The sequence below is a fragment of the Streptococcus anginosus subsp. whileyi MAS624 genome (assembly GCF_000478925.1).
GTDB lineage: Bacteria > Bacillota > Bacilli > Lactobacillales > Streptococcaceae > Streptococcus > Streptococcus whileyi.
The window spans coordinates 848,747-1,079,432 of record NZ_AP013072.1; the positions used below are offsets into that span (position 1 = coordinate 848,747).

215 protein-coding genes, 1 tRNA gene, 14 pseudogenes and 2 riboswitches (2 of these 232 cut by a window edge) are annotated in these 230,686 nt (G+C 37.2%); of the genes and pseudogenes, 203 read left to right on the plus strand and 27 right to left on the minus strand.

All coding sequences use genetic code 11. The annotated features are described in order from the left end of the window. Positions 1-1,514 (plus strand): annotated as a pseudogene (locus ANG_RS04330) (GBS Bsp-like repeat-containing protein); it begins 1,624 nt to the left of the window's first position. Between the two features lie 201 nt (positions 1,515-1,715). On the opposite strand, the gene mnmE reads toward ANG_RS04330, so the two are convergent. Continuing rightward, positions 1,716-3,089 (minus strand): tRNA uridine-5-carboxymethylaminomethyl(34) synthesis GTPase MnmE, encoded by a 1,374-nt coding sequence (gene mnmE, locus ANG_RS04335; protein WP_003036109.1) that lies wholly within the window; start codon positions 3,087-3,089, stop codon positions 1,716-1,718. Positions 3,090-3,444: 355 nt separating this feature from the next. Between mnmE and rpiA the strand changes: the two genes are divergently transcribed. The 4 genes from rpiA (at position 3,445) to ANG_RS04355 (ending at position 6,781) form a co-directional block, all read left to right on the plus strand. Further along, positions 3,445-4,134 carry a ribose-5-phosphate isomerase RpiA gene (gene rpiA / locus ANG_RS04340; RefSeq protein WP_020999732.1) on the plus strand — a complete coding sequence of 230 codons (690 nt, stop codon included), beginning with the start codon at positions 3,445-3,447 and terminating at the stop codon, positions 4,132-4,134. 185 nt (positions 4,135-4,319) lie between these two features. Further along, positions 4,320-5,129, plus strand: coding sequence for a purine-nucleoside phosphorylase (locus ANG_RS04345; RefSeq protein ID WP_003036038.1), 810 nt, complete (start codon positions 4,320-4,322; stop codon positions 5,127-5,129). Between the two features lie 182 nt (positions 5,130-5,311). Further along, positions 5,312-6,025, plus strand: coding sequence for a purine-nucleoside phosphorylase (gene deoD / locus ANG_RS04350; protein ID WP_003036198.1), 714 nt, complete (start codon positions 5,312-5,314; stop codon positions 6,023-6,025). A 129-nt stretch (positions 6,026-6,154) separates the two neighbouring features. Next, complete coding sequence (locus ANG_RS04355; protein WP_003035965.1) at positions 6,155-6,781, plus strand: histidine protein kinase; 627 nt, start codon at positions 6,155-6,157, stop codon at positions 6,779-6,781. A gap of 58 nt (positions 6,782-6,839) precedes the next feature. On the opposite strand, the gene ANG_RS04360 is transcribed toward ANG_RS04355, so the two are convergent. Beyond that, positions 6,840-9,008: an LTA synthase family protein gene (locus tag ANG_RS04360; protein ID WP_020999730.1), complete on the minus strand. Its 2,169-nt coding sequence runs from the start codon at positions 9,006-9,008 to the stop codon at positions 6,840-6,842. Between the two features lie 248 nt (positions 9,009-9,256). Between ANG_RS04360 and ANG_RS04365 the strand changes: the two genes are divergently transcribed. From ANG_RS04365 to rlmD, 15 genes are all read left to right on the plus strand, one after another. After that, positions 9,257-10,420 (plus strand): class I SAM-dependent rRNA methyltransferase, encoded by a 1,164-nt coding sequence (locus ANG_RS04365; RefSeq protein ID WP_003036152.1) that lies wholly within the window; start codon positions 9,257-9,259, stop codon positions 10,418-10,420. Then, positions 10,417-11,094 carry a type I 3-dehydroquinate dehydratase gene (gene aroD / locus ANG_RS04370; protein ID WP_003036248.1) on the plus strand — a complete coding sequence of 226 codons (678 nt, stop codon included), beginning with the start codon at positions 10,417-10,419 and terminating at the stop codon, positions 11,092-11,094. Before ANG_RS04365 ends, aroD begins: the two co-directional genes overlap by 4 nt. Then, a complete protein-coding gene (locus ANG_RS04375) occupies positions 11,084-11,938 on the plus strand; it encodes a shikimate dehydrogenase (RefSeq protein WP_003035869.1) in 855 nt (284 codons plus the stop codon). The genes aroD and ANG_RS04375 overlap by 11 nt, the downstream gene beginning before the upstream one ends. A gap of 10 nt (positions 11,939-11,948) precedes the next feature. Then, entirely contained in the window at positions 11,949-13,016 is a 1,068-nt protein-coding gene (gene aroB / locus ANG_RS04380; RefSeq protein WP_025271697.1) for a 3-dehydroquinate synthase, read from the plus strand. 33 nt (positions 13,017-13,049) lie between these two features. Further along, positions 13,050-14,216, plus strand: a complete 1,167-nt coding sequence (gene aroC, locus ANG_RS04385; protein WP_003036072.1) for a chorismate synthase — start codon at positions 13,050-13,052, stop codon at positions 14,214-14,216. Beyond that, positions 14,216-15,052: a sulfite exporter TauE/SafE family protein gene (locus ANG_RS04390; RefSeq protein ID WP_003036262.1), complete on the plus strand. Its 837-nt coding sequence runs from the start codon at positions 14,216-14,218 to the stop codon at positions 15,050-15,052. Before aroC ends, ANG_RS04390 begins: the two co-directional genes overlap by 1 nt. Continuing rightward, the gene (locus ANG_RS04395) at positions 15,049-15,429 is read left to right on the plus strand and encodes a DUF1634 domain-containing protein (protein WP_025271698.1); all 381 of its coding nucleotides are present in this window, start codon (positions 15,049-15,051) and stop codon (positions 15,427-15,429) included. Before ANG_RS04390 ends, ANG_RS04395 begins: the two co-directional genes overlap by 4 nt. A gap of 9 nt (positions 15,430-15,438) precedes the next feature. Then, a complete protein-coding gene (locus ANG_RS04400) occupies positions 15,439-16,545 on the plus strand; it encodes a prephenate dehydrogenase (protein ID WP_025271699.1) in 1,107 nt (368 codons plus the stop codon). Between the two features lie 11 nt (positions 16,546-16,556). Then, positions 16,557-16,895: a YlbF/YmcA family competence regulator gene (locus ANG_RS04405; RefSeq protein ID WP_003035916.1), complete on the plus strand. Its 339-nt coding sequence runs from the start codon at positions 16,557-16,559 to the stop codon at positions 16,893-16,895. 215 nt (positions 16,896-17,110) lie between these two features. Next, the gene (locus tag ANG_RS04410) at positions 17,111-17,944 is read left to right on the plus strand and encodes a lactate/malate family dehydrogenase (RefSeq protein WP_003035958.1); all 834 of its coding nucleotides are present in this window, start codon (positions 17,111-17,113) and stop codon (positions 17,942-17,944) included. 118 nt (positions 17,945-18,062) lie between these two features. Next, a complete protein-coding gene (gene aroA / locus ANG_RS04415) occupies positions 18,063-19,346 on the plus strand; it encodes a 3-phosphoshikimate 1-carboxyvinyltransferase (protein ID WP_003036219.1) in 1,284 nt (427 codons plus the stop codon). Continuing rightward, a complete protein-coding gene (locus ANG_RS04420) occupies positions 19,339-19,815 on the plus strand; it encodes a shikimate kinase (RefSeq protein ID WP_003036058.1) in 477 nt (158 codons plus the stop codon). Before aroA ends, ANG_RS04420 begins: the two co-directional genes overlap by 8 nt. Next, positions 19,812-20,645, plus strand: coding sequence for a prephenate dehydratase (gene pheA / locus ANG_RS04425; RefSeq protein ID WP_003035952.1), 834 nt, complete (start codon positions 19,812-19,814; stop codon positions 20,643-20,645). The genes ANG_RS04420 and pheA overlap by 4 nt, the downstream gene beginning before the upstream one ends. A gap of 12 nt (positions 20,646-20,657) precedes the next feature. After that, positions 20,658-21,992: an LCP family protein gene (locus tag ANG_RS04430; RefSeq protein ID WP_003036116.1), complete on the plus strand. Its 1,335-nt coding sequence runs from the start codon at positions 20,658-20,660 to the stop codon at positions 21,990-21,992. A 74-nt stretch (positions 21,993-22,066) separates the two neighbouring features. Next, the gene (gene rlmD, locus ANG_RS04435; protein WP_025271700.1) at positions 22,067-23,434 is read left to right on the plus strand and encodes a 23S rRNA (uracil(1939)-C(5))-methyltransferase RlmD; all 1,368 of its coding nucleotides are present in this window, start codon (positions 22,067-22,069) and stop codon (positions 23,432-23,434) included. Here the strand turns inward: rlmD and ANG_RS10905 are convergent. Both ANG_RS10905 and ANG_RS04440 read right to left on the minus strand, forming a co-directional pair. Further along, a pseudogene (locus ANG_RS10905) lies at positions 23,373-23,624 on the minus strand (IS982 family transposase); the annotation flags it as partial. The gene rlmD and the pseudogene ANG_RS10905 overlap by 62 nt on opposite strands. A 266-nt stretch (positions 23,625-23,890) precedes the next feature. Further along, positions 23,891-26,182: a hypothetical protein gene (locus ANG_RS04440; RefSeq protein WP_025271701.1), complete on the minus strand. Its 2,292-nt coding sequence runs from the start codon at positions 26,180-26,182 to the stop codon at positions 23,891-23,893. 365 nt (positions 26,183-26,547) lie between these two features. Between ANG_RS04440 and ANG_RS04450 the strand changes: the two genes are divergently transcribed. Genes ANG_RS04450 through ANG_RS11385 form a run of 5 tightly spaced genes read left to right on the plus strand, consistent with a single transcriptional unit; the run spans position 26,548 to position 29,605 of the window. Further along, positions 26,548-27,465 (plus strand): IS1595 family transposase, encoded by a 918-nt coding sequence (locus tag ANG_RS04450; protein ID WP_003035640.1) that lies wholly within the window; start codon positions 26,548-26,550, stop codon positions 27,463-27,465. After that, the gene (locus tag ANG_RS04455) at positions 27,455-27,910 is read left to right on the plus strand and encodes a hypothetical protein (RefSeq protein WP_003035667.1); all 456 of its coding nucleotides are present in this window, start codon (positions 27,455-27,457) and stop codon (positions 27,908-27,910) included. The genes ANG_RS04450 and ANG_RS04455 overlap by 11 nt, the downstream gene beginning before the upstream one ends. A gap of 2 nt (positions 27,911-27,912) precedes the next feature. Further along, complete coding sequence (locus tag ANG_RS04460; protein ID WP_003035719.1) at positions 27,913-28,215, plus strand: hypothetical protein; 303 nt, start codon at positions 27,913-27,915, stop codon at positions 28,213-28,215. Continuing rightward, on the plus strand, positions 28,193-29,365 hold the full coding sequence (locus ANG_RS04465; protein ID WP_003035710.1) for a hypothetical protein: 1,173 nt from the start codon (positions 28,193-28,195) through the stop codon (positions 29,363-29,365). The genes ANG_RS04460 and ANG_RS04465 overlap by 23 nt, the downstream gene beginning before the upstream one ends. A 21-nt stretch (positions 29,366-29,386) precedes the next feature. Next, complete coding sequence (locus tag ANG_RS11385) at positions 29,387-29,605, plus strand: hypothetical protein (protein ID WP_020999574.1); 219 nt, start codon at positions 29,387-29,389, stop codon at positions 29,603-29,605. An 80-nt stretch (positions 29,606-29,685) separates the two neighbouring features. On the opposite strand, the pseudogene ANG_RS04475 reads toward ANG_RS11385, so the two are convergent. Further along, positions 29,686-30,553 (minus strand): annotated as a pseudogene (locus ANG_RS04475) (IS982 family transposase). Between the two features lie 119 nt (positions 30,554-30,672). On the opposite strand from ANG_RS04475, the pseudogene ANG_RS11565 reads away from it, so the two are divergent. Both ANG_RS11565 and ANG_RS04485 read left to right on the plus strand, forming a co-directional pair. Next, positions 30,673-32,410: pseudogene (locus ANG_RS11565) on the plus strand (ABC transporter ATP-binding protein). Then, a pseudogene (locus tag ANG_RS04485) lies at positions 32,400-34,149 on the plus strand (ABC transporter ATP-binding protein). Before ANG_RS11565 ends, ANG_RS04485 begins: the two co-directional pseudogenes overlap by 11 nt. Positions 34,150-34,169: 20 nt before the next feature. Here ANG_RS04485 and ANG_RS04490 read toward each other — a convergent pair. The 3 genes from ANG_RS04490 to ANG_RS04500 all read right to left on the minus strand — a co-directional run bounded on the left by ANG_RS04490 (position 34,170) and on the right by ANG_RS04500 (position 39,042). Continuing rightward, positions 34,170-35,705: an ATP-binding cassette domain-containing protein gene (locus tag ANG_RS04490; protein WP_003035633.1), complete on the minus strand. Its 1,536-nt coding sequence runs from the start codon at positions 35,703-35,705 to the stop codon at positions 34,170-34,172. Between the two features lie 419 nt (positions 35,706-36,124). Then, entirely contained in the window at positions 36,125-36,865 is a 741-nt protein-coding gene (locus ANG_RS04495) for an amino acid ABC transporter ATP-binding protein (RefSeq protein WP_003035612.1), read from the minus strand. Continuing rightward, complete coding sequence (locus ANG_RS04500; protein ID WP_003035613.1) at positions 36,865-39,042, minus strand: ABC transporter substrate-binding protein/permease; 2,178 nt, start codon at positions 39,040-39,042, stop codon at positions 36,865-36,867. The genes ANG_RS04495 and ANG_RS04500 overlap by 1 nt, the downstream gene beginning before the upstream one ends. A 165-nt stretch (positions 39,043-39,207) precedes the next feature. Between ANG_RS04500 and ANG_RS04505 the strand changes: the two genes are divergently transcribed. The 76 genes and pseudogenes from ANG_RS04505 to ANG_RS04875 all read left to right on the plus strand — a co-directional run bounded on the left by ANG_RS04505 (position 39,208) and on the right by ANG_RS04875 (position 118,469). After that, on the plus strand, positions 39,208-40,167 hold the full coding sequence (locus tag ANG_RS04505) for a CPBP family intramembrane glutamic endopeptidase (RefSeq protein WP_020999576.1): 960 nt from the start codon (positions 39,208-39,210) through the stop codon (positions 40,165-40,167). 90 nt (positions 40,168-40,257) lie between these two features. Beyond that, entirely contained in the window at positions 40,258-42,246 is a 1,989-nt protein-coding gene (gene uvrB, locus ANG_RS04510) for an excinuclease ABC subunit UvrB (RefSeq protein ID WP_003035610.1), read from the plus strand. Between the two features lie 30 nt (positions 42,247-42,276). Continuing rightward, positions 42,277-42,822: pseudogene (locus tag ANG_RS04515) on the plus strand (DUF1697 domain-containing protein). Between the two features lie 129 nt (positions 42,823-42,951). Continuing rightward, complete coding sequence (locus ANG_RS04520; protein WP_003035673.1) at positions 42,952-43,695, plus strand: ABC transporter ATP-binding protein; 744 nt, start codon at positions 42,952-42,954, stop codon at positions 43,693-43,695. After that, positions 43,685-45,307: a hypothetical protein gene (locus ANG_RS04525; protein WP_003035628.1), complete on the plus strand. Its 1,623-nt coding sequence runs from the start codon at positions 43,685-43,687 to the stop codon at positions 45,305-45,307. The genes ANG_RS04520 and ANG_RS04525 overlap by 11 nt, the downstream gene beginning before the upstream one ends. 142 nt (positions 45,308-45,449) lie before the next feature. Then, positions 45,450-46,580 carry a radical SAM family heme chaperone HemW gene (gene hemW, locus ANG_RS04530; RefSeq protein WP_003035604.1) on the plus strand — a complete coding sequence of 377 codons (1,131 nt, stop codon included), beginning with the start codon at positions 45,450-45,452 and terminating at the stop codon, positions 46,578-46,580. Positions 46,581-46,583: 3 nt separating this feature from the next. Further along, a complete protein-coding gene (locus tag ANG_RS04535; protein ID WP_003035626.1) occupies positions 46,584-47,315 on the plus strand; it encodes an acyl-[acyl-carrier-protein] thioesterase in 732 nt (243 codons plus the stop codon). Between the two features lie 22 nt (positions 47,316-47,337). Further along, positions 47,338-48,111 carry a TIGR01457 family HAD-type hydrolase gene (locus tag ANG_RS04540; protein WP_003035630.1) on the plus strand — a complete coding sequence of 258 codons (774 nt, stop codon included), beginning with the start codon at positions 47,338-47,340 and terminating at the stop codon, positions 48,109-48,111. Next, positions 48,101-48,739, plus strand: coding sequence for a TIGR01906 family membrane protein (locus tag ANG_RS04545; protein WP_003035670.1), 639 nt, complete (start codon positions 48,101-48,103; stop codon positions 48,737-48,739). The genes ANG_RS04540 and ANG_RS04545 overlap by 11 nt, the downstream gene beginning before the upstream one ends. Then, positions 48,739-49,690 (plus strand): annotated as a pseudogene (locus ANG_RS11620) (lysostaphin resistance A-like protein). Before ANG_RS04545 ends, ANG_RS11620 begins: the two are co-directional and overlap by 1 nt. 78 nt (positions 49,691-49,768) lie before the next feature. Next, positions 49,769-50,191 (plus strand): nucleoside-diphosphate kinase, encoded by a 423-nt coding sequence (gene ndk, locus ANG_RS04555; RefSeq protein WP_003035659.1) that lies wholly within the window; start codon positions 49,769-49,771, stop codon positions 50,189-50,191. A gap of 151 nt (positions 50,192-50,342) precedes the next feature. Next, positions 50,343-51,233 carry an RNase adapter RapZ gene (gene rapZ, locus ANG_RS04560; protein WP_003035683.1) on the plus strand — a complete coding sequence of 297 codons (891 nt, stop codon included), beginning with the start codon at positions 50,343-50,345 and terminating at the stop codon, positions 51,231-51,233. Next, entirely contained in the window at positions 51,230-52,207 is a 978-nt protein-coding gene (locus ANG_RS04565) for a YvcK family protein (protein ID WP_003035601.1), read from the plus strand. The genes rapZ and ANG_RS04565 overlap by 4 nt, the downstream gene beginning before the upstream one ends. Continuing rightward, positions 52,204-53,115 carry a DNA-binding protein WhiA gene (whiA, locus tag ANG_RS04570; RefSeq protein WP_025271703.1) on the plus strand — a complete coding sequence of 304 codons (912 nt, stop codon included), beginning with the start codon at positions 52,204-52,206 and terminating at the stop codon, positions 53,113-53,115. The genes ANG_RS04565 and whiA overlap by 4 nt, the downstream gene beginning before the upstream one ends. 216 nt (positions 53,116-53,331) lie before the next feature. Beyond that, positions 53,332-55,827: a pneumococcal-type histidine triad protein gene (locus tag ANG_RS04575; RefSeq protein WP_025271704.1), complete on the plus strand. Its 2,496-nt coding sequence runs from the start codon at positions 53,332-53,334 to the stop codon at positions 55,825-55,827. A gap of 261 nt (positions 55,828-56,088) precedes the next feature. Next, positions 56,089-56,607 (plus strand): restriction endonuclease subunit M, encoded by a 519-nt coding sequence (locus tag ANG_RS04580; RefSeq protein WP_025271705.1) that lies wholly within the window; start codon positions 56,089-56,091, stop codon positions 56,605-56,607. Beyond that, complete coding sequence (locus ANG_RS04585; RefSeq protein ID WP_025271706.1) at positions 56,591-56,815, plus strand: hypothetical protein; 225 nt, start codon at positions 56,591-56,593, stop codon at positions 56,813-56,815. Before ANG_RS04580 ends, ANG_RS04585 begins: the two co-directional genes overlap by 17 nt. 19 nt (positions 56,816-56,834) lie before the next feature. Continuing rightward, entirely contained in the window at positions 56,835-57,080 is a 246-nt protein-coding gene (locus ANG_RS04590) for a hypothetical protein (RefSeq protein WP_025271707.1), read from the plus strand. A 31-nt stretch (positions 57,081-57,111) separates the two neighbouring features. After that, the gene (locus ANG_RS11250; protein WP_182456016.1) at positions 57,112-57,282 is read left to right on the plus strand and encodes a hypothetical protein; all 171 of its coding nucleotides are present in this window, start codon (positions 57,112-57,114) and stop codon (positions 57,280-57,282) included. After that, the gene (locus ANG_RS04595) at positions 57,273-58,766 is read left to right on the plus strand and encodes a primase C-terminal domain-containing protein (RefSeq protein ID WP_025271708.1); all 1,494 of its coding nucleotides are present in this window, start codon (positions 57,273-57,275) and stop codon (positions 58,764-58,766) included. Before ANG_RS11250 ends, ANG_RS04595 begins: the two co-directional genes overlap by 10 nt. A 110-nt stretch (positions 58,767-58,876) precedes the next feature. Further along, the gene (locus tag ANG_RS04600; protein ID WP_025271709.1) at positions 58,877-59,065 is read left to right on the plus strand and encodes a hypothetical protein; all 189 of its coding nucleotides are present in this window, start codon (positions 58,877-58,879) and stop codon (positions 59,063-59,065) included. An 8-nt stretch (positions 59,066-59,073) separates the two neighbouring features. Continuing rightward, positions 59,074-59,865: pseudogene (locus tag ANG_RS04605) on the plus strand (DNA adenine methylase). A 20-nt stretch (positions 59,866-59,885) separates the two neighbouring features. Continuing rightward, positions 59,886-60,437, plus strand: coding sequence for a hypothetical protein (locus tag ANG_RS04610; protein ID WP_025271710.1), 552 nt, complete (start codon positions 59,886-59,888; stop codon positions 60,435-60,437). Beyond that, positions 60,434-60,637: a hypothetical protein gene (locus tag ANG_RS04615; protein WP_025271711.1), complete on the plus strand. Its 204-nt coding sequence runs from the start codon at positions 60,434-60,436 to the stop codon at positions 60,635-60,637. The genes ANG_RS04610 and ANG_RS04615 overlap by 4 nt, the downstream gene beginning before the upstream one ends. A gap of 15 nt (positions 60,638-60,652) precedes the next feature. After that, positions 60,653-61,084 (plus strand): hypothetical protein, encoded by a 432-nt coding sequence (locus tag ANG_RS04620; protein ID WP_003030136.1) that lies wholly within the window; start codon positions 60,653-60,655, stop codon positions 61,082-61,084. Then, positions 61,071-61,496, plus strand: a complete 426-nt coding sequence (locus tag ANG_RS04625) for a thioredoxin domain-containing protein (protein WP_003030135.1) — start codon at positions 61,071-61,073, stop codon at positions 61,494-61,496. The genes ANG_RS04620 and ANG_RS04625 overlap by 14 nt, the downstream gene beginning before the upstream one ends. Next, positions 61,489-61,698: a hypothetical protein gene (locus ANG_RS04630; RefSeq protein WP_025271712.1), complete on the plus strand. Its 210-nt coding sequence runs from the start codon at positions 61,489-61,491 to the stop codon at positions 61,696-61,698. Before ANG_RS04625 ends, ANG_RS04630 begins: the two co-directional genes overlap by 8 nt. Further along, entirely contained in the window at positions 61,695-62,708 is a 1,014-nt protein-coding gene (locus ANG_RS04635) for a hypothetical protein (protein ID WP_025271713.1), read from the plus strand. The genes ANG_RS04630 and ANG_RS04635 overlap by 4 nt, the downstream gene beginning before the upstream one ends. A 28-nt stretch (positions 62,709-62,736) precedes the next feature. Beyond that, a complete protein-coding gene (locus ANG_RS04640; protein ID WP_025271714.1) occupies positions 62,737-63,105 on the plus strand; it encodes a hypothetical protein in 369 nt (122 codons plus the stop codon). Between the two features lie 23 nt (positions 63,106-63,128). Beyond that, positions 63,129-63,962: a hypothetical protein gene (locus ANG_RS04645; protein WP_025271715.1), complete on the plus strand. Its 834-nt coding sequence runs from the start codon at positions 63,129-63,131 to the stop codon at positions 63,960-63,962. Between the two features lie 151 nt (positions 63,963-64,113). Continuing rightward, positions 64,114-64,467: a hypothetical protein gene (locus ANG_RS04650; RefSeq protein WP_025271716.1), complete on the plus strand. Its 354-nt coding sequence runs from the start codon at positions 64,114-64,116 to the stop codon at positions 64,465-64,467. A 31-nt stretch (positions 64,468-64,498) separates the two neighbouring features. Beyond that, a complete protein-coding gene (locus ANG_RS04655) occupies positions 64,499-64,813 on the plus strand; it encodes a hypothetical protein (RefSeq protein WP_025271717.1) in 315 nt (104 codons plus the stop codon). 443 nt (positions 64,814-65,256) lie between these two features. Further along, complete coding sequence (locus tag ANG_RS04660; protein ID WP_003078059.1) at positions 65,257-65,574, plus strand: hypothetical protein; 318 nt, start codon at positions 65,257-65,259, stop codon at positions 65,572-65,574. Next, positions 65,567-65,899: a hypothetical protein gene (locus ANG_RS04665; protein ID WP_003030124.1), complete on the plus strand. Its 333-nt coding sequence runs from the start codon at positions 65,567-65,569 to the stop codon at positions 65,897-65,899. Before ANG_RS04660 ends, ANG_RS04665 begins: the two co-directional genes overlap by 8 nt. Before the next feature lie 15 nt (positions 65,900-65,914). Next, on the plus strand, positions 65,915-66,700 hold the full coding sequence (locus ANG_RS04670; protein ID WP_025271718.1) for a DNA/RNA non-specific endonuclease: 786 nt from the start codon (positions 65,915-65,917) through the stop codon (positions 66,698-66,700). Between the two features lie 21 nt (positions 66,701-66,721). Then, on the plus strand, positions 66,722-67,180 hold the full coding sequence (locus tag ANG_RS04675; RefSeq protein WP_025271719.1) for a hypothetical protein: 459 nt from the start codon (positions 66,722-66,724) through the stop codon (positions 67,178-67,180). Between the two features lie 11 nt (positions 67,181-67,191). Next, positions 67,192-69,546, plus strand: coding sequence for a MobP2 family relaxase (gene mobP2, locus ANG_RS04680; protein ID WP_025271720.1), 2,355 nt, complete (start codon positions 67,192-67,194; stop codon positions 69,544-69,546). A gap of 332 nt (positions 69,547-69,878) precedes the next feature. Beyond that, positions 69,879-70,394, plus strand: a complete 516-nt coding sequence (locus ANG_RS04685) for a hypothetical protein (protein WP_003030114.1) — start codon at positions 69,879-69,881, stop codon at positions 70,392-70,394. 26 nt (positions 70,395-70,420) lie between these two features. Continuing rightward, positions 70,421-70,792 carry a hypothetical protein gene (locus ANG_RS04690; protein WP_025271721.1) on the plus strand — a complete coding sequence of 124 codons (372 nt, stop codon included), beginning with the start codon at positions 70,421-70,423 and terminating at the stop codon, positions 70,790-70,792. A 139-nt stretch (positions 70,793-70,931) separates the two neighbouring features. Further along, the gene (locus ANG_RS04695) at positions 70,932-71,192 is read left to right on the plus strand and encodes a hypothetical protein (protein WP_025271722.1); all 261 of its coding nucleotides are present in this window, start codon (positions 70,932-70,934) and stop codon (positions 71,190-71,192) included. 20 nt (positions 71,193-71,212) lie between these two features. Further along, positions 71,213-76,930 (plus strand): PBECR4 domain-containing protein, encoded by a 5,718-nt coding sequence (locus tag ANG_RS04700; protein ID WP_025271723.1) that lies wholly within the window; start codon positions 71,213-71,215, stop codon positions 76,928-76,930. A gap of 363 nt (positions 76,931-77,293) precedes the next feature. Beyond that, on the plus strand, positions 77,294-79,048 hold the full coding sequence (locus ANG_RS04705; protein WP_025271724.1) for a type IA DNA topoisomerase: 1,755 nt from the start codon (positions 77,294-77,296) through the stop codon (positions 79,046-79,048). Beyond that, positions 79,045-80,880, plus strand: a complete 1,836-nt coding sequence (locus tag ANG_RS04710; RefSeq protein WP_025271725.1) for an AAA family ATPase — start codon at positions 79,045-79,047, stop codon at positions 80,878-80,880. Before ANG_RS04705 ends, ANG_RS04710 begins: the two co-directional genes overlap by 4 nt. 88 nt (positions 80,881-80,968) lie before the next feature. Then, positions 80,969-81,316 (plus strand): TrbC/VirB2 family protein, encoded by a 348-nt coding sequence (locus tag ANG_RS04715; protein ID WP_025271726.1) that lies wholly within the window; start codon positions 80,969-80,971, stop codon positions 81,314-81,316. A gap of 13 nt (positions 81,317-81,329) precedes the next feature. Then, complete coding sequence (locus tag ANG_RS04720) at positions 81,330-82,388, plus strand: hypothetical protein (RefSeq protein WP_025271727.1); 1,059 nt, start codon at positions 81,330-81,332, stop codon at positions 82,386-82,388. A gap of 18 nt (positions 82,389-82,406) precedes the next feature. After that, entirely contained in the window at positions 82,407-83,159 is a 753-nt protein-coding gene (locus ANG_RS04725) for a hypothetical protein (RefSeq protein ID WP_025271728.1), read from the plus strand. A gap of 24 nt (positions 83,160-83,183) precedes the next feature. Next, entirely contained in the window at positions 83,184-87,140 is a 3,957-nt protein-coding gene (locus tag ANG_RS04730; protein WP_025271729.1) for an SspB-related isopeptide-forming adhesin, read from the plus strand. Positions 87,141-87,294: 154 nt separating this feature from the next. Then, positions 87,295-87,480 (plus strand): helix-turn-helix domain-containing protein, encoded by a 186-nt coding sequence (locus tag ANG_RS04735; protein ID WP_025271730.1) that lies wholly within the window; start codon positions 87,295-87,297, stop codon positions 87,478-87,480. Positions 87,481-87,540: 60 nt separating this feature from the next. After that, positions 87,541-90,078, plus strand: a complete 2,538-nt coding sequence (locus tag ANG_RS04740; protein WP_025271731.1) for an SEC10/PgrA surface exclusion domain-containing protein — start codon at positions 87,541-87,543, stop codon at positions 90,076-90,078. 1 nt (position 90,079) lies between these two features. Continuing rightward, the gene (locus tag ANG_RS04745) at positions 90,080-90,502 is read left to right on the plus strand and encodes a single-stranded DNA-binding protein (protein ID WP_003078017.1); all 423 of its coding nucleotides are present in this window, start codon (positions 90,080-90,082) and stop codon (positions 90,500-90,502) included. A 264-nt stretch (positions 90,503-90,766) separates the two neighbouring features. Then, positions 90,767-91,027 (plus strand): hypothetical protein, encoded by a 261-nt coding sequence (locus tag ANG_RS04750; protein WP_037582773.1) that lies wholly within the window; start codon positions 90,767-90,769, stop codon positions 91,025-91,027. After that, positions 91,011-94,160 carry a VirD4-like conjugal transfer protein, CD1115 family gene (locus ANG_RS04755; protein WP_025271732.1) on the plus strand — a complete coding sequence of 1,050 codons (3,150 nt, stop codon included), beginning with the start codon at positions 91,011-91,013 and terminating at the stop codon, positions 94,158-94,160. Before ANG_RS04750 ends, ANG_RS04755 begins: the two co-directional genes overlap by 17 nt. Positions 94,161-94,279: 119 nt before the next feature. Then, positions 94,280-94,759 carry an LptM family lipoprotein gene (locus tag ANG_RS04760; protein ID WP_025271733.1) on the plus strand — a complete coding sequence of 160 codons (480 nt, stop codon included), beginning with the start codon at positions 94,280-94,282 and terminating at the stop codon, positions 94,757-94,759. A 118-nt stretch (positions 94,760-94,877) separates the two neighbouring features. Then, the gene (locus ANG_RS04765; protein ID WP_025271734.1) at positions 94,878-97,031 is read left to right on the plus strand and encodes a pLS20_p028 family conjugation system transmembrane protein; all 2,154 of its coding nucleotides are present in this window, start codon (positions 94,878-94,880) and stop codon (positions 97,029-97,031) included. Between the two features lie 4 nt (positions 97,032-97,035). After that, positions 97,036-97,317 carry a BRCT domain-containing protein gene (locus tag ANG_RS04770; protein ID WP_003077994.1) on the plus strand — a complete coding sequence of 94 codons (282 nt, stop codon included), beginning with the start codon at positions 97,036-97,038 and terminating at the stop codon, positions 97,315-97,317. A 164-nt stretch (positions 97,318-97,481) separates the two neighbouring features. Further along, positions 97,482-97,790 (plus strand): DUF5592 family protein, encoded by a 309-nt coding sequence (locus tag ANG_RS04775; RefSeq protein WP_003078005.1) that lies wholly within the window; start codon positions 97,482-97,484, stop codon positions 97,788-97,790. Further along, entirely contained in the window at positions 97,790-98,440 is a 651-nt protein-coding gene (locus tag ANG_RS04780) for a hypothetical protein (protein WP_025271735.1), read from the plus strand. The genes ANG_RS04775 and ANG_RS04780 overlap by 1 nt, the downstream gene beginning before the upstream one ends. Positions 98,441-98,451: 11 nt before the next feature. Beyond that, positions 98,452-100,401: a virulence factor gene (locus ANG_RS04785; protein WP_025271736.1), complete on the plus strand. Its 1,950-nt coding sequence runs from the start codon at positions 98,452-98,454 to the stop codon at positions 100,399-100,401. A gap of 16 nt (positions 100,402-100,417) precedes the next feature. Beyond that, the gene (locus tag ANG_RS04790) at positions 100,418-100,975 is read left to right on the plus strand and encodes a hypothetical protein (RefSeq protein WP_025271737.1); all 558 of its coding nucleotides are present in this window, start codon (positions 100,418-100,420) and stop codon (positions 100,973-100,975) included. 30 nt (positions 100,976-101,005) lie between these two features. Continuing rightward, positions 101,006-101,278: a hypothetical protein gene (locus ANG_RS04795; RefSeq protein WP_025271738.1), complete on the plus strand. Its 273-nt coding sequence runs from the start codon at positions 101,006-101,008 to the stop codon at positions 101,276-101,278. 15 nt (positions 101,279-101,293) lie between these two features. After that, entirely contained in the window at positions 101,294-102,622 is a 1,329-nt protein-coding gene (locus ANG_RS04800; RefSeq protein WP_025271739.1) for a CHAP domain-containing protein, read from the plus strand. A 23-nt stretch (positions 102,623-102,645) separates the two neighbouring features. After that, positions 102,646-103,230 carry a hypothetical protein gene (locus ANG_RS04805; protein ID WP_025271740.1) on the plus strand — a complete coding sequence of 195 codons (585 nt, stop codon included), beginning with the start codon at positions 102,646-102,648 and terminating at the stop codon, positions 103,228-103,230. 191 nt (positions 103,231-103,421) lie between these two features. Further along, on the plus strand, positions 103,422-104,240 hold the full coding sequence (locus ANG_RS04810; RefSeq protein WP_025271741.1) for a ParA family protein: 819 nt from the start codon (positions 103,422-103,424) through the stop codon (positions 104,238-104,240). A gap of 65 nt (positions 104,241-104,305) precedes the next feature. Next, positions 104,306-104,557 (plus strand): hypothetical protein, encoded by a 252-nt coding sequence (locus tag ANG_RS04815; protein WP_025271742.1) that lies wholly within the window; start codon positions 104,306-104,308, stop codon positions 104,555-104,557. Positions 104,558-104,572: 15 nt separating this feature from the next. Continuing rightward, positions 104,573-104,917, plus strand: coding sequence for a hypothetical protein (locus tag ANG_RS04820; protein ID WP_025271743.1), 345 nt, complete (start codon positions 104,573-104,575; stop codon positions 104,915-104,917). Between the two features lie 128 nt (positions 104,918-105,045). Next, positions 105,046-106,353: an ISLre2 family transposase gene (locus ANG_RS04825; protein ID WP_025271744.1), complete on the plus strand. Its 1,308-nt coding sequence runs from the start codon at positions 105,046-105,048 to the stop codon at positions 106,351-106,353. Between the two features lie 560 nt (positions 106,354-106,913). Continuing rightward, positions 106,914-107,435, plus strand: a complete 522-nt coding sequence (gene pyrR, locus ANG_RS04830; protein WP_003035621.1) for a bifunctional pyr operon transcriptional regulator/uracil phosphoribosyltransferase PyrR — start codon at positions 106,914-106,916, stop codon at positions 107,433-107,435. Positions 107,436-107,439: 4 nt separating this feature from the next. Continuing rightward, positions 107,440-108,708 (plus strand): uracil-xanthine permease family protein, encoded by a 1,269-nt coding sequence (locus tag ANG_RS04835; protein WP_003035713.1) that lies wholly within the window; start codon positions 107,440-107,442, stop codon positions 108,706-108,708. Positions 108,709-108,766: 58 nt separating this feature from the next. Continuing rightward, on the plus strand, positions 108,767-109,690 hold the full coding sequence (locus ANG_RS04840; protein WP_003035671.1) for an aspartate carbamoyltransferase catalytic subunit: 924 nt from the start codon (positions 108,767-108,769) through the stop codon (positions 109,688-109,690). Positions 109,691-109,728: 38 nt separating this feature from the next. Then, positions 109,729-110,817, plus strand: coding sequence for a carbamoyl phosphate synthase small subunit (locus tag ANG_RS04845; protein WP_003024839.1), 1,089 nt, complete (start codon positions 109,729-109,731; stop codon positions 110,815-110,817). A gap of 27 nt (positions 110,818-110,844) precedes the next feature. Then, positions 110,845-114,024, plus strand: a complete 3,180-nt coding sequence (gene carB, locus ANG_RS04850; RefSeq protein WP_003035715.1) for a carbamoyl-phosphate synthase large subunit — start codon at positions 110,845-110,847, stop codon at positions 114,022-114,024. Positions 114,025-114,285: 261 nt separating this feature from the next. Continuing rightward, positions 114,286-115,524, plus strand: coding sequence for an MFS transporter (locus tag ANG_RS04855; RefSeq protein ID WP_003035681.1), 1,239 nt, complete (start codon positions 114,286-114,288; stop codon positions 115,522-115,524). A gap of 94 nt (positions 115,525-115,618) precedes the next feature. Further along, positions 115,619-116,509: a LysR family transcriptional regulator gene (locus ANG_RS04860; protein ID WP_003035642.1), complete on the plus strand. Its 891-nt coding sequence runs from the start codon at positions 115,619-115,621 to the stop codon at positions 116,507-116,509. A gap of 94 nt (positions 116,510-116,603) precedes the next feature. Then, a pseudogene (locus ANG_RS04865) lies at positions 116,604-117,348 on the plus strand (carboxymuconolactone decarboxylase family protein). Between the two features lie 24 nt (positions 117,349-117,372). Beyond that, a pseudogene (locus ANG_RS04870) lies at positions 117,373-117,818 on the plus strand (cupin domain-containing protein). A gap of 153 nt (positions 117,819-117,971) precedes the next feature. Continuing rightward, a complete protein-coding gene (locus ANG_RS04875) occupies positions 117,972-118,469 on the plus strand; it encodes an NAD(P)H-binding protein (protein WP_003035699.1) in 498 nt (165 codons plus the stop codon). A 235-nt stretch (positions 118,470-118,704) separates the two neighbouring features. On the opposite strand, the gene ANG_RS04880 is transcribed toward ANG_RS04875, so the two are convergent. Next, entirely contained in the window at positions 118,705-119,613 is a 909-nt protein-coding gene (locus ANG_RS04880; RefSeq protein WP_003035636.1) for a LysR family transcriptional regulator, read from the minus strand. Positions 119,614-119,803: 190 nt separating this feature from the next. Between ANG_RS04880 and ANG_RS04885 the strand changes: the two genes are divergently transcribed. The 11 genes from ANG_RS04885 (at position 119,804) to ANG_RS04935 (ending at position 127,909) form a co-directional block, all read left to right on the plus strand. Further along, positions 119,804-120,610 (plus strand): dihydroorotate dehydrogenase electron transfer subunit, encoded by an 807-nt coding sequence (locus tag ANG_RS04885; protein ID WP_003035669.1) that lies wholly within the window; start codon positions 119,804-119,806, stop codon positions 120,608-120,610. Between the two features lie 9 nt (positions 120,611-120,619). Continuing rightward, positions 120,620-121,561, plus strand: coding sequence for a dihydroorotate dehydrogenase (locus ANG_RS04890; RefSeq protein ID WP_003035654.1), 942 nt, complete (start codon positions 120,620-120,622; stop codon positions 121,559-121,561). A 315-nt stretch (positions 121,562-121,876) separates the two neighbouring features. Then, complete coding sequence (pyrF, locus tag ANG_RS04895; RefSeq protein WP_003035645.1) at positions 121,877-122,572, plus strand: orotidine-5'-phosphate decarboxylase; 696 nt, start codon at positions 121,877-121,879, stop codon at positions 122,570-122,572. Further along, positions 122,565-122,891 (plus strand): inorganic diphosphatase, encoded by a 327-nt coding sequence (locus ANG_RS04900; protein WP_003035649.1) that lies wholly within the window; start codon positions 122,565-122,567, stop codon positions 122,889-122,891. Before pyrF ends, ANG_RS04900 begins: the two co-directional genes overlap by 8 nt. 10 nt (positions 122,892-122,901) lie before the next feature. After that, positions 122,902-123,531 (plus strand): orotate phosphoribosyltransferase, encoded by a 630-nt coding sequence (pyrE, locus tag ANG_RS04905; RefSeq protein ID WP_003035668.1) that lies wholly within the window; start codon positions 122,902-122,904, stop codon positions 123,529-123,531. 5 nt (positions 123,532-123,536) lie between these two features. Continuing rightward, positions 123,537-123,992, plus strand: a complete 456-nt coding sequence (locus ANG_RS04910) for an ASCH domain-containing protein (RefSeq protein WP_003035663.1) — start codon at positions 123,537-123,539, stop codon at positions 123,990-123,992. Positions 123,993-124,069: 77 nt separating this feature from the next. Then, entirely contained in the window at positions 124,070-125,599 is a 1,530-nt protein-coding gene (locus ANG_RS04915; RefSeq protein ID WP_025271745.1) for a glycosyltransferase family protein, read from the plus strand. After that, positions 125,596-125,811, plus strand: a complete 216-nt coding sequence (locus ANG_RS04920; RefSeq protein ID WP_003032832.1) for a YozE family protein — start codon at positions 125,596-125,598, stop codon at positions 125,809-125,811. Before ANG_RS04915 ends, ANG_RS04920 begins: the two co-directional genes overlap by 4 nt. 76 nt (positions 125,812-125,887) lie before the next feature. Then, positions 125,888-126,952 carry a PhoH family protein gene (locus ANG_RS04925; RefSeq protein ID WP_003035691.1) on the plus strand — a complete coding sequence of 355 codons (1,065 nt, stop codon included), beginning with the start codon at positions 125,888-125,890 and terminating at the stop codon, positions 126,950-126,952. A 127-nt stretch (positions 126,953-127,079) separates the two neighbouring features. After that, positions 127,080-127,580, plus strand: coding sequence for a GNAT family N-acetyltransferase (locus tag ANG_RS04930; RefSeq protein ID WP_003035675.1), 501 nt, complete (start codon positions 127,080-127,082; stop codon positions 127,578-127,580). Between the two features lie 2 nt (positions 127,581-127,582). Then, the gene (locus ANG_RS04935; protein WP_003035616.1) at positions 127,583-127,909 is read left to right on the plus strand and encodes a TfoX/Sxy family protein; all 327 of its coding nucleotides are present in this window, start codon (positions 127,583-127,585) and stop codon (positions 127,907-127,909) included. A 300-nt stretch (positions 127,910-128,209) separates the two neighbouring features. Here the strand turns inward: ANG_RS04935 and ald are convergent, their stop codons facing one another. Next, positions 128,210-129,322, minus strand: a complete 1,113-nt coding sequence (gene ald / locus ANG_RS04945; RefSeq protein ID WP_003037641.1) for an alanine dehydrogenase — start codon at positions 129,320-129,322, stop codon at positions 128,210-128,212. Between the two features lie 132 nt (positions 129,323-129,454). On the opposite strand from ald, the gene ANG_RS04950 reads away from it, so the two are divergent. From ANG_RS04950 to ANG_RS05125, 36 genes and pseudogenes are all read left to right on the plus strand, one after another. Next, a complete protein-coding gene (locus ANG_RS04950; protein WP_020999450.1) occupies positions 129,455-130,390 on the plus strand; it encodes an IS30 family transposase in 936 nt (311 codons plus the stop codon). Positions 130,391-130,514: 124 nt separating this feature from the next. Beyond that, complete coding sequence (locus tag ANG_RS04955) at positions 130,515-131,084, plus strand: GNAT family N-acetyltransferase (RefSeq protein WP_003033372.1); 570 nt, start codon at positions 130,515-130,517, stop codon at positions 131,082-131,084. 144 nt (positions 131,085-131,228) lie between these two features. Beyond that, positions 131,229-131,301, plus strand: a tRNA-Thr gene (locus ANG_RS04960). A gap of 41 nt (positions 131,302-131,342) precedes the next feature. Then, a pseudogene (locus ANG_RS04970) lies at positions 131,343-132,060 on the plus strand (FAD-dependent oxidoreductase); the annotation flags it as partial. Positions 132,061-132,345: 285 nt separating this feature from the next. Further along, the gene (locus ANG_RS04975; protein WP_025271747.1) at positions 132,346-134,076 is read left to right on the plus strand and encodes an ABC transporter ATP-binding protein; all 1,731 of its coding nucleotides are present in this window, start codon (positions 132,346-132,348) and stop codon (positions 134,074-134,076) included. Continuing rightward, entirely contained in the window at positions 134,073-135,809 is a 1,737-nt protein-coding gene (locus tag ANG_RS04980; RefSeq protein ID WP_020999579.1) for an ABC transporter ATP-binding protein, read from the plus strand. Before ANG_RS04975 ends, ANG_RS04980 begins: the two co-directional genes overlap by 4 nt. Before the next feature lie 117 nt (positions 135,810-135,926). Continuing rightward, positions 135,927-136,424: an rRNA maturation RNase YbeY gene (ybeY, locus tag ANG_RS04985; protein ID WP_003033393.1), complete on the plus strand. Its 498-nt coding sequence runs from the start codon at positions 135,927-135,929 to the stop codon at positions 136,422-136,424. Then, positions 136,405-136,809, plus strand: coding sequence for a diacylglycerol kinase family protein (locus tag ANG_RS04990; protein ID WP_003033383.1), 405 nt, complete (start codon positions 136,405-136,407; stop codon positions 136,807-136,809). Before ybeY ends, ANG_RS04990 begins: the two co-directional genes overlap by 20 nt. A 67-nt stretch (positions 136,810-136,876) precedes the next feature. Beyond that, positions 136,877-137,776, plus strand: a complete 900-nt coding sequence (gene era / locus ANG_RS04995; protein ID WP_025271748.1) for a GTPase Era — start codon at positions 136,877-136,879, stop codon at positions 137,774-137,776. A gap of 96 nt (positions 137,777-137,872) precedes the next feature. Continuing rightward, positions 137,873-138,565, plus strand: a pseudogene (locus ANG_RS05000) (alpha/beta fold hydrolase). A gap of 2 nt (positions 138,566-138,567) precedes the next feature. Further along, positions 138,568-139,038 (plus strand): NUDIX hydrolase, encoded by a 471-nt coding sequence (locus ANG_RS05005; RefSeq protein ID WP_003033398.1) that lies wholly within the window; start codon positions 138,568-138,570, stop codon positions 139,036-139,038. Positions 139,039-139,091: 53 nt separating this feature from the next. After that, a complete protein-coding gene (locus tag ANG_RS05010) occupies positions 139,092-139,616 on the plus strand; it encodes a DinB family protein (protein WP_003033407.1) in 525 nt (174 codons plus the stop codon). Between the two features lie 8 nt (positions 139,617-139,624). Further along, positions 139,625-140,068 carry a GNAT family N-acetyltransferase gene (locus ANG_RS05015; RefSeq protein ID WP_038677416.1) on the plus strand — a complete coding sequence of 148 codons (444 nt, stop codon included), beginning with the start codon at positions 139,625-139,627 and terminating at the stop codon, positions 140,066-140,068. Positions 140,069-140,075: 7 nt separating this feature from the next. Further along, positions 140,076-140,900: a DNA-formamidopyrimidine glycosylase gene (gene mutM / locus ANG_RS05020; RefSeq protein ID WP_003033391.1), complete on the plus strand. Its 825-nt coding sequence runs from the start codon at positions 140,076-140,078 to the stop codon at positions 140,898-140,900. Positions 140,901-140,903: 3 nt separating this feature from the next. Next, positions 140,904-141,515 carry a dephospho-CoA kinase gene (gene coaE / locus ANG_RS05025; protein WP_003033400.1) on the plus strand — a complete coding sequence of 204 codons (612 nt, stop codon included), beginning with the start codon at positions 140,904-140,906 and terminating at the stop codon, positions 141,513-141,515. Continuing rightward, positions 141,493-142,458 carry an NAD(P)-dependent alcohol dehydrogenase gene (locus ANG_RS05030; RefSeq protein WP_020999582.1) on the plus strand — a complete coding sequence of 322 codons (966 nt, stop codon included), beginning with the start codon at positions 141,493-141,495 and terminating at the stop codon, positions 142,456-142,458. Before coaE ends, ANG_RS05030 begins: the two co-directional genes overlap by 23 nt. Before the next feature lie 258 nt (positions 142,459-142,716). Next, positions 142,717-143,922: a multidrug efflux MFS transporter gene (locus ANG_RS05035; RefSeq protein ID WP_003034551.1), complete on the plus strand. Its 1,206-nt coding sequence runs from the start codon at positions 142,717-142,719 to the stop codon at positions 143,920-143,922. Then, positions 143,906-144,055 (plus strand): 50S ribosomal protein L33, encoded by a 150-nt coding sequence (gene rpmG / locus ANG_RS10915; protein ID WP_003034401.1) that lies wholly within the window; start codon positions 143,906-143,908, stop codon positions 144,053-144,055. The genes ANG_RS05035 and rpmG overlap by 17 nt, the downstream gene beginning before the upstream one ends. Positions 144,056-144,094: 39 nt before the next feature. Then, complete coding sequence (secG, locus tag ANG_RS05040) at positions 144,095-144,328, plus strand: preprotein translocase subunit SecG (RefSeq protein WP_003024744.1); 234 nt, start codon at positions 144,095-144,097, stop codon at positions 144,326-144,328. A gap of 90 nt (positions 144,329-144,418) precedes the next feature. Beyond that, positions 144,419-146,758, plus strand: a complete 2,340-nt coding sequence (gene rnr / locus ANG_RS05045) for a ribonuclease R (protein ID WP_003034491.1) — start codon at positions 144,419-144,421, stop codon at positions 146,756-146,758. Continuing rightward, positions 146,721-147,188 carry an SsrA-binding protein SmpB gene (smpB, locus tag ANG_RS05050; protein ID WP_003034458.1) on the plus strand — a complete coding sequence of 156 codons (468 nt, stop codon included), beginning with the start codon at positions 146,721-146,723 and terminating at the stop codon, positions 147,186-147,188. The genes rnr and smpB overlap by 38 nt, the downstream gene beginning before the upstream one ends. Before the next feature lie 167 nt (positions 147,189-147,355). Next, entirely contained in the window at positions 147,356-148,060 is a 705-nt protein-coding gene (locus ANG_RS05055; RefSeq protein ID WP_003034448.1) for a helix-hairpin-helix domain-containing protein, read from the plus strand. Further along, positions 148,044-150,272: a DNA internalization-related competence protein ComEC/Rec2 gene (locus ANG_RS05060; protein WP_025271751.1), complete on the plus strand. Its 2,229-nt coding sequence runs from the start codon at positions 148,044-148,046 to the stop codon at positions 150,270-150,272. The genes ANG_RS05055 and ANG_RS05060 overlap by 17 nt, the downstream gene beginning before the upstream one ends. An 80-nt stretch (positions 150,273-150,352) precedes the next feature. Further along, positions 150,353-151,045 (plus strand): DUF805 domain-containing protein, encoded by a 693-nt coding sequence (locus ANG_RS05065; protein ID WP_020999586.1) that lies wholly within the window; start codon positions 150,353-150,355, stop codon positions 151,043-151,045. Positions 151,046-151,549: 504 nt separating this feature from the next. Further along, complete coding sequence (locus tag ANG_RS05070; RefSeq protein WP_003034384.1) at positions 151,550-152,536, plus strand: Gfo/Idh/MocA family protein; 987 nt, start codon at positions 151,550-151,552, stop codon at positions 152,534-152,536. Positions 152,537-152,557: 21 nt separating this feature from the next. Then, positions 152,558-153,211, plus strand: a complete 654-nt coding sequence (locus ANG_RS05075) for a uracil-DNA glycosylase (protein WP_003034489.1) — start codon at positions 152,558-152,560, stop codon at positions 153,209-153,211. A gap of 36 nt (positions 153,212-153,247) precedes the next feature. Further along, entirely contained in the window at positions 153,248-153,718 is a 471-nt protein-coding gene (locus ANG_RS05080; protein WP_003031692.1) for an NUDIX hydrolase, read from the plus strand. Between the two features lie 12 nt (positions 153,719-153,730). Further along, positions 153,731-155,008 (plus strand): dihydroorotase, encoded by a 1,278-nt coding sequence (locus tag ANG_RS05085; protein ID WP_003034545.1) that lies wholly within the window; start codon positions 153,731-153,733, stop codon positions 155,006-155,008. 266 nt (positions 155,009-155,274) lie between these two features. Continuing rightward, positions 155,275-156,465 carry a methionine adenosyltransferase gene (gene metK, locus ANG_RS05090; protein WP_003034546.1) on the plus strand — a complete coding sequence of 397 codons (1,191 nt, stop codon included), beginning with the start codon at positions 155,275-155,277 and terminating at the stop codon, positions 156,463-156,465. A gap of 416 nt (positions 156,466-156,881) precedes the next feature. Then, positions 156,882-158,141 (plus strand): UDP-N-acetylglucosamine 1-carboxyvinyltransferase, encoded by a 1,260-nt coding sequence (locus ANG_RS05095; RefSeq protein WP_003034537.1) that lies wholly within the window; start codon positions 156,882-156,884, stop codon positions 158,139-158,141. A 78-nt stretch (positions 158,142-158,219) separates the two neighbouring features. Continuing rightward, positions 158,220-158,771, plus strand: coding sequence for a GNAT family N-acetyltransferase (locus tag ANG_RS05100; RefSeq protein ID WP_003034474.1), 552 nt, complete (start codon positions 158,220-158,222; stop codon positions 158,769-158,771). Beyond that, positions 158,764-160,041 (plus strand): CBS-HotDog domain-containing transcription factor SpxR, encoded by a 1,278-nt coding sequence (gene spxR / locus ANG_RS05105; protein ID WP_003034494.1) that lies wholly within the window; start codon positions 158,764-158,766, stop codon positions 160,039-160,041. The genes ANG_RS05100 and spxR overlap by 8 nt, the downstream gene beginning before the upstream one ends. Before the next feature lie 24 nt (positions 160,042-160,065). Further along, positions 160,066-160,923, plus strand: a complete 858-nt coding sequence (locus ANG_RS05110; RefSeq protein WP_003034526.1) for a methionyl aminopeptidase — start codon at positions 160,066-160,068, stop codon at positions 160,921-160,923. A 52-nt stretch (positions 160,924-160,975) separates the two neighbouring features. Next, positions 160,976-161,878, plus strand: coding sequence for a YihY/virulence factor BrkB family protein (locus ANG_RS05115; RefSeq protein ID WP_003034397.1), 903 nt, complete (start codon positions 160,976-160,978; stop codon positions 161,876-161,878). Between the two features lie 86 nt (positions 161,879-161,964). Beyond that, entirely contained in the window at positions 161,965-162,426 is a 462-nt protein-coding gene (locus ANG_RS05120) for a MarR family winged helix-turn-helix transcriptional regulator (RefSeq protein ID WP_003034407.1), read from the plus strand. Then, complete coding sequence (locus tag ANG_RS05125; RefSeq protein WP_020999587.1) at positions 162,426-163,133, plus strand: B3/B4 domain-containing protein; 708 nt, start codon at positions 162,426-162,428, stop codon at positions 163,131-163,133. The genes ANG_RS05120 and ANG_RS05125 overlap by 1 nt, the downstream gene beginning before the upstream one ends. Before the next feature lie 119 nt (positions 163,134-163,252). Here ANG_RS05125 and ANG_RS05130 read toward each other — a convergent pair whose 3' ends face one another. Continuing rightward, the gene (locus ANG_RS05130; protein WP_020999450.1) at positions 163,253-164,188 is read right to left on the minus strand and encodes an IS30 family transposase; all 936 of its coding nucleotides are present in this window, start codon (positions 164,186-164,188) and stop codon (positions 163,253-163,255) included. Between the two features lie 83 nt (positions 164,189-164,271). Next, a complete protein-coding gene (locus ANG_RS05135; protein WP_025271752.1) occupies positions 164,272-164,706 on the minus strand; it encodes a GtrA family protein in 435 nt (144 codons plus the stop codon). Between the two features lie 28 nt (positions 164,707-164,734). After that, positions 164,735-164,844: riboswitch (PreQ1 riboswitch) on the plus strand. On the opposite strand from ANG_RS05135, the gene ANG_RS05140 reads away from it, so the two are divergent. Continuing rightward, positions 164,842-165,351 carry a QueT transporter family protein gene (locus ANG_RS05140; RefSeq protein WP_003034511.1) on the plus strand — a complete coding sequence of 170 codons (510 nt, stop codon included), beginning with the start codon at positions 164,842-164,844 and terminating at the stop codon, positions 165,349-165,351. (Overlaps the previous riboswitch by 3 nt.) 56 nt (positions 165,352-165,407) lie before the next feature. Here ANG_RS05140 and ANG_RS05145 read toward each other — a convergent pair whose 3' ends face one another. Then, complete coding sequence (locus tag ANG_RS05145) at positions 165,408-166,457, minus strand: PTS sugar transporter subunit IIC (protein WP_003029822.1); 1,050 nt, start codon at positions 166,455-166,457, stop codon at positions 165,408-165,410. 24 nt (positions 166,458-166,481) lie between these two features. After that, entirely contained in the window at positions 166,482-167,429 is a 948-nt protein-coding gene (locus ANG_RS05150) for a 2-dehydropantoate 2-reductase (protein ID WP_025271753.1), read from the minus strand. A gap of 317 nt (positions 167,430-167,746) precedes the next feature. Between ANG_RS05150 and ligA the strand changes: the two genes are divergently transcribed. The 5 genes from ligA (at position 167,747) to kphA (ending at position 173,634) form a co-directional block, all read left to right on the plus strand. Continuing rightward, positions 167,747-169,705 carry an NAD-dependent DNA ligase LigA gene (ligA, locus tag ANG_RS05155; protein WP_020999588.1) on the plus strand — a complete coding sequence of 653 codons (1,959 nt, stop codon included), beginning with the start codon at positions 167,747-167,749 and terminating at the stop codon, positions 169,703-169,705. 8 nt (positions 169,706-169,713) lie between these two features. Next, the gene (locus ANG_RS05160) at positions 169,714-170,685 is read left to right on the plus strand and encodes a diacylglycerol kinase family lipid kinase (protein WP_003034450.1); all 972 of its coding nucleotides are present in this window, start codon (positions 169,714-169,716) and stop codon (positions 170,683-170,685) included. Further along, a complete protein-coding gene (gene pulA / locus ANG_RS05165; RefSeq protein ID WP_003034480.1) occupies positions 170,686-172,986 on the plus strand; it encodes a type I pullulanase in 2,301 nt (766 codons plus the stop codon). Between the two features lie 116 nt (positions 172,987-173,102). Further along, a complete protein-coding gene (rpsP, locus tag ANG_RS05170) occupies positions 173,103-173,375 on the plus strand; it encodes a 30S ribosomal protein S16 (RefSeq protein WP_025271754.1) in 273 nt (90 codons plus the stop codon). A 19-nt stretch (positions 173,376-173,394) separates the two neighbouring features. Then, positions 173,395-173,634: an RNA-binding protein KphA gene (gene kphA / locus ANG_RS05175; protein ID WP_003001620.1), complete on the plus strand. Its 240-nt coding sequence runs from the start codon at positions 173,395-173,397 to the stop codon at positions 173,632-173,634. Positions 173,635-173,693: 59 nt separating this feature from the next. Here kphA and ANG_RS05180 read toward each other — a convergent pair whose 3' ends face one another. Both ANG_RS05180 and ANG_RS05185 read right to left on the minus strand, forming a co-directional pair. After that, on the minus strand, positions 173,694-174,203 hold the full coding sequence (locus tag ANG_RS05180; RefSeq protein ID WP_025271755.1) for a transcription repressor NadR: 510 nt from the start codon (positions 174,201-174,203) through the stop codon (positions 173,694-173,696). 38 nt (positions 174,204-174,241) lie between these two features. Then, on the minus strand, positions 174,242-174,766 hold the full coding sequence (locus ANG_RS05185) for an ECF transporter S component (RefSeq protein ID WP_003034468.1): 525 nt from the start codon (positions 174,764-174,766) through the stop codon (positions 174,242-174,244). 141 nt (positions 174,767-174,907) lie between these two features. Between ANG_RS05185 and ANG_RS05190 the strand changes: the two genes are divergently transcribed. From ANG_RS05190 to ANG_RS05210, 5 genes are all read left to right on the plus strand, one after another. After that, complete coding sequence (locus tag ANG_RS05190) at positions 174,908-175,771, plus strand: GNAT family N-acetyltransferase (protein ID WP_003034555.1); 864 nt, start codon at positions 174,908-174,910, stop codon at positions 175,769-175,771. 55 nt (positions 175,772-175,826) lie between these two features. Beyond that, complete coding sequence (locus tag ANG_RS05195; RefSeq protein ID WP_006269549.1) at positions 175,827-176,459, plus strand: copper homeostasis protein CutC; 633 nt, start codon at positions 175,827-175,829, stop codon at positions 176,457-176,459. A gap of 12 nt (positions 176,460-176,471) precedes the next feature. After that, positions 176,472-177,143, plus strand: coding sequence for an MmcQ/YjbR family DNA-binding protein (locus ANG_RS05200; protein WP_020999590.1), 672 nt, complete (start codon positions 176,472-176,474; stop codon positions 177,141-177,143). Positions 177,144-177,238: 95 nt separating this feature from the next. Continuing rightward, positions 177,239-178,978: an ABC transporter ATP-binding protein gene (locus ANG_RS05205; protein ID WP_020999591.1), complete on the plus strand. Its 1,740-nt coding sequence runs from the start codon at positions 177,239-177,241 to the stop codon at positions 178,976-178,978. A gap of 2 nt (positions 178,979-178,980) precedes the next feature. Continuing rightward, a complete protein-coding gene (locus ANG_RS05210; RefSeq protein ID WP_003034419.1) occupies positions 178,981-180,723 on the plus strand; it encodes an ABC transporter ATP-binding protein in 1,743 nt (580 codons plus the stop codon). Positions 180,724-180,962: 239 nt separating this feature from the next. On the opposite strand, the gene ANG_RS05220 is transcribed toward ANG_RS05210, so the two are convergent. Beyond that, complete coding sequence (locus ANG_RS05220) at positions 180,963-182,249, minus strand: aminotransferase-like domain-containing protein (protein ID WP_003034505.1); 1,287 nt, start codon at positions 182,247-182,249, stop codon at positions 180,963-180,965. Positions 182,250-182,469: 220 nt separating this feature from the next. Here ANG_RS05220 and ANG_RS05225 point away from each other — a divergent pair, with 220 nt between their 5' ends. From ANG_RS05225 to rpsU, 3 genes are all read left to right on the plus strand, one after another. Further along, positions 182,470-184,770, plus strand: a complete 2,301-nt coding sequence (locus ANG_RS05225) for a CAP domain-containing protein (RefSeq protein WP_003034488.1) — start codon at positions 182,470-182,472, stop codon at positions 184,768-184,770. Between the two features lie 231 nt (positions 184,771-185,001). Then, positions 185,002-185,340 (plus strand): ATP cone domain-containing protein, encoded by a 339-nt coding sequence (locus ANG_RS05230; protein ID WP_003024641.1) that lies wholly within the window; start codon positions 185,002-185,004, stop codon positions 185,338-185,340. Positions 185,341-185,537: 197 nt separating this feature from the next. Next, complete coding sequence (gene rpsU / locus ANG_RS05235) at positions 185,538-185,714, plus strand: 30S ribosomal protein S21 (protein WP_000048054.1); 177 nt, start codon at positions 185,538-185,540, stop codon at positions 185,712-185,714. A 240-nt stretch (positions 185,715-185,954) separates the two neighbouring features. Here rpsU and mscL read toward each other — a convergent pair whose 3' ends face one another. Further along, the gene (gene mscL, locus ANG_RS05240; protein WP_003031453.1) at positions 185,955-186,335 is read right to left on the minus strand and encodes a large conductance mechanosensitive channel protein MscL; all 381 of its coding nucleotides are present in this window, start codon (positions 186,333-186,335) and stop codon (positions 185,955-185,957) included. Between the two features lie 155 nt (positions 186,336-186,490). Between mscL and dnaG the strand changes: the two genes are divergently transcribed. The 9 genes and pseudogenes from dnaG to ANG_RS05285 all read left to right on the plus strand — a co-directional run bounded on the left by dnaG (position 186,491) and on the right by ANG_RS05285 (position 196,419). Beyond that, positions 186,491-188,272: a DNA primase gene (gene dnaG / locus ANG_RS05245; RefSeq protein ID WP_331709746.1), complete on the plus strand. Its 1,782-nt coding sequence runs from the start codon at positions 186,491-186,493 to the stop codon at positions 188,270-188,272. A gap of 2 nt (positions 188,273-188,274) precedes the next feature. Continuing rightward, positions 188,275-189,387: an RNA polymerase sigma factor RpoD gene (gene rpoD / locus ANG_RS05250; RefSeq protein WP_003024631.1), complete on the plus strand. Its 1,113-nt coding sequence runs from the start codon at positions 188,275-188,277 to the stop codon at positions 189,385-189,387. Positions 189,388-189,405: 18 nt separating this feature from the next. Beyond that, the gene (locus ANG_RS05255) at positions 189,406-189,735 is read left to right on the plus strand and encodes a metal-sulfur cluster assembly factor (protein ID WP_003024629.1); all 330 of its coding nucleotides are present in this window, start codon (positions 189,406-189,408) and stop codon (positions 189,733-189,735) included. A gap of 154 nt (positions 189,736-189,889) precedes the next feature. Then, positions 189,890-191,218 carry a branched-chain amino acid transport system II carrier protein gene (gene brnQ, locus ANG_RS05260; RefSeq protein ID WP_003034439.1) on the plus strand — a complete coding sequence of 443 codons (1,329 nt, stop codon included), beginning with the start codon at positions 189,890-189,892 and terminating at the stop codon, positions 191,216-191,218. A gap of 284 nt (positions 191,219-191,502) precedes the next feature. Further along, positions 191,503-192,213, plus strand: a complete 711-nt coding sequence (gene ccdA2 / locus ANG_RS05265; protein WP_003024626.1) for a thiol-disulfide oxidoreductase-associated membrane protein CcdA2 — start codon at positions 191,503-191,505, stop codon at positions 192,211-192,213. 163 nt (positions 192,214-192,376) lie between these two features. Continuing rightward, positions 192,377-192,790 (plus strand): annotated as a pseudogene (locus ANG_RS05270) (redoxin domain-containing protein); the annotation flags it as partial. A 12-nt stretch (positions 192,791-192,802) separates the two neighbouring features. After that, positions 192,803-193,921 (plus strand): peptide-methionine (R)-S-oxide reductase MsrB, encoded by a 1,119-nt coding sequence (msrB, locus tag ANG_RS05275; protein WP_025271758.1) that lies wholly within the window; start codon positions 192,803-192,805, stop codon positions 193,919-193,921. Between the two features lie 57 nt (positions 193,922-193,978). Beyond that, positions 193,979-194,713 carry a response regulator transcription factor gene (locus ANG_RS05280; RefSeq protein ID WP_025271759.1) on the plus strand — a complete coding sequence of 245 codons (735 nt, stop codon included), beginning with the start codon at positions 193,979-193,981 and terminating at the stop codon, positions 194,711-194,713. After that, complete coding sequence (locus ANG_RS05285; protein WP_003034392.1) at positions 194,710-196,419, plus strand: cache domain-containing sensor histidine kinase; 1,710 nt, start codon at positions 194,710-194,712, stop codon at positions 196,417-196,419. The genes ANG_RS05280 and ANG_RS05285 overlap by 4 nt, the downstream gene beginning before the upstream one ends. A 27-nt stretch (positions 196,420-196,446) precedes the next feature. On the opposite strand, the gene ANG_RS05290 is transcribed toward ANG_RS05285, so the two are convergent. The 6 genes from ANG_RS05290 to ANG_RS05315 form a co-directional block, all read right to left on the minus strand. Further along, positions 196,447-197,226 (minus strand): ABC transporter permease, encoded by a 780-nt coding sequence (locus ANG_RS05290; protein WP_003034553.1) that lies wholly within the window; start codon positions 197,224-197,226, stop codon positions 196,447-196,449. A gap of 2 nt (positions 197,227-197,228) precedes the next feature. Further along, entirely contained in the window at positions 197,229-198,008 is a 780-nt protein-coding gene (locus ANG_RS05295; RefSeq protein WP_025271760.1) for an ABC transporter permease, read from the minus strand. After that, entirely contained in the window at positions 198,001-198,984 is a 984-nt protein-coding gene (locus ANG_RS05300; protein WP_003034417.1) for an ABC transporter ATP-binding protein, read from the minus strand. The genes ANG_RS05295 and ANG_RS05300 overlap by 8 nt, the downstream gene beginning before the upstream one ends. A gap of 149 nt (positions 198,985-199,133) precedes the next feature. After that, positions 199,134-200,378 carry an NAD(P)H-dependent oxidoreductase gene (locus ANG_RS05305; RefSeq protein WP_025271761.1) on the minus strand — a complete coding sequence of 415 codons (1,245 nt, stop codon included), beginning with the start codon at positions 200,376-200,378 and terminating at the stop codon, positions 199,134-199,136. A gap of 18 nt (positions 200,379-200,396) precedes the next feature. Next, positions 200,397-201,005, minus strand: coding sequence for an NADPH-dependent FMN reductase (locus ANG_RS05310; RefSeq protein ID WP_003034452.1), 609 nt, complete (start codon positions 201,003-201,005; stop codon positions 200,397-200,399). Positions 201,006-201,024: 19 nt separating this feature from the next. Continuing rightward, positions 201,025-201,954 (minus strand): FAD:protein FMN transferase, encoded by a 930-nt coding sequence (locus tag ANG_RS05315; RefSeq protein ID WP_020999599.1) that lies wholly within the window; start codon positions 201,952-201,954, stop codon positions 201,025-201,027. A 292-nt stretch (positions 201,955-202,246) separates the two neighbouring features. Between ANG_RS05315 and nox the strand changes: the two genes are divergently transcribed. From nox to ANG_RS05345, 6 genes are all read left to right on the plus strand, one after another. Beyond that, entirely contained in the window at positions 202,247-203,620 is a 1,374-nt protein-coding gene (nox, locus tag ANG_RS05320) for a H2O-forming NADH oxidase (protein WP_025271762.1), read from the plus strand. A 149-nt stretch (positions 203,621-203,769) separates the two neighbouring features. Next, entirely contained in the window at positions 203,770-205,326 is a 1,557-nt protein-coding gene (locus ANG_RS05325) for a ClC family H(+)/Cl(-) exchange transporter (RefSeq protein WP_025271763.1), read from the plus strand. Positions 205,327-205,514: 188 nt separating this feature from the next. Further along, entirely contained in the window at positions 205,515-206,498 is a 984-nt protein-coding gene (gene guaC, locus ANG_RS05330) for a GMP reductase (RefSeq protein WP_020999600.1), read from the plus strand. Continuing rightward, positions 206,494-206,589: riboswitch (purine riboswitch) on the plus strand. (Overlaps the previous gene by 5 nt.) A 99-nt stretch (positions 206,590-206,688) precedes the next feature. Continuing rightward, complete coding sequence (locus tag ANG_RS05335; RefSeq protein ID WP_003034405.1) at positions 206,689-207,270, plus strand: xanthine phosphoribosyltransferase; 582 nt, start codon at positions 206,689-206,691, stop codon at positions 207,268-207,270. Further along, the gene (locus ANG_RS05340; RefSeq protein WP_025271764.1) at positions 207,270-208,535 is read left to right on the plus strand and encodes a nucleobase:cation symporter-2 family protein; all 1,266 of its coding nucleotides are present in this window, start codon (positions 207,270-207,272) and stop codon (positions 208,533-208,535) included. Before ANG_RS05335 ends, ANG_RS05340 begins: the two co-directional genes overlap by 1 nt. Before the next feature lie 99 nt (positions 208,536-208,634). Beyond that, positions 208,635-209,972, plus strand: a complete 1,338-nt coding sequence (locus tag ANG_RS05345) for an MATE family efflux transporter (RefSeq protein WP_025271765.1) — start codon at positions 208,635-208,637, stop codon at positions 209,970-209,972. 77 nt (positions 209,973-210,049) lie between these two features. On the opposite strand, the gene ANG_RS05350 is transcribed toward ANG_RS05345, so the two are convergent. Beyond that, positions 210,050-210,250, minus strand: a complete 201-nt coding sequence (locus ANG_RS05350; protein WP_268741593.1) for a 4-oxalocrotonate tautomerase — start codon at positions 210,248-210,250, stop codon at positions 210,050-210,052. Positions 210,251-210,353: 103 nt separating this feature from the next. Between ANG_RS05350 and ANG_RS05355 the strand changes: the two genes are divergently transcribed. The 8 genes from ANG_RS05355 to ANG_RS05390 all read left to right on the plus strand — a co-directional run bounded on the left by ANG_RS05355 (position 210,354) and on the right by ANG_RS05390 (position 217,292). Next, on the plus strand, positions 210,354-210,938 hold the full coding sequence (locus ANG_RS05355) for a thymidine kinase (RefSeq protein WP_025271766.1): 585 nt from the start codon (positions 210,354-210,356) through the stop codon (positions 210,936-210,938). A gap of 18 nt (positions 210,939-210,956) precedes the next feature. Beyond that, a complete protein-coding gene (prfA, locus tag ANG_RS05360; protein ID WP_003034443.1) occupies positions 210,957-212,036 on the plus strand; it encodes a peptide chain release factor 1 in 1,080 nt (359 codons plus the stop codon). Further along, positions 212,036-212,866, plus strand: coding sequence for a peptide chain release factor N(5)-glutamine methyltransferase (gene prmC, locus ANG_RS05365; protein WP_003034466.1), 831 nt, complete (start codon positions 212,036-212,038; stop codon positions 212,864-212,866). The genes prfA and prmC overlap by 1 nt, the downstream gene beginning before the upstream one ends. Then, positions 212,859-213,449 (plus strand): L-threonylcarbamoyladenylate synthase, encoded by a 591-nt coding sequence (locus tag ANG_RS05370; protein WP_003034403.1) that lies wholly within the window; start codon positions 212,859-212,861, stop codon positions 213,447-213,449. Before prmC ends, ANG_RS05370 begins: the two co-directional genes overlap by 8 nt. 49 nt (positions 213,450-213,498) lie before the next feature. Beyond that, entirely contained in the window at positions 213,499-214,755 is a 1,257-nt protein-coding gene (glyA, locus tag ANG_RS05375; RefSeq protein ID WP_003034508.1) for a serine hydroxymethyltransferase, read from the plus strand. Between the two features lies 1 nt (position 214,756). Continuing rightward, positions 214,757-215,731: a nucleoid-associated protein gene (locus ANG_RS05380; protein ID WP_025271767.1), complete on the plus strand. Its 975-nt coding sequence runs from the start codon at positions 214,757-214,759 to the stop codon at positions 215,729-215,731. After that, positions 215,731-216,333 carry a lysozyme family protein gene (locus ANG_RS05385; RefSeq protein WP_003034517.1) on the plus strand — a complete coding sequence of 201 codons (603 nt, stop codon included), beginning with the start codon at positions 215,731-215,733 and terminating at the stop codon, positions 216,331-216,333. Before ANG_RS05380 ends, ANG_RS05385 begins: the two co-directional genes overlap by 1 nt. 113 nt (positions 216,334-216,446) lie before the next feature. Further along, complete coding sequence (locus ANG_RS05390) at positions 216,447-217,292, plus strand: alpha/beta hydrolase (protein WP_003034530.1); 846 nt, start codon at positions 216,447-216,449, stop codon at positions 217,290-217,292. A gap of 270 nt (positions 217,293-217,562) precedes the next feature. Here ANG_RS05390 and ANG_RS05395 read toward each other — a convergent pair whose 3' ends face one another. Then, positions 217,563-218,081: a helix-turn-helix domain-containing protein gene (locus ANG_RS05395; RefSeq protein ID WP_003034524.1), complete on the minus strand. Its 519-nt coding sequence runs from the start codon at positions 218,079-218,081 to the stop codon at positions 217,563-217,565. 223 nt (positions 218,082-218,304) lie between these two features. On the opposite strand from ANG_RS05395, the gene ANG_RS05400 reads away from it, so the two are divergent. The 16 genes and pseudogenes from ANG_RS05400 (at position 218,305) to ANG_RS05460 (ending at position 229,192) form a co-directional block, all read left to right on the plus strand. After that, the gene (locus ANG_RS05400; protein ID WP_003034500.1) at positions 218,305-218,550 is read left to right on the plus strand and encodes a hypothetical protein; all 246 of its coding nucleotides are present in this window, start codon (positions 218,305-218,307) and stop codon (positions 218,548-218,550) included. Positions 218,551-218,634: 84 nt separating this feature from the next. After that, a complete protein-coding gene (locus ANG_RS05405; protein ID WP_025271769.1) occupies positions 218,635-219,675 on the plus strand; it encodes a DUF4062 domain-containing protein in 1,041 nt (346 codons plus the stop codon). Next, positions 219,653-220,198, plus strand: coding sequence for a hypothetical protein (locus tag ANG_RS11410; protein WP_003034504.1), 546 nt, complete (start codon positions 219,653-219,655; stop codon positions 220,196-220,198). The genes ANG_RS05405 and ANG_RS11410 overlap by 23 nt, the downstream gene beginning before the upstream one ends. A gap of 74 nt (positions 220,199-220,272) precedes the next feature. Then, a complete protein-coding gene (locus ANG_RS05410) occupies positions 220,273-220,452 on the plus strand; it encodes a hypothetical protein (protein ID WP_003034550.1) in 180 nt (59 codons plus the stop codon). Between the two features lie 179 nt (positions 220,453-220,631). Then, a complete protein-coding gene (locus ANG_RS05415) occupies positions 220,632-220,928 on the plus strand; it encodes a hypothetical protein (protein ID WP_003034423.1) in 297 nt (98 codons plus the stop codon). A gap of 183 nt (positions 220,929-221,111) precedes the next feature. Then, positions 221,112-221,711 (plus strand): recombinase family protein, encoded by a 600-nt coding sequence (locus ANG_RS05420; protein ID WP_003033123.1) that lies wholly within the window; start codon positions 221,112-221,114, stop codon positions 221,709-221,711. A gap of 115 nt (positions 221,712-221,826) precedes the next feature. Beyond that, the gene (locus ANG_RS05425) at positions 221,827-222,096 is read left to right on the plus strand and encodes a Mor transcription activator family protein (RefSeq protein ID WP_018543484.1); all 270 of its coding nucleotides are present in this window, start codon (positions 221,827-221,829) and stop codon (positions 222,094-222,096) included. Positions 222,097-222,112: 16 nt separating this feature from the next. Continuing rightward, a complete protein-coding gene (locus ANG_RS05430; protein ID WP_003033105.1) occupies positions 222,113-222,832 on the plus strand; it encodes a DUF2628 domain-containing protein in 720 nt (239 codons plus the stop codon). A 99-nt stretch (positions 222,833-222,931) separates the two neighbouring features. Beyond that, positions 222,932-223,219, plus strand: coding sequence for a hypothetical protein (locus tag ANG_RS05435; RefSeq protein WP_003033100.1), 288 nt, complete (start codon positions 222,932-222,934; stop codon positions 223,217-223,219). Positions 223,220-223,331: 112 nt separating this feature from the next. Further along, positions 223,332-223,856, plus strand: coding sequence for a DUF1643 domain-containing protein (locus tag ANG_RS05440; RefSeq protein WP_025271770.1), 525 nt, complete (start codon positions 223,332-223,334; stop codon positions 223,854-223,856). Then, complete coding sequence (locus tag ANG_RS05445; RefSeq protein ID WP_020999604.1) at positions 223,857-224,909, plus strand: hypothetical protein; 1,053 nt, start codon at positions 223,857-223,859, stop codon at positions 224,907-224,909. Between the two features lie 298 nt (positions 224,910-225,207). Continuing rightward, positions 225,208-225,849, plus strand: a complete 642-nt coding sequence (locus ANG_RS11415) for a hypothetical protein (protein ID WP_231847253.1) — start codon at positions 225,208-225,210, stop codon at positions 225,847-225,849. Between the two features lie 571 nt (positions 225,850-226,420). After that, positions 226,421-226,909, plus strand: a pseudogene (locus ANG_RS11420) (DUF927 domain-containing protein); the annotation flags it as partial. 159 nt (positions 226,910-227,068) lie between these two features. Then, positions 227,069-227,788: a hypothetical protein gene (locus ANG_RS11425; protein WP_229031528.1), complete on the plus strand. Its 720-nt coding sequence runs from the start codon at positions 227,069-227,071 to the stop codon at positions 227,786-227,788. 2 nt (positions 227,789-227,790) lie between these two features. Continuing rightward, complete coding sequence (locus ANG_RS05455; protein WP_003034496.1) at positions 227,791-227,991, plus strand: DUF3173 family protein; 201 nt, start codon at positions 227,791-227,793, stop codon at positions 227,989-227,991. After that, positions 227,984-229,192: a tyrosine-type recombinase/integrase gene (locus tag ANG_RS05460; protein WP_025271771.1), complete on the plus strand. Its 1,209-nt coding sequence runs from the start codon at positions 227,984-227,986 to the stop codon at positions 229,190-229,192. The genes ANG_RS05455 and ANG_RS05460 overlap by 8 nt, the downstream gene beginning before the upstream one ends. A gap of 157 nt (positions 229,193-229,349) precedes the next feature. Here ANG_RS05460 and guaA read toward each other — a convergent pair whose 3' ends face one another. Beyond that, positions 229,350-230,686 carry the 3' portion of a glutamine-hydrolyzing GMP synthase gene (gene guaA, locus ANG_RS05465; RefSeq protein WP_020999607.1) on the minus strand. The gene runs 223 nt beyond the window's last position, so 1,337 of the gene's 1,560 nt are visible here — the last part of the coding sequence; its start codon lies beyond the right edge, outside the window — the gene reads right to left on this strand; its stop codon occupies positions 229,350-229,352.

Here is a 230,686-nt window from a genome sequence, read left to right on the forward strand (position 1 = left end):
ACAATGGCAAAATCGTTGGAGTAGCAGGAACGCAAGTAATTGTATCTTTAGCAAGAGCAAAAGGCAATCTTACAATTGCGAATAATAATCCTAACACAGGAACCTTTGATGTGATTGTCTCAGGTGTTTCTAGCCCTTACGGTGTTCGTGAAGTGAAATTACCGACCTGGTCTAATGTGGATGGTCAGGACGATATTATCTGGTATACCGCTACTAGACAGGCCAATGGGACTTACAAAGCAACTGTCAAAGCGAGTGACCATAAAAGAAGTACAGGTTTATACCACATTCATCTGTATTATATCCAAAACAATGGTAAACTCGTTGGAGTAGGTGGTACAACGACAGAAGTTTCAATTGCACGTCCAAAAGGTACATTAACGATTCAAAATAAAGATGCGAATAAAGGAACTTTTGAAGTAATTGTCTCCAATGTTTCTAATCCAGATGGTGTTCGTGAAGTGAAATTACCGACTTGGTCTAATGTCAATGGTCAGGATGATATTATCTGGTACACTGCTACTAGACAGGCCAATGGAACTTATAAGGCGTTCATTAAAGCAAGTGATCATAAGAATTCAACCGGTTTGTACTATATTCATTTGTACTATGTTCAAAACAATGGAACATTGATTGGAGTAGGCGATACATCAACCAATGTGACAATTTCTGCGGAAAACCTTAAACCAACTGGAAAAATCACGATTCAAAATAATAATCCTAAAACAGGAACATTTGACGTGGTAGTGTCTAATGTTTCCAGTCCTTATGGTGTTCGTGAAGTGAAATTGCCAACTTGGTCTAGTGTAAATGGTCAAGATGACATCATTTGGTATACTGCTGCGAAACGAGCCGATGGTACCTATAAGATAACTGTGAAAGCGAGTGACCATAAGAGCTCAACCGGCGAATACAATATTCATTTGTATTACATTCAAAACAATGGTAAGCTGGTTGGAGTAGGTGGTACAACAATACAAGTTTCTAAAACGTCTTATCCGACACCATATTTTTCTCAACGTGATGGTCGTTGGGCAGGACGAACTTATGGAGGCTACACATTTGCTGCAACAGGTTGCGTGCCAACAACGGTCGCTATGGCAATTTCTGGTATTACAGGACAGACTGTTTTACCAACGACTGTGGCAGATTATCTCTATTATTCTACGAATGAATTTAATAAGAGAAGCTATGGTACAACGAGTCATGGTATTGTATTAGCAGCTCGACATTGGGGCTTGAAAACGGATGTTTTAGGTTCAACCGCAGCTGTGCGAGAAGCGCTTGCTATGGGACACCATGTGCTTGGTGCAGTAGGAACCAGTGTATTTGCAAATTATCCTGTTACGCATGAGCTAGTCATGAGGGGCTATAACAACGGAATGACTTATGTAATGGATCCGTATAATGCTAATAATAATGGCTATTATTCAGTAGATTATTTATTTAGAGTACGGAGTTTGGATCCAACTGACAATACAGAAGGTTCTCCATTCATGACAATCAGAGCATAATATTGTGTCTGCTCTATGAGAATGAAGTTTTTGTCATTTTATCGGTCTAGTAATGAAAGGTTGAAACTACGAACTAAAAATTTTAAATGTTTAGTTCTGTCTTATTCTCTTTTTGATGAAAAGTAAGAAGCTCTATGATTTCTATAGGAATAACCTTAGAAATCATAGAGCTTACTTGTTTTTGTTCGAATTTATTTACTATTATTTTCCCAAACAAAATTGGCTGAAAAGTTGGCTAATGAGTTCATCAGGAGCGGCATCACCTGTGATTTCACCAAGGATTTCCCATGTTCGGGTGAGATCCACTTGGACTAAGTCAACAGGCATTCCTAGATCCAGTCCTTCATTGACAGCGTGGAGACTTTCAACAGCTTTTTCAATTAGAGAAATATGACGAGCGTTAGAGAGATAAGTAGCATCTTGTTCTACAATGCCTGCATTTTCAAAGAAAAGTTGGTTGATTCGTTCTTCGATTTTATCAATATTTTGATTTTGAAGAACAGAAATCTTGATGAAGTTATCGGGAAGCTGGTCAACTTCAATCTTTTCTTCTAAGTCGGTTTTATTGAGCAACAAGATACGGTTGGTGTCTTGACTGATTTCTAGAAGTTTGCGGTCTTGTTCTGTCAATGGCTCACTAGCATTTAACACAAGAAGTACAAGGTCAGCATCTTGGAGCGCTTTTTTGGAACGCTCTACTCCGATTTGTTCGACAATATCATCTGTATCACGAATACCCGCAGTGTCAATCAACTTGAGTGGTACCCCATTGATGTTGACATATTCTTCAATGACATCGCGAGTGGTTCCAGCGATGTCCGTTACAATTGCCTTGTCCTCGTGGAGCAGGTTGTTAAGGAGACTAGATTTGCCAACATTTGGGCGACCAATAATAGCAGTCGAAATTCCTTCGCGCAGAATCTTACCGCGGCGAGCTATTTTTAAAAGTTGAGACAGAAGTTTTTCAAATTCAGCTGTTTTTTCACGCAACAGTTTGGTGGTCATTTCCTCAACATCGTCGTATTCTGGATAGTCAATATTGACCTCAACTTGAGCCAGTGTGTTAAGAATTTCCAGACGTGTATTGTTAATGAGGTCGGATAGAGAGCCGTCCAGTTGCTTGACGGCGATATTCATGGCTTTGTCCGTTTTTGCCCGAATAATGTCCATAATAGCCTCTGCTTGCGTCAAATCCACGCGTCCATTGAGAAAGGCGCGCTTAGTAAATTCACCAGGTTCTGCCATTCTAGCTCCTTCTCGAATGGCTAATTGGAGAATTTCGTTGGTCACAGCAATCCCTCCGTGGGTGTTAATCTCAATCACGTCTTCACGTGTGAAGGTTTTAGGAGAACGCATAGCTCCAATCATAACTTCATCTAAAATTTCGTTTTTTTCTGGGTCAATAATATGCCCATAATTTAGTGTGTGACTGGCAACCGTACTTAAATCTTTTCCTTTGAAGATTTTTTGAGCAATGGCAAAGCTGTCCGTCCCGCTCAGTCTAACAATGCCGATAGCTCCTTCACCAAGAGGAGTGGAAATGGCAGCAATCGTATCAAATTCTTTGGTTATCATCAATTTAATCCTTATAATGTGTTTATGCAATCTATATTCATTGTAACGCAAAACAAGGTTCGTCGCAAGATTTTTACATGCTGTTTTTGTTCAAATAAATTCATCATCTCTTTTTAATACAATAAAATAAATTTTAAGAAAGCTTCAAATATCATTCGTTTATTCATTTGATATATCAAATTATAGCAAAGAAAATCTGGAATTTTTGGTGTTTTATAATCAAGAAAAATAGAATATTCGGATTTTAGAATGTTTGTAAAAAAGGGATCATTTAAAAAGAAAGTGGTTTCATTTTTTGGGTGCTAAAGTTGGCAAATCATGGTATACTAGAAGCAGATTGAATAAAGGAGCAAAAATGGAGAACCTCAAAAAAATGGCAGGAATCAAAGCTGCAGAATATGTGAAAGACGGTATGGTAGTTGGTTTAGGAACGGGTTCGACTGCCTATTATTTTGTGGAAGAAGTTGGACGGCGTATCAAGGAAGAAGGACTGAAAATAACAGCAGTTACAACTTCAAGCACAACGAGTGAACAAGCTCGGCGTTTAGGTATTCCTTTGAAATCAATTGATGAAGTAGATGAAGTAGACGTGACCGTTGACGGAGCTGATGAGGTGGATACTGACTTCAACGGTATCAAAGGCGGTGGCGGCGCTCTGCTTATGGAAAAAGTTGTTGCAACTCCAACCAAAACCTACATTTGGGTAGTTGATGAAAGTAAAATGGTTGGTAAACTAGGTGTTTTCAAATTGCCTGTAGAAGTCGTACAATATGGTGCAGGACAGCTTTTCCGTCGTTTTGAACATGCAGGCTATAAACCGTCATTTCGTGAAAAAAATGGGCAGCGCTATGTCACGGATATGCAGAATTTCATTATTGATCTTGACTTAGGCGTGATTGAAAATCCAGTCGAATTTGGGCAAAAGCTAGATCATGTAGTTGGCGTTGTGGAACATGGACTCTTTAATCAAATGGTGGATATGGTCATTGTTGCTGGAAGAAATGGCGTGCAAATTTTAAAATCAACCAAATCAAAAGGAGAATAGAATTTTATGTCACATGTTATTATATTTATGTCATTATCATGGATTCAGTCCGAATTAGTGTTGCACTAAATGCTGATGTTCAAAAAGAATAAGAAAGATTAGAATATGCTCTTAAGAGTGGAGCGTAATTGTGTCATTCAACATTTTTCGAGTGAAAATTAAAAAAGATATAAAAGGATAAAGATATGAATTTAATGGATAAAATTAACGAAACAGCACAGTTTTTAAAAGATAAAGGAATTACCGCACCAGAATTTGGTTTGATTCTCGGTTCTGGTTTGGGAGAATTAGCTGGTGAGATTGAAAATGCTGTCAGCATTGACTATGCAGGCATTCCAAATTGGGGTCGCTCAACAGTGGTGGGGCATGCTGGTAAATTGGTTTATGGCGATTTAGCAGGTCGGAAAGTACTGGCTTTGCAAGGACGTTTTCATTTTTACGAAGGAAATCCGATGGAAGTGGTGGCATTCCCTGTTCGTGTGATGAGAGCACTAGGTTGTGAAGGTGTCATTGTTACCAATGCCGCTGGAGGGATTGGATATGGTCCAGGGACGTTAATGGCTATTTCAGACCATATCAATCTGACGGGGCAAAATCCTTTGATTGGAGCGAATTTGGATGAATTTGGTCCACGCTTCCCAGATATGTCTGATGCTTATACAAAAGCTTACCGTGAAAAAGCCCACGCCGTAGCCGAAAAATTAGGCATTGAATTGAAAGAAGGAGTTTATCTGGGTGTTACCGGTCCAACCTATGAAACACCAGCTGAAATCCGCGCTTTCCAAACCTTAGGAGCTAGCGCTGTCGGTATGTCAACTGTTCCAGAAGTAATTGTGGCAGCCCACTCAGGCTTGAAAGTATTGGGGATTTCTGCTATTACAAACTTTGCAGCTGGTTTTCAAAACGAGCTAAACCATGAAGAAGTCGTAGAAGTGACAGAACGTATCAAGGAAAACTTTAAAGGACTTGTAAAAGCAATCCTTGCAGAACTATAAAAACATAAATGTAAAAAGAGTCGAAGATTGAGCTTACAATCACATCTCTTTCTGAACTCAACTAGAAACGAAAGGAATAAAACCCGCACGCAATCCTTTCTGAGATGAATAAGCTCCTAAGAAAAGTTATTTAGCGCTTGTACTTTTCAGTTTGGGTTTTTGACGGGCTTGGTATCTTACTTATGTCAATCCATATTGCAGCAAAACAAGGCGAAATTGCCGATAAAATTTTACTACCTGGAGATCCACTCCGTGCCAAATTTATTGCCGAAAACTTTTTAGAAGATGCTGTATGTTTTAATGAAGTTCGCAACATGTTTGGTTATACAGGGACTTATAAGGGGCATCGTGTTAGTGTTATGGGAACTGGAATGGGAATTCCGTCGATTTCTATCTATGCTCATGAATTGATTGTGAACTATGGTGTGAAACGTTTAATTCGTGTAGGAACGGCTGGTTCCTTGAATAAAGACGTTCATGTACGTGAATTGGTATTAGCGCAAGCAGCAGCGACAAACTCAAATATCATTCGTAATGATTGGCCTCAATATGATTTTCCGCAAATTGCAAGTTTTCGTCTTTTAGATAAGGCTTATCATCTTGCCAAGGATTTTGGTATGACAACGCATGTTGGAAGTGTCTTATCATCAGATGTTTTCTACTCAAACTACGGTGAAAAAAATATCGAACTTGGAAAAATGGGAGTTTTGGCTGTGGAAATGGAAGCGGCAGCTCTTTACTATCTAGCTGCTCAATATAATGTCGAAGCTCTTGGCATTATGACCATTTCAGATAGTTTAGTTAATCCGGACGAAGATACAACAGCGGAAGAACGACAAACGACTTTCACAGATATGATGAAAGTCGGTTTAGAAACGCTTATTTCAGAATCATGATTGAAAATTTAGACGTACGTCAAAGAAGAGATAATTTACGCTATTTCTCGCTATGATTATGCTCATGCTTATAAATTAGCTCAAAGGCTGAATGGTGCAGACTCAAAGTTAGTTGAACTTTTGTATATCATGGCAGAGCGGAGAGAGTTGAATATTCGCCCTGCTATGGAATATCAGTTGAAAATTAGAAATGATTTTCAACTTTTTTGTCATGATTCTGAGGAAGATGAGCAATTAGCGAATTACCTATATGACTTAGAAGCAAAGCTCAAAAACGAACAAGTGATTGACTTTATTCGTGCTGTTAGTCCGGCGATTTATCGGATTTTTATGCGTTTGATTAAGCAAGAAATTCCTGATATTGAATCCTATATTCATAATTCTAGAGAAGCGAGTTACGATCGTTGGAATTTTGAAAAGATGAAAAATACAGATCATCCTATTTTGAGTACTTTTCATGCTGAAAGTCCAGTTCATTCTTCTAGTCTGGCTAGCTTGATTTTACTGTTGGATTTACCAGAGCAAGTTAAAATCATGGTCAAAGAACTACGAAAGTTGGAGAAATCCGTTCGGAACCCATTAGCGCATTTAATTAAACATTTTGACGAAGAAGAATTGCATTCCACTACAGGTTTTTCTTCTCAATTTTTTATGGAAATATTGATTTTGTTGGCAAAAGCAACAGGCATTACTTATGACGAGGAGCAATTTTTCTTTGATCAAGTCAATCGAGTCATCAAAACATTAATAGATTGAGTGCTTTCTTTCATTATAAAATCCCATACAGTTCATTTTACTTGTATGGGATTTTTGGTTATTTAGAAGAAGAGCTGGATTCTTCTGTTGATGAGGAAGAACCGCTACTTGTTGATTCAAATTGTTCAGGGTGAAGAGCACGATAGCTTGGGGAATTAAACAGATCAACAGTTGAATTACCACCTCGTTTGCTATAAAGGCTTGTAGATTCATCACCTTTTTTCTTTTCAATAGATAATAATGATTTAAGTGAGTTGGTATAAGAATAGTCCTTAGGATTCACTTTCCCTAAATCATTTCCAGTATAGAAGCGAAGCAAGTCTCCGGTTTGAATCAGGTCACTCATTTTCAACTGCTCATTGGTTGTATTGCGGATTTTTTCCAATTCTGCCTTAGTTGTTTCATCTGGATTGGTAATTTCTTCTCCTGTTTCTGTGTAGTAAGTACGTCCACTGTAGCTAGTATACTTAGGAGTTACAAAATAGTTTGATGAACGAAAGGCAACGGTTTGTTGATGTTTAGATGATAACAAATCTTGACCGACTTGCAAGTATTGTTTAGAGTCTATACCGAGCAAATGTTCTAGAGTAGGTAAAAGATCAACTTGCCCGCCATAGGTATTAACGACTTTTCCTTTTGTCATACCAGGAATAACAATCATATAAGGAACTCTTTGGAGCATGGCATTGTCGTAGCTAGACCAAGTTTCAGAATTTTTGCCTAGTAATGGCGCCAGCGAGGGATTCCGTGAATTGGAAATACCGTAGTGATCACCATAAAGAACGATGATTGAATTCTCATAAAGACCAGACGCTTTTAAGTAGTCAAAGAATGATTTAACGGCAGAATCTAGATAATTGGCCGTTGCAAAATAACCATTGATTGTTTCATCCTTAGTCGAAGCAAGTGGGAAACCAGTATCGTCTCCAATCAAGCTAGTTGTATAGGGATAGTGATTAGAAACGGTGATATATTTTGCATAAAATGGTTGTTGCAAATGTTCAAGATATTTAATAGAATCTTTGAACATAATCTTATCATTCAAGCCATATTGGAATGAATTTGTTTTGTCTTGCTTAGAGAAGTAAGAAGAATCGAAGAAATAGTTATATCCCCATTGTTTGTAGGTGGTATTTCGATTCCAGAAACTACCAGCATTTCCGTGGAAAACGGCACTAGAATTATATCCATTTTTTGAGAGAATATACGGAGCAGCTTGCTGCGTGTTTGTTCCACCATAGTTTACCATAAAGGACCCCTGATTGAGACCAAATAAACCAGTTTCTAGCATGGTTTCTGCATCAGATGTTTTTCCGGCTTTTACTTGATTAAAGATATTAGAAAAAGCAAAAGTTGAGTTGGAATGATATAGTGAGTTGAGGAAAGGTGTTACTTCGTATTCTTTGCCATCAGACTTTAATTTATAATCAATCAGGAATTGTTGGAAACTTTCTAAATGAAGATAGATGACATTTCTACCTTTAGCAATTCCGTAATACTCTTTATTTGGCTCGGCATAGTGTGACTTGACGTATTCTTCAACTGGTTTCAAATCTTCAGCACTTGCTTTGGAGCGTTCTTTGTTGGCGCTATATGTCTGATTAGCACTATAGCCAAGAAAGGCTGGCAAGCCTAAAGCGCGGACAACATAATAATTAGAGAAGCCGCGTGTCAATAACTCTGGACGGTCAACTTCTGCTAAAAAGAGATTGGCTGAAAAAAGCATACTGGACAGAGCAGTAATTGCAAAGCTAGCTCGCTTGTTGAATGGCCGATCGTCTAAACGGATCCATTTTTTATAAAAAAGAAAACCTAAGATTGGAAAATCAATGATGTAAATCAAATCTCCAGGGCGGAATAATTCAAGCGCAGCCTCTCCTAGACCAGCCGAGACACTACTTGAAGCGAGCATGGTATTGACAGTAACAAAATCACTAAACTCGCGATAATAGATAGAGTTTGAAATGAGCCAGACAAATAATAAAATGTAAAGCGCAACTGCTAGAATATAGAAAACTTTGGTGCGCTTAATATAAAGTGCCAGTCCAATCAACAGCAATCCCAATGGAAGGGGATTGAGAATCGCGAGAAAGACTTGATAGGCACCCTGAATATCAAGATTAAAGTCAACAGAATAAGCCCACATGGTTTTCAGCCAATAAAGGGTCAGTAAGGTCAAGACAAAACCTAGTCTTGTACTCATGAAGTTGAGTATCTTCCTAGTCATAGTTTTCACAAATATATACTTCCTTGTCTTATTTCCTAAAATTTTCACTACTAAGTATAACATATTTTTGATTTAAGTTGGTAATTTAAAATGTTGCATTTTCTTTTGCTAGATAAAAAACAGAGAAAGGATTTTTATCCATTGAGAATAAATAGAATTTTTACGTATGAACACATTTTTTGCAATCATTTTGTAATAAGTAGTACATTTTTTTGAGAAAATTCATAACATTTGATATAATAGAGCTTATGAAACAGCTTACGATTCCTTCTTATACTGAAGAAAACATAAAAAAAGGACGATTTGTTTTAGAAAAACAAGATTTTCCTTCACTTTCTTTTCATCATCAAGTTGTAGAATTGGTAAATGCAAAAGGAAATTTTGTAGGTATCGCATACTTATCAGAGCAAAACAAGGGTATCGGTTGGTTTATCTCACAGAAGAAAGTAACTTTAGATGTCTCGTTTTTCTGTCAGTTATTCCAATCTGCGAAAGAAAAGCGACAAGTTTATCAACAATCAAAAGAGACAACAGCTTACCGCCTTTTTAATCAAGAAGGAGATGGTTTTGGTGGGGTGACAATAGATTTGTATCAAGAATATGCTGTTTTTTCTTGGTATAATCTCTTTGTTTACGAGATTAAAGATACCATTGTTCAAGCATTTCAACAGGTCTTTCCAGAAGTTACAGGAGCGTATGAGAAAATTCGTTTCAAGGGTTTGAATGTTGAATCCGCTCATTTGTATGGGCAAGAAGCACCAGCATTTTTCACGATTTTAGAAAATGGTGTTCGCTATCAAGTGTTTTTAAACGATGGATTGATGACGGGAATTTTCCTCGATCAGCATGAGATTCGTGGTAGCTTGGTAGACGGTCTAGCAGCTGGCAAGTCGCTATTAAATATGTTTTCCTACACGGCAGCTTTTTCGGTTGTGGCAGCCATGGGAGGAGCCAGCCAGACGACCTCTGTTGATTTGGCAAAACGCAGTCGTGAATTGTCGGAAGCACATTTTAGAGAGAATAATCTTGACTTAAGCAACCATACATTCTTTGTAATGGATGTGTTTGACTATTTCAAATATGCAAAACGACATGGTTTGACTTATGATGTAATTGTGTTAGATCCGCCGAGTTTTGCAAGAAATAAAAAACAAACTTTTTCTGTGGCGAAGGATTATCATAAGTTGATTGCTCAGTCTTTGGAAATTTTAAATCCCCAAGGGATTATCATTGCTAGTACAAATGCTGCGAATGTTTCACGTACTAAGTTTAAAAAAGAAATTGAAAAAGGTTTTGCAGGAAGCAAGCACCGTTATTTGAAAGAATACGGTTTGCCAGCAGATTTTACTTATAATAAAAAAGATGAAAGAAGTAATTACCTCAAGGTATTTACCATTAAGGTGGACAAATGAAATTAGTCGTATCAGTGATGCCGAAAAATTTAGAGGAAGCGCAGAATATTGATAGCTCGCGTTATGATGACGCGGACATTATTGAATGGCGTGCTGATTTTTTAGCAAAAGATGAGGTTTTGACTGTTGCACCTGCTATTTTTGAAAAATTTGCTGGTCGTGAATTGATTTTCACTTTGAGAACAATTGACGAAGGTGGAAATATTGAATTGACGGATGATGAATATATTTCTACTATCAAGGAAATTTCAACGATTTATCAGCCGGATTATATTGATTTTGAATATTTTTCTCACAAAAATAGATTTGAGGAAATGTTGGATTTTCCAAATCTTGTTTTGAGCTATCACAATTTTGAAGAAACGCCTGAAAATATGATGGAAATTTTATCTGAATTGACAAGCCTGACTCCAAAAGTAGTGAAAGTTTCTGTTATGGCGCGCAGCGAGCAAGATGTATTGGACTTGATGAACTATACGCGTGGTTTTAAAACCTTAAATCCAGATCAGGATTTTGTGACCATTTCTATGGGACAAATTGGAAAAATTTCACGAATAACAGCAGATTTGACAGGTTCCAGCTGGTCGTTTGCTAGTTTAGATGAGCCTAGTGCGCCAGGTCAAATTTCTCTTGCTAGTATGAAACAAATTCAGGAGATTTTGAATGAAAATTGACGGCTATACTCGTTTAGCGGCAGTTGTCGCCAATCCAATCAAGCACAGTATTTCTCCTTTTATCCATAATGCAGCATTTGAGCAAACGGGTGTTAATGGTGTTTATGTGGCTTGGGAAATCTCACAGGATGACTTGAAAGCAACTGTTGAAAACATTCGCTGCTATAATATGTTTGGAATCAATTTGTCCATGCCTTATAAACAAGTTGTGATTCCTTTTTTAGATGAAGTGACACCTGCTGCGCAGATGATTGGGGCGGTGAATACTGTTGTGAATCAACATGGAAAATTGATTGGTTATAACACAGATGGCAAGGGATTTTTTATGAGCTTGCCTTCTTTTGTCATTAAAGGCAAAAAAATGGTCATGCTTGGAGCTGGTGGAGCTGCGACAGCGATTATTGTACAGGCAGCTCTAGATGGTACTGAGGAGATTTTTGTGTTTACGCGCCAGTCCTCTTTTGAACGCGTTTCACAGAAAATGAAGGAAATTCAGCAGAAGACTGCAACGAAGATTTGGGTATTGCCTTTAGAAAATCAAGAATTATTGCAAGAAAAAATTAACGTTTCTGCTTTATTGGTCAACGGGACCAGTTTAGGCATGGACGGTAAGGCTTTACCAATACCAAGCAGTATTCGTTTACCACATTCACTTCTTGTGGCAGATGTGATTTACCAGCCGTTTGAAACCCCATTTTTAAAATGGGCAAAAGGACAAGAAGTTGAAGTAGTGAATGGCTTGGGAATGTTGTTGTATCAGGCGGCAGAAGCATTCAAATTGTGGACAGGAAAAAAAATGCCAACTAAAGAAATTTGGCAGGCATTGGAAAAAAAGTACAAATAAGGGGTTGCCTATGAAATTAAATGTGAATATTCCCAATCATCCTTACGATATTGTCATTGAAAAAGGTACTTTAGCCAAAGCTGGAGAATGGCTGGCAAGTTTATGGTCAGCTCAAAAGATCGTTGTTATCACAGATAATCATGTGGCAAGTCTGTATGCTGAAACGGTTAAATGTAGCTTAGAAGTTGCTGGTTTTGAAGTGTTTGTATTTGATTTTCTGGAAGGGGAAGCTAGTAAAAATTTAACAACAGTCAATAAAGTTTATGAATTTCTCGCTAAAGTAGGGATGACTCGCAGTGATGGTATTGTTGCCTTGGGTGGCGGTGTGGTCGGTGATTTGGCTGGCTTTGCAGCTTCAACTTATATGCGAGGTATTCATTTTGTACAGATACCGACGAGTTTGACAGCTCAGGTAGATTCTTCGATTGGTGGAAAAACAGGAGTCAATACGCCGTGGGCTAAGAACATGGTGGGTACTTTTACTCAGCCGGACGGAGTTCTGATTGACCCAGATGTTTTAACAACTTTAGGACAACGTGAATTGATTGAAGGCATGGGAGAGGTCATTAAGTATGGTCTGATTGAGGACGTGGAGCTATGGCAGGAACTGTCTGACATGGACGGTAGCCCAGAGTCCATTTTGGAGCACGCAGAAAGTATCATCTATCATTCTTGTAATGTCAAACGAAAGCTAGTAGTGGAAGACGAACTTGACAATGGTGTGCGCCTTTATCTAAATTTTGGACATACGATTGGTCATGCAGTGGAGGCGACTGCTGGTTATGGCAAAGTCATGCACGGAGAAGCTGTGGCTATTGGAATGGTTCAGGTAGCGCGTGTAGCAGAAAAAGAAAAGCTAATGCCTAAAGGAATTACCACAGATATTGAGCAGATGTGTCGCAAATTTGGGCTTCCAGTTGATTATCAACCTTGGCGACAAGAAGAGCTCTATCATGCCTTACTTCATGATAAGAAAGCTCGGGGCAAGACAATCAAATTAGTCATTGTTCCAGAATTAGGCAGGGCAGCCATTCATCAGATTCCTTTAGAAGAAATGAAAGATTATTTAGAAAAGTAAGTGCTAAATAGCAACAACAGATGAGGTAACGGAATGAGATATTTAACTGCTGGGGAGTCACATGGACCGCGTTTAACAGCTATCATTGAAGGAGTGCCAGCTGGGCTTCCTTTGACAGCTGACTACATCAATGCAGAATTGAAACGTCGTCAGGGCGGATACGGTCGTGGAGCTCGTATGAAAATAGAGAGTGACAAAGTGGAATTTACTTCTGGTGTTCGGCATGGGCGAACCATGGGGGGGCCGATTACACTCAATGTGACCAATCTAGATCATCAAAAATGGTTGGACATCATGAATGTAGCAGATGTGGAGGACAAGAAAAAAGGGCTGCGCAAGATTACCAAACCTCGTCCAGGTCATGCAGATTTGGTCGGCGGTATGAAATATCGTTTTGACGACTTGCGCAATTCATTGGAGCGCTCTTCTGCGCGTGAAACGACCATGCGGGTTGCGGTGGGAGCTGTTGCTAAGCGTCTTTTAGAAGAAATCGGAGTTGAGGTAGCTAGTCATATCGTAACTTTCGGTGGCATTGACATTGAGGTTCCGGAAAATCTGACCGTTTCTGAAATCAAGAAACGTGCTCGTCAGTCAGAAGTTTCGATTGTCAATCCAGAACGTGAAGAGGAAATTAAAGCCTATATTGATCAGATAAAGAAAGATGGTGACACGATTGGTGGAATTGTTGAAACCATTGTCGGTGCTGTGCCAGTTGGACTAGGTTCCTATGTTCAATGGGATAGAAAACTAGATGCTAAAATTGCTCAAGGAGTGGTTTCTATCAATGCATTTAAAGGTGTGGAATTTGGAGTTGGTTTTGAAGCAGGGCGGCTTAAGGGCAGTCAGGTGATGGATGAAATAATCTGGTCTAAAGAGGACGGCTTTACTCGTCGTACTAACAATCTAGGTGGTTTCGAGGGCGGTATGACCAACGGAGAACCTATCGTAGTGCGCGGAGTGATGAAGCCAATCCCAACTCTCTACAAGCCACTTATGAGCGTTGATATTGAGACACACGAGCCTTATAAAGCAACGGTGGAGCGAAGCGATCCGACAGCTCTGCCAGCTGCTGGTGTTGTTATGGAAGCTGTTGTTGCAACAGTGCTTGCAACTGAGGTTTTGGAGAAATTCTCTTCAGACAATCTGAAAGAATTAAAAGAAGCCGTTCAACAACACCGCGATTATGTGAAAGGATTTTAATGCTCACCTATATTTTTACAATGACTTTGGTCGGAATTTTTGCAGGAATTTTGGGCGCTTTATTAGGACTTGGAGGCGGAATTGTTATCACGCCTGTACTCACTCTCTTATTTGGAGTAGACATTAAGTATGCGGTAGGAGCCTCTATTATTGCAGTTTTAGCAACTAGTTCAGGTTCTGCGATTGCCTATCTCAAAGATGATATGCTCAATCTGCGAATTGCCATGTTTTTGGAAATTTTTACGACTTTAGGAGCTTTTGTAGGCGCTATGTTATCAGTGATAACAGATTCACAAGTCCTTTTCTTACTTTATGGCGCTCTCATGCTCTTTCAAGCATTTAATATGTACCAGAAGATTCATGATAAAAAGGACAATCAGAATGTGAGTCACAATGATGCTATCGCAGAGAAATTAAATCTCGGTGGTGAATATTTTGACAAAGGTCTCAACCAGACAATCAAGTATCAAGTGACCAATGTCCCTGGTGGCTCTGTTGTCATGTTATTTGCAGGTGTTATGTCGGCGCTTTTAGGAATTGGTGCGGGTGCTTTCAAAGTATTGGCCATGGATACTGTTATGAAAATGCCTTTAAAAGCTAGTTCAGCAACTTCTAACTTTATGATGGGAGTGACAGGAACGGCTTCAGCTATCTTTTACCTTTTTATAGGACAAATCAACCCAGTATTGGTTACACCAATCGCCTTGGGTGTTTTAGCAGGTTCTTTCATCGGAAGCCGCATCATGCCTTATGTACCTGTAAAAGTATTGCGCTGGATTTTTCTAGTCGCTTTATTAGCTCTGGGTGTACAGATGTTTATACGAGGTATGCAATGACAGATAAAATGCAAAAAGAAAAAGAAGAGCTGGATTTGGTCATGGGGAAGATTCTCCGAGTGGGGATTTTTCTCTCTATTCTTTTTATGTTTCTTGGGCTGATTTTTTACCTTTTTAGTGGTCAGCAGGTCATTTCTTTAAAGAATTTGGAACAGTTTAATCCAGTTGCCTATGTGAAGAGCCATTCCATTTTTGATGCAGTGACGTTTATGTTACTAGGGGCTTTTATGCTTATTTTGACACCGATTTTTCGAGTGATTTCAACTTTTATCATTTTTGTCAAAACAAAAGATAAAATGTATACGATTTTCACAGCGATTGTTATGGTTATTATTTTAGTGTCGATTATTCTGGGATTTATCGTTGAGCCAAAGTAAGGAGTAAGCATGGAAAAGAGAATTATTTATATTGCGGGTCTTGGTTTGATTGGTTCATCAATCGCGCTTGGAATTCGACGTGATCATCCAGACTATACTATATTAGGTTACAATCGTGGAGAAGAATCTCGAAAAATTGCCCTTGAAAAACGCATGGTAGATCAAGTGACCGACCAATTTGCTGAATTTGCTCCTCTGGCAGATGTGATTATTCTTGCTGTCCCTATCAAGCAAACCATTGAGTTTATCAGGCAATTAGCAACTCTAGATTTGAAAAAAGATGTGATTATCTCAGATGCAGGTTCTACCAAAGCTGAAATTGTAGCTGCTGCTGAAGAAGCTCTAAAGGAGAAAACCATTCGCTTTATAGGTGCTCATCCAATGGCTGGTAGCCATAAGTCAGGTGCTAGTGCAGCAGATGTAAATCTCTTTGAAAATGCCTATTATATTTTTACTCCGTCTCATTTGACGAAAGACGGCACGATAGCAGAAATGAAGAATCTCTTATCTGGTCTGCATGCTCGCTTTATCGAAATTGATGCCAACGAGCACGATCGTGTCACCAGTCAAATTAGCCATTTTCCGCATATTCTCGCTTCTAGTCTTATGGATCAAGCCGCTGCCTATACTCAGCAACACGAGATGACGCAGCATTTCGCTGCTGGAGGATTTCGTGATATGACACGGATTGCAGAAAGTGAGCCGGGCATGTGGACTTCGATTTTGTTGACAAATCCAGATGCTATTTTAGAGAGGATAGAGGATTTTAAGAAGCGCTTGGATACTATTTCAGGTGCCATTCAGAATAAAAATGAAGATGTGATTTGGAATTTCTTTCAGCATGGTCGCCAAGTGCGAAAAGCTATGGAAATTCATAAACGAGCAGGTGTGGATAGCTTTTATGACATTTTTATCAATGTTCCCGATGAAGAAGATGCTATTTTAGGAGTGTTGGAACTTCTAAGGGGAACATCCATTGTTAACATTCACATCAATGAAGAAAATCGCGAAGATATTAACGGAATTTTGCAAATCACCTTTAAAAATCGCGAAGATTTGGAAAGATCTGCTAAAATAATAAGAGAAAAGACACACTATCAAGTCTTTTTAGATTAAGGAGGAAGACTATGTCAAATATTTATGATTTAGCGAATGAATTAAGCCGTACTCTGCGTGACCTTCCTGAGTACAAAGCCGTTGTCGAAAGCAAAAAAGCAGTGGATGCTGATAGTGAAGCAAAGAGTCTTTTAAAAGACTATCTAGCTTTCCAGCAAGAACTGCAAGGCATGGCGCAATCAGGTCAAATGCCAACGCAAGAAGTGCAAGACAAGATGAAGTCGTTTGGGGATAAGATTCAAGGCAATCATGCCCTGACTGAATTTTTCAATAAACAACAACAATTGTCTATTTACTTAGCTGATATTGAACGTATCATTTTTGATCCAGTTCAAGAATTGTTGAAATAAGGTTATGATTCAAGCTGATTCAAGATTTTGGTCAGCTTTTTATGTGCATAAAATCCATAGGAGAAGAAAGGATTCAACAAATTAGCAAGAATTTTCTGAATATTTCCACTAAATACTTGTTTTTTACTAATTTCTGAGTATAATGAAATGTATCAACTAGACGGATTTTCAGTTTAATGGTGAAAGCTGAACAGTGTATTTTATGGAGGTGCTTTATGTCACGTAAAATTGCGATTATTGGTATGGGAAATGTTGGTGCTGCAGTCGCACATGGTCTCATTGCGCAAGGTGCTTTTGATGATTATGTGTTGATTGATAAAAATGAAGCGAAAGTCAAAGCAGATGCGGATGTGGTGGTATCAGCACTGGGCAATATCAAATTACAAGATAACCCCAACGCCGATCGATTTGCGGAATTACCCTTTACATCCAAGGAAGCTCCTTTTGTCGCTGAACAATTGAAAAAAGTTGGATTTACAGGGATTATCATTGTTATTAGTAATCCAGTAGATGTCATTACCAGTCTTTATCAACACTATACTGGTCTGCCCAAAGAGCGTGTTATTGGAACGGGAACGCTACTGGACACAGCTCGTATGAAACGTGCAGTTGGTGTTCGCTTTGGTGTCGATCCTCGAAGTGTTTATGGCTACAATCTTGGAGAACATGGGAATTCTCAATTTACAGCTTGGAGCCAAGTACGGATAAAAGGGCAACCGATTTCTACATTTGCTTCAGTCGAGGAGTTGGATGAAATTGCTCTAGAAGCCCTTAAAGGAGGGCATACCGTCTTTTATGGCAAAAAATACACATCTTATGGTATTGCGAGCGCAGCTATCCGTTTAGCAGTAGCCCTTGTATCGGATTCGCATGAAGAATTGCCAGTATCAAATTATTATCAGCCATTAGATACCTACCTGAGTTATCCAGCGATTGTAGGACGTGAGGGAATTGTTGAGCAAGTCAAACTTAGTTTAACGGAAAAAGAGGAAGAAAAATTAGCGTATTCTGCACAATTCATCAAGCAAAAATTTGCAGAAAGTTTATAATTCTAAGAGGGTGAGGAAAAGTTGAATTCCACGAAATGAAGCTTTTTCCCCGCTCCCTTTTGTTTCCCTTCTCTTTTTATGGTACAATATGTAAAAAGAATCAGGTATGAGGTTTTCTATGCAGTTACGTACAAATGCAAAGGGATTAGCTGGGTGCATTCGTGTGCCGGGTGATAAGTCTATTAGTCATCGATCGATTATGTTTGGTAGTTTGGCCAAGGGAGTGACAACGGTTCACGATATTTTGCGTGGTGAAGATGTTTTATCCACCATGCAAGTTTTTCGTGATTTAGGTGTTCAAATTGAAGATGACGGCAATGTAGTAACGATTCATGGAGTGGGTTTTGCTGGTCTTCAAGCGCCGACAAACAAACTGAATATGGGAAATTCTGGAACCTCTATTCGCTTGATTTCAGGTGTATTAGCTGGGCAGGATTTTGTGGCGGAAATGTTTGGTGATGATAGTTTATCTAAACGTCCTATGGATCGCATAACGATTCCTCTTCGTCAAATGGGGGTGCAAATCGCCGGGCGAACCAAGCGTGATTTGCCACCGCTCACTATTCATGGGAATAAGAACTTGCAGCCCATTCATTATACCTTGCCTGTGGCGTCTGCTCAAGTTAAGTCTGCTTTGATATTTGCGGCTTTACAAGCTCAAGGCGAGTCTGTCATTGTGGAAAAAGAAATGACCCGCAATCATACAGAAGACATGATTAAACAATTTGGCGGTCAGATTTCTGTCAATGGCAAGGAAATCCGCGTTCAAGGTGGACAAGAGTTTACTGGACAGAATGTGTTGGTGCCAGGAGATATTTCTAGTGCGGCTTTCTGGATAGTAGCAGGACTTATCATTCCCAATTCTAAGATTATTTTGGGAAATGTTGGTATCAATGAAACACGAACTGGCATTTTGGATGTTGTCAAGGCTATGGGGGGGAATATAAACTTGTCCAATATAGACAGAGTTGCTAAGTCCGCCACCATAACGATAGAGACATCTGAATTAGTCGGCACAGAAATTGGCGGAGAAATTATCCCGCGTTTAATTGATGAATTGCCAATCATTGCACTTCTGGCCACTCAAGCTAAGGGGCAAACGGTGATTCGTGATGCGGAAGAATTAAAGGTAAAAGAAACAGACCGTATCCAAGTTGTGGTAGATGCACTAAATAGCATGGGAGCTGATATTACTCCGACAGAAGACGGCATGATTATCAAAGGGAAAACATCTCTTCACGGTGCTAAAGTTCATACATTTGGCGACCACCGAATTGGCATGATGACGGCTATTGCAGCTCTTTTGGTAAAGGACGGTCAAGTCAAGTTGGAGCGCGCAGAAGCTATCAATACGAGCTATCCAAATTTCTTTTCTGATTTGGAGGACTTACTTCATGGCTAAGATTTTGATTGGTTTCATGGGGGCTGGAAAGTCAACGATTGCTAGCTTGCTAGATGAAAATTTTATCGATATGGATGAGCTTTTGTCAGAGAGACTGGAAATGCCGATTAAAGAATATTTTGAGCAGTATGGCGAAGCAGCTTTTCGGCAAAAAGAAAGTGAATTATTAAAAGAATTGCTACAGTCAGAACAAGTCATCTCAACTGGTGGTGGCATCATCAGCAATGCTCAAAATCGCGAGTTGTTAAAGCAGAACGCTGAAAATATTTATTTAAAAACAGATTTTGAGACACTTTATCAGCGTCTTGAAGAGGATCAAGAACACCAGCGCCCACTTTATTTGAACAATAGCAAGGCTGATTTGAAAAATCTTTTCGAGCAACGTCAGACTTGGTATGAAGAAGTGGCTACAAAAGTTATTGATGTGACTACTCTGACGCCTAAACAAATTGTGGAGGTGTTGCAATGAAAATTGGATTTTTAGGTCCGAAAGGGTCTTTTTCTCATCATGTGGCACAAGAAGCCTTTCCAGCAGATACTTTAGTTGCTTTTGAAAATATCACAGATGTTGTAAAGGCTTATGAAATAGGTGAAGTAGATTATTCTGTGGTGCCGGTTGAAAATTCAATTGAAGGCAGTGTCCATGAAACATTGGATTATCTTTTTCATCAGGCTGCCATTCATGCTGTGGCGGAAGTTGTGCAACCGATACAACAACAGCTATTGGTCACAGCAACTGATAAGCCAGTAGAAAAAATCTTTTCTCATCCGCAGGCAATTGCGCAAGGCAAAAAATATATCCGTCAGCATTATCCACAAGCTAAAATCGAAATAACAGCTAGCACAGCTTATGCAGCCCGTTTTGTGGCTCAACATCCTGAAGAAAATTATGCAGCCATTGCTCCTAAAACTGCAGCCAGTGAATATGATTTGCAGATTATTGCAGAAGATATTCAAGAAATGGATGAGAATTTCACTCGTTTTTGGTTGCTTGGACAGTCAATCTCGGATTTGCCATTGTATCCGAAGGAAAAGAAAATGACGCTTGCTTTAACTTTGCCAGATAATCTACCTGGTGCTTTATACAAAGCCCTTGCAACTTTTGCATGGCGGGGAATTGATTTGACAAAGATTGAAAGCCGTCCATTGAAGACAGCCTTGGGAGAATATTTTTTCATTGTAGATATCAATAATGAAAAAGCGAATTTGGTATCATTTGCGATAAAAGAGTTAGAAACAATTGGTATTACTTATAAAATTTTAGGAAATTATACTGTTTATACCATTTCAGAAAAGTAGATTGGAGAAATCATGGGTAAAAAATCTGATAATCTCAGCCACCATGAGCAGTTGAGACTGGACTATCTTTACAAAAATATCCATTATTTAAATGAACGCGAGAAAAAAGAGTATCAATATCTTCTTAGCAAGCAAGAAGGAAAACAAACAATAGAGCCAGCTCGAGCAGTGAGAAGTAACTTTTCTGACCAACAGGTTCCTGAGAATTTTGGCTATACTGAACAAGGATTACCTCAATATCCAGAAAGAAGTCGCCGTAGTAAACGATCTAAAATTGAGCGCATACCAAACTATACAACCGAAAATGTAGAAAATCTGCCCAAGCCTAAAAAGGAAAAACGACATAGAAAATTACGTGTGAAGCGGATTCTAGGTTGGTTAGCACTTTTTGTGGTGTTGATTATTGGAGGGATGCTTTTTATGTTTATAAAAGGCTTGAACACCTCTAAAAGCAATCCAAATGCAAAAGCTGCTCAAACAGAGATTTTTCATGGGAAAGATACAAAAGACGGCGTGAATATACTTATTTTGGGTACAGATGGACGAATTGGGCAATCTTCTTCTGAAACGCGGACAGATTCGATCATGGTCTTAAATGTCGGTGGAAAAAATAAAAAAATGAAACTCGTCAGTTTCATGAGGGACACGCTCGTTCACATTGATGAAGTCAGCCAAGGATCGGGTTATGATCAAAAGTTAAATGTAGCGTATGCCATTGGAGAGCAAAATAAGAATCAAGGCGCTGAATTAGTACGCCAAGTGTTAAAAGACAACTTTGATATTGACATTAAATATTATGCCTTGGTTGATTTTTCGACCTTTGCAACAGCGATTGATACACTTTTTCCAAATGGTGTTGAAATGAATGCGAACTTTTCAACTATCAATGGCGAAAAAGTGAGTGAAGTTCAGGTGCCGGATGATCTTAATATGAAAGACGGCGTGGTTCCAGAGCAGATGATTAAGGTTGGCAAACAACGAATGGACGGTCGTACGCTTTTGAATTATGCGCGTTTCCGTAAAGATGATGAGGGAGATTTTGGACGTACACGTCGCCAGCAAGAGGTGATGAGTGCGATTATTCAGCAAATAAAAGACCCAACGAAACTGTTTACGGGATCTGAAGCACTTGGAAAAGTCTTTGCGTTAACTTCGACAAATATTCCCTATAGCTTTTTACTAACACATGGCTTATCTTCTCTTACCAATGCTCGTAATGGTGTTGAAAAGATGACTATTCCTAAAAATGGTGATTGGATAGATGCTTATGATATGTATGGTGGTCAAGGATTGCTTGTTGATTTTGAAGCTTATAAGACTAAATTAGCAAAACTTGGACTCAGATAGATGATAGAATAGAAAGTGATAATTCTGTCGCTTTCTTTTTTTGGGAAATGGCAGAGCAGATAGAAAGAGAAAATATGTTAAAAAAGAATGATGTGATAGAAGTTGAAATTGTAGATTTGAGTCATGATGGTGCAGGAGTAGCTAAAGCAGAGGGACTGGTTTTCTTTGTGGAGAATGCCCTGCCTACAGAATGTATCTGTATGCGCATACTGAAAGTCAATAAAAAAATTGGTTTTGGCAAGGTAGAAGCCTATTTGACGAAATCCCCTTATCGAAACGAAGATGTTGATGTGGCTTATCTGAGGACAGGTATTGCTGACCTAGGGCATCTAAAATATAGTGAGCAATTGAAATTTAAAACCAAGAAAGTTAGAGATAGTCTTTACAAGATTGCTGGAATTGCAGATATCGAAGTGGCACCAACCCTTGGTATGGAGCACCCACTACATTATCGAAACAAAGCGCAGGTTCCTGTTCGCCGTGTCAATGGACAGCTAGAAACGGGATTTTTCCGAAAAAATTCGCACGATTTAATGCCAATTGAGGATTTTTATATTCAGGATCCAGTTATTGATCAAGTCGTTTTGGCAGTGCGGGATTTGCTGCGTCGTTTTGACCTGAAACCTTACGATGAGAAAGAGCAATCTGGTCTGATTCGTAATATTGTGGTTCGTCGTGGACATTACTCTGGTGAAATCATGGTTATTTTAGTGACCACTCGTCCCAAGATTTTCCGTATAAATCAGTTAATTGAGCGATTAGTCGCGCAATTTCCGAATATTAAATCTATCATGCAAAATATTAACGACCAGCCAGGTAATGCGATTTTGGGGAAGGAATTTCATGTACTGTATGGACAAGATTATATTACTGACCGCATGCTGGATAATGACTTTCAAATTGCTGCCCCAGCATTTTACCAAGTCAATACAGAGATGGCAGAGAAACTGTATCAAACGGCGATTGATTTCGCTGAGTTGAGTATAGAGGATATTGTAGTGGATGCCTATTCGGGGATTGGCACCATTGGATTGTCAGTTGCGAAACACGTCAAAGAAGTCTATGGCGTGGAGGTTATCCCTCAAGCAGTTGAAAATAGCAAAAAGAATGCTAAGCTAAACGGCATTAGCAATGCCCATTATGTTTGTGATTCAGCAGAAAATGCTATCAAAAAATGGCTGAACCAAGGTATAAAACCTAGTGTCATTATGGTTGATCCGCCACGTAAAGGTCTGACAGAAAGCTTTATCAAATCAAGCATCAGCATGAATCCAAAGAAAATCGTCTATATATCTTGTAATGTAGCCACTATGGCGCGTGACATCAAACTCTATCAAGAGCTAGGCTATAAACTCACAAAAGTTCAGCCCGTGGATTTGTTTCCAATGACGCATCATGTGGAAATAGTTGGCAGATTCGGTGAAAATGACGTTGGGATTTGATTCCTAGTTCAGCTTGCAAGAGCAGTAAGACTAATAGAGATTCATCCGAAACTTTTGACAGGCTGACATTATGACGATGTTTCAATGAATCAGGGCAATAATCCCGATAAAGCTGATGACAAATTTTTGATAATTGCTTCATATTCCATTGTAAATGATGGGATTTAGCGGTATACTGTAAGTGGCTCATTTGGACTAACCTCCTGTATGTTTCGTCACTTACAGTATAGTCCTTTTGGGCTTTTTATGGTGTTTTGAGGTTAACTAGCACCACGGGTAAGCTATAGATTTAAAAATTTGAAAAAATTAACCAAAAATTAACCAAGCAAGTTATATTTTTAGTCAATATTTATAAAATAAAGGGGAACTATATATCAGTTTACACTAGACACAGTATATAGTGCTTACGAGAATATCAAAAAGGCGACTTCCAAGCGGAAATCGTCTTTTTCATGCTTATTTCAAAAATTCATACTCAAATAGGAATGACACAATTTCAGAATTATAATATTCTTTTACCATTGTTTTCAATGTATTCAAGTGTCCGTTTAATTCGGGATAGTTATAGATTGTTTTATCATTTTCATCTTTTTCAGATGTGTTAAGCTCATCAATAATCTGATAAACTGAATACGTCAATTTAGAATTATAATTTTCCGTTTTCTTAGCTTCTGTTAGGACTTTTTCCCATTGTTCAAATAAAGCAGTCTCTTTAGAACCTTGTTTCAATTTTGCTAAGTTGACTGTTGCTAGCGTATCTCCATTAGAGTTATCCAGTGACAACTCATTGCGGTAGAATCGTCCATCAGAACCATATAAACTTCTCATGTGATTTTGCGTTTCAAGTGTTGTGAAGAGCAGAATTTTCAATAAGTCTTGTTCAATCTTGTTACTTGATACAGCTTTATTAAAACGTTCAGCGCCATCAGCAGATTTCATAATATTAGCACGCTGTGTCCAGTGACGATTATAAGTAATGTAGCGACTGGCGGCAAACATTGGGAGCTTTTCTATGAAATTGTCTTTTCTTAATGGGAAATACCCTGCACCATTATATAGACTAGCAACTAGTAGAGAAGAAGCCAAGTCAGGATTGTCAAAATTCACTCCAGAAGCTCGCAAATAGCCAATTAGATTGTTATTTATAATTGTCTGAGAAGTAATTTTATTCGTGCCTACTAATTTTGCTCCATTTAACCCCAATACAAAATCAGATAATTTATCGTCACTAAATTTCCGTTTGTCGTAATACACATTACTATATTTCGTATAAATACGATTGATGGTTAAATCTTCTTCTTGTAAGATTTCGTTATTGGCTATATTGAATGCTTCAAGGGTAATATTATCTAATTTTTCATCTACATTTGACCAAAGAATACAAGAAACTAACGCATCAATTTTAGTGTGAAAATGTCTTCGGTTGAAAGCAAATCCTCTTTCAAACTTTTTATCAATGAGATGAATTTCTTTCCAATATTTGATTGGGCTATAAATAATGTAACTATCAGTAGGCTGACGAAGATAATATTTGAAACCACTCCAAATAAAGATATTTCCCATCTCATTTACACCCATTCCCTTGATTTCTTGTTTCATCTGTTTCATTAAATAACTTTGTTTCCATTGAGATGATGATGAAGTCTTTTTTGCTTTTTGATGCTCTATACTGCGTGTATCTGCGTAGGGTGGGTTTTCATACAAAATAATTGTTACTTTTGGGTCGTTGATATAGCGTTGAATAATTTCATTATTGATATATTCCTCGCTAAGAGCATCCGCTCCTCGGACTAGCCCCATATTAAAAGTATCTTCTTTTTCAGTTGGTGGAATGATATGACGGACTTTATCTCCAAGCAATTCCAGCAGAACTTTGTATTCATAATATTCTATAGTTGAAAGAACACAGTGACTTAATTCCTCGTCGCTCATCAATTTCTCAAGGTTTCCAGTTCCGGCACATCTATCCAAAATAATATAATCATTTCCTTTAGGAACATGTTGAATGGCTTGTCGGACTAGCTCCAATGACTTTTGAACATAAGGTTCAGGAGTGTAGAAAGCTCCTAAATTTTTCTTTTGCAAAGTATCATTGAGTTTATCCATCAAATATTGAAATTGAACATTAGTTTCACCGATATAAGGATTGATAAACTCTTTTAGTTTCTCAGGTTTCCGAATTTCACCAATAATTTTAACTTTACCAGTATGGTCACCGATAAAATCAGACTTTTTAGCCCCTTTGTTTTCACGATAAAAACGTTCTGCCCAACCAACAATACAGTTTTCGTCAATGTTAATTTTTGTATATTGCTTTGAACGTAGTAAAGTAATAAGACGACTTTCGTCTAGTTGACTTTGACCGTATTCTAAAACTTCAAGAGGGGCATCAGAAGAAAAACCAGAGGTTTTTACACTTGCACCACCAAAATATACTTTTTCGATATGTGTTAAATATTCCTGACTATCAAAAACGTAGATTTTTTCATTCGTTAGCGACACAAGCAGAATGTTTTTGGGAATTTCTTTTCCTTTGATTCTCCGAGCGGATAGATATTTGATGGCTTGGAATAGAACAGTGTTAATATCATTGATAACAACTTTAAATTCAATCAGATTTCCATTTACAATACCATCTGTATAATCCGTTAAAATATCATCTGTTTTTAAAGTTTTATCAACAAGAGGGAGATAATCTTGATAAAACTTGAGTTGTCCATCAACTTCGTTTGAGAAATGGTTAGGCATATTGTAGCTCCCCATTTCTCTCTGAAAATAACTCAGAAAACTCAACATAAAAAGCCTTCTCACAAAAATGTGAAAAAGCCTGTTTTAATGCTTGACAAAAAACACGCCCGATTACATAATCAGTGTGAGCTGTGAGCTGTGAGCTGTGAGCTGTGAGCTGTGAGCTGTGAGCTGTGAGCTGTGAGCTGTGAGCTGTGAGCTGTGAGCTGTGAGCTGTGATTGCGTTCATAATACTTAATTTCCTTTATTTTTGATACTTCTATTATATCAAAATTTTGGAATCTTGCATAGTAGAAATTTACATTTTTGTTGATAAATATTCTTATTTTCGATATAATATAATCAAGAAGTAAGGAGTACCAGTTATGAAGTTTGAGTTTAAGTCATTATTTGATTTACAATCTGCTTTTCCAGACGAACAGTCATGTATTGACCATTTAGAAAATATGATTTGGGGCGATGTGATTATCAGCCCTTTTGATGCTACTTCAAAGGTCTACAAATGCAAAGGTAACAAATACCGCTGTAAAAATACTGGAAAATACTTCAATGTCAAGACTGGTACTCTTTTTGACAATACTAAAATTGAACTTCGTAAATGGTTTATGGCAATTTGGCTTGTGACTTCTCACAAAAAAGGAATCTCATCTGTGCAATTATCAAAAGATATTGGTGTTACGCAAAAAACAGCTTGGTTCATGCTGGAACGTATCCGTAAGTGTTTTAGTTCTGAAAGCAACAATAGTCTTGATGATGCTGTGGAAGTTGATGAAACCTACATAGGTGGTAAAAATAAGAATCGTCATAACTCCAAAAAAGTCAAAAATGCTCAAGGGCGTTCATTGAAAGACAAATCTGCTGTAGTAGGCATGGTACAACGTCAAGGTAAAGTTAATGCTCATCATGTACCAGATACAAAGACGAAAACATTGACTGAACAGATTGTCAAATACGTAAAGGAAACAGCTCAACTTTACTCAGATGAATGGCTGGGTTATAATAAAGTGGCTAAGATGTATAATCATGACTTTGTTAATCATAGAACTAGCGAGTATGTGCAGGGTGATGTTTATACCAACACGATTGAAGGCTTTTGGGCTGGATTGAAACATGGAGTATTAGGAATTTACCATTCGTGGTCTAAGAAATATCTTCAAGACTATGTAGATGAATTTGTTTTTCGTTATAATACTCGTGACTATTCGGATAGTGAGCGTTTTAATCTCCTGATTTCAAATGCCTGTGTCCGAACTAAATACAGGGAGCTGATTTATGGCTACTAATACATTACATGACCTACATTTTGAATTGGAAAGGTCTATCGCTCGTAGAGTTGATAGTAAGCTGATTGGTTATCAGGTCAGCCTTTCAGATGGTTTTTACAATAAATACACCAAACTCTGGGATAAGACCTATTCCTTTGATTTTGTTACTGAACATCGCTCTTTTTACACTCAACTGACAAAACGTTGTGTTTATGACGTACTTGGAGATAGTCAAAAGAAAATTGACAGAAAGGCTATTGCCAAACAAATGGCAGAGTTAGAAGCCTTGGTTGATATTGCAGAAAGTAAAGAGGAGTTTCAGAACTTTTTTGAGAAAAAATACAGTCTCAAATTTCCTGATTTGAACGATTGCATTTATCAGAAGAAAAAAGAGTTATCTGATTTTGACAAAAAACTTTGGATAGCGATGCACTATAACCCTAGAAAAGATGAGGGGGAATAATAATGACAACATGGTATGATTACATGGTGAGAGCTAGTGAACATGCTGGAAGTGACGGTGATTCGTGGTTTCGCTATCTTTATAAGGTCATTAAAGATGAGGAGACTAAACTAACTACTGATGATGTAGAGCAATTGTTGAAAAATCCTACCTTAACACCTTTCCAAAAAATAACCCTTCAAGATGCTTTAACAGAAGGTACACACACAAGAGAACACGTTTTGCAGGCGAACCGTAAAAGTCAGCCAAAAGATATTTTGAAACTCTTTAGAGAGGGTAACTATGGATACGAAAGTTTTATTTGAGGCTCTCAATACAGAATTAGCTAAGGAAAATATTGACCTATTTAAAAACATGGTACAGATTACTTGCTTTGATAAAGAAACATACGATGAGTTATCAGAAAAATATTCAAATAAGAACTATCAGTTGAATTTAAAAGGCTTTGATAAAAAATTTTCGGATAATATTCAAGTCGTTTATAAAGAAGCTACAGGGACAGAATTTACATATAGCAAAGATGGTCAAGAAAAAACAAAGGTTGGTAAGATAACTGGATGGATTGGTATACACTCTACTATAAATTCGTCTGAAGCAACGGAGTTAAATGATACTAATTTCAAGAAAAATAAGTTATATAATCCTTTGAGTCTTAGAATTTATGTTAGAAATAAATTAGCTATCTCTAATTTTTTGCCAGTAATTAATAATACGCAAGCTTTTGTAAACTATATTGAAGGTGAAATCGGTTATGACATTCTTGATGATAACAACTTTAAAGATATTGCAACGACTAGTAGACAAAATATGGATGAAAATGATCCTCGAGTAGTGGATTTAGCAGAAAAAATAAAACAAGAAGTATCAAGTTTAATTCGTACAAGATTAGAAGTTAGAAATAAAATGAATAATGAGATTCAATCTTTACGAACAAAATCTGAAAAAATTGCTAAAGAATCGACTTCTAAAAATATTGATAAAATATTTGATGATTTTAAGTCTCAAAAGGATAGAAATAGCTTTAGTACCTATGAAATGGATCAGCTAAATCTTAATGTAAAAAATAGGGTTGTACAACAACTCAAAGGAGAAAATTTTAAAAACGAGTATACTATTTTCTTTTCCCATTCACGAAGAAATAAGAATGTATTAGACTTTTTCTATTATTTATTAAAAAAGATTGGTGTTACTTCAGACGAGATTTTCTATACAAGTAAAGAGGATGCACCTCAAATTGATATTAAGCAAAACTTAGGTGAAATTTCTAAAGAAAATATTGTCAATAAAAATACATTATTATTCTTTTATGTTACGAAGGATTTTAAAGACTCAGATTATTGTATGTTTGAAGGAGGTGCTGCTTGGGCAACGCGAGGTGCAGAAGATTATCTAATCAATTTTGATGAATTTAGTCTGATTCCTGATTATCTTAATCAAAAAGGTGAATTTCTATAAAAACTTACTCAAAATTCTGATTTGTCTAAAGGAGATTTTTATAATCAGTTGATAAATACACTAAATAAGTTAATTGAGCATATTAATATTGGACGAAAAATGAAAGCTGCTGAGGAAGTACCGTTATTTAATAACATTGAATTTCCTGACAAAGTGGAATTAAGCCAAGGAAAAACTCCGGAGCTTAATAAAGATATTGAAAACTATTGGAATACTTATATTTTAGAAAATAATGAGTAATTTCAATGTGCGAATAGGGAGAGAGTTGCCCCTTAAGTTTTATAAAAAATAGGTGCTAAATATGATGTCTACCCATGGTGCTAGTTCATTTCAAAATAGCGTAAATTATGAGCCAGAATAATTTGTTCAATTCGTAACTGTAGTCCGGCTAGCCCTCTAGCTAATGTATGTTCGATGTCAAAGAGACGACACAGTTCAGAAAAACGAGTTTCAATCGTTCGTCTCATGGCCATTACTTTCCAATTGTTATGTTCTTCGGCTCCTGTCATGTTTTGTCGAAATGGTATCCATAGATGGTCACCTTCCTGTTTTAAGTCCTTTTTGAGTTCACCGCTTAAGTAGCCAAGATTACCTAGAATAACCGATTGCTTACATCCCTCTAATAGCTCATAAACCACCTTGATATCGTAGACAGAGGCTGGTGTGACAACACAGTTCAGAATACAACCCGATAAGGTCACTAGCATATGAACCTTGAAACCATAGAACCAAAGATGTTTAGAGACGTTATAGCCAATATCGGCTAATCCTTTAAAAATGGCAACTCTTTGATTGCGAACTGGTTGGCAAAGTGGTAAGGAAAAACTATCTATAATCGCTATTTCATCAGGCGAAATCAAGTCGCTCATAGCTTTTCGGATTAATTGGACTAGCCAAATCATTCGTCTAGACCGACGATTGAAACGACTTCTTTCTAGTAACTGACCACAAGGAAAGAGGTGTCAGATGGTGTAGAAATGGCGTTGTGACGTTATGCCTAGTTCAGCTTGTAACAAAAGCAAGACAAGAAGCGCTTCATCTGAAACTTTGCCTAAGCCAACATTACGCCGATGTTTAAAGGAATCTGGGCAATAAGTTTTATAAAAGTAATGACAAATTTGTGATAATTGGCGTAAATTCCATTCATTGTAAATGATGAGATTTAGCAGTATACTGTAAGTGGCTCATTTGGACTAACCGCCTGTATGTTTCGTCACTTACAGTATAGTCCATTTGGGCTTTTTATTGTATGTTGAAATTAACTAGCACAACGGGTAGAACTAGTTTTGTATAAGAAAAGAGATTTCATGAAAGATTTATTGAAATATTTTAAGGGTTATATCAAAGAATCCTTGTTGGGGCCACTTTTTAAATTATTAGAAGCTAGTTTTGAACTATTGGTGCCAATTTTGGTTGCAACAATTGTAGACCAAACAATCCCTAAAAAAGATAGCACGCATCTTTATACCGTGGTCTTTTTGTTGGTTGTCCTAGCATCGTTTGGTGTTGTCGTGGCGATTATTGCTCAATATTATTCCTCAAAAGCAGCGGTAGGATTTACACGTCAATTAACTAAAGATTTATATCAAAAAATAATGCGTTTGCCAAAAGCTAGTCGAGATAACTTGACGACATCTAGTCTGGTCACTCGTTTAACAAGTGATACTTATCAAATTCAGACCGGCATCAATCAATTTCTTCGTCTTTTTTTTGCGCGCGCCGATTATTGTTTTTGGCTCGATTATCATGGCATTTTTGATTAGTCCAAGTATTACACTGTGGTTCTTACTCATGGTTGTCATCCTAACGGGTATTATCTATATCATGTCACGCTTGGTAAATCCGCTTTACGCTAAAATTCGCCAGATTACAGATAAAATTGTCAATATGACACGCCAACAACTGCAAGGTATGCGTGTTATCCGTGCCTTTGGGCAAACAAATAAAGAAATCCATGAGTTTAGAGATACCAATGAGATCTATAAGACCTGGCAGATAAAAACAGGAGTTTGGTCCAGTTTGATTAGCCCGTTGACTTTTTTAGTGGTAAATAGCACTTTGGTCATGGTTATTTGGCATGGGAATCTAGCTATTGGACAGGATTTGCTGACGCAAGGGAAATTAGTTGCTTTAGTCAATTACCTTTTGCAAATCTTGATAGAGTTGTTGAAACTGGCAATGCTTGTTACTTCTTTGAATCAAAGTTACATTAGTGCTAGACGAATCCAAGAGGTTTTTGAACAGGAAGAGGAAGATGTACTAGCAGAACTGTCAATACGGCATTCTGTTGGTGCTCAGTCTATTTCTGCTGAAAATGTTACCTTTACCTATCCACAAGCTGCTAGTCCAGCCTTGGAAAATATTTCGTTTGACGTACTATCTGGTCAGACTTTGGGAGTGATTGGCGGAACAGGCTCAGGAAAATCAACTTTGGTGCAACTCTTGGCGCACTTGTATTCGATTGATACAGGTAAGTTAGTCATTTTAAAAAATGGTCGCAGTCCTCGAAATCTGAAAGAATGGCGTTCTTGGATAAGTTTAGTACCACAAAAAGCAGAATTGTTCTGTGGAACGATTCGCTCAAATTTGTCGCTGGGACTGGAAGACGAGGTGACGGATGAACAACTTTGGTGGGCTCTTGATATTGCGCAGGCTAGTGACTTTGTACAGGAAAAAGAAGGTCAGCTAGATGCAGTAGTAGAAGCTTTTGGTCGGAATTTTTCCGGTGGTCAACGCCAACGGTTGACGATTGCGCGCGCTATTTTACAAAAAGCACCTTTTCTGGTGCTGGATGATTCCACTTCGGCACTTGATTATTTAACAGAAGCTAAACTATTGCAAGCTATCAAAGAGCAGTTAAAGAACACGAGTTTGATTTTAATTTCACAGCGAACCAATAGCTTGCGTGCAGCTGATCAGATACTGGTCTTGGATAAGGGACATCAGATGGCTCTGGGTGCACATGAGGAGCTGATCCAAACGAGCGATATTTATCGAGAAATTCATCTCTCACAACATAGCAGGGAGGAAAAGCATGAAAACTAGATATTCTACAAGTAGGTTGAAGCGTCTAGCGAGTGATTTATTACAACAACGTTGGCTTTTTCTGTTAGCCACAGTTGGAACGATTGTTCAGGTTGCCTTGACCATTTATTTGCCGATTTTGATTGGAAATGCAATTGATAGTGTTTTACTTTCCGATGCAAGTCAGCATTTGCTGCCAATTCTCTCGAAAATGGGGATGGTGATTGTTGCCAATACAGCGATTCAATGGCTCAATCCTTTAATCTATAATCAGTTGATTTATAGTTATAGTCGGAAACTTCGGGACGCAGTTATTCAAAAAATTCATCGACTTCCCTTGGCTTATCTTGATCGTCAAGGGAGCGGTGATTTAGTGAGTCGCTTGACGACGGATGTGGAGCAGCTAAATAATGGTCTGCTCATGGTCTTCAATCAGTTTTTTGTAGGCGTGTTGACTATTCTTGTAACGATTGTGACAATGGCAAGGATTGACTTTTTCATGATGATGTTAGTCTTGCTTTTAACTCCCTTATCTATGCTGATTGCACGTTTTATAGCCCGTAAAAGCTACAAGCTGTTTCAAAAACAAACGACGGCACGAGGGCTTCAGACACAGCTCATTGAAGAAAGTCTCTCTCAAGAAAGTTTGATTCAAAGTTTTAATGCTCAAGAGCAATTCATTACGGATTTTACAAAAGGCAATGAGACATATGCTGACTATTCTCAGGATGCTATCTTTTATTCCTCTACTGTCAATCCAGCGACTCGCTTCGTGAATGCTCTTATTTATGCCATTGTTGTTGGATTTGGTGCGGTTCGTATCATTAACGGCTCTAGTTTCACAGTTGGACAATTAGTGACATTCTTAAATTATGTCAACCAATACACTAAGCCCTTCAACGATATTTCGTCTGTTATGGCTGAATTGCAAAGCGCCCTTGCTTGTGCAGAGCGCTTGTACATGATTTTAGATGAAAAAGAAGTTGTGGAAACGGGGAAAGAAGAACTTACGAGTGAGGCAGTACGGGGAGCAATTCGTTTTGAACATGTCCGTTTTGGTTATGAAAAAGATAAACCTTTGATTCACGATTTAAACATGACCGTTCCAGCAGGAAGCAAAGTTGCTATTGTTGGACCAACTGGTGCTGGAAAATCGACTTTAATCAATCTCCTCATGCGTTTTTATAATGTAGATGCGGGTAAGATTAAGTTAGACGACAGAGATATTACAGATTATACCAGAGTCTCATTTCGCCAGCAGTTTGGTATGGTTTTACAAGAAACATGGCTGAAGACAGCGACGATTCATGAAAATATTGCTTTTGGGCCGACCAGAGGCTAGCCGAGAAGAAGTAATTGCAGCAGCTAAAGCTGCTAATACTCATTTCTTTATCCAGCAATTGCCGCATGGCTATGATACTTATCTAGCAGATGCAGGAGATTCTTTGTCACAAGGACAACGCCAGCTATTGACCATTGCGCGTGTTTTTCTAGCGGTTCCTAAAATCCTGATTTTGGATGAAGCAACCTCCTCTATTGATACGCGGACTGAAGTACTCATTCAAGAGGCTTTTAATAAGCTCATGGTAGGGCGAACCAGTTTTATCATTGCTCATCGCTTGTCTACCATTCAGAATGCAGATATCATTTTAGTGCTGGTTGACGGAGATATTGTGGAATATGGCAGTCATCAAGAGCTGATGCAAGCAAAAGGCGTTTATTATCAAATGCAGACAGCGCAGGGAAGTTTGGCGGTTTAAGATTGACTAGGCGAACAAACTTATAGCTGTTCTTTGCGGACTAGCTCTATTCCTGTCTCATTCAAGCGGTAGATTTTCTGACAAACTTCTTTGAGAAAGGTTCGGTCGTGTGAAACGGTAATGATAGCGCCGCTATAGTCTGTAAAAAGCTTTCGTACTTGTGGCTGAGAAGTGGGGGAAAAGTTGCATGTCGGCTCGTCTAGCAACAAGACATTTGCCTGATCTAATACCATTTTTAGAAGCAGTAATTTAGCTTTTTGTCCACCAGATAGCTGGGAAATGGGATGATGTACTTCGTTGCGCGTGAATTGCAGACTGGCTAGGTGGGTGAGGATTTTTTCTCGCTCAATAGCCTCTCCTGTAGATGTTAGAAAATCTATTGGAGAATCGACTTCGTTTAAACTATCAGGATAGATTTGAGGCATATACCCTAGCGTAATGCCTTTTTTCTTTTGCAATAGATTTCGCAGTTCTTTGATAAAAGTAGATTTTCCGGCACCATTTTCACCAATAATCCCAATCTTTTCCTGCCCTAAGAGTTCAAAATTTATATTTTTGGCTAAGGTGCGTTCCCCTACCTTCAAATACATCTGTTTGAGAGTGACTACTCTTTTTGTAGATGGCAGAGGAGTAATAGTAGAAAATTGTAGATTGATAGCATCTGCTTGTGTTGGTAACTCTGTCATTTTAGTGGCTTCTCGATTAAAACGTTTTTCTTGTGAGAGAATATTTTTCATTTTTTTGGCTAGTAATCTACCAGCTGTGCTGTCATGAGTATGACGCAAGACATGCTCCACACTTTGTTTGACTCGCTGGTGTTTTGCCATTGCTTTTTGATATTCTTCTCGTTCTTTTTTTGCATCTTTAGTTTGCTTTTCAAATGCAGCTTGTCGTTGCTGGCTGTAATTTTCATAATCAAGATTCTGTACAGTCGTCCGAGCTTCTTGCTTTTTCTTAACCAATTCCAAATGTACGATTTTTGTTGCTGTATGACCTAAAAGACTTTCATCATGTGAAACAAACATAACTGTTTGAGGTGTATTTTGAAGAAAATTTTCCAGCCAAATCAGAGTGTCTGTGTCTAAATCATTGGAGGGCTCATCTAAAAAGAGAATGTCCCAATTTGTAGAGAGGATTTTTAAAAGCTGTACTTTTAATGTTTCACCGCCAGATAGAGTCGCTAATGTTTGCTGACTAGTAAAACGTTCGCTATCAAAATGTAATTCTTGAGCAAAGCGGTAAAGTTTGCTGTAATCTAAGTCTACGTCCAAATCACCAAAGAAATAGTCGTTGAGGGAGAGCCTTCTTTCATTTTCAGGTAAAGTTTGCGGCAAATAAGCGTAACGATGATAGTTTTTCTGAATTTCTCCCCTATAACTAACATAGTCTGAAACAAGTGCGTCATTCATGAGTAATTTGAGAAGAGTAGATTTCCCATTTCCTTCTTCTCCGATAATGGCAATTTTATCACTTGTATTGACTGTGAGTGATAAATCGCTGACCAAGTCTTTCAAGTCTTTTAAATGGGTAATAGTTAAATGTCGAATTTGTAACATACAAGTCTCCTTTTGATGTTCATTGTCATTTTAGAGCTAAGAAAAACAGCCCTATTTATCTAGTAGAGCTGTTTTTGTTTTTGGATTGCCAACAAACATTGCAAAACGGAGTAGTCTGCAACGAATAGATTATTATTGAGAAGTTTGAAAAAATTCTTTTATAAAAATAGGCAAGAGCATGACAAAAAATCTACTAGATAAAGTTTCCTTTAAGCAATAGATTTCTTGTACATAAACTCCTTACCTCCGAATTTTACTGATTTTAGTGTAGCAAAAAAGATATAAAATGTCAAAAGAGTACCGAGAAAAAAGTTTGTCACTAAGAATAAATAGAATGAAAGTGCAACTGTTGTGTTATTGAGTTTTCTTCTAGAAAGTAAACGAGTCTGGAACATTTTTGTCCCAGACTCGAAGTCATATTATATGTTCAAGACTTTATCTAGGAAGTCTTTGAGGCGTGGGTGCTGCGGATTATCAAAGATTTGGTCGGGTTTACCGTCTTCTAAAAACTCTCCGTCAGCCGTAAAGATAACACGGTTTGCCACTTGGCGAGCAAATCCCATTTCATGAGTTACAATAATCATAGTCATGCCTTGCTTGGCCAATTCTTTCATAACATTGAGAACATCTCCAACCATTTCGGGATCAAGAGCAGAAGTAGGTTCGTCAAAGAGCATAATATCAGGATTCATAGCAAGTCCCCGTGCAATTGCAACACGTTGTTTTTGTCCACCTGAGAGGCTATCTGGCATGGCATCAGCTTTATCAGAGAGACCGACTTTTTCTAATAATTCCATACCAAGTTTATCTGCTTCAGCTTGTGTCATTCGCTTGTGCTCGACAGGAGCAAAGGTGATATTTTCCAAAACTGTCATGTGAGGGAAGAGATTGAAGTGTTGGAAAACCATACCAATATTTTCACGAACTAAGTCGACATCTGTTTTTTTATCGGTTAAGTCGAAACCGTCCACGGTAATAGATCCACTTGTAACTTCTTCCAGCAGGTTGAGACTGCGAAGAAAGGTTGATTTTCCCGAACCTGAAGGTCCGATGATACAAACGACATCCCCTTCATAGAATTTGGTTGTGATTCCTTTTAGAACTTCATTTTCTCCGTAGTATTTATGTAAATCATTGACATCAATTTTTAATTTAGCCATTATTTAATCCTCTTTTCTAAGCGTTTTGCAAGTCTCGTTAAAAGAGTGATGATAATCAAGTAAAAGACTGCTAGGATAGCATACATTTTGAAGCTTTGATAGTTACGAGCAATGATGATTTTACCCGTTTGGAAAAGTTCGACGAGACCGATAGCAGAGACGATTGTAGTATCTTTCAAAGCGATAACAAACTGATTGACGAAGTTTGGTAACATGATTTTTGTTGCTTGTGGCAGAATAATCTTTCTCATTGTCTTAGAATAAGAAATACCAAGACTGCGACTGGCTTCCATTTGTCCAGCTGGAACAGCTTGAATCCCACCACGGACAATTTCTGCAATATAAGCACCTGCATTGAGAGAAAGAGCAATCGTACCAGCCACAAAATCGTTAATCGGACTTTGATGACCTGTCATTGATTCAATAAGGTTTGGGATGCCCCAGAAGATAAAGGCTGCGAGAATCATAAGTGGGATTCCACGAATGACATCCACGAAGATTTCTGAGATGACGCGGAGTGTTTTGACGGGACTCACGCTAAACATACCAAAGATAATTCCAATTACCATAGCAATAGCAAATGACAGAAGCGCAAGAGCAATGGTGATACCAAGTCCGCTTAACAATTGTTTATAGTTGTTTTGGAGAAGCCCCCAAATGGTAGTTTCATCAACTGTACTGTCTGAAGAGCTAGAAGCAGAGCTGGTCTTTTTCAAATATTTATCAAGAATTTTTTGATACTGACCATTTTTCTTGATATTTGCTAAACCATTATTAAACATTTGGATTAATTCAGGATTGCTGCCCTTTTTTACTGCAAAAGCAGTATCTCCGATAGGAGTTCCCTTGATTGGAGTTTTTAGTTTTTGACCTTGGCTAATGGAGTATTTTACAACGGGTTCGTCGTCCATAACAGCATTCACAGAGCCAGAATTCAAACTATCATACATAGAAGAAGCATCAGCGAATGTCTTGATTTTATAACCATACTTGTTTTGATTTTCTGTTAAGAAGGTTTGCGAAGCAGTACCATTTTTAACGCCGACTGTTTTGCCTTTCAAGTCTTTATAAGAAGCAATTGTGCTGGATTCTTTGACAGCAAGGATTGCGTTTGCTGTGTAATAAGGCTCTGAGAAATCAAAGGTTTCTTTACGAGCGTCTGTCACAGACATCCCTGCAATCATTCCGTCAGCTTGTCCAGATTGTACAGCATTTAAAGCGGCATCAAATCCGGGATTTGTAATTTCAATCGTGAAACCTTGGTCTTTGGCAATGGCTTTTATCAAATCCATGTCAATCCCAGTATATTTGTTATTACTATCTTGGAAAACGAATGGTGCAAAGGAAGAATCGCTAGCAATGGTATATTTTGCTTTGACAGGAGTTGCTTTTTGGCCAGCAGGAGTAGTAGTTTCTGGAGTGGAACTAGTTGCCTTTGTAGCTCCTGTCCATTTTGAGATGATTTTATCAAGAGAACCATCTTTTTTCATTTGAGCAAGTGCTTCATTGAATTCTGTTACTAGATACTCATACTTGCTTCCTTTTTTGACACCAAATGCAAAGCTACCAACAGCTTCCCCTTTCATAGAAATTTTTAAGTTTTGGCCTTGCTTGATAGCATATTCAATAACGGGCTGATCATCCATCATAGCATCAATTGAACCAGAGTTCAAACTATTATAAGTCAAATCAGTTGTATCAAAAGTTTTGATAGTAAATTTATATTTGTCTTTGATTTTTTCTAGAAAACGTTGTGCAGTAGTCCCGTTTTTAACTCCGACGGTTTTTCCTTTTAATTGTGAATAACTTCTAATTGCATGTGTTTTAGTCGTTGCGATGACGACTTTTGTATCATAATAAGTATCAGACATGGTGAAGACTTTTTCGCGGTCTTTGGTTTTTGTCATTCCAGCCATAATAGCATCTGCCTGACCAGATTGAACAGCATTGACCGCTGCATCAAATCCAGGGAAAGTCATATTGATGTTCCAACTTTTTAGTTCAGCGACTTTATTGATAATATCTACGTCAATACCTTTGTAAGTTTGATCGGAATCTTTAAACTCAAAAGGTGCATAGGCTGTATCAGATACTACTTTGATTGCATCCGCATGGATATTAATTGTAGCAAATAGTGGTAGTAAAGCTAACAAAAAAGCTATGATTTTTTTCTTCATGAGTCTCTCCTTTAAAGAATATTTTTAAATTATACCAGAAATATCTTCGAAAGGCAAATATTTCACATTTTTATGTTATATTTTATAACATGGACGAAAATTTCTTTTTTGATTTGCGTAAAATAAATATGATATAATAATAATAAAAAATAGAAAGGAAATTTTATGTTTAAATCTCGTATGCTTGATAATGTGAAACAGTCCCGTTACATTCCGCCTATTTGGTTGGCCGTTATCCTCTCGATTGTTTTTGTTTATGGAGGTGAAATTGTCGGTGGGCTTGCATTGGTTCCAATTTCGATACTGCTGGGTCTTGTGCTTGGCCTTGTTCATTCTGGGTCAGGCTTTGTAATGATACAAGAACTGATATCGCATTGTATGATTTTCATTCAACTCTTCCTCTTTTTCTTTATTTCTTTAGCTCTCTTTCTTTGGGTGAAATGCGTTGAAAAAAGACCTTTTTCAAGTCTTGGTTTTTTTAAGGAAAATTGGTTTAAAGAACTAGCAAAAGGATTTTTGATTGGATCGGCACAGTTTTCTCTCATAGTTGTCTTACTTTTGGTGACAGGTGTAAGTAGGTTAGAACTCAAACATCTTAGTTTGGAGCCCTTTCTCTTTATTATCGCCCTGATTCCGTTTTGGATTTTACAAGGCGGAACAGAAGAATTGGTGACGCGTGGTTGGCTATTTCCTACGGTTACTGCCAAGTCAAATATTTTGGTCGGTATCTTAATTTCTGCTGGTCTATTTGGTGCTCTCCATTTATTAAATCCCGGTGTAACGCTTCTTTCGATTATCAACATTATTCTTGATGGTATTTTCGCTTGTTTTTACATGCTAAAAACGGACAATATGTGGGGTCTGGCTGGTATCCACGGGGCTTGGAATTTTGTTCAAGGTAATATTTATGGTATTCAGGTCAGCGGTCAGGGAGCAGAAGCTTCCGTCTTTGCCTATAATACGAAATCTAGTGTTGATTGGCTTTCGGGTGGGGCTTTTGGAGCAGAAGGTTCTATTTTTACCAGTCTGGTGTTAATTCTCAGTATTGCCTATCTGTATTGGTCTCTTAAAAAAGAAGATAAATTACCAGCAGTATTGCAATTTAGAAAGTCACATCTCACTTAGTGTTACTAGGTGAGATTCTTTATATCCTAAGTCAGTGATATTTTAAGAATTGTGATAAAATAAGAGAAGATTGTATAGAGGAAAAGAATAATGATAAATAGAATTACGGACAATAAATTTAAATTAGTTTCCAAGTATGAGCCTTCAGGAGATCAACCACAGGCGATTGAGCAATTAGTGGATAATATAGAGGGTGGTGAGAAAGCTCAGATTCTCATGGGAGCGACAGGAACTGGGAAGACCTACACTATGAGTCAGGTCATCCAAAAGGTCAATAAACCGACCCTAGTTATCGCTCATAATAAAACCCTGGCTGGTCAGCTCTATGGTGAATTTAAGGAGTTTTTTCCTGACAATGCGGTAGAGTATTTTGTGTCTTACTATGACTATTACCAACCGGAAGCCTATGTGCCTTCTAGTGATACCTATATTGAGAAGGACAGCTCGGTCAATGATGAGATTGACAAACTTCGTCACTCAGCAACCTCGGCTCTCTTGGAGCGCAACGATGTGATTGTTGTGGCATCAGTCAGCTGCATTTATGGTTTGGGCTCGCCTAAGGAATACTCCGATAGCGTGGTCAGTCTGCGACCTGGTTTAGAGATTTCACGGGATCAACTTCTCAATGATTTGGTTGATATTCAATTTGAGCGCAATGATATTGACTTTCAGCGGGGAAAATTTCGTGTGCGTGGCGATGTTGTGGAAATCTTCCCAGCTTCTCGCGATGAACATGCCTTTCGGGTGGAATTTTTCGGTGATGAAATTGACCGCATTCGAGAAGTGGAAGCATTGACAGGTCAAGTGTTGGGCGAAGTAGACCATTTAGCTATTTTTCCTGCCACTCACTTTATGACCAATGACGAAAATATGGAAATTGCCATTGGTAAAATTCAATCAGAATTAGAAGATCAGCTAGCCTTTTTTGAAAGAGAAGGGAAGCTTTTAGAAGCTCAGCGGTTGAAGCAAAGAACGGACTATGATATTGAAATGCTGCGCGAAATGGGCTACACGAATGGTGTAGAGAATTATTCTCGCCACATGGACGGACGGAGTGAAGGTGAGCCACCTTACACTTTATTAGATTTCTTTCCTGATGATTTTTTAATCATGGTAGACGAAAGTCACATGACTATGGGGCAAATCAAAGGTATGTATAATGGTGACCGTTCTCGGAAAGAAATGTTGGTTAATTATGGATTTCGCTTACCTTCTGCCTTGGATAACCGTCCGTTGCGTCGGGAAGAATTTGAAAGTCATGTGCACCAGATTGTCTATGTATCTGCGACACCGGGCGACTATGAGCGGGAGCAAACGGATACGGTGATTGAGCAAATTATTCGACCAACTGGACTGCTGGATCCAGAAGTTGAAGTGCGTCCGACTATGGGGCAAATAGATGATCTTTTAGGAGAAATCAATGCGCGTGCAGAGAAGAATGAGCGGACTTTTATCACAACGTTGACTAAAAAGATGGCAGAAGATCTGACGGATTACTTTAAAGAAATGGGTGTTAAGGTCAAATACATGCACTCAGATATCAAGACTTTAGAGCGGACAGAAATTATCCGCGACCTGCGGTTAGGTGTCTTTGATGTTTTAGTCGGAATTAACCTGTTGCGTGAGGGAATTGATGTGCCAGAGGTTAGTCTGGTTGCCATTCTTGATGCAGACAAGGAAGGCTTCCTCCGCAATGAGCGTGGTTTGATCCAAACCATTGGTCGGGCTGCCCGTAATAGTGAAGGCCACGTCATCATGTATGCTGACACGATCACAGATTCCATGCAAAAAGCTATGGATGAAACTGCCCGTCGTCGTCAGATTCAAATGGCTTATAACGAAGAACATGATATTGTACCGCAAACAATCCAGAAAGAAATTCGTGATTTAATCAGTGTGACAAAAGCAGCTCTACCAGACAAGGAAGAAGTGGTAGATATTGAAAGTCTTAACAAGCAGGAACGCAAGGATATGATTAAAAAGCTAGAAGGACAAATGCAAGAAGCTGCTGGTCTTCTGGACTTCGAGCTGGCCGCCCAAATCCGCGATATGATTTTGGAGATTAAGGCGGTGGATTAGAAAGATAAACAAAGCAAAAAGGGAAGAAGAATGCGTTACATTCTCTTACTTCGCGGCATTAATGTCGGTGGGAAAAACAAGGTAGCTATGGCTGATTTGAAGGCCGATTTGGCGGGACTCGGTTTTGAGAACCCTATCTCCTACATCAACAGCGGCAATCTCTTTTTTGACAGTCAGGAGCACGAGAAAAAGATTAGGACGATTTTGACGGCTTATTTCAGTCAATCCTATGACTTTCCAATCCCTTTTGTCCTGCTCAGCTCTGCTATTCTCTAAGAAGAAGTGGCAAAACTGCCTGCTTGGTGGCAGGATGAGGCAGCTTATCGGCGCGATGTCCTCTTTTTCCTGCCAGAGGCTAATCGCGAGCAGATAGAGGTAGAAGCGGGGAGCTGGGCAAATGACAGGGTTCTGCTGCATTTCGGTCAGACAGCCTTCTTTTACAGAAATAGCGACCAGACTGACTATCTCAAGTCCAACTACCACAAGAAGCTACTCAAATCTAACTTTTACAAGTCTTTGACTATTCGTAATGGGAAAACCTTTCAGAAAATTTTGGAGTTGGCAGATACTAGTTAAAGAGGCATTATTTTGTTTTTTTGGAAAACTAATAATAAATTGTTAATGAATATATATGTTTGAATAAAGAGAAAGAATTTTTACTTTTATTTCTATCATGCTGAAAACATTCAATAGATAGGAGAATTTATGATTGATTTTAAGGATGTTACAAAAGTGTACGATGACAAGATAGCGTTGAATCATCTGAATTTAACGCTTCAGAGTGGAGAAATTGTAGGATTAATTGGACACAATGGTGCTGGAAAATCAACAACGATCAAATCATTGGTTAGTGTGATTAATCCAACGCATGGTCAGATTTTTGTGGATGGCAAGGAATTAGCAGCTAATCGGTTGGAAATCAAGAAAAAAATTGGTTATGTAGCTGATTCGCCGGACTTGTTTTTACGCCTGACGGCAAATGAATTCTGGGAATTGGTTGGAACTTCTTATGATATGAGTCCTTCAGATTATGAGAAACGTTTAACGGAGCTACTGGAATTATTTGATTTTACAGCTCATCGCTATGAAGTTATTGAATCGTTTTCACATGGAATGCGACAAAAAGTGTTTGTCATTGGTGCTCTTTTGTCTGATCCAGATATCTGGGTGTTGGATGAGCCTTTAACTGGTTTGGATCCGCAGGCGGCTTTTGACCTCAAACAAATGATGCGAGAGCATGCAGACAAAGGAAATACTGTTTTGTTCTCAACACATGTTTTAGAAGTGGCAGAGCAATTGTGTGACCGTATTGCCATTCTCAAAAAGGGAGAATTGTTGTTTTACGGTACGATTGAGGAATTGAAAGGTCAACATCCTGAAAAATCATTAGAAAGTATTTACCTCAGTTTGGCTGGCCGTAGAGAAGAGGTGAGTCCTGATGCGTCTTAAAGCGATTCGCTCCCTCATTCATGCAAATATCATTTATACGACGCAATCAACTAGGCTTTCTAGTTATCGTAAAAAACAGCAAAAAAATCCAAAGAAAAAAGGAAATGTTGCTAGAAATCTAGTAATGAACTACCTCTACGTTGGAATTTTGTATGCTTGTATATTTGGTGTACAGGGTGCTTTTTTACCGCTTGCTCAGAATCCAGGGCTGTTTTCGAATTTTGTCAGCGTCTTTTATCTATTCATCTTTGCACAGGGATTTCTTTCCTTTTACAATGTTTTTTATGAAAGTAAAGACTTGCAAGCTTACCGACCTTATGCCTTTAGTGAGAGCGAAATTATGGTTGGGAAAGGATTTTCTGTTCTTTTAACTACTTTAATGGGAGTGTTTCCCATTGTTATTTACTTTATTGGTTTGCAAATGCAATCAGGTCAACCAATCTGGCTTGCAATCCCTATTCTGCTTATTTCGTTAGGAGTACTATTTTCGACACTTATTTTCCTTCTTTTGGTTGGTGTTCATTTTATTACGAAAACAACTATTTTTAGGAAATATAAAAAGCTTGCCTCTAATATTTTACTGGCTCTTGCTACAATAATGGCTTTTGGTGCGATTTTATTGGTGAATTTGCAAAATAACTCTAACGTTAAAAACGCAATATTGCAAGATCAACCTGCTTATTTTCCGCCAATGACGATTTTTCATGCTTTCAGTATGCAACCTTTTGCTTTGAATTCCTTGCTGGGAATGGGAGCTTGGGTAGTCGTAGCTGTTATATTATTTATAATTGTTAAGCGAAAGGTTTTACCAGAATTTTATGAAGCTGCAATGACTACAACAGCAACGGTCAATAGACAAAAACGAACGAAAATTTTCAAGATGAATGGACTTAGGAACTTTTCGCAGTTTGTGTTGCGCTATCAATTAAACCTAATCAGTGATGGCTCTGTCTTATTACAAACTCTTTTGATGCCTAGTGTATTACCTTACTTTATTCTAATTCCGTTAATGGCTAGTTTTATGCAGTATCGTGAAATGATTTCTCCTTATTTGACAACCAGATTTGCTTTTCCATTGATGCTGATAGCAACATTTGTAGCAAGTTTAAATACGGGTGGAGCAAATTTAACAGGAATTGGCATTTCACTTGAACGTGAAAATTATGATTATTTGAAAGTATTACCCTTTGACATGGCACGTTATCTTAAACTTAAGTTTTGGAATTTATTTGTCATTCAATCCATTTTGCCATTCATTTTGTTAGCAATCTTTTCATTTGTGGTTGGTGTACAACCTATTGCTATTCTATTGATGCTAATCGCTTGGTTATTGACTTGTCTAGCATGGAGTGCTTGGGGATATCATCGTGATAAACGCCTACAAGTTACTAACTGGTCGAATGTGACGGAATTATTTAATCGTGAAAATAATTCACTAAAGATGATTTTGGGCATTGTTGCTATGATTATTTACATAATCATTATTGCAGTGAGCGCTTATTTCATTTTGGTATCACCAGATTTAGTGGGCTATTTGTTAGCGGGTACTTTTCTGATTGCTCTTGCAATGATGGCATTTTTACTGACAAATCATTATTTGAAAAAAGTTTAAGCTGAAGTAGAAAATTAAGCTGAAAGTTTTTGAATACTTACTATGTTTTTATTGCTTAGCAAGAATATATTGATAAGAGTCTATAAATTTTTATGTGCGCTTTGAAACATCTATATACTAAATTTATGCTATAATAAATACTATGTACACCAAACCAACTTCTGCTTATGTACACATTCCATTTTGTACTCAAATTTGTTATTATTGTGACTTTTCTAAGGTTTTTATCAAAAATCAGCCAGTTGACGCCTACTTAGAGCACTTGCTTCAAGAATATGCTTCTTATGATATAAAGCATTTACAGACGCTCTATATTGGCGGTGGGACACCGACAGCTCTTTCAGCGCAGCAGATGGAGTTTCTGTTAGCAGAGCTGACGAAAAGTTTGGATTTATCATGTTTAGAAGAGTTGACGATTGAGACCAATCCAGGTGATTTGGATCCAGATAAGATTGCTGTTTTAAAAGATTCGGCTGTTAATCGAGTATCTCTAGGTGTGCAAACTTTTGATAATCGTATGCTCAAGCAAATTGGGCGCAGCCATTTAGAGAAAGATATTTATGAAAATATCACCAATCTGAAGCAAGCTGGGTTTGACAATATCTCTATTGACTTGATCTACGCATTACCCAAGCAGACCATGGACAACGTACGGGAAAATGTAGCCAAGGCTATTGCACTAGACATCCCTCATATGAGTCTTTATAGCTTAATTCTAGAGAATCACACGGTCTTTATGAACCGGATGCGGCGAGGAAAGCTGCCTTTACCGAAAGAAGACTTGGAAGCAGAGATGTTTGAGTACATCATTGAGGAGTTGGAAAAAGCTGGGTTTGAACACTATGAGATTTCCAACTTTTCTAAGCCAGGCTTTGAGAGTCGACATAATCTTATGTACTGGGACAATGCGGAATATTTTGGTGTTGGAGCTGGAGCATCTGGTTATGTCAATGGAGTTCGCTACAAGAATCATGGTCCCATCCGTCATTACTTAGAGGCAGTCGAAAAAGGTAATGCCCGTGTGAGTGAGGAACACCTTAGCAAGCAAGAGATGATGGAAGAAGAAATGTTTCTGGGCTTGCGCAAAAAGTCAGGTGTTTCTAAAAAGCGTTTTGAAGAAAAATTTGGTATTTCTTTTGAGCAGCAGTATGGTCATGTAGTAACAGAATTGACTGAGCAAGGACTCTTAGTTCCTGATAAAGAAATCGTCCGTATGACTAAAAAGGGTCTTTTTTTAGGTGATACGGTCGCAGAGAAATTTATATTGGAGTAAATTATGGGTTTAACTTATCAAATGAAAATGAAAATTCCGTTTGACATGGCGGATATGAACGGTCATATCAAGTTGCCTGATGTCATTTTGCTGTCCTTACAGGTATCAGGTTTGCAGTCTATTGACTTGGGGATTAGCGACAAGGATATGCTGGAGAGATGCAATTTGGTCTGGATTATTACTGACTATGATATTGATGTGGTACGGCTGCCTAAATTTGGTGAAGAAATGACGATTGAAACAGAAGCACTTTCCTATAATCGTCTCTTTTGTTATCGTCGTTTTACCGTTTTTGATGAAAATGATGTTGCTGTGATTGAAATGATGGCTACCTTTGTCCTTATGGACAGAGACAGTCGAAAAGTGCACGCTGTAGAGCCAAAGATTGTTGCGCCTTACGAGGCAGAATTTTCTAAAAAGTTGATTCGTGGACCAAAATATCCAGAACTGAAAGATTCGATCAGTAAAGATTATCATGTTCGGTTTTATGATTTAGACATGAATGGTCATGTCAACAACAGCAAGTATCTGGACTGGATTTTTGAAGTTGTGGGTGCTGATTTTCTCATGAAACACGTTCCCAAAAAAGTTCACCTCAAGTATGTCAAGGAAGTGCGACCTGGTGGGCAGATTACCTCTAGCTATGATTTGAATGGATTAGAGAGCAATCATCAGATTTCCAGCGATGGTGATACCAATGCACAAGCTATGGTAACTTGGCAAGAAATTTCATAAGAGAAACAATAGAAAGAGAAGTATGACCTACAAAGGATATTTAATTGATTTAGACGGAACGATTTATAAAGGAAAAGACCGAATCCCAGCGGGAGAAGCTTTTGTCCATGAATTACAGCGTCGCAACATTCCATATTTATTTGTGACAAATAATACGACACGTACTCCTGAGACTGTTCAAGCTATGTTGGCTGAACAATTCAATGTTGAAACGCCGATTGAAACGATTTATACAGCGACTTTAGCAACGGTTGACTACTTAAATGATAAAAATCTAGGCAAGAAAGTCTATGTTATCGGTGATGTCGGACTTAAGCAAGCCATTGCAGAAGCTGGCTATATCGAAGATACTGATAACCCAGATTATGTGGTTGTTGGATTAGACTGGGAAGTGGACTATGAAAAATTGTCAATTGCTACTTTAGCTATTCAAAAAGGAGCTCATTTCGTAGGAACCAATCCAGATCTTAATATTCCAACGGAGCGCGGTCTCATGCCTGGAGCAGGATCGATTATTACTCTCATTGAAGTAGCAACTCGTGTGAAACCTGTTTATATCGGGAAGCCAAATGCAATTATCATGGAAAAGGCGGTTGAGCATCTAGGACTACCGCGGCAAGAAGTGATAATGGTTGGGGATAATTACCTGACGGACATTCGGGCTGGGATTGACAACGATATCCCTACACTTCTGGTGACAACTGGCTTTACGAAACCAGAAGAAGTGCCAGACTTGCCAATCCAACCAGATTATGTACTTTCTAGCCTAGCGGAGTGGGATTTCGATGCGCATTAAACTGACCTTTTGGCTGAGTATGCTCTGCTTTTTAGCAGTAGCTATTTTGTTGACCATTTATCTGACTTGGCTGTTTTATCCTTTGGAAATTTCTTGGTTGCATTTAGAAAATCAAGTTTACCTCAAATCTGCAATCATTCAGCACAATTTCAATATTTTGATGAATTACCTAACCAATCCATTTCAGCAAAAGCTCTCCATGCCTAATTTTCGCTCATCAGCAGCAGGTCTGCACCATTTTCAAGTCGTGAAATATCTTTTTCATCTGGCGCAAGTTGCTTTTCTAGTAACCTTACCAGCGGTTTGTTTGTTTGTAAAAAACATTATAAAAAAAAGATACCTATCTGTCTTTTCAAAGGCGATTTTAGCTATTATTTGGTTGCCTATTGTAATTGCTGGTGTGGCGCTGGGGATTGGCTTTGATGCATTTTTCACTCTCTTTCACCAGATTTTATTTGTTGGGGATAAAACTTGGTTATTTGACCCTGCTAAAGATCCTGTCATTTGGATATTACCAGAAGAATTTTTCCTCCACGCCTTTCTTTTGTTTTTTGTTCTTTATGAAGGCTTTGCTGTGGGGTTATACTTGTGGAGTCGAAAAAGCTATTTGAAGAAGGAGGAAAATTGATGCCAGTCAATCAGCAAGTGCGAAAAGATGTTAGTTTATTTTCTGCTTTGTGTCTGATTTATGTTTTCGTCATGACAATGATTAGCTTAATCTATCAGACGATTGTAACCTTGTTTCAAGCGATTCGTTATCCCGGAAATCTTGAGAGAATCCAAAAAGCAACGGAAAGTTTTATGTCACGCGATGGCAGCTATTATCTAATTGCTGTTTGTGCAGGAGTATTTATCTTTTGGTTGTATCGGGACGGAAAATTATTTAAGTCTGATTTACGAACGCAGAAAAGGGTCATGACGCCAAAAACGTTTGGAATAGTCCTATCATTCTTACTTCTGGGTCAATTAGGTTTTGTACTCTTTAATCAAATATTTGAAGCAGTGTTGAATATCTTTGGATTTAGCTTATTTAAAGCCATTGAATCAGCTTCCGCAGGCTCAGATAGTGTAACGATGTTTTTGTATGCAGGTTTTTTTCGGTCCTGTTTCAGAAGAATTGATTTTTCGCGGGGCAGGCTTACGAACATTTGAAAGATATGGAAAAGTTTTTGCGATTCTGATGTCTTCCCTCATATTTGGTTTATTTCATGGAAATATCCCGCAGTTCTTTTTTGCAACTTTTGTTGGAATTATCTTCTCTTATGTGACCTTGGAGTATTCAATTCTCTGGGCAATGGTTTTCCACGTTTTTAATAACTTGGTCATCGGAGATGGTTTAACTTATTTGTATTCGTTTTTGCCAGACGATATAGGTGGTCTCTTACACTTATTTATCCTGCTAGTCGGTGCAAGTGTCGCAGTAATTTTCCTGTTTAAAAACAAAACAGACATAAAAATGTATGTACAAGAAAATCGTTCATTTTCAGGAACCTATAGGCAAGCTTTTCGCTCTGTTTGGTTCTGGATTTTTGCAATCTTCATGTTCTTAACATCTTTGACCTTGATAAGTCATTTGTGAAAGAAGATTTTTGAAAGGACTTTCAACTTTCTTTCATTTATGATAAAATAAAGGTAACAAAAGAGGAGCGTGTCAATCATGGAACAAACATTTTTTATTATAAAACCAGACGGCGTAAAACGTGGCTTGGTTGGAGAAGTACTGAAGCGCGTAGAACAACGTGGTTATAAAATCGAACGTTTGGAAATGAGAACCAATATTTCAAATGAGTTAATTGATCAGCATTATGAAGCTCTGTTAACGAAAGATTTTTATCCTTCAATCCGTGATTATATGACAAGCGGACCTGTGATTATCGGTGTTTTATCGGGAAGCCAAGTAATTTCAGGTTGGCGTCACATGATGGGTGCTACTCGTCCGGAAGAAGCTCTACCGGGAACTATTCGCGGAGATTTTGCACAAGCAGCTGAAGCTGGTGAAACGATTCGAAATGTTGTTCATGGTTCAGATTCTGAAGAATCTGCCAAACGGGAAATTGCGCTTTGGTTTGGTAATCATTAAAACATAGTAGTATAAATTCGAGAGAGTACAGATAGCGATTGCTTTTGTTCTCTCTTTTTTACTATCCGAATTGTACTGGGTGTGTTATAATAAAAAGGAATTGGAAATATTTTAACATGCTGAAAATTGATTGTTTTATCAAGGAGGAGATATGTCAGACAAACAAATTCATTTGGTTATCGTGACGGGAATGAGTGGAGCGGGAAAGACCGTGGCCATCCAGTCTTTTGAAGATTTGGGCTATTTTACGATTGATAATATGCCCCCCACGCTGGTTCCTAAATTTTTGCAGTTAATCGAAACAACGCAAGACAACGACAAGATTGCTATGGTTGTAGATATGCGTAGTCGTTCCTTCTTTTCTGAGATTCAGAAAGTTCTAGATGAGATTGAAAGTAACGCTGGACTTGATTTTAAGATTTTGTTTTTAGATGCGGCAGATACAGAATTAGTTGCACGTTACAAGGAAACGCGGCGTAGCCACCCCTTAGCAGCAGACGGTCGTATTTTAGACGGGATAAAATTAGAGCGGGAATTACTTGCACCATTAAAAAACATGAGCCAAAATGTGGTAGATACGACTGACTTAACACCACGTGCATTACGTAAAACAATTTCTGAGCATTTCTCGGACTCAACAAAACTCCAATCATTTCGCGTTGAAGTGGTAAGTTTCGGCTTTAAATACGGTATCCCGTTGGACGCGGATCTTGTTTTTGATGTGCGTTTTTTACCAAATCCTTATTACCAACCAGAACTCCGCAATCAAACAGGGCTTGATAAAGCAGTTTATGATTATGTCATGAATCATACGGAATCAGAAGAATTTTATCAACATTTAGTGGCACTTATCAAGCCTATTTTGCCGGGTTACAAAAAAGAAGGAAAGTCTGTTTTGACAATTGCTGTCGGTTGTACAGGTGGTCAACACAGAAGTGTCGCTTTTGCCCAACGTTTAGCCGATGATTTGGCTAATGGTTGGACTGTTCATTCGTCTCATCGAGATAAAGACCGTAGAAAGGAAACGGTAAACCGTTCATGAGAAAACCTAAAATTGCTGTTATCGGTGGTGGTACAGGAATTTCTGTGATTTTAGACAGTTTGCGTAAGAAAGATGTAGATATTGCAGCCATTGTAACAGTCGCTGATGACGGAGGAAGTTCAGGTGAATTACGGAAAAACATTCAGCAATTAACACCACCAGGTGATTTACGAAATGTTTTGGTGGCTTTGTCGGATATGCCTCGTTTTTATGAAAAAGTCTTTCAATATCGCTTTGCAGAAGAAGACGGTGCTTTAGCTGGACATCCTCTTGGAAACTTGATTATTGCCGGAATTTCAGAAATGCAGGGTTCGACTTATAATGCTATGCAGCTGTTGACCAAGTTTTTCCACACAACTGGCAAGATTTATCCGTCTTGTGATACACCTTTGACGCTTCATGCAGTATTTACGGATGGAAGTGAGGTGGCTGGAGAAAGTCATTTGGCAGAGCACCAAGGTATGATTGAACGAGTTTATGTCACCAACACCTATAATGACCAAAAACCAACTGCTAGTCGCAAAGTGGTGCAGACAATTTTAGAAAGTGATATGGTAGTTTTAGGACCGGGATCATTGTTTACCTCTATCTTACCCAATATGGTGATAGAAGAAATTGGGCAAGCGCTCTTGGAAACCCAAGCAGAGATTGCTTATGTTTGTAATATTATGACGCAGCGTGGTGAAACCGAGCATTTCACAGATAGTGACCACGTAGCTGTTTTGCATCGTCATCTTGGGAAAGCTTTTATTGACACGGTTTTAGTGAACATTGAGCAAGTTCCTCAAGAATATATGAATTCTAATAAATTTGATGAATATTTAGTGCAAGTTGAACATGATTTTCAAGGCCTGAAAAAACAAGTTCCTCGTGTCATTTCGTCTAATTTTCTTCGCTTGGAAAATGGCGGAGCTTTTCATGACGGTAAGTCTGTGGTAGATGAACTGATGAAGATCATACAGGTGCGTAAATGAGTTTTACTATTAAAGTGAAAGAAGAATTGCTTGGTCTAGGTAGGCAAGACAAAACGGAATTATCTGCAATTATTAAAATGTCAGGGAGCTTAGGAATTGCTAATCAAGGTTTGACATTATCCGTTACAACAGAGAATGCAAAAATTGCTCGCCATATTTATGAATTATTGGCAGCTTTTTATCACGTTAAGTCTGATATTCGCCATCATCAAAAAACAAATCTTCGGAAAAATCGTGTTTACACTGTTTTTTTAAATGAAAGTGTGGAACAAATTTTAGCTGATTTGCACTTGGCAGACTCTTTTTTTGGAATTGAAGCAGGTATTGATCAAGCTATTTTATCAGATGACGAAGCTAACCGAGCTTATTTGCGTGGGGCTTTTCTGTCAAGTGGTAGTATGCGCGATCCAGAGTCAGGAAAATATCAGTTGGAAATCTTGTCGGTTTATTCTGATCATGCCGAAGGGTTAGCAACCTTAATGCGAAAATTTTTGTTGGATGCAAAAATAATTGAGCGTAAAAAAGGAGCGGTGACCTATCTGCAACGAGCTGAAGATATTATGGACTTTTTGATTGTGACTGGTGCTATGAAAGCAATGACTGAATTTGAGTCGGTCAAACTTTTGCGAGAAGCTAGAAATGACCTGAATCGGACAAACAATGCAGAAACGGCTAATATCGCTCGAACAGTGACGGCTAGTATGAAGACCATTCACAATATTGGCAAGATTATTGATACAGTTGGTTTAGAAAGTTTGCCTGTTGATTTACAGGAAGTTGCTTATCTGCGTGTCAACCACCCCGATTATTCTATTCAGCAATTGGCAGATAGTCTTAGTAAGCCTCTGACGAAAAGTGGTGTCAATCATCGTTTGAGAAAAATCAATAAAATTGCAAATGAACTGTGAAAATCAGTATCAATAATCTATATATTATAGATTAAATAAATATAAAAATGTTGTAAAAAAGTATTTGATTAGTAATAGCAAGTCTGATGTTATCGTTTTTCTAGTCAAATGATTCTAACTTTTTTACTTTTTTTATGTTTCCTCTTGCCAACATCCTATTTGTGTGTTATATTTAACTAGTTAAATATAAACCAATTAAATAAATAGGAGACTAATATGAAATACAATAAAAAACTTTTAACATTAGCGGGAATTATTTTAGCTTGTAATCTTTGCTTGACTGCTTGTCATTCGCGTTCGTCTAATCACTCAAATAGTAAGGATAAATTAAAGACTAAACAAAGTGTAAAAAAGAAGAACAAAAGCAGTAAAAAAGGACAAGTTCCTGGTGTAGATAAACCAACTGATGACGGTTTTCTTTTTACTAGTGAATCTCAAATTAAAGCTAGAACAAGCGATGGTTTGATTTTAGATCATGATGGGCATACACATTTTATTTTTTATTCTGATTTAAAAAATAGCAAATGGGCTTATCTGATTCCAAAAGACGGGCAAGCACCTGCTACCTCTCCTCAATTGACAAATCAAACAGGAACTGTGGATGATGGCTATATTTTTAATCCTAAAGATATCGTTTCAGAGGATCAGTATGGTTATGTTGTCCGCCATGGAGACCATTATCATTACATTTGGAAACATTCTTTGGGAAATGGTTATGAAGGCCAACATTATAGTCCAAATCCATCTGGAAATGGTGCAGGACAGATTTCTCAGCCAAATTATACACCGACACCATCTACTCCTCAACATCAGGGGACAGATAAACGTCAGTTTGCGGGGATTGATTTTCCAACGAGTGATGGATTTTTGTTTAACGGCAAGGGAATAACAGGAAAGACACCTGCTGGTTTGTTAGTAGATCATAATGGGCATACACATTTTATTCCTTATGAACAGCTGATTCGCTCACCGTGGGAATCTTTGATTCCAGCAGAATACAAAAAGGATGCTGAAGATGCGTATTACGGTAGAAAAAGACAGACACCACCATCTCCAGCACCTTCTAAAGAAGATGAAGAAATTGCAAAGAAAAAGGCTTATTTGGCTCAGCAATTAGGAATAGATGAAAACTTAATTGAAGTGATTGATACGGAAAAAGGAAAGGCATTCCTCTATCCACATGGCGATCACAAACATTCGACATTGATTAGTGAAATTGATACTAGCAAGCCGTTTGATCCTCACGGTAATCCACATGCTCATGATAAAGTTGGTATGGCAACTTTAAAAGCGTTAGGATTTGATGATGAAATCATTGAAGATATTTTACATGCCACTGCCGACACACCATTTCCTTCAAATGAAACAGATTTGGAAAAAATGAAAGCATGGTTAGCGACTGTCAAATACTTAAATATTGGTCAGCGAAAAGATCCTCTTGAACGCAAAGGTTTGCATCTCATGCCAAATCTTGAAGTTCTTGGTATTGGTTTTACACCTATTAAAAATATTAGACCTGTTTTGCAATTTAAGCACCTAAAGCAACTTTGGATGACAAAAACAGGGGTTACTAACTACGATTTCTTAAAAGAAATGCCAACTTTAGAAGGACTGGATATTTCACAGAATGGTATTTCCGATTTATCTTTCTTGAAGGATTATCCAAATCTTAAAACGGTCGCAGCAGCAGGAAATAATATCAGTAATATTGCACCTTTGGCTCAGCTAAAGAATCTAGAATCATTGAATCTTGATTATAATAACATCTCCGATATTGTTGCGTTAACACATCTATCAAGATTAAAAGCAGTCAGTTTAGAGTATAATCAACTGCAGGATGTATCTGCTTTGAGTCAAAAAGCAGAATTAACCAAGCTATTCTTATCACATAATCCTAACTTGGATATCAATACACTGAAAGCTTCGCACCTCGAAGAATTAACCGTTGACAATTCAAATGTTCGAAGCTTGGACTTTTTGAAGTCAAATCCAAATTTAACCACTCTTAGTATGAATGGTAATCGCTTGACTTCGCTTACAGGTATTGAAGTTGCGAAGAACTTAGTGACATTCTCTGCTAATCAAAACAATATCAATTCTTTAACGATTCAAGGTACTCAAACTTCCTTAAAGAATTTGAGTTTAGGTGAGAACGAACTAAAAAATTTGGAAGGTGTAAATCAGTTTACAGCTTTAGAAAATTTGAATGTTACTAAAAATAAAATCACAACATTATCACTTCAAAAACCAAATACCACAGTTACTTATATCGATGTTAGTTATAATCATATTTCAAAAGAAGAACTTGAATTGAATGAAAAACGAATTCCAAAGGCTTTGGCGAAATATTTCACAGCTGTTCAAGGCGGTAGTATTAACAATAATACCTCTGATGCAAAAGATGAAAAAAATAAGGAGGCTCAAAAGGATAAGCAGCCTAAGGAAGCGGTTGAAAAAGAGAAAGAACATTCGGATAAACCAGCTCCTTCTGTAGAAACTAGCAGTAAGTCAGACAAAAGAGAAACTGATAAGCCGGCTGCATCTTCTGAGGAAGCTTCTAGCAAGCAGAAGGCAGAGTCAAAAGATACGACTAAGCCATCATCGGAAACATCTAAAACTTCCGAAAAAGATAATTCAAAAAATGAGCAAACAAAACTAGCAGAAAAAGAAAGACAAAATGGTTCAACAGCGAATAAAATAGCTGAGAAATAATCTTTATTAACTCCATAAATGAAAAATGCAACTAAGTGGTAAGAGTTTGTAGAATCAGAAAAAAATTCAATATTTATAATGTTTAAGTAACTTAGAGAGTTGATTATTCAACTCTCTTTTTGTTTGTTTAAAACAAGTAGGAAAGGAGAAGTGTTGATGAAATATAAAAATCCCTTATTACTAGTTTTAAGAAATTAAGTCACATTATTTCAGTATTGACTATCCAAATATTTATTAAAGTATGAATGAAGAGTGATAGCTATGGAAAAAAATATTTTTTATGAACAGTTGATAAAGAGTGAACCATTAGGCTTCATTGACCCGTTCGCTGATTTAGGAGAATTTGATCGATTTCAGCTAAAGTTCAAAAGTCCAGTAAGAGAATTAGTAAATAAGTACTCAGGTGAACGCTATAGCCCACAATGGCAAAAGAAAATAGAAGAGATGAGAAGCCTCTACATTCAATATCAGATAAGTATTCGAGAAGATGATACAGAAAATACTTTTGAAACAAAAGTTAGAAAGCAATCTGATAAAGAGAGTTTTGAAGAAGATGCTATAACATACCTTAAACTAGGCTTTCGTTTTGCAGAAATCGAAAAAAAGATGAATCGATCTGCTAAACGACTGCGTAGTCAATGGAAACGTAGTCAATATGTAGAAACTCATCCTGCAGTAATCTATAATAAGCAAGATTTACAAGCTGGTTATGCAAAGTCAAAAAGTTATTTACCAGGAAGTATGAAACTGAAAGGAGAACATAATGAGGATTTTTTATAGTCGAAGTTACCCACCTAAAGGGATAAAAGATAATCGTTCTCAGTTTGAAAAAAATAAAGATAATGATTGGAATATGGTTCATATATACCGTAGTATGCTATCTGCTGGAAGTCCAAATACGACACTCGAACAGGTGCTCGCTTTAGAAAATTGGTTTGAAAAAGTATATGGGATATTGGTAGATGAATATTGTCCTTCTCTTTTCTAGTAAATGAGGAGGAAATTATATGATTTTGTTGTTTATTGTATTGTTTGTTATAGGAGTGTGCATTTCGTTCAGTGGAGCATTTATTATAGCTAAAAATACAGATATCGGATTTGATTTGATTGGTGAGAAAGACTTCTATGTACATCTAACTGCTTTGGGATGGATATTGAGTATCTTTTTAATTATTGTAGGAGGGGGAATGATGTACTTCTCATATATTGAGTTGGCACCATATTTTGTAAGTGTATTTGACTTCAAACTATAACTAGTGAAGGGATATGAGAGTCCTAAAAATCATGAAAAAGATTGATTTATTAAAATGCTTATCCATCATCACAAAAGACGGATTAAGAACAAAAAAATTTAAGAATAGCCATCTAAAACTCATCTCTTCAGCTGAAGAAGAAACAATGTGTAGCCATTGCTACTATGGTTGGGGTAAAGACAAAGGAGAATTATGCAGCTAGAGACAATTTACCATCTCATCTTAAAAAATGGGATTAGAAACTATAAGTTTAAGAACAGTCAATTAAGACCTAAAAATTCTCCTGAAGAAGAGAATAAAGGTTCTATTTTTGGCTATCGTTCTAAAGATGATATGGTTCATGCTACTGGAGTCGTTTTAACCTCGTTAGAAGCGATTCTAGAGAATCGAGATAGATTTACTCATTGGACACCAAATGTTTATCGATATGGAGCTTATAGTGACAAAAAACGACGAATTACACGAGGACACAATGAAGAGAATCTTAGACAAATTAACACCTTTTACATTGACTTTGATATTACTTCATCAGCTGAAGAAATGTCCTCTGGAGACATCCTGAATGTGGCAATGGATTTAGGATTTATGCCAACGCTCATTTTAAAATCTGACAAAGGTTATCAAGCTTACTTTGCACTGAAAGAGCCAGCTTACGTGACTGCTCATTCAAATTTCAAAGTCATCAAAGTTGCGAAAGAGATCTCTCAGAATTTAAGAAATCATTTTAGTAAACATCTTCCAGTTGACTTAACCTGCAATCACTTTGGAATCGCTAGAATTCCTCGAACAGACAACGTAGAATTCTTTTTTGAAGAGTATACCTACTCGTTTGAAGAATGGCTTCAATGGTCTATGAAACAGTCAGAATTTAGCTTTTCAAAACGGAAAGCAAATCTAACTGTTATCACAGGAACGGAAGGCAAAAAACAAATTGATGAGCCCTGGTATAGAATGCTGATGAATGAATCAAATATCAAGGGAGCTAAAGCCCTGATGGGAAGAAACAATGTCTTATTCACTTTAGCGCTTGCGAACTATTCATCAGGTGTCTCTCAGGGCGATTGTGAGACAGTTTTGGGACAATTCAATGCAGGATTGGACGAACCACTCTCTCAGGACGAATGTCTGAAGGTTGTCAAAAGTGCTTATTCTGGAAAATACGAAGCTGCTAGTAGAGATTTTGTTCTCTTGCTTTGTAAAGCTTGGGTGGATAAGAAACTAACAATTAGTGATCTTTTTATTCGACAAGGTTGGAAGAAGTTTAAGAAACCTCGACAAGCAAGAAAAAATAGTCATCTGCATGAATGGAAAAGTGATGTCATGAACTATTTAGAAAGTCTGTCACAAGATACTGATCCATTTCTTGAGACGACAAAGAAAGCGATACGAGAGGAACTATCAATTCCAGAAAGAAGTTTAGATAAGGTATTGAAAGTTTTGAAGAAAGAACAAAAAATCTTTTTGAAAGTAAAATCCGGTCGAGGTGGAGGTATTCGAATTGCTTCTATCAAATCTGTTCTTTTATCTGTTATTCAGATTAAAAGAGAGCGTCAGGAAGCTTATTTTGCCAATATAGCCACTTTCTTTGAAGAAAGATTAGGATTTATCCAACAGGTACTTCAAAGAGCAGAGATGGCTTTTAAACAGGTTCGAGAAGTCTCTTTGTTTGAGGTTGACGTAGGCTAGATCGAAAACCCGCAAACTCCCATTACATTATATCTAAGATACCGTGAGGAATTTGTGAGCAGAAAAATAGATGTAAAAAAATAATAATCTGTTAGTAGGAGAATATTTCTATGCTAGAAAAACTAAGAAAAAAGATAGAACAAAATCTTTATCAGCTTATAAACATAAATAAGAGCTTAGGAGAACTTTGTAAAGGTCAATATGAATTATTGCTACATACTAGTTCTACTGAAGAGGATTTTGTAGCTTTAAATAATGATATGAGATTCATTATTGAATTATATGAAAAGGAAGGTTGAGAGTAATTATGAAATCAATTCTAAGGTATCCAGGAAGTAAATGGAACCTAGCACATAAGATTATTGAATTGTTTCCAGCTCATAAGAGCTATTTAGAACCATTCTTTGGAAGTGGAGCAGTTTTATTTAATAAACCTTCAAGTTCAATTGAAACGGTTAATGATTTGAATGAAGATGTCGTCAATTTGTTTCAAGTGATTCAGAGTTGTCCGGAAGAGCTGGCCGAAAAAGTATTTTTAATTCCTTATAGTCGAGCTGTTTATGATAGAGCTTAGGAATTTCGTCCAAAAGATGAAATAGAAAAAGCTCTTAGTTTCCTCATTCGTTCCATGATGTCACATGGTTTTAGAAATACAGAGAAATCAGGATGGAAGCGAGATGTTAATGGTCGTGAACGGTCTTATGCAGTTAAGCATTGGAATGAACTACCTGGAATTATTCAAGAGGCAGCCTTGCGCTTAAAAGAAGTTCAAATTGAAAAGCGCCCGGCATTAGATTTAATTCAAGAATTTAGTCGAAAAGATGTTTGTATGTATGTCGATCTACCATACGTATTAAGTACTAGAGCTAGAAAACAATATACTGTTGAGATGGAAGATAAAGATCATATAGAACTTTTAGGAGAACTGAACCAATCTAAGGCAAAAATATTACTTAGCGGTTATGATAGCGAACTTTATAATAAACGGTTATCTAATTGGGAAAGAATAGAGTTTGCATCGCTGGCAGAGGGTGGTCTGAAAAGAGTAGAGGTTCTTTGGATGAATTTTCAGCCTAATAAGCAGTTAGAACTATTTTAGGAGGATAAGGAGAAGTCAAAATGAAATTAAAAATAAATAGAGATTTATTTGCATCAGCTTTTGTGAGAAGTACAATTCTTTTCATTGCGCTTGGTATCATTAGTTACTGTCTAATAGACATTTTTGCTGCTAATAAAATTCAGAATAACAATACTTATCGGATTGTTCGGCTGACAAGCCAAACTCAAGACATTGGAACTAAAACTGAAAAAACGATTTATACAATTACTCTGAGTCAGTATGATAAAAATAAAGATGTATTTGCTATTCCTATCAATTTGGAAACCTATACCAAACTTTGTTGGTATTCTTCTCCTTCAAAAGTCCCTTTCTTGTCAAATACTTATGTTACTTATACATCTAAAGCCGGTTTCGGTACAGTAGATGATAAAATTCATTTTATTTCTACAGCTCCGAAATTGAGAAAAAAATACGCACATTCCTACTTTTTTCTAATCATGATAAGCTATTTCCTTACTATCACTTTAATCTATATTGTAGAGAGTATTGATAAGGATAGACTTGCTGAAGACAGAGAATTGTTAAAAACGTACAAGGAGGAAAACAAATGAAATATATCATCTTTAGCTTTTTATTAGGGGACTATGTTCGTGATAGTGAAGAGAAGATTTTGGTTTTTGAAAGTCAAGGATTGGCTTGTCAGTATATTCAGAAGCACTACCACAATGAAGAGCCTATTTCGACAACTAAGAAGTTTACTTGTTTGCCAAATTACTATGATGCACCGTTTCGGTTTCATAAAGTCAGTTAGAAAGAAGGAGTAGAAATGACTGAAAAGAAATATAAAATTCTTCGTGGCTATTATTTAACAGGCGTAGGTCAAGAAGAAGATGCTAATTATTTTAAAATGGATGACCAACATTCTGATTATGAATTTATTGCTGAAGGAGATATTTGTTTGACCTTCTATCAAAACCAAGACATCATTACAAGTATTCCTGCTTTAATTCGAGTAGATCATATTATTAAATCAGACAATGTTGTATCTAGTCTGTTGAAAGCTGAAAAGAATGATCATCTTCCAATGCTTCCAATTGTTCAGATCTTTGATTCTTTTGATCCAAAGCTCCAAAAGAAAATGCAAAATACTTTTCAAGTATTAAACAGCCAAATAAAAGAATTGGCTCAATTTAAAATGATTCAAGGCAATTTATTTGATTTTCTTGAAGAAGAAGGAGGGAATCATGGTGAAAGATAAACTAATGTTTCTGATCGGAATATTTGGATTGGTTTTATTGTTTGGTATGGCTATTTATAGCGGTTTCCAGTTTGATACCCCTTATGACAGTCATTTAACTCAAAAGCAATACAACGATGTAGTACTTGAGCAAAATGTTCAGCTTGTCTTTTATAAAAAGACTTGTCCTTATTGTCGAGCTGCTAAAAATGCAGTGATTAAAGCTGCTAGTAAGAGTGATTATCCAACGTTTTATATCAATATTCAAACAAAAGAGGGACAAAAATTAGTGCATCAATATGACGTAAATAAAGCAGCTACCGTAGTCTCTATTCGTAAAGGAGTTATCAAGTCTTACTTGTATGCTAAAAAGAACAATAAGGGAGATTTCACAGCTAATAAACAAGCAATAAAGGAGGCATTCCGTGAGTAATTTATTTAATTTTATCGGGCATATTATCACAATGTCTGCTCTGCTGACAGCTTGGTTTTTTCCACTTTTTCATGTGATGATTATTCGGAACTTTGAACAAGAGAAACGAATCTACAGAGCTTCTTTAGTGTTGATGATGCTTTTAAAAATCATTTATCCAGATAGTAAAATTCATCTTCGTCAGTGGAGGCAAGAAAAATGATAGATACAATAAAACAATTGATTAAACAACTTCAAGAAAGTTCAGTTATTCAATTCTTTTACAGAATAAAAGAATGGTGTCAAGAAAATGTTGTGAAACGAAAATTGATTACTTTTTCTCTCATGTTAGCTGCCTGGTTCAGTCTGTTATTAGGAGCTATCTTCTCCCCACAACGTCAAACTTTTACAACGGATCAACTTGCGACTAAACGAGTATTTGAAAATGGAACAGGAGAAATTAGTTTAGTTAAACAAATTTATTCTCCACAAACAGGAGTGATTGTACTTCAGTTTGAAACAACGGATTCTACTTCGTCTATTGCACGAGGGATAGATAGTAAAAGGTTAAGTTGGCAATTATACGCACAACACAAGTCTTCTGAAACAAGTATGGATGTCATTCCAATTACTGATAAAAAAATATCCGTCATTATCAAAAATGTTCCAAAAGGTTTTGGAGCTTTTGCGATTGATATTAAAAATAATAGAGTGACTACAAATCAAATTGATGTAGATATTTCTACGCCATCTAGTTCATCAGATGAAGATTTTAAAGGATTCAAAAAAGAAGATAAGTCTTCAGAAAATGTAGTTCAATTTTTTGTCACGCCACAAAATAAGAAAATGGAAATAGCAACTATTAAAAATATTTCTCGTGAAGAATTTGCTCTCCAAGAAATTGAAGAAGAAATTGATTTCCAAAAAGGACAGATGAAAAAATTGGCTCAATCAATTAAAAAATTAAAAGAGCTTATCAAAGATAACGAGTCCTCTAAAGAAAGCTTGTTGACAGAAGCAAAATATTTATCAGGTGATGATTTAACAAAGAATCAAAAAGACATTGAGCAGATTGATTCTGATACAGAAACGAAGAATCGCTCTATTGAAACAGCTAACCAAAATATAGATATTTTAAAAGAAAAAACAGCTTCGTTAGAAAAGAAAAAGGCAGCTATCAAAGATGGTACATTTGAATTTTCAAGTCCGATAGAGACTGTAGAGATGAAATAACAAAATGCGGAAGTAAAGAGGTAAAATTATGGAAAAAATATATGGTAAACTCGCACCAAAAGGACAACAACCTATTAGAAAACACCGTGTAGTATTTACAAGTACAAAAGGATTGTTTAGAAAACAAAGATGGGTGATGTTAGACATTGATGAAAATGGAATAACTTATAATAGTGAGCCTAGACATACAGGGGACATGTTTTCTTCAATGTATCTTGCTATAGGGGCAATTATCATAGATGAACGAGCTTTTACAATAACTATTAAGAATCCTGTCTGGGATGATTGTAAAATTTATGTTATTGATCTAAAGAGACTAGATGGAGATTTATGGACCAACTTCACAAAAATCAAAGATACACTCATCATTTTTGCAGGAAACAAGTTGGTCAATTAAGCTAAATTGAAAGGAAAAAAATCATGAAAAATTACACTCAAAAATGGAAAGAACTAAATAAGAATGGAATCAAATTATCATTGATTTGTGTCTTGAATTGGCTTATAAAATTCTTGTTTAAGGGACAATTTTATCTTTTCTCAGCCGTCTTTTTAGGCTTGCTGACATATTATATGCCACAGGATATTCAATTATCTACTGTGATAGTCTTAGCATTCTTAGTCGTGAGCAAGGTTTTAACGGATATCCTTTATACACTCCTATCAAGAGAGTGGAAACGGATGAAGACAGCTTTCAATATTGTTTTAATCTTTCTATTTTTTCTAGTAGGAAATAGGCACATTAAGCAACATGTTTTAACAGAATCTATGGTTAATCGTCTTCTTATATTTTGGCTAATTAGTCTTGTTCTTGCGACTCTTGTAACCTTTATTCAGCCGATATTATTTAAGCACTATCTCTTCAAAAATGTTATCAATAAAGAGTACCTAGGTCTTCGAAAACTAACAGATGCTCTGCCGCCTGAATGTAATCTTTATACGGATGCTGATGAAAAAGAAGCTGACAAACGGATGAAAATGATTAACCAAAATGTGGTCAAACAACTTTATCAAGGAGTTGTCGAATTAAGTTATTTAAACAGAGAAGTGATAACAGGTATTAGTTATAGAGCAATTCAATTTGAGAAAGAAAATGAACGGACTTTTATAGATATAGATACTATTTATTATCCTGTTTTTAGAGTTTTTCCGTTTGAAAATAAAAAAGATTTTAGCCATACACTGATTAAATTTAAACTCAGTAGAAGAGCTGCTTTTACAAAAGAGGTTGAAGAATTTATAAACCAACAGTCATAAAAAGAACTCCCTAATGTTAGATTGGGGAGTTCTTTTTGTTTTAAAATAATTTAATAAACTAATTTTTTTCTGATTTGTCCCATTAAAAAAATTTTTTTGGTTATCTTTTATACTAGAATCAATCAAAAAAAGAAAGGTATAAAGTATAAAAATGAGAAAACAACTTAAATTAGCACCAAAGGAAAATCAACCAATTAGAAAGTGTCGTACTGTATTCACAAGTACAAAAGGTTTGTTTAGAAAACAAAAATGGGTTGTGTTGGATATCGATGAATATGGAATAACCTATCATAGTGATTCAGGATATAAAGGAGAATTTTCTTCAATGTACGTCGTTCTTCAGGAAATTAAAATTGATGAACGTTCTTTTACGCTAACCATCAAGAAAAATGATTATGAAGTTTATTTGATTGATTTGAAAAAACTAGACGGTGATCTGTGGAGCAACTTCCAAATTATAAAAGAAAAAATTACCAATTTTGCAGGAAATAAATTAAAGGATTAAGAAATACAAAATTAGAAAAAGGAGAAACAATATGGCAAAAAAGAATATCAATAAAATTAAATCAGAGCTTGAAGAAGCCAAGGCAAAAGTTATCGCTTTGGAAGCAGAACAGAAACTTGCGGAAGAAACTCTTCAAAAAGAAATTGGAAAAATTTATACGCAAATTCAATTCAAAAAAGATAAAAATTTGTCGTATGAAGAAGTTTTATCAACGTTAAAATCTGAATTAACACTTGTAAAAGAAGAGGAAAAAGAACAACGTTTAGCAGCTAAAAAAGCTCGTGAAGAAGCAAAACAAAATGAAGCAAATACGCAAGACTTTTCAGTTGAAAATCATCAGAATTAACTCTTGAATAAATGATATGATGATTTATTTTTCAGGAATAGAAAGGTATGTAAATGTATGTATTCAATGTGTGATATTAACACACAGTGTAAGTAAATGTATTTATTGGTGTGTGTAAAAGTAGGTGAAACCGAGAAAATTGATATCACTGGAAACGTTGATACTATCAACTCCACACGGAACGTGGGGACAGTTTCCCTTATGCTCTTTTTCCAAGCCTGAAACACCAGGAGGGCATTAGCCCTGCTGGAATGTTTTGGTGACGGAAAACCGCAAAAATAGAAAACTTGTTTTCGTGATGTTGCGAGTTTGAGGTTTTCTTTTTTGCTTCTTTTGGCTTTTGCCTCGTCAAAAGAAAAAAGAAGGGCACTGTTTTGTATCAATTAGAATATAATTTTTCTTTCAAAATAATAAAAATAAAAAGATAGAGGGAGTATAAAATTATGGATATTTTAATCCGAGGTTTATCAAAAAACGAAGTGAATTATTTGAAAGCTTTAGCGAAAGAATCAAAGGCAAAATCGTTCAATCAGTTTCTACTTTCTGTCTGTCGTGAAAAAATTGCGAAAGGACAATTTAATCATTCAGAAAGTTTATATTTGAGTCATTTAGAAAATATGAAATTGACTAATGATTTTATTTTAGCGCAGGTTCAAAAACAAGAAGAGCAACTGAAAACATTTGAAGATAAAATGGATCAATACGCCAATCATATTTCTCGTTGGCTAGAATATGAGGGTGAGGTAGAAAGTGATGACTAGAGAAATCAAAATTCGGACTGTACCTAATTTAATATTTTCTCAACTTGAATTGATTTGCGAAAAATATGAGTTTTCTAGCTTTAATCAATTCATGCTTGACCAACTTCAAAACATCGTAAACAATGATGGATTGAATTTGTATCAGAATCAATTTGCGAAAACTTTATCAGAAATTAAATTTCAACAAAAAGAAATCTTAGATCAATTATTGAAAAATGAAATTCGTCAAATTAGTTTGGATGCGAAACAAGAAGTTGTCGAAAAATTGACGACAGATTGGCTACGATTTATAGATGATTTAGATGCTCTTGAAACAGAAAAATAATCGAAAGGAGTATAGATGAAGAAAAATAAATTTGCAGTAATTACTCTCATTTTTATTGTAATTTTTTTAATTCAGCCCCAAAATCGTGAGCAATTAACTACTGTTTTTACCCAACATGATATTAAAGAGCAATTGGCTTTTACTGATTCACCTGAAGAAAAAAATTTTGCCATCAAAGACCAGTATCAAAAACAAAATACTGCTCTGAAGAAAAAAGTTTTTGACAGACAACAAGTGATATATGTTAATAAAAAAGCTCAATTCACTTCTCAGGAATTGAATTTAGAAAAAGGTGCTTGGGAACATTATTCAGATTTAGATTTTTTAGGACGAGTTGGTGAAGCGAATGCTATGTTAGGGAGAGAACTTATGCCGCAAGGAAAAAGGGAAGACATTTCTTTTGTTTATCCTTCTGGCTGGAAAAATAAAAAAATTATTTTTAACGGAAAAAAGGATTATTTATATAATCGATCACACCTAATTGCTTTTGAATTGAGTGGTGAAAATGCGAATGTTAAAAATTTATTTACTGGAACAAGAGCATTGAATGCTAACTTTTCGGCTGAAAAAAATTCGATGGTTTATTATGAAAATATCATTGCTCAGTATATTAAGACAACAGGTCATCATGTACGTTATCGAGTGACCCCGCTTTTTAAAAATGTTGAATTAGTCTGTCGAGGAGTTCGGATAGAAGCGCAAAGTATTGAAGACCAAACTATCTCATTTGATATTTATATCTTCAATGTTCAACCAAATTATGAAATAAATTATTTAACAGGAACATCACAAATAAAATAAAAAAGGAGTACGATAAAACAAATGAAATCGAGATTATCTATTTATTGTAACGAAAAAAATTTGCAGAAGTTTGAAGAGGTTGTTGCTTATTTGGGAAGAGAAGAAAATAAATTTCTTTCTCACAAACAGACAGTTTCCTCAACGTTTACAATTCTACTGGAAACTTTTTATCAATTATTCATTGAAACAGGAAACGAAATGAGTTACTTTGAACGAATGGCTCGATTGAAACAGGACGTTGAAACTTCTCCAGATGAAAGTCAAAGAGCAATTAAACAGTTGAAGAAGCAGATGGATCAATTACTTTATCTTGAATTAACTAATTTCCATTCAATCACAAAGGGTGAGGAATGGGATGTGCAGGATTTAGAATCAGTTTATTCAAAATTAGATTCTAAACAACACGAATTATTGGCTCGAATTCAGGATGTGATTCAGGAAGACATTGCACGAGGTCAAACTGTCAAACATTCTCATTAAGGAGGTTTTAAGTGAGTGAAATAACGAGTCCAAAGATCACTTTTATGCTGCAATATACGGAAGCAAATGCTCAGTATGTTGACTATACAAATCGAGATGAAGCTGTTGAATTAGAGAATGATTTATCTTTAGAAAATCACAAGCAAGTGATTGAAGATTTGACAGAAGAACAAATTAAAGAAATCAAAAAAGCTGTTCCTGAACAAAATTTAAATTTTAAAGAATACATTGATTATATGAATCGTTCTTATGCGACTGAACAACAAAATCAGGAATGGACTGCTGTCTTTAATCAAGATGCTAATTATCTTCAAACAAAACGTGTGGATCAATTAAAAAGAAATTTAGAAGAAGCTTATCAAAATGGGTCATTGCTTTGGCAAGGAGTCATCTCGTTTGATAATGAATTTTTGGCTCAAGAAGGGTTGTATGATAAAGCAACTGGTCATGTTGATCAACAAGCAATTAAAAATGTTATCCGTGAAGCTATGCCAAAAGTCATTCAAAAAGAAGGACTTTCAGATTCAGCTTTTTGGTGGGGAAATATTCACCTCAACACAGATAATATTCATGTGCATATTGGACTTTCTGAAATCAACTCAAACCGGGAAAAGATTTTTTATCGTCCACGTGGTCGAATGGAATATCGAGGGAACTTTTCTCAAAAAACTATTAAGCAGCTAAAAAGTGATGTATTTCATGGACTAATCAATGAACAGACTCGTAATATGATTGTCAGAAAAGAACAAGTTTTGGCTAATCTCAAATCTGATCTTTTAACAAATGTTTTTAAAAATAATCAAGTGACGCTTTCAGCTGAAAAAAATTTTTTGGAGCAGGCTTATAATCATTTGCCTTTTGAAAAACAATGGCGGTATGCTTCTAATGCGAAAGATTTTGCAGTCAGTAAATTCTTTATAAACAAATATCTTGACTCCTACTTTGAAAACGAAGGGAAAGAAGATTATCAGAAATTTCTTACGGAAACAAGAGAATTTTTAGAAATGTACGAAGGAGTTTATTCAGCTGAAAAAAATCAAACTTACGAAAAGCTGCGATACGTGAACGGAAAAGCTGTTCGCAGCCAAGGACAGTCTAAAGGGTATGAGATTGAAAAATTGATTCATCGAAGAGAACATGAATTGAGAGAGCGTTTAGTAAATCAGATTCTACAAAAATTTAAGCAAGAGGTGCCTAGAATTGCCAATGTCGAACCTAAAAATAATATAGAAGACTTTTCTAAAGGAAATCAAGAAAGGATTCGACAACAGTGTCCAGATGCTACGTTTGTACACTTAGCTGATGTTTGGGAGAAAATGGGCTATCTTGTCCCTGAAGAAGCTATACCCATTATAATTTTAAAACCTGAAGTTAATGGAAACAAAGCTGGGAAGCCAACTTTTGTTCCAACTAAAGCTTACGACATTAGTCAAGTACAAGAAGATGTTCTGAATAAAAGAATGAATTTGAAACAGTTATCTTTGTTATCTTCAGATGAATTAAAAGAGCTAGTGGATGCTGCTAAAAATAAAGCAAATCGAACAGAGAAAGAGCGTCAGGAATTAGGAACTTTCCGCTATGCTTTAAAGTTAAGTTTGTTAAAAGAGCAGCAAGCCACTTTGTTAATTCAAAAACGTTTATTAGAGCAGATGAATCCTTTAAAAAATGACCAAGCTTTTGTTACTTTTAAAAAAATAGAGATAGAAGAGCGACTAAAACATATCGAATTTCAACTGACTCCGAATTTTAAACTAAAAAAGGGGGAGCTTGCAGAAAAAGAAAAACTATCTCAAAAATTTGAAGATAGTGTTCAATTTTCAATTTCAAAAGCTTCGGCTGAAAAAATCCAACTCCCTATAAACCGTTTAAATGCTGAAATAAGAGCTGTTTCGTCTCTTGAAGATAAAAGTATCCTTTCCCTATTAAAAGGGCAGGAGATGACAAAAGAGGGCTATATAGATGAACTAAAGACGCATGTGACTATTTTTCAGGTGAAACATAGTATTTACAACAATAACCAGATTATTGCTGAGACTAAAGATGATAGTCAAATAAAAAACTTAAAAAAAGAAAACGCCATTCATTTTTCTGAATTGAAAAAATTATATCGGAAATTATTACCTGAATCCGAAAGTGAGAAACAAAGTAAAATCGCTCAAGCTGTTTCTAAAAGTCTGCAAGAAAAGCAGCAGATAAGACAATCGAGTTTGCAGCAAAGTCAGGCACCATTAAAAATATCAAAAGATTTTATGCGTGGTTTGACTCTTGCTTTAAAAAATGCGGAAAAAGGAAATATGCGAGCCTTTATGGAAAAAGTAAGAGCAGATGAACGTGCTGAAAGAGAAGAGCAAGCGCAACAAATATAAAGTCCGGAAATGAAAAACGTACTAACAAAAGTATGTTAGTACGTCATGTTGTTAGAGAGCAACTCCCAAACTTTATTATACCATAAGAATTATTTGAAATTAACCCTAAGATTCGTTATCCTTCAATCAATATCAAAAAAATAATTTAAGGAGTAAAATATGAAAAAAATTAAGCTACAAATTGGCTTCATTATGCGAATGATAAAAATAAACAAAAAGTTATTTAATTTATTATGTATTTTTCTTGACAAAACGACTAAATGTGGTATAATTATTACATAAGAAGTTAAACAACTTATTAAATAATAACAAACAATAAAAGGAGATCGATAATGAACTTATCAAATTATACAAAAGTACGGCTTACAGATTCAAAAGGTTTGAACGGTGAAACCGCTTGGGCATATGGAATGAGAAAAAATCAATATAATTATGCCGCATACAACTTAAGACTAATTTTAGACAATAACACAAGTTATTTTTCAGCAGGAACAGAGCTTATCTTAGAAAAAGATGGTTATACGGTTGATATGAAAGCAACTCAAGAACTTGCCAATGCAAAAGCGCTTATTGCTCAATATCACGATTCAATGAAAGCGATAGAAACACCGACTAGTAAACTATCAGCCAAACTTGTTAAAAAAGGAAATTTATCAAAATTTATTGGCAAGAAGATTCTAGTTTCAGCTGGTGAAATTGAGTTTATATCACTACAAGAAAATGATCATTCTGTCTGGTTAGAGGGAAAAAATCTTTTAACAGGTGAAATTAAGAAATATAGTGATTTTGCTTGGATTGCGAAGAAATCTGGTTATAGTGAACAGGATATAGAATTATATTTTGGATGAAATAGAAATAAAGTAGGAGTTTAAATATGGTAGATACAGAAGTACTGATACTATCTAGAAATGAATTTCTTGGACTTCAAGGACTAAGTTTTCCAATTAGTGACTATTTGGAGGATAAGATGAGAGGAAATAGAAACTTTTCAAGTGGGAAGCAAAGAGAAAAGTTTACGAAAGAAGCTAGAATAAATATTGATAGTTATCACGATAGACGAAATGAAGCAATACAAGAATATGATCTCTTAGTAGCTTCTGGAAAAATAAAACCACCTACACGAATCCAGAAATCGCTGAAAATAGCACAAGGACATCCAGATAATCAATCAGTCCAGGCAGCAAGAAGAATGCTAGCTAAGAGAGGATACGATTGGCAAACTGGAGAACCTATTAGTGTCACTTGATAATTGAATCAATTAAAAAAGGCTTTCAAGTCTATCTTGAAGGTTTTTTTGTAGCGATTTTTAACTCTGAAATGTCCCATTAAAACAAGAAATTTAATTATCTCTTACACTAAAAGTAAAATTGAAAGGAGTTTTCATTATGAAACTATATTTTCCAGATGTTCAAATTGAAAAATTTGATTTTGATGAAGATTGGTTGATTCGTTCCACTAATCCATCAACTTATCAAGTCCTCTACGAAGGCTTGGGTAAAAATAAGGATTTAGAGATGGTTATTAGTTATCAAGATAATCCTGAGCTGTTTCAATCTCTTGGTAAAGGTGAGTTAGTTCAATTACCAAAAGAACTATTTCTTCAGCCAGAAGAAGCAGAACCTTGCTTAGAATATGAATGCTTTTAAAAAGAGAAAGGAGTTTAAATATGGTAAACGAAACAACCTCGAAATCGGCAAATTATGGTAGTAAAAGTCGAAAAGAAAGGGTAGATTTAGCTCGTTCACGTGATATTTTGGATGTTGCGGAACAATTAGGAATGGAATTAGAAAGAGCTGGTCGTGATTATCGTTGGAAAGAACATGATAGCTTAGTCATTACTCCAAACAAAAATGTTTGGAAATGGTTTTCTAGAGATCAGGGCGGTGATGTGATTGCTTTGGTTGAAACAATAAAAGAAATCAATTTTAATCAAGCAATTGATTATTTAAATGATGGTGTCTTTAAAACATTTGATTATAGTGGAAAGCAAGAGAAACAAGAACCATTCCGTTATCTTATGGAAAAATATGAGCATCCTGACTTTGAAATTGCTAGAAACTATTTAAAAAATGAAAGAGGTCTTTCTGATGAAACAATCAATTTCTTTTTAACTTCTGGAAAAATGGCAGAAGCTACTAGAAAAAAGGGAGATTATTTTGAACCTGCCATTGTCTTTAAGTATAAAGATTTAGATGGGAAGCTAGTTGGTGCTAGTTTGCAAGGGATTGTAGAAAATCGAGTTCAACATCCTGAACGTGGTCGTTTGAAGCAAATTATTCAAAATTCAGATAGCATGCAAGGATTTAGTGTTGATGTAGGAAATCCTAAACGCCTTGTTTTTGCAGAGGCTCCAATAGACTTAATGAGTTATTATCAAGCGAATAAAGAGCATTTGAATGATGTACGCTTAGTGGCTATGGATGGTTTAAAGGAATCAACAATAGGTTTTCATTTGGCTCAATTACAATCAGAGTTATCAGGACGACCGCTTAATTGGTCACGTCAACAATTGGCAGATGGTGTCAATATTGCAGCTCAAAACGGATTCTTCAAATATGGAAAACGTTCTGATATGATTACTTTAGCAGTAGATAATGATGCTGCAGGTAACAATTTTATTACGAATTTCTTAAAGAAAGAAATTCCTGTTCAAATTGATATTCCGCCAATCTTATATCGAAATCGAGACAAAGCAGATTGGAATGATTATCTCACCCGACCAGCTACTCCTGGAACAGTACTATATCATGTTTATAGTTTTGATAGAGAGAATGAAGATTATCATTATCATGGCTATTATCCTGAAGAACTAGCTGTTTTTAAACAAAAAGAATTGACATCTGATAAAGTAAAAGTAGTGACTTCTAAAGAAATTTTAATGAAGGAGGAAATAGAACCTTCGATAGCTTTTACTGAAGAGGTATTACAAGATAGTGCAAGCCAAAAAGTATTAACTTCAATTCAGGAACTTCAAGATCGTAGTTACGCTAATCAAATCAGTTATAGTAGCTTGACTGGCAATATTAAAACATTAACAGAGAGTGTTCAAAATAAGGTTCAAAGAGGGCAATTAAGCATTCATTTATCTGATGAGGTTTACTTCTATACTTTAGTCAACTATACAGGGTGGAGCTACCCTATGCAGCAACTGAAACCGGCAGCCTTAGATGTGCTAATAGAGCATCGTTCTTTCTTCGAAAGTATTAACGAGACGAATATTGAGCGTTTCAAAGAAAAAGGCACACCTGAACAAAATCAAATGTATCAGCTATTAAAAGGGATTCAAAAAGAACTGGGACGTTCTGATACCTCTACTATTTTCTCAGAAGAAGTCGCTATCAGTGCTTACAATCTTAACAATCGGCTGGATAGTCTAACAGCAGAGAACTGGGGTAAGTCTATCAGTGAGCCACTAAACAGCTTAGGACGAGATACATGGAATATTCTTAGCTATCCTGCAAATCAGTTAGATACACCAAATAATGACTATTTCTATCAGTTAGTTCCTTATCACTTGTTGGAATATCTTGAACATTCTACTGGACAAACTGAAATTTCAGTAGATGTATATGAACAAATTCTAGATAAATTAAAATACAGATCTGTAGAAGTGATTCCTCCAGAAGAGGACATCAAGAAGACTCAAAATGAAGACTCATTGCAAAATATTACACAAGAAAAGGATCAGAAAGACAATAGCCGTTTGGCTCAAGCTCAACGAAAATTAAATCGTTTAAAAGGAGAATTGGATAACTCAATTCAAGCGGCTCAAGAACATCAAAACTTAACAAACGGTCAGCCAATGAATGATAAGCGAAATGGAGCTGCATTCTTTAAAAAACAAGAGCAATTGGAAAATAAGGTCTTTTCTACAATGGATGAAATTAAAAAGCAAGAAGAGAGAGTAGAAAAGTTGCAATACCAAAAAGAACTCAAAGAAAAAGGGCTTAACCGTCAGGGAAATGGTCTTGAAATGAGTGTACAAAATCTTCCAAAAATTCGAGAAGAAATTGAAAAAGCTGACCGTGGAGAATCAATGTTTACTAAAGAGACTATTAAACGTTATCGGCAGGAATTAGAACGATTAGAAGCTGCTCAAAACAAAGCAGAAGGTGTGATTATTCAGCCTGCAGCTCAATCTCTAATTGATGAAGGAATTGTCAATCAATGGCAAAAAAGACCTGATACTTATTTTGTGAAAGGTCTGAGAAGAGTTGCGTTAGAGCTGACTGAGGAAGGAAACTTTCAAATTTCTTCAAATTGGAAGTATCAGCCAAAAACGGAAGACGAAAAGGAGAAAGTAGAGGACTTGCTGAGTCGTCAGTCTCTTCAGCAGGAACACATTATTAAAGAACATGTTGAGGTGAAACCCCAATTACAAGTTGCTTTTGATTTCTCGGAAAATCAGGTTCTATCAAATAAGTATCATGAAGGCGATATTGTCCTTTATCAGGAGTTTGTAAAAGATTTCTATCCTGAAATGATTCGTCGCCGTACAGAATCAGTCGCCTTGCAAAATGGCTATGATAAAACTTACTTTGCTTTATTAGATGAGAATAACAACGAACTTGTAAAAGATATTCGATTTGATTTAGGGGATCCGACTACTAGATTATCAGAGAAGTGTGAAAATTATTTACCTCCTAAATACCTAACCATTGCAAAAAAGATTGATCAGAATTATTTTGGCGATCAATCATCTATCCAAGAAGTGACTGAAAATATCAAAAAAGCTCCTGAGCAAGCTCAAGAGCAAATGATTGATAGGACCAATGGTGGCACGGGTTCTTTACAGCCCGAAGCTGAAGGTAGCACCTCACCCGTACTTGAAACAAGTACCTTTGAACGGTCTGTTACCAGCCGCCCTACATCATCCTATCCTTACTTACATTTTACCACAAATTATGCAGAAGTGCAAAAAAGAATAGGAAACTATCATCCAATAACACCAGTAGATTTGAAGCGGTTAAATCAATATGCACCATCTATTCAATCTACAGCACGCTGGTATTTAGATGAACTTGCAGATAGTAAGATTAGTTTTATCTATGCAGATAGAGGAATTGAAAATATCTTAGAAGTTACTTTCCAAAAAGAAAACTTTATTCATCTATCAGGAATTAGACCTTTTGAAGAAGGAAAAGGAGCTGCAGACTTTTTGGAAGATTTTGCGTCTGGTTATGGTTTTTATGATGGAATGTTAATCAGTAATGCAATTAAAGATAAGCTACAGGTTCTTCCTATGCTACAGGATATTTTAGAACCACAATCATTTGTTTTAGATGATTTAACCAGTGTTGAAAAACTGCATAATTTGAACATGAGTGAAGCCATTAAATCGAAGGATGAAGATTTTCTTCTGTTGTTCAAAGATGCAGGGGATGAGAAAATACCAGCTTCTTTGATGAAATTAAAAGGAGAATTGGCAACCAATGTACAAGATTTGGCTGAAAAAACAATTCTTGGTATTTACCGTGAACGTAATGGTCAAATAGAACAACTGGCTATCAATGACGATTATGTTAAGGATGATGGCGAGGAAATGTTATCAGTCTTAAAAAATAGACAATACGAAGAAATTCTTGAGAGAATCGAGCCACAAAATGAACAACTTTCTCAGCTGGAAAATCAAAGCCTTAATCAGGAATTAGGAAAAGACTTAGACAGACCTTTGAATGTTCTTGAATCGGTATCAGAAGATGCTGAAATGGGTCAAGAAGCTTCCTCAATTGGTTCTCCCAAGCAAGAATTAAAAGATGGCTTGGCAAGACGTGTTGAAGAGATTATAAAACAAAACCAAAAAGAGGCTTTAGTAGCTTCAATTCCTGAACTTCAAGAGAAATTATCAAGGGAAAGTGATTTGATTGGCTCATCTCTAACAGATGAGGGAATGCTTTATACACATCAAGAATCATTTGGAAAAGATTATCAATTAGAATTAGCTGTTCATAGTTCAATTGCTGTTGAATCTTTAACAGAACAGCCAGCTCCTTGGAGTTTAGCTGTTTTAAAAGATAATCAAATACTTGGCTATCTAGCTTATGGTAGTGACTGGGGAAATGACTTCCAAATTGAGGATAATTTAGAAGGCTTAGTTGAACAGATTCTTTCAGAAGAAGTTTCTAAAGGTCTCTATTCACAAGAAGAAATAGATACTTTCCTGAAAGAATTTCAGGTTGGTGAGGATCGCCAAAATAATCAGGTTGAAGAGTTTTCTTCAGATGCTCCATTTGATTATGAGAAAGCTTCTGCTTATGAACTAAGTGAAATAGCTTTTCAAAAGATTCGTGAGTTTACTCAATCACCAGAAGAGTTAGCTCATTATATGGATTTTATGAGTAAATTTCCAACTCTATCTCCTAGAAATGCTGCTTTAGTTCAAGCACAATGGCCGGGAGCAAATGCTGTAGCAACCTTTAATCAATGGAAAGCGTTAGGAGAAACATTAGGAATCAGTTCTGATGATGTTGTTCAAACAACTAATACTTTTACTAATAAGAGGACAGGTAACAGTCAAGAGGTAACTAAACAAACCTTGTCTGTCAAAGCTGGAGAACATGCACAAATCACTCTTTTTCGTCCAGTCATGGAAGAGATGATTCCGGTTTTCGATGAGAATGGGAAACAGGTAATCAATGGTAAAGGGCATCCAAAATTTAAGAAGAAAAAAGAAGCCTCTTTAGAAGAAAAACAATTGATTGCTGAAGGAAAACTGAAGGTTGTTCGATTTCAGGTACGAGATTTGTTGAAGGGGCAAGGGAAATTCACCTTATATAAAGTATTTGAACTAAGCCAAACGAATCTAAAACCAGAAGCTTATCCTAAAGCGATGCCGAATCGTCATTACAACTTTGAAACAGACAAAGTTAAAACAAAAGAGGTTCTACTAGGACTTCAAGACTATGCTCAAAAGCTTGGAGTTGCTATTTCAACAGATGAGCATCATGTTTTAGGAAATGCTAAAGGTGCTTTTTATCCAAATGACCAGAAAATCTTATTAAATCCTGATAATTCAATCGGAGAGAAAATTGGTACAACGATTCATGAGTTAGCTCATGCTACGCTACATAATTTTCATGAAGGAAAAAATGAACTCCATCTTTCAACTGGAAGAAAAGAGTTGGAAGCAGAAATGACCAGTTACTTGGTTTCTAAGCATTTTGGACTAGATACCAGTGAGGAAGCCATTCAGTATATGTCGCATTGGACAAATCAATTGAAGGATTTGAATGATAAAGAGTTAAATCAATCCATGACTCGTATTCACAAGACTGTTTCATGCGTTATAAAAAGTGTTGAGAAACACACAAAACCTTATCAGTTGAATAAAAATAGAGGACAGAATTTCGGCTCTCGATTTCCAAACAAAAGTTTAAAAATGTAAAAAATAGGTACTCCTTTTTTGGAGTATCTTTTTATTTTTTCTGGTTTGTCCCATTAAAAACAAAAAAATCATTATCCTTTAAACTAATGTTAAAAAATGAAAGGAGCCAAAATGGATATAGAGGATAAACTTAAAAGAAAAAATATTAAGTTAGCTAAGGAAGAGGAAGAATCGGAGAAATTCATGGAGTATTTAGGTATATTTTATTTTCTATACTGTCTCCTCCTTCTTATCATTGCAGCGTTATGGCAGTGGGTCACGAGTTTGAGATGAACTAGACCATGAGCGCTACTACTATAATGATGGAATCGTCACTTAATATGGCTGTAAATTTAGCCTTTCATTCAATCCAAAGGAGAAACAATGATTACCGTTTTATTAGCAGAAAAAGATGATCAGGCGGCAACCTATGCAGCTGCATTAGGAGAAGGTCGCAAAAAAGGAATGACATGGATTATTCAACAGAGTCCTTACCTTGAAGGAGAAATTCATATCGTTGCAGCAGAAGGACACTTATTTGAATATGAACCTCCAAATAACAACTGGGATTTAGAAAAACTCCCTTTACTAGATGTATCTTTTAAGCAGCACTTAAAAGACGACAAGAAAAGCAAGAATCGTTTTAATGTTATCTATCAAGAAGTTAAAAAATCAGATCGTGTTCTTATTGGAACAGATTCTGATCGTGAAGGAGAGCGGATTGCTTATTCTATTCTGTCTCATATTCCAGGAGGAAAAGAAAAAATTTGGAAACGATTGTGGGTTCACTCTATGACCAAAAAAGGTTTACAATGCTCTTTTCAAAATTTAAGAGATCCAACAGAGACTTATAACTATTATTTAGAAGCAGAAGCCCGTGCGCAAAGTGATTGGTTAGTAGGGATGAACTTATCCCCTTTTGTAACCTTGTCTCTTCAACATTCAGGAAAAGTCTTACGGAAGAAAGAAAATCTTTTTTCAGTTGGTCGTGTTCAAACACCTACAATTCGGATTTTATGTGAAAACGATATTAGCATAAGAAATTTCGTTCCACAGACTTATTGGAAATTACAGCTAGAAGATAAGCAAACAGGTATCGTCTTTTCAAACTCTGAACCTTACTATGATAGCGAAGAAGTATTTAAAATAGCTAGAAACTTGTCAGAGGTTTCTACAGTTTCTTCTATTGAATCAGAAGAACATGTAAAGGCAGCCCCTCCTCTATTTTGCTTGTCTGACTTGCAGGAGTATGCTGCTAAACGTTGGAAGTTTGATGTTTCTATGACAGAGCAATTAGTAGAGAGGCTTTATCTTAAAAAATATTTGTCTTATCCTCGAACAGATAGTCGCTATATTACACAAGAAGAATTTGACTATTTGTCAAGTAATATAGCTGCTTATCAACAAGTATTACAGTGTTCTTTTGAGGTGGCACACCCTGAAGCAAGAAAAAACTATGTAAATCCTGAAAAAATTGGAGAAAACAGCCACTATGCGCTGATTCCAACTGAAAAAATTCCTGATCTGCTTTCTTTGACACCCCAAGAGCGCTTGATTTATGAGGCAGTCACAAGAAGAACTATTTTAATGTTTGCGGAAGATTGTCGCTATGAAACAACAACTGTTCAATTGAAAAATCAAGGTTTAGAATTTGTGACACGTGGAAGAAAGATGGTTCGTTTAGGTTGGAGTGAGTGGGCAAATCAAACTATTCGAAAAGATGTCTTCTTGCCTCATTATCAAGCGGCTCAAAAAGTTTCTAGTATGATTTCTGTTTGTGAAGAAGTAACAAAACCACCTAAACGCATTACAGAAAGTCAGTTGATTGGCTCTATTTTTTCAAAATATGGTCTTGGAACTCCAGCCACAAAAGCGGCTATTATTCAGACAATTCAAGATAGGGGATATGTCACAAAAGATAAGAAAACAGGTCAATTTACACCAACCAAAAAAGCTTATCTCCTGATTAACTTTTTATATGATAATGAATTTTCTAATCCAGAAACAACAGGAGGATGGGAAAATTTCTTATCTCAAATTGGTGAAGGAAACATCAACCCACGAGAATTTGTGGATGCGATTAAAGAAAAATTGAAGAACCAGATTGTGGCTACTGAGGAAAGAGGTGAGTGCAGTTGAATCAAGCATCAAAGACTCCTTTTTTAGACCAATTTACAGAGAATTTATCTCAAAAAATTAGTCAAAAGCCAAAGGATTATCAAGTGTATGGAAGGGAGGAAGAAATTCAAGCTGTCATTATCTCTCTTTGCAGACGAACGAAGAATAATCCTATTTTGATTGGTGAACCTGGTGTTGGGAAAACAGCAATTTTAGAAGGATTAGCTTTGGAAATCTTACAAGATCGTGTTCCCGAAACATTAAAAGGCTTAACTGTCCGTTCCCTTGAATTGTCTAGTTTAATGAATGAGAGCGAAGGAAGTTTTATCACAAAACTGAAAAACATCATTGATGAATTAAAGAAAACTCCTGGTCAAAATCTACTCTTTATTGATGAATTTCATACAGTGGTCGGTGCTGGGAGTCAGAATGGAGAATCACTAGATGCAGGAAATGTTTTGAAACCTTCTTTGTCTCGTGGAGAGATTCAGTTGATTGGTGCTACTACATTAGATGAATTTCATGAGTATATTGAACAAGATCGTGCTTTGGAACGCAGAACCCAACCAATTCTCATTAAAGAGCCAACAATTGCACAAGCGATTGAAATTGTGGGGCAAGCAAAAGAAATTTATGAAGACTATCATAATGTTTCAATCAGTCATGAAGCTGTTTGTCAAGCCGTGAAACTATCTACCCGTTATATTCCCGATCGCTTTCTTCCTGATAAAGCTTTTGATTTGATTGATGAGGCTGCTACTATAGTTTCTTCAAAGGGACAAGAACTTGTTACAGAACGGGAAATAGCAGAAGTGCTGAAGAAGCAAACTGGTATTCCAGTAACTACTGTTTTAAAGGGAAACAAAGAACGCTTAGATTCTTTAGAAGAAAAGCTTCATCAGCGAGTAAAAGGACAAGATGAAGCTATCAAAGCTGTTGTAGAAGTGATTAAAATTAGTCAAGCTGGAATGCAAGACGAAAACAAGCCAATTGGTTCCCTTCTTTTCTTAGGAACAACTGGAGTTGGAAAAACAGAATTGTCAAAAGCTCTGGCTGAAGGATTATTTGATGATGAAGAAGCGTTGATTCGATTTGATATGTCAGAATACTCTCAAAAAGGTGATGTCACTAAATTGATTGGAGATAGAAATCGTAGAAGCAAGGGACTTTTAACAGAAGGAGTCAAAAGAAAACCTTATTCCGTTATTTTGCTCGATGAAATAGAAAAAGCTCATCCAGACATCTATGACCTTCTTCTTCAGGTGATTGATGATGGTCGATTAACAGATGCGACCGGAAGATTAGTCAGTTTCAAAAATACTATTGTGATTATGACAACGAATATTGGTCAAGAAAAGCTTTTGACAAAAGCTGCTATGAAAGGCAGTCTTCGTCATTTAACAGAACGGGAACAAATTCAATTTGAAGCTAGTATGGAAATTGAACTCAAAACAGAATTTCGCCCTGAATTTTTAAATCGGATTGAATACAAAGTGATTTTCAATTTACTCGAAAGAGAAGATTTAGAAGAAATCGTGGAGAAAAATATGAAAGAAATCGAGGAGCGAACGAATAAAAAGGGATTGTTCTTATCTTATGACCCAGCTGTTCTGGATTATTTAGTAGATATCGGAACAGATTCTAAAAATGGTGCTCGTCCACTTGAACGATTATTGAAAAGAAAAATTCAAGCTCCTATTTCAGATATTATTTTAAAACTTCCGAATATAAAAGCCCATCAGTACGTTGTTCATATTCAAGTAGAAGGAGAAAAAGAAGAAAGTAATCCCCGAAAAGACCCTCGTCAATTGCAATTTAATGTTTTAAATCAGTCAAACTATTTATTCAACTGAAAAAATTTTTCTGATTTGTCCCATTAAAAACAAAAAAATTATTATCCCTTAAAATAAGGAAGTCAAATGAGAATAAAGGAGGAAAATCATGAAATCATATTTGACAACACAACTAACTAAGGTGAGAAATAAAAGTAAAATCTATTTCTCCTCCCTTGCTCTTTTCTTAACAGGTGTATCTGCTCATATTGTGTATGCAGCAGATCCGTTTGAAAAAAGTAAAAACCTTGCACAACAAGGAATCACTAAAATACAAGGTATTAGCATTTTTCTATTTGGACTGGGACTTGTTGTTACTGGTCTTGTCTATAGCTTAGGAGGACGAGAAATAAAAGCAGCTATTAAAAAGCACTGGTTAGCCATTGCTATAGGTATCATCGTTGTATCTACTGGTCCAAGTATTGTAGAGTGGTTTTATAACTTTGTTAAAAGTTAGAAAGTAGGTAGTTATGGCATTTAAACTTCTAAATAAAGCAAGGAAATGTCCCATAAAAGATGAATTATTTGTGCAAGTTACCTGGACTCCTAACAACTCTCCAGCAGAAGATGAAAAGCTAAATTCTTTAATAGAGGAGCTAGATGAGAATATTCTAGCTGAAGGTCAATTTCATTTTGATGAAACCCTTCCTTACCTCACCTTTTTACAAGCAGAAGTTCTTTTTCAAGAAATGAAGCGAGAATATGAATCATTTCTGATTGAAAAAGTTTCTGTTTGTCGAAGAGAAGGTGGAGGAATTACAACGAAAGGAGAAGTATTTGTCCAACCTCTTTTGATAGATGCCAGTTATCAAAATTTGTTGCAACCTTTAATGGAATCTATTTTGACAACACCTGACTTCTCTACATATAGCTATGATGAAAAAAGAGATTATTTTATCAATCAAGTTTTTCCTAGCTATCGAGCTAGTTTAGATGTTAGCGAGACTTCTCTTCCACTGTTTCCGAGTAAAGAAGAAGTCCATAGTAAAGGAAGCATTCGTAGCCCTGCGGTTTCTATTCAAAGAGATGAGTTTCAGCAACAAAAGCAATCCTCTCATCCTATGAAAAAAATTTATCTTACTTTGGGAATAACTAGCCTATTACTTTGTTTATCTTTAGGGATTAACATTTGGATATTAACTAATCAAAGTCAAATGACTCGACAAGTTCAGTTTTTGCATCAAGAGTTAGAAAAAACGATTCAATTACAAAAACAAGAACATCGGTTGGATGTTTTTAGTCGTTACTTTATACCAAGTTACTATTCTAATAACAAACAGTTATTAACTGATTTTTTGGATAAAGGAAATGCAAAATATACAGTTCCAAAAGAAGGAACCTTGCAATCTGTTATTCTGGAAAAAATCAGCTATGAAGCTGGTGAATATACGGCAACCTATGTTCTTGCCTTAAAGCAAAATAATGGAATCAAAAGCGTTCGATTAACACTCGTTGCCAAAGAAAAGAAATCCAGCCCCTATGGCTTTGTCATCACTAAAGAGCCAATAGAAACAACTTATATAAAATAAAAGAAAAGGAAAATCTAAATGAAGAAAAATAAACTATTAACAATGCTAAGTATTTCAACGATTGTATTGGCAAATGCCGGAATGGTCTTGGCGGATGCACCAGTTGTTCCAGTAGATCCAAGTGCTTCTACTGAAGTAACTCCGAAACCAGAAACACCAGCTGAACCAAGTCTTCCGGTTCCAGAAACTCCAAGTGAACCTTCAACAGAACCAGAAAAGCCTGTTGAACCGACTCCGGAAAATCCTGGTACAAAACCAAGTGATCCGGTTGTTCCTTCAGATCCGACAAATCCTTCTACGGAACCTTCAACAGAACCAGAAAAGCCTGTTGAACCAGCTCCGAACCCAAGCACACCTTCTTCAGAAGATAAGAAGGATGAAGAAAAACCAAAACCAGAAGAAAAACCCAAAACAACGGATGAAGCAAATCAAGCTGGTAAAAGCCAAATTGGAACAACCTCAACTGCTACAGGTCAAGTGGTGCAAGATGTAGCACCAAACAAACCAGTCACGACAAATTCAGGAGTTACAATTGTCGGAGTCCAAAATAGTAATCCGATTATTGCAAATGCAGACGGTACAACTTCTATTGTTTCAGCTGCTTCCATTGGAGCAACAGTTAATCCGGATCAAACGGTTTCCGTAACAACCGCTTCAGGTGAATTAAAGACATTACCTAAAACAGGTGAGAAAGCATTCATTAGTTCTCTGCTATCATTGATTGGTCTATCTTTGCTTGCAGTAGGAACAAAATTAAAAAAATTGTTTTAATAAAATTTAAGGAGAAATCAAAAAATGAAATCAAATGAAACAAAAACGTATGGCTCTATTCGCAAAATCAAGGCTTATGGTACTTGTGGGGTTATTTTAGGACTTGCAGCACTAGCTGTAGCGACAACTAATGGCGTACAGGCAGATGAAGTCGCTAAAGAGCCTACAACGGTTGCACCCGCAAATACAGCTACTAATTTACCAGATAGCCAACCAGCCAAAACAGCTGAACAACGTAATCAGTTGAATCAAGCTGGTCAAGCACAAGGAAATGTAACCGTACAAGTAGATAATAGTCAAGTGAACCAAGCAGCTCAAGCAGCTCAAAAAGAAGGTGTAAAGGTTGTGCAAGATGCTTCTGTTGATAAGGGTACGACGAATACAATTACTGAAACACAAAAAGCTCAAGCGGAAATTGCAGCTGATCAAGCTAAGCAAAGGGCAGCTGTTGAAAAAACAACAGAAGATTATGTAAAAGCAAAAGATGACCATGCAAAAGCGGTTGAAGAAACCAAGCAAAAGAATGCGCAAATTGAAGCAGAAAATAAAGCTTTGAAAGAAGCACATGACAAGGCTAGCCAACAAGCAGCGCAAACCAATCAAGCAGTGGAACAAGTGAAAGCTAAGATTAAAGCTGAGTTTCCAGATGCCAAAGTGACGGAGACCACTAAAGAAATTAAAGTGGATCCAACCAAAACGTCTTATGATGCCTATACAAAAGTTGTCGATCAAGTAAAAGCTGAAAATAAAAAAGCTACTGAAACCTATCAAGCTGAAAAAACGAAAGAAAATCAAGAAATCGCAGAGACAAAGGCTTATAACGAAGCGGTGCGAAAACGCAATAGTGAGAACAAGGCAAAAGTAGAAGCCGAAAATGCAGAAATTGCCAAACGCAACCAAGCTCAGTTGGCTCATAAAAAATCTGTTGAAGCAGAAAATGAAGCAATCAAAAAACGCAATGCAGCCGGTCAAGCAAAGGTAGATGCAGAAAACAAGGAAATTGATAAATTCAATAAGAAAGTTGCGGAATTTAACAAGTCTGAAGATGAGCGGGTTGCTCGTGAACGTGCCAAAGCGGAACAAGATAGACATAAAGATGGGTATCTAAGTGAAGTGGTTACACAAGGCTTAGTGTTTAAAAATGAGACAAACGCTAGTATTACAGTAACGGGTGCAGATAGTTATACAAGCGCTAAAGGATTGAAAGAAGCTTTTGCGGAAGCTCATCAAAAAATTGGCTTGCCATTTCAGGAATATGTGTTTAATTTTTCCTATCTGGACGATCGAACAATTACAAAGCGTTCTGATCGTTTGGCTAAACAGTTTGAATTATATCAAACAACCACAGCTATGACAGCCGTAAAAGGTAGTAAATTGGGAGTTGTAAATTCTCATGTTGGGCAAACTGTTACGGTGACTTGGGGCAATCTTCAAAATTCCAGCTTCAATGGCAAAAAAGTAACAAAAGCAGAAATGAGCATTACTACGTTGCCGAATTCTGAAAATGTTCAAGATGAGGTAATTTATGGCTTCCATCAAAACCCAGCAGATGGTGTTGAAATTTCTGCCATCGCAAAAGATCGCAGTAAGGATTATTTCTTGCGCACTCGTCTTCAATTACGTTATTATTTAGAAGACGGTACAGTTGTTAATTTTTCAGATACAAAAAACAAGCCAAATGAAGGAAAAGGCTTACTTGGTATTTCAAGTTTAAATTCTTACAAAAATCACGTAGAGGGAGTTCAAGAGACTTCTACTTCTCGTTTTGTTCCAATTTCTGGTTCTTCCATTGTAAAACATGATAATGGCATGTTTTACTCAAATGAACGGGATAATTCAGATGGTGCCCATTTTGGTTTACCGTATCAACATAATGCCATTGATCATCGAGACAGTCCTTATTTTTGGTATTTAGCTGGTGCAATGGAATTGAAGGGGACAGCACCTGAGTATGATATTGTTGTATCTAATTGGGATAAATTAGGAGATTTTAAAGGTGAAGGACATTATACTCCATCAATTTGGTTTACGCTGACAAGTGAACTGGCAGCAACTGGTGTTCCAACTCGCCCTCAATATCAACAGCCAAAAGAGCTTAAAAGCTTTACTCCTGAAAAACTGAAAGAAGTTCCAACACCTAAATTAGAAGAGTTGAAGAAGTTTACTCCTGAGACGGAAAAAACTGTACCAACTCCAAAAGCTAAGTTAAGCTTGGTCACAGTTAATGGTGTACCAACACCAACATATAAACCAACTGAAAAATTGCCAACACCGCCTGTTGTTCCAACAGTGCATGTGCACGATTATAAATTATCTACTCGTCCACAAGTACAGAAAGCAGTTGAAAATGCGGATAAGGTGAATATTAACGGTCAATACGTTGCTAAAAACTCGCTTAATCGTTTTGCTTTGCAGACGGAAACACTTCCTGCAGGTCGCAAGCCAATTACTCAATTAGTCTTTAATGACCACTTACCACAAGGCTTTAAAGTGGATTTGGAAAAGACAAAAGAAGCGAATAAAGGTTATGAGGTCGCTTATAATGAAAAGGCAAACTTGTTGACATTTAAGGCAACCACAGCTACTCTTACTTCGGTTAATAAAGATTTAGCTAAAGAGTACAAATTGGCTGATTTGTCTGTTTGGGGTCGTCCTCAAAATGACGCTGCAGATTATGAAAACGTCTTTGAAATGGTCGTGAACGGTGGTGGTTCAAATGGTTATGTGCGCAAGTCAAATAAAGTCCTGATTCATACACCAGGAAAACCAGATCCAAATAAACCAAACGATCCAAAAAATCCAAATCGTGATCCACTAAAACCAGAAAAGCACAATTACAATGCTGCTGGAACAGTGGTAGATGGCAAAGAAATGCTTCCTGAAGGAATCAATTACTATGTTTCTAAATGGACGAATCGCCCAAATAAGAATGACAAGTCTGGTAAAGAAGCGATTGCTAAAGGCTTTGCATATATTGAAGATTACCAGGATGATGCTGTCACACCGCTCGAAAGTCGATTCCAAGTGAAAGATGCTGAAGGCAAAGCTGTTAACGGTTTGAAGATGTACCATGTATTAGACCGTAAGACACTCTCTAAAGCCTTAAATGACATGATTGACAAATCAGGTATTTCCCCTAAAGGCGCATTTTACATGTGGGTAGCAGAAAAACCAGAAGAGTTTTATAAAGCCTACGTTCAAACAGGTATGGACTTATTCTTCCATACTCCAATGCAAAACAAGAAAGGCTTTACTGGTAAATACACGAACCAAACCTTCCAAGTGCAATTCGGCAATGGTTACTATTCAAATGTGGTAGTTAATCATGTACCAGAATTGAAGGTACAAAAACGAGTTTATAACAAACTTGGTGATGGTCAAAATCTTGATGGTAAGCTTGTTAAACTAGGTGATAAGTTCTATTATTTCCTAGATGGAGCTAAATTACCTGCAAATCGTGGTGAAGCACTCAAAGAATATCGTTTCTATGATGATTTTGATGAAAAGGGTGATGAGTTCACAGGTGAATATAAAGCTATTGCAGGGGTTGATATTAAGCTCAAAGATGGTTCGGTGATTAAAGCTGGCACAGACTTATCACAATATGCGGAGCTGAAATATAACAAAGCTAAAGGTGTTGTCGAGATTTCTATGAAGCAAGACTTCTTAGATAAAGTAGACAATGCTTCTGAATTTGATGTGGATGCGGCTATTCAAATGAAACGAATTTCGGATGGAACATTTGAAAATACTTATAAGAATGTGGTGAATGGTCATGAAGTTGTTTCTAATACGGTTAAAACAAGTACACCTACACCTGAACCAGAAAAACCACAACCTAAGAAACCAACCCCTGCACCAAAGACACCAGCCCCAGCTTTACCACAAACAGGTACAGCTTCTGGTATTGGATTGTCTGTTTTGGGAATGATCCTTGCTGGCTTTGGTCTGTTTGGTTTGAAAAAATATAAAGAAAATTAAAAAGAAAATCTGATAAACGCAATAGATAGCTTTGATCAGACTGATGGAGCAAGCTAGGCGTTTTGCCTAGCTTTTCTTTTTGGTATCGGTTGAATTCATTATTTTTGTATCGTATAATAAAGTTATCCATCACAATAGGAGTCATTTTATAAGCATGAAAAAAGAAATTGAAGAATTATTAAAAAGTGGGCGTACTGCCTATAGTATTGCAAAAGAATCTGGTGTTGATGTGACTGCGATTCAAAAATTTATGAATGGTCAGCGAAAAATCGGGAATATGACTTTAGATACAGCAGAAAAGTTGATAAAAGTCATCAAAAATTCTGAGCAAGATACTTGACATTATAAGACGTATGTCTTATAATGTAATTATAAATCATTTAAAAGGAGTCATAAGATTATGAATAAAGTTAGTAAAACATTGATGACAACAGTTGCGACTGTTGCTGTGGTAGGCGCTGGTCAAGTAGTACAAGCAGAAGATGTGCAACCAAAAGAGGTTAAAAGTACGGAAGCTGCTCAAACGAAAGCAGTTGTAACAAAAGAAGAAGTAGCTCAATCTCAAACAGCTGTAGACACCGCAACTGCAGCGGTCAAAGCACAAGAACAAGCAACTAATCAAGCACAAAAAGATGTGACGGCTGCTGAAAATACGGTCAAAACAGAAACAACGAATGTCGCTCAAGCTGAAAAAGTCGCTCAAGAAGCGACTCCAGAAAATGTGGCTAAAGCAGAAACTTCTGTTAAAGAAGCTACTGGTCAAGTCACCCAAGCTGAAAATGCTGTATCTGCTAGTCAAACAGCCCAACAAACAGCTCAAAGTGAAGTGACTAAACAAACAGAAGCAGTCGCAAAAGTACAAGAGACAGTTACTAAAAAACAAGCAGAAGTAACTCAAGCAGAAAAGAAAGTAGCCGAAAAACAAGCCATTTTAGATGGTACGGGTACTAAAGAAATTATTGCTAAAGCTGAACAAACGCAAGCAAAAGTAAACGCTGATAAAGAAGCAGTTGCTAAGGCTCAGACAGATTTAGCTAAAGCAAAACAAGATGACCGAAAACGTACTTCCGATTTAGCTGAAGCAGAAAAAGTAGTAACTCAATCTCAAAAGGCGGTAACTACTTCCAAAGCTGATTTAGATAAAAAGGTAGCTTTGGCTAATAAAACAGCTCAAGCTTTAGAAAAGGCAACAGCTGATTTAACCAAAGCTGACCAAGATGTAGAGGCTATAAACCAAATCAAATTGACTCAAGAATATATTGCCGCTTTAAGAGACTATGCTTCAAAAATCGCCACAGCTTCTCCAGCTGAAGAAAAAGCCATGACGGATAAATTAGTGGCTCTTGGAAAAGTTTTGGCGAAACAAAATCGCTTTAAAGCGAATAAAAATGATAGCCAAGAAAAACTTGACTTGAATAATCTTTCAGAAGCAACGAGAGAAGAATTGTCTCTCTTTGCAGCGGATTTATTGAATCAAATTCACTCATATTTTGGTACATCTAAGGTTGAAGTAACAAAAGATGCAGCTAAAATTGTTCACAATCATGTTTCAACTTCAAAAACAAATGGCGTGAAAGGTCATGACCTGGCAAACCTCAATAAAGTGTTGGCACAGTATGGAATTTCTTCTGGCACTGAAGAAAATATTGGTTTGAATGGTGGTGCTGGAGCAGGACAGATTGTAACAAAAGCAGAATTGAAACGTTTGGTTTATAATGCGATTGTGAACATGATGTTTAATGCTTCTGAAGATTATGAAAACAATGAGAATAATGAATTTTTCCATGCTTCGAGCTTGTCTGGTCTTTTTAGTCCAGGTGTCAAAACGACTTATTTAGGGGTTGGTACATCTTTTAAAGATGATTATTGGCAAATCGTTAATTTCTTGTTAATTCATGATAAGGGGCTGACGGGTAGTAGCTTTAATCGTACAGTATTAGCTAACCCATTTGATAGCCAAGAATTATTGAAGACTCAAAAAGAAGCTCAAAGTACTTATAATGCTGCAAAACAAGATGATGAACGTGCACAAGCAGATAAGTCGAAAGCAGAAACTTCTGTTAAAGAAGCTACTGCTTATTTAACAGGAGTAACGGCACAACGTGACGCTATTAAAGCTATAGAAGTTAAAACTCCTGCAGCACAAACTCAATTGGATCAAGCACAGGCAACTTTAAAAGCGGATGAAGTTGAAAATAAAGCAGCCCAAGAAGCCGTTGCTCAATTGAATGCGGACGTGAAAGCTAAACAAGCAGCTTTAGCACAAGCCAAAGCTGAATTAGCTCAACAACAGTCAGAGCTTAACGCACTTAAAAATAGTCTTTCTACTGAACAAAACAAATTAGCTACTAAGAAAGCTGATTTAACAAAAGCACAAGCATTGGTTAGCCAACGTAACAATGAGTTGGTTCAAGCTAAAGCACGTTTGACAGCGGCTCAAGAAAAAGTGCGTCAATTGAAAGATGCACCTGCACGTTTAGCTCAAGCAAAACAAAGCTTATTGACAGTTAAACAAACTTTAGCAGAAAAGAAAGTTCTGCTTGAGAAAGAAGAAGCAAAATTGCAAGTGTTAAAAGAAACTCAAGCAGAAGTGGTCGCTCAACATACTAAGCTTGTAAAAACATATCAGGCTCAATTGGAAGCAGAACGCTTGGCAAAATTAGCAGCGCAAAAAGCAGCGATTGAACAAGCAGGCGGACAAGCAATTCCGGTTGTGGACGAAACAGGTAAAATTACAAGTTATGTGGACGGAAAGAAACAAGCTGTTACACCAACACTCACTCCAACCAATCATAAACGAGTAACGGTCAACTATAATACTGTTTCTGCTAAACAGTTGCCTTCTACAGGGGAAGTTACCTCTTGGTTAGGAATTATCGGAGGAGCTGTTCTCTCAGTTCTTAGTTTTGCAGGTCATAAAAGAAAAGAGGTAGAATAACATGCAAGAGTTTATTGCTTATGGGCGAGTATCAAGCATTCCAAATGGTGCTTATGGTAAAACAGCTAAAGGTACTTCATTTTTTAAATTTGATTTTGTCTGTCATTCTAGTCAATTGGATAAAGATGGTAAACCGATTCCAAGTTTCTTTCATGTTCAAGTTTATGGGAAACAGGCTGATGTAATGTATGATAGTCTTTCAGTAGGTTCTCCAATTTTACTGAAAGGAGAAATTGTTCAAACTACTTACAAAAACGATCAAGGACAAAATCGAACTTACCAATACATTGCTCCATCGCTTCAAAATGGAATTACCTTCTTGGAAAGTAAAGAAGCAGCTATGCAACGTAAACAGGTTCAAGCTGGCAAAGCTTCTCATATTCCAGATGATCCAATTCCAATGGACGTAGATAGCCCATTCTAATCATTTCCAAACTAAAAAAGTTTTTAACACACAGGAATAAATTCTTGTGTGTTATTTTTGTATAAATGAGGTGCTGAGATAGGCATTCTAAGGCTTTGTTTATAATTTCTATGAAGAATGATTCACGAAAAATGCTTAAAATGGAATGTCAAATTACATATAAAGCTATTTAGTATTATATGTAATTTTTGATTTGTCCCATTAACACAAAAAAATTTTTTATTTTTTAAAATAGAAAGAAAATAGTAGAAAGGAAACGAAATGATGATGAAAGCTGAAGTCAATTCTGATGAATTACTAGCCGATTCTATTCAAATAGATAATTATTTGAAACAGAAGAAGAAATATTGTAGTGCCATTTTTCTTCAGGATATGAAGAAAGAATTTTCTAGCTACTTACGGCGATATAATCAAGCATCTCCTAGTTTACAATTTAGAATTTTTCTCTTTACAGCTGTTTATGGTCAAAAAATAAAGAGAGCATTAGATGAAAGTGAGGAGGTAAGTTATGTTGAGTGTGCTTGAAATGATAGTCTATACTCTCATTCAGCTGGCAAAAGTGAATCTAGTGAATTTTCTTTTGTTCATGAGTGTCGGAATCTATGTTTTTTATAAAGGTTTTCGCTTAGTTATCCCTTTTTGGGGTCGAGGGCTTCAAAGAATAAAGAATGTATTTGAACATCGAGAGGAGATAAAAAATCGCTTCAAAAAATGGAAAAAAGAACAGGAGAAGATTTGGAAAGGTCAGAAGAAAATCTCCTGGAAGCAAGTTCAGAATGCTTTAAAAAAGAATTTATGGGGGACTATCAAGCAGAGTGTTTTATATTTGTTGTCATTTATTTTTCTAGTTGCTGGTAATCTGATTTTCCGTTTGTTTTATCATTTACCTTTTGTAAAGCAAGAGCGGAAACGATTTAACAAAGAAATGAAACCCATTCTGTATTTCAAGAATTATCGTAGCATGATTCTCATGGGATTGGGTTTTAGCTTGATTGCCCTTGTCTTGACAAATTACTTTGTTACGGTTATTCGAGCGGGACTACACTATTTATATTTACTCATTTCAAGCAGAAGTTTGGAAGCGAGCTTTGATATGAATAGTTTGTTAGTGAGAAATCTGTTCAATATTCGGGTTTATACGCTTGCTCCTATCTTAGCAATTCCTTTATTTCTGATTGGCGAATTACTTGCTTGGAAGTCTGCCTGGATCAACTTCGAGCAATACCGGGACTATAATGGGAATGAAAAAGGAGATGATCGCTTTGCGACTGAAAAAGAAGTTTATAAACAGTATAAGAAGATCCCGAATAAACAAAAGACATATCCAGGGAACGGTGGTTTTCCAGTTTTACATGAAACAAGAAATAATCTGGCCGGGTGGACATTGCGAACACAAATGATATACCAAAATAGACGGTTTAGTCGTTATCTGACGAATGCAGAAAAGATTTTAGGACTGCTTTCCATTCCTTCAGGCGACTATTATATTGAAGATGATACCATTAGTACTCTAGGTAATGGGATGACTCGTTCCGGTAAAGGGGAGGGAGTGATTGCACCAACCATTGACATCAATAGTCGAGCGGAAATCCAGCCATCAATGATTATTGGGGATCCTAAAGGAGAACACTATCGGTCTTCTTATAAAACGATGCGTAAACGAGGCTATGCGGTTGAAGTTTTAAATTATCAAGAAATGGACTTTTCCATGAGCTTTAATCCTCTAGCATTAGCTGTAGAAGCCGCTAAAAAAGGCTATTATGAAATGGCTCAAACTCGTGTGAATGCGACCGCTCAAATGATTTATCCTAAAACAAAGGGTGGAGAGAAAGGCAATGCAGAATATTTCCGAAAATCCTCTGTGTCGCTCTTCAACGCTTTGACAATGGCGTTAATGGATCGGGCTCATGAAACAGTTCAAAATGGAGAAGCAGATGCCTGGGACACAATCACTATTCCAAATGTCGCAAAATTCCTGAATGAATTAGGTTCTGAAGAAGTTTTTGTCAATTCTCAAAATGAAATTGAAGAAAATCCAGAACAAGGGGATTTAGTTACCAAAAAGTCTAAGATTACAGTTTATTTTGATAATCTGAGAATGGTTAATCGAAAACAATTCTCTAAATTCAGAGCAATGGCAGACAATGAATTTCGAGCCTCTGCTTTTGGTGGAGATGAAACAAGAGGAAATATTTACTCTAGCATGATTACGGGATTGAATCTCTTCTTGCAAGATAATGTGGCAAAGATGACCTCCAAAAATTCCATTGATATGGCTTCAGTTGGTTTTCCACGTCGTTTATCCATCAAATTCCGTTCTAGTACAAGTGAGAGCTTAGAAAATACATTTGCCTATCAAACTGCTAAAGTGACGATTCTAAGTACCAAAAAATGGGGATTGAAGACGCAAGAAATTGTTCATGTCAAAGAACAAACAGCTTTGGTAGATGGTCACGGATATTTGAATTTTGTGATTGAGCCAAAACTGCCAGACGAATTTCAAATCATTATCGACTTTGATTATGAAAATAATACGAATGATTGGATCAGAAATCAACGCTTTACTCTTTCAGCTGAAAAAGTTTATCAAAAACGTGGCAATATTATTCAACTGGATCGCTATAGCAAGAAGAAAGTTCTAGATCATGTAGCGATTATCTCCATTGATAAGCCAGATGGCACTTTGTTAGAAAAAGAAGATATTGAACTCATTTATTCGGATCAGCCAAAGGTGATTTATCTCGTCACGCCTCCTCATCGATCAGAATACAATGCACTAGTTTCTATGTTCTTAGATCAACTCTTTAACGTCAATTATGAGTTGGCTCTTTCAAATGGCGGAAAATGTGTCAATCGGATTTTGCATGTCCTAGACGAGTTTACTAACCTTCCAGCCATTCCTGCAATGGCAACTAAAATCTCCATTGGTTTGGGTCAAAATATTTTGTATTATATGTGGATTCAAAACTTAGAACAGTTAGTTGATGTTTACGGAAAAGAAGTGGCAGAAACGATTAAGAATAACTGTGCTATTCACATGTATATTAAAACGAGCTCTAGTGATACCAACAAAGCCTTTAGCCAAGATTTGGGAACACGAACGATTACGATTCGCAGTAAGTCTGCCAATATCATTGATGAGGCTAATCCAAATGTTTCCTATCGAACTGAGAACCAGCCTCTTCTCACCCCTACGCAACTGGCTAAGTTGCAAGAAGGAGAAGTTGTTATTTTCCGGTATATCAAGAATCGGGATAAGACTGGTTATAAAACAACTGCAGATCCTATTTTTGCACATGATAAAACCGCCTTCCCTTATCGTTATATGTTCCTTCAGGAAGAATTTGACCGTAGCTTGAAACTAGCTGATATTCCAGTTGATTGTCCTCATCGAGGGTTAGATCTGCAAGAAATTGCCGTAGATGCTTCAACAGCTTTAGATAATCTAATTGATTGGCGAGAACGCTTGAACAGCCGAATTGGTGCTGGTGGAACCAGTCCAAAACTATCTACTCGCTATAGAAAGAAACCGACTATCACTCAAAAAGTCTATTCAACTGAAGAAGAACTCTATCATGCTTTAGCTCAAGAAACGATTTTTGGAGATGAAGACTACAACAATGATTATTCAGATTTATTTGTGGATGATGTTTCTTAGCGTCCTTCCTATATAGAAAACTATATAGGATAATACATAAAAAGCTATTTAACTATTGAAATAACCCAATCGTTCTGATATAATGAGCATGTATAGGAATTATATAGGGAGAAAAACACATGAAGAAATCGTTATTTAGCCTGCTTACTTTAGTCGTCATGCTAGTGGCATTAGCTGCTTGTGGGTCTAAAGTAAATAAAAATGGTGTACCAAATATTCTGAAGGATAAATATACTGGATATTCTAAATTATCAGGATATGAATATCCTTTTATAGCTGGTGGTGATCAGTTAATTTTTGATAAGAAAGAAAATAGTATTACTAACAGCAAAGGTGATAAAACTTATTTTTCTGTAATTCATGAAAAAGATCTTCCGCCAGCAACTAAAGGCGTGGTTACTAGCTTAAAATCTGAATTAAAAGATACTGAAAATTTCACAATTATTATTAGCAGAGAAAAACATCCTACTAAGAAACAGGCAGAAGCAACCTATCAAATTGCTTTATCAGCTGGGGGTAAGAAAATTCGTGTAATTGAATTGCGAAGAGATTATGCAGCTGAAGGTGGTTATTATGATTTTAGTGGTGAATCTGAATAGAGTAAAAAGTCTCAATTGAGACTTTTTCTTTTGCTCTTTTTCTGAAATGTCCCATTAACACAAAGAAAATCATTATCCTTTAAAGTAAAGATACTTTTAAAGAAAGAAGGTATCTTTATTGAATTATCAAACATATTCAGATTTAGTAAAAGATCTAAGTAAAGATTTTTTTGATATGAATGGACCCACGAATGGAAATATTACTGGAGATAATGCTACTAAATTTGCTCAGTTCTATAATTACTGGGGAAATTATCTAGAGCCGACTCCAGCTTTCCTGACTTATTTTATGGCTATTCCAGGAGGAATTGGAAAAGCCTTATACCAAATAACCGCTAGCTTAGAACATGTTTTTAACAATATGTTTAAGCTCTTTGGTCTCTTTGGCTATTTAGGTGATCAGAAAACCATTATCGGACAATTCTTTTATTGGTTTCAAATTGTAGGAGTCACGATTTTCACATTGCTTTTAGTGGCAAGTGCAATCACAGGTGTCTTCACAAAGCCGACAAAGTACAAGAATGTGATTGTTAATTTTCTGTTGGTTACTTTTGTTACCTCGGTTATGCCTCTATCTCTTACAACGATTGCGACTGCTCTAGCACAAGATGCTCAAACGATTCAAACGATTTCGGGAGATAAGGGAACAGAATATTCCTCTCTTTCTATTCAACCTATGAAAAATAATGTGGTAGATTTAAAAGTTTTAGTTGATCATGATTTTAATACAGAATTATTCCCAATGGATGATTATGGTTATATTAAACCCGTCAAAGCAGGATCTACAGCACTAAATAAGATTACAGATAGTAAGGACAAGCGAGATACACCAGATTTTGCGACTAAAATTGATTTTGCTGCAAAATACGGAGCATCTAATGAGGAACAACTTAAAGATTGGGAAAAGAAAAAAGCAGGAATTAAAGGTCTCTTTTTACATAAGTTAAATTCTAATCATGATGGTGTGGAAACTATCACAACACATAGAATTGTTGACGGATTAAATGCTTTTGAAGCAGTATATCTTCGCTATAAGGTTAACTGGATTGGCATGTTTATGCAGTATATTATTTTGATTATTTTGCTGATGAGTATGTCTATCAAGTTTGTCAAATCGGTCTTTGATATTATCATGGAAGCTGTGATTTCTCCAATTCAAGGCTATACTTCCCTTTCTTCCAATAAGAAGTACAAGGAACTCCTACGAACGATAGGAGGGGCATTTGCTGGTATTATATTTGAAGTAGTTATTATGCGAATGACCTTAGAAATTTGTCGAGATTTACCAACCTTATCCGTGACCGCTATCACAAAACTTTCCGGTGGATTCTACGACGGATTGAACATGTGGGAACAATGTCTGGCCGCAAGTATCGTTTATATTGGTGTCTTCTTGGCAGCTATGCAGGGAGTGACCATGATTGAACGTTGGCTAGGTGTCTCAACAGGACATAGCGAGACAGCTCAACAATTGCTTGGTGCAATGATGATGGGAAATGCCTTTGCGACAGGTGCCGGTGCGATTGGTAAAGGTGGTTTCGCATTAGCACAAGGCGCTGGCAATATGGCAATGAAAACACCTGGAGCAGTTAAGAACGCAAGTAAACATGTTGGAAATAGCCTTGCTACAACAGGTGGAGGCATTCAAGGTATCTTTAATGCAGTCAAAGACCAAGGAATAGGAAATACCGTAAAAGGTGGGATCAGTAATGCGGTTGATTTAGCCGAAGTGATGGGGCAAAAAGCAGTGGATTATGCTGGAGGTGTCATGGATAACCTGGATGATAAAGCCCAAACAGGATTATATTCAACTTACAATGCTTTGAAGAATGACGATATTCCGGATCAAGCTCGTTTTAGATCTGGTGATAATAATGAACCCGAATATACCTTGAATCCTTCAGGCATGTATGGCGGAGAACCACTTTTTGAGGATCCTTCTATGGCAGATGGTGGAGTCAGTGACCCAACCATATCAAATATCCAACAAGAGTCTCAGAAAGAAGACTTCAAGGGAATCAGTGAGCCAAGTAGTCCTAATCCTACTTTGAGCGATAAAAACGCTCTAACCAATTCAACTAATTCAGTTGCTTCCCAAACACCAAAAGCACCATCTTCTAAGCCAAATTCACCTTCTTCAGCCAGAAATAACTTGAATCAGTCCCTCTATCAGATGAATCGAATGCAGCAACAAGCTCAACAAGCCGGTCAATATATGCAAGGACAGAGTCATATAAAAGGGGCTGAAATAGAGGATGAGGAAGATAGGTGATGGCATGAAGCTTTCTGATAAAAAGATTGTGATTACAGGTAGTTTAAGACCGATGACAAGAGAAGAAGTTATTCTTTTCTTAAAGGATCAAGGAGCTACGGTACAAGGGTTTATATCAGCTCAAACCGATATTCTAATCGTAGGTCATAAACAATTGGATCTCTTTCAAGTAGATAAGCGTTCCAAAAAGTATGAGGCTGCTCTTTCTCGAATCGCAGAAGGACAAGCTATTACGCTTTTATCTGAAGAAGAATTCTTTCAGATCGTTAAGAAGTCTCAATCATGAGGCTTCTTTTTTGTACTGAAATGCTTAATAAATTAAATAACTTATTATCTAGTTTATTAAGTGATAGGATAAACTGATTCTGAAATGTCCCTTTAAAAACAAAAAAATCATTATCCTTTATACTGCTCTTATCATGATGGAATAGTTAGAAAGGAAAAAGAACTATGAATGAAAAATATGGTGTCCCCAGAGACATTAAAGCTCGAATGAAAATGATTGGTTTGTTTATGGCAGACATTAGTTTTGTTGGCTTATCAGGAATCATTGCTTTACGATATGCGACCAAAATTTTTCCTACTGAACAATGGTTTCAAATGATTCTATTTATTGTATTAAGTATGCTGCTGTCTTTGTATCTTGTGTTTCCAGCTAATGGCGGCAAGAAAAATTGGAATACACTCTATCTATTCTTCCGCCGGCGGAGAAGACGATATATTAGTTTAGATTACCAAAAAAGAACAGGAGAAAGATAATGGCGATTCAACGACAAGCAGCGTCTATTCAAGAAAAGCAACCGTTAGGAGGGGCGCATAGAAGTAAAAAAGAATACAAACAAGAATATTTTGATATTCATTCTTGTATTGATTTGCTAGATGTTAAAGCGATTATGAAGAATCCGCAGGAGTACATTAAACTAGTGGACTTTGGTTATCTTCAATTTATGGAAATACCTGGAAAAGACTTAGGTTCTTTAAGTTATGTTGAAGTAAATCGAACCATCCAAAATTTTGAAAAGTGGCTATCTGAGTTTAATACAGATATTCAATTTGAAGTAACGACTCTTCCTACCAATACTGATGCACAACGGATGCACCAACGTCATTGGCTCAGTAAGGTAAGGCAAGAAAAGAGTCGGTTAACTCCGAATTCTAAGCGCTACTTACAATTAGAAGATCGAGAAAAACTACTACAGGAACAAATTCAGGTAGAAGAAAGTATTCAAAAAGAAATCTATAACACAGAGTTTATTTTGTGGCTATTTGCTCCAACAACTAGTGAATTAGATGAGTTAGTTCGTAAAGCTAAAAGCTACGGAAATAATGATTTTGTGCCTCAGGAGATTACTCACCTGAAAAAGGTTCAAATTATTACACAATATAACAATATGAATGAAAAATTGTAAGGAGGATTTTCATGCCAAAGATTTCAAAACGGAAACAACGAAAGTTACAAGCTGAGGGCTATGACTTGGAATTTATCAGTCAAGTGCAACCTCAAGGAAATATTGACTTCAAAAAGCATGACCGCTATTGGGTCAGTGGAGATGGTTGTCATACTGTCCTTCATTATTACGAATATCCTTCAGAGGATTTAGATCAATTTTGGTTGACAGATTTAATGCAAATTTCTGGAACTCGTTCTTTTCTTTCTCTTTATCGAGAAAACAATACAGAGCTTAAAAAAGATATAACGGATTCGATTGAAGAAAAGTCAACTCGAATCACGGGGAATAGCAAACTAACAGATAACCAGCAAGAGTTGGATGAAATTCACGATTTACAACAACTGAATCGTGAGATTACTAAGAAAAATATAGCAATGTTAGGAATGTATGTTCGTGTCTTTGCTTCAGCTACTACAAAGGAGGAACTCTTTAAAAAGGTAGAGGAAATTAAAGATAAGACCTCTAATTATAAATCAACTATCCTTTCAGGGGAATTAGATTTTGAATATCATTCTCCCTTTATTCCTGCTAAATATCAAGTTGACTTGCCAAATAATCGAAAAGGAAGATCCGTTAGAGCCCACGATTTAGCTGGTGGTTACTTCTTCAACCATACCAAGTTAGAAGACCAAAGAGGTTTTTATCTAGGCTGGACTCCTACGAAAGGTGCTGTCAACTTTAACTTTCTTGAGAGAAATGAAAAGCGGACTCGTTCCTTTATGATTCTGTCCGGAAATCCTAAAATGGGGCAAAAATCCTTTTTATTGAAGCACACAGACGGCTTGTATGCAAAAGGTAATTATATTCGGAATTTTGATGCGAATGGAACGTTTACAGAATTAACTCAAAAACAATATGGCTTAATTCTAGATTTATCAGGTGAAGTCAATCGTATTAACATTTTTCAGATTTTCCCAACTGCTACCAATACAGAGGGAATAGAAGTGGATGAACAACAATCCTATAAACTGCATATTGAAAAGTTGAAAAATATCCTGAAGTTATTGAACGATCAAGTCACAGGAGATGATCTCATTACTTTCGGAAAAATTTTGAATGAGTTTTACATCGCAGAGAACTTATGGTTTGTAAACCCGGCTCTACATGAAGATGAATTAAGAGCTACTCAGTTAGACAATGAAGATTATCCGATTTTATCTGATTTTCTGCTCTATTTGGATGATTACAAACGCCGATTAACCCAAAAGAGACAAAAAGATGAAGAAGAACTGAAATCCGTCAAACGAATTTATAATACGTTTGATGAGATGTTGACATCTAACGCTTCTATGTTTGAAGGTATAACAGAATTTCAAGATATTTCAACCGAACAAGTCGTAACTTTTGATTTATCAGGATTGAAAAATATGCCGAACTTATTAAATGCTCAAATCTTTTCCGTTTTGTCTCTTGTCTCGGCAGATATTGTCAATAATGGAAAACGTTGCAAGCGGCTCTTAAAAGAAAATCCTAAGTTATCTGAAATGGATTTAGAACACTATATCGTTAATATTAGCGAGGCACAAACTCTCATCAATCCACGCTATGAAACAAGTGTTGAATTGTTAGCAGATGTCATTGATTCGATGGGAGAAAACTTTGCAGGAGTTGTTCTTTCCGTAAATTCATTACAAGGTATTCTTTTTGAAGCTGGTTCTGGAAATCATAAAGATCCGTATGTGATTGCTGTAAAACGCATTTTTGAGCTGATGCAATACCGTGTCTTTGCACAAACAGATGAAACTAGCGTTCCATTGCTTGCCAATGCGTTAACGAGCTCTATGAATCAATCGGAATTAGAAACATTACCTCGCCTTAGTAAAGGGCAATTGTTTATGAATATTGCAGGAGTTGGAAACCTGGTATTCAATCAACAGTTGCTTCAGTCAGAAGTTCAACGCTATGGTGGAATTCAATAACAAAAGAGGAAATGAAATGGATATTGTAGATATTTATATGGAATGTGGAGACTTTCATAAAGCAGTTGAACGTTCTGGTCTTCCTATTCACGTGGCTCATCTAAAACTATTACAAAGTGGTTGTCTAAAAATCCAAGATAAGATTCAATATGGTTCACGAACCGCTAAGCTTGGTGGCATGGCTGAAGAATTATTTCAGAAGTATGTTCCAGCTGCAGTAGATGCCAATAAGTATTTCAAGAAAAATAATCCGGTCTATGACTTTTGGTTTGATGGATTAACAATTGATGTGAAATACAGTTCGTTGCACAAAAACAAAAATGGGAACTCAACATATTGGCAGTTTCGGACTAAAGGGGAGCAAGATTTTATTGTGGCTTTTTTAGAAAAAGAATGTGGTTTAGAATTACAAGACCCGATTATCTTATTAGTCCCCATGCAATTTTTAGATGAACAAAAAGAGCTTCATATCTCACAATCAGGTCTCTGGTTGAAAGAATTTCAAATTGAGCCTGAGGAACTGTATAGTCTTTTAAAGGAATATGCAAATTTGAGAAAAGAAGGATTATTTTAAAAAATAAATAGATAGAAGGGATAAACGAAGATGTCTAAAAATATACAAGAGGAAAAAACAGAAAAATTGGGTTTCTTTGCTCGTAGAAAAAGAGCGGTTGATCACTATGTTACTATTCGGAAAGAAAGGTCAAAGGAAGTGAGAGATTATTTTGCTTCCGAAGGAGAGTCTGATCCCGAACGATTAGCAGCCCAACGAGAACGAGACAAAGTCTTTTTACAAGGGTTAAAGAAGATTGGAATCGGAGTCATTCTTTTTCTTGTTTTTTACGCTATTTTAAGAACAATCTTAGGGCTTTGGTAGAAACGAGGTGAGGAATTGAAAAAGTGGTTCAATTTTAAAATTGTTCTTTTTCTTGGCTCTATCATTACATCTATTGTGGTCTTTATGATGATGTTGACGAGTATTTTGGGAGCTATATCCAGTAAGCAGGATGACTGTTCTACTACTGAAACAACCATTACTTCCAGTCCAACTAGTTCAGGAAATGCCTCTATTGATTCTTTTGTAAAGGAACATGAGAATGCTTATATAGAATCATGGAGAGTTGGGGGCTTCTTACCTTCGGCTTCCATTGCTCAAACAATGGCTGAAACTTCTTTTTCTATGAATGTGCCTTCTTTCGCTTCAGCGCACAATATGGGCGGTGTCAAATGGACTTCAGCGGCAACTTATCCCAAGACGATTGAATTATTTGGCTCTAATGCTGTTTCAGGTAGTGGTTCAGGAACGACTGTTGGAGATAATACTGGTGGTGGTTATACTTGGTTTAAAGATTTTGATGTTGGAATTGTTGGAAAAGCAGAGTTCATGAGTCGTCAAAGCCTTTACAAGGCAGCTATCAATAACATAGATGGCGTTGGAACATTAAATGCAATTGCAGATGGTGGCTGGGCGACTGATCCAAATTATAAGACAACTCTTAATCAAATTTATCAGAATTTAGGAAGTAAATACAAATGGTTAGATGAAAAAGCCATTTCAAAATACGGACAAAAACCTGTAAACTTAACTGAATCCTCTACCAATACAGCTAATTCGCCATCAACCTCTATTTCTTCCGCTGAAGAAGAAAATCCCTGTGAAGATTCTTCAGACAGTGGAAGTGTAGCTGATGGAACGGGAACAGTCCCAGCTGATGCAACCGCTTGGGGTTATCAGCCGGACAATCTCCCAGCTAGTTTAAAACCTTATATTATTGATCCTAAACGCCTTGGAATGAACTACGGAGGAACACAAGGTTGGAATTTAACAGGCAGTGGCCCATCATTAGATGGTCAATGTGTAAATTTAACGATCAGTATGGCAAATATCATGTACGGACATTCTGGAAATGTTTTAGGAAATGGGGTTGATCAAGCAGGTGCTTGGTCAAGGATATTTGGAAATTCAGTCAAGAAAAAACCAAAAAAAGGGGCAATCTTTTCTAATTCCTCTATTCCCCAATACGGGCATACAGGAATTGTCTGCCATGTATTCCAAGATGGATCTGTCTTGATTTGTGAGCAGAATACCCCAATAAGCGGTTGGGATTCTTATCATAAGGCTTATACCTGGAATTATCGAATTGTCCGTCCAGAAACACAAAAGGCAGAACAATGGACGTTTGCATATCCGGATAACAAAGCTCCAAAATTGACTAAATAATTTGTAAAAGAAAGAAGAAGTTTATGTTAGAAAAATCAAAAGAACATTGGGTTTGGGTGATATTAGTTTTATTACTTCTTTTCTTTGCAGGGCTACGAATTGTACAAGTCTCTCATTCTTCACGAGAAGAATCGAAAACAACACAATCTAGCTCTTCCTCTAAGACGAAGAATTCTTCGACATTAGAGGAGGAAACACCCGATCAACGAAATTATCGTAAAGCAAAGTTAAAGCTAGAGCATCCTTATACAGAAGCTTCTCAGGAAGCAAAACAATCAGTGATTGAATCTGTTAATGCTGCCGTAGATGCGATTATCAAAGCTAAGAGTTTATCAGAAGTGAAGGCAACCTATGAGAATCATTTAGCTATGAGTCAAGGTGGAATGATTCAAACTTTTGCGATGGCTATATTAGTAAATCGGTATCAATATCAGTCTTCTCAGTTAGAGGTCATGAAATCGGATAATGATGATGTTGTTCAAGTCATTATTCCTTTAGTTAAAGACGGAGAAGAGAAATGCTACTTTATCGCAAATTTTAATACAACTGTTAAGCAGATACAATTAACATCTTATATCGGTGGACGTATTGGAGGAACTTATGGGTAAAATAGTTTATAAAGATAAATGATAAGAAGTTTAAGTAAATACATAAAAAGTTATTTAATTTTTATGTATTTTTTCTTGACAAAGTAGTTGAATGTGATATAATAAATGTAAAGTTATTTAACAAAATATTTAACAATGAAAATAAGTTATTAAATAATAAAGTATGTATAAAGATATATAGGAGAAGAAAAATGACAAAGATTTATACAACAAATATAAAAAAGGGTGGAGTTGGAAAAACAACTATAACATTTAATGGCGCATTTTATTTGGCTGTCAAGAAAAACAAACGAGTTTTACTCATAGATTTAGATGATTCTTGCAATTTGACAAAGCGTTTTATTGATTATTACGAAGAACCAATTCCAGAAATTTCTACTGTAAAAGCTTTATTCTCAGATGTTGTTCCAGTTCCTCTTCGATTAACTGATCATTTATCTATTATTGCAGGATACGATCATCTTAATGAATTGACAAAAGAAGTAGAAGCAGGAAAAGGAAGAGGCTATCTACTATCCTGGTATTACAGCCAATTAGATTTTATTGAAGCAAATTATGATTATATTTTGATTGATACGCATAATGATTTCAGTATTTTTACCAATAATGCGATTGCTGTGTCAGATGTAGTATTAGCTATTGCGGACATAGATGAAGATGCTATTGAAAAATTAAAACTAGAAGAACGACAAATCACTCAATTAACAAAAGACTTTATCAATCCTATGACGAATCAAAGCTTTGTCAATACAAGATTGATTAAAGTTGGAAATAAGGTAGTCAAAAATACAAGTGATTCTCAGGCGTTCAAGCGAGCTTTTGAAGCAATGATGAAAAGAGATAATCAATTTCTAGGTTATTTTGAAGGGCGGAGTTTATTTGGTAAGACCAAAACAACTAGACAACCCTTGACTTCATTAGAAGAATCTCATCAAACGCCGTCTTATCGCCAATTTTTCAAAAATACTTGGGAGTTGTTTGATAAAATTTATACTCTCCCAATTGAATAATACATTATTTGTGATATAATAAGATAAATAATAAAATAAATAAGAAATTACATAAGGAGTTTTAAATGGCGAAGAAAGAGAATCAAGCTGATTTTATGAAAATGTTTAATGAGGAGCCTCAAACAGCTCCCGTTCAACCCTTACCTAAGAAACAACTTTCTCCAGTAGGATATGAAAAAAAGAAGCAGGTCACCTTTGCTATGACCCCTTCTATAAGGAGTAAGTTAGATGACATTGTTGACTACTATTCGTATAAGTCTGCTTCTGCTTATTTAGAAGAAATGATTGATAAGGAGTGGCAGCGTATTCAATCGTAAAAAGGAGAAAAACGCATGTTTATATTTAGTTTTAAGCGTTTGTGGTATTTGATATTTGCGGCAATTGCCATTGCAGGACTTCAAATATTTTATAATCATTTTGGATTTTCAATGCTTGTGTTACTAATTGTAGGTTTGCTTGCTTTAAAATTTTTTCCAGCTGCAGTTATTCCTATTATAGTTGTCTCTCTATTCGTTTATTTGAATAATGGTTTTTCATTTGTTGCAGACATTATTCAATTTATTTTTATCGGGCTTCCGGTTTCCATTGTGATGGCAGGACTTTTATTTCCGTTTGTAGAATCTTGCCAAAGTAAAATTCGTAGATATAAAAAGAAATACAAACAAGAATATAAGTAAAAAGTAAAATTTAATTGTAAAAAGTTGTTCATTTGAGCAGCTTTTTTTGTCAGAAAAAAAATAAATTTGAAGAGCTATAAGAAAAAAATTACAATTTTCATAAATCATTTTCATGAGGGAGAAGGTTTGTGAAAGTAATAGATGAACGTAAGTTGAAAGAAAAATTTATAGTAGGAACTGAGAAAGACTTTTATCGGAACATTAAAAAATATGATGAATCAATGATTCCTGTAATGAAAGCAAGAGGTTATACTTGTATTCGTTCAGCTGAAAGGACTGTTGCGTTTACATTTGGTGAGTTCTGCTTCAGTAGGAGGAAATGGAAACGTGGACCAGAGTGGTACTCACCGGTTGATGTATGGCTAGGGTTAGATAAAAACAGTCGTTATTCTAAAGAACTGATTTATCAAATTGCAGAATTATCTACAATGATGTCTTATGACCATGTTGTTAAAGTTGTTCAAATGATGTATCATGTTAAGATTACAAAACCAACAGTCATTAAGACAGTAAAGTTTGCGGATCAATTGAGAAACCAGTACGAAGAATACCAATATTACCAGGAAGAAGTGAAAAAGAAAGATAAAATTAAAGCTGATATTATTTTTGTGGAAGGAGACGGGGTATTCTTACGAGTTTTAGACGAAGAGAACAAAGCTAGTTATAGAGACTTTGCTCATTTTGTGATTCATACAGGTAGTAAAAAAATTGAAAAGAATCGCTGGAAATTGGAAAATAAAAAGAGTATTATGTCAATCAGTAATCGACATGCTAGAGAGATGGTCTTGGATTATCTTTATCAAAATTTTGAAATTACCGAAAATACAATTCTAATTACAAATTCTGATGGTGGTCACGGTTATACACCTTATGTATTTAAAGAATTTGCCAAAGTATTAGGAATAAAACGTCATGAACACTTTTGGGATGAGTTCCATGTTTATAAAGAAATTGACCAAACGTATAAAGGTTATCCGGAAGATTTAAAGAATAAACTATATCAATCTATTCAAACGCATGATAAAAAATTGTTACGAACAGTATTGGATACAACAGAGTCGTTATTGACTTCCGCCGAAGAAGAAAATTTTTCAAAATTCTCTAAAAAGTTCTTAAGAAATTTTCAATATACAAAACCGCTTGAATTGAGGGGCTTTCGATATTTACCAATAGGCATTATGGAATCTCAGCATAGAAAGATTACTTATCGGATGAAAAAGAGAGGAATGATATGGAGTCAAACAGGAGCAGAATCGATGACTAATATGATCCTATTATCAAAATCCGGTCAATTAAGAGAATTATTCTTTGGTGAGTGGCGAAAAGAGTATCAGGAATATAAAGCAGCAGAAGAGTTGACTGCTGCAACAATCAAGGTTCGACAGAATCATATCAAAAAGGATTATCAATTTTACAGCTTGAAAAAAAGATGGTAAGAAGATTTAACACATATTAAAAAAATCTAGTATTACTAGGTCTTTTTGAGTGTGCAATTTTTTTAAAAATCGCTCAAAATACTTGTCTTGTGTGTTAAAGTATGTTAAAATTAACTTAATTTAAACGAATAAAAAAAGGTCGTACGTGCGTCCAACACATACGACCACCGAGTTTAGCAATCCACACTTGCTTACTCAGTATATATGACTATGATAAAGGATAATTAAATCATTGTCAAGGGCTGAGCAAGTAATTGTTCAGTCTTTTTTTGAAAAATTTGCTAAAAATCAACTCTCCTTTAACTTAAATATTGTTTTTTCTACAAAAGTTTACCACATTCAAAATGCAATTTTTTCTTGAAATAGTTTTGAATTTGTGATATAGTTATAAAAATTAAATAATCCTTTAAATCTGTCCCGTGAGGCAGACAAGGAGTCAAAGTATAAGATGGTGTCGCACGGTGAGGCTGTTAGCAGTTTCTCTATGCTTACCTAGATTTTCTGAAGTCTCCTTGTGAAGGAGACTTTTTCTTTTATCTTTTTTATGCAGGAGGTTTTCCATGAAAACAAAAGAAGTTGTCGATGGTTTGACAATGAAACGTGCCATTACACGGATCACTTATGAAATCATTGAGCGCAACAAAGAGCTAGACAAGATTGTCTTGATTGGTATAAAAACACGGGGTGTTTACATTGCACAGCGGATTCAAGAACGATTAGCGCAACTTGAAAAGATTAATGTACCTATCGGTGAGTTGGATACCAAACCATTCCGCGATGATTTTAAAGTGGAAGAAGATACAACACATGTTCCTGTTGATATTACAGACCGCGAAGTTATCTTGGTAGATGATGTCCTATATACAGGACGCACCATTCGTGCTGCTATTGATAATCTAGTTAGCTTGGGACGTCCATCACGCGTGAGCTTGGCTGTTTTAGTAGACCGTGGGCATCGTGAGTTGCCGATTCGAGCAGATTATGTTGGAAAAAATATTCCGACAAGCCGAACAGAAGAGATTATTGTAGAAATGGTAGAACAGGATGGTCAAGACCGTGTCTTGATTACGGAGGAGTTATAAGAAAATGAGTCAAGATGTGAAATATGATGTGCACGATATGCCAAAACCTGGTTTGCTTGTAGGATTGTCCTTTCAGCATTTGTTCGCTATGTTTGGAGCAACGGTTTTGGTTCCAATTCTGGTTGGAATTGACCCAGCAGTTGCCTTGTTTTCAAGTGGTCTTGGAACATTAGCGCATTTAACAGTTACTAAGTACAAAGTTCCAGCTTATATGGGGTCTAGTTTCGCTTATATTGCAGCTATGCAAATGTTGATGAAAACAGACGGTATCGCAGCAGTCGCTCAAGGTGCTATTACAGGTGGTTTGGTTTACTTCATTGTAGCTCTTATTGTGAAGTTTGCTGGGAATGCTTGGATTGATAAGATTTTGCCGCCAGTTGTGGTAGGACCAATCATTATGGTCATCGGACTAAGTCTGGCCAGCACAGCGGTAAACGATGTCATGTTAAAAGATGGTAAATACAATTTAACTTATTTCATTATTGGGATCGTTACTCTCTTTGCAGTCATTCTTTTCAATGTTTATGGTAAAAAGATTGTAGGAATTATTCCAGTGCTGTTGGGCTTGATTGTAGGATATGTCTTTGCGCTCGTTCTTGGAGCGGTAACAGGAGAAGACATCATTTCCTTTACAAAAGTGTCTCAAGCTTCATGGTTTCATGTCCCACCTATGCATCTTCCCTTCTTAGACTATAGCGTTAAATTCTACCCAAGTGCAATTTTAACAATGGCGCCAATTGCATTTGTGACTATGACAGAGCATTTTGGTCATGTCATGGTACTGAATAGTTTGACCGAAAAAGATTTCTTTAAAGACCCGGGATTGGATAAAACTCTTGCTGGAGACGGTCTTGCACAAGTGATAGCTGGGATTTTTGGTGCACCACCAGTGACTAGTTATGGTGAAAATATTGGTGTGATGGCTTTAAATAAAATCTATAGCGTTTATGTTATTGCAGGTGCAGCAGTACTTGCGATTGTGATGAGTTTTGTCGGAAAAGTATCGGCACTCTTACAATCTATTCCAACTCCAGTTCTAGGCGGTATTTCTATTGCGCTCTTTGGAGTCATCGCTTCTAGTGGTTTGAAAATTTTAATTGAAAAGCAAACAGACTTTGATAATAAGAAAAACCTGTTAATTGCCAGTGTAATTTTAGTTGCAGGAATTGGCGGCTTAACGCTTCAACTTTCAGGTCTGCAAATTTCAGGGGTTGCCTTGTCAACCGTTCTTGGTATTGTACTCTATCTTATCTTGCCTGAACCTAAAAATTAGTTTGAATTCTTAACTTTATTGAAAGAAACGCCGTATCTAATAAAAGGAGAAATACACCATGTCATCTAATCAAATCGCTCTTAAAAATGTTGTCTCTATGGAAACTCTTACCAATGAGGAAGTCTTAAGTTTAATCAAACGTGGCATTGAATTTAAAAATGGAGCGAAAGCTCATTATGATGAACAACATATTATCGCTAATCTCTTCTTTGAGCCCTCTACGCGAACACATAAAGCCTTTGAAGTAGCGGAATTAAAACTAGGTTGTGACCTATTGGATTTTGATTCAAAGACTAGCTCCATCAACAAAGGAGAGACCTTATATGATACGATTTTAACCATGTCAGCGCTCGGAGTGGATGTCTGTGTCATTCGTCATCCAGAAGTGGACTATTACAAGGAATTAGTTGAAAGTCCAACGATTACAACTTCAATTGTGAATGGTGGTGATGGCTCTGGACAACATCCGAGTCAAAGTTTGCTAGATTTGATGACCATTTATCAAGAGTTTGGACATTTTGATGGCTTGAAGATTGCGATTGCAGGCGACTTAGATCATTCGCGTGTGGCGAAGTCAAATATGCAAATCTTGAAGCGTCTGGGTGCAGAACTTTATTTTGCAGGTCCAGAAGTATGGAGAAGTGAAGAATTTGCAGATTATGGGCAATTTGTCACACTTGATGAAGTCGTTGAGCAAGTAGACGTCTTAATGCTTCTGCGCGTGCAGCACGAGCGCCATGATGATGATTCACTCTTTTCAAAAGAAAATTACCATAAAATGCATGGTCTAACACAGGAACGATATGACAGATTGAAGGATACAGCCATCATCATGCATCCAGCTCCAGTCAATCGCGATGTTGAAATTGCAGATCATCTGGTAGAAGCTCCAAAATCGCGGATTGTAGAGCAAATGACAAATGGTGTATTTGTCCGTATGGCAATTATTGAGTCTGTTTTAAATGGACGAAAAGAGCAATAGACACTAAGGTATTGCTGTAAGAACAAACGGAGGGGAAAATGGAAAAACGCTTGTTAATTCTGGAAGATGATACAGTATTTGAAGGAGAGGCATTCGGGGCTGATATAGATGTGACTGGAGAAATCGTCTTTAATACAGGTATGACTGGCTACCAAGAATCCATTACGGATCAGTCTTACAATGGGCAAATCTTGACTTTCACTTATCCGTTAATCGGAAATTATGGAATCAACCGCGACGACTATGAATCGATCACTCCCACTTGCAAGGGAGTGGTCGTTTATGAGTGGGCACGCCGAGCGAGCAATTGGCGCAATCAGATGACCCTAGACGAGTTTTTAAAAGTCAAAAAAATTCCAGGAATTGCTGGTATTGATACGCGGGCATTGACGAAAATCATTCGGCAGCATGGAACGATGAAAGCAACACTAGCCAATGTGGGCGACCAAATGGTGCATCTACAAGATCAGTTGAAAGCAACTGTTTTGCCGACTGATAATATCAAACAAGTTTCAACGAAAACATCGTATCCAGCACCGGGTTCAGGTCCTAGCATTGTGTTAGTTGATTTTGGATTGAAACATTCAATTCTTCGCGAATTAGCGGCACGCAATTGTAATGTGACAGTTGTTCCCTATGACACAAGTGCAGCAGACATTCTCAATCTTCATCCTGACGGTGTCATGTTATCCAACGGTCCAGGTAATCCAGATGATGTACCGCAAGTGCTAGACATGATTCGAGGGATTCAAGGTAAAATTCCTCTTTTTGGTATCTGCATGGGACATCAACTTTTTTGTAAGGCTAATGGAGCGCAGACTTATAAAATGAAATTTGGTCACCGTGGTTTTAATCATGCTGTCAGAGAGATTGCGACAGGGCGAATTGATTTTACCAGCCAAAATCATGGTTATGCTGTTAGTCGGGAAAATTTTCCGAGCGAGTTGCTGATTACATATGAGGAAATCAACGACAAATCTATTGAAGGTGTGCGGCATCGGTTTTTCCCTGCTTTTTCAGTGCAATTTCATCCTGATGCTGCACCAGGACCGCATGATGCCAGTTATCTCTTTGATGAGTTTATGGAAATGATTGATGCTTTTAAACAACAGCATAGTTCATTTTAAGCAATGGATTAGAAATAGGAGAAAGACATGCCAAAACGTACAGATATTCAGAAAATTATGGTGATTGGCTCTGGTCCCATTGTCATTGGACAGGCTGCTGAGTTTGATTATGCAGGAACGCAGGCTTGTTTGTCTTTGAAAGAAGAGGGCTACACGGTCGTTTTAGTTAATTCCAATCCTGCAACGATTATGACAGATAAGGAAATTGCTGATAAGGTTTATATTGAGCCAATCACGCTGGAATTTGTCACAAGAATTTTACGGAAAGAGCGACCAGATGCACTTCTACCGACTTTGGGTGGGCAAACAGGTCTCAATATGGCAATGGAATTATCTAAAGAAGGCATCTTGGATGAACTGGGTGTCGAACTTTTGGGAACCAAGCTGTCGGCTATTGACCAAGCTGAGGATCGTGATTTGTTCAAGCAGCTCATGGAAGAGCTGAAACAACCTATTCCAGAATCTGAAATTGTAAACACAATCGAAGAAGCAGTGGAGTTTGCAGCGAAAATAGGCTACCCAGTCATTGTTCGCCCAGCCTTTACCTTAGGGGGAACTGGCGGCGGAATGTGTGCCAATGAGGAGGAATTGCGAGAGATTGCAGAGAATGGTCTGAAATTATCTCCCGTGACTCAGTGTTTGATTGAGCGCTCTATTGCTGGTTTCAAAGAAATTGAGTACGAAGTTATGCGTGATGCGGCTGACAATGCTTTGGTGGTCTGCAATATGGAAAATTTTGATCCAGTCGGTGTACACACAGGCGATTCCATTGTCTTTGCACCAACGCAAACTCTTTCGGATTATGAAAATCAAATGTTGCGGGATGCTAGCTTGAAAATTATCCGTGCTCTAAAAATCGAAGGAGGCTGTAATGTGCAGTTGGCTTTGGATCCACATAGCTTTAATTACTATGTCATTGAAGTCAATCCACGTGTGTCTCGTTCGTCAGCTCTGGCTTCTAAAGCGACAGGCTATCCTATTGCTAAATTGGCTGCAAAAATCGCCGTTAGCTTAACACTAGATGAAGTTATCAATCCGGTCACAGGTACAACTTATGCTATGTTTGAACCGGCTCTGGATTATGTGGTAGCGAAGATTCCACGTTTTCCTTTTGATAAATTTGAACATGGAGAACGTCATCTGGGAACGCAGATGAAAGCTACCGGTGAGGTCATGGCTATTGGACGTAACATTGAGGAAAGTCTTCTTAAAGCCTGTCGTTCTCTGGAAATTGGTGTTGATCATAATGAAATGCCAGAACTAAATCTAGTGGCAGATGATGATTTACTGGAAAAGGTCGTCAAAGCTCAGGATGATCGTCTTTTCTATATATCTGAAGCAATCCGCCGTGGCTATGATATCGAAGAAATTGCAAAACTAACCAAGATTGATTTGTTCTTTCTGGATAAATTACTTCACATCCATGAATTAGAGCAGAAGTTAATGACTCATATTGGAGATGCAAATCTGCTTAGACAGGCTAAGCAAAACGGCTTTGCAGATACTAAGTTAGCTCGGCTTTGGAAAATGACAGCAGAAGAAGTGCGTCAATTTCGTAAAGAAGAGCGGATTCTTCCAGTTTATAAAATGGTTGACACCTGTGCAGCTGAGTTTGAATCAAGCACACCATATTTTTATTCTACTTATGCTTTGGAAAATGAATCAATCAAGTCAGACAAAGAATCTGTTCTGGTGCTAGGCTCTGGACCTATTCGGATTGGTCAAGGAGTAGAATTTGACTATGCGACCGTGCACTCGGTCAAGGCTATTCAAGCAACTGGCTATGAAGCAATCATTATGAATAGTAATCCTGAAACGGTCTCAACAGATTTTTCGGTTTCTGATAAGCTTTACTTTGAACCCTTGACTTTTGAAGATGTCATGAATGTCATTGAACTGGAAAAACCTAAGGGAGTTATCGTTCAGTTTGGTGGACAAACCGCTATCAATCTAGCTGAACCATTGTCAAAAGCTGGTGTGAAAATTTTAGGTACTCAAGTGGCTGATCTTGACCGTGCAGAAGATCGTGATTTGTTTGAACAGGCTCTTAAGGATTTGAATATTCCGCAGCCACCAGGTCAGACAGCGACGAATGAAGAAGAAGCGGTAGCAGCTGCTCGTAAGATTGGTTTTCCTGTTTTGGTTCGTCCGTCCTACGTTCTGGGTGGTCGGGCTATGGAGATTGTCGAGAATGAAGCAGATCTTCGTTCTTATATGCGAACTGCTGTCAAGGCTAGCCCTGATCATCCGGTGTTGGTGGACTCTTACATTGTCGGTAAGGAATGTGAGGTAGATGCTATTTCAGACGGTCGTCAGGTCTTGATTCCAGGGATTATGGAGCATATTGAACGGGCTGGAGTTCACTCAGGTGATTCTATGGCTGTTTATCCTCCGCAAACCTTATCTGCTCAAGTGCAGCAGACTATCGCCGATTATACTAAGAAATTGGCTATCGGACTTCACTGTATCGGTATGATGAACATTCAGTTTGTCATCAAAGATGAGAAGGTTTATGTCATTGAGGTCAATCCTCGTGCTAGCCGGACGGTGCCATTCTTGTCGAAAGTGACAAATATTCCTATGGCACAGGTGGCAACTCAACTGATTTTAGGTCAAACTTTGGCGGAGCTAGGGTATGAAGACGGTCTTTATCCAGAAAGCAAACAAGTACATGTAAAAGCGCCAGTTTTTTCCTTTACCAAGTTAGCCAAGGTAGATAGCCTTCTTGGTCCTGAAATGAAATCGACAGGTGAGGTTATGGGAACAGATGCAACTCTTGAAAAAGCTTTATACAAGGCTTTTGAAGCTTCTTATTTCCACCTTCCTGCTTTTGGTAATGTCATTTTTACCATTGCTGATGATACTAAAGAAGAAGCCCTCACATTAGCGAAGCGTTTTGCAGCGATCGGATATAGCATTCTAGCAACACAAGGCACAGCGAAATTCTTTGAAGAAAATGGTGTTTTGACGCAATTAGTTGAAAAAATTGGTACAGCTGATGACAATGACATTCCTGCCTTTGTTCGCAAAGGCAAGGTTCAGGCAATTATCAATACAGTCGGAACGAAGCGAACAGCTGATAAGCATGGTCAGGCTATCCGTCAATCAGCCATTGAGCATGGAGTGCCGCTATTTACAGCACTTGATACAGCTAATGCCATGCTAAAGGTCTTAGAAAGTCGTAGCTTTATGACAGAAGCAATTTAGAGCGGTATTCTTTTTGTCATGATATTAAGTTCTTTTTCTAAAAGCTCTTGACAAATCTATTTATCTATCTTATACTTAATACAATTAATACAACTTTAATCATGTCCCGTGAGGCATAAAAGTAATCATTAAAATGGATTAGTATGCTAATCTACTATTTTACTGTAAACTTTTGGCTCAGGACTTCCTGAGCTTTTTGATTTTTAGGGCTGTATTCAATTAATAAATGTAGTCTGTGAGCTACGATTAAGGAGAATATGCATGTCTTTAGACAAAAATAATAAGCGAGCATTAGTTGCTGCAATTGTTGCATCAGGAACAGACGACTTAAATGTCATGTTCTTAGCTTTTTCGATGTCGTCTATCATTTCAGAATTGGGCGTTACAGGAGCCCAAGGGGGCTGGCTTGCGACGATTACCAATCTAGGAATGTTGGTTGGTGGTTTGCTCTTTGGTATACTGGCTGACCGTTATCACAAGTTCAAAGTCTTTAAATGGACGATTGTTATTTTTTCATTGGCGACAGGACTGATTTACTTTACACAAAATATTTATTATCTCTATCTCATGCGTTTCATTGCTGGGATAGGTGTTGGTGGAGAGTATGGAGTTGCCATTGCAATCATGGCAGGAATTGTTCCTATTGGAAAAATGGGACGTATTTCATCTCTGAACGGAATTGCAGGTCAGATTGGTTCTATCACTTCAGCACTTTTAGCAGGTTGGTTAGCGCCGGCACTTGGCTGGAAAGGCCTTTTCCTCTTTGGACTTGCGCCTATTGCCTTGGTTTTGTGGATGATATTGGCGATTGATGATGGCCATATCCGAGATAATGGCAATGCGAAAGCAACGGCAAAAGAACGCCAGTCAGTTAAAATGAGCGAATTGTTTAAAACACCAGCTCTAACAGCTCAGACAGTAGCGCTTATGGTCATGACAACGGTGCAAATTGCGGGTTACTTTGGTATGATGAACTGGCTTCCAACCATTATCCAAACAAGCCTGCATATTTCTGTAAAAGATTCCTCACTTTGGATGGTCTCAACGATTTTGGGAATGTGTCTGGGAATGCTCACTTTCGGTCAAATCCTTGATAAATGGGGACCAAGATTTGTTTATTCAATCTTTCTTCTACCTTCTTCCATGTGTGTTTACCTCTTCCAATTCGCCAATTCAATGCCAGCCATGATTATCGGCGGTGCGATTGTTGGTTTCTTTGTCAATGGTATGTTTGCGGGTTATGGTGCGATGATTACGAGATTGTATCCAGCTCACATTCGCTCCACGGCTAATAATGTCATCTTAAATGTTGGACGAGCAATTGGAGGCTTCTCATCTGTAATTATTGGGAAAATTTTAGATGTTTCAAGTGTCTCAATGGTCATGATTTTCCTAGCAAGCCTTTATTTGATTAGCTTTGCTGCCTTGTGGACGATTAAGAACTTAAAAGCAGAACGTTACTCACAATTAGGAGAAGAATTAGTCGTAAAAGAAGCGTAGTGTATTAAGTTTTAATGAAAGTCTGTTCATTTGAATGACAGGCTTTTTGTATTTCATGATATAATGAAATCAGGCAAGTATAGGAGGAAATGGGATGAATTTTAAACAGCTGTCGTATTTTCAGGATATTGTTCGTACAGGGAGTTTTACAGAAGCAGCAGAAGAAAATTTTATTTCGCAATCAGCCATGTCCCAGCAGATGAAATCATTAGAAGAGGAACTTGGTGTGACCCTTTTTGAGCGCAAGAATCGCGGATTTCATTTAACGAGAGCTGGGAAATTTTTTTATCAAAAAAGTCAACGGTTGCTGGAAGATTATAACGGTTTGGTGGCTGATACACAAGTTTTGACAGGAACACAGCCAGTTTCCATGCGGATAGGTCTATTGTGGGGAATGACGGAAAGTGTACTGCCCCATATTTTAGCTGAATTCAAAGAGCGTTTTCCAAGTGTTCAGTTGGAAATCATGGTAGGAAGTCATGAAGAGATTGGCACGGCACTGCGCCAGCAAAAGTTGGATATGACCATTAGCGACCAACGAAAAGCATTTTCTGGCAATTATGCGAATATTTGCTTAACTTCTTTCCCTCTTTATATCAGAGTTGGACATGCTCATCCCTTATCCCAATCAAAATCTGTTCAGATGAAAGACTTGCAGGTCTATCCAGCTTTGTTATTAGCTGTGAAAGGACAGGAAAAGATAGAATCTGATTATTATCGTGACAATCTTGGTTTTCAGTCGGAATTTAATTTTGCTTATTCTCCAGAAGAAGCAGCATTGCAACTCATGGTTTCTACTGCTTATTTTACTTTTGAAAAAATGACTACTAAGGCAACTTCAAACCTTTATTGCGAATATTGCGAATTTCCTCTTTTGCAGAATCAGCAACCGATAGAGCGAGACTATTTTCTTTTTTATCATTTGGAGCATGCTCATCCTTACACAGAAGATTTTTTAGAAATTGCTAAACGTTATTTCAGATAAGTTTTTCTTATCTGATTTTTCTTGTAATTCAAATTGATTTGTCAAAAGCAAAGCCGTACAATAAGAAATGTAAAGAAGAAAGTGAGGAAATATCATGGATATTGATAATAAAGTCTCTTTTCCGGATTTGCTAGGCTTATCTGAAACGGATCCAGAATTTGTTGCACTTTTTAAGCAATTCGCTTTTCAGGAAGTGCCGAAAGACCTCCCCTTCTCATTAGATGAAAGAAGATATTACTTAGCCACTTTAGCTGTTTTAGTTGGCAGTCAAGGGCTTGAAGCCTACAAAGAGCTTCTTCCCGTTGCTTTGGACAATGGGGTGAAAGCCGTGGAAGTCAAAGAAATGCTGTATCAAGCGGTTGCTTATCTAGGTCTTAGTCGGGTTTATGCCTTTTTCGCACCTACGAATACGATTTTTACCAATCAAGGAACTTCTCTTCCTTTGGCTAGTCAAAAAAACACGAAAAATCAAACTCGCTTAGAAGCTGGTGAAGAAGCTCAGATTGCAATTTTTGGCGACCAGATGAAGGGCTTTGCGACAAAGGGAGAGCCGGATGTACGCCATATCAACAAATGGTTAGTCGATAATTGTTTCAGTGATTACTATACTCGCTCTAGCCTTGATTATGCTGAGCGTGAATTGGCTGACATTTTGCTACCTTTATTCTCAAGGGGGCTGTGAACCGCAGCTAAAAGGGCACATTGCAGCCAATCTTCGCTTAGGCAACGACAAAAACTTGTTAATTGCAGTCATCTCTGCTTGTATCCCTTATATCGGTTATCCGCGTACTCTCAATGCGCTTAGTTGTATCAACGAAGTTGCAAATGTACAACAGTAAATTTATCACAAAGGAAGTAGAAAAATGAAATATCAAACAAAAGAAGCCTTTGATAAGGCAAATCATTTCGGACTTGGTGCATCAAATGATGCTTGTGCTCAATACTTTATCGGTCAATCGTATCTAAATGCCCTCGGTGCAACAAAGGATGGTGTGATTGCCCTTCATAATGTTACTTTTGAGCCTGGTTGTCGAAATAATTGGCATATTCACCACGCTAGCAAGGGTGGTGGACAAATTTTGATTTGTACGGCTGGTGAAGGCTGGTATCAAGAAGAAGGTAAAGAAGCCGTTAGTTTATCTGAAGGCTCTGTAGTGATTATCCCCGCGAATGTAAAGCACTGGCACGGTGCGAAAAAAGATTCTTGGTTCAGCCATATAGCGCTTGGTGTTCCTGGGGAAGATTTGTCAAATGAAATGAATGGTGTGAAGCCGTCTCAGACGAAGAATATAATCAATTAAAAGATTAGAAAGTTACTGTTAGAATGAAGAGAGTTCTTATTTTAGGAGCCAATGGGCAAATTGCTCGTTTGGTGATTCCAAGATTATTACAGGAAACAGATGTACATTTGACGCTTTATTTGCGAAAAATTGCTCGTTTATAGTCACTTGCAGGTGAGCGAGTGGATGTTCTTGAAGGGGATGTCAATGATTTTGCAGCCTTGACAAAAGCTATGAAAGGTCAAGATATTGTTTACACCAATCTTGGTGGACAGGTTGAGCCTATGGCAGCAAATATTGTCAAAGCCATGGAAGAAAATCAAGTTTCTCGTTTGATTTATGTAACAGGTCTTGGTTTGTATCACGAAGTTCCAGGAGAGTTTGGTCGTTGGGTGGAAGAAAGTATTGGTTCGGATATTATGGACGATACTCGTCGCGCAGCGAAAATCATTGAAGAGTCTACTGTTAATTATACGATTTTACGCGCCGCATACATGACAAATAATCCTGAAATTGACTATGAATTAACAGAAAAAGGGGAGTTTTACAAGGGAACAATCATTTCAAGAGTAAGTATTGCGGATTTGATTGTTCGTATCATAAAAGAACCGTCTTTACACAGTTATGCTAGTCTAGGCATTTCAAAGCCAAGAACAGACGGCGATAGACCTATGTATTAAAGAAAATAGCATAAACCTATGGTAAGAAAGTTTGTGCTATTTTTAATTGCATGATTTTATTCCATTTTAAATGATAGGATAACAGTTTATCGTTACACAGAGAAATGAAAATGCTAGAAAAACTCCCAACGCGATACAATAAAGGTGTTCAAGCCTATTGTAAAGCGACAGGAGAAAATATAGCATAAAAATTTCATTGTTTATCACATATAAGAGTGGAACAGATGATTATGATTTACTTATCAAATTGAACTTCTTCTAACAGGTACTCAATGAATTTATCACCCATTTTAGACAAGCTAGCTTTTTCGTGTTTGATATAAACCAGTTCAATAGGGTCATCAATATCTAGCGGAATGGAAACAATATTGTCACCGTTGAGGTTGCTGTTGAGAATACCAGTTGCGATAGTGTAACCGTCAAGACCAATCAAAAGATTGAAAAGGGTTGCTCGGTCGCTGACGACGATCGATTTTTTATGGTGTTCTTGGGATAGGATTTCTTCTGAAAAGTAGAAAGAGTTGTGAGTTCCTTGGTCATAGCTCAGATAAGGAAAATCTTCTAGATCAGCTAGTTGCACCAGTTTTTTCTTTGCTAGAGGATTGCTCTTGCTGACAAAGATATGGGGCTGTGCGGTAAAGAGATGAGTGGCAATCAAGTGATTGTCATCTAGCATTTTGGAGAGGACATCGCGGTTGTAGCTGTTGAGAAACAGAACACCAATTTCACTACGGAAATTTTTGACGTCGTCAATGATTTCCCAAGTTCGGGTTTCCCGCAGGAAGAGCTCGTACTTTTCCATGTCACTCTTTTTGAGCAGAGATACGAAAGCATTGACCACAAAGGCGTAGTGTTGGGAGGAAACGCTGAAAAGTTCTCGGTTAGCAACGGGATTTTTATAACGTTCTTCCAGCAGCTGGGTCTGCTCTACTACCTGACGAGCATAGGAGAGAAATTCCATGCCGTCCTTAGTCAAGGTAATACCTTTGGGATTGCGGATGAAAATTTCAATACTCATTTCATTTTCCAAATCACGCACAGCATTAGACAGACTGGGCTGGGTGATGAATAACTGTTTGGCAGCTTCGTTCATACTGCCAGTTTCGACGATTTTAATAATATAATGTAATTGCTGAATTCTCATGAGTCTATTTTATCATATTAGCATTGACAAAACACATTTGAAGTTGTAAAATAGATTAAATTTAACCTTTAAGAAAGTCCAGCGAGGCTTCCAAGGTTTCGGGTGAAGGAAGAGTGAGAAAACCGACTCTTTATTTTCGTGAGGCCTTGTGTATATGCAAGGTCTTTTTTAATAAAGAAATGAGGTAGAAATGACAAGCAGCTCATGCAAGAAGAGACTCGGAAAAATCATGTTGGAGAAGATGAACATTGTGCATCAAGAGGAAATTGCTCCGCGAATTTTTGCTATGGATTTACAAGGGGAAATGGTTATCCAGATAAAGGCTGGGCAGTTTCTACATATTCGAGTCCCAGATGATACGAAGCTTCTACGGCGACCTATTTCAATTTCGGAGATTGATAAAGAGAGAAAAATCTGTCGGATTATTTACAGGATAGAAGGAGCAGGCACAGAAATTTTTTCTAAATTGCAGAAGGGTTTTCAGTTGGATGTCATGGGCCCTCAAGGAAATGGGTTTGATTTATCTGGTTTGGACATTGAAGATACAGCCTTAATCATAGGAGGCGGTATTGGTGTTCCGCCCTTGCTGCAGGTAGCAAAAGAATTACATAGCAAAGGGGTCAAGGTCACTTCAGTTCTTGGATTTGCAACAAAAGCCGCCGTTATTTTGGAAGAAGAGATGAAAAAATACGGTCGTGTCATCGTAACAACAGATGACGGCTCTTATGGTCGCAAAGGCTATGTTTCCTCTGTTGTGAATGAGTTGCCAGAAAGTTTTACTGCGGTTTATGCTTGCGGTGCCCCTGGTATGCTCAAATATGTTGATGAAACATTTCGTAGTCATCCACGAGCTTACATTTCTATGGAGTCACGAATGGCTTGTGGAATGGGGGCTTGCTATGCTTGCGTACTTCATGTGGCTGGTGAGGATCGATCAGTCAATAAGCGTGTCTGTGAAGACGGTCCAGTTTTTGAGACGGGCACAGTCTTGGTGTAGGAGGTGAACATGTCGAAAAATCGTTTAGCAGTTTCTCTTCCGGGTTTGGAACTGAAAAATCCAATTATTCCAACTTCGGGTTGTTTTGGTTTTGGTCAGGAATATGCCAAATATTATGATCTGGATGTGCTTGGCTCAATCATGATTAAAGCAAGCACGCAGAATCCTCGTTTTGGCAATTCGACACCGCGTGTGGCGGAAACACCAGCTGGTATGCTCAATGCTATTGGTTTGCAAAATCCTGGTGTAGATGTGGTGTTAGCAGAAAAGCTTCCTTGGCTGGCTCAACATTATCCTAATCTGCCGATTATTGCTAATGTTGCTGGATTTTCCAATGAAGAATATGCTTTTGTCGCAGGAAAAATTTCTCAAGCATCAAACGTCAAGGCGATTGAACTCAATATTTCCTGTCCCAATGTAGATCATGGCAATGGAGGATTATTGATTGGGCAGGTGCCAGATTTGGCTTACAATGCTACGAAAGCAGCAGTTGAAGCTTCTAGTGTGCCGGTATATGTCAAATTAACGCCAAGTGTAGCAGACATTACCGAAATTTCTAAAGCTGTAGAAGCTGCAGGAGCAACAGGATTTACCATGATTAACACCTTAGTTGGTATGCGATTTGATTTGAAAAGTAGAAAATCGATTCTCGCAAATGGAACGGGCGGTATGTCAGGTCCTGCTGTTTTTCCCGTTGCCTTGAAGTTAATTCGTCAGGTAGCCCAATCCAGCAGTTTGCCAATCATTGGTATGGGTGGAGTAGATTCAGCAGAAGCAGCCATTGAAATGTTTATTGCGGGAGCATCAGCTATTGGTGTTGGCACGGCAAATTTCACTGACCCTCACGCTTGTCCTAATATCATTGAGAACCTACCTAAAGTTATGGATAAGTATGGCATTGAAAGTTTGGAAAGTCTGCGAGCAGAAGTCAAGGAAAATTTGCTTGCTTAATTGATATTTTACTTGACAAGAGATAAAGTAAATTATAAAATGATTGAAATAAAACCTTTAAAGAAGTCCAGAGAGGCTCCAAGGTACATACGGTTTAAAATAGCAATACAATGCTGATTTTCGTGTAACCTTGCTCTCAGGCAAGGTTTTTCTATAGCTCGTAATAAGGCAAATTTAGAGCTATTGATGATTAGCTAGTGCTACTAAGCAACTTCACCGTTTGATGTAGTATAGTCAGTATTGAAAGGTGGCAGAGCTAGAGATTCTGTCAAAAGGTTAAAAATGGCGAAAAGCCTATAAAAAGGAGAAGAATCCATGCGTGAAGAACGTCCTATTATTGCCCTTGATTTTCCGTCATTTGATGATGTCAAGGAGTTTTTAGAGCATTTTCCAGAAGACGAAAAGTTATATGTCAAAATCGGTATGGAATTTTTCTATGCCATTGGTCCGGAAATTGTGCATTATCTGAAAGGTTTGGGACACAGCATTTTCCTAGATTTGAAATTGCACGACATTCCAAATACAGTACGCTCTGCCATGTCAGTTTTGAGAACCTTTGGGATTGATATGGTGACGGTTCATGCGGCAGGTGGCGTGGAAATGATGCGAGAAGCCAAGAAGGTTTTAGGTGATCAAGCAAAGCTCGTAGCAGTGACCCAGTTGACTTCTACCAGTGAGGAAGATATGAGAGATTGCCAAAATATCCAAACAACTGTTTCAGAATCTGTTGTCAACTATGCCTGCAAAGCTAAGGAAGCTGGACTGGACGGAGTTGTTTGTTCGGCTCAGGAGGTTAAGCTGATTAAAGCCGCAACATCAGAAGATTTTCTGTGCGTTACTCCAGGTATTCGACCAGCTGGTTCTGAAATCGGAGATCAAAAACGGGTTATGACGCCGCAAGAAGCTCATCAAATTGGTAGTGATTACATTGTGGTTGGGCGTCCAATCACACGAGCAACTGATCCAGTAGCTGCTTACCGAGCTATAAAGGCGGAATGGGTGAATGGTTAGAAAAATCTATCGAGCAATCATTGACAGACCGATAGGTTATCAAGATAGTTTTGGAAATCGTTATCCTATCAACTATGGTTATATTCCGGATTTATTTGCTGGAGACGGCGAAGAACAAGATGTTTATATCATTTCGGAAAAAATACGAGAACCTTTGGAATCTTTTGAAGGAGAATTGATTGCTGTTATTCACCGACAAGATGATGTGGAGGATAAGTGGGTACTGACCTCTACAAATGAGAATATTACCATAGAAGATATTAAAGAAAAGACATATTTTTTGGAACAATATTTTGTTTCCACTATTGAATTATTGTAAAGGAGAAATCATGACTTTAGCAAAAGATATTGCCCGTGACTTACTGAAAATTGAGGCTGTTTACTTGAAACCGGAAGAACCTTTCACTTGGGCGAGCGGTATTAAGTCTCCAATCTACACAGACAATCGTGTGACCTTAGCCTATCCGGAAACGCGAACCTTGATTGAAAATGGTTTTGTAGAGAAAATCAAGGCTGAATTTCCAGAAGTAGAAGTGATTGCTGGAACAGCGACAGCGGGTATTCCTCATGGTGCTATTATTGCAGACAAGATGAATCTGCCCTTTGCCTATATTCGTAGTAAACCAAAAGATCATGGGGCTGGAAATCAGATTGAAGGTCGGGTAAAATCAGGTCAAAAAATGGTCGTGGTTGAGGATTTGATTTCAACTGGTGGTTCTGTTTTGGATGCCGTTGCTGCAGCAAAGCGAGAAGGTGCAGATGTCATTGGAGTGGTGGCTATTTTCACTTATGAATTACCTAGAGCAGAAAAGAATTTTTCAGATGCAGGTGTGAAATTAGTAACCTTATCTAACTACACTGAATTGATCAATCTGGCAGAACAAGAAGGTTATGTTTCAGCAGAAGGATTGGCTCTACTTGAGAAATTTAAACATGACCAAGAAAATTGGCAGGGATAAGAAAGATGAATCTAATAGAACTAAGTAGGAAGTATCCTCGGGCAGAAGTTTGGGCACATCCAGATGAGTTTCCAAACTTATATGATTTAACATTGAGAGGAGTCAAGCAAGCGACAAGTTCTTGGTTTGAAGAGTATGAAAAAGACAAGGAATCGTTACCTAAAGTTGGAGAAGTCTCCATCATGCTAGATAGAATGGAGAATCCTAGTCGAGCCTTGGTCATGGTGACTAAAGAAGTTCTTGTCCGTCCCTTTCATCAAGTGACAGCAGAAGAAGCTTTTTTAGAAGGGGAAGGCAATCGTAGTTTAAGAGATTGGCAGACTATTTTTGGTGATTATTGGCGTAAAACCTTGCCAGAAGAAGGATTAGAATTTTCAGAGTCTGGTTTGGTTGTTACAGAAATTTTTACTGTTTTAGAAGATTATCTTTTAGACAATGAAGAAAACGGACGTAGCAAGTAATTAGACGTTAAGCAGCAATCTGACGATTGTTGTTTTTTAAAATAGCGAAACACTGTAGATTTTGTTATAATATTCCTATGCTAAAAATGTATTCTTTTTTCTTTTCGGCTTTGCAAAAAATTATGTTACTGATTGGCTTGCATTGGTTTTTTACTGCGATTATTCATCTAGGGACAATTTCAAGTCTTGCTTTGATTGGAACAGTCATACTAGTATTTCTAGCTTATCGTTATCTAGAAAATTTAAAAAAATGCTACCACTACCTGATGAAGCACAAAGTTGCTATTATGATAGCGGTAATTATATTTCAGTTAGCAATGCTTTTGTCTGCTCAGTTGCTGATTCGGCGAGATGCAGCAGTTGTTTTCAATGGTGCTTTCAAATATTTAAAAGAATCTTCTATTTCCAGCTATTTGACACGCAATCCGAATAATCTGTTTCTCTTTTTGTATGAGCGCTTTTTTTATAATATCTTTGGAAGTTCAGCTTTATGGATTTTGCAAGGGTTAAATATATTTTATGCCGATATAACGGCTCTCATTTTGTACAAGGGAATGAAAAAACATGTGAGCAAGTCTGCTGCTGATATGACATTTAGTTTGTATGTCTTGCTAGTTGGCTTTTCACCTTATTTTTATTCGATGTACACGGATATATGCCTTCTTCCGCTCATTGCTTTACAAATATTCTTACTTTTTGATTTATTTGAACTTCAATGGCAGGATAAGAGAGGACTCTTCATAAAGACAATCGGATTGGGCTTGATAAGTGGTCTTGCAGTTCTGATTCGACCAACTGTGTTGATTGTCATTATGGCAGGTTTTATGTTGCTATTTTTCAAAAAGGAATGGAAGAAATTTATTCTAATTTTTTTCACCTTTCTCTTATCGTTTGGCATGATTTCTCTCGGCGGAAACTATCTGAAAGCGACGCAAAGAGAAGTGACATTGATACAAGAGAAAGGATTGTCTAAAAGTCCTCTGCTCTTTATTGACTTAGGGTTGACTTTTATTGGACACGATCAAGAAGACATGAAAGAGGGGTTGCTTCAATACATTGATGTGGAACAGAGAGAACAGTATAATAATGGAATGTTTAAGCAAGAAAATGTAAAAAAAGAAATCAAACGACGTTTAAAAGAGTATTCATTTTTTGGATTTCTCAATCATCTTTACTATAAGCATTCATTAACTGTTTCAGAAGGAACTCTAGGCTGGTTGTATCGAGATGTGGAATATGAAAAAACGCCCTATATTTCTCCTCTTTATCCTTATACAAAAAAGAATCCTGTGGCGCAGTTTATCAGAACTTATTTTCTGAGTGTCGATAAGAATGAGTATTGGTATTATGAGATTGTGAAGCAGGTTATTTGGATTGTGATGAGTCTGGGTCTTGTTTTTGCCTTGTGGAAATATCGTGCAGATGATAAACTCAATATGCTCAGTCTTGCAGTCTTTGGTGGTTTGTTGTTTTTGCTCATTTTTGAAGGTGGAAAGACGCGGTATTTAATACAATTTTTACCGCAAATCATCATATTGTCTGCATTAGGATTGACTAAATATTTACCGGATTGGTTAAAAAGTAAGAAAGGAGAAAAGATAAAATGAGAAAATCGTTTTACACTTGGTTGATGACGGAACGAAATCCCAAAAGCAAAGCGCCTAAGGCGATTTTAGCAGACTTAGTGTTTCATGAAACAAATTTCCCTAAGCACACGGATGATTTTGATGAAGTTAGCCGTTATTTGGAAGAACATGCTGACTTTTCCTTTAATCTTAGCGATTTCGATGCGATTTGGGAAGAATATCAGGCTCATTAGTTCGGAGAAATGATAGAATTTTCCAAGTTACTTTGCTATAATAATAGTAAATAATGTGAAGAAAGAGGTTCTTTATTTGCAAGAACATTCAGTAGAAATTACCTTACAGCATCCCGATGATGCTTTTCATCTTTTTGGTTCCAATGAACGTCACTTGCGTTTAATGGAACAGGAGTTACAGGTAACCATTCATGCAAGGACGGAGGTTGTCCAGATTATCGGTAGCGAAGCAGCTTGTGAGGAGACTCGCCAGGTGCTTCAAGCTCTGCTAGTTTTGGTGAATCGCGGTATGACGATTGGGACGCCAGATGTAGTGACGGCTATTACCATGGTCAAAAATGGTGAAATTGATAAGTTTGTGGCTCTGTATGAGGAAGAGATTATCAAAGATTCTTATGGCAAGCCCATTCGAGTTAAGACTTTAGGGCAGAAAATTTATGTTGATAGCATTAAGAACCATGATGTTGTCTTTGGGATTGGACCAGCAGGGACAGGGAAGACCTTTTTAGCGGTGACCTTGGCAGTGACAGCACTCAAACGCGGTCAGGTCAAGCGAATTATTTTGACTCGTCCGGCGGTTGAAGCTGGTGAGAGTCTAGGATTTTTACCAGGGGATCTAAAAGAAAAAGTAGACCCTTATCTACGACCAGTTTACGATGCATTGTATCAGATTTTAGGCAAGGATCAAACAACGCGCCTTATGGAGCGAGAAATCATAGAGATAGCCCCCTTGGCTTACATGCGTGGACGAACATTAGATGACGCTTTTGTTATCTTAGATGAAGCGCAAAATACGACTATTATGCAGATGAAGATGTTTTTGACACGACTTGGTTTTAATTCAAAGATGATTGTCAATGGGGATATTAGCCAGATTGACTTGCCGAAGAATAGTAAATCAGGTCTCATTGATGCGACAGAGAAATTGAAAAATATCAAGCAAATTGATTTTGTTTACCTGTCAGCCAAGGACGTTGTGCGTCATCCTGTGGTTGCAGAGATTATCCAAGCCTATGAACATTCTACTGAAGTGGTGCATCATCATTTTTCTAAAGAAGAAAATTCAAGTTTGACCAATTCCAAAATCGTCGGCGAGCCAGCCAAGGAGTTGGAAGATGATGAAGGAATATCTCTTGACTAATCTGGACAAGTTGCACACGACTGATTTTGAGGAAGTACGCTTGTAAAAGAATCTGCTACGTGACTGATGACTATCAATGCATCTTCCTATGTCATGATCACAGGACACAGAAAGTAAGAATTAAAAAATGATTGACCAACTATCTAAGTATTACAGTTGTAGAATACTAACTGAAAAGGATATTCCAAGTATTTTATCTTTATATGAAAGCAATCCTCTATATTTTCAGTATTGTCCACCAGCGCCAAATTTGGCAAGTATAAAAGAGGACATGCTTCGTCTACCTGAGGGTAAAGCTAAGGCTGATAAGTTTTATGTTGGCTTTTGGAATAATTCTAAGCTTGTGGCTGTTATGGATTTTGTTTATGCATATCCTGATGAGGAGACTATTTTTATTGGTTTGTTCATGGTTGATCAAGCCTATCAGGGGAAAGGAATTGGCGGTCAGATTGTGACAGAAGCGCTAGCTTATTTTGCTAACAACTTTCGAAAAGCACGTTTGGCTTATGTCAAGGGGAATCCTCAATCTCAGCATTTTTGGGAAAAGCAGGGCTTTAAACCAATTGGATGCGAGGTTAAGCAAGCACTCTATACGGTTGTTATCGTTGAACAGAGCTTAGGAGATTAGAAATGGCATCAAGTAAGAACTATTTGGAATTTGTTTTGGAGCAATTATCAGGATTAGATGATGTGACTTACCGTTCCATGATGGGAGAGTATATTCTTTACTTCCGTGGCAAGATTATTGGCGGCATTTATGACGATCGCTTTTTAGTTAAACCCGTGCAAGCAGTCTTAGATAAGATTGACCAACCTTCTTTTGAGTTTCCATACGAAGGTGCCAAAGAAATGATTTTAGTGGAAGACCTTGATAATAAGATGTTTCTAGAAGATTTAATTTTAGCCATGTATGATCAATTGCCAATGCCCAAACCTAAAAAGAAAAAGCAAATATGAACAAAGCAACAAAGAAGCCTGCTAAGGCCCTGTCTTTGCACGGGCAAAACTTTATATATAAAAAGAAGCTGAGACGAAAGAGCTCAGCTTCCTTTGGTTTATATAGTTGTCATTACAAGACGCAGTGGTTGGGCGAAACTCTGTTGACTTTATTCAATTTAGAATTTCTTATGCACAATTGAGTCTGGAACGAAAGTCTCCAGTTGCAAAGTATACAGTACAATAAACCAATGATGCAGTAGCTGATGACACAAAGCACAGTGGGTAGGACTTGCGAAGTCATCCTTTTCTTTTCAAAATTTATACTAAATCATTGATATCGGTGTAGTCACGATTGAGCCCTTCTGCAACTGGTCGGCTAGTGAGATAACCTTTATAAGTAGTCACTCCTTGTTGTAGCCCCCAATCATCTGCAATAGCTTGTTCAAACCCTTTGTCCGCCAAAGCTTCAATGTAAGGAAGTGTTACATTTGTTAAAGCAAGAGTTGATGTGCGAGCAACAGCACCTGGGATGTTGGCAACGGCATAGTGAAGTACACCATGTTTTTCATAGACAGGTTCATCGTGAGTGGTTACACGATCAGCAGTTGCAACAACTCCACCTTGGTCAACGGCTACATCCACAATAACAGATCCAGATCGCATTTTACTGACCATTTCATCAGTAACGAGCTTGGGAGCTTTGGCACCAGGGATTAATACTGCTCCAATCACTACATCGGCCTCTTTGACACTTTCAGCAATATTGAAAGAATTAGACATAAGGGTCTGGATTTGGTGACCAAAAAGGTCTTCTAGTTCTGACAGTCGTTTAGCGCTGATATCAAGAATAGTGACCTGCGCTCCCAGTCCTAAAGCGATGCGAGCTGCGTGTGTCCCAACAACTCCACCTCCGATGATAGTGACTTTTCCTTTAGGAACACCAGGAACCCCGCCTAGTAGCACGCCAGAACCGCCTTCTTGTTTGGTTAAAAAGTGAGCTCCAAGCTGCACAGCCATTCTCCCTGCGACCTCACTCATAGGAACGAGCAGAGGGAGTTTTCCTTCTTGGTCACGAACGGTTTCGTAAGCAATCCCTGTTGTTTTGCCCACAATCATCGCATCGGCTAATTCAGATGCAGCAGCCATGTGCAGATAAGTGAAAAGCAAGAGGTCATCACGTAAGAAGCCGTATTCAGCAGCTAAGGGCTCTTTGACTTTGACAACTAGATCAGCTGTCCAAGCTTCGGCTGCAGTTGTAACAATTGTCGCTCCCTGTGCTTTGTAGTCAGCGTCTGTAAATCCAGAACCAAGACCAGCTTTGGTTTCAACCAAAACCTGATGACCTTTTTGGACAAGACTGTGAACGCCAGCTGGTGTTAAAGCAACACGATTCTCATTGTTTTTAATTTCTTTTGGAATACCGATTAACATAGATTTACTCCTTTTTTGAGATGTTTTTATTGTATATGATAAATTGTAAAATATAGTGCAACAAAAAAACTCATAGCGTTTCATTGGTGTAAACTGTAAGTAACCACACAAACAGAATCCCGAGGAAAAACTATGAGCTACTTCCATCTTACCATAACCGACCGAATAAAGATAGAAACCTACTTGGAATTAGGTTTGAAACCTTGCCAAATTGCAAGTAAACTTGGCGTCCATAAGTCTACCATTTCAAGAGAGTTAAGACGATGCCAAAATGGTTACTCCGCAGCCCTAGCACAGGAACAGTATGACCACAGGGCTAAGCAAAAAGGTCGGAAGTCTCGTTTGACACCAACGTTGAAAAAGGAAATTGAGGACGGTTTAAAATCCTCCTGGTCGCCTGAACAGATTTGTGGCCGCTATCAGCTTGAACAAAGGCCGATGGTAGCTTTTAAAACAATCTATAACTGGCTCTATGCTGGTTTGATTGCTCTGGATTTGAGTGTCCTTCGTCGTAAAGGAAAAACTCGACAACCTAAAGAAACACGTGGAAGATTTAGGATTGGCACATCGATTGCCAAACGTCCTAAAGAGGTCAGGAATCGTGAGACCTTTGGTCACTGGGAGCTCGATACTGTGGTGTCTTCCAGAGGCAAAAGCAAGGGCTGTTTAGCGACCTTTCTGGAGCGAAAAACGCGCTTTTACTTAGCTTTCAAGATACCAGACAGAACAGCCAAATCCATGTTTTCAGCCATCGAACAACTTTATAAGCTATTTCCAAAAGAGGCTCTTAAAACCTTCACTTCAGATAGGGGAAAAGAGTTTGCCTGCTATCCTCTGGTAGAGAATTTAGGAATTTCCTTTTTCTTTGCGGACGCCTATTCATCCTGGCAGAGAGGAAGCAATGAAAACGCCAATGGCTTACTAAGAGAATATTTTCCAAAGAAAACAGATTTAGCCGCTATCTCTGATGAGGCTTTGAACAAGGCCTTATATGATATCAATCACCGACCACGAAAATGTTTAGCTTACAGAACTGCTTGTGAAGCTCTAGTGGATGAGTACGAGTAAATGTTGCACTTATTCTTGCAATTTATCATATAAAAACGTTTTAAAAATCAAGGTAAAATTAGAAACATTGATTTCAGTGAATATTTATGTTATGCTATGAGGCAACATAGGAGGTTCGTGTAAAATGGAAAGTATTTATCTAAAGCTAGCTGAAAACCGAACTTTGGAAACAGATCGCCTGCTCTTGCGGCCTGTGACCTTAGATGATGCGAAGGATATGTTTGAATATTCCTCTGATGAAGAAAATACTCGCTACACTTTTTTACCTAATAAAGATTTGGAAGAAACTAAAAATATTATTGCTCGTTTATTTATTAGTCGACCGCTCGGAAATTGGGGAATTGAGTTAAAAGAAAATGGAAAACTGATTGGCAGCATTGACCTACACAAGCTAGATCCGGTCCTCAAAAAGGTGGCTATCGGCTATGTGATTCATAAGAATTACTGGAATCAGGGCTTGGCAACGGAAGCTTTGAAAGAAATAATCCAGCTGGCTTTTGAACGTTTGAATATGAATATGTTGGTGGCTCTCCATGATGTGGAAAATCCAGCTTCAGGACGAGTTATGGAAAAGGCTGGTATGAACTTTTCTCACATAGATCCGTATGCTGCCTTGGATTTACATAAAGAAGGTCGAATTTCTCAGAGAGCTTATTATCGTTTGACAAAGGAAGATTATTTTAAAAAATACTGATATGAATGTGACATTTATAGGAAATTTTAATGATGAACAGGTTCTTTTTGGAACGTTCTGGCAAAGAGTTCTTTCTCTTTTGATGAAAACATTTTTCAAATCTATTGACAAGAATCTATCTGCATGATATAGTAGATAGGTACTGCTGATTTAGCTCAGTTGGCAGAGCGCATCCATGGTAAGGATGAGGTCGCCGGTTCGATCCCGGCAATTAGCATGAAGAACAGGAAAAAGCCCAATTTTAATGGGCTTTTTTGCATTGGTGACGATATTAAGACATCAAATTCACCAGCTATTATAGGTGATGGTATTCGCTTAGGTCAAAGCGTTGGTACAGACCTAGTCGGTTTGGCCTTCTATCAAATAATGCTGGTATCTGACCCGATTACAGGCGTCTCCGGCTAACTTCATCATGGTCAATACTTAAGGAAAACGTTTTGTAGATGAGTACGGTAGTCGAGATAAATTGGCCCAAGCAGCAATTGACAATGACGGTCTTTTCTATCTAATTGCAGACGAAGATATCAAAGAAACAGCTTATAATACCAGTCAAGAAAAGATTGATGCGCAGGTAGCGAATGGAACACTCTACCGAGCAGATAGTTTGGAAGAATTGGCAGAGCAAATTGGTGTGGATCCAGCAGTCTTTGTTCAAACTATTAAGGATTATAATTCTTATGTTGATGCGGGCTATGATCCTGAATTTGAAAAGGGAGCTTTCGACCTCAAGGTTGAAAAAGCACCGTTTTATGCCACTCCTCGAAAACTAGCCGTTCACCACACTATGGGTGGGCTTAAGATTGATACGGAAACACATGTTATCAATAAACAAGGACAAGTTATCCAAGGTCTCTATGCAGCTGGAGAAGTAGCTGGCGGACTGCATGCCGGAAACCGTTTAGGTGGCAATTCCCTTACTGATATTTTCACTTTTGGACGTATCGCAGCCGAAATTGCTATTACAAAGAATTGTTAATCTTGATTTTAAGGCAGAAAATTCATTCAGTTTTGGGAGGATTTTTTGTAAATATTCTTGACAAGCATTTCTTTTAATGTTAAAGTATTAACTAATTAAAAGTAGAAAGGAGAATGTATCATGAATAATGTAAAACAAAACAGTACTCAGGTATATCATGCGACAGAACTCCTTTCTAGCACAGCACTGTAATTTATTTTTGATGAAAAAATAAATAAAAGCAAGTAAGCTCAAGACAGGTTTATTCTGTCTTGGGCTTTTTTGTGCGTTTCGGGAAGGATTAGGATGATTAAAAGTTTATTTGGATATATAAAAGAGCATAAATGGTTATATTTATCCATTGCTCTGGTTTTACTATTGTATGATTTTACCATGTTGATTCCAACACAGGTGATTCAGCGTTTGGTAGATCATCTGTCGCATCATAGTTTGACACAGCAGCATTTAATTAAAGATGTTGGTTTGTTAGCTTTGGTGACAATTTGCAACTATCTGTCGGCTTACTATTGGCATTTAAAGATATATCAGTCGTCCATTGACTATAAGTTTCTCATGCAAAGAAGGGCTTTTGAGAAATTGGTAGCTATGAGAACGCCTTTCTACGAAAAATTTCGTTCTGGCGATATTCTAACGCGTTTTTCAACGGATGTTGAGGGAATGATGGAGATGGCTGGCTATGGGATTGTCATTCTCTTATACACAGGAGGCATGATTGCCTTTGTCGTTCCGACCATGTTTTTTATCTCATGGGAAATTAGCTTACTGGCTATGCTTCCGCTTATGATATTGATGATATGGATTTATTTTCTTGGTAAAAAACAAGATAAACTAGTCGAAAATAATCGTGAAGCAGTGGCATCTTTGAATGATGAGGTATTGGAAACGATAGAGGGAGTCCGAGTTGCGCGTGCTTATAGCAAGAAAACAACTCAGAAAGAACAGTTCCAATTGCGCACGAAAGCTTTATCTAAGGTCGGCGATCAAATTGCTGGCATTCAGTATCTTTACGCACCGCTCTCTTCTGTCTTTATCGCTTTATCAACGATTATTGTGCTTCTTATTGGTGCTGCTTTTATAAAAACGGGACAGTTGACAATTGGGCAAGTGATTGCTCTTCAATTGTATATGATTAGCCTGATTGAACCTTTTTGGATGCTGTCGGATTTTATCTTGGTCTATCAAACGGGGAAGACGTCTTTTAAAAAGGTAACAGAACTGATTGAAACGACAGATGATATGGAAATGAGTGGAAAAGAGGAGTTGCAACATCTTATCTCTATTCGTTTTCAGGATTATCATTTCACTTATCCACAAACAAAAAGACCTAGCTTGCGTAACATAGCTTGGCAAATTGAAGCAGGAAAGACATATGGTATTGTTGGAAAAACAGGCTCTGGTAAAACAACCTTAGTTCGTCAGCTTCTTCAGCAATATCCTATTGGACAAGGGGAATTTCAGATAAATGGAAAATCCGTCAGTCACTATTCACGTCCATCGATTGAAGCAATGATTGGCTATGTCCCTCAGGAGCATATTTTGTTCTCAAAATCTGTCAAAGACAATATTGCCTTTGGTAAGAGAAATGCGACATTAAGTGATATTGAGAAAGCTATTAAAACAGCAGCATTTTCAGAAGATTTAAAACGAATGCCAGACGGACTGGAAACGCTTATTGGTGAGAGGGGAGTGTCAATATCTGGCGGTCAAAAACAAAGAATTTCTTTGGCACGCGCTTTTATTAGACAGCCAGAAGTCCTTGTTTTGGATGATTCTTTGTCGGCAGTTGACGCTCAAACAGAGCGTCGAATTATCAAAAATCTTCAGGATATGCGAGCTAATCAGACAACGATCATTGTGACACACCGTTTGTCAGCTATCCAGCAGGCAGACTGGGTTCTTGTCTTAGAAGATGGACAAATTGTTGAAGAGGGGACACCGAACCAGTTGCTAAATAAAGGAGGTTGGTACGCCGAACAATATCAACGGCAGCAACATCAGAAAGGAGGGAGTGAATGAGTATCATTAGCCGTTTATTAAAAGAACTAAAAGTTGTTCGAATTGCATTCTTTCTTGCGGTTGGAATTGCTGTTTTAGCAACGGTGACTAGCCAACTGTCTCCTCTCTGTTTGAGAAATATGATAGACGGACCGCTTACACAGATTGGAAACGGAAAAGATCGTCAGGTTCAGCTTTTGCAATTAGCTGGATTATACCTAATTGCTGTAGTTTTGGGGAGTGCCTTGACTTACTTAGGCGACCGACTTTTAGCGCATTGTGGCAACAAAGTTGCCGAACATCTGAGAAATGAAGCTTATCAGGTTATGCAAAATTTGCCGATTTCTTACTTTGATGATAAGCCGGCAGGGAAGATTGCGACCAGAATTGTAAATGACACGGAAACCTTACGAAGACAATTTTATGCCAGTTTGGTTAGTGTTTTGATTCAAGTTCTTCGGATTGTTTTTACCTACGTTCTGTTATTTTATTTTAATCCGCTTGCAGCCTCAGTGCTGTTGCTATTACTTCCTGCTTTTTATGGAATTCAGGTATTTTATAAAAAACTAACGGACAAGCCGATGAAAGATTTCTACGATTCACGTAGTGACATCAATAATCAAGTGAATGAATTGATGCATGGAGCTAGTTTGATACAGCTATATCATCAGGAAAAAATAGTTCTTTCAGAATTTGATGTAACTGCCCGAAAAATGAGCCAAGCTGATAAACAAATTGTATGGGTAAGCGCTCTTTCATCTTGGCCGTTAACGGAATTTTTGAAAAATGCAGTGCTTGCTGTTATTTTGACAATAGTTGGCCAGCAATTTTTAGGCGGTCATAGCGTTATTACCGCAGGTGTACTGTTTGTCTATCTCAATTATATTATTGATTTATTTGATATGATGGGTTTTCTGGTTCGACTTTTCCCGAATGTACAACGATCATTGGAAACAGGAAAACGAGTTTTAGAATTGCTAGATCAACCTCAGGAAGCGGATGAGAAAGCCCAGTTAGTAGTCAATAAAGGTGAGGTTGTGTTTGAACATGTGAGCTTTGCGTATGAGAAAGAAAAAACTATCCTGCACGATATTAGCTTTAAGGCAAAGCAAGGAGAGACGATTGCTTTGGTAGGGCATACCGGCTCCGGAAAATCTTCTATCATGAACCTACTTTATCGTTTCTACGATCCCCAAAAAGGGAAAATATATATTGATCAACAAGATATTCAACAATATTCTCGTGAAAGTCTTCGTAGTCACATGGGGATTGTTTTGCAAGATCCTTATCTATTCACAGGAACACTAGCAAGCAATGTAGCGATGAGCCATTCAGGCATCAATCGTGAAAAAGTTTTGGAATCTTTAGAAAAAGTCGGTGCAGGGGACTTGCTGGCTCGTTGTAAAGAAGGAATTGACGAGCCTGTAAAGGATAAAGGGGCGGCGTTTTCGAGCGGTGAACGGCAATTGATTTCATTTGCTCGAACTCTCTATGCTAATCCCAAAATTTTAATATTGGACGAAGCAACTTCTCATATTGATACAGAAACCGAAGAGCTGATTCAAAAAGCAATGGCGGTGGTAAAGGAGGGGAGAACGACTTTTATCATTGCTCACCGTTTATCCACCATTCAAGATGCAGACCAAATTTTGGTTATTTCTGAAGGAAAGATTGTGGAGCGAGGGCAACATGATACATTGGTAAAACAAAATGGCATCTATGCGCAAATGAGCCGCCTCCAGCAACAAGTATAAGTTTTGAAAGAAAAAATATGAAATAAAGAGCAGAACGAAATAGTAAATGATTTATAAATCAGGCATCCCTATCTGAAATATGGTATAATGAAGTGATACTAATAAAGTGGGTGTAATATGTATATAGAAATGGTCGACGAGACAGGGCAAGTTTCAGAAGAAATCATCAAGCAAACACATGATATACTGGAATTTGCTGCTAAAAAGATTGGCAAAGAAGAAAAAGAAATGGCAGTGACATTTGTTACCAACGAGCGCAGCCATGAGCTGAATTTGGAATATCGAGATACGGACCGCCCGACAGATGTTATCAGCTTGGAGTACAAGCCTGAGCTGGACATTGCCATTGACGAGGAGGATTTACTAGAAAATCCTGAGCTGGCGGAAATGTTAGAAGATTTTGATGCCTATATCGGAGAACTCTTTATTTCCATAGATAAGGCGCGTGAACAAGCAGAAGAATATGGTCACAGCTTTGAGCGGGAAATGGGTTTTCTTGCAGTACATGGTTTTCTGCATATCAATGGATACGATCACTATACGCCGGAAGAAGAGGCGGAAATGTTTGGCTTACAGGAAGAAATTTTGACTGCTTATGGACTTACAAGACAATAATACAAACAAACGTAAATGGAAAAATCGAGATGTCATTTCGAGTTTAGAATTTGCTCTGACAGGTATTTTTACAGCAATCAAAGAAGAACGTAATATGCGCAATCATGCCGTTTCAGCAGTTGCGGTCGTGCTTGCAGGATTGCTTTTTTGGGTATCTGCGATAGAGTGGCTCTTTCTCTTTTTGAGTATTTTTCTAGTCATTTCTTTTGAGATTATGAACTCTGCTATTGAAAATGTGGTGGACTTAGCTAGTGATTATCACTTCTCCATGCGAGCTAAAAACGCCAAGGATATGGCAGCAGGAGCTGTTTTGGTTGTTTCCGGTTTTGCGGTTATAACAGGAATGATTATTTTCGTTCCGAAAATTTGGAATTTACTTTTTTAACATGAAAATCGGAGAATCCTTTCCGATTTTCTTATATTAGACTAATAAGGAATAAACGAGGTGAAAAATGACCTTTAAATCAGGATTTGTTGCTATTTTAGGACGTCCAAATGTTGGAAAGTCTACTTTTTTAAATCATGTTATGGGGCAAAAGATTGCTATCATGAGTGATAAGGCTCAGACGACTCGTAACAAGATTATGGGAATTTACACGACAGATCAGGAGCAGATTGTTTTTATTGATACGCCGGGGATTCATAAGCCTAAGACTGCCTTGGGCGACTTTATGGTGGAATCTGCCTACAGCACGTTGCGTGAAGTGGATACAGTTTTTTTTATGGTTTCTGCCGATGAAAAACGCGGTAAGGGTGATGATATGATCATGGAACGCTTAAAAGTAGCTAAAGTCCCTGTTATTCTGGTCATCAATAAAATTGATAAAGTACACCCGAATCAGCTGCTGAGTCAGATTGATGATTACCGCAAGCAGATGGACTTTAAGGAAGTTGTGCCAATTTCTGCTCTTCAAGGCAATAATGTTTCGCATCTGGTTGATATTTTAAGTGAAAACTTAGAGGAAGGTTTCCAATATTTCCCAGCTGACCAGATTACCGACCACCCTGAGCGTTTTTTGGTTTCTGAGATGATTCGGGAAAAGGTTTTATTGCTGACACGTGAAGAAATTCCGCATTCAGTAGCGGTAGTCATTGACAGTATGAAGCGGGATGAGGAGACTGACAAGATTCATATCCGTGCTACCATTATGGTGGAAAGAGATAGTCAAAAGGGCATTATCATCGGCAAAGGCGGATCTATGCTTAAGAAAATCGGATCTTTGGCACGCCGCGACATTGAACTCATGCTAGGTGATAAAGTCTTTCTTGAAACTTGGATTAAAGTCAAGAAAAACTGGCGGGACAAAAAGCTAGACTTGGCAGATTTTGGATATAACAAAAAGGAGTATTAGAGGCTGAGGAAGATGAGGTCGTTATTTGTCGCAGAAAAAGGTCACCAAAATGATAAAAGTATTGTCCTTTTGCATGCGTCTGGTTCTAGCAGTTAGATGTGGGCACATCATATCGCTGAGTTAAAAAATGATTTTCACTGTATAGCTGTTGATTTGCCTGGACATGGTTCTAGCCGCGACATTGGGTGGACAAATTTTAATGATGTTACAGAAATGATTGCTGATATTATCAAAAACAGGGCTCACGGCAAGCCGCACCTTGTTGGACTATCGTTGGGAGGCGGTCTCGTTCTTAAATTGTTGGAAAAACATGCTGATTTATTTGATAGAGCGATTGTTGACGGTGCTAGTCATGAACCGATTAATGGGCATGGTAAAGTTATTGCCGTTGTCTACATCATGTCGTTATTTAAAAACACTAAGCTAATTGGTCAACTTTATGACAAAAATGATGCAGGATGATGGGGTCGCTGAAGAGGATTGCCGAGGCTTTATTGATGATTTGCAAAGAGCATCCAGAAAATCGTTTCGCCGAGCAATGTTACAGGCAAATCTGCTGAGGATTACTGCAAATTTCGACAATCCTGTTTTCTCTGTTTCGGGCGGTAAAGAATCGAAGTCAATTCATGAATCTCACAAAGAATTGGCAAGAAAAAACAGACTGAGTGATTGTGCCTATTATCCAAATAAAGGGCATGTGTGGCTGTTTAGTGATACTGACACGCATATACAATTACTCCGCTACTTTTTTAAGACGGAGCATTTCCATATAAATTGAAAGGTTTCTAAATATGGACTACATTTCCTACATTCGCTCAAAAGTTGGGCATGATAAGGTTATCCTGACCTTTGCTGGTGGTATTTTAGCAGATGACAAGGGACGCGTGCTGTTGCAACTACGCGGGGATAAGAAAACATGGGCTATTCCAGGCGGTGCAATGGAGCTTGGCGAATCCACTCTTGATACTGCTAAGCGTGAATTTTTTGAAGAAACTGGCATTGAAGTAGAAGCTACTCGTTTTCTCAATGTTTACAGTAATTTCGAGGAAGTTTATCCGAATGGTGATGCGGTGCAGACGGTTGTCTTCATCTATGAGCTGGTGGCGGTTTCATCAGTGAATATTGCAGATTTTCACAATGAAGAAACTCTATGCCTGCGTTTCTTTTCTAAGGAAGAAATTGAGAATTTAGAATTTGTGAGTAGTAAGCATCGCCTGATGTTAGCTGAGTATTTTGATGACAACTTTGCGATGGGACATTGAGTTGAGATTGACATATAATCCGTGATTAATTTATTTTTTAAGGAGGTAGGGCAATGGAATTTGTAAATCTTTTAGTGGAAAATGTGGAACGAGCCGAGGAGCGTTTTTTGTCGGTGCTGACTAATTTATCTGTGGAAGAAGTGAATGCTTTTCCGGTTGCGGATACAGTTCCGTCCATTAAGTCTGTGACTTGGTTGACTTGGCATACGGCTCGGGAGCTGGATTTTCAGATTGCTGATTTAGCTAAGACCGAGCCAGTCTGGTTCTCTAAAGGCTGGAAGAAAAAGTTTGCTTTGGATTTGCCAGATGATACAGAAGATTGGCATCACACTCCTCAAGAAGCGCATAAAGTTGTGGTGACAGATATTGAGTTTCTCAAAGGTTATCTGTCTGATGCGGTTGCGGCAACAATTGCTTATTTATCAGAGGTGAATGAGGATAGTTTGGACGATGTTGTTGATGAGAATTGGACTCCAGCTGTTAAGCGTGGGAATCGTTTAGTATCTATCATTGACGATGCTACTATGCATTCAGGTCAGGCAATCTATGCTCACCGCCTGCTAGGAAGAGAAGATTGAAAAAGGTAATGGTAGGGGAAATTCGAGCAGTCGAAAAATCTCATCTAGCTGACTGGGCTTACTTTGCTCATTTAGCTTGGAAAACAGAGAAAAAGAAATTACTAGCAGCATTTTCTGAAGGAAAATTTCCTAATGAATTTTTATACTACTTAGAAGGAGAAACTGTTGCTTGGATTAGCTTATCTATGCGTTCGGAATATATGGAAGGGGCAGAGCAATTTCCTGTCGCATATATTGAAGGCATAGCGGTAGCACCTGCTTTTCAAAGAAATGGTATTGATACTCAGCTTGTGGATTTTGCACAGTCGTGGGCGACAGAAAAAGGAGTGTCTCAGCTAGCTTCAGATTGTGATATAGACAATGTAGTCAGTCAAGCTTTTCACAAGAGTGGGGGATTTGAAGAAATAAGTCGAACTGTTCATTACATATTACATTTGGATAAGAAAGGATAAAGATTTTATGCCCGAATTACCAGAAGTAGAAACGGTACGCCGTGGTTTAGAGCGGCTGGTTAAAGGAAAAGAGATTGAAAAGGTAGATGTCCGTTATGCCAAGATGATTGGAACGGGGGCAGATCCTTTTGTCTTAGAATTACCAGGGCAAAGCATTGATGCTGTTGGGCGTCGGGGGAAGTATCTGATTTTTTATTTGACGAATTGGGTGCTGATTTCGCATTTGCGAATGGAAGGAAAGTATCTTTTCTATCCTGAAGAGGTCCAGTTGACGAAGCATTCTCATGTAATTTTTCATTTTACAGATGGCAGCAGCCTCGTTTATCAGGATGTTCGGAAATTTGGCACGATGGAGTTGTTGAGAAAAGAACAAATAACATCCTATTTTACTGAGCGAAAGCTGGGACCAGAACCGACTGAATCAGATTTTCATTTACCACCATTTAAAGTTGCTCTGAAAAAATCTAAGAAATTGATAAAACCTTACCTGCTGGATCAAACCTTAGTCGCGGGTCTTGGTAATATCTATGTGGACGAAGTTTTATGGCGGGCGCAGATTCATCCAGCAAGAGCAGCCCAAAGCTTGACTGCAAAAGAAGCAGAGGAATTACGCAAGCAGATTATTGCAGTCTTGCAGCTAGGTATTGAAAAGGGAGGCTCAACTATTCGCACCTACCGCAATGCGTTGGGAGAAGACGGCACCATGCAAGATTTCCTGCAAGTCTATGGAAAAACAGGTCAACCTTGCACTAGATGCGGTCATGAAATTGAAAAAATCAAACTAGCTGGTCGCGGAACTCATCTTTGCCCACATTGTCAAAAAATGAGGTAGGACATGGCAAAAATAATTGGAATTACAGGCGGAATCGCCTCTGGAAAATCAGTTGTAACAGACTTCCTGCGCTCTCAAGGTTATCAAGTGATTGATGCGGATCAGGTGGTTCATGAATTGCAGACTAAAGGCGGTAAACTCTATCAAGCATTGATCAGCTGGCTAGGGTCTGCTATCTTGAACGAAGCAGGTGAGCTTGATCGTCCTAAACTATCTCAGCTCATTTTTTCTAGCCAGGAAAATTTAGCGAAATCTTCCCAACTACAAAATGATATCATTCGGCAAGAGTTAACCAATCGACGCGACCAACTGGCTAAGACTGAGGAGACTTTCTTTATGGATATTCCGCTCTTATTTGAGCAGGATTATGCAGACTGGTTTGATGAGGTTTGGCTGGTTTACGTGAATCCAGAGACACAAATCAAGCGGCTGAAGGCACGAAATGGCTATTCACAAGAAGAAGCGCAGCAACGCCTTGCCAGTCAGATGAAGCTGGAGGATAAAGTTCCTTATGCAGATTTTGTAATCAAAAATGATGGTAATTTAGAAGAGCTGATAGAACAGATTGATAAGAAGCTTAGGAGATTAAGAAATGATGAAAGCAATGGTTTATAGAGGAGGCGATTTGGGGAATGCTTTTGAAGTAAAAGAGATAAAACGCCCAATTCCTAAGGAACACCAGATTCTAGTGAAAGTAAACTATTCTTCTCTAAATAATGTTGACTATGAGCGCTTTAAAGGGAAAAAACTGTCTTTGTTTGCTCGAGCAACCCTTCTTTTTGGAGGTAAAGGAAAAATTTTGGGAGGTGAAGTTTCAGGGCAGGTCGAAGCAGTTGGAGAACAAGTTCAAAACTTTAAAAAAGGAGATGAGGTCTTTGGTCAAACATTAGGTTTCATGGCTTTCGGAGCTTGGGCTGAATATGCTTTACTGGAAGAAAAGCAGACTGTACTTAAACCAAGCTATCTCTCATATGAAGAAGCAGCTGTTTTAGCTAGTGCCTCTAAGACAGCCATAGGCGCTTTATGTACAGGGCAATTGCAGTCTGGTCAGAGTGTCTTAATTTATGGTGCTTCGGGCGGTGTAGGGCACCTTTTAGTGTGTTACGCCAAAGCTTTAGGAGCATCTATAACCGGTGTATGCAGCCAGCGCAATTTGAAGATGGCAACTGATTTGGGATGTGATAGAGTCATTGATTATCAACATGATGACTTTGAGAAAGCAGCAGGAAAAGATGATCTCATTTTAGCCGTTAATGGACATGTTGATTTGAAGATACTAAAGGCACATTTGAAGAAAGATGGTATTCTAGTAGGTGTAGGAGCGAGCTATCTGCCTGCTTCATTCTTGCAATCTTTCTTTTCAAAAAGGGTTCGCTATTTTAGTTACTTTCTAAAACCAAGAGCAGCTTATTATAATGAAATGCAGATGTTAGTGATGAAGAAAGAAATCAAACCTTTCATTGATAAGGTCTATCCCATTACTCAGGTTTCACAAGCTATCCAATATGTGATGAACGAACACCCCCAAGGAAAGATTGCTTTAAGAATTCATTTTTAGTATAGACAACCCTATATTAGATAGGCTATCATTCAGATGATGCTCAAAGTAGCCTAATAGATTGATTATTGGTTAATGACAAAGGATAAGAATTGTGTCAATTGAACATTGATTATAAAAAATTTTTAAAGACTGGCTGGGAAAATCATTATTAAAAGTGCACAACTAGGATCTTTAGAAGAATTAAAAGGGCAGAGTGATGTTTATTATTCTGTGTTATAAACAAGTTGGAAAGAAGATGATTTTATTAAGAATCAAGTGAATTGGAAACGGAATTTATGGATTGCTTGGCTGGGGAACTTTTTTATAGGTGCTAGCCTGTCACTAGTTGTTCCCTTTATGTCTTTGTATGTGGAAGAATTAGGTGCTAGAGGCTCCATGGTTGAATTTTATTCAGGTTTGGCGGTTTCGAGCACAGCTTTGACAGCCGCTCTTTTATCTCCTGTCTGGGGAAGTTTAGCTGATAAATATGGCCGCAAGCCTATGATGATTCGGGCAGCTTTTGCAATGACCTTTACGATGGGAGGCTTGGCTTTTGTACCAAATGTATTTTGGCTCATTGTATTGAGACTATTAAATGGAGTGTTTTCTGGTTATGTACCGAATAGCACGGCTTTGATTGCTAGTCAAGCTCCTAAAAAACACTCTGGTTATGCCTTGGGAACATTGTCAACAGGTGTCGTAGCGGGGACTCTGATGGGACCGCTCTTAGGAGGAATGATAACTCAAAGTTTGGGAATGAGAAATGTTTTCCTTTTGGTTGGATTTTTCTTGTTTGTTGTTACTTTGTGGACCATTTTTGGGATAAAAGAAGATTTTCATCCTGTCTCTAAAGGAAAAGAAGTTTCGACCAAGCAACTATTTCAGCGAATTCCTCAAAAATCAATCCTTTTTGGCTTGTTTATTACTAGCATGGTGATTCAGATGATTGGACAGTCCATTTCCCCTATTTTGACACTTTATATCCGCTCTTTAGGGCAAAAGGAAAATCTATTGTTAGTATCTGGTGCAATTGTTTCAGCAATGGGGGTCTCAAGTATATTTTCTTCTAGTTGGTTAGGAAAATTAGGAGATAAAATAGGAAACCACCGTTTGCTCTTGCTGGCTCTTTTGTATAGTTTTGTAATTTATATTTTCTGTGCGAGGGCTGGTACGCCACTTGAATTGGGAATTTATCGCTTTCTATTTGGATTGGGCACTGGAGCTCTTCTGCCCGGAGTTAGTTCTTTACTGAATAAAATCACACCTAAAGAAGGTATTTCACGGATTTTCAGTTACAATCAAACCTTCTTTTATATTGGTGGCGTTATTGGGCCGTTAATGGGGTCAGCTATTTCTGTTCATTTTGGCTATCATTGGGTTTTCTATAGTACAGCAGGCTTAGCTTTATTGAATTTTTTCTTTTTATTATTTAGTTTTAGAAAGTATTTAGGAGTGAGAGAAGTCAGTGCGGGTAAAAATTAATTTACAATGTTCAAGTTGTGGCAGTCAGAATTATTTAACAAGCAAAAATATGAAAACACATCCAGAAAGGATTGAAGTGTTGAAGTATTGCCCAAAAGAAAGAAAAGTGACCTTACATCTTGAATCAAAATAAGTTTTATGATAAAATAGTTAAGATTTTAAGGAGTTTGATATGTATAATTTATTATTAACCATTTTATTGATTTTATCAGTATTTATTTTAATCGCAATTTTTATGCAGCCTACAAAAAATCAATCAAGTAATGTATTTGACGCAAGCGCAGGAGACTTGTTTGAAAGACCAAAAGCAAGAGGTTTTGAAGCAGTTATGCAGCGTTTGACAGGAGTGATGGTTTTCTTTTGGTTGTTGATTGCACTAATGCTGACAATCTTATCTAGTAAATAAAATGGGCTTTGACTTTGTCTTTGCCTATTTTTTCTGTATTAGATAAGAAAAGGCGACTGAAAGTTTAGAAAACATAAGAAAAAGGAAAGAATGAAAGAAGAAATTTTAAGTTATTTAAGAGAAAAAAAAGAAGCTAGTATGGATGAGCTGGCACAAAGATTAGGAAAAGAAAAAGCAAAAGACTTTAGAAATTTAGTTCAGACGATTTCTGAAATGGAACGAAAGCGTCAGTTGACCTTTAGTAATGTTGGGAAAATCCAACTTCGTAAAGAAAAGCAGCTGCTTACTTTGAAAGGGACCTTTCACGCCCATAAAAATGGCTTTGGTTTTGTTACCTTAAATGAAGAAGAGGATGATCTTTTTATTGGTCGCAATGATGTCAACTATGCGATTGATGGTGATACGGTAGAAGTTGCAATTACTAAGGTTGCAGATCGCAGCAAGGGAACATCTGCTGAAGCGAAGGTTATTGATATTTTGGAACACAGCTTAAAAACAGCAGTGGGTCAGCTCATCTTGGATGAAGAAAAGCCTAAGTATGCTGGTTATATTCGGTCAAAAAATCAGAAAATCAGTCAACCTATTTATATTAAGAAGCCTGCTTTGGTTTTGGATGGAACAGAGATTTTAAAAGTAGAGATTGATAAATATCCAACTAAAAAGCATGACTTTTTTGTAGCTACTATTTTGGATGTAGTGGGTCACAAGGATGATCCGGGTATTGATGTTCTGGAAGTTTTGGAGTCCATGGATATTGTGTCTGAGTTTCCAGAAAGAGTTTTGAAGGAAGCATCAGCGATTCCAGAGACGCTGTCTGAAAAGGATTTTGAAGGACGTTTAAATCTGCGTAATGAAATTACCTTTACCATTGACGGGGCGGATGCGAAAGATTTGGATGATGCAGTTCATATCAAGAAGCTGAAAAACGGCCATTTTGAACTAGGAGTTCACATTGCAGATGTTTCTTACTATGTCAAAGAAGGATCCGAGTTGGACAAGGAAGCCCTCAACCGAGCGACATCGGTTTATGTGACCGACCGTGTAATACCGATGCTACCTGAGCGCCTGTCCAATGGCATCTGCTCGCTCAATCCTAATGTAGATCGACTGACGCAATCGGCTATCATGGAGATTAATCAAAAAGGTCAAGTTATCAAGCATACCATTACTCAAACGGTCATTAAAACCACTTTTCGTATGACCTATAGCGATGTGAATGACATGATTGCTGGAGATGAGGAAAAACAAGCAGCTTTTAAAGCGATTTTGCCGAGCGTTGAAGCAATGGCAGAACTTCATACTATTTTAGAAACGATGCGGTTTAAGCGCGGAGCTCTTAATTTTGATACGAAAGAAGCTAAAATTTTGGTCAATAAGACTGGACGTCCAGTAGATATTGTTTTGCGCCAGCGTGGACTTGCGGAGCGTATGATTGAGTCCTTTATGCTAGTCGCCAATGAAACAGTAGCAGAGCATTTTGCTACGTTAAACCTGCCCTTTATCTATCGGATTCATGAAGAACCTAAGGCTGAGAAAGTGCAGAAGTTTATTGATTATGCTTCTACTTTTGGCGTTCGGGTCTACGGAACGGCTAATTCTATGAGCCAATCTGCCCTTCAGGATATTATGAAAGCAGTCCAAGGTCAGCCCTATGAAGAAGTGCTATCTATGATGCTTTTGCGCTCCATGCAGCAGGCTCGTTACTCAGAGCATAACTACGGTCATTATGGTTTGGCAGCCGAGTTTTACACTCACTTCACCAGTCCAATCCGCCGTTATCCAGACCTTTTGGTTCATCGCATGGTGCGCGATTACGGGCGTTCTAAGGAAATAGCAGAGCATTTTGAGCAAGTTATTCCAGATATTGCTAGTCAGTCTTCCAGCAGGGAACGGCGAGCTATTGAAGCAGAGCGAGAAGTAGAAGCTATGAAAAAGGCTGAGTTTATGGAAGAATTTGTGGGAGAAGAATTTGATGGTATTGTGTCGAGTGTAGTCAAATTCGGTCTATTTGTCGAACTTTCAAACACAGTTGAAGGTTTGATTCATGTAGCTAACTTGCCAGAGTTTTTCCGCTATAATGAACGTAATCTAACTTTGCAGGGTGAAAAATCCGGTGTTGTTTTTCGAGTCGGTCAACAGATTCGCATTAAGTTAGTTCGATCGGATAAGGCGACTGGTGAGATTGACTTTGAATACCTACCTAGTGAATATGATGTAATTGAAAAGAAAAAACACTCCAAGTTCAAGCAAAACGGACGTCAACAGTCTTATCGCGGTGACGGAGAGCGAAAGAGCAAATCTTCAAAAGGAATCATTTCTAGGGATAAGAAATCAAAGAAAAGCCAAGGGAAGAAACCATTTTATAAAGAAATGACTAAGAAAGGAAGTAAGAATGGCAAAAGGAGAGGGAAAGGTCGTCGCTCAAAATAAGAAAGCACGTCACGACTATACTATTGTTGATACGATTGAAGCGGGCATGGTTTTAACTGGAACTGAAATTAAAAGCGTACGCGCTGCACGAATTAACCTAAAAGACGGCTTTGCTCAAATCAAAAATGGAGAAGTCTGGCTCAGTAATGTCCATATAGCTCCTTATGAAGAAGGAAATATTTGGAATCAAGATCCTGAACGTAGGAGAAAATTGCTGTTGCATAGAAAGCAAATTAAAAAATTAGAGCAGGAAACCAAAGGAACTGGGATGACTTTAGTTCCTCTCAAAGTTTATCTTAAAGATGGTTATGCTAAGTTGCTTTTAGGATTGGCTAAAGGGAAACATGACTATGATAAGCGCGAATCTATTAAACGTCGTGAGCAAAATAGAGATATTGCTCGGACTATGAAGACTTATAATATACGATAATATCCATTATATTACTCTCATTTTTTAATAGGGTGAAGTGTTTCATTGGTTAATCCTTATCAAAATTCTTTTTCTAATATCGCAAAAGCTGAAAAATTTTTTCAGCTTTTTTATTTATTTTACGAATAAACAGATAAAGTAAATTTTCATTCAGTTTAGGAGGAAAAATGTTAGAGGTAATCATCAAAAAAATAAAAGAGTATAAAATTTTAGTTGGTTTAAGCCTGATTGGTTTGATCATAGCAGGATTTTTTCTGATGACTAGTAAATCTGCTAGACAATCTAATGTAGGAGATATTGCACAAGAGGCCACAAATGCAAAACTAGAACGGAAAGAAACTTCAACTGAAACGAAGAAAAAACAACAGAAAGAAGAAACAGAATCTCAAAAGAATTTAGCGAGTGAAGAATTGGAATTTTTAACTGTAGATGTTAAAGGTGCTGTTAAAAATCCAGGTATTTATCAATTAAAAAAAACAAGCCGAATCAATGATGCTATCCAAAAAGCGGGTGGACTAACGACAGACGCTGACAGCAAATCTATCAATTTGGCTCAAAAACTAACAGATGAGGCTGTGATTTATGTGGCAGCTATGGGTGAAAATGTAACAAATGCTGCAAGTAATAATGGACAAACTTTAACGACAGATACCAATGGAACTGCGGCACAAAAAGGGAATAAGGTCAATCTAAATAAGGCCAATTTGTCTGATTTACAGTCTATTTCTGGTATTGGACAAAAGCGCGCCCAAGATATTTTAGATTATCGTGAGTCAAACGGGAAATTTAATTCTGTTGATGACTTGAAAAATGTATCAGGAGTAGGCGCCAAAACACTAGAAAAATTGAAAGAATATGTCACAGTGGATTAAAAAATTTCCGATTAAGCCGATTTACATTGCTTTCTTACTCGTCTGGTTATATTTTGCAATCTATCAAAGTAGCTGGTTAGGCTGGTTGGGTTTTATCTTTCTGGTGATTCGTCTTTTTCGCTTTTATTCACCAAAAGAATGTTTCATGACCTTCATGATTCTCTCTTGTTTTGTTGGTTTTTTCTTTATTCGTAGGGAAATGGCAGAGCGGCAAGCAAATGCAGAACCTTCTCCCGTAAAACAAATAGCAGTTCTACCTGACACGATTAAGGTAAATGGAGATTCACTTTCTTTCCGTGGTAAAACAAATGGGCAGACTTATCAAGTTTACTACAAATTGAAATCAAAGGAAGAACAGTTGGCTTTTCAAAATCTCTCTAGTCTGGTTATATTGACCGTTGAAGGGGAATTTGAAATCCCTGAGAAGAAGCGTAATTTTGCTGGTTTTGATTACCAATCCTATTTAAAAACGCAAGGGATTTATCGAATTTTAAAAGTGGATACCATTTTATCGAGCCAATACAGAATCAGCTTGCACCCTTTTGAGTGGCTTTCTAGCTGGCGAAGAAAAGCACTGGTATTTATCAAGAAGCATTTTCCAAATCCGATGAGTAATTACATGACAGGACTCTTATTTGGTGCCTTGGATACAGACTTCGATGAAATGAACAATCTTTACTCTGGCTTGGGGATTATTCATTTATTTGCGCTGTCTGGCATGCAAGTTGGCTTTTTTATGGAGGGTTTTCGTAAGTTGCTGTTAAGGTTGGGTCTTACACAGGAAATGGTCCATAAATGCCAATATCCATTTTCTTTCTTCTATGCGGGAATGACTGGATTTTCAGTATCCGTTGTACGAAGCTTAGTTCAGAAATTATTGTCGCAACATGGTATCACTAAGTTAGATAATTTTGCTTTAACGATGATGATATTGTCCTTGATTATGCCTTCCTTTCTTTTAACGGCAGGAGGAGTTCTCTCTTGCGCCTATGCTTTTGTTATTAGTGTGATAGATTTTGAAAGTCTGACTTCTTGGCGAAAGATTGTTGTAGAGAGCAGTGTCATTTCGCTTGGTGTTTTACCGATTCTAATCTTTTATTTTGGTGAATTTCAACCTTGGTCTATTTTGTTGACATTTGTTTTTTCACTAATTTTCGATACAATGATGCTGCCAGGCTTGACGTTGATTTTTCTTTCTTCGCCTTTGATAAAGCTAACTCAGGTCAATTTTCTATTTGAAGGGTTAGAAAATAGCATTCGTTGGATAGCAAGTGTCTTTGGCAGACCAATCGTTTTTGGGCAACCCAGTCCGCTTTTGCTGATTGTTATGCTACTTGTACTGGCTATTTTGTATGATATTAGAAAAAATAAAAAATGGGTAATATTTCTTAGTCTGCTTCTTTCATTACTCTTTTTCATAAATAAATTTCCCTTGCAAAATGAGATCACAATGGTTGATGTTGGGCAGGGAGATAGTATTTTTCTGAGAGACTGGAAAGGACGAAATGTATTGATTGATGTTGGGGGACGTGAGGAAATTAGAACAAAAGAAGCTTGGCAAAAACGAGCGACTAGCTCAAATGCAGAGAAAACTTTGATTCCTTACTTAAAAAGTCGTGGCATAGATACGATTGATGCTTTAGTCTTAACAAATCCTAATCCAGATTATGCAGGAGATGTATTAGAAGTTGCTAAAAAATTTGCAATAAAGAAAATTTATATTTCCAGAAGTAGTCTAAGCAATGCAGATTTTCTAGAGAAATTAAGGAAAATAAACACATTCATTCATGTTGTAAAACAAGGCGACAAACTTCCTATTTTTGATTATCATTTGCAAGTTCTTTCGGGTGCTAGCAAGAACGACCATTCGATCGTTTTATATGGTCAGTTTTTCCGTACAAGATTTTTATTTGCGAGCGACTTGAAAGAAGAGGGCGAAGCAAAGTTAATGCAGCATTATCCAAAGTTGAAAACAGATGTTTTGAAAGTCGGACAGCATGGAGCCAAGGACTCATCAAGTTCAAAATTTTTACAACAAATAGAACCAACGGTCGCTCTCATTTCTGTTGGGAAAAATAATCAATCTAAGCAACCAAGTCAAGATATAATAGAGCGATTTGCACAATTGCCTGCTAAGGTCTATCGGACAGATGAACAAGGGGCAGTTAAATTTTCAGGGTGGACAAACTGGCGATTAGAGATGGTCAAGTAATTGTTCTCTAAAAATTAATTTCCGTTGATTTATTAGGAAAAGTATGGTATTCTATTAAAAATTTAAAAATTAGGAGATTTATGATGTTTACCGCTTATAAAAAATTTTGGACTCACTATGCTGATTTTGAAGGAAAATCAACTAGATCTGACTATTGGTGGTCTGTTTTATGCAATGCTTTAATTACCCTTCCATTTGTGATAATAGCTTTTGGAGCGATTATGACAGCGATTTTCAGTGCTATTCAACAAGCAGCTTACTATGAAGGAGGGAGTGGGTTTGATCCAAGCGTCTTTATAGCTGGATTAGGTTCTACACTTTTCGTCTTTGTTTTATTGAGTATTTTTGGGATAGCAACTTTAGTCCCAAATTTGGCGATTATTGTGCGTCGTTTGCGGGATGCTGGCTATCATTGGGCATTTATCTTTTTATATGCAGGTCCTATACTTTTGATGTGGGTTCCATTTTTAAATATCTTGGGTGCTTTAGCTATGTTACCATGTTTTATCGCTCTAATTGTCCTACTTTGTATGCCAACTAAAGAAGTGAAAACATCTACGGTTCACCAAGGACAATTTATGACACAACAAGCACAATCTCAGCAACAACCTGTTCAAGCACAACAATTTACTCAACCACAAGAACAAGCAGTTGAACCTGAAACAACACCAACTCAACCTCAACAAGAATCTGCGATTACAACTGAAACTCCAGAACAAGTTGTTCAATCAGATGAGAAAGAGTTGGACTCAGTTATCTCTGAAGATAACTAAACTAGAAATGCTCCAATAATGCATTGGGGTGTTTTTTAGAAATGACGATTTTTTTAATATCATTTTTAGGAATTTATTCCTGAATAAGCCAATCTTATATCTCATTTATCCCATTAGAAAAATGACCTATTTAAGCCAATTTTTAGTCTTTATTTGGATCGTTGTGATAATCAATGATAAAGCAAATGATAGCAATCGCAAAAATAAATAATCCAAATCCGATAATAGTTTTTATTATGATATTTGAAAAGTAAAATAAAGCAATAACCAAAAGTAAAAATACAATAAACCAAGACCACATAAAATTGCTCCCTTCTCAATTTATTATAACATAAAGGAATATTCTGAATAATTGTAATCTTTGATTTTATTCGATTGTTTAGATAGAAAAGCATAGTTTGATTTCATAGGATTTTGTCAAAAGGGATGTCTCTACACAAAAAGTCAGCTAAATGAAGGAAAATTTGGTATGATAAAGATAATTATGTAGCTAGGAGAATGACCATGGGAAATAAGGTACGCTATAATTGGGCAACTTTAGGTACAGGTGTGATTGCTAATGAATTGGCACAGGCCTTGGAGAAATTGGGTAGAAAACTCTATTCTGTTGCCAATCGAACGTATGCAAAAGGTGTGGATTTTGCACAGAAATATGGTATTGAAAAAGTTTATGATCAGATTGATGACGTATTTAAGGACGAAAATGTGGACATTATCTATATTTCCACACCACATAATACGCATATTGATTTTTTACGAAAAGCATTAAAAAACGGGAAACACGTTTTATGTGAGAAGTCCATTACGTTAAATTCAGAAGAATTGGAAGAAGCAGTTTTATTAGCCGAGCAAGAACATGTCGTTTTGGCAGAAGCGATGACGATTTACCACATGCCAATCTATCGACAATTGAACAGAATCATCTCCAGTGGTCAATTAGGTGATTTAAAAATGATTCAAATGAACTTTGGTAGCTACAAAGAATATGATATGACAAATCGTTTCTTTAATCGTCAGCTTGCTGGCGGTGCATTGTTAGATATTGGCGTGTATGCCTTGTCATTTGTTCGGTGGTTTATGACATCTAGCCCTAACCAAGTCCTTTCGCAAGTGAAATTTGCACCAACGGGTGTCGATGAGCAAGTAGGGATTCTTCTAATGAATGCCGAAGGAGAAATGGCGACTTTGACCTTGAGCCTCCATGCTAAACAGCCCAAGCGTGGAACAATTGCTTATGATAAGGGCTACATTGAAATGTATGAATATCCTAGAGGGCAAAAGGCGGTCATTACTTATATTGAAGATGGGCATCAAGAAATCATTGAAACGGGAAAGACGAGCGAAGCTTTAATGTATGAAGTTCTTGATATGGAAGCAGCAGTAGTTGGTGACAAAAATGAGATGTATTTGGATTATAGTCGTGATGTCATGAAAATCATGACGGATTTGCGAAAAGAGTGGGGCATGACTTATCCAGAGGAAGAAAAATAACGATATAGAACAGGAGAAACAATGGAACATTCAGCTTGGCATAGTTTGATTAAGCAGCAATTGCCTGAAGGGTATTTTGGTAAAATCAATTACTTTTTAAATCAAGTTTATTCATCAGGCACAATCTATCCACCGCGTGAAAAAGTTTTTAATGCGATTCAAACGACGGATTTAGCAGATGTAAAAGTAGTGATTTTGGGACAAGACCCTTATCATGGTCCGCGTCAAGCGCAGGGGCTGAGCTTTTCAGTACCAGATGATATTCCAGCGCCGCCTTCTCTTCAAAATATTTTGAAAGAGTTAGCAGATGACCTTGGCATCAAAGAATCTCATGATTTGACACCATGGGCACAGCAAGGAGTCTTGCTGCTGAATGCCAGTTTGACTGTTCCTGCTGGGCAAGCAAATGGGCATGCCGGTCAAATCTGGGAACCGTTTACGGATGCTGTGATTAAGGTTGTCAATGAAAAAGATACACCTGTTGTCTTTATACTCTGGGGTTCTTATGCACGCAAGAAAAAAGCCTTGATAACTAATCCTAGACATCTCATTTTAGAATCTCCTCATCCGAGTCCCTTATCCGCTCATCGTGGATTTTTTGGCAGCAAACCTTTTTCTAAAACCAATGCCTTTCTAACAGCGCAAGGGATAGAGCCGATAAATTGGTTATTATAAGTAGTTTTATATAGTGGTATTTTCGAAAGGAGAAAAATGGTTAAGTTAGCAACGATTTGCTATATTGACAACGGCAAAGAATTTTTATTGCTACATCGAAATAAAAAGCCTAATGATGTTCATGCTGGTAAGTGGATTGGTGTTGGGGGTAAATTAGAGAAAGGTGAAACGCCGCAGGAGTGCGCTGTAAGAGAAATCTTTGAAGAAACAGGTTTGCGGGTCAATAAGCCAGTATTAAAAGGTATTATCACGTTTCCAGATTTTACACCTAACCATGATTGGTATACCTATGTATTTAAAGTGACGGAGTTTGAGGGAGACTTGATTGACTGCGATGAGGGGACTTTGGAATGGGTGCCTTATGAACAAGTTTTGTCCAAACCAACTTGGGAGGGAGATCATACGTTTCTATCTTGGATTTTAGAAGATAAACCATTCTTCTCGGCTAAATTTTCTTACAAAGGAGAGAAGTTGGTGGAGAGTCATGTTGATTTTTATGGAGAATAAGGAGAAAAGTACATGTTGTTAATTAAAAATGGTCGTGTCATGGACCCTAAGTCTGGTTTAGATCAGATTTGCGATGTTTTGGTTAAGGATAAAAAAATTCTTAAAATTGGTCAGGATTTGAAGGCAGAAAACGCTCAGGTGATTGATGCGACTGGATTGGTGGTGGCGCCAGGGCTGATTGATATTCATGTTCATTTTCGTGAACCTGGTCAGACGCATAAAGAAGACATTCATACGGGTGCTTTAGCTGCGGCAGCGGGTGGATTTACAACGGTTGTCATGATGGCAAATACCACTCCAACGATTTCAACAGTAGAGACGTTGAAAGAAGTATTAGAATCTGCCTATCGTGAAAACATTCATATTAAGTCTGTTGCAACCATTACAAAGAATTTTGATGGACAGCATTTGACAGATTTCAAAGCGCTTTTGGAAGCGGGAGCTATTGGTTTTTCAGATGACGGAATTCCATTAAAAAGTACAAAAGTGGTACGCGAAGCTTTGGAAGAAGCTGACAAAAATGGTACATTTATCTGCCTTCACGAAGAGGACCCAGAACTAAATGGTATCCTTGGGTTTAATGAGCAGATTGCCAAAGAACATTTTGGATTTTGTGGTGCGACTGGGGTCGCTGAATATAGTATGATTGCGCGTGACGTGATGATTGCTCATGCAACCAATACTCATATTCATATCCAGCATTTATCAAAAGCAGAAAGTGTGAAAGTCGTGGAATTCGCTCAGCGATTGGGCACTCACGTAACTGCAGAAGCAGCGCCCCAGCATTTTTCTAAGACAGAAGAGCTATTGTTGTTAAAAGGTAGCAATGCTAAAATGAACCCGCCACTTCGTTTGGAATCAGATCGTTTAGCTGTCATTGAAGGACTTAAGTCTGGAGTTATTTCAGTCATTGCGACAGACCATGCACCTCATCACTCTGATGAAAAGAATGTAAAAGACATCACCAAAGCACCGTCTGGCATGACAGGTCTAGAGACATCACTTTCGCTTGGCTTGACGTATTTGGTGGAAGCAGGTCATTTGACACTCATGCAGTTGCTGGAAAAAATGACGATTAACCCAGCGCAACTCTATGATTTTGAAGCGGGTTACCTTGCTGAGAATGGGCCAGCAGATCTCACCATTTTCGATACAGATGCTGAACGCATGATAACAGAAGATTTTGCCTCAAAAGCAACTAATTCACCATTTATCGGTGAAAAATTAAAAGGTGTTGTTCACTATACGATTTGTGATGGACAAATTGTCTATGGAAGCAAATCATCATAACAAGCATAAGGTTGGAAGTGTTTTTCAACCTTATTGTATTTTAAATTTCTTATAATTTTTAGAAAATTTTCTGTTTATTAGGATAAAAAATGATACAATAGAGAAGTTAAAAGAGTCCCGAAAAGGTAGTCAAAGGTTAAATATTAACCATAGAGACTAGTGCTTTGTAACTTTTTAACGTAAGTCTGTTTACAGATTTTCAAGTAACTTCCTAGCAATAATAGAATTTTTAGGAGGGAATATTTCATTAAAAGGGGGACATGAATATGTCAGAACGTAAACTCTTCACGTCTGAATCTGTATCTGAAGGACATCCAGATAAGATTGCAGACCAAATTTCAGATGCTATTTTAGATGCTATCTTGGAGCAGGATCCAGAAGCTCATGTGGCTGCTGAGACAGCTGTCTATACAGGCTCTGTCCATGTTTTTGGGGAAATCTCTACCAATGCTTATGTGGATATTAACCGCATAGTTCGCGATACAATTGCAGAGATTGGTTATACAAAAGCTGAATATGGTTTTTCAGCAGAAACAGTGGGGGTGCATCCGTCGCTTGTTGAGCAATCACCAGATATCGCTCAAGGGGTGAATGAAGCCCTTGAAATTCGTGGAAATACTGAACAAGATCCACTTGATTTGATTGGTGCTGGAGATCAGGGGCTTATGTTTGGTTTTGCCGTAGATGAAACACCTGAACTAATGCCGTTGCCCATTTCTCTCAGTCACAAATTAGTCCGTCGTTTAGCAGAGCTTCGCAAGTCTGGAGAAATTTCCTATCTTCGTCCGGATGCAAAATCTCAAGTAACGGTTGAATACGATGAAAATGACCAACCAGTGCGCGTGGATACTGTTGTTATTTCCACTCAACATGACCCAGAAGTAAGCAATGAGCAGATTCATCAAGATGTGATTGAAAAGGTCATTAAAGAAGTAGTTCCAGCAGAGTATTTAGATGAAGAAAGCAAGTTTTTCATCAATCCAACTGGTCGCTTTGTTATTGGTGGGCCTCAAGGAGATTCTGGTTTAACTGGACGTAAGATTATCGTTGATACATATGGCGGTTATGCACGTCACGGAGGTGGGGCTTTCTCTGGAAAGGACGCTACAAAAGTCGATCGTTCTGCTTCTTATGCAGCGCGTTATATTGCCAAGAATATTGTTGCAGCAGGGTTAGCTAAGAAAGTAGAAGTTCAGCTAGCCTATGCTATCGGAGTCGCACATCCAGTATCAGTCCGCATTGATACTTTTGGTACAGGTTCAGTTTCAGAAAGCAAGCTTCAAGAAGCAGTTCGACAAATCTTTGATCTTCGTCCAGCGGGTATTATTCAAATGCTTGATTTGAAACGACCAATTTACCGTCAGACTGCTGCCTATGGGCACATGGGACGTACGGATATTGACCTGCCGTGGGAAAAACTGGATAAAGTAGATGCTTTGAAAGCAACTGTGAAATAACAAGTAGGTCGCTTAGACCAAAAATCTTTAGTTTCAAAATAAACCAGTAGCGCAGTTGGCTGATTACTCAAAGTAGGACTTGGATATAGCGAACAGAGCTTATGCTAAGCAAGTCTCAAGACTATTCGTTTTTCAAGCTCAGAAAAGAGTACTTTTGATAAAAAACTTTCACCTCTCAACAGTCTAGGAAATTGTTGAGCAACCTTTCGGGGATGAGATTACGAACTAAAAATTTTCAAATTTTAGTTCGATCTCACTCCTTTTTTAATGTTACAAAAATAAAATGGCTCTGTAATCGTTATATAACAAGAATGACAAGTCAAAAGAGATTTCTTTAAAAGGATAGGATTTTCCCAGAAACTGTGTTATAATAAAGTGCAGTATATTTGATTAGAAATTCCTTGAAAGAGCTGAAAATGAAAAAAATTGTAATTAATGGTGGTCGCCCCTTAAAAGGAGAGGTGACTATTAGTGGTGCTAAAAATAGCGTAGTCGCTTTAATTCCGGCGACAATTTTATCTGATGAAATCGTGACATTGGACTGTGTGCCAGATATTTCCGATGTTGTGAGTTTGATTGACATTATGGAAGCTATGGGAGCTACTGTTGAGCGCCAAGATGATACGCTGAGAATTGATCCTCGTGGTATAAAAAATATGCCCATGCCTTATGGTAAAATCAATAGCTTGCGTGCTTCTTATTATTTTTATGGTAGCCTATTAGGTCGCTACGGCGAGGCAACAGTTGGTTTACCTGGTGGCTGTGATTTGGGTCCGCGACCTATTGACTTGCATTTGAAAGCATTTGAAGCCATGGGGGCTACTATGTCTTACGAGGGGAATTTCATGAACCTTTCGACAGGTGGTAAACATCTCCACGGAGCTAGTATATACATGGATACAGTCAGTGTTGGGGCGACCATTAACACCATGCTTGCGGCAGTAAAAGCAAAAGGGCGCACCGTTATTGAAAATGCAGCTCGTGAGCCTGAAATCATTGATGTAGCGACACTTTTGAATAATATGGGAGCACACATTCGAGGAGCTGGTACGGATATTATTGTCATTGAAGGTGTTAACAAACTTCATGGTACTCGTCATCAAGTCATTCCAGATCGAATTGAAGCAGGAACTTATATCTCAATGGCTGCTGCAATTGGTGAAGGTGTGCAAATCAACAATGTCCTTTATGAACACTTAGAAGGCTTTATTGCGAAATTAGAAGAAATGGGAGTTCGCATGACCGTTTCTGAAGATAGTGTGTATGTCGAAAAGCAACATGATTTGAAAGCAATTAATATTAAGACGGCTCCTTATCCAGGCTTTGCTACAGACTTGCAACAGCCTATTACGCCACTTTTGTTAACTGCTAAAGGACGTGGCTTAATTATTGATACGATTTATGAAAAGCGAGTAAATCATGTCCCTGAGTTAGTAAAAATGGCAGGAAAGATTTCAACGAGTGCCAATCATATTGCTTATGAAGGCCCTAATCAATTGCAAGGTGCAGCGGTCAAAGCAACTGATTTGCGGGCAGGAGCAGCACTTGTAATTGCAGGCTTGCTAGCTCATGGAAAAACCGAAATTACAAATGTAGAATTTATTTTACGAGGTTATTCAAATATTATTGAAAAGTTGACGAGTTTAGGAGCAGACATTCAGCTTGTCGAAGAATAGATTCGAAACAACGTTGACATGATGAGGTGAAATAGCCCAGTTGGCGTACCAACTGGGTCTTATCTTTAGAGGTAAGATATGAATTTGTGGACAAAATTGGCGGAATTCGCCTTTATAGAAACAGAACATTTAGTATTACGTCCATTTTCCTTTATGGATAGTGAAGATTTTTATAAAATTGCCTCCAATCCTGAAAATCTACGCTTCATTTTTCCTGTGCAGGCTAATTTACAAGAAAGCCAACATGTATTGGCTAATTATTTTATGAAACATCCTCTTGGAATTTGGGCGATTTGCGATAAAGATTCTGGGCAGATGATTGGTTCTGTCAAATTTGAAAAGATAGACGAAATCAAGGGCGAAGCAGAGCTTGGTTATTTTCTTCGGCATGATTATTGGGGACATGGTCTGATGACTGAGTGCGTCAAAAATATTGTTTATTTGGCATTTACACAGTTTGATTTGAAGCGACTTTATATTATAACTCATCTGGAAAACAAAGCCAGCCAAAGAGTTGCCGAGAAGACAGGATTTTCTTGTAGGCGGCAGTTCAAGGGGAGCGACCGTTATACACGTAAAATGCGGGATTATTTAGAGTTTTGCTATGAAAAAGGAGACTTTCATGAGTAAACATCAAGAAATTATCGCTTATTTGGAAGAATTACCAGTAGGAAAGCGTGTTAGTGTACGCAGTATTTCCAATTATTTAGGAGTAAGCGAGGGGACTGCTTATCGTGCAATTAAAGAAGCTGAAAATCGTGGATTGGTAGAAACACGTCCTCGTAGCGGCACGATTCGCGTAAAATCTCCCAAAGTAGAGCTGGAGCACTTAACATTTAAAGAAATTGCTGAAATTACGAAATCAGAAGTCTTAGCTGGTCAAGACGGACTTGAAAAGGAATTCAGTAAATTCACAATCGGGGCAATGACCGAGAAGAATCTCTTACGTTACTTAACGGAAGGAGGTCTCTTGATTATTGGAGACCGCACCCGTATTCAGTTATTGGCTTTGAAGCATGAAAATGCTGTTTTAGTGACGGGTGGCTTAGAAGTGAGTTCTGATGTTTTAAAATTGGCGAACCGCTTAAGCATTCCTGTTCTAAGATCCCAACATGATACCTTTACAGTTGCAACGATTATCAATCGTTCTCTGTCCAACATGCAGATCAAAACAGATATTTTAACCGTGGAACAGGTTTATCGTGGTAGTCATGAGTATGGTTTCTTAAAAGATACAGATACCGTTCGTGATTTTATGGATTTGGTTCGAAAAAACCGTAGCAGTCGTTTTCCTGTTGTTAATCAGCATAATATGGTCGTTGGCGTGGTGACTATGCGTGATACTGGTGACAAGTCTCCTCACACGATTTTAGATAAAGTCATGACGAAAAATATCTATGCCGTTACTTTAAACACCAGCATTGCCAATGTTAGCCAGCGCATGATTACAGAAGACTTTGAAATGGTGCCAGTCATTCGGAGCAATCAAACTCTTCTTGGAGTCATTACGCGTCGTGATGTCATGGAAAAAATGAGTCGGGAACAAATCTCCAGCCTACCGACTTTTGGTGACCAAGTCTCTCAAAAACTTCGTCATATCAACAATGAATTTTCTTTTGTTGTGGAACCTTTTATGTTAGAAAGTAACGGTGTTTTGTCTAATGGGATTCTAACAGAGATTTTAACGACAGCAACGCATCAGTATGTGACATCTGGCAAGAACAATATTGTCATTGAGCAAATGACAATTTATTTCTTGCAAGCTGTTCAGATTGATGAAAGTTTGACACTTCGTCCAAGAATAGTTCGACAAACAAGGCATTCTGCCATTTTAGATTACGATATTTATTTAAAACTTCAATTGGTTGCAAAAGCGACCATTACAGTAAAGATAAACTAATACCTCAGATATTAAGGAGAAAGAATGATAACTTTAAAATCACAACGTGAAATTGATTTAATGGAAAAAAGCGGCGCATTTCTCGCCAGTATTCATATTGGTTTAAGGGATTTGATTAAGCCGGGCATTGACATGTGGGAAATTGAAGAATATGTCCGCAGACGTTGTAAGGAGGATAATGCTCTTCCGCTTCAGATTGGTGTGGAAGGCAGCATCATGGATTACCCTTATGCCACTTGCTGCTCATTGAATGATGAAGTGGCACATGCTTTTCCACGTCACAAAAAATTAGTTGAAGGTGACTTAATCAAAGTAGATATGGTCGTTGGCTTGGTTGATAAAGCTGAGTTAGATGTTTCTAAACTTGATTTCAATAATGTGGAACAAATGAAACACTATACGGAAAATTTCCGTGGAGGTGTGGCGGATTCTTGCTGGGCTTATGCAGTTGGTCAAGTGAGTGAAGAAGTACAACAATTGATGGAGGTTACAAAAGAATGCCTTTATCGTGGAATTGAAGCTGCTCAAGTTGGCAATCGGATTGGTGACATTGGTGCAGCGATTCAAGAATATGCGGAAAGTCATGGTTATGGTGTTGTTCGTGACTTAGTAGGACATGGTGTTGGACCAACTATGCACGAAGAGCCAATGGTGCCTCATTACGGACGTGCTGGACGTGGTTTACGTCTTCGTGAAGGAATGGTCTTGACAATTGAGCCGATGATTTCAACAGGCACTTGGGAGATTGACACAGATTTTGAGACGGGGTGGGCTCATAAAACGCTGGACGGTGGACTTTCTTGTCAATACGAACATCAATTTGTGATTACCAAAGATGGTCCTGTTATCTTGACCAGTCAAGGGGAAGAAGGAACGTATTAAAACTAGAAGTAGAATGAGGGGGCTTTTTGCTCCTTCTTCTATAGGGGATGAGATGAAGAAGTTGGTTTCTAGGATCGGACATAATCCATTTTTACAAGCTTTTTTTAAATTTTATCAGGCATCTGAGATTGATTTGACCAGCATTGCAGTGGCTTATTATTTGTTGATTTCAATTTTTCCATTGCTGTTAATTGTTGTGAATATATTGCCTTATTTTCAAATTCCAATAGCAGAATTTTTAGAAGCGATAGAAGATGTTCTGCCAGAGTCACTTTATGAAGTGATTGCAAAGGTCATTCGTAATGTATTAACCCAACCGTCTTCTGGATTGTTGAGCTTCTCCATTCTTTCGGCTTTATGGGCTTTTTCACAATCAATGTCTTTCTTGCAAAAAGCTTTTAATAAAGCTTATGGTGTCGCCAAAGATAGAGGACTCATTTCGCACAGATTGTTTAGTATAGTGATGAGTTTAGGATTACAGTTGCTCTTTGCTCTTTCTCTTTTGCTGACAATGTTTGGGCGAATGTCTCTTCGTCTGCTCCATAGTTTTTGGGGATTTGATAACCAGCTTTATACTAGTCTACAAAAGATGACGCAGCCAACCATTTACACTTTACTTTTTCTTTCTTTATTGATGTTGTATTACTTTTTACCTAATGTCAAAATCAAGAAAATTCGCTATGTACTACCAGGAACGGTTTTTGTAGTTCTTACAATTGGTGTATTGCTAAATTTGTTTTCCGTTTATTTGGACACTTATGTAAATCACTTAATGGATGTTCGATTTTTCAGTTCCATTTTTGTTGTGGTAGTGATGATTTGGTTTACTCTCATTGCTCAAATACTTATTATTGGCGCGATTCTAAATGCAAGTTATCAAAGTTGTCACGAAAGTTCATTTGAAACAAGGCATAAACAATTGACTACGCGACTCATTCAAAAAACAAAAAAATGAAAAAAGAAGATAAAACTTCTTTTTTTAATATTATTTTATTGCATTTGCAATAAAAATAGTTTATAATAATTGGCGAAGGAGGGAATATGACTATTTTGCGGGAAATTGGAATTATTGCCCGATCCTTGGATTCGATTGCGAATATTGAATTTCGTGATATTGATTTGGCACGTGGACAGTATTTGTATTTAGTCCGAATTGCTGAAAATCCAGGGATTATTCAGGAAGAGTTGTCTGAACTTTTAAAAGTAGATCGTTCAACGGTTGCCCGTTCTGTGAAGAAATTGGAGAAAAAAGGATTTTTAGAACAGAAGTCAGCACCTGATAACCGAAAAAACAAAGAATGGTTTGTTACAAAAAAAGGCGCGGCTCTCTATCCATTTATTTTAGCTGAAAATCAATATTCTGAGCAAACTTCATTGCAGGGTTTTTCGATAGCAGAAGCAAAGCAGTTGGAGGAAATGTTGATTCGAGTTCGCGAAAATATCACAGGTGATTGGGATTCAGTAAAAAAAGGACAAAAAAGAAATTACGAAAGAGGTAGATGATGAAAGTTACAGTTGAAAATGAATTTTGGGAGTTATTTCCTCAAGCACAAATTAGTATTATGGTAGCTAAAGGATTGGATAATAGTGTTGATGAAAGTAAGGACCTTTATTTTAAATCCCAGTTAGACAAGGGAAGCAAACGAGCAGAAGATTTTATTTCTGATGAACCATTTACGCAAAATGAGGTTATTCAGGAATGGCGGCAGGCTTTTACCAAATTTAAAACTAAAAAAGGAGCCCGTTCTTCCATTGAAGCACTTTTAAAAAGAGTGAGTCAAGGTCGTGAGTTCAATCCAATCAATCCATTGGTGGATATTTATAATAGTATTTCACTTTCTTATGCTGTGCCTTGTGGTGGTGAAGATATTGACAAAATTGAGGGAGGACTACATTTAGCTAAAGCGAAAGGTGGAGAATCTTTCTTTCCGCTTGGAGCGGAGACGGATGCACCAGCTCTTCCAGAAGAAATCATCTACCATGATGATGAAGGAGCGGTTTGTCGTTGTCTCAACTGGCGCGAAGCTAAGCGAACTATGCTGACAGAAGAAACCAGAGATGCAGTGCTAGTTATTGAAGCTGTCAATGAAGAACAAGCAAAACGTGCACAAGCTGCTATGCAAGAATTGCAATATTTGGTAGAAGATTATTTTGGTGTAAAAGGAGAAATCACTCACTTGACAATGGAGCATCCAAGTGTAGAAATTTAAGAATAAAAAAGAGCTTCAAAGCTCTTTGGGATTAAAAACAAGCCACCATTTTGAGTAGGTTTGTTTTTTATTTCTTTGATTTATTTTTAAATGATAAATTGCAAGAATAAGTGCAACATTTACTCGTACTCATCCACTAGAGCTTCACAAGCAGTTCTGTAAGCTAAACATTTTCGTGGTCGGTGATTGATATCATATAAGGCCTTGTTCAAAGCCTCATCAGAGATAGCGGCTAAATCTGTTTTCTTTGGAAAATATTCTCTTAGTAAGCCATTGGCGTTTTCATTGCTTCCTCTCTGCCAGGATGAATAGGCGTCCGCAAAGAAAAAGGAAATTCCTAAATTCTCTACCAGAGGATAGCAGGCAAACTCTTTTCCCCTATCTGAAGTGAAGGTTTTAAGAGCCTCTTTTGGAAATAGCTTATAAAGTTGTTCGATGGCTGAAAACATGGATTTGGCTGTTCTGTCTGGTATCTTGAAAGCTAAGTAAAAGCGCGTTTTTCGCTCCAGAAAGGTCGCTAAACAGCCCTTGCTTTTGCCTCTGGAAGACACCACAGTATCGAGCTCCCAGTGACCAAAGGTCTCACGATTCCTGACCTCTTTAGGACGTTTGGCAATCGATGTGCCAATCCTAAATCTTCCACGTGTTTCTTTAGGTTGTCGAGTTTTTCCTTTACGACGAAGGACACTCAAATCCAGAGCAATCAAACCAGCATAGAGCCAGTTATAGATTGTTTTAAAAGCTACCATCGGCCTTTGTTCAAGCTGATAGCGGCCACAAATCTGTTCAGGCGACCAGGAGGATTTTAAACCGTCCTCAATTTCCTTTTTCAACGTTGGTGTCAAACGAGACTTCCGACCTTTTTGCTTAGCCCTGTGGTCATACTGTTCCTGTGCTAGGGCTGCGGAGTAACCATTTTGGCATCGTCTTAACTCTCTTGAAATGGTAGACTTATGGACGCCAAGTTTACTTGCAATTTGGCAAGGTTTCAAACCTAATTCCAAGTAGGTTTCTATCTTTATTCGGTCGGTTATGGTAAGATGGAAGTAGCTCATAGTTTTTCCTCGGGATTCTGTTTGTGTGGTTACTTACAGTTTACACCAATGAAACGCTATGAGTTTTTTTGTTGCACTATATTTTACAATTTATCAAATACAAAGATTTTACTGAAAACATAATTGAGCACAATAATAATAATTTGAGCAAGCAAAGTTTCAATAGTGTTGACCGTTTTAATGTCATTGTGGACAAATTGACCAATAATAGCAGGAAAAGTAGTAACGAAAACGAGTGTGAGTCCCATATCCAATAAAAAGGTAGAGAGTCGCGCAACAACAAACTTGATAAAACGAGAGAACCAACCCTTTCTTTCTTGTTTAAAAACAATCGTATCGTTTGTTACAAAAGCAAAGAGGATACCAGCGATATTTCCTAAGGCGGTCGCCAATAGTTCGTTGTTACTCAATGCATAATAGAGTATGCGTGTGATGATAGCAACAATCGTGGTAGCCAATCCAAAAAACAGGTAAGATAAAATTTCATTGTCAAAGAAAGATTTTATACATTTTTTCATACGTTCAGTCTATCATAATTTCTAAAATTGTGCTATACTTGAAAAGCTGTATTAATGTTTTCAATGCAGCCCTTGGCGCTTAGTTTCCTTTCGCCAAGCATATTATACGCGGTTATAGCCGCCAAAGGAGAAAACATGGAAAAATTTACTATTCGCGATATGGCTCAGATTGCTCTCGTTGCTGCGATTTATGTCGCTCTAACAATGACACCGCCCCTGAATGCTATTAGCTATGGTGCCTACCAATTTCGGATTTCTGAAATGATGAATTTTATGGCTTTTTATAAACCCAAGTACATCATTGGGGTCACACTGGGCTGTATGATTGCTAATTTGTTTAGTTTTGGAATCATTGATGTCTTTGTTGGTGGCGGATCAACCTTGGTCTTTTTGAGCTTGGGTGTGTATTTCTTTAGAAAATACATGAACGAATATTTGTTTAACGGATTGATCAATAAAGCTTTCTTTTATTTTGCGATTTTCTTTTCATTTTCAATGATTACAATTGCCGCAGAGTTATATTTTGTTGCGAAAGCCCCGTTTCTTTTTACATGGTTTACAACGGCAATTGGAGAGTTTGTTTCACTCATTATTGGTGGAATTTTAATGGACAAGCTAAATAAGCGGATTGACTTGGGGAAATAAATGTTTTGAATAGCAGACTTAATAAAAAATCTGTCGAATCTTCGACAGATTTTTTATTAGTCTTGGAATTTAAATACAACAGAAGAGTCATATAGTTTCAAGATTTTTTCAAAAACAATTTTACTTGCAAGAGCTGCAAGGATTGGAACAATGAGCCATACAACAACTGCTAAAGCTATATTTAATCCTGCATCGATAGAGGCTAATGGTCCAACCAAACCTACGAGACCAAAACCTGCTGATTGAGCTGTTCCACTGACTGAGAAAAGAGCTACCGGGATAGCGGATATAACGGCTGTTGTCAAACACGGAACTAAAATAATTGGATATTTAAAGACGTTTGGCATCATCAATTTCATAGCTCCCAAAGCAATAGCTAAAGTCACCCCTGAATTATTCACTTTCCAAGAGTGAACAACTAAAGCAACGGCTGTAGCTGCCACGCCCATTGCTGAAGCTCCGGCTGAAATTCCATTTAATTGAATGGCTAAACCAATGGCAACGGTTGAGATTGGAGAAATGATAATAAAGGCAAATGAACAACAAATTAAAATAGACATCAATAGCGGTTGTAAGTGTGTAAATTCATTGATAACCACTCCAATGCCAGTTGTAATTTGTTTAACAAATGGCAAGAGCAGTAAGCCAATCAAGGCTGCACCTACCCCGACGACAATTGGCATAGCTACCACAGCTGTTGAACCAAATCGATCTTTGATTAACATAAGCATGCCAACTGCGATAGCTGCTGTTAACATGGTGTTAATTAGGTCTCCTGTGCCAGCTCCGACATATTTTCCAAGTTCAGTATTGAAAGTGACGACACCTGAAGCTACAAAAGCAGCTCCTGCAGTGACCATCATCTGCATGGGTTTAAATCCAAATTGCAAAGCGATTAACCCACCGATAATCAATGGTGTAGCTAATTGGAAGATAACAGCGATATGAATAATGGTCTGTGCAATTGGCACGGTGCTGAAATATTTTAAAATAGCTGATAAAACAGCGTTTGGAATTAAACCAATAATAACTCCTAATGCCGTTCCCGACAATACTTTATTGACAAAAATTTTTGCCGTCATCTTTTCTTGTGCTTGTGTTTCCATCTAATTTCCCTTTCTGTTTCCAAACTATTTAGCGCCTAATATTTGTTCTTTGCAGTGAACCAATTCTGTTAAGAAGGAGCAATATGGGGTTTGTACACCATACTTTTGCCCTTTTCGAACGACAGCTCCGTTGATATAATCAATTTCTGTCAGACGATTATGCTCGTTCAAATCTTGATACATTGATGGGTGATGTAATCCGATTGTATCTCGATTGTAGCAATTTTTTTCGATGTAATCTACAGTTTCCTCAACATTCAAATCGACATTTTCATATTTTGCAACCGCCGCAAATTCGCTGACAATGCGCTCAACAATCGTATGGGCGGGAGTGGTGTCACCGAAATCTGCCATATTAGAAAGCAAAATAGTGCATAAACCATTCATTGTCCCGTTTACACAGGCTTTTTTATAAATGGCGTGCAAGATATTTTCAGAATACTGTGCGTTCAATCCAGCAGAATTTAAGATTTCTACAATGTGATCAGCTGCTTGTTTCGCTTTTGAATCTGAAACGAGATTCTTCAGTGCAACAGTTCCGTTTCCGAATAACTTCACTCGACCTGGTCCTTCCATACCTGCTGTCCACATAGTATTTCCGATCATGATATGCTCTTTTGGAACATATTTTTCAATGATTTCTTCATGTCCAATTCCATTCAATAAACAAAGAACATTTGTGTGCTCTTTTATCAATGGCTGAATGTCTGTTAGCATTGTTTCTAACTGCATTGCTTTAGTAAATAAAATGATTAAATCACTGGACAAAGTTGGTTCTACTTCGTTTTGAAGATAAATTGGCAATTTCGCAACAAGCTCCTCGCCATTAAAATTAGCCTGCAAGCCATTTTTTTGGATAGCTTTTACATGGTCTGCCCAACCATCTACTAAAATGACCTTATGACCCGCTTGATGCAACATGAGACCAAACCGGCTGCCCATTGCACCTGCACCTGCAATTGTAATATTCACAATAAGATTCCTCCTCTACATTGTTTGGATTATTTCTTTATTAAAAGAAAATGAACTATATATATTTTACTTCTTTTATCTTTTTTTATCAATTAAATTTTGAATTTATAATTTTTGAAGTTGTAGGCTAGCTCTAGCTTTTTAACCAAAAAAATTCATTAAATTATTTGTAAAAATACAGCAGATTTTAGCTAGTAAATACTTATAATATTTAGACATCATTGTTTTTACGCTGTTTTATTTGATATGTCTAAATTTTTTATGATATTAACAGTAATAATCCTGTAGAATCGTATGTTTTATGATAAAATAGAAATATGAAAGACAGAATGTTAGAACTGGTGAATCTACTAAATCAATATGCGCATGAATATTATACAACTGATAATCCAAGCGTATCGGATAGTGAATATGATAGGTTATATCATGAATTGTTAGATTTAGAACAGCAATACCCAGAGCTCGTTCAGGCTGATAGCCCAACTCATCGTGTGGGTGGTAAGGTTTTAGAAGGGTTTGAAAAATACCAACATCAGTATCCGCTATATAGTTTGCAGGATGCTTTTTCACGTGAAGAGTTAGAGGCATTTGATGTACGGATTCGCAAAGATTTTCCAAAGGTGAGTTATCTGTGTGAGTTAAAAATTGATGGTCTCTCCATTTCTCTTATGTATGAAAATGGTATTTTGGTTGCAGGAGCCACTCGGGGAGATGGCTCCGTCGGAGAAAATATCACAGAAAATTTAAAAAGGGTGAAAGATATTCCGCTAACTTTGCCAACTGCTGTAAATTTGACAGTTCGTGGTGAATGTTATATGCCACGTAGCTCTTTTGATGCGGTGAATCAGCTACGTCAGGAAAACGGAGAACCAGAATTTGCTAATCCGAGAAATGCAGCGGCAGGAACGCTGCGTCAGTTGGATACTGCAATTGTTGCCAAGCGAAATCTAGCAACTTTTCTTTATCAAGAAGCCAGTCCAACAGATGTGTCAACTCAAGAAGCTGTTTTAAATAAGTTATCTAAAAATGGCTTTAGCGTAAATGAACGGCGTATTTTGGCATATTCGATGGATGAAGTATGGCGATTTATAGAGCAAATCAATCACGAACGTGCGCAATTGCCTTATGATATTGACGGTGTTGTCATCAAGGTAAATGATTTATCTGTTCAAGAAGAGCTCGGTTTTACCGTGAAAGCTCCTAAATGGGCGATTGCTTATAAATTTCCGGCGGAAGAAAAAGAAGCACAGCTTTTATCGGTTGATTGGACGGTTGGGCGAACTGGAGTGGTTACACCGACCGCTAATCTTACACCTGTGAAATTAGCAGGGACAACCGTCAGTCGAGCAACTCTGCACAATGTCGATTACATTGCTGAAAAAGATATTCGTAAAGACGATACAGTTATCGTTTATAAGGCGGGTGATATCATTCCAGCTGTTTTGCGAGTGGTTGAAAACAGGCGCCAATCAGAAGAGCAACTAGAGATTCCAACGAACTGTCCAAGTTGCAACAGCGAGCTGATTCACTTTGAAGATGAGGTGGCTTTGCGCTGTATCAATCCGCGCTGTCCTGCACAAATTAAGGAGGGGTTGATTCATTTCGCGAGCCGTGATGCCATGAATATCACAGGGCTTGGACCAGCAGTGGTGGAGAAATTATTTGCTCAGGAATTGGTGAAAGATGTGGCTGGCATTTACCACTTGACTGTCGAAGATTTGTTACAATTGGAGAATGTTAAGGAAAAATCAGCTAACAAGTTGTACTCTGCTATTCAAGCTTCTAAAGAAAATTCAGCAGAGAAATTACTATTTGGGCTGGGCATTCGCCATGTTGGAAGCAAAGCGAGTCAGATTTTGTTAGAGCATTTTCATGATTTGGAACAATTAGCAAAAGCAGAAAGAGAAGAAATTGTTGCACTGGATAGTCTAGGAATGGTGATTGCAGAAAGTTTGACTAGTTATTTTGCTCAGGAAGGATCGCAGATTCTACTGAGAGAATTGAAAGAAGCAGGGCTTAATCTAGCTTACTTAGGTGAAAAAGTTGCAGCAAACGCAGTTCTTTCTGGATTGACCGTTGTCTTAACAGGAAAATTAGAACGATTGAATCGTTCAGAAGCAAAAGTAAAATTAGAAAGTTTAGGTGCAAAGGTGACGAGCTCTGTTTCTAAAAAAACGAGTTTAGTCGTTGCTGGAGCAGATGCAGGAAGTAAATTAATAAAAGCTCAAGAGTTAGGCATTGACATTCGTGATGAATCTTGGCTTGAGAGCTTGTAGAGGTTTGTATGGAAACAGCTAGAAAAAGAGCACGATTGATTTATAATCCGACCTCTGGTCAGGAAATTATTAAAAAAAATATCGCAGAAGTTTTAGACGTTTTAGAAGATGTGGGTTATGAAACAAGTGCTTATCAGACAACGCCCGCTCCTTTATCAGCTCAAAACGAAGCAGAGAGAGCGGCTAAAGCAGGATTTGATTTAATTGTGGCAGCTGGTGGCGATGGAACAATTAACGAAGTGGTTAATGGAGTGGCACCGTTGGAAAACCGTCCTAAGTTGGCGTTTATTCCTACTGGTACAACCAATGATTATGCGCGTGCTCTCAAAATTCCAATGGGAGATCCAGTAGCAGCTGCTCGGATTATTGAAAAAGATCAAACCATAAAAATGGATATTGGTCAGGCTTATGGGAAAAAATATTTCATCAATATCGCTGCGGCAGGGACTTTGACAGAATTAACATATAGTGTTCCAAGTGAAGTAAAATCGCGCCTTGGTTATCTTGCTTATGTAGCCAAGGGAGCGGAAATGCTGCCAAAATCTAAATTACGTAAAGTACATATTGAGCACGACCACGGTGTGTTTGAAGGCAAGGTCTCTTTAATCTTTGTTGCCTTAACCAATTCAATCGGTGGTTTTGAAAAATTAGCGCCAGATACGGTGTTAGATGACGGAAATTTCACCTTGATTTTAGTGAAAACTGCTCGCTTATTTGATATGCTGGGCTTAATGATTCAAGCCATCAATGGCGGACAGCATGTGACTGATGCGAATGTAGAATATTTAAAAACAAGTAAATTAAAATTAGAAGTTTTAGATAAAAAAGCATCATTTATGTTGAATTTGGATGGTGAATATGGTGGAGACACTCCTGTTGAGTTAGAAGTTCTTCATAACCATTTAGAATTTTTTGCAAATATTGATGAGATTAGCGATAGCGCTTTGTCATTAGAAAATAAAAATAATCAGGAGAATTAGATGTTAGACTATCGTGTCTTAATTCATTACCACAATCAGTTAGACAATTATGCTGCTTACAATATGTGGAAGTGGCAAATGAATCAATGGGGAGAGGAGGCTTCTTTTTTTCAGAGAGATGACTTTGGCATTCAAGGGAATTTATCGTATAAGAGTAATCAGGCTTTGGGATATGTACATGTCATTGTAAAAACAATCGATTGGTCTCACCAGTCGGTTGATTATTCCATTCAGTTATTACCTCCTCATCTGGTGACGGAAATTTGGATTATTGAAGGAGACAGTCAAGTTTATTATTCCCGACAAGCTGCTATGACTAGTCCGTATTATGCAAAGCAAGATCCTCATGCTTTTGATATGGCATTAGATAGCAAACGTTTTGATCAGCATTGGGGCTATCAAGGTTGGCTAGGTTGTCGGTATGATGGTAAAAAAGCTGAATTTAAACTTTGGGCACCAACTGCAAAAAAAGTTCAATTAGTGGTGTATAAGAATGGTAGTAACCACTCGAAAATCTGGAAAGTTTATGACTTACAAAGAGGGAAAGTTTTTTCAAAAGATCATTCTGAAAATACAATCGGAATTTGGTCTCGAGTGATTTCAGATGATCTAGCAGATAGAGCTTATCAGTATCAATTAGAGTTTGAACATCACAAAACATTGACGCGTGACCCATACGCCGAAGCAACAACTGAAGACGGGAAACGCTCTGTCATTTTGTCACCTACAGAGCGAAATCCAAAACATTTTCAAGTGAAACAAGGTCAACAAGCGACTTGGCGTTTGGATAATCCTTGTCAGGCAGTTATTTATGAAATGCATGTGCGAGATTTGACAAAGTCTAGTAGTTCTGGTGTATCTAAAAAATACCGAGGTACCTTTTTAGGTGCTTGTCAAAAAGGAACTAAAAATCGATCTGGTCAAGCGACGGGATTTGATTATATCCAATCTTTAGGTATCAATGTTGTACAATTGCAGCCAATCTCTGATCGACACAAAGAGTATGATCGGCATGGAAATGTGACCTACAATTGGGGGTATGATCCACAAAATTACAATGCTCCAGAAACGAGTTTTTCAACAAATCCAACAAAGCCATCTCAAGGCATGCGGGACTTAAAAACAATGATTCAAGCCTATCATGATGCAGACATTTCCGTGGTGATAGACGTTGTCTACAACCATATTTATTCTACCTATGATTCTCCTTTTCAAGCCACAATGCCCGATTATTATTATCGAATGAATCCAGATGGCTCTTTCCAAAACGGAACAGGTGTAGGGAGCGAGACAGCTAGTGAGCACGAGATGTTCCGGAAATATATGATTGATTCGCTCCTTTATTGGGTAAAAGAGTATAATATTGACGGTTTTCGTTTTGATTTGATGGGAATTCATGACATTGAAACCATGCGTCAGATTCGAGAAGCGTTAGATGAGATTGATCCGAGAATCCTGACTTATGGAGAAGGATGGGACATGGGAACAGGATTGCTTCCTCTTGATAAAGCTAAGAAAGATAATGCTTTTGAATTATCAAATATCGGATTTTTCAATGATACTGAACGTGATGCGATTAAAGGAGCAGAGGTCTACGGTGGCTTAAAAGCTGGTTTTGTCAGTGGAGAGGCAACAGAGGCTATTATTGCGAAAGCAATATTAGGAAGCAATGAGTTAGGGACTTATCTGACGCCAAACCAAGTTGTGAACTATGTAGAAGCGCATGATAATTATAATTTGCATGACTTGTTAGTGGAACTACACCCAGATGATGATGACTTGACTCGTACTAAACGGATTGAATTAGCGACTGCGATGAATCTGCTGTTGCAAGGTATGAGTTTTATGGAACTAGGACAGGAATTTTCACGTAGCAAGCTAATAGCAACTGGAGAAAATGGTCAAACTATTCAGGAAGATCATGAGCGTGCTATGAATAGTTATAACGCTCCTGATACTGTCAATCAGGTGGATTGGGATTTGATAGCTGATCACCAAGAAAGTATTGACTACATCAAAAAGATTATCCATTTAAAAACTATGACAAAAGAATTTTCTTATCAACATTACGAAGACATTTACCAGCACGTCTTTGTGCACTCAGCTCATTCAGGAAGTGGGATTGTTATTTTTGAGGTGAAAGATGAGAAATATTATCTCATTATTTTCAATGCAAGCGGCCAAAGTTACAACATTGAAGATATTGGCAATTTGAGACTTGTAGCTGGAAATAGTCGTCAAGTTAGTGATTCTTTTGTTGAAGATTTGACAGCGACAGTCTTTGAAGTTGTAGAGTGGTAAATTTAAAGATGTCAAGTTTTTTTCTTGACACCTATTTTTACTTGTGATATGATAGAGTATGTTGGTAATAGCTCTGCTATACCTAAAAATAAAAAGAGAAAAGAGAAATTTTAAAAATGGCAGTTAAAATTCGTTTAACTCGTATGGGTTCTAAGAAAAAACCTTACTATCGTATTAACGTAGCAGATTCACGTTCACCACGTGATGGACGTTTCATCGAAACAATCGGAACTTATAATCCACTTGTTGCTGAAAACCAAGTGACCTTGAAAGAAGATCGTGTTCTTGACTGGTTGTCAAAAGGTGCTCAACCTTCTGATACAGTTCGCAACATCCTTTCAAAAGAAGGCGTATTGAAGAAATTCCACGATTCAAAATACTCTAAATAATAGAAGTGCAGGTTGATATATGGACACGATTGAAAATCTCATTATTGCGATAGTGAAACCTTTGATTTCACAGCCAGATGCCTTAACTATCAAGATTGAAGATACACCTGAGTTTTTAGAGTATCATCTTGATCTTGATCCAAGTGATGTTGGACGTGTAATCGGTCGTAAAGGTCGCACAATTTCTGCGATAAGAACGATTGTTTACTCTGTTCCAACCGAAGATAAAAAAGTTAGAATTGTTATTGATGAAAAATAAAATAGAGCCATTCAGGCTCTATTTTTTGAAATCTATCCTTAAAATGATTTGTGTATGTTTTACAGTAGAAAACCTAAATTTTCTAGTGCTTTTTCGATATAATCTAAATCTTGCTGCGAATCGGCTTCAACCAAATGATAATGAATACCATCTGTCAATTCAGATAAACCTCGAAAATTACTTTCATGAATTTGTTGGATAAAATGTTGGACATCTCTGCGACAAGTTAATTTCAGATACGTTTGGATTTCCCCATAAACGGGATGCTCCACCATAATATTTTGGACTCGTCCGCCATTGTCTACGATTGCCAACAATTCTGTTTCGATATCTTCAATTGTGTGCTTGACTTTAAAAAGCTGGTGGTAATATTTAACAGTATCGTTCATTTTGTAAATATAACCCCGATTTGTGCTAATAATAGGAGCACCATCAGCTCGAAGAACGGCAATATCTTGAACAATAATTTGGCGCGTAACATTGAATTTTTCTGCTAGAATTTGACCATTTAAAGGAGTTTCCGCATTTTTTAAAAGTTGTAATAAATCAGTTCTTCTTTTGTTTATCATAAATTCATTGTAGAATAAATCCGTTAAATATTCAAGGTTTAACGGATTTTTTGTAGAGTCTTATAAATAAATTGTGCAATGATAAAGTCAACGATGCTATGAATAATTGTTCCAACACCTACGAGAATGAAGAGAAGGTAAAACATATTTTCTGGAAAAGAAGTAGAGGCGTAAAAGATGAGACAAGCAAGAACTTCAGCAATCGCATGAACGAAAGCAAGAATAATATTTAGTATCCAAGTTTGAATTGGTTTATCTAAAGTTTTAGGATATTTTCTAAGGTAAAGAGCACCTAACAATCCGAAGAAGAGATGAGATAAGGCACGAAGAACAATAACAATAGGATAACCAGCTGCTAAGAATCCAAAGGTGGAACCTAGAATAACGACTAAAGTCATCAAAGGAGAGATAAACATGGCTAAAAAGATAGGGACATGGCTTGCTAACGTATAAGAAGCGGGTGGAATAATAATTTTTACAGGCATAATCATAGGAATGACAATAGCTAGCGCTGTCAAAAGAGCTGTGAGAGTTATAAATTGGTTTTTTGTTTTTGGTTTCATAATCCCCTCCATTTACTGTATACACATAAGTATATTTTACTGTTTTTACAGATAATGTCAAGAGAAAATTTCGATAAAGTAAACAAAATTCTTAAATAGTAGGTACTATGTTTGTTAGAATATTAATAAGAAGAGAAAACTATGATAGATATGTTGGAACAGCCAGAGTATATTGCTATTCATTCTTCCTTACGTTTGCGAAAGTATGATGGACAAGCTCATCTAGCTTTTTCTTGGTATCAGAATCCTGATGTAATCCGTTTGATTGATGGTAGTAGAGAGCCTTATACACTTCAGCGAATCAAGAAAATGTATGACTATCTTACTCAGCATGGAGAAGTGTATTTTATTGAGATTCTGATAAATGAAAATTGGATGCCAATTGGTGATGTAAGTTTTTGGCAAGAGGATATGCCTATTGTTATTGGTAACTCAGATTATCGTGGTCATGGAATCGGGAAGACTGTTGTTCAAGCATTAATTGAACGTGGACGTCAGCTGGGCTATGAACGTTTGTATGTTCGAGAAATTTATGATTACAATACTGCTTCTAAAAAGATGTTTGAATCGGTAGGATTTTATCCCATAGAAAAGACTGAAAAAGGACATCGCTATGCTTTGGATTTACTGCTTCCTTTATCAGCTATTCAACCAAGTCAATTTTATCTTTCAGAAGAGAAACTAAAGCAGGTTCAGACATGGTTTGATACAAAGAACATAAGTAGTTTAAAACCCTTGCCAATTAAGCGCTTCCAAGACAAAATCTTTTTTACTGATGGACACAGTAGAGCATTTATAGCTTATCAAGCTGGTTTTGAAGAGATTCCAGTTTATGCAGAAAAAGACGATTTGAATTGGGAGTTCTATTCCTATTGTCTTCAAGTTTGTGACAAAATAGGTATTGCTACAATAAAAGATTTAGAAAATCGGATTTTGTCTGTGTCGGATTACAAGAAAAATTGGTTAGATTGGTGTCAACGAGTCGCAAAGAAGTTTGAGGAATAAATAAAGATTGTGTTATAATGGTTAAGAAAACTGTTTCATATAGAAGAGGTCAAAAATGATTTATGAATTTTGTGCAGAAAACGTGACTGATTTGGAAAAAGCCATGCAAACAGGTGCTCGGAGGGTTGAGCTTTGTGATAATCTGGCGGTGGGTGGAACGACGCCTAGCTATGGTGTCATAAAAGCAGCTGTAGAGTTAGTGAGTCCTTATCATACAACTGTTATAACGATGATTCGTCCACGTGGAGGAGATTTTGTATACAATGATTTAGAAATGAAAATCATGTTAGAGGATATTCAAATGGCTCGCAAAGCTGGTACACATGGTGTAGTGTTTGGTGCATTGACAGTTGCTAATGAAATTGATTATCTAAAAATGGAAAAGTTGGTAGAAGCTGCTCAAGGATTAGAGATCGTCTTTCACATGGCTTTTGATGCTATTCCAAAGGAACAGCAGTTCAGCACAATAGATTGGCTAATCGAACATGGTGTGAGTAGAATCTTAACTCATGGAGGAGTAGCTACAGAGCCGATTCAAAATCATTTTCTCTGGTTAAATACTTTGATAAAGCATGCAGCTGGTCGAATTGAAATTTTACCAGGAGGTGGTATTACGGTTAATAATCGTGATGAAATTATCGCAAATCTTGGCGTGAACCAACTTCATGGCACCAAAATTGTATTTTAGAAAGTAAAAATCATGTTAGACTTATTTGAGAAATACCAAGCAAATCCAGAAAAATTACAAGCCTTTGGTTTTGAAAAAAGAGGAGTAGAGTTTGTTTATTCTCAGGAAATAATGAAGGGCGACTTTTTATTACAACTAAAATTACAGGGTGAGAAGCTGGACTACCAAGTGCTTGATCAAGAAACAGGCGATGAATACGTGCAGGTCAAAATGGAGCAGATGATGGGGGAATTTGTCGGACAGGTTCGTGAAGCTTGTCAAGAGATTTTCTTGATGATTCGAGCTAATTGTTTTGAGGAAGTTGGCTTTCTTTATAAACAGAGTAGCCGCTTGCAGGAGTACGTAGCAAGAACCTATGACGGAAGACTGGAATATCTCTGGGAGAATTCTTCAAAAAATAGCAATCTTCATGCTGGTGTTTTTCGACATAAGGATACTAAAAAATGGTATGGTATTTTTATGACGATAGACTGGTCGAAGTTTGAAAATGGCAAAACTGGTCAAATAGAAGTGCTGAATGTCAAAAACAATCAAGTGGCTGATTTACTTAAAAAAGCAGGGATTTACCCAGCATTTCACATGAACAAAAAATATTGGCTTAGCCTGCCCTTGGATGATACTTTAAGAGATACAGAACTTTTTGCCCTTTTGGATAAGAGCTTTGAATTGACCCAAAAGAAATGAGGAACACAGTTAGTTTGTGCTAGCTGCGTTTTATCTTTACAGATAATGCAACAAAATAGTGTATAATGGTAATCAGTAATAGCAGAGGAGAGAGTATGAATCTTATCAGAAAATTGGGCTGGTTTTTCAAACTGGAGAAAAAACGTTATATTATCGGAATTCTAGCCTTGTCTTTGGTTAGTGTTTTTAATTTAATTCCTCCTAGAGTAATCGGTGTGGTGATTGACCGTATTGCTAGCCGAAATCTAACGTCAGACCAGTTGCTTTTAAATCTTTTACTTTTGGTTGCTTCGGCCTTTATTATGTATGGTCTGCGTTATCTTTGGCGGCTATATATCTTTGGCACAGCAAATCATTTGGGACGACTTTTGCGTTCTCAACTCTTTGAACACTTTACCCAAATGGCACCGTCTTTTTATCAAAAATATAGAACAGGAGATTTGATGGCGCATGCAACAAATGACATTAACGCAGTTGTAAGTGTGGCAGGTGGGGGTGTCATGTCGGCGGTAGATGCCTCTATCACCGCACTGGTAACGTTACTGACTATGTTCTTTGTTTTAGACTGGCGTTTGACTTTGATTGCTATTTTGCCATTGCCGTTTCTTTCTTGGGGAACCAGTTTAATTGGAAGAAAAAATCACGAGAGCTTTAAAGCGGCTCAGGAGGCCTTTTCTGACTTGAATAACAAGGTACAGGAAAGCGTTTCAGGGATTAAAGTAACGAAATCTTTTGGCTATCAAAAAGCAGAAAGTCACTCTTTTGCTAGGACAAATCAGGATGTCTATGAGAAGAATATTTTAGCCGCTAAATACAATTCCCTCTTTGACCCTATAGTTCTGATTTTCATCGGCTTATCTTATGCATTAACCTTGATTTTTGGGGGAATGTTCATCTCTAGAGGACAATTTACAGTTGGAGAGTTAGTGACATTTATTACTTATCTAGATATGCTGGTATGGCCTTTGCAGGCGATGGGCTATCTCTTCAACATCAGCCAAAGAGGAATGGTTTCTTATGAACGGATTGAGCGACTATTGGCAGAAAAATCGGATGTCGAAGAGACCAACAATCCCGTTTTCCCTATAAAAAATGGCCGTTTGGTCTATGATATTCAGCGTTTTTCTTATGAAGAAACAACCACTTTATCCAATATTCATTTTGCATTAGAAAAGGGGCAGACGCTAGGAATTGTCGGACAAACAGGTTCTGGTAAAACAACACTATTACGCCTGCTCATGCGAGAACAGGATATTCAAGAAGGTGCTATTTATCTGAATGATCACGATATTCGAGATTATAGCTTAAACGATTTGCGGAGTTTGATTGGTTACGTGCCGCAAGAACAGATTCTTTTTGCAATGTCGATTGCGAACAATATTCGTTTTGCAAATCCAGACTTGTCAGATGACGAAGTGATTCGAGCTAGTAAACTTTGTGGCCTTTATGAGGATATTATTGCCATGCCAGAAGGCTTTCAGACAATTGTCGGCGAGAGAGGAGTATCGCTTTCAGGAGGTCAAAAGCAACGTTTAGCCATGAGTCGAGCGCTCGTTCTGAAACCAGATATTTTAATCTTGGATGATTTTTTGTCTGCTGTTGATGCTAAAACAGAGCATTTGATTTTGGAAAATCTCAAGGAAGAACGAGACGGCAAGACGACGATTATTACTGCTCACCGATTATCAGCAGTTGTTCATGCAGATTTGATTTTGGTGATGGAGAATGGACGCATTAAAGAGCGTGGCACTCACCAAGAATTGCTGGCACAAAACGGTTGGTATGCGCATACTTATCACAACCAGCAACTGGCAGAAAGTCTGAAGGAGGAGTGATTATGAAAAAACAAACAACTTTTCATCGCCTTCTGACTTATATGTGGCGTTATAAATGGGTGAGCATTTTGGCACTTACTTTTATCTTTGCGACAACTTTGGTGACGACAGCTTTGCCGCTTTTGGCCCGGTATTTTATTGACCATTTTATCAGTCGTCGTCAGATTATGGCGGGATTTTATATTCTGATTCTCTATTATGCTCTCTTTCTTTTGAGGGTGCTATTTACTTTCTTAGGACAGTATTCTTTTGCCCGTGTGGCATATAGCATTGTTCGCGATCTGCGTCAGGAGAGTTTTGAAAATATTGAGCGACTACGTATGGCTTATTTTGATCAAACGGCTGCAGGAGCGATTGTCTCCCGTTTGACGAATGATACACAAGCGGTAGCAGATATGTTTAGTAGCATATTTTCAAGTTTTCTAAGTTCCATTTTTATTCTTGTTGTAACAGTAGTGACGATGTGCACCTTGAATTGGCGCTTGACAGGACTTATTGTACTTTTTTTACCAGTCATGCTGGGTTCCATTTTACTTTATCAACGCTTATCTAATCGTCTCCTCAAACTCGTCCGAAGCAAACTGAGTGATTTGAATGTCAAACTTTCTGAAAGTATTGAGGGAATGCGAATTATTCAGGCATTTAGTCAGGAAAAGCGTCTGATAAATGAATTTGAAACAATTAACGGCGAGCATTTGGAGTATACAGTTCGCTACCTCAATATCAATAGTCTTTTTCTGCGTCCAGCTATGTCTTTGCTAAAAATTTTAGCTTATGCAGTTATTTTAGCTTACTTTGGCTTTACTTGGCAGGTTGCAGGAGTGACAGCAGGAGTCATGTACGCTTTTATCCAATATGTCAATCAACTTTTCAATCCTCTGATTGATTTGATGCAGAATTACTCTGTTTTGCAGACATCTATGGTGGCTGTAGACCGTGTTTTTGCAATCATAGACCGCAGAGACTATGAGCCCAATCAAGCTAATCTTCCATTGGAAATTACAGCTGGGAATATTGAATTTCGTCATGTTTCCTTTTCATACGACGGCAAGCGTGATGTTCTGAAAGATATTTCATTTTCAGTCAAGCAGGGGGCAACAATCGCCTTTGTCGGTGCGACTGGCTCAGGCAAGTCTTCGATCATCAATCTCTTTCTGCGTTTTTATGAATTTGAAAAGGGAGAAATTTTAATTGATGATCAAAATATTAAGGATTACAGCCAAGCTGAACTGCGTCGCAATATTGGTTTAGTTCTTCAAGATCCTTTCCTCTATCACGGTACCATTGCTTCTAATATCCAAATGTATCAGGAAAATATGAGTCGAGAAGATATTGTAGAAGCTGCTAAGTTTGTGGATGCTCACGACTTTATCACTCAGCTTCCTGCAGGTTATGACAGTCCAGTAACCGAGCGAGGTGCGACTTTTTCAAGCGGACAAAGACAACTATTGGCTTTTGCGAGAACAATTGCTAGCAAGCCCAAAATCTTGATTTTGGACGAAGCAACTGCTAATATTGACTCAGAGACCGAAGAACTTATCCAAACTTCGCTGAAAAAAATGCGCCAAGGACGAACAACGATTGCCATTGCTCACCGTCTGTCTACCATTCAGGACGCTAACTGCATTTATGTCATGGAGCAGGGACGTATCATTGAATCTGGCACACACGAAGAGCTTCTAGCGCTTAAGGGGACTTATTATAAAATGTATCAATTGCAAGCTGGAATGATGAAAGAAGAGTGATATGTTAAAGAAGGAGACTGGGCAAAAAGTGTCCCAGCTTCTATCAGATTTAGTAATAAACGAAGAACGCAGTAGGCGATTGGACTCTTCATTCGCTTTTCAAGCTCAGAAGAGCGCTTTTGGCGAAAACTTCGTTTTCTTCATCTGCAACCTTAAACAGCTTGATAACTGTTTAAGCACCCTTGCGGTGGTGGGACTACGAACTAAAAATTTTCGATTTTTAGTTCTGTCCCACTCCCTTATAAATATTCATTTAAATGTTGTAAGACTTTTTCTAGATCCTCGTATTTAATTTTTGCGTATTGATAAGGACAATCCTGTATATAACTTGCTTCAAAAAAATCCAATGGCAGATTGCTATGTTTAAGGGAGCTGACATATTTAAGTCCACGTAGATCTAGTAAGATACCATCTCTATTGATAAAGTAGGAAAGTTTGAGTTGATTTTGGCTTAAAAGTTTTCTAGCTCTCGTCAATTCTTTTTCTTGTTGATTGAGCAGAGAAAGACGATTTTTTTCAAACATGAGATTGTCAATATAAAGAGATAGAGCTTTCTGCATGATGAGATTGCTGTCGTAGTCTACTGCTTTTTTGTAGGCGATAAAAGTTGACTGAATAGCTGGAGGAAATAGCAGAGCTGTTATCCGAAGGGCAGGGAAGAGGCTAGTAGAAAAAGATTTGATATAGATGACATGCTGGCTGTCGTCCAAGTAATGAAAGGTCAGTTCGCGTTTGCTGTCAAAGTCAGCCAAATAATCATCTTCTATGATATAAACATCATAAATCCGAGCAAGACGAATGATTTCTTCCTTCTCCTTTCGACTGTAAGAATGCCCCAAGGGATAATGAAAGCGTGGGATAGTATAGAAGAATTTGATACGACCAGATTGAAAAATCCTCTCCAATTCTCCTAAATCAATTCCTTCTGGAGTTCGCTCAATTGTTTGATAAGGAAGTTTTTGGGCAGTTAGCAAATCGTTTATCCGATGATAGGTCGGCTGCTCAACTAGAATTTCATATTTTTCATTTGGAAAGGCAATTTGCGAAAGAATATAAAGAGCCTGCTGGGTACCAGATGTCAGAACAATCCTGTCAGCAGAGGTGTAGATAGCGGAATCTAGAAGCAGCTGCTGGACAGATTGTCGCAAATCCTCTAGTCCCTCTTGTTGCGAGTAGTAGTTAAAAAGATAATTCTCACGTCCAATCAGCGTTTCATTGAGACAAAGTCGAAAGTCTTCATAAATTTGGTAGTGGTCATCTCTGACGGTTAGCTCCATGTCCTGCTGATCCTCCAGACTATTTTCCAACACATAGTAGCCACTTTTAGGAACCGCATAGATATACTTTTGATATTTCAATTCCATTAGCGCCTTTTGAGCTGTATCCTTGCTACAGCGATAGTATTCTGCCAGCTGACGGACAGAAGGAATCTTTTGTCCCTTGGACAATTTCCTGCTTTTAATATCTTGGCTAATCTGATCTACAATACATTGATACTTAGGTTTTATCATCTTAACTGTCCCCATACAGAAGAAATTTTCTTTATTGTAGCGTATTTTGAAATCTTTTACAATCAGGAAATGATAGTTTGGATTGTGTAGGATTCCCCCATAGATTTCTCCCTACCAATAATTAATGTAAAAGAAATTTAATGAAATAGTTATCTGAGTAATACATTAGCGGAATTGTAATTTAGGCTGAAATGGTTTATAATGAAAGGTAGCAAGTATATTAGGAGGCCGTCTAATGGAGAGAAAAATTAAAAAATCGGTAGTTGCGACCGGTTTAGCTGCAACCACTATTATTTCAGGCAGTTTATCACATCAAGTAAATGCCGAAGAAGTAAAAACACAATCTACTGAGCCAAAGACATCTGAAAAAATCACCAAACCAGTTACAGAAACAGATGTTCAATCAGCAAAGCTGCAAGCCGATGCTGCAAAGGTTCAAACAGATGCTCAGCAAAAAGTTGTAGAGCAAGTCAAAGGAGATGTAAATACTTCAAAGGACGCGGTGGCAGATAGCGAAAAAGCTGTTGCAAATGCTGAGGCAGAAAAGAAAGAAGCAACTCCAGAAGTTATTGAAACCGCAAAAGAAGAAGTGGCGACATCAGAGAAGACGGTTACAACAGAGGAAAATAAAGTTCAAGCAGCAGAACAGTCTGAAACAAAGGCAAAAGAAGCTGTTAAAAATCAAGAAAATGTTGTTGCAGGGCAACAATCACTTGTTGACGTTGCACAACGCGAATTAGACACAGCTAAAGCTCCAGTTGCCAATGAAGAACAAGATCTTAACCGCGCAAAGGAAGAAGAAAAACAAGCTGAAAAGAATTTGGCAGAAAAGCAAAAAGATCTTGCTAAAGTGAAAGAAGAAATCGCTAATCTTCCTAAAGAAATCAATTCAGCGACTGAGCAAGTCAAGCAAAGTGAGCAAAAAGTTGCAGAAAATCAAGCGGCTATTGCTCAAAAAGCCGCTGAAGTAGCCCGTGCTGAACAGTCAGCTACCAATAGAAGAAATGTTGATTTAAACAAGGCAACCTATGGTGAATTTTTGCAACATGCTAAAACAAATGGAGCCAACCAAGCGATTCGTAATGCAGCTGCTGAAGCTCTAGCGACTTATGAAAGAGCTAAACATGAAGACGGTATTACAGTTGGTTCTGATTCAACAAGTCCAGCAACTTTGGAAAATAATTTAAAAGCGATTGAATTGGTTAGGGCAATCAATGCTTACCGTAGACAAGCTGGATTAAAAGAACTGTTGATTGATCCTTACAAAAATCCAGCCAGCCAAGTCCAAACTCTTTATTTTAGAAGAGCAAATTGGCATATGGGCAAATATTTTGGCAATGAAAACGTGGCCATTAATAGCTCTGTAAGAGGAGCGGTTGACTACTGGTATAAAGAAAAAGCCTTATATATGGCTGAGGCAGCTAAGTATGGGCTAACAACAAATGAGCGAGACATTGATTCCAATAAAATTTATACTACTCTTTACAAGCGAGGTCAGCTTGATTTCTTCTACAAAGTTGGTCACTATCTTCAAATGATGGATAAAAACTTTAATTCGATTTCAGCAGCATATTGTAGTGATCCAAATCCATATAATAATTTATATGAAGTTGGTTTCCACACAGTATCTAATGAACGCTTCAATAACGGTACTCTTCTTAGCGCAGATGCTTATGAGCAAGCAATCCGTAATTTTGCTGGTGCTGCAAAAGCCACAAATGCACAAGCGACAGCAGCCAAGAATCAATTAGGTGTGTTGCGAGCTCAAAGAACGGGTTATGTATCTACTTTAAATATCCAAAAGGCAAAATTAGCAGACCTTCAAAAATTAGCTGCGAATCGTTCGGCTGCTCTTGCTACTGCGAATGCTGGAGTGATTACAGCCGAAGCGGCTTTGACAAAAGCGAAACAAAATGTTGTGACAAAAGAAGCAGCTTTGAAGCGTGCAACTGCAGCTATTGCATCCAAGTTGGCGCCAAAACAAGCAGCATTAGCAAAAGAACAAGGATTACTAGAAACCGCTAAAAATAAGTTAGCAGAACTAAAGAAAGCCTTAATTACAGCAGAATTGAATGTTGCTAAAGCAAAAGATGCTTTGCAAGCTAGTCAAACCAAGCTAAAAGAAGCACAAGATAACTTGGAAAAATTACAAAATGCACCACAAGCACTGGAAGCAGCTCAAAAGGCTCTTCAAGCTGCACAAGCTGACTATGCCTCTAAGGTTAAAACGTTAAAATATGAAGAAGCAAAACTAGAGATTTCTCGTTCAATTTATACCAAGTTACAAGAAAACTATGAGCAATTGAAAAGTCAACTTCCTCCGAAGGCTCAAAAAGAAACAGGTAGAAAAGTACAAAACTTACACTTATCCAGAACTTACCAACCAAAACCATTGTTAGTTAGACAACAAAATACTAGTCAAAAAGTTCTGCCTGCTACAGGTACTAAAGCAGATCAGGTTGCTGCATTAGGATTGCTACTTGGTTTAGGAACTCTAACTAGTGCTCGCCGTCGTAAAAGAAATAACGAAGATTAAATAATTGAAGATTTTAGAAAAAGTCTAATCTTTCGCCCCAAAGACAAACAACTCTGTTTTTGAGTGTTTGTCTTTTTTTTAATCAATACAATCAAAAGCAAGCATTGAAAACCGTAGCTTTTGTCTACCAACTCTCCCATAGTATCTATCATTTTGAGAATTGGTGGAAAAATAGTATAATGTTTTTACTGTACTAAGTACACAAAACTAACAAGTTTAAAGGAGTTTCCTATGCAAGTTATCAAACGTAATGGAGAAGTTACTGATTTTAATCCAGATAAAATTTATCAAGCTATTTTGAAAGCAGCACAAACGGTTTATGTCTTGACAGACGATTTACGTCAAAATTTAGCGCTTGTGACTAAAAAAGTAGTGTTAGATCTGGAGGAAGCTGGTGTTGAACGAGCTACTATCAGTATGATCCAATCTATGGTAGAAAATCGCCTGCTAGGTGCTGGTTATATCACTATTGCCGAACATTATATTTCCTACCGCTTGCAACGTGATTTAGACCGGAACGGTTATGGCGATCATATCGCAGTCCATTTGCATTTTGAACAAATTCGATAATAAATTTACAGCCTAGATTACAGAATGAAGTAGTTGGCAGATTTTTTTGAAAAATTTGCTAAAATTCAACTCTCTTTTAAGTTAATAATATTGCTTGTTCTACAAAAGTTTACACATTCCCTTGATTTCTGGGACTTGACAAGTGTATTTTAATATGATAAAATTTAAAAGATTTTAAGCTTGAAGGGAGTGAAAAAATGTCAAAAACAGTAGTACGTAAAAATGAATCCCTTGACGATGCTCTTCGTCGTTTTAAACGTGCGGTTACTAAAGCTGGTACTCTTCAAGAAACACGCAAACGTGAATTCTATGAAAAACCTTCTGTAAAACGGAAACGTAAATCAGAAGCAGCTCGTAAACGTAAAAAATTCTAATTGAGCAAAATGACAGACTTCGGTCTGTTTTTTGTTTCTATTTAGATAAAATCGAACTCGTATTCAATAAAAACCAATAGCTTTAGCAGTTTTACCGTATGGACATTATCTGTCATCTCAAAACTCCACCGCAAGTTTAATAGAAGTAGCAGCTGGAGGGGCAGGGTAAGGCAAACAGAATATCAAGAAACCGCGAGAGTAAACAAAAACACTGAGTTTCATCAGTGAATTTTTTCATAATTATTTGCTTTCGAGCAATGCTTTGATTTCTTGAAGAACTTCTAATTCAGTTGGTCCTGCAGCTTCTTCAGCAGTGTCTTCTTCTTTTTTAGTAAGACTTTGCGCTTTTTCAACAGACTTGACGATGAAGAAGAGAACTGTTCCGATGACGAGGAAATTGATAACAGCACTTAAGAAACTGCCGTATGCAATTCCATTCCATTTTAAACTAGCAATTTGTTCTACACCAGCAGCTTTTAAAGCTGGATTGAGAAAGAGTGGAGTAATAACATCTCCAATAAGCGAAGTCACAATAGCTCCAAAAGCATTGGCAATGATAACACCGACTGCCAAATCAATTACATTGCCGCGAAGCAAAAACTCTTTAAGGTCCTTTAACATTTTCTTTTTCCTTTCAAAATACTAAAACATATTATATCTTAAAACAGGGAAAAGTTCAATAAAATGTCTAAAAAACATAGTGAATATTTTACTTTTTGGTAAATTTATTATAAAATGTAAGTTGTTATTCTATGATAAATTGGGGGTGTTGTCTATTGATTGATAAAGAAATCATTTCTGATATTAAAAATAGCGTCAATATCGTCGAAATCATAGGAGAAGTCGTTGCTCTAACAAAGGCCGGAAGGAATTATCTGGGGCTTTGTCCTTTTCATGGGGAAAAAACTCCATCATTCAATGTAGTAGAAGAAAAACAATTTTATCACTGTTTTGGCTGTGGAAAGTCAGGTGATGTCTTTAAATTTATTGAAGATTATCGTGGTGTTTCTTTTATGGACGCTGTACAAATTGTTGCAGATCGTGCAGGGATTCCATTAGAAATAGAGCATAGTAGCAAAGAGCAGTCAACACATACACATACACATCCTCATCAAGCACTTTATGACATTCATGCGGAAGCTGCAAGGTTTTACCATGCAGTATTGATGACAACAAAGATAGGAGAAGAAGCACGTTCTTATCTTTATGAACGTGGCTTAACAGATGAGGTTATCAAGCATTTTCAAATTGGTTTAGCGCCCAATGAAAATAACTATCTTTATAAAAGTGTTAGTGGAAAGTTTGATGAGCAAGTCATTATGAATTCTGGTTTGTTCAACTTAGCTGATAACAATTTGGTTTATGACGCCTTTCAAAATCGGATTATGTTTCCATTGGCAAATGATAAAGGACAAGTCATTGCTTTTTCAGGTCGTATTTGGCAAGCAAGCGATATAGAGCAGAAGGTTGCTAAGTATAAGAATAGTCGCAGTACACCGATTTTCAATAAAAGCTATGAGTTGTATCATCTGGACAAAGCCAAAGCGACTATCAAGAAAAGTCACGAAATTTACTTAATGGAAGGCTTTATGGATGTTATAGCCGCTTATCGTGCTGGCATTGAAAATGCTGTAGCATCTATGGGGACAGCATTGACGCATGAGCATGCGGAGCATCTTCGTAAGTTTGCAAACAAAATTATTTTAACGTACGATGGTGACAAAGCAGGACAAGCAGCGACAGCAAAAGCTCTGAATGAATTGCATAATTTATCAGTTGAAATTGTCAGGATTCCTGATAATATGGATCCGGATGAATTTATCAAAAAAAATTCTGCTGATGATTTACAAAATTTACTGACTAAAACACGAATTAGTGATATAGAGTTTCTTTTGAACTATCTGAAGCCAGATAATATCGAAAACTTGCAAGCTCAAATTGAATTTGTTGAACAAATGTCTCCGCTGATTGCACAGGTTCAATCAATCACTGCACAAAATTCCTATATTTATATGTTAGCTGAATTGTTACCTGATTTTGACTACCAGCAGGTGGAGCAAGCTGTTAATAATCATCGTTTAGTAAATAGAAGAGAGCAACAACAGCAATCGCATCAACAGGTGTCAAGACTTGACATTCCGGTAACACAGCAAGTATCACGGCTAATTAAGGCAGAGAGTCATCTTCTGCAGCGGATGATTGATAATCCTGTAATTTTAAATGATTATCGTTTGAGGAAAGATTTTCATTTCGCAACAGTAGAATTGCAGACTTTGTACGATATTTTAAAAACAAATGGCGAGGTAACGCCACAAGATTTGTCTGAGCAAAATGATTCGGTACAGCAAGCTTGGTATCGGGTCTTAGAAGAAAATCTACCAGAGGAAGTTTCTGAGCAGGAACTGATTGAAGTGGAGCAAACGCGAGATAAGGAATTGCTTCGCAAAGAAAATCAATTGATTGGTAAAAAAGTCCGTGAAGCATCTCATAGTGGGGATGCAGATACGGCATTAGAAGAGCTAGAGCGATTTATTGCTCAAAAAAGGAGAATGGAGTAGGAATGGCTACAAAACAAAAAGAAGTAACAACTTTTGATGTTCAAGTTGCAGAATTTATTCGCAACCATAAAAAAACTGGTACAGCAACCGATGATGAAATCAATGATCGGCTAGTCATTCCATTTACTTTGGAAGCTGATGGCATTGAAGATCTTCTTCAACGGATTCAGGACGCAGGGATTGCTATTACGGATAAAGAGGGCAACCCAAGTGAACGGGTTTTAAATACAGAGGAAGAAGAAGCTGAATTAACAGATGAGGAGTTGCTTGGTAGCAATTCTGCTAAAGTGAACGACCCTGTCCGTATGTATTTAAAGGAAATTGGTGTTGTTCCGTTATTGACCAATGAAGAAGAGCAAGAATTAGCTGTTCTTGTGGAGCAAGGCGACTTAGAAGCGAAACAACGTTTGGCAGAAGCGAATTTGCGGTTGGTTGTCTCTATTGCTAAGCGCTATGTTGGACGCGGCATGCAGTTTCTTGACTTGATTCAAGAAGGCAATATGGGATTGATGAAAGCCGTTGACAAGTTTGACTATACCAAAGGTTTCAAATTTTCGACCTATGCCACTTGGTGGATTCGTCAAGCGATTACTCGTGCGATTGCTGACCAAGCGCGTACGATTCGGATTCCGGTTCACATGGTTGAGACAATCAATAAATTAGTGCGGGAGCAACGAAATCTTTTGCAAGAATTGGGACAAGATCCAACGCCAGAACAAATTGCTGAGCGCATGGATATGACACCAGATAAAGTTCGTGAAATTTTGAAGATTGCCCAAGAGCCGGTCTCTCTTGAAACTCCAATTGGAGAAGAAGATGATAGTCATCTTGGCGATTTCATTGAGGATGAAGTGATTGAAAATCCAGTTGATTACACAACACGTATTGTCCTACGTGAGCAATTAGACGAGGTTCTTGATACATTAACAGACCGTGAAGAAAATGTCCTACGTTTGCGTTTCGGTCTAGATGATGGTAAAATGCGTACGCTGGAAGATGTTGGAAAAGTCTTTAACGTGACTCGTGAACGGATTCGACAAATTGAGGCCAAAGCCCTACGCAAATTGCGTCATCCAAGTCGTAGCAAGCCACTTCGTGACTTTATTGAAGATTAGTAGACAAAAGGAGGCACCATGGCATACACAAACGAACAAATTGATGATATTAAAAATCGTATCTTGGAAAGTTTGGAACAAGTTATTGACCCTGAATTAGGAATTGATATTGTAAATCTTGGTTTGATTTATGAAATTCGGTTCAATGGTGAAAATGGTGAGACGCAGATTGATATGACCTTAACAACAATGGGCTGTCCACTGGCTGACTTATTAACTGATCAGATTCATGATGCGATGTCAGATGTACCTGAAGTGAGCAAAGTAGAAGTGAGGCTGGTGTGGTATCCAGCATGGACTGTGGATAAAATGAGTCGCTACGCACGCATCGCCCTAGGGATTAAATAAGAATATGGTAGCATGACTTGATTATGCTGCTTTTGTTTTGCTCAAACATTCAGAATATGTGCAATATTTTAACTTTATACTTTATATCACTTGAAGTATTGTAAGAATCTGTTATAATGGTTGAACATACTGAATTTTAGAAAAGGGAGAGAAGATGATTAAAAAAGGAGCACTGACAGGATTACTCTTGTTTGGAATATTTTTCGGCGCAGGAAATTTAATTTTTCCGCCAACTTTAGGGGCTTTGTCTGGCGAACACTTCTGGTCAGCGATTGCAGGATTTGTGCTTTCAGGAGTTGGAATTGCTATTTTAACATTGATTATCGGTACTTTAAATCCCAAAGGCTATGTTTACGAAATTTCTAAAAAGGTTTCTCCTTGGTTTGCGACCAGTTACTTGGTAGTTCTGTATCTAGCGATTGGTCCATTTTTTGCCATTCCTCGGACGGCAACGACTTCTTATGAAGTTGGGATTGCACCATTGCTTTCGAGTAATATGACTGGATTAGGACTTATTATTTTTACAATCTTGTATTTTGTGGCTGCTTATTTGATTTCATTAAATCCTTCCAAAATTTTGGATCGGATTGGTCGGATTTTGACTCCTGTGTTTGCCATTTTGATTGTCATTCTAGTCATTTTAGGGGCAATAAAATACGGAGCAGATGCACCGCAAGCTGCTAGCGCGGAATACGCAAAAGCAGCTTTTGGAACTGGCTTTCTTGAAGGGTATAATACGCTTGATGCACTTGCCTCTGTTGCTTTTAGCGTTATCGCTGTGCAAACATTGAACCAACTCGGCTTTGCCAACAAAAAGGAATATATATCAACGATTTGGATTGTTGGAATTGTTGTTGCATTGGGATTTAGTGCACTTTATATTGGATTAGGATTTCTTGGAAATCGTTTCCCAATTTCGGCTGATGTAATGGCGTCTAATGCCAATAAAGGAGTTTATGTCTTATCTCAAGCTACACAAGCTATTTTTGGTCCGACAGCACAGATTTTCCTTGCAGCCATGGTAACAGTGACTTGTTTCACGACTACGGTTGGTTTGATTGTTTCAACATCAGAATTTTTCAATAAAACCTTTCCTAAAATCAGCTACAAAACTTATGCAACAGCCTTTACCTTGATTGGATTTGCAATTGCAAATCTTGGTTTGGGAGCGATCATTCAGTATTCAGTTCCTGTCTTGCAAATTTTGTACCCGATTACCATTGCGATTGTAATGATTGTGATTGTCAATAAGTTTGTTGCCTTATCTAAGATTGGAATGCAGCTAACGGTCGCAGTTGTAACAATTATTGCCTTTGCGAATATCATTGGCTCGCAATTTAAATTGACTAGTGTGAGCAATTTAATCAATGCTTTGCCATTTGCGCAAGCTTCAATTCCTTGGCTGGTACCGACGATTGTCGGGATTGTGTTGTCCTTGTTTTTGCCAAATAAACAAAAAAGTGACTCATTTGAAATGGAATGATAAAAAAGAAGCTGAGACAAAAGTGCTCAGCTTCTATTAGATTTAGTAATAAACGAAGAACGCAGTAGGTGATTGGACTCTTCATTCGCTTTTCAAGCTCAGAAGAGCACCTAATCACCCTTGCGGGGGTGGGACTACGAACTAAAAATTTTCGATTTTTAGTTCTGTCCCACTCCCTTTTTTATGACCATATCAAATTCAAGTTTTTACAAATCGTATCCTCTATTTTTAGATAGTGAACCAGTGTATACTTTTCTTAGAAAGAAAATGAGGAGGAAAAGATAATGATATCTATTGTGTTTTTGATTTCTGTATTTCTAGCGGGAATTTTATCATTTTTCTCGCCTTGTATATTGCCATTGCTTCCTGTATATGTTGGTATTTTATTGGATACAGATGAACCAAGAACAATCACTATTTTTGGAAAGAAGATTGCTTGGTACGGAATTATAAAAACACTATTTTTCATTGCAGGATTGTCCGTAGTCTTTTTAATTCTTGGATATGGCGCTGGCTTTTTGGGAAAAGTTCTCTATACAGAGTGGTTCCGCTATGTATTAGGAGCAATTGTTATTTTGCTCGGTGTTCATCAAATGGAACTGATCAATTTTAAGCTACTACAACGACAGAAAAGTGTTCAATTAAAAAAAGATAAAAATAGAAATGATTTTTACAATGCTTTCTTGCTAGGTGTGACCTTTAGCTTTGGTTGGACACCTTGTGTAGGTCCTGTTTTGAGTTCTGTTCTCGCAATTGCAGCTTCTGGTGGTAATGGAGCAGTACAAGGTGGCTTCCTCATGTTAGTTTATACCCTTGGTCTTGCTATCCCATTTCTCATTTTGGCGCTTGCCTCTTCTATTGTTTTACGCCATTTCGGGAAAATAAAACCTTATATGGGACTACTAAAGAAAATTGGCGGGTTACTTATCATCTTGATGGGAATTTTACTTATGCTGGGAAATCTTAATGTTCTAGCTTCAATATTTGGTGGATAAAAGGAGGAATCTCGTGAAAAAAACAATGTTAGTCATCACAGGTCTTGTTTGTGTTGCTCTGTTGGGTGCCTGTGGAAATCAAAAATCAGCTAGTGGAACTAAGTCTGGACACGGGCAATTTACAAATAAAACGACAGCTACAAAGTTGAATCAAGGCGAAGCAGCTCCTGATTTTGAACTAAAAGGAGTTGACGGGAAAACTTATAAATTGTCAGATTTCAAAGGAAAGAAAGTTTATCTCAAATTTTGGGCATCTTGGTGTTCTATCTGCTTATCTACATTAAAGGATACTGATGAGTTAGCTAAAAATGCTGGGAAAGACTATGTAGTTTTGACGGTTGTTTCACCGGGGCATGTTGGTGAAAAATCTGAAGCAGATTTTAAAAACTGGTATGAGAAATTAAATTATAAACATTTACCTGTTTTACTAGATCCTAGTGGTAAACTATTGGAACAATATGGTGTTCGTTCCTATCCGACAGCTGCATTTATTGGAAGCGATGGAAAATTGGTAAAAACTCGTCCTGGACTTATTAAAAAAGCAGAAATTGAATCAACTCTTAAAAGCATTAAATAGGAGGGGAGGATGATGGAACATAAAATGAAATGGTTATTATTTGGTGGAGCAGTCCTGCTGGTTTTAGGTTTATTTGTGCTGGGAAGTCGCATGATGCCAACCCTTAAAAATCAGTCTGCTATTAATCAGATTAAAGAAGCAGCTGTTAGCCAGGCTGAACCGGTCAAGCAAAAGAAAGCGGACCTGAAAAATGCAAATTTAAAGCATATCTATTTGGCAGGAGGTTGTTTCTGGGGTGTAGAAGAATATTTTTCGCGTGTAGATGGAGTGGTTGACGCAGTCTCTGGTTATGCTAATGGCACTAGCGAAACCACGAAATACGAACTAATCTCGCAGACAAAACATGCAGAAACGGTTCATGTAACCTATGATGCCAATAAAATCTCTTTAAGAGAAATCTTGCTACATTACTTTAGAATTATCGATCCAACCAGCAAAAATAAGCAAGGCAATGATCGTGGAGTGCAATATCGTACAGGTGTGTATTATAAAGATCAGGCTGATGTAGAAACAATTAATAAAGTCTTTGACGAGCAGAAAGAAAAATTTAAAGAGCCGTTGGCGGTTGAAAAACAACCATTAAAACATTTTATTAAGGCTGAAGAGTACCACCAAGATTATTTAAAGAAAAATCCAAATGGCTATTGCCATATCAATGTTAAGCAGGCTTCTTATCCAGTTATTGATGCTTCCAAATATAAAAAGCCTAGTGATGCAGAGATTAAAAAGAAACTATCCGATGAAGAATATGCTGTAACACAAAAAAATGATACTGAGCGTGCTTTTTCTAATCGCTATTGGGATAAGTTTGATGCAGGTATTTATGTAGATGTTGTAACAGGTGAGCCACTTTTCTCTTCCAAAGATAAATTTGAGTCTGGTTGTGGCTGGCCTAGCTTCACCCGTCCAATCAGCCCAGATGTCGCAACTTATAAGGAAGATCATAGTTTTAATATGACACGGACAGAGGTGCGAAGTCGTGTTGGAAATTCTCATCTAGGGCATGTCTTTACGGACGGATCAAAAGATAAGGGCGGACTTCGCTACTGTATCAACAGTTTAGCCATTCATTTCATTCCGAAAGACCAAATGGAAAGTAAAGGCTACGGTTATTTATTAAACTATGTGTAACAGCAATTTTCACAGAAATTTGCTATAATGAGTTTAATAAATAATAGGGGTGCGCTAGTGTATTCAATTATGATTGTAGAAGATGAATACCTTGTTCGGCAAGGTATTTCGTCTTTAGTAGATTTTGAAACATTTGATATGGAAGTTATGGATGAGGCTGAAAACGGCTTGGATGCTTGGGAAAAGATACAGCTTGCACAGCCCGATATTGTCTTGACAGACATCAATATGCCACATATAAACGGGATTAAACTAGCTCAATTAGTCAAGGAACAATATCCTTCTGTTCATATTATCTTTTTAACGGGCTATGATGACTTCGATTACGCTTTATCAGCAGTAAAATTAGGTGCTGACGATTATTTACTAAAGCCGTTTTCGCGGGAAGATGTGGAAACGATGTTGTTTAAAGTCAAAGAAAAATTGGACAAGGAGCGAAAGCAGCAGCAAGTTCATGAACTGGTTGAGCAAGCAGAATTTTCTGATTTAGAACAAGCAATTCATGATCGTTTAACCGATACAGAATTATCTCTTAAATCACTCGCTTTTCAACTTGGGTTTAGTTCGTCTTATTTGAGTGTTCTCATCAAAAAAGAGCTGGGCTTGCCATTTCAGGATTACTTAATTCAAGAACGGATGAAGAAAGCAAAATTACTGCTTTTGACAACTGACTTGAAGGTTTATGAAATTGCAGAGCAGGTAGGCTTTGAAGATATGAACTATTTTTCTCAACGCTTCAAGCAAGTCGTTGGAGTAACACCGCGGCAATTTAAACGAGGAGAAGGGCAATGAAACGTTATTCGCTTCTGATTCAGTTAGTGATTTATGTTTTTATTATGATATTAGCTCTTTTGGGAATTGTCGGTGGGATTTATTATCAGACTAGTTCGGTTGCTATTCGCCAGACAACTGAGCAAAATACACGCAAGACCATTCAGCAAAGTGGTCAGTTTATCACTTCTTATTTACAAAAAGTTAAACAGACAACGAGTAGTTTGGCTGAAAATGAGAAAATAAAGACATATGCACAAACACCAAGCCAAGAAAACGCTGAACAACTTTGGCAATTATTCGCAACAATTTTAAAAACAGATTCGGATTTGGTATCTGCTATTTTGGTAACAAAAGACGGGAATCTCATATCAACAGATCCTGAATTCACCATGAAGACATCTGCTGATATGATGAAAGAAAAATGGTATCAGGATGCTATCCATAAAGGTGCTATGCCGATTTTGACACCAGCACGAAGAACCGTCAGTCATACAACTGGTGAAAAATGGGTGATTTCAATCATGCAGGAAGTTGTAGATAAAGATGGTAAAAATCTAGGGGTTGTTCGCTTAGATATTGGATACAAGACGTTGGAAGCTTATTTAGATCAACTACAGTTAGGAAAAGAAGGATTTACCTTTATCGTCGATGCCAATCATGACTTTGTCTATCATCCTAAAAAAGCAGTTTATTCTTCTCACGCTGAAATGAAAGCGATGGCGCCTTATCTTTCTGTAAAAAATGGATATGCCAAATCAAAACAAGCTTATGTATCTCGATATCAAATTCCAAATAGTGGTTGGACATTGATTGGGGTTTCTTCAATGGAACAATTGCATGCAGTTCAAACACAGATTTTGTGGTCTTTTATTGGAACAGGGCTGTTCGCATTGGGTGTTTGTCTAATCGGGATCTGGTTTGTGCTTCGGCTTTGGATTAAACCTTTGCGAGATTTACAAGCAACCATTTTAAAGGTTGGAAGCGGGCATTCAGATTTGAGGGCTAATGAAACCGGATCTCCTGAATTAGTTGATTTGGCAAGACAATTTAATATTATGTTAGACCGGATTGATCAATTGATGATTGCAGTCAAAGAAGAGGAACAAAATGTCAGAAGATATGAATTGCAGGCGCTTTCCAGCCAAATCAACCCGCATTTTCTTTACAATACGTTAGATACAATTGTATGGATGGCAGAATTTAACGATAGCAAACGTGTTGTAGAAGTCACAAAATCACTGGCTAAGTATTTCCGTTTAGCTTTGAACCAAGGACATGAACAAATTTCTCTTAAAGATGAAATTGACCACGTGCGTCAGTATCTCTTTATTCAAAAACAGCGCTATGGTGAGAAATTGCAATATGAGATTAAAGAGTTGAAGCAATATGATGACTACAAAATTCCGAAGTTGATTTTGCAGCCTTTGGTTGAAAATGCGATTTATCATGGTATCAAGGAAATGAATCGTCAAGGGATGATTCGAGTTAGTGTTTATGAAAATAGTCATCAACTGATTCTTTCCATTTACGATAATGGTCGAGGATTTGTCGCTCATGATACAGCTGATACCCTCTTGATGCACCTAGGTGGTGTCGGTTTGAAAAATGTTAATCAGCGTTTGCAATTACAATTTGGTAAATCCTATCACATGGAAATAAAATCTGAAGAAAATACTTATACGGAGATTCGTCTCTATTTTCCAAGGGCAAATAAACCCAACTGATGAAAGATTTCAGTTGGGTTTTAATATTTAATTCCCAACACTGGAGAATTTTTTCATGCCGTATTTGAATAGAGCGTAGTTGATAGTAAAAATAACAAGTAGGACTAAAGGAAGTAGCAAACCAATCCAGCTTAGATTTAAAAAATAAAGAGCTGGAAAAAAAGAAGTAAAAGCATAAGGAAATACAAAAATTAGTATCAATTGGATAAAGGTTGGGTAAATTTTGATAGGGTATTGTGCCATTTGATTGAGGGAGAAAATCCCCATTGTGATAGGGAAAGATTCGACAATCCAAAAAGCAAGAGCAGTAGGTCCTAATTGAATAGCGGCATAGAGTAAACCAATACAAATACAGATAAAGGCAAAGAGAAGTAGATGAAAAATGTTCCAGTGCAGTCCGAGTAAATGATAGGCTTGATAAGTTGCAATAGCTCCCATTAGTGTTGTGCCAAATCCTTGTAGCTGCACGCGTTCACAAATTAGCTGAAAAAGAGGATTGATGGGCATGATAAGCAGGCGTTCAAACTCACCTTTGCGAATATAGCGGCTTCCAAACATCCAAAGATTGTCAAAGAAAATCAGGTGAACGGATCGTCCGATAGTTGCCATTCCATAAATAAATAGCATTTGTCCATAGTTGAATCCAGCAATTTCCTTGATATTTGCAAATAATACATTTAAAAAGATTAAATAAACAATCTGTTCAATCAAAGAAGAAATAAGTCCAATAAAGAAGTCCATCCTATAAGACATACTAGCAATCAAGTAAGCTTTGAGGTTATAAAAATAAATGCTGATGTATTTCATCTTCAACCTCCTAAAATGACTAAACGACGTTTAGCTTGGTACCAAAGTAGAGCAATAAAAGCTGAAAGTATCGGAATCCAAGCCAACTGAATCCAGAAGAGCTCAAAATTAACCTGTCTTCTCAAAAGGATATTGACCGGAAAATTAACAGCAAAGCTATAAGGTAATAGTTTCAAAATGTTTGCAATGTTTTCTGGATAAAAACTTAGTGGCAAAAGCGCTCCTGAAGCGAGTGAGAAAAGCCCGTTTCTGAGAATCAAAATTCCCCAAGTATTTGCCGTGAAGAAGGCTGTTAAGCTAAATCCTAAATCTAACAGGAGGATGATAAACATTCCTAATAAACTAGAAAATAGGAAAAGCAAGCCTGTCTGCCAATTTGGAAGATAAAGCTGTCCTTGAAGCAAAGGGATAACTAATAAAATTGGAATGAATTTGACAATTTCAACGATTTTGACAGCAAAGTCTTGGAAAAAGAGAGAAGTAATGAGGGAATAAGGATAGAGTAGCTCGCCAGTAATATTCCCATCAACAATCATTATAGACAAATCCCGTCCAATGCTGAAACTATTTAGATTTCCCAGTAGATTTGCAAAGATAATATAGGTTGTGAAAGTTTCTAAAGTATAACCATTGACTTGAGATTGGGTGAAAAAAATGGTTTTCCAAACGAAAATAGAGACTAGAACTTGTATGAAAGTACGAATCAGGGTCGCGACAAAGAAAGATTTATATTGAAGTTGCGTAATAAGAGCTAATCGTGTGATATGAATATATTTACTCATCAAGCCCCTCCTCATAAATTTGTTTGACGATATTTTCAATTGTCAATTCTTTGATAGCTAGGTCTTCGATTGAATAATGCTCAAAAATCTGATTGATAACTTGGGCATTAGTATAAATATCCGTCTGATAATGAATATTGAAATGATAAGAGTCAATTTTCTCAAAACGAAAACCATTGATTTGGAATAGCTCTTCTATTGGCGTTTGCGTTTTGAAAGAAATGGTTTTAACTGTTGAAAATTTTTCTCTTAATTTCGTCAGACTTCCATCATAAACCTTTTTGCCCTTATCAATAATGAAAATTCGTTCGCAGAGCGACTCAATATCCTGCATATCATGAGACGTAATGAGGAAAGTTGTCTGATACTCTTTATTCATAAAGCGAATGAAAGAGCGGATGGTTTCTTTTACACTGGCATCAAGACCGATTGTAGGTTCATCCAAGAAAACAACGGCAGGTTGATGAATGAATATAGCAGCAAATTCGCAGCGAACTCGTTGCCCGAGCGAAAGATTACGAACAGGCTGGTGAATAAAATCTCCTAGCTGCAACAGGTCAATTAATTGCTCCAAGCGTTCCTCAAAAACTTTATCAGGAACGTCGTAGATTTTCGCATGCAAAATAAAAGATTCCAGCACAGGAATATCCCAACGTAAATGTGATTTTTGTCCGAACAAAACGCCAATCTTCTTATTGACTGCTGTCCGATGTTTCTGTGGGGTAAGTCCATTAATTTTAACACTGCCTCGATCTGGATAAAGAACACCTGTCAGCATTTTTATAGTCGTGGACTTTCCGCTTCCATTCGAACCAATATAACCAACAATTTCACCTTTTTGAACCGTTAATGAAATATTCTGTACAGCGTGAATTTGTTTTTTCTTAGGGTGAAAAAAGGCTTTGATAGAACCTTTAAGGCCTAATTCTTTCTCGACAATACTATATGTCTTATATAATTGATTTGCTTCAATCATCATTATCTCCTTGTGGCAGAAAACGTTTGCGTATATTCATTATTATAACAAGTTCACGAAATCTGTGCAAGTGAATTTTATGGAATGATCTTTTACACAGAAAAAAGGATGAGACAAAATTGCTCAACCTTTTCTTTGATTTCTTTAGATCAATGACTGGAAGCAGCAGAAGTAGCATCTGCCTCACTCGTGCTCTCGCTGTGACTACCTGTATCCGAAGCACCGGAAGTTGCATCAGCTTTAGCCTGTCCTCCTGCAGGAGCGAATGGACCGCTTCCGCCAACTAGCTGCTGACCAGTTGTTTCCAAGTACCATTCCAGCCATGGTCTGAAATTAAAGACAATTTCATTGATACCAGCGTAAGAGCCGTCTGGATAGTACATGGCCTGATAATTGTGTGTATTTAAAACTGGTGAATGCGGATTTGGAATCAGGGTGCGGACATATTCTTGATTGCCGTTACGCAAGGTTCCGACCACCCACTCTACATTTTTCATTCTGCCAGTCGGAAGTGAATTGTGAACCGTTGATAGGCGGTTTCCTGACTGAGATGGTATACGTTTTGCCAGCATGGTATCAGGGTCTTGATGTGCATTGTTGTAGTAGAGGAATTGATTGTTGTCATCGGCGTAAGTCAGTTCAAAAGGCATGGATTTCAAGAACATATTGATCTGATCCACCGTTAAAATACCGTGGTCTAGTTTTACATAGGTATCTCCTGAGACAGCGCCCACCATGGCAGCGGCTTTTTCAACCCATTCAGGATCATCTGGGTCAATGCCTTGAATCGTTGTTGCGATAGGTTTGGTAACATCTAAATTTTCTGGTTCAATTGGTTTTGGTTTTTTCAATTTTGAAACGACCTCTACATATTTCATAAAATTATCCAAGCAGGTTTCAAGGAATTTGACGGTTCCTTCGTTGGTAATATTTCCCTCATCGTCAAAGGCTTCTTTGGCTTTTCCAAGCAGAAATTCATTTCCGGGAAGAGTATAAGCATTGACACCTGGTGCGTCAAGAATTTTGCGTAAATGGGCCTGTGCGCGTGAAGTTCCTTGATCGTAGTAAGAAGTGCCCACAATCATGACAGGCTTGTTTTCAAATGGGTGAACTTCAAATGACAGCCACTCAAGCACGCTTTTCAGAGCGGCGGTAATGGTATGGTTGTGCTCAGGTGTTGCGATAATGACTCCGTCTGCATGGGTAATTTTGTTGTATAGGAGGCGAAGCTGGAAAGATTCGTCCCATTTTTCGTCTTGATTAAATATCGGAACTTCATCAATTTCCAAGACTTCCAATTCAAATTTTAGTTTAAAATGCCTTCTGATAAATTCCAGTAATTTACGATTATACGATTGCTCTGCATTTGAGCCTACAATTCCTACAAATTTCATTGCGTCATTCTCCTTTGCTTACAAGTTTTCCCAGTCAAAGTTTTCAGCTTCTTTGTGCAATAATTCCTGCGCGCTGGATAGTTTCTCGGTAATTTTCACAAAAAGACGGAAATCATCAAAGAGTGCATCTAATTTCTGAATGGTTTCAAGGTCGATGAGATTGCCTTCTTTATCAAATGCCTGCAGAGAGTGCGACAGCAAAAATTCAGAGCCAGGCATGACGGAAGATTTCAACTCAGGGGCATCCAAAATCTGGCGAAGCTGTAACTGTGCACGAGACGAACCCAAGGTTCCAAAGGAAGCACCTGTAATCATCACGGGTTTATTGAGCAATGGGTAAATGCCGTAAGATAGCCAAGCCAGAGCACTCATGAGCGAAGCTGGGATAGAGTGGTCGTATTCAGGCGTTCCGATAATGACCCCGTCAGCCGCTTCGATCTTTTCAGCAATTTCCGTTACAATAGCTGGAAGTTTTTTGTCTGCGGGTTTATTGAAAATGGGAATATCTTTGATTTCCACTAGTTCAATTTCTGCTTTATCTGCAAAATGTTTTTGCATATATTGTAATAGTTGGCGATTGGTGGAACGTTTTGAATTTGTGCCAACTAAACCGATGAGTTTTAACATAATTATTTCCTTTCCGATATTAAAATAGCAATTCTGGTTTTAAACCAGAAGAATAGAATAATTGATCTTCTTTTGTAATCCCTAACGCTTCAATCTGTTCTTCTTTTTCGACTTGTTCTAGAATAGACGATGGGCTTTCGCCAAATAATCGGGTTGTCCAAATTTCACCGTCTACAGAGCGATTAGACACAATCGTTAAACTAGCGACATCTGTCTCCACAGGATAACCTGTATTACCATCAAGAATATGGTGATAGGTTTGCCCTTGTTTTTCAAAGGTTCGCTCATAAATTCCCGAAGTCACAACGGATTGATTTACGATAGGAAGAACAGCCAGATTATTCCCGCGGGTTAATTTGGGATGCTGGATTCCAATCCGCCAAGGACGCTTAGAAACTTGGTTGATACCTAGGGTTAATACATTCCCGCCTAGATTGATGAGAGCAGAAGTCACGCCTTTATTTTTTAAGAACTCCATCACTTTATCAGCAATATAGCCTTTTGCAAGTGCTCCAAGGTCAATTTTCATTCCTTCTTTTGCCAAAAAAACACTAGAAGAAGCAGAATCGAGTTTAATAAAAGTAGGTTCTATTAAAGAAAGGCAATATTTGATTTCTTCCGGCTGAGGCACTTTGGCGTCTGGAAAACCAATTCGCCATGTTTGTACAAGTGGGCCGATAGTAATATTTAAGTGACTATTTTGAGCTAAACTGTGCTGTTTTCCTAACTCAATTAGCTCAAACAAATCAGGATGTACCTGAACCCATTGCTTTCCAGCTTGATGGTTGATTTTCATCAACTCCGAAGCATCATCATTTGCACTAAAGCGTTTCTCATACAGAAAAAGTAGTTGAATAACCTCGTCAAGTAACAAGTCTGCCTGATGATGAAGAATCAAAATTGTAATCGTCGTTCCCATTAATTGAATAGAACGAGAGCTGAAGTCCACCATATCACATCCTTTCTACAAATAAAAAATACATATCTATTATAACAGATAGATAGATAGATAACGTTTTCACAAACTTTTTCTATAATTTTCTGACAATTTCAACAGAGCTGTCTGCCTACAAGATGAGATAAAAACTACATTGAGATTAGAAATGAAATCATTCATGAAAAGTTCTATCAAATTGATAAGAAATGTAATATTTTTCAGTTTTATGAACAAATATATTGTAAACGTTCACACGAGATGTTATAATAAGTCTGTAAATTAAAATTAAGGTAGGAATTGCTCTATGAGTAAAATTGTCGTTATCGGTGCCAATCATGCCGGCACAGCTTGTATCAATACGATGCTTGACAACTTTGGAAATGAAAATGAAATTGTTGTGTTTGATCAAAATTCAAATATTTCATTTTTAGGATGTGGAATGGCACTTTGGATTGGAAAACAAATTGATGGTCCAGAAGGTTTGTTCTATTCAGATAAAGAAAAGCTTGAAGCTAAAGGTGCTAAAGTTTATATGGAAAGTCCTGTTTTGTTCGTTGATTACGACAAAAAAGAAGTGACTGCACTTGTAAATGGGCAAAAGCATGTAGAATCTTATGAAAAATTGATTTTTGCCACAGGTTCACAACCAGTTATTCCAGCAATAAAAGGCGTAGAAATTGTTGAAGGTAATCGCGAATTTAAAGCAACTCTTGAAAATGTTCAATTTGTAAAATTGTATCAAAATTCTGCCGAAGTGATTGAAAAGCTGAAAAACAACGAAGGTATTAATCGTGTTGCTGTTGTAGGAGCTGGTTACATTGGTGTTGAACTGGCAGAAGCTTTCGAACGTCTCGGAAAAGAAGTGACCTTGATTGATGTGGCAGACACTTGTCTTGCTGGTTACTACGATCGTGAATTGTCTGACTTGATGAGTAAAAACTTGGCAGATCATGGCATTAAACTTGCCTATGGTCAAACTGTGCAAGCGGTTGAAGGTGAAGGCAAAGTTGAACGGATTGTAACGGATAAAGAAACGTTTGATGTTGACATGGTCATTATGGCTGTTGGCTTCCGTCCAAACACGGCTCTTGGCGCTGGCAAAATTAAGCTTTTCCATAACGGTGCTTTCCTTGTTGATAAAAAACAAGAAACAAGCATTCCAGGAGTTTATGCAGTTGGTGACTGTGCAACGATTTATGACAATGCTCTAGATGATATGAGTTATATCGCCCTTGCTTCAAATGCTGTTCGTTCAGGTATTGTCGGAGCTTACAACGCTACTGGTCATGAGTTAGAAGGCATTGGTGTGCAAGGCTCAAACGGTATTAACATTTACGATCTTAAAATGGTTTCAACTGGTTTGACATTGGAAAAAGCAAAAGCTGCGGGTTATAACGCAGTTGAAACAGGATTTAATGACCTTCAAAAGCCAGAATTTATCAAACACAACAACCATGAAGTAGCTATTCGTATCGTATTTGATAAAGATACACGCGTCATCCTTGGAGCACAAATGGCTTCACACGAAGATATTTCAATGGGTATTCATCTCTTCTCACTTGCAATCCAAGAAAAAGTGACCATTGATAAATTAGCGTTGACAGATATTTTCTTCCTGCCACACTTTAATAAACCTTATAACTACATTACAATGGCAGCATTGACGGCTGAAAAATAAAGATAGGCTATTGAATTTACAAACCAGTTTCGTATGAGACTGGTTTACTTTTTTATCTGGATTTCATTCTCTAAAACAATTTCCGCAAGCAATAATAAAAATAGAAAAATTATGCTAAAATAGAAAGAGAATATATTTGGGAGGCAACGATGTCTGTTCAGACAGAAAAAGGAATATCAAATACCAAGAAAGAATTTGCGTTTACATCTAGTTCGGTTATTCTGCAAGTTTCAAGAGGAATTTTAGTCGGGATTATTGTAGGTGCAATTGTCGGTTCTTTTCGTTTTTTGATTGAAAAGGGATTTCATATTGTTCAACATTTCTATCAGCAAGGACATGATAGTATCATTGGGTTTGCTTTTATTCTGTTATTTTATGCTTGTGTCATTTGGATTAGTGCAAAATTAACGCTTTCAGAAAAGAATATTAAAGGTTCTGGAATTCCGCAAGTGGAAGCAGAGCTGAAAGGACTGATGAGCTTGTCATGGTGGAGTGTCCTCTGGAAAAAGTATATTCTAGGTGTTTTAGCCATTGCAAGTGGCTTAATGTTAGGACGTGAAGGCCCAAGTATCCAGCTGGGAGCAATGGGTGGAAAAGGAATTGCCAAACATCTTCATTTAAGCCCTGTGGAAGAGCGTTCTTTGATTGCTAGTGGAGCGGCAGCAGGGCTGGCAGCAGCTTTTAATGCTCCGATTGCGGGTTTACTGTTTGTTATTGAGGAAGTCTATCATCATTTTTCGCGTTTCTTTTGGGTCTCGTCTTTGGCGGCAAGTTTAACGGCAAATTTTGTTTCACTTATGATTTTTGGAATGACCCCTGTATTAAATATGCCAGATAATATTCCTCTGATGGGACTAGGGCAATACTGGCTTTATTTGTTGTTAGGAATTTTTCTTGGTTTTTCAGGATTTTTATATGAAAAAGTAGTTCTAGCTATGCCTCGCATTTATGATATGATTGGAGAAGTTTTGCACCTTTCTCCGCAATATTATCCTATTATAGCCTTTATTTTCATTTTTCCAGTAGGATATTTCCTTCCACAGCTTTTAGGCGGTGGCAATCAACTGGTTCTCTCTTTAACCAGTCAACACTATCTGCTATTAACATTAGTGATGTTTTTCGTTATTCGCTTTATCTGGAGTATGATTAGTTATGGTAGTGGGCTTCCTGGTGGTATTTTTCTCCCCATTTTAGCTCTTGGCTCTCTTTTGGGAGCAATTGTTGGTGTCGTTTGTGTGCAGTTAGGCTTTGCAACCCAAGAGCAATTTCCTATTTTTATTATTTTAGGTATGAGTGGCTACTTTGGTGCAATTTCTAAAGCTCCATTGACAGCAATCATATTGGTGACTGAGATGGTTGGCGATATACGAAACCTCATGCCTCTTGGTTTAGTGACTTTAGTGGCATACGTTGTAATGGACTTGTTGGGCGGAGCACCCGTGTATGAAGCTATGCTAGAGCGAATGTTACCAGATAACGTGGTAGATGAGGGCGAGACAACCCTTATCGAAATTCCAGTCTCTGAAAAAATAGCGGGTAAGCAAGTTCATGAGTTGGAATTACCAAGAGATATACTGATTACCATGCAACACCACAACGGAAAGAACCAAACAGTGAATGGCAGCACGCGCCTGTATCTAGGAGATATGATTTATGTGGTATTGAAAAAATCAGATATTGGACGCATTAAAGATTTACTATTATAAAAGAGGAGGATCTCTTTTTTAGAATCTGAAAAAATAACTTGCAATTTCCGAACGATAAAAAATATTATACGTTATTATATTGTAATTTCTGTACCTTGTGTTATAATACTAATGGAAATGTCAGGAAAGACGTAGCGATGCGAAAGCATAGGTAGGTCATTTTTAGCATAAAATTAAAGGAGAATGACATGCTGAATGAATTTCCTATTTTTGACTATGAAGATATCCAATTGATTCCGAATAAATGTATCATCAAAAGTCGCTCAGAAGCAGATACGACCGTTACTTTTGGGAAACACACCTTCAAACTTCCTGTTGTTCCAGCTAACATGCAAACAATTCTGGATGAAGATGTAGCAGAAAAATTGGCGAAAAGTGGCTATTTCTACATCATGCACCGTTTTGACGAAGCTGGCCGCATTCCTTTCATCAAGCGCATGCATGAGCAAGGACTGATTGCGTCTATTTCAGTTGGCGTGAAAGATTATGAATATGATTTCATTAGTCAATTGAAAACAGACGCTCCAGAATATATCACGATTGATATTGCGCATGGGCATTCAGATAGTGTCATTGAAATGATTCAACACATCAAAAAAGAACTCCCCGATACTTTCGTGATTGCAGGAAATGTCGGGACACCCGAAGCTGTTCGTGAGCTGGAAAATGCTGGAGCAGATGCAACCAAAGTTGGCATTGGACCAGGGAAAGTTTGCATCACAAAAGTAAAAACTGGTTTTGGTACAGGTGGCTGGCAATTAGCGGCTCTTCGTTGGTGTGCAAAAGCTGCTCGCAAACCAATTATTGCGGACGGTGGTATTCGTACGCATGGCGACATTGCCAAATCTATTCGCTTTGGTGCTACCATGGTGATGATTGGTTCCCTATTCGCAGGTCATATCGAAAGCCCAGGTCAAACGGTCGAAGTAGACGGTGAACAATTCAAAGAGTATTATGGTTCGGCTTCAGAGTACCAAAAGGGTATGTATAAGAATGTGGAAGGAAAGAAAATTCTTTTACCGGTTAAAGGACATTTAGCTGACACTTTGGTTGAAATGGAGCAGGATTTGCAAAGTGCTATTTCCTATGCTGGCGGAAGAGACTTAGCTGGTCTTAAGCACGTAGATTACGTCATTGTGAAAAATTCTATTTGGAACGGTGATGCGCATTAATAATAAAATAATTACTTATTTATATTACGAATTTGGCGTAATGTTTCTACAAGGCACCTAATGTCTAACAATAAGTAAGTCTTCAACTTTCCTGCTATGTTTTTAGCAAGGAATTTTGTATTCAGTTGGGTAACCAATTGTTTTAGGCTTGCTTTTGGCAAGCCTTTTGTTTTTTCTAAAAGGAGATTTTATGAAATTATTAGAAGAACGCATCCTAAAAGATGGAAATGTTTTAGGAGAAAATATTTTAAAAGTGGATTCATTTCTGACTCACCAAGTCGATTTCAACTTGATGAAAGAAATTGGTAAAGCGTTTGCAACCTATTTTCGCTCGGCTGGTATTACAAAAGTTGTGACAATTGAAGCATCTGGCATCGCACCTGCTATTTATACAGCAGAAGCATTGGGCGTTCCGATGATTTTTGCGAAAAAGTCAAAAAACATTACTATGACGGAAGATATTTTGACGACAGAGGTCTATTCTTTTACCAAACAAGTGACAAGTACGGTCTCAATTGCAGGGAAATTTTTAAATCATCATGATAAAGTGCTTATTATCGATGATTTTCTAGCAAATGGTCAAGCAGCTAAAGGGCTTGTTAATATCATTGAACAATCAGGTGCCCATGTGGAAGCGATTGGTATCGTAATTGAAAAATCATTCCAAGAGGGAAGAAAGTTGCTAGAAGAAGATAAACGAAAAGTCGTTTCTTTGGCTCGTATTCAAAAATTTGAAAATGGAAAAGTTGTATTTATGGAGGCTGATGCATAATGGAACTGAAAGAAGAAAAACATTCACAGGCGGCTGTCTTAGGTTTGCAGCACTTATTAGCAATGTACTCTGGGTCAATCCTTGTACCCATTATGATTGCTGGTGCGCTAGGTTATTCGAGCCAACAGCTGACCTATCTTATTTCCACAGATATTTTTATGTGTGGTGTGGCAACATTTTTGCAATTGCAACTCAATAAATATTTCGGAATTGGCTTGCCAGTCGTACTTGGCGTTGCTTTTCAATCGGTTGCGCCTCTGATTATGATTGGTCAAAAACATGGAAGCGGAGCTATGTTTGGAGCGCTCATCGTTTCCGGTATCTACGTTCTTTTGATTGCAGGCATTTTTTCTAAAATTGCTAATTTCTTTCCACCAATTGTGACGGGCTCAGTCATTACTACCATTGGTTTAACACTTATTCCTGTTGCGATTGGCAATATGGGAAATAATAGTGAAAAACCAACTGCACAAAGTTTGCTGTTGGCTGCTGTCACGATTTTAATTATACTGTTAGTAAATATCTTTGCGAAAGGCTTTCTAAAATCCATTTCCATTCTGATTGGCTTAATTATTGGAACGATTATTGCCAGCTTTATGGGCTTAGTAGATTTTGCGCCAGTAACTCAAGCTCCTCTTGTACATGTTCCGACACCGTTTTATTTTGGAATACCTAAGTTTGAACTTTCATCCATCGTCATGATGTGTATTATCGCAACAGTTTCTTTGGTAGAATCAACAGGTGTTTATTTTGCACTTTCAGATATTACAAACGAAAAGTTAGATAGCATTCGTCTGCGAAATGGTTATCGTGCAGAAGGACTTGCAGTGCTTCTTGGCGGTATTTTTAACACTTTCCCTTATACAGGATTTTCACAAAATGTTGGTTTGGTCAAACTTTCTGGAATTAAAACACGGCTCCCAATCTATTATGCAGCAGGATTCTTAGTCTTGTTAGGATTGGTACCGAAATTCGGAGCTTTGGCACAAATCATCCCAAGTCCTGTACTCGGTGGTGCTATGCTTGTCATGTTTGGTTTTGTTTCTGTTCAGGGAATGCAAATGCTAGCGCGAGTTGATTTTGAACACAATGAACACCATTTCTTGATTGCCGCTGTATCTATTTCCGCAGGAGTCGGTCTAAATGGAAGCAATCTTTTTAACAGTTTGCCAACTGGCTTACAAATGTTTTTCTCAAATGGAATTGTTATGGCGAGCGTCATTGCGATTGTATTGAACCTTATTTTAAATCGTGAGAAAAAATAAAACTCGACAAGAGGCTGGGAGGATTTTCTCCTAGCTTTTTTGACTATTTTGAGCGCTTATAGTATAGTTAAGAGAGAAAGCATTGTTTGAGGAGATTGTATGTACCAAGCGCGCAATTTAAAAGAGCGAATGACCCTATTTATTTCGATTTTTTTGCCAATTTTGATTTATCAACTGGCCAATTTTTCAGCCTCGTTTGTGGATACAACCATGACAGGGAAATACCATACGTTGCATTTGGCGGGAGTTTCAATGGCGACTAGCTTATGGAGTCCGTTTTTTACTTTTTTGACTGGTATTGTCTCAGCCTTGGTTCCGATTATTGGACATCATCTAGGACAAAAACAGGAAGAAAAAATCGCTTCTGATTTTTATCAGTTTATTTATTTATCTCTCGGCTTGTCTCTTCTCTTGTTTGGGCTCGTTTTTCTAGGTGCACCGCTTGTTTTGTCCAATATTGGATTAGAACCATTAGTAGCAGAAGTCTCTATACACTACCTCTGGTATTTGGCATTTGGTATTATCCCTTTGCTTTTATTTAGTGTTGTACGCTCTTTATTAGACGCATTAGGATTGACAAGATTATCCATGTATCTTATGTTGCTCTTGCTACCGTTGAATGCCAGTTTTAACTACATTTTAATTTATGGAGCATTTGGCTTCCCAGAAATGGGCGGAGCAGGAGCGGGGCTAGGGACTTCGTTGGCTTACTGGGTGCTGTTAGTCCTTTCGGTGGTAGTTTCCAAAAGACATCCTAGAATAAAAAAATATCAATTATGGAAAATTCGACCTTTGGATAAAGAAGGATTGCAGGAAGGGATTCGTCTCGGTTTTCCTATTGGCGGGACTGTCTTTGCAGAAGTTGTGATATTTTCAGTCGTAGGTTTGCTCATGGCTAAGTTTTCTTCGTTAATCATTGCCAGTCACCAATCGGCTATTAGTTTTTCCAATCTTATGTATGCTTTTCCTATGAGCATTTCTAATGCTATGGCGATTATCGTTTCTTACGAAATTGGCGCAAAGCGTCTAGACTATGTCAGAAAATATTGTGTTTTGGGAAGATTGACTGCGCTTGGGTTCGCTGTTTTCACGCTGACATTTTTATATCTTTTCCGTTATCAAGTCGCTTCATTGTATGGAACCAACAAGGAATTTATACGTTTGACGTCCATTTTCTTAACTTACAGTTTATTTTTTCAATTAGCAGATACTTTCGCAGCGCCTCTTCAAGGAATTTTACGTGGTTATAAGGATACAAAAGTGCCATTTTATTTGGGATTGATTGGCTATTGGGGTGTGTCGTTACCAGTTGGATTACTATTAGATCACATGACAAATTTAGGTCCCTTTGCTTATTGGATTGGTTTAATTTCTAGTCTGGTTGTTAGTGGCATTTTATACCAACTTCGTCTCAATCATATTCAAAAAAGAAATTAGCTTAAATGTTGCATCTACATTATTTATCATTCTGAATTAAAAAAGAATCTCAGATTTTTATCCAAGATTCTTTTTTGTTATTTTGTACGCATTTCACCATGTGGGAAATAAGTCCCTTCTGGCATGTCGTTGATGATGACATGAACAGCAGATTGTGGCGCGCCAGTATTTTTCACAACAGCGGCAGTAACTTCTTTTGCAAGAGCCTTCTTTTGTTCTAACGTGCGTCCTTCAAATAAATCAATTCTGACAAATGGCATGTTATATCTCCTTTTTATCTTTGATATTTTTATTTTATCATAAATTAGGTTTTAAAGCGTGTCAGAATATGGTAAAATAAGAAGTATTAAAAATTGGAGAATTTGGAACGAATTAAAGAAAATGGCTCAGTTGTATTATAAATATGGCACGATGAATTCGGGCAAAACAATCGAAATTTTAAAAGTAGCACACAACTACGAAGAACAAGGCAAAGGTGTTGTCATTATGACGAGCGCACTTGATACACGTGACGGTTTCGGCGTTGTTTCTAGTCGTATTGGCATGAAGCGAAAAGCAGTTGCAATAGCAGAAGATACTGATATTTTCCGCTTTATTCAGGAAATGCCCGAAAAGCCTTATTGTGTATTGATTGATGAAGCGCAGTTCCTATCTCGCCGTCATGTCTATGACTTAGCGAGAGTAGTTGACGAATTAAATGTACCAGTTATGGCTTTTGGCTTGAAAAATGATTTTCGCAATGAGTTATTTGAAGGCTCGAAATATCTCCTGCTTCTAGCAGATAAAATTGATGAGATTAAAACAATTTGTCAATTTTGCTCCAAAAAAGCAACCATGGTATTAAGAACAACGAATGGTAAGCCGGTCTATGAAGGTGAGCAAATTCAAATCGGTGGGAATGAAACATATATTCCTGTCTGTCGGAAGCATTATTTTAAGCCAGAAATTGACGAAATGAAGAGTTAAGGAGAGGTGTAGCAAACGATGAATATTTATGAACAACTACAAGCCGTTGAAGATCGCTATGAAGAGTTGGGAGAACTTCTGAGTGACCCAGATGTTGTTAGTGACACCAAGCGTTTTATGGAATTGTCCAAAGAAGAAGCGAGTACACGCGATACGGTAGCAACTTATCGTGACTATAAAAGGGTGCTCCAAAACATCACAGATGCCGAAGAAATGATCAAAGACGCTTCTGGCGATGCTGATTTGGAAGAAATGGCAAAGCAAGAGATCAAAGATGCAAAAGCTGAAAAAGAAGAATACGAGGAAAAATTGAAAATTCTTCTTTTACCAAAAGATCCAAACGATGATAAAAACATCATCTTAGAAATTCGTGGTGCAGCAGGAGGTGATGAAGCCTCGCTCTTTGCCGGTGATCTTCTGACAATGTATCAAAAATACGCCGAATCGCAAGGATGGAAATTTGAGGTTATGGAAGCCTCCATGAATGGAGTCGGTGGCTTCAAAGAAGTAGTAGCGATGGTTTCTGGTCAATCCGTTTATTCCAAACTAAAATACGAATCAGGTGCTCATCGCGTACAGCGTGTCCCAGTGACAGAAAGCCAAGGACGGGTTCACACTTCGACAGCAACAGTCTTAGTCATGCCTGAAGTTGAAGAAGTAGAATATGATATTGATCCAAAAGATCTTCGGATTGACATTTATCACGCTTCTGGTGCTGGAGGTCAGAATGTCAATAAAGTTGCAACGGCCGTTCGGATTGTTCACTTGCCAACAAATATCAAAGTTGAAATGCAGGAAGAACGGACCCAGCAAAAGAATCGCGACAAAGCTATGAAGATCATTCGTGCGCGCGTAGCAGATCATTTTGCACAAATTGCGCAAGACGAGCAAGATGCCGAGCGGAAATCAACTATTGGTACTGGAGACCGCTCGGAGCGGATTCGTACCTATAATTTTCCACAAAATCGTGTGACAGATCACCGTATCGGTTTAACGCTGCAAAAGCTAGATACGATTTTAGCTGGAAAATTAGATGAAATCGTGGACGCCTTGGTATTGTATGACCAAACACAAAAACTAGAAGAATTGAATAAATAATGAAATTAGCTCAAATTCTTGCTGAAATGGAAAAACAGCTTGAAGCAGTTGGCGAAGAAGCTGAAAGCCTCTCCTTTACCTTTCGGTCTTTGAGAAACTTATCCTTCACCCAATTTGTGCTGAAAATGCAAGCAGAAGCAACAGCAGATGATATAGAATTACTGAAAAAGATTCAATCTCAATTATTGGTTCATAAACCTGCCCAATACATTATTGGGAACGCAGCATTTCATGGACATTCGTTCAAAGTAGATGAACGAGTGCTAATTCCCCGACCAGAAACCGAAGAATTGGTCAACCTTATCTTGTCTGAAAATCAAAATAGCAGTCTGAAAGTTTTGGATATTGGCACTGGAAGTGGAGCAATTGCTCTATCTTTGGCTGCTGAGCGTGCGAATTGGCAGGTCACGGCTTCCGACATTTCCCAAGATGCTCTGGATTTGGCGCAAGAAAATGCGGAAGCAATTGATGTAGCGATTGATTTTGTTCAGTCTGATTGCTTTCAGGCGATTACAGGAAAGTATGATATTATTGTATCCAATCCGCCCTATATTTCAGAGACGGACAGAGAAGAAGTAGAACTAAATGTCCTTGCTTCAGAACCTCATCTTGCTCTTTTTGCTGAAGAAGACGGGTATGCTGTTTATCGAAAAATTGCTGAGAACGCCCAAAAACATTTGACAGAAAAAGGTAAAATCTATCTCGAAATTGGCTACAAGCAAGGGGAACATGTAAAAAAATTATTTGAGTCTGCATTTCCAAAAATGAGAATTCGCGTCTTGCAAGATCAATTCGGAAAAGATAGAATGGTAGTGGTAGATAATGGATAAAATTGAGGAAATACTGAGCAGCGGAGGAGCGGTCGTGCTGCCAACAGAGACTGTATATGGTTTATTTTGTAAGGCACTGGACGAGCAGGCCGTCAGTCATGTCTATGACTTAAAAGGTAGACCTCGCGAAAAGGCCTTGAATTTAAATGTTTCAAGCTTAGAAGAAATTTATCAATTTTCCAAACATCAGCCTCAGTATTTAAAAAAGCTCTATCAAGCCTTTTTACCCGGTCCTTTGACCATTATTTTACAAGCTAATGAACAAGTTCCGATTTGGGTAAATTCAGGTATGAAAACAATTGGTTTTCGTGTCCCTAGTCATCCTAAAACATTGGACTTGATTAGAAAATTTGGACCTCTCATTGGTCCGTCCGCAAATTTATCTGGAAAGAGTAGCGGAGTAAACTTCCAGCAAATTATGACCGATTTCAATCACGAAGTTCTTGGTATAGAAGATGATGCTTTTCTAACAGGACAGGATTCAACTATTTTGGATTTATCTGGTGAAACAGCATATATTCTACGCCAAGGTGCTGTCACTTGCGAAGAAATTCTCGCTAAAATTCCAGAAATTCACTTCTAAACCTTGACTAAATAGGTTTTAGCCCCGCTTTAAGAGAAGGGAGACTCTTATGATTTTTGACCATAAAGACTATAAAGAATATGACGCTGAGCTTTGGGAAGCCATTGCTGCAGAAGAAAAACGTCAGCAAAACAATATTGAATTGATTGCTTCAGAAAACGTTGTTTCAAAAGCTGTTATGGCAGCACAAGGTTCTATTTTAACCAATAAATATGCCGAAGGTTATCCAGGTCGTCGCTATTATGGTGGTACGGACGTTGTGGATGTGATTGAGACATTAGCAATTGAACGTGCTAAAGAAATTTTTGGAGCAAAATTTGCCAATGTTCAACCCCACTCAGGCAGTCAGGCGAATTGTGCGGCTTATATGGCCTTAATTGAGCCAGGTGATACAGTAATGGGAATGGATCTTGCAGCAGGCGGACATTTGACACATGGCGCAGCTGTTAGCTTCTCTGGGAAAACCTACAACTTTGTACCTTATAACGTTGATCCTGAAACTGAACTTTTAGATTTTGATGCGATTTTGGCGCAGGCTAAAGAAGTCAAACCTAAATTGATTGTTGCAGGTGCTTCTGCCTATTCACATATTATTGATTTTGCTAAATTCCGTGAAATTGCAGATACTGTCGGAGCCAAACTCATGGTAGACATGGCTCATATTGCCGGTTTAGTTGCTGCTGGTTTGCATCCAAGTCCAGTACCGTATGCACATATTACGACAACTACCACTCATAAAACCCTTCGAGGACCTCGTGGCGGCTTAATTTTGACCAATGATGAAGAGTTGGCGAAAAAGATTAATTCCGCAATCTTCCCAGGAATTCAAGGAGGACCGCTAGAGCATGTCGTGGCAGCTAAAGCAGCTGCTTTCAAAGAAGTATTGGATCCAGATTTCAAAGTTTATGCTCAGCAAATTTTGGATAACGCTAAGGCAATGGTTCAAGTATTCCAACAACATGGTAATTTCCGTGTTATTTCAGGCGGTACGGAGAATCACCTTTTCCTTGTGGATGTGACCAAAGTCGTTGAAAATGGAAAAATCGCTCAAAACCTTTTGGATGATGTCCATATCACTCTCAACAAAAACTCTATCCCTTATGAAACCTTATCTCCATTTAAAACAAGTGGCATTCGTATCGGAACTGCAGCTATTGCAGCTCGTGGCTTTGGGGTAGATGAAAGTATTAAAGTTGCAGAATTGATTATTAAAACTTTAGAAAATGCAGAGAATGAAGCTGTTTTAGAGCAGATTCGTGCAGAAGTTAAAGAATTGACCGATGCCTTTCCACTATATGAGGACTGAAATGGACATTTACGTAAAAAAAGCTATTATTCATCAATTTAGTCCATCAGACACCGACCTTCTTTTAGCAGATAAATATCTTAATATTACTCCAAAAATTGAAGAATATCTTCGCAAAAAGATTGAACGTGTCTATTCAGATGAGGCCAAAACAGGTATTTTTACCGAAGATAATGTCTTTTTATCATATATGACAAAAGACCTTTTAGAAACTTCTATAACGATTGCCAATCTCTGGAAAGAGGAGTTTTCGGTGAGCGAAAATCAGAAAACCAATGATTTGATTTTTGTTCAATTTGACAAGGAAGGAGTAGAGCATCTTGCTTTTTTGCGCATTGCTCTGCGGGAAACCCTCACCCACTTAGGTGTAGAAGTAGATAATCCTATCAAGATTACCCAGAACAACTTGCCGGGATTTGGTACAGGCGCTGATGAAGCCTTGGTCATCAATCTTCAATCGCGTAAATACCATTTGATTGAAAAACGGATTAAATACAATGGTGCTTTTCTCAATTATTTTTCTGATAATTTATTACAAGTCCATCCTGAAATTTCTCCCAAGAAATCTATTAAAGCCTTAGAAAGAACGGCTCAAAAAGTTGCAGAAAGTTTTAATCAGGATGATTTTCAATTTCAATCCAAGGTTAAATCATCTATTTTCAAAAATTTAGAAGAAAATGATGAATTATCACCAGAAAAATTAGCAGATGACTTGTTTGATAACAATCTGACAGCTCGTTTGACTTTTATTGATCAGGTTAAGGAAACAATTCCAGAAACTGTTAAATTTGATGAAATTGATAGTAGTCGTCAGAAGAAAAAATTTGAAAATCAAAAACTCTCCCTTTCAAATGGAATTGAACTCATTGTCCCCAATAATATCTATCAAGATGCGGAATCCGTAGAATTCATACAAAATGAGAATGGAACCTATTCCATTCTCATCAAAAACATAGAAGATATTCAAAGTAAATAATGTTTAAAATTCTTAGAAAATTAATCATTCTCATTCTTTTAATCTTTGTTGGTTATAAACTTGTTCAAGTTCATCATGATGTTAAACAAGTGATGAACTACCGTAGCTTAGTGAGAGAAGTGCTAGATGAGCAGGATACTGCAGCCAACGAAGAACTCGTCCTTGCTATGATTTACACAGAAACAAAAGGAAAAGTTTCTGATGTCATGCAATCTAGTGAAAGTGCGACGGGTCAGAAAAACTCTATTTTAGATAATAAAGAAAGCATTCGTCAAGGTGTCCAGACCCTATCTGCGAATCTAAATGTAGCTCAAGAAAAGAAAGTAGATGTTTGGACCGCTGTACAAGCCTATAACTTTGGTCGAGCTTACATCGATTATATTGCAAAACACGGTGGTGAAAATACCCTTGATTTGGCAAAAAAATACTCCAAAAATGTTGTCGCACCAAGTTTAGGAAATGTGACCGGTAAAACCTATTCTTATTACCACCCCATCGCCCTCCTACATGGTTCTAAACTCTATATCAATGGTGGGAATTATTATTACTCCCGACAAGTTCAGATGAATATGCACATCATGAAAGTGATGAATTGGTTTTAATAACATCACCCCTAGTAGCTTATTTCTACTAGGGGTTTTCAAACAAATCAATTGTTATTTATATCGTTACATGTTATACTTAAAAATATATCTCACAGAAAGAAAAGCTAAACATGATGAAGAAAATAGCCCTAATTACAGGAATTTTAACAATTTTGATTGCTATTTCTACTTTTTTATTTTACCGTGTCAATGCTGAAGGGAAATTAGACAGACAGAAGTATGTGCAATCAACTACTCCAACCCTATTCTTTCATGGTTATGGAAGTAGTGCCAATGCTGAGCGACACATGACGAATGCAGCAAAAAAAACAGGAGTAACAAAAACAGTTATTCGAGCAAATGTTGATAGAAATGGTGCAGTTACGTTGAGGGGAGACATTCCCAAAGGCGCTATCAATCCAATCGTAGAAGTGAATTACGAAGACAATCGCAATCCTATTGATGTTGGACGATATGCAAAAGCTGTCGTCAGCAAGCTACAGGAAAAGTATGGCTTTACAAAAATGAATATGGTAGGTCATTCTTTAGGAAATATGTCGATTTTGTATTATCTTTTAGAACATGCTCAAGATGAGAACTTGCCACAGCTGCAAAAACAAGTGAATATCGCAAATTTCGCTGCCGGTTTAGAAGCTATGGGCTTATCATCTGATGTGAAAGTTGACAAAACAACTGGTCAGCCTAATCAAATTACGCAAACTTTCCAAAGATTATTACCATTACGTGAAGTATTCCCACAAAATCAAATTGATGTGCTAAATATCTATGGAGATTACAAAAATGGCTCAGACGGTTCTGTTTTAAATGCTTCATCTCGCAGCTTGAAATATTTGGTTGCTGATAATGCCAAATCTTATCAAGAAAAGAAAATTACCGGCAAACTAGCACAACATAGCCAATTACATGAAAACCAAGAAGTAGATAAAATACTGATTCAATTTTTGTGGGGAAAATAAACAGAAAAAGCCAAACTTCAAGAAATAAGAAGTTTAGCTTTTTCTGTTTATTGACTTTCAGTCCGTCTCGCGACCTTCGGTGCAAGACAAATAAACCGCTCGCTAATGAACTGCACCTCAATCGTTAGTTTTTGTCTCTAACTTTTTAGGTGCAGTTCATAGACTGGTAATCATGATTTTTATTCCCACTCACTAAAAGTCAGATATTGGCCATTTAGAATAGTTGATTTGATAGTGATTGTTAATACAATCAATAAGTTTTATTGGTTATTATTTGAGTCTTTTGTTGTTAATTTTTTGCCAAGGCCATTTGAACTTTCTTTTTGTTCTTCTGAACTTTTCAAATTCTATAATCTCATCTGCAAGTACTTTTGCTTCAGTGAATACGGTATCTAAAATGATTTCTTCATCTTTATCAAATTTGTTTTTGATAGCTAGTTTATTTTTGATTGCTAGTGTATCTGTGGACTCATCTAACAATTCAAGAACAATTGTAGCTTTTAAATCGTAAATCTCTTGTTCGCTAAAGTTCTTCAAATTGCTTAAGTCATATTTAGATATATCAAATATAATCCTGTCTTCAAAGGATGCTTGCCTACCTAATAGTTCATCGGTGGTAGTATCAAGTATTTTTGATAATTTTACTATATTCTCTAGAGTAGGTTCAGTTCGACCGTTTTCCCACTTGGCATAAGCGCTCTGTCCAATATCTAACAGTTGGGATATTTTTTCTTGGGTATATCCTTTATTTTTTCGTTTTTCTTTTAATCTGCTTGGAAAATCTAGCATACAGATACCTACTTTCAAAATAATTCCAAATAAGACTATTTTTTGTTGATAATTAGTCTTATTAAGACTAATTATACCAAACTATTCTGATATTTGGCAAGTAGAAGAGAGGGAAATGCCTATGATTGTATAAAAAAGTCTTTGAAAAGCAGAACTTTTCAAAGACTTGTCAAAAACAACTAACTAGATTATATAATATTTTTTAGAAAAGAGGAACAAAATAGTGAAAAATAAGATTAAACTAACGCCGGAATTATCTTTAAAAGATATGGCTCTTGAGAGCTCACAATTCTATATTCCTAAAAAGGTAAAAGTTGACTTTACACAAGTTCGCCAACGTAATAAATATAAAGACGGTAAGGCAACTGATATTGTAGAGGGCTATATGCTTAGTGGCATTGATGAACGGACAGCTCAAGCAGTAGAACCAGGTTTGATTGATAATGTTTATAGTCAAAAAAAACAGTAAGAGAATTTGATTTTACTGTTTTTTTTGCTTTATAATTACAATAGGTTAAATTTATATAGTATTAAATTTTCGGAGGATACATGGATGCCAAGAGAAGGAGTGACTATTTACGATTTATTAATTTCTTGCCCCGGGGATGTTACTGGCTATCTTCAATTAATTAAGGAAGCTGTTGATAATTTTAATAAACTGTATGGTAGTTTGAATAATATACAAGTATCAATCAAGCATTGGTCAACGGATAGCTTTCCTGAATCAGGTGATAAACCACAGGAATTATTAAATAAGCAAATTGTTAGGGAATGTGATGCCGCTGTTGCTATATTTTGGACAAGATTTGGTACTGCAACAGATAATTATGGATCCGGAACGGAAGAAGAAATTGAGGAGATACTATCAGCTGACAAACAAGTTTTTATGTACTTTTTAGAAGCTCCGATAATTCCGTCTAATATAGACCTTAAGCAATATGAAAAAGTGCAAGAATTTAAAGAAAGATATAAAGATAGAGGGATATTTTTTATAGTTAAAGATGAGAGTGATTTTCAAAGGCTTTTTACAAATCATCTATCACTTTATTTTTTAAAATTAATTTCAGAAAAAGAAACTTATCAAAACGAAAATATAAAACCGTTTTTGACAATAAGGGATAAAAAAACATTATCTGACGAAAATATTTTACCTAAACAATTTAGTTTACTGGAGTCAAAATTTATCAATGAAAAGCAAAGTAAGATTAACGAATATATAGATGAACTAAACAGTACCGTAATTTCTGAAGAAGCAGGTATATTAGAAGATAAAAGTAAAATGTTGACTATGCCTTCAAAAGAAAATGCGAATGTTGATTTTCTTTATCAAATAGCTGATTCTGTGGCCATTAGTGATAAATTCAAATATACTATAAATGATTTCGCTAAAGAAAACCAAATCAAACTACATGAAAATTTTTGGTATTTAGGGAATTTAATGAAACATAAACTTCAGGTACAAATTCCTTTCGGTAACAGTGGTCCTTCGTATATAGGGTCTGACAAGGAAAAGAAACGCTTTTCTAAATTAAACAAATTATATCGGGAAATAATATCTTACAAAGAGTACATTGAATATTTCATACATAGATAACATTAAATTTGTCGAACTAATCGTTTCTAACTTAGGTAAAACATATGATGAAGATATTGATGTAAAACTAATGGTACCAAAAGGTTGTCTATTAAAACATAATAACTTACTTTATCCAGAAGAGAACATAATTGAGGAGATACAGGAAATTGAATTAGATGAATTGCTATTTAAAATTGAAGAAAGTGACTCAGTTGATGCTTACTCTTATTTTCAAATAATCCCATCAAATATAGAAAGAGTTAATATTAATCCGCCTCTCACATATACTACAAAACCCAGTTATGAAGATCAAAAATACAACTATAAAAACTCTTTAGACCACATATTTATATATAAAGATTTTACAAATTCAGAATTTGATATTTTAAGATTTGGCATTGAGTATTTGAAACATAACTCCTCAATGGCATTTCCATCGATACTAATGTTTGAAAATGTACCTCAAACTGTCGAATATGAAATTACTTCAAAGCATATACCGGATGTAGTAAAGGGTAAGATACATTTAAAAATTGATTAATCAGGGTTTATTGGTTAACTGTGTATGAAGGTTTAATAGAAATATATTCAGAAACTTGATGTAGCGATGAAATAATGAATGAAGAAAATGATTTGATTAGTGGGGTTGAATTTAATAATAATTTTTATCGTATTTATGAATTGTCTGAAGATAATAGAGACTATGCTGGAGTTGTTAGTGAATCAAGGAAAGGTATGTATACAGAGAGTGCCAAAACTGTTAAAAAGATATTAGATTTAGGGAGTGAAAAATAGTTTTTGTTGTTAAAATGTTGTTAAAATAAAAGAAAAAGCCTTAGAAATGTTGATTTCTAGGGCTTTTTAAACTTATTAACTCTATTCCCATTCGATAATTATAAAGACGTTCCGTGTGTTGATTTACTAATAAGTAATACAGATTCTAGCAGGGAATTTTAAAAGAGGACAAGTGCTTCATGAATCAAAAATTAATAGCGATAGATTATCTATCTAAGCATGTTGAAGAGAACATTGAATTTGACAATATCAGTTACGAGAGCAATGTTTTTGACTATATAGAATTAGATGAAAAACTACTTCCTAGTGAGTATCAAAAAGTCTTTGAAGGAAACATAGTCAAAGTAGATATCTACATGTATGATGCAGTATATATTTACTTCATAAGTTTACTAGATTCTCCTCAAATAGGAAGTTTACTGGGAGTGGCAAAGGAACGCCAGTTGTTAGAATATAAATTTCTTAAAGAAAGGTAAGTAAGATGTTTGGTTTAATCTTAGTTTTAGAAGTAATAGCTTTAGTAGCTAAATCTGTTTCGAATGAGTTAAAGAGAAAAAAGTAATCTGTCTAAAATAGGTGTATCTATAATTGACAATGACAAGCGATATAAGTTATTTATCTGAGTTATAAAAAATACATGACAAAAAAGGGGATAAGCAATGAAAATAGGATATATTAGGGCATCAACTAAAGACCAAAACTTAGCTAGACAGATTGAAATGATGAAACAAGAGTGCGTTGAAAAGTTATTCAGCGAAAAAGTTAGCGGTAAAGATATGAACCGTAAAGAATTAAAAAATTTATTGGAATTTGCAAGAGAAGGTGATGAAATTATAGTAGCTTCTCTTGATAGATTAGGTAGAGACTATCAAGACATAAAAGAGATTGTCAGACAATTACAACAAAGGTGCATTAAATTAACTATAGTTGATGCGCCTTTTTTAAATTTCAATACAGGAAACAATACACTAGATACAGCTATGTTTGATATGTTCCTATCCTTATTAGGCTACATAGCGCAAAACGAACGTGAAAAAATCTTAGAAAGACAACGCCAAGGCATCCAGTTAGCTAAACAGCGTGGTGTTTATAAAGGCCGCCCTATCCAATATCATGAACATGCTAAAAATGCTACAGATAGATTAATATACCAAAACGTTAAACGAATGCTTGATGAACAAATTCCTGTTACCCAAATAGCTAAGGAAAATGGTATATCAAGACAGACAGTGTATATTATTCAGAAAAGAATTAGATAAAGAGTAGTTCTTAATTGCAATCAATGGTCTTTTTGTTGATTTTGTCTAGGTCATTTAGCAGTTGATTTGTCTTAGAAAGGGTAGTTAAATTTATTGTAGGGGGGATTATTTAAAAATGGCATTAGAACAAACACACCCTAGTGATTGGAATAAAATTTATATGGAGTTGGCTTCATTGATAGGAAAAGAAAATACTATTCTGTTATACACTCATTATAAAGGAGCTTATATTAATTTTCCCATGAGATTGTTATCAAAGGAGGGATTACAAAGAATAGTTTATTCCGAATTTAATGGAAATAATTCAAGAGATATTGCAAAAAAATACGGGTATTCTGTTAGGCATATTAATAGAGTAGTACAAGAAAAAAGTAGTAGTAAGTAAATGGAGGATGTTATATATGTTTTGTAAAACATGCGGAAAAGAAGTAAATCAAAATGCTGAATTTTGTTTAAACTGTGGGGTAAATCCACAAACCGGAAATGCATATTGTTATAATTGTGGAGTAAACACAAATCCAGAACAAGTTGTTTGTGTTGCGTGTGGAGTTAATCTTGAAAAAAATGTATCACGTAATGCCGACAGTAATGATGCAAAAGCGTTCTGTAAAGGTTGTGGAAGTAAAGTTAATGAAAAAGCCGAAATATGCACATCTTGTGGTATTAATCCGTTAAACGGACATAATTATTGTCAAAATTGCGGAGCTACAACTACAGCTGAGCAAGAGGTTTGTACATCATGCGGCGTAAGGGTTAGTGGTAAAGCAAGAAATAGAGAATCTTCTAAATATACGACTTCAGACTCTTCATATAAGTCATATTCAGAATATTATCAAAACGAATTTTCTGCTATAGAAAAAAGTAATGAAGAATATCAAGGGAAATTTAACTTGGTGGCATTTTTCTTCACAACAATTTGGTCACTTACGAAAGGTATGTGGCAGCTAGCAATAATTGATGCCGTCATTTATCTCATCCCTTTTGTCGGAATACCGTTATCTGTAGTTTTTGGTATCCTAGTTGGACGTAAGGCGAACTATCTATACTATAGAAAAGAGAAATATGGAGAACAATTACCGAAAGATTGGAGTATATTGTTCGATTTTATTAATCAGAAATAGTAGAACACAATTCTAACAATAAAAGACATAGTACTTTTTTGAAAAAGGTGCTGTGTCTTTTATTATTTACAGTAAAATATATAAAGAAAAACTATTAAAATGGAACATATAGAAAAAGTTAAAGAAATATTGCAACGCTTAGAATCTCAAACTCCTATTGATTATTCACAGATAGCCAGCGAAAGTTATGAATTATTTGTATCTGAATTAGATAGAAGGCTGTTACCTGTAAATTGTGATAAATTATTGATAGATGACAAAGTAAGAGTATATTACTATGCTTATGATGAATTGATTGTATATGTCATAACTCATATTAGAACAGATATTCCGATTATAACTGGATTATTGGTCGAAAATAAATTACAAGCATATATTATAAATTAGAAGGAGGCAAATATGTTTTGGAAAAAATTAACACTAGATATTATTGTATTGATAACAACCTCGTGTTTAAATGAGTTACAGCAAAATAGAAAGGAGAAAAAGAAGGCATATAATGGCAAAAAAACAGTCAAATGCTAATATCAAAATAGAAATTATAGAGTCTAGCAATAGACAGCATAGATATGTTCTTAGTAAACAATGGAATAATAAGCCTATGGTTACAGTGCTAACTTTATACCCTAGTTCTAGTAATTTGGTAGGAGATGATATGACAATGATGTTAATTACTAAAAATGTTTATAAGCTGGGGTATGGTGGCTTTTATAGTGTAAACTTATTTTCTAAGTATGATATTGATAAGAAAAACTATTTGAAAGCAACTAATGTAGATAACGACGACCATATATTGGAATGCGTGAAAAAATCATCTGAAATAATATTTGCTTATGGCTCATTACCCTTAAAAAATAAACAAGTAGCTTACCGAGTTGATAACCTGTATCATTTGCTCGAAAATAATCAATTAGATGATAAAATAAGGTATTTAACAGACGAACATCAAGAGTTTTGTTTTCATCCATTGGCTAGTCAAGTAAGGAAAAAGTGGTATAATGTTAGTAAAAAAGGAGTAAGCTAGATGGTGAACAATAATGGAAATATTACGATAAGAGAGATAAAAGAAAATATTTTTTATGTATATGAATATCAAAGCAAGCTTATGGATAGTGATTCTGGAGAAAAACAAGGAAGAAAAGTACGAGTAGGTATATTTGATAATAAAATAGAGAAATATTTCTATCGTAGGCTACTTGCTTGTATAATCATTTTAAAACATTCTAAAGAATTTCAAAAATATCATTCTAATATTTTTGAAAATATTATTACTCAAGTAAGAAATGAGAGCTATTTCCCCGAATCTTTGAGTAATTTACAAAACATAGACAGCTATATGAGATTTACTCGAAATAATATAGATGATATAGAAATTTCTAGTAAACCAGTAGTATATCTTTTATTTATCCTTATTTCATTCTATAACCTGAATAATCTATTAAATGATTTTTATTTGATATTTAATCGTACCTTTACATATGAAAAACAACAATTAGAAATCCAAGATTGGGATAGTTTAATAAAAGACGATTTCTTATTAAATATGCTTATTTTTGGTCTTGATGAATTGGAATTAAGTGAGAACTCCGAAAAGTACTTTGAGTCACTTCAAGATAAATACATAGAAAAGCAAAAATTTTATCATCAAGTGATTAAAAGCAAGGAGCTAAATGTTTCCTCTAAGTTATATAGAAGTATTGATGTGGAAAAGTTCCTGATTGAAGAGAAAGATAAAATGATATTAGAAAATAACAAGTTATTCGATTACTTAAATGAAATGACAGATGAAGAGAGAGAGGATACTGAGAAATTAATATTAAGTTTATTTGTATTTGAAATTTCAGATAAGTTAAAACAAGAAATAGCTAACAGGTCAATTCTAGAGGAGTGGGTCACTAGTAAGAAGATTTCTTTACCTGATGCTCTTAATAAATCAAGAAAAGATGGTTTTAATAACCTAAATGAATATCAAAAGCTTCAGCCTCTAGAACAAATATACCGCTATATAGACGAAGAAATCGCTAATATCCTTGAAAATAAAAATATATCTTGTAAATTAAAACCTTTCTTCTATTAACATAAAATCCAATAAATGTCAACCCTGTCTCTGTTTTGAGTTGGGGGATTTTTTATTTAAGATACGTCATATAATATAACCATCTCCTGCGCAAGAGAAATTATATATTAAAAAAAGGATGGTATCTAAATATGAGTAGTACCTTTATCAATGATTTAGTGTGTCAAGTGTGTCAAAATGAAATATCCAATGATGCAATTGTTTCAGAAGTAGGACGAACATTAGGAGTATTAAGTAATTATGGCATTCAAAAAATTAATTTGCGTTTTTTAGGTGAAAAATCACCTAAAAATCAAGTGTGTCAATTGATACAAAATATGCTTACTATACTACGTTTAATAAAATTCATGATGATTGTAAGACAGGAAATGTAGCAATTAAAGATAGTGATATTTCTTCGTACCGATTTATGTTGATAGATATTGACCCTGAGCGTCCGAGCGGGGTGTGTGCTACAAAGGAAGAAAAGCAATCTGCCATAACCGTGGCCGATAATATTCTACAATGGTTCGAAGTTAATGGAATAACAATACATCATATAATTATTGCAGATTCAGGAAATGGCATTCACTTATTAATACCGTTAAACTTCCTCTCATCAGTTACGACTAAAGATAAAATAAAATTAATTTTAAATTTACTAAATCAAAAATTTTCAAATAAACAGTCTAAAATTGATGTTACAGTATATAACCCTAGTCGCATTACTCGCTTATACGGAACACTGAATTGTAAGGGAGAGAATACTTCTGAAAGACCGTACCGTCAAAGTAAACTGCTTTATGTTCCCAACGAGACATCAGATGGTTTAACGGAAGAAAATTTAAATTCACTAATTTCTCAATTAAAAGAGACACTCCCTGAGCAAGAAAACAAAACAACAGCTAAAAATGGGGAACAGGTTAATGAGAAACCTTATATATTAATTAGCGAAAGGTGAAGAATGGCTAAAATATTATAATTTAGAGTTTCATTCATATAAAGAAGATGAACATGGCACTAAATTATATCCATTCAAAACTTGCCCAATGAAAGAGCATTCAAATACTGATAGTGGAGCATGTTTCACCATAACTAAATATGGAAGATGTAGGTTTAAGTGTCTCCATGCTAGTTGCTCAAGTAAAACTATTAATGATTTCATATCTAAATATCCATGCCCCGAGGAATTCTTATTAAAAGAATCTTCGACAAGTAGGAAAGAGGTACCAACTCTAGAGGATTTAATTAATGGGAAGAGATACAACTTTGGAGATTACGAAGTTAGTAAATCTGGTATATATAAAATCTCTGATAAAAAGACTGAAATCATATCATCCACTCCATTCTTTATTTCCAAAAGTTTCTTCAATATTGACACAAACCACTTTCAATATGAGTTTCAGTATCTAATTCAAGGTAAAAAGAATACCTAAAAAATATTAGGAATCACTCTATCACCTTATAAGATTTCTGATTTAACAAAATTCGGTATTATTTTAGCATCAGCACCTCAGAAAGTTATTGAATATCTGAATTATCAGTTAAAAACAGTCCCTATTCAGAATATCCATTCATATGTCGGGTGGAAAACAAACGATTCAGACACATTAACTTTCAGGTTGGATAGAAATTATGGAGATACAGAAGTAAGTCTACTAGTAGATAACTCTCTCTTTAATTTGTCGTCACGAGAAACATTTGAAGAATGGAGACAAATGGTCCTTGATAATGTACTTGATAGCAATATGGAGATTGCATTATGTGTGGGTTTTAGTTCAATCGTACTAGGATACCTAGCAATCACTGATAAGCCTGATATCGGAAGCTTAATCGTCAATTTCTACGGGCAATCAACAAGCGGTAAGACAACAGCGCTGCATTTAATTAATAGTATTTACTCTAGTCCAGTAAATAACATGTATTCATTCAGTGCTACTCAGAATGCTTTACTTGCTATTTTGAATGAAAATAGAGGAGTAGTGACTACAATTGACGAGTTGTCAGCTTCAAGAAGTACAGACCTATCGGAACTATTGTATCAAATCGGACAAGGTCGAAGTCGCTTACGGCTAAGTTCCTCTTCTACGCTATCTGAACAGCTACGATTCAATACTGTAATCGCTACAACCTCGGAGGTACCGATAGCAAACTACCTTAATTCAAATCAAGGATTGCATATGAGATATATAGAACTTTCTTCAGAGGAAGCTTGGACAAAAAATGGAGCTATTGCTGATGATATCAAACTAAGATGTTCTCAGCACTATGGAGTAGCCAGTGATGCATTCATGGAAAAAATTTTTAAACATGAACAGGGAACTGGATACATAAAAAAAGTGTATCAAACAGCCTATACTGAACTACTAGAGAAACTTCCAGAAAGTAACTTTAAGACCCGAATATGCACACTATATGCCATTATTTATAGTTCTGCAATTCTGGTTAAGGAATTGCTAGACATAGATATCGACAAAAAGAGGGTTTGCGAGTTTTTAATAAAGACAGAGAAAGAAACTTTAGATAAAAGAGGTGAAATCCCTTCTGATTTATATGATAAGATAGTGGATTATACTTTATCTCACGCTGGACTATTCAACATCAAGGAGGGATACTCGATAGGTGGAAAGAAAATAGGAATGATTAAAGCTCAGAAAGGAACGTATAGAGTCTATTTCTTCAGAGAGGAGTTCGTCAAGATGTTGAAAAAAGAATTCTCTATTTCTAACGTTGAAAAAGCCATCCAACTGTTAATAAGTCAGAATAAATGGATAGCGGATAAGAGGCGAAGTGTAAAATATGTAACCTATGAAAATCATAAAATCGCAATGTATTGCTTAGAGTTACCAATGCACTGGAGAAATTTTGCAATAGAGGCAGAGATAATAAGGGGGTATTAAGAATGGAAACGATAGATTACACTGCACTCATTAAATTGGGGTATAGACAACATACAGCCAAAAATATTATTAGACAAGCTAAATGTTGGCTTGTTGAAAACGGGTATGAATTCTATCTCAATAAACGTTGTGGAGTTGTTCCAACCTATGCTGTAGAAAAAATGATAGGAATTAAAATTGAAGGGGGCAGTTGTAATGGGTAAAACAAAATATCCTTGTGTATATAAAAATGATAAAACTGGATTTTATTACTACAGTGTAGAACTGGGTGTAGACAGAATTACAGGAAAACGAATTCAGAAAAAATCCTCTAAGTCAGCAAAAGGCAATCCTTTCCGTACAGCTAAAGAAGCGTATGAGGAGGTTACCAAAATAAAACTGGAGTATCATAAAGTGAAGAATTATAGTGATTATGATATAACCTATGAACGATTTATGAAAGAAAATTATCTGCCAATGTATGAAAAAAGCGTAGAACAAGGAACATGGCTTTCTAAACAGCCTGCACTAAACTTGTTAGTTCAGATATTTGGAAAAATAAAGTTAAGGAACATCACTCTTACTGATTGTGAAAAATTCAGAGTATATCTTTTGACACATAACCAATACTCACAGAGCTATGCGTCAATGATATATGGAGTATTTAGAAAGACTCTAGATTATGCGGTAAAAATACAATATCTTGAAACGAACCTTTCTAAACAGACGGATGCAATTTCTAAAGGACGAACAACAGTAGCTTACTGGACTAAGGCAGAGTTTGAGAAGGTACTGACAAGCTTTTACATAGATGACCTTTATGAGCATATGTCGTTTATCGCAATCTGGTTATATTATATGACTGGAATTAGAGTATCTGAGGGATTAGCATTAAAATGGGCGGATATAGACTTAGAAAATAAAAAAATGCGAATACACGGTACATTAGAAATGAGAGGTAAAGCAAATTATAGAGTAAAGAGTTATACAAAAACTGTTAGTAGTCAGCGTACTATTTCCTTAGATGATACAACTATTCAACTGTTGGTTAAATGGAAACAGCGACAAGAAAAGCAATATATAGGTCCGTTCATCATCAGTTATTCAAAAGCACCACTACACCGTTCAACAATTAATAGAATTATTAAGCGTCATGCTGATATCAGCGGTGTCCATCAAATACAGGCCAAAGGATTAAGACAGAGCCATGCAAGTTATCTTATCAATGAGCATAATATTGATGTCTTAGTTATTTCTCGAAGACTAGGGCATTCAAGCCCAGAGATAACACTAAAACACTATGCGCACCTATGGTCAAGGAATGATGAAAGTGTTGCACAAGCTATAGAAGGCGATATTGATATCAAATATGGTGTTGAGAGTAAAGTAAAGTTTAAAGGTAACCAAGTAATTAAGAAAAAATGAATATAGAAATTAACCCCCAACGCATAAAATTTAGCGTTGGGGGTTAAAAGCAGGGATATGGGCAGGGAATAACTTAACTAAAAGTTGCGGTAAGTATATGAAATAACGTGTCAATCCTTGTAAAACCAATAAAAAATATTTAAACATTATAGTTGACTTATTCCCACTCAACCGTTGCTGGTGGTTTGCTGGTAATATCGTAGACAATGCGGTTGACGTGGTCTACTTCATTGACGATACGAACAGAGATTTTTTGTAGTACTTCCCAAGGGATTTTAGCAAAATCTGCTGTCATTCCATCGATAGAAGTAATAGCACGAATGGCAATGGTATAATCATAAGTTCGACCATCACCCATAACACCGACTGAGCGAACACCAGTATTCACAGTGAAGTATTGCCAAATATCACGATCGAGTCCAGCTTTCACAATTTCTTCGCGGAGAATGGCGTCGGATTCACGTACAGTGGTGAGTTTTTCTTCTGTAATTTCCCCCATGACACGTATAGCAAGTCCTGGACCCGGGAATGGCTGACGCCAAACAATTTCATCTGGCATACCAAGTTCTGTACCAAGCGCGCGAACTTCATCTTTGTAGAGGGTGTTCAGAGGTTCAATCAGCTTGAACTGCATGTCTTCAGGAAGTCCACCGACGTTGTGGTGCGATTTGATTGTTTGAGCAGTATCTGTACCAGACTCAATGACATCTGTGTAAAGTGTTCCTTGTGCGAGGAATTTTACATCTTTCAGCTTACTTGCTTCATCATCAAAGACGTAGACAAATTCATTGCCGATGATTTTACGCTTTTGCTCTGGATCAGAAACACCAGCTAATTTATCAAGGAAACGTTTGGCAGCGTCTGCTTTGATGATATTCAGACCGAATTTTCCTCCAAGGGAATCCATGACTTGATCTGCTTCGCCCTTACGGAGCAATCCATGATCTACAAAGATGCAGATAAGCTGGTCTCCGATAGCTTTTTGAAGGAGAACACCAACAACGGATGAATCAACACCACCTGAAAGCCCGAGAAGAACACGTTTATCGCCAACCGTTTCTCGAATTCGCTTGATTTGCATTTCAATAAAGTTATCCATTGACCAGTCGCCTTTGGCGCCACAAATATTCAAAGCAAAATTGCGTAGAATATCATACCCATAAACAGAGTGGCGTACTTCAGGGTGAAATTGAATGCCATAAATCTGCTTTTCAGGTTGCTCAATAGCTGCAAATGGACAGTCGGCAGAAGTACCAGTACGTACAAATCCTTGAGGAATTTCGGTGACAGCATCTCCGTGACTCATGAGAACAATTTGTTTTTCAGGAGTTCCTGCAAACAGTTTAGAGGCAGTATGAGTGAGCTCGGATTGACCGTACTCACGGTTTCCGGCATTTCCAGCAGGTACAACTTTCCCGCCTAATTTGTGAGTCAAAAGCTGCATTCCATAGCAAATTCCCAAAATTGGAATACCCAATTCAAAAATTTCAGGAT

What these genes read in the sequence shown, in the direction of transcription:
- mnmE (WP_003036109.1), bottom strand. Translation starts at nt 3,089, where the DNA reads ATGATAACCAAAGAATTTGATACGATTGCTGCCATTTCCACTCCTCTT.
- rpiA (WP_020999732.1), top strand. Translation starts at nt 3,445, where the DNA reads ATGGAGAACCTCAAAAAAATGGCAGGAATCAAAGCTGCAGAATATGTG.
- ANG_RS04345 (WP_003036038.1), top strand. Translation starts at nt 4,320, where the DNA reads ATGAATTTAATGGATAAAATTAACGAAACAGCACAGTTTTTAAAAGAT.
- deoD (WP_003036198.1), top strand. Translation starts at nt 5,312, where the DNA reads ATGTCAATCCATATTGCAGCAAAACAAGGCGAAATTGCCGATAAAATT.
- ANG_RS04355 (WP_003035965.1), top strand. Translation starts at nt 6,155, where the DNA reads ATGGCAGAGCGGAGAGAGTTGAATATTCGCCCTGCTATGGAATATCAG.
- ANG_RS04360 (WP_020999730.1), bottom strand. Translation starts at nt 9,008, where the DNA reads ATGACTAGGAAGATACTCAACTTCATGAGTACAAGACTAGGTTTTGTC.
- ANG_RS04365 (WP_003036152.1), top strand. Translation starts at nt 9,257, where the DNA reads ATGAAACAGCTTACGATTCCTTCTTATACTGAAGAAAACATAAAAAAA.
- aroD (WP_003036248.1), top strand. Translation starts at nt 10,417, where the DNA reads ATGAAATTAGTCGTATCAGTGATGCCGAAAAATTTAGAGGAAGCGCAG.
- ANG_RS04375 (WP_003035869.1), top strand. Translation starts at nt 11,084, where the DNA reads ATGAAAATTGACGGCTATACTCGTTTAGCGGCAGTTGTCGCCAATCCA.
- aroB (WP_025271697.1), top strand. Translation starts at nt 11,949, where the DNA reads ATGAAATTAAATGTGAATATTCCCAATCATCCTTACGATATTGTCATT.
- aroC (WP_003036072.1), top strand. Translation starts at nt 13,050, where the DNA reads ATGAGATATTTAACTGCTGGGGAGTCACATGGACCGCGTTTAACAGCT.
- ANG_RS04390 (WP_003036262.1), top strand. Translation starts at nt 14,216, where the DNA reads ATGCTCACCTATATTTTTACAATGACTTTGGTCGGAATTTTTGCAGGA.
- ANG_RS04395 (WP_025271698.1), top strand. Translation starts at nt 15,049, where the DNA reads ATGACAGATAAAATGCAAAAAGAAAAAGAAGAGCTGGATTTGGTCATG.
- ANG_RS04400 (WP_025271699.1), top strand. Translation starts at nt 15,439, where the DNA reads ATGGAAAAGAGAATTATTTATATTGCGGGTCTTGGTTTGATTGGTTCA.
- ANG_RS04405 (WP_003035916.1), top strand. Translation starts at nt 16,557, where the DNA reads ATGTCAAATATTTATGATTTAGCGAATGAATTAAGCCGTACTCTGCGT.
- ANG_RS04410 (WP_003035958.1), top strand. Translation starts at nt 17,111, where the DNA reads ATGTCACGTAAAATTGCGATTATTGGTATGGGAAATGTTGGTGCTGCA.
- aroA (WP_003036219.1), top strand. Translation starts at nt 18,063, where the DNA reads ATGCAGTTACGTACAAATGCAAAGGGATTAGCTGGGTGCATTCGTGTG.
- ANG_RS04420 (WP_003036058.1), top strand. Translation starts at nt 19,339, where the DNA reads ATGGCTAAGATTTTGATTGGTTTCATGGGGGCTGGAAAGTCAACGATT.
- pheA (WP_003035952.1), top strand. Translation starts at nt 19,812, where the DNA reads ATGAAAATTGGATTTTTAGGTCCGAAAGGGTCTTTTTCTCATCATGTG.
- ANG_RS04430 (WP_003036116.1), top strand. Translation starts at nt 20,658, where the DNA reads ATGGGTAAAAAATCTGATAATCTCAGCCACCATGAGCAGTTGAGACTG.
- rlmD (WP_025271700.1), top strand. Translation starts at nt 22,067, where the DNA reads ATGTTAAAAAAGAATGATGTGATAGAAGTTGAAATTGTAGATTTGAGT.
- ANG_RS04440 (WP_025271701.1), bottom strand. Translation starts at nt 26,182, where the DNA reads ATGCCTAACCATTTCTCAAACGAAGTTGATGGACAACTCAAGTTTTAT.
- ANG_RS04450 (WP_003035640.1), top strand. Translation starts at nt 26,548, where the DNA reads ATGAAGTTTGAGTTTAAGTCATTATTTGATTTACAATCTGCTTTTCCA.
- ANG_RS04455 (WP_003035667.1), top strand. Translation starts at nt 27,455, where the DNA reads ATGGCTACTAATACATTACATGACCTACATTTTGAATTGGAAAGGTCT.
- ANG_RS04460 (WP_003035719.1), top strand. Translation starts at nt 27,913, where the DNA reads ATGACAACATGGTATGATTACATGGTGAGAGCTAGTGAACATGCTGGA.
- ANG_RS04465 (WP_003035710.1), top strand. Translation starts at nt 28,193, where the DNA reads ATGGATACGAAAGTTTTATTTGAGGCTCTCAATACAGAATTAGCTAAG.
- ANG_RS04490 (WP_003035633.1), bottom strand. Translation starts at nt 35,705, where the DNA reads ATGTTACAAATTCGACATTTAACTATTACCCATTTAAAAGACTTGAAA.
- ANG_RS04495 (WP_003035612.1), bottom strand. Translation starts at nt 36,865, where the DNA reads ATGGCTAAATTAAAAATTGATGTCAATGATTTACATAAATACTACGGA.
- ANG_RS04500 (WP_003035613.1), bottom strand. Translation starts at nt 39,042, where the DNA reads ATGAAGAAAAAAATCATAGCTTTTTTGTTAGCTTTACTACCACTATTT.
- ANG_RS04505 (WP_020999576.1), top strand. Translation starts at nt 39,208, where the DNA reads ATGTTTAAATCTCGTATGCTTGATAATGTGAAACAGTCCCGTTACATT.
- uvrB (WP_003035610.1), top strand. Translation starts at nt 40,258, where the DNA reads ATGATAAATAGAATTACGGACAATAAATTTAAATTAGTTTCCAAGTAT.
- ANG_RS04520 (WP_003035673.1), top strand. Translation starts at nt 42,952, where the DNA reads ATGATTGATTTTAAGGATGTTACAAAAGTGTACGATGACAAGATAGCG.
- ANG_RS04525 (WP_003035628.1), top strand. Translation starts at nt 43,685, where the DNA reads ATGCGTCTTAAAGCGATTCGCTCCCTCATTCATGCAAATATCATTTAT.
- hemW (WP_003035604.1), top strand. Translation starts at nt 45,450, where the DNA reads ATGTACACCAAACCAACTTCTGCTTATGTACACATTCCATTTTGTACT.
- ANG_RS04535 (WP_003035626.1), top strand. Translation starts at nt 46,584, where the DNA reads ATGGGTTTAACTTATCAAATGAAAATGAAAATTCCGTTTGACATGGCG.
- ANG_RS04540 (WP_003035630.1), top strand. Translation starts at nt 47,338, where the DNA reads ATGACCTACAAAGGATATTTAATTGATTTAGACGGAACGATTTATAAA.
- ANG_RS04545 (WP_003035670.1), top strand. Translation starts at nt 48,101, where the DNA reads ATGCGCATTAAACTGACCTTTTGGCTGAGTATGCTCTGCTTTTTAGCA.
- ndk (WP_003035659.1), top strand. Translation starts at nt 49,769, where the DNA reads ATGGAACAAACATTTTTTATTATAAAACCAGACGGCGTAAAACGTGGC.
- rapZ (WP_003035683.1), top strand. Translation starts at nt 50,343, where the DNA reads ATGTCAGACAAACAAATTCATTTGGTTATCGTGACGGGAATGAGTGGA.
- ANG_RS04565 (WP_003035601.1), top strand. Translation starts at nt 51,230, where the DNA reads ATGAGAAAACCTAAAATTGCTGTTATCGGTGGTGGTACAGGAATTTCT.
- whiA (WP_025271703.1), top strand. Translation starts at nt 52,204, where the DNA reads ATGAGTTTTACTATTAAAGTGAAAGAAGAATTGCTTGGTCTAGGTAGG.
- ANG_RS04575 (WP_025271704.1), top strand. Translation starts at nt 53,332, where the DNA reads ATGAAATACAATAAAAAACTTTTAACATTAGCGGGAATTATTTTAGCT.
- ANG_RS04580 (WP_025271705.1), top strand. Translation starts at nt 56,089, where the DNA reads ATGGAAAAAAATATTTTTTATGAACAGTTGATAAAGAGTGAACCATTA.
- ANG_RS04585 (WP_025271706.1), top strand. Translation starts at nt 56,591, where the DNA reads ATGAGGATTTTTTATAGTCGAAGTTACCCACCTAAAGGGATAAAAGAT.
- ANG_RS04590 (WP_025271707.1), top strand. Translation starts at nt 56,835, where the DNA reads ATGATTTTGTTGTTTATTGTATTGTTTGTTATAGGAGTGTGCATTTCG.
- ANG_RS11250 (WP_182456016.1), top strand. Translation starts at nt 57,112, where the DNA reads ATGAAAAAGATTGATTTATTAAAATGCTTATCCATCATCACAAAAGAC.
- ANG_RS04595 (WP_025271708.1), top strand. Translation starts at nt 57,273, where the DNA reads ATGCAGCTAGAGACAATTTACCATCTCATCTTAAAAAATGGGATTAGA.
- ANG_RS04600 (WP_025271709.1), top strand. Translation starts at nt 58,877, where the DNA reads ATGCTAGAAAAACTAAGAAAAAAGATAGAACAAAATCTTTATCAGCTT.
- ANG_RS04610 (WP_025271710.1), top strand. Translation starts at nt 59,886, where the DNA reads ATGAAATTAAAAATAAATAGAGATTTATTTGCATCAGCTTTTGTGAGA.
- ANG_RS04615 (WP_025271711.1), top strand. Translation starts at nt 60,434, where the DNA reads ATGAAATATATCATCTTTAGCTTTTTATTAGGGGACTATGTTCGTGAT.
- ANG_RS04620 (WP_003030136.1), top strand. Translation starts at nt 60,653, where the DNA reads ATGACTGAAAAGAAATATAAAATTCTTCGTGGCTATTATTTAACAGGC.
- ANG_RS04625 (WP_003030135.1), top strand. Translation starts at nt 61,071, where the DNA reads ATGGTGAAAGATAAACTAATGTTTCTGATCGGAATATTTGGATTGGTT.
- ANG_RS04635 (WP_025271713.1), top strand. Translation starts at nt 61,695, where the DNA reads ATGATAGATACAATAAAACAATTGATTAAACAACTTCAAGAAAGTTCA.
- ANG_RS04640 (WP_025271714.1), top strand. Translation starts at nt 62,737, where the DNA reads ATGGAAAAAATATATGGTAAACTCGCACCAAAAGGACAACAACCTATT.
- ANG_RS04645 (WP_025271715.1), top strand. Translation starts at nt 63,129, where the DNA reads ATGAAAAATTACACTCAAAAATGGAAAGAACTAAATAAGAATGGAATC.
- ANG_RS04650 (WP_025271716.1), top strand. Translation starts at nt 64,114, where the DNA reads ATGAGAAAACAACTTAAATTAGCACCAAAGGAAAATCAACCAATTAGA.
- ANG_RS04655 (WP_025271717.1), top strand. Translation starts at nt 64,499, where the DNA reads ATGGCAAAAAAGAATATCAATAAAATTAAATCAGAGCTTGAAGAAGCC.
- ANG_RS04660 (WP_003078059.1), top strand. Translation starts at nt 65,257, where the DNA reads ATGGATATTTTAATCCGAGGTTTATCAAAAAACGAAGTGAATTATTTG.
- ANG_RS04665 (WP_003030124.1), top strand. Translation starts at nt 65,567, where the DNA reads ATGACTAGAGAAATCAAAATTCGGACTGTACCTAATTTAATATTTTCT.
- ANG_RS04670 (WP_025271718.1), top strand. Translation starts at nt 65,915, where the DNA reads ATGAAGAAAAATAAATTTGCAGTAATTACTCTCATTTTTATTGTAATT.
- ANG_RS04675 (WP_025271719.1), top strand. Translation starts at nt 66,722, where the DNA reads ATGAAATCGAGATTATCTATTTATTGTAACGAAAAAAATTTGCAGAAG.
- ANG_RS04685 (WP_003030114.1), top strand. Translation starts at nt 69,879, where the DNA reads ATGAACTTATCAAATTATACAAAAGTACGGCTTACAGATTCAAAAGGT.
- ANG_RS04690 (WP_025271721.1), top strand. Translation starts at nt 70,421, where the DNA reads ATGGTAGATACAGAAGTACTGATACTATCTAGAAATGAATTTCTTGGA.
- ANG_RS04695 (WP_025271722.1), top strand. Translation starts at nt 70,932, where the DNA reads ATGAAACTATATTTTCCAGATGTTCAAATTGAAAAATTTGATTTTGAT.
- ANG_RS04700 (WP_025271723.1), top strand. Translation starts at nt 71,213, where the DNA reads ATGGTAAACGAAACAACCTCGAAATCGGCAAATTATGGTAGTAAAAGT.
- ANG_RS04705 (WP_025271724.1), top strand. Translation starts at nt 77,294, where the DNA reads ATGATTACCGTTTTATTAGCAGAAAAAGATGATCAGGCGGCAACCTAT.
- ANG_RS04715 (WP_025271726.1), top strand. Translation starts at nt 80,969, where the DNA reads ATGAAATCATATTTGACAACACAACTAACTAAGGTGAGAAATAAAAGT.
- ANG_RS04720 (WP_025271727.1), top strand. Translation starts at nt 81,330, where the DNA reads ATGGCATTTAAACTTCTAAATAAAGCAAGGAAATGTCCCATAAAAGAT.
- ANG_RS04725 (WP_025271728.1), top strand. Translation starts at nt 82,407, where the DNA reads ATGAAGAAAAATAAACTATTAACAATGCTAAGTATTTCAACGATTGTA.
- ANG_RS04730 (WP_025271729.1), top strand. Translation starts at nt 83,184, where the DNA reads ATGAAATCAAATGAAACAAAAACGTATGGCTCTATTCGCAAAATCAAG.
- ANG_RS04735 (WP_025271730.1), top strand. Translation starts at nt 87,295, where the DNA reads ATGAAAAAAGAAATTGAAGAATTATTAAAAAGTGGGCGTACTGCCTAT.
- ANG_RS04740 (WP_025271731.1), top strand. Translation starts at nt 87,541, where the DNA reads ATGAATAAAGTTAGTAAAACATTGATGACAACAGTTGCGACTGTTGCT.
- ANG_RS04745 (WP_003078017.1), top strand. Translation starts at nt 90,080, where the DNA reads ATGCAAGAGTTTATTGCTTATGGGCGAGTATCAAGCATTCCAAATGGT.
- ANG_RS04750 (WP_037582773.1), top strand. Translation starts at nt 90,767, where the DNA reads ATGATGAAAGCTGAAGTCAATTCTGATGAATTACTAGCCGATTCTATT.
- ANG_RS04755 (WP_025271732.1), top strand. Translation starts at nt 91,011, where the DNA reads ATGTTGAGTGTGCTTGAAATGATAGTCTATACTCTCATTCAGCTGGCA.
- ANG_RS04760 (WP_025271733.1), top strand. Translation starts at nt 94,280, where the DNA reads ATGAAGAAATCGTTATTTAGCCTGCTTACTTTAGTCGTCATGCTAGTG.
- ANG_RS04770 (WP_003077994.1), top strand. Translation starts at nt 97,036, where the DNA reads ATGAAGCTTTCTGATAAAAAGATTGTGATTACAGGTAGTTTAAGACCG.
- ANG_RS04775 (WP_003078005.1), top strand. Translation starts at nt 97,482, where the DNA reads ATGAATGAAAAATATGGTGTCCCCAGAGACATTAAAGCTCGAATGAAA.
- ANG_RS04780 (WP_025271735.1), top strand. Translation starts at nt 97,790, where the DNA reads ATGGCGATTCAACGACAAGCAGCGTCTATTCAAGAAAAGCAACCGTTA.
- ANG_RS04785 (WP_025271736.1), top strand. Translation starts at nt 98,452, where the DNA reads ATGCCAAAGATTTCAAAACGGAAACAACGAAAGTTACAAGCTGAGGGC.
- ANG_RS04790 (WP_025271737.1), top strand. Translation starts at nt 100,418, where the DNA reads ATGGATATTGTAGATATTTATATGGAATGTGGAGACTTTCATAAAGCA.
- ANG_RS04795 (WP_025271738.1), top strand. Translation starts at nt 101,006, where the DNA reads ATGTCTAAAAATATACAAGAGGAAAAAACAGAAAAATTGGGTTTCTTT.
- ANG_RS04805 (WP_025271740.1), top strand. Translation starts at nt 102,646, where the DNA reads ATGTTAGAAAAATCAAAAGAACATTGGGTTTGGGTGATATTAGTTTTA.
- ANG_RS04810 (WP_025271741.1), top strand. Translation starts at nt 103,422, where the DNA reads ATGACAAAGATTTATACAACAAATATAAAAAAGGGTGGAGTTGGAAAA.
- ANG_RS04815 (WP_025271742.1), top strand. Translation starts at nt 104,306, where the DNA reads ATGGCGAAGAAAGAGAATCAAGCTGATTTTATGAAAATGTTTAATGAG.
- ANG_RS04820 (WP_025271743.1), top strand. Translation starts at nt 104,573, where the DNA reads ATGTTTATATTTAGTTTTAAGCGTTTGTGGTATTTGATATTTGCGGCA.
- pyrR (WP_003035621.1), top strand. Translation starts at nt 106,914, where the DNA reads ATGAAAACAAAAGAAGTTGTCGATGGTTTGACAATGAAACGTGCCATT.
- ANG_RS04835 (WP_003035713.1), top strand. Translation starts at nt 107,440, where the DNA reads ATGAGTCAAGATGTGAAATATGATGTGCACGATATGCCAAAACCTGGT.
- ANG_RS04840 (WP_003035671.1), top strand. Translation starts at nt 108,767, where the DNA reads ATGTCATCTAATCAAATCGCTCTTAAAAATGTTGTCTCTATGGAAACT.
- ANG_RS04845 (WP_003024839.1), top strand. Translation starts at nt 109,729, where the DNA reads ATGGAAAAACGCTTGTTAATTCTGGAAGATGATACAGTATTTGAAGGA.
- carB (WP_003035715.1), top strand. Translation starts at nt 110,845, where the DNA reads ATGCCAAAACGTACAGATATTCAGAAAATTATGGTGATTGGCTCTGGT.
- ANG_RS04855 (WP_003035681.1), top strand. Translation starts at nt 114,286, where the DNA reads ATGTCTTTAGACAAAAATAATAAGCGAGCATTAGTTGCTGCAATTGTT.
- ANG_RS04860 (WP_003035642.1), top strand. Translation starts at nt 115,619, where the DNA reads ATGAATTTTAAACAGCTGTCGTATTTTCAGGATATTGTTCGTACAGGG.
- ANG_RS04880 (WP_003035636.1), bottom strand. Translation starts at nt 119,613, where the DNA reads ATGAGAATTCAGCAATTACATTATATTATTAAAATCGTCGAAACTGGC.
- ANG_RS04885 (WP_003035669.1), top strand. Translation starts at nt 119,804, where the DNA reads ATGACAAGCAGCTCATGCAAGAAGAGACTCGGAAAAATCATGTTGGAG.
- ANG_RS04890 (WP_003035654.1), top strand. Translation starts at nt 120,620, where the DNA reads ATGTCGAAAAATCGTTTAGCAGTTTCTCTTCCGGGTTTGGAACTGAAA.
- pyrF (WP_003035645.1), top strand. Translation starts at nt 121,877, where the DNA reads ATGCGTGAAGAACGTCCTATTATTGCCCTTGATTTTCCGTCATTTGAT.
- ANG_RS04900 (WP_003035649.1), top strand. Translation starts at nt 122,565, where the DNA reads ATGGTTAGAAAAATCTATCGAGCAATCATTGACAGACCGATAGGTTAT.
- pyrE (WP_003035668.1), top strand. Translation starts at nt 122,902, where the DNA reads ATGACTTTAGCAAAAGATATTGCCCGTGACTTACTGAAAATTGAGGCT.
- ANG_RS04910 (WP_003035663.1), top strand. Translation starts at nt 123,537, where the DNA reads ATGAATCTAATAGAACTAAGTAGGAAGTATCCTCGGGCAGAAGTTTGG.
- ANG_RS04915 (WP_025271745.1), top strand. Translation starts at nt 124,070, where the DNA reads ATGCTAAAAATGTATTCTTTTTTCTTTTCGGCTTTGCAAAAAATTATG.
- ANG_RS04920 (WP_003032832.1), top strand. Translation starts at nt 125,596, where the DNA reads ATGAGAAAATCGTTTTACACTTGGTTGATGACGGAACGAAATCCCAAA.
- ANG_RS04930 (WP_003035675.1), top strand. Translation starts at nt 127,080, where the DNA reads ATGATTGACCAACTATCTAAGTATTACAGTTGTAGAATACTAACTGAA.
- ANG_RS04935 (WP_003035616.1), top strand. Translation starts at nt 127,583, where the DNA reads ATGGCATCAAGTAAGAACTATTTGGAATTTGTTTTGGAGCAATTATCA.
- ald (WP_003037641.1), bottom strand. Translation starts at nt 129,322, where the DNA reads ATGTTAATCGGTATTCCAAAAGAAATTAAAAACAATGAGAATCGTGTT.
- ANG_RS04950 (WP_020999450.1), top strand. Translation starts at nt 129,455, where the DNA reads ATGAGCTACTTCCATCTTACCATAACCGACCGAATAAAGATAGAAACC.
- ANG_RS04955 (WP_003033372.1), top strand. Translation starts at nt 130,515, where the DNA reads ATGGAAAGTATTTATCTAAAGCTAGCTGAAAACCGAACTTTGGAAACA.
- ANG_RS04975 (WP_025271747.1), top strand. Translation starts at nt 132,346, where the DNA reads ATGATTAAAAGTTTATTTGGATATATAAAAGAGCATAAATGGTTATAT.
- ANG_RS04980 (WP_020999579.1), top strand. Translation starts at nt 134,073, where the DNA reads ATGAGTATCATTAGCCGTTTATTAAAAGAACTAAAAGTTGTTCGAATT.
- ybeY (WP_003033393.1), top strand. Translation starts at nt 135,927, where the DNA reads ATGTATATAGAAATGGTCGACGAGACAGGGCAAGTTTCAGAAGAAATC.
- ANG_RS04990 (WP_003033383.1), top strand. Translation starts at nt 136,405, where the DNA reads ATGGACTTACAAGACAATAATACAAACAAACGTAAATGGAAAAATCGA.
- era (WP_025271748.1), top strand. Translation starts at nt 136,877, where the DNA reads ATGACCTTTAAATCAGGATTTGTTGCTATTTTAGGACGTCCAAATGTT.
- ANG_RS05005 (WP_003033398.1), top strand. Translation starts at nt 138,568, where the DNA reads ATGGACTACATTTCCTACATTCGCTCAAAAGTTGGGCATGATAAGGTT.
- ANG_RS05010 (WP_003033407.1), top strand. Translation starts at nt 139,092, where the DNA reads ATGGAATTTGTAAATCTTTTAGTGGAAAATGTGGAACGAGCCGAGGAG.
- ANG_RS05015 (WP_038677416.1), top strand. Translation starts at nt 139,625, where the DNA reads ATGGTAGGGGAAATTCGAGCAGTCGAAAAATCTCATCTAGCTGACTGG.
- mutM (WP_003033391.1), top strand. Translation starts at nt 140,076, where the DNA reads ATGCCCGAATTACCAGAAGTAGAAACGGTACGCCGTGGTTTAGAGCGG.
- coaE (WP_003033400.1), top strand. Translation starts at nt 140,904, where the DNA reads ATGGCAAAAATAATTGGAATTACAGGCGGAATCGCCTCTGGAAAATCA.
- ANG_RS05030 (WP_020999582.1), top strand. Translation starts at nt 141,493, where the DNA reads ATGATGAAAGCAATGGTTTATAGAGGAGGCGATTTGGGGAATGCTTTT.
- secG (WP_003024744.1), top strand. Translation starts at nt 144,095, where the DNA reads ATGTATAATTTATTATTAACCATTTTATTGATTTTATCAGTATTTATT.
- rnr (WP_003034491.1), top strand. Translation starts at nt 144,419, where the DNA reads ATGAAAGAAGAAATTTTAAGTTATTTAAGAGAAAAAAAAGAAGCTAGT.
- smpB (WP_003034458.1), top strand. Translation starts at nt 146,721, where the DNA reads ATGGCAAAAGGAGAGGGAAAGGTCGTCGCTCAAAATAAGAAAGCACGT.
- ANG_RS05055 (WP_003034448.1), top strand. Translation starts at nt 147,356, where the DNA reads ATGTTAGAGGTAATCATCAAAAAAATAAAAGAGTATAAAATTTTAGTT.
- ANG_RS05060 (WP_025271751.1), top strand. Translation starts at nt 148,044, where the DNA reads ATGTCACAGTGGATTAAAAAATTTCCGATTAAGCCGATTTACATTGCT.
- ANG_RS05065 (WP_020999586.1), top strand. Translation starts at nt 150,353, where the DNA reads ATGATGTTTACCGCTTATAAAAAATTTTGGACTCACTATGCTGATTTT.
- ANG_RS05070 (WP_003034384.1), top strand. Translation starts at nt 151,550, where the DNA reads ATGGGAAATAAGGTACGCTATAATTGGGCAACTTTAGGTACAGGTGTG.
- ANG_RS05075 (WP_003034489.1), top strand. Translation starts at nt 152,558, where the DNA reads ATGGAACATTCAGCTTGGCATAGTTTGATTAAGCAGCAATTGCCTGAA.
- ANG_RS05080 (WP_003031692.1), top strand. Translation starts at nt 153,248, where the DNA reads ATGGTTAAGTTAGCAACGATTTGCTATATTGACAACGGCAAAGAATTT.
- ANG_RS05085 (WP_003034545.1), top strand. Translation starts at nt 153,731, where the DNA reads ATGTTGTTAATTAAAAATGGTCGTGTCATGGACCCTAAGTCTGGTTTA.
- metK (WP_003034546.1), top strand. Translation starts at nt 155,275, where the DNA reads ATGTCAGAACGTAAACTCTTCACGTCTGAATCTGTATCTGAAGGACAT.
- ANG_RS05095 (WP_003034537.1), top strand. Translation starts at nt 156,882, where the DNA reads ATGAAAAAAATTGTAATTAATGGTGGTCGCCCCTTAAAAGGAGAGGTG.
- ANG_RS05100 (WP_003034474.1), top strand. Translation starts at nt 158,220, where the DNA reads ATGAATTTGTGGACAAAATTGGCGGAATTCGCCTTTATAGAAACAGAA.
- spxR (WP_003034494.1), top strand. Translation starts at nt 158,764, where the DNA reads ATGAGTAAACATCAAGAAATTATCGCTTATTTGGAAGAATTACCAGTA.
- ANG_RS05110 (WP_003034526.1), top strand. Translation starts at nt 160,066, where the DNA reads ATGATAACTTTAAAATCACAACGTGAAATTGATTTAATGGAAAAAAGC.
- ANG_RS05115 (WP_003034397.1), top strand. Translation starts at nt 160,976, where the DNA reads ATGAAGAAGTTGGTTTCTAGGATCGGACATAATCCATTTTTACAAGCT.
- ANG_RS05120 (WP_003034407.1), top strand. Translation starts at nt 161,965, where the DNA reads ATGACTATTTTGCGGGAAATTGGAATTATTGCCCGATCCTTGGATTCG.
- ANG_RS05125 (WP_020999587.1), top strand. Translation starts at nt 162,426, where the DNA reads ATGAAAGTTACAGTTGAAAATGAATTTTGGGAGTTATTTCCTCAAGCA.
- ANG_RS05130 (WP_020999450.1), bottom strand. Translation starts at nt 164,188, where the DNA reads ATGAGCTACTTCCATCTTACCATAACCGACCGAATAAAGATAGAAACC.
- ANG_RS05135 (WP_025271752.1), bottom strand. Translation starts at nt 164,706, where the DNA reads ATGAAAAAATGTATAAAATCTTTCTTTGACAATGAAATTTTATCTTAC.
- ANG_RS05140 (WP_003034511.1), top strand. Translation starts at nt 164,842, where the DNA reads ATGGAAAAATTTACTATTCGCGATATGGCTCAGATTGCTCTCGTTGCT.
- ANG_RS05145 (WP_003029822.1), bottom strand. Translation starts at nt 166,457, where the DNA reads ATGGAAACACAAGCACAAGAAAAGATGACGGCAAAAATTTTTGTCAAT.
- ligA (WP_020999588.1), top strand. Translation starts at nt 167,747, where the DNA reads ATGAAAGACAGAATGTTAGAACTGGTGAATCTACTAAATCAATATGCG.
- ANG_RS05160 (WP_003034450.1), top strand. Translation starts at nt 169,714, where the DNA reads ATGGAAACAGCTAGAAAAAGAGCACGATTGATTTATAATCCGACCTCT.
- pulA (WP_003034480.1), top strand. Translation starts at nt 170,686, where the DNA reads ATGTTAGACTATCGTGTCTTAATTCATTACCACAATCAGTTAGACAAT.
- rpsP (WP_025271754.1), top strand. Translation starts at nt 173,103, where the DNA reads ATGGCAGTTAAAATTCGTTTAACTCGTATGGGTTCTAAGAAAAAACCT.
- kphA (WP_003001620.1), top strand. Translation starts at nt 173,395, where the DNA reads ATGGACACGATTGAAAATCTCATTATTGCGATAGTGAAACCTTTGATT.
- ANG_RS05180 (WP_025271755.1), bottom strand. Translation starts at nt 174,203, where the DNA reads ATGATAAACAAAAGAAGAACTGATTTATTACAACTTTTAAAAAATGCG.
- ANG_RS05185 (WP_003034468.1), bottom strand. Translation starts at nt 174,766, where the DNA reads ATGAAACCAAAAACAAAAAACCAATTTATAACTCTCACAGCTCTTTTG.
- ANG_RS05190 (WP_003034555.1), top strand. Translation starts at nt 174,908, where the DNA reads ATGATAGATATGTTGGAACAGCCAGAGTATATTGCTATTCATTCTTCC.
- ANG_RS05195 (WP_006269549.1), top strand. Translation starts at nt 175,827, where the DNA reads ATGATTTATGAATTTTGTGCAGAAAACGTGACTGATTTGGAAAAAGCC.
- ANG_RS05200 (WP_020999590.1), top strand. Translation starts at nt 176,472, where the DNA reads ATGTTAGACTTATTTGAGAAATACCAAGCAAATCCAGAAAAATTACAA.
- ANG_RS05205 (WP_020999591.1), top strand. Translation starts at nt 177,239, where the DNA reads ATGAATCTTATCAGAAAATTGGGCTGGTTTTTCAAACTGGAGAAAAAA.
- ANG_RS05210 (WP_003034419.1), top strand. Translation starts at nt 178,981, where the DNA reads ATGAAAAAACAAACAACTTTTCATCGCCTTCTGACTTATATGTGGCGT.
- ANG_RS05220 (WP_003034505.1), bottom strand. Translation starts at nt 182,249, where the DNA reads ATGGGGACAGTTAAGATGATAAAACCTAAGTATCAATGTATTGTAGAT.
- ANG_RS05225 (WP_003034488.1), top strand. Translation starts at nt 182,470, where the DNA reads ATGGAGAGAAAAATTAAAAAATCGGTAGTTGCGACCGGTTTAGCTGCA.
- ANG_RS05230 (WP_003024641.1), top strand. Translation starts at nt 185,002, where the DNA reads ATGCAAGTTATCAAACGTAATGGAGAAGTTACTGATTTTAATCCAGAT.
- rpsU (WP_000048054.1), top strand. Translation starts at nt 185,538, where the DNA reads ATGTCAAAAACAGTAGTACGTAAAAATGAATCCCTTGACGATGCTCTT.
- mscL (WP_003031453.1), bottom strand. Translation starts at nt 186,335, where the DNA reads ATGTTAAAGGACCTTAAAGAGTTTTTGCTTCGCGGCAATGTAATTGAT.
- rpoD (WP_003024631.1), top strand. Translation starts at nt 188,275, where the DNA reads ATGGCTACAAAACAAAAAGAAGTAACAACTTTTGATGTTCAAGTTGCA.
- ANG_RS05255 (WP_003024629.1), top strand. Translation starts at nt 189,406, where the DNA reads ATGGCATACACAAACGAACAAATTGATGATATTAAAAATCGTATCTTG.
- brnQ (WP_003034439.1), top strand. Translation starts at nt 189,890, where the DNA reads ATGATTAAAAAAGGAGCACTGACAGGATTACTCTTGTTTGGAATATTT.
- ccdA2 (WP_003024626.1), top strand. Translation starts at nt 191,503, where the DNA reads ATGATATCTATTGTGTTTTTGATTTCTGTATTTCTAGCGGGAATTTTA.
- msrB (WP_025271758.1), top strand. Translation starts at nt 192,803, where the DNA reads ATGGAACATAAAATGAAATGGTTATTATTTGGTGGAGCAGTCCTGCTG.
- ANG_RS05285 (WP_003034392.1), top strand. Translation starts at nt 194,710, where the DNA reads ATGAAACGTTATTCGCTTCTGATTCAGTTAGTGATTTATGTTTTTATT.
- ANG_RS05290 (WP_003034553.1), bottom strand. Translation starts at nt 197,226, where the DNA reads ATGAAATACATCAGCATTTATTTTTATAACCTCAAAGCTTACTTGATT.
- ANG_RS05295 (WP_025271760.1), bottom strand. Translation starts at nt 198,008, where the DNA reads ATGAGTAAATATATTCATATCACACGATTAGCTCTTATTACGCAACTT.
- ANG_RS05300 (WP_003034417.1), bottom strand. Translation starts at nt 198,984, where the DNA reads ATGATTGAAGCAAATCAATTATATAAGACATATAGTATTGTCGAGAAA.
- ANG_RS05305 (WP_025271761.1), bottom strand. Translation starts at nt 200,378, where the DNA reads ATGAAATTTGTAGGAATTGTAGGCTCAAATGCAGAGCAATCGTATAAT.
- ANG_RS05310 (WP_003034452.1), bottom strand. Translation starts at nt 201,005, where the DNA reads ATGTTAAAACTCATCGGTTTAGTTGGCACAAATTCAAAACGTTCCACC.
- nox (WP_025271762.1), top strand. Translation starts at nt 202,247, where the DNA reads ATGAGTAAAATTGTCGTTATCGGTGCCAATCATGCCGGCACAGCTTGT.
- ANG_RS05325 (WP_025271763.1), top strand. Translation starts at nt 203,770, where the DNA reads ATGTCTGTTCAGACAGAAAAAGGAATATCAAATACCAAGAAAGAATTT.
- guaC (WP_020999600.1), top strand. Translation starts at nt 205,515, where the DNA reads ATGCTGAATGAATTTCCTATTTTTGACTATGAAGATATCCAATTGATT.
- ANG_RS05335 (WP_003034405.1), top strand. Translation starts at nt 206,689, where the DNA reads ATGAAATTATTAGAAGAACGCATCCTAAAAGATGGAAATGTTTTAGGA.
- ANG_RS05340 (WP_025271764.1), top strand. Translation starts at nt 207,270, where the DNA reads ATGGAACTGAAAGAAGAAAAACATTCACAGGCGGCTGTCTTAGGTTTG.
- ANG_RS05345 (WP_025271765.1), top strand. Translation starts at nt 208,635, where the DNA reads ATGTACCAAGCGCGCAATTTAAAAGAGCGAATGACCCTATTTATTTCG.
- ANG_RS05355 (WP_025271766.1), top strand. Translation starts at nt 210,354, where the DNA reads ATGGCTCAGTTGTATTATAAATATGGCACGATGAATTCGGGCAAAACA.
- prfA (WP_003034443.1), top strand. Translation starts at nt 210,957, where the DNA reads ATGAATATTTATGAACAACTACAAGCCGTTGAAGATCGCTATGAAGAG.
- prmC (WP_003034466.1), top strand. Translation starts at nt 212,036, where the DNA reads ATGAAATTAGCTCAAATTCTTGCTGAAATGGAAAAACAGCTTGAAGCA.
- ANG_RS05370 (WP_003034403.1), top strand. Translation starts at nt 212,859, where the DNA reads ATGGATAAAATTGAGGAAATACTGAGCAGCGGAGGAGCGGTCGTGCTG.
- glyA (WP_003034508.1), top strand. Translation starts at nt 213,499, where the DNA reads ATGATTTTTGACCATAAAGACTATAAAGAATATGACGCTGAGCTTTGG.
- ANG_RS05380 (WP_025271767.1), top strand. Translation starts at nt 214,757, where the DNA reads ATGGACATTTACGTAAAAAAAGCTATTATTCATCAATTTAGTCCATCA.
- ANG_RS05385 (WP_003034517.1), top strand. Translation starts at nt 215,731, where the DNA reads ATGTTTAAAATTCTTAGAAAATTAATCATTCTCATTCTTTTAATCTTT.
- ANG_RS05390 (WP_003034530.1), top strand. Translation starts at nt 216,447, where the DNA reads ATGATGAAGAAAATAGCCCTAATTACAGGAATTTTAACAATTTTGATT.
- ANG_RS05395 (WP_003034524.1), bottom strand. Translation starts at nt 218,081, where the DNA reads ATGCTAGATTTTCCAAGCAGATTAAAAGAAAAACGAAAAAATAAAGGA.
- ANG_RS05405 (WP_025271769.1), top strand. Translation starts at nt 218,635, where the DNA reads ATGCCAAGAGAAGGAGTGACTATTTACGATTTATTAATTTCTTGCCCC.
- ANG_RS05410 (WP_003034550.1), top strand. Translation starts at nt 220,273, where the DNA reads ATGAATGAAGAAAATGATTTGATTAGTGGGGTTGAATTTAATAATAAT.
- ANG_RS05415 (WP_003034423.1), top strand. Translation starts at nt 220,632, where the DNA reads ATGAATCAAAAATTAATAGCGATAGATTATCTATCTAAGCATGTTGAA.
- ANG_RS05420 (WP_003033123.1), top strand. Translation starts at nt 221,112, where the DNA reads ATGAAAATAGGATATATTAGGGCATCAACTAAAGACCAAAACTTAGCT.
- ANG_RS05425 (WP_018543484.1), top strand. Translation starts at nt 221,827, where the DNA reads ATGGCATTAGAACAAACACACCCTAGTGATTGGAATAAAATTTATATG.
- ANG_RS05430 (WP_003033105.1), top strand. Translation starts at nt 222,113, where the DNA reads ATGTTTTGTAAAACATGCGGAAAAGAAGTAAATCAAAATGCTGAATTT.
- ANG_RS05435 (WP_003033100.1), top strand. Translation starts at nt 222,932, where the DNA reads ATGGAACATATAGAAAAAGTTAAAGAAATATTGCAACGCTTAGAATCT.
- ANG_RS05440 (WP_025271770.1), top strand. Translation starts at nt 223,332, where the DNA reads ATGGCAAAAAAACAGTCAAATGCTAATATCAAAATAGAAATTATAGAG.
- ANG_RS05445 (WP_020999604.1), top strand. Translation starts at nt 223,857, where the DNA reads ATGGTGAACAATAATGGAAATATTACGATAAGAGAGATAAAAGAAAAT.
- ANG_RS11425 (WP_229031528.1), top strand. Translation starts at nt 227,069, where the DNA reads ATGAGATATATAGAACTTTCTTCAGAGGAAGCTTGGACAAAAAATGGA.
- ANG_RS05455 (WP_003034496.1), top strand. Translation starts at nt 227,791, where the DNA reads ATGGAAACGATAGATTACACTGCACTCATTAAATTGGGGTATAGACAA.
- ANG_RS05460 (WP_025271771.1), top strand. Translation starts at nt 227,984, where the DNA reads ATGGGTAAAACAAAATATCCTTGTGTATATAAAAATGATAAAACTGGA.